This window comes from Streptomyces yatensis, assembly GCF_018069625.1.
Taxonomy (GTDB): Bacteria; Actinomycetota; Actinomycetes; order Streptomycetales; family Streptomycetaceae; genus Streptomyces; species Streptomyces yatensis.
This window is the reverse complement of record NZ_CP072941.1, coordinates 2,753,175-2,980,606: the sequence shown is the minus strand read 5'-3', so window position 1 is coordinate 2,980,606 and position 227,432 is coordinate 2,753,175. Positions and strand designations below refer to the sequence as shown.

Here is a 227,432-nt window from a genome sequence, read left to right as displayed (position 1 = left end):
CCGCCTCGCCGGGGCCCCGGACCGGACCCTGCGGGTCGCCGAGACCCGGCTGGTCCCGGTGGAGCCGGACACCCGCGAGGCCCCGGGGACAGCGGTTCCGCCCCGCCGGGACCCCGCGCCCCAGAGCGGGCCCGCGCCCGCCCCGGCCGTGCCCGGCCCGCCGGCTTCGACCGGTGAACGGCCGTCCCCTGCCGGGACGCGGCCGGAGCGGCGGTCCATGGTCCCGGCCGACGCATGGGTCCGGGTGGAGGCCGAGGGAGCGCCCGGGGCCGAGCTGCCGACCGGACTCCCGGGCGGGGCGGTGTGCGAGTACGGCCCCGCCGCGCTCGGGGCCGGGAGCGCGCCCGCCGATCCGGCGGGCCGGGTCGTACGGCTGACGGTCGGCGCCACCCACTCCGACGCCCTGCTCCACACCCTCCTGACCGCTGCCCCGCCGTGGCACATCCGCACGGTGACCACGGTCGGCGACACCCACGAGCCCACCGAAGCGCAGCAGGAACCCAACAAAGCGCCCCAGGAGGCCACCGAAGCGTTTCGCGGGTCCGCCGAGGCGCCGAAGGAGAAGGCATGACCGCGCTGCTGCGCTATCAGGCGGCCCTGCTGGCCCGTTCGCACCGCTGGCTGCCGCCGCTGCTGCTCTACGGCGCGTTCCTGGGGATCGGGGTGCAGTCCGGGCAGCCGATCCTCGACTCGCTCGGCTACGCCGCCGCCGCGTTGCTGCCCGTCGCCGCCTGGCTGGTGCGGGTGTGCGTCACCCAGGAGCCCGCCGCGGCGCGCGACTGCGCCGCGGCGGCGGTCGGACCGGCCCGGGTGCATCTCGCCGCCGTGCTGACCGCGCTGGGTGCGGCGCTGCTGCTCGGCATCCCCGGGACGCTGTTCGTCGCGGCGGTCAGCGATCCGCACAGCGCGGACCACCAGCACGAGGTCCCCGTGCCGGAGGCGACCGTCGCCGGGCTGCTCGCCGCGGTCGCGTGTGCCCTGCTCGGCACGGCCGTCGGCGCGCTGTGCAACCGGCCGCTGCTGCGCCGCCCCGGCTGGGCGATCCCGGTCACCATGCTCGCCGCGCTGCTGGTCTCGGTGGCCGGTGCCTCGCCCGCGAACGCCGCCGTGTCGGGGCTGGTTGACGGCTCGCTCAGCGGCACCGTGACGATGCCCCTGCTGCCCTTGGCCCTGACCGTCGCGGCCGCCGCCGGGGCCACCGCGCTGGCCTGCGCGCTCAGCTCCCGCCGGTCGTAGGGTTCGGGTCATGGACGAGCGAGGAGCCATGGACGACCGACGGGTCGTGGATGACCGCCGGGCCGCGAACGATCGACGTGTCATGGGCGACCGACGGGTCGATGACGACCGTAAGGACCTCCCCGACGGCCCGCCGTACGCGGACTGCGTGCTGTGCGGCGAGCCCACCGAGCACCCCGCCTCGCGCCCCGGAGCGACGCTGTGCCCCGTCTGCGAGTGGCAGGAGGCCCAGCGCACCGCCTGCTCCGGCTAGGAGATGTCCGGCGGATCCTGCCGCCGGCGGCAGGATGCTCCCCACCCCGCCCCTGCCCCCGGCCCCGGGGTGCCAGGGGCGGCGCCCCTGGCAGTGGGGCGCGGGCTGCTTGCCCCGCGTCCGTTCGCGCGGCATCGATGTGCGGCCCGGCCGCGTGGCCGGGCGCTGCCGCAGACCCTGGCGTCCAGGGGCGGCGCCCGTGGCAATGGGCACGGGCAGGCGGCGGGCTGCTTTGCCTCCGCGTCCCTTCGCGCGGCATAGATGCGCGGTTCCGCCGCGTGGCAGGGCTCTGCCCCAGGCCCCGAGCCCCGAGTCCCGGGGTCCAGGCGCCGAGCCCCGGGCCCCAGGTTCAGGGCCCCGGGCCCCGGGCCCCGGGCCCCGAGTCCCGGGGTCCAGGGGCGGCGCCCCTGGTATCGGGAAGGGGCGGGGCGGGGAAAAGCCCGCAACGGCGCTAGTGGCGCCAGGGCCCCGTCACGGCGAACGTCGTGCCCGGGGTGTAGCAGTTCACGTACATCGTGCGGCGGTCCGGCGCGAAGGTGACGCCCGCGAACTCACCCCACTCGGGCTCCTCCGGAGTGCCGATGTTCTGTGCGCCCCGGGCCATCGGATAGACCTCGCCGCGCCGGGTCAGCCCGAAGACGTGCTGGGCGCCGTTGCCGTCCTCGCAGACCATCAGGCCGCCGCTGGGCGCGAGCGTGATGTTGTCGGGGGACTCACCGGGCAGTTGGACATCCGTCTCGGGCCCGAAGACGATCACCAGCGTGAGGCGCCGCCGGTCGGGGTCGTAGCGCCAGATCTGGCCGAAGTGATCGGCCGCCGAGCCGTCCGCGCTCTTGGCAAAGCTGGAGACGAAGTAGACCGACGAGCCGCCCCAGTAGCACCCCTCCAGCTTCTGGGCGTGGGTGATGCCGCCGGGGCCGAAGTCCTGGAAGCGGATGGGGGTTTGGCGGGCGAGCGGGTCGGGGACGTCCACCCACTCGACGTGGTCGAAGGCGGTACCGGGCTCCTGGATGGTGGACAGATCGCGTACCCCCGGCACCCGCAGCGCCTGCAGTTCCCCGCCCGCCCGTAGCGAGCCGATGCCGCCGAGCGGCTTCTTCGGCCGGAAGCGGTAGAAGAGCCCGAAGGGCTTCTCGAAGGCGTCCTCGGTCTCGTAGACGACGCCGTTGCGCGGATCGACCGCGATGGCCTCGTGCTGGAAGCGGCCCATGGCGGTGAGCGGTACGGCGCCGGTGCGGCGCGGATCGTACGGGTCGACCTCGAAGATGAAGCCGTGGTCCTTGGTGTAGCCGTTGGTACCGGCCAGGTCCTCGGTCTCCTCGCAGGTCAGCCAGGTGTGCCAGGGCGTGGGGCCGCCCGCGCAGTTGACCGCGGTGCCCGCGATGGCCACCCGCTCGGACAGCACGCGGTTGCCGGAGTCGAGCTCCAGAGCGGTGCAGCCGCCCAGGCCCATCGGGTCGTAGGTGAGGCCGCTGACCGCGGGGACGCGGATCGCGGCGTCATTACGGTTCTCATGGTTGCGGACGAGATGCGTACGGCCGTGGCGGCCGCCGCTGCGGCCCGGGAAGGCGGCCATGCCGTCGCAGTGGCTGGGGACCTTGCCCTCGCCGGAGCGGAGCTCGTCGCCCTCGCGCGAGAGCACCCGGTAGCGGAATCCCTCGGGCAGGTCGAGCAGTCCATCGGGGTCGGGGACGAGGGGGCCGTAGCCGCCCCGGCCGAGTGGCTGGGGGTCCGGTTCGGCGGCCGCGGCCGTCCCCGCGAAGAGTTCGGAGACGCTGCCGGTGAAGGCGATCGAGGCGATGGAGGCCCCCAGCGCACCGGTGCGGCCGAGAAGCTGACGTCGTGTCGCTGACATGCGGTAACTCCCTGCTGGCGGACAGAGAAGATGACCGCACGTGTGTATCACGGGTGCGGGGGCAGGGTGAACCATCCGATCAGCGGTGCGCGGGTCCGGTCAGCGATGCGCCGCGGGTCCGGTCAGCGATGTATGGCAACTATCCGCTCAGCGATGCGTTCCCGGGGCGGTCAGCCATGCGCCGCATCCATGCGCCGCGTCCATCCGACGCACCCATCCGCCCCGATCCGCCCCACCCGCGCTCAACGTCCCGACGACGCGACGTCGGCCAGCCCCTTCGCGTCCCGGGCCAGGGCCGTGAGCCGGGATATCGCCCGGAAGTACTTCTTCCGGTAGCCCCCGTTCAGCATCTCCTCGCTGAAGAGCTGGTCGAACGGCACCCCGGAGGCCAGCACCGGCACCTCGCGGTCGTAGAGCCGGTCGGCCAGCACCACCAGCCGCAGCGCGGTCGACTGGTCGGGTATCGGGCCGACCCCGGTCAGGCAGACGGCCTGGACGCCGTCGCACATCGCGCCGTAGCGACTCGGATGCACCCGGGACAGATGGTCCAGCAGGGCGGGGAAGTCGTCCAGGGAGGCGCCGGGTATGTGGCGCGCGGCCCGGGTGACCGTCTCGTCGGAGTGCGGGGCCGGGGCCGCGGGCAGACCGCGGTGGCGGTAGTCCTCGCCGTCGATGCGCAGCGTACGGAAGTGGGCGGACAGCCCCTGGATCTCGCGCAGGAAGTCGGCCGCGGCGAACCGGCCCTCGCCCAGCTTGCCGGGCAGCGTGTTGGACGTCGCGGCGAGCGCCACGCCCGCCTCGACCAGCTTGCCCAGCAGCGTGGAGACCAGCACGGTGTCGCCCGGGTCGTCCAGCTCGAACTCGTCTATGCACAGCAGCCGATGGCCGCTCAGGGTCTTCACGGTCTGCTGGAAGCCGAGCGCGCCGACCAGGTTGGTCAGCTCCACGAAGGTGCCGAACGCCTTCAGCTCGGGGGCGGCCGGAGTGGCGTGCCACAGGGAGGCCAGCAGATGGGTCTTGCCGACGCCGTAGCCGCCGTCGAGGTACATCCCGCGCGGGCCGCCGCTTGCCGCGGGCTTGGCCTCCCGGCGGAACCAGTGCCTGCGGCGCCCGCCCTTCGCGCCCGCCCCGCCGTCGAGCTGTGCGGCGAAGCCGCGCAGCGCCTCGACCGCCTCGGCCTGGCTGGGCTGGCCGGGGTCGGTGATGTAGTTGTCGAAGCTCACGGTGGCGAAGCGGGGAGGCGGCACCATCTCGGCGACCAGGCGTTCCGCGGGAACCTGCGGCGCACGGGCGGTGAGAGCGACGGGGGCTTCGGCGGCTATGCGGCCTGCCGAGCCGGATGCGGTGGTTGGTGCAGACACGGATATCCAGGGTAGTCGCTCTTCACCCGAGCACTGTCCGAGAGGGAGGCATGTCACACTGCGGCCTATGCGACGCCTGTTCCCCGTGCCTGTCCGAACGTCTGCCGACAGCCCTTCCGAAACGTCCACCGGAGACCGCGCAGCCGAAGACCGTGAATGGGGCCTCGACGAACTGGCCGACGCCTACGCGTATCCGGAGCCGCCGCACGGCCCCTCGGGCGCCTTCCTGCGGGCCAACATGGTGTCCTCGCTGGACGGGGCGGCCCATCACGACGGCCGGTCCAAGCCGCTGTCCTCCGACGCCGATATGCGGATCTTCGGGGTGCTGCGCGGGCTCGCCGACGCCGTGGTGGTGGGCGCGGAGACCGTACGGCTCGAGGGCTACCGCCCGGCGCGCGCCCGTGAGGCGTTCGCCGAGCGGCGGGCCGCGCTCGGCCAGGCGCCCGCGCCCGCGATCGCCGTGGTGAGTGCGAGCCTGGACCTGGACTTCTCGACGCCGCTGTTCACCGAGCCGCTGGTCCCGACGATCGTGATCACGGGCGCGGCGGCCGCGGCGGAGCGGATCGAGCGCGCCCGCGCGGCGGGGGCCGAGGTGGTCTTCGCCGCGGCGGGGCCGTCCGGGCGGGTCGACGCGGCGGCGGTCGTGACCGCGCTCGCCGAGTTCGGCCACACCCGGCTGCTCACCGAGGGCGGCCCCACACTGCTGGCGCAGTTCGCGGCGGCCGGGGTGCTGGACGAACTGTGTCTGGCGGTGGCCCCCCTGGTCACCGCGGGCGACGCGAAACGGATCATGGACGGGGTCGAACTGGGGGAACCGGAACAGTTCACTCTCGATTCCGTCCTGGAGGAAGCCGGGTTTCTTTTCACCCGCTACCGTCGGATTTACCAATAACTTATAAAAACGTCCGTAAACCCGCGAAAAGGATCGCGAAGGAGAAGGGCATCCGCCGTGTTCACGAGCGTATTGATGATTGAGAAGCCCCTGACCCCCGCCGACGTGGAATTCGTCACCACCTTGCACGGCGACGACCCGGTCTCCTTCGTCGTCCTGATGCAGCCCCGGGGCAGCAAGGACCGGCTGCTGCGCGCGATCGACGACATCGCCCTCGGCGAGCTGGAGCAGGCCACCCAGGAGGGGGACGAGCCGGAGGGCAGGGAGGCGCTGGAGCCCGCCGAGCAGGCGCTGACCCACTCGGTGGCCGCGCTCCAGGGGGCCGGGAGCCAGGCCCGGGGCCATGTCGTCCAGCGCCGTCCGCTGGAGGTGCTGCGCGGTGTCGTGGAGGAGACCCAGGCCGATGAGGTGATCGTGCTCACCGCCCCGCACTTCGTGGAGGAGCTCTTCCACCGGGACTGGGCCTCGCGGGCGCGCCACAAGGTGGGGGTCCCGGTGCTGAAGCTCTTCTCGCACGCGGTGGACGAGGACCAGACCACGGCCGGCGGCTGAGACCGGACCACGGCCGGTGGCCGGGCCGCGGCGCGGGTCCCCGCGGCCATCGGCGGGGCGGGCCGCCGGGGGTGCGAGAATCGGGCCGACAGCACTCACCGAGAACCAGGGGAGACCCGTACATGGCACCGGCCGGCACCGCCTCCGACGCGCTGGATCGACCGCACTTCATCGGCATCGGCGGCGCCGGGATGTCGGGCGTGGCGAAGGTCCTCGCCATGCGCGGCGCACGGGTCTCGGGCAGCGACACCAAGGACTCGCCGATCGTCGGGGCGCTGCGCGACCTCGGCGCGACGGTGCACATCGGCCATGCCGCCGGGAACATCGCCGCCGACACCACCAGCGTCGTCGTCTCCAGCGCCATCCGCGCCGACAACCTCGAACTGGTCACGGCGCGCGAGCGCGGCATCCCGGTGGTGCACCGCTCCGACGCGCTCGCCGCGCTGATGGACGGCTCCCGGCCGATCGCGGTCGCGGGCACCCACGGCAAGACGACGACGACCTCGATGCTGGCCGTCTCGCTGCGCACCCTGGGCCTGGACCCGTCGTACGTCATCGGCGGCGATCTGGACGCCCCCGGCTCCAGCGCCCGCCACGGCGACGGCGAGATCTTCGTCGCCGAGGCCGACGAGAGCGACCGCAGCTTCCACAAGTACGCGCCCGAGGTGGCGATCATCCTCAATGTGGAACTCGACCACCACGCCAACTACGCCTCGATGGACGAGATCTACGCATCGTTCGAGACCTTCGTCGGCCGGATCCGGCCCGGCGGCGCGCTGGTGATCTCCGCCGACCAGTCCGGCGCCCGTGAGCTGACCGCCCGGGTCAGCGGGGGCGAGGGGCCGCGGGTGCTCACCTACGGCGAGGACGAGGGCGCCGACGTACGGGTCCTGGCCATCGAGCCGCACGGGCTGACCAGCGAGGTCACCGTCCGGCTCGCGGAATCGCTGGGCGGCGCGGAAATCACCTTCACCGTCTCCGTCCCCGGCCGCCACTACGCGCTCAACGCCGTCGCCGCCCTCACCGCGGGCGCCGCCCTCGGTGTCCCGGCCCACGAGCTGGCCCCCGCCCTCGCCTCGTACACGGGCGTCAAGCGGCGGCTGCAGCTCAAGGGCATCGAGGCCGGGGTGCAGGTGATCGACTCCTACGCCCACCACCCCACCGAGATCGCCGCGGACCTCGAGGCGATCCGCGGCGGCGCCGGGGAGGGCCGGGTGCTGGTGGTCTTCCAGCCGCATCTGTTCAGCCGCACCCAGGAGCTGGGCACCGAGATGGGCGAGGCGCTCGCGCTCGCCGACGCCTCCGTGGTCCTGGACATCTACCCCGCCCGCGAGGACCCGGTCCCCGGCATCACCAGCGCCCTGGTGATCGACGCCGCGGCCCGCCACGGGGCGGATGTGACCGCCGAACACGACCGGAACGCGGTGCCCGAGCTGATCGCCGGAATGGCCAAGCCCGGTGACCTTGTTCTCACCATGGGCGCGGGCGATGTGACCGATCTCGGTCCGGAGATTCTCGCCCGTCTGCAGAGCCCGGAGAACTGAGGAGGTCCGTCCCCATGGCGTACGACATCGACAAGCCGGAGGAGCAGTGGCGCGCCGAGCTGACCCCGCAGGAGTACCACGTCCTGCGGGAAGCCGGCACCGAGCGTGCCTTCACCGGTGAGTACACCGATACCAAGACGGTCGGCGTCTACTCCTGCCGGGCGTGCGGGGCGGAGCTCTTCCGCTCGGAGACGAAGTTCGAGAGCCACTGCGGCTGGCCGTCGTTCTACGACCCGGCGGACAGCTCGGCCGTCGAACTGCTGGAGGACCGCTCGCACGGCATGGCCCGCACCGAGGTGCGCTGCACCCGCTGCGGCTCCCACCTCGGCCATGTCTTCTCCGGCGAGGGCTACCCCACCCCGACCGACCAGCGCTACTGCATCAACTCCATCTCGCTGCGGCTGACGCCCGAGGAGGGCTGAGCAGCCGCAGGGTCTCCGAGGAGGGCTGAGTCTCAGGGTCTCCGAGGAAGGCTGAGCCTCGGGGCCTCCTTCGGGGAAGGCGGAGCCTCGGGGCCCCGAAGAGGCCCGAGCCTCAGGGTCTCGGCCCCAGCCGCAGCACGGCGGCGGTCTCGGGCGGCAGTCTCAGCATGCCGTCCGGGCCCGGGAGCTCGATCCGCCGCCAGGCGGCGACCACCTCGGTGACCTCGCCGGTCCGGGGCCCCAGCCAGGTCTCGACCGGCCGGTCGCCCGGGTTGAGCAGGACCCGCAGCGGGCCGCGCTGAAAGCTGAAGCAGCCGTCCGAACCGGTGGACAGACCCGTATAGGCCCAGGTGGGGTCGGTCAGGGCCGGTTCGGCGCGGCGCAGCGCGATCAGCCGGCGGTACCAGTCGAGCAGCGCCCGGTGCGGCTCCCGCTCCGCCTCCCGCCAGTCGAGGCAGGACCGCAGCCGGGTGGCCGGATCCTGGGGGTCGGGGATGTCCCCCTCCGCCCAGCCGTGGGCGGCGAACTCCCGGCGGCGGCCGGACCGCACCGCCTCGGCGAGCTCCGGATCCTGGTGGTCGGTGAAGTACTGCCAGGGCGTGCGGGCGCCCCACTCCTCGCCCATGAAGAGCATGGGGGTGAAGGGCGCGCACAGCACCACGGCCGCCGCGCAGGCCAGCAGCCCGGGGGAGAGCCGGGCGGCGAGCCGGTCGCCGACCGCCCGGTTGCCGACCTGGTCATGCGTCTGGGCGTAGCCGAGCAGCCGGTGCGCGGGGGTGGTGTGCGGGGTCAGCGGTGTGCCGTGGCGGCGGCCCCGGAACGTCGAATGGGTGCCGTCGTGGAAGAAGCCGCCCATCAGCGTCTTGACCAGGGCCCCGGGCCCCTCGGCCGCGAAGTCGGCGTAGTAGCCCTGGCGCTCACCGGTGAGAAAGGTGTGCAGGGCGTGATGGAAGTCGTCGTTCCACTGCGCGTGCAGCCCGTGGCCGCCCGCCTCGCGCGGGGTGGTGGTGCGCGGATCGTTGAGATCCGATTCGCCGATCAGGAACAGCGGGCGGCCGGTGCGGGCGGCCAGCGCGTCCACGGCGGCCGACAGCTCGGTCAGGAAGTGCCGGGCCCGGTTGTCGCGCAGCGCGTGCACCGCGTCCAGCCGCAGCCCGTCGAGGCGGAAGTCGCGCAGCCAGGCGAGCGCGCTGCCGGTGAAGTACGCGCGCACCTCGTCGGAGCCGGGCGCGTCGAGATTGACCGCCGCGCCCCAGGGGGTGTGGTGGGTGTCGGTGAAGTACGGGCCGAAGGCCGGGAGGTGGTTGCCGGAGGGCCCCAGATGGTTGTGGACCACGTCGAGGACCACCCCGAGGCCGTGTCCGTGCGCGGCGTCCACGAACCGCGCCAGCCCCTCCGGCCCGCCGTACGGCTCGTGCACCGCCCAGGGCGCCACGCCGTCGTACCCCCAGCCATGGGTCCCGGGGAACGGGCAGACGGGCATCAGCTCCACATGCGTGACGCCCAACTCGGCCAGGTGCGGCAGCCGTTCGGCCGCCGCCTCGAAGGTGCCCTCATGGGTGAAGGTGCCGATGTGCAGCTCGTAGAGGACCGCGCCCGGCAGCGGCCGGCCGAACCACTCCCGCTCCCAGCGGAAGCGGGAGTGGTCGACCACCGCGCTCAGCCCCTCGGGGCCGTCCGGCTGGCGGCGGGAGCGCGGATCGGGGAGCGGCGGGCCGTCGTCCAGCGTGAAGCCGTACCGCGTCCCGTGCCCGGCCTCGGCCTCGGCCCGCCACCACCCCTCGCGGCCCGGGTCGGGCTCCATGGGGCGGTCCCGCCCGTCCACATGGAGCCCGACCCGCCCGGCGTGCGGCGCCCACACCTCGAACAGCACTGGCCTCTCCTCACCTCGACCGACGGTCCCCGACCATGCTGCGGGACGCGGCGCCGGCGGCGCAGCAGGGCGGCACCGGTCAGATGAGGTCGATGCGCTCCTGCGTGACCGGATACCCCGCCCTGGCGAAGTGCGCGGCCATGGGGAGGTTGGGCTGGTCCGTCGCCGCCGCGATCTTCGTGGCGCCCTGCTCCACCAGATCGTGGGTGCACTCCACGAGCAGGTCGTACGCGTAGCCGTGGCCGCGCTGCTCGGCGACAACGCCTATGTAGCCCACGCAGGGCCCGCCCGGATTGCGCGTGGGCACCTGGATGCCGACCAGCTCCCCTTCGGGCGTATAGGCCAACCGCCACCACTCGCGCGGCGACGGGAACCACGCGAGGATGTCCATGAGCTCCCGCACCGCGGCATCGACACCTCCCCGGTCGATGGCGCGCCGGTCGTGCGCGTCGAGGGTGTCCGGCATGATGCGGCGCAGCGCGTCCTCGATCGCCGCGTCATCGGGCTCCGGCCGGAACTCCAGCCGCCCCGGGCGCTCGGGCAGTCCGCACTCCGGCGTCCACTCATAGCGGTAGCGCTCGACCAGGGGGGCCAGCCCGCCCGCCACGGCGGCGTCGATCCGGGCCTGGGCGGCGGCCCGCAGCTCGGGCTGATCGCGCCAGCCGGGCGGGGCCAGCAGGCTGTACTCGGTGCGCAGCGGTGCGGTGCGCAGCAGTTCGGCGGCGGCGTCGGCCTCGCCGTCGGCGAAGTCGAACCAGTCCAGGGCGATGGGCGCGGTGTCCTCGGGGCCGCCCCACCACGCGGCGCGGGCCACGACCCGCTCCTCGCGCAGCGCCACCCAGGTCCAGTCGGGGCGGTATTCGCCGCCCTGGCCGACGGTGGCGTAGGTGTGGCCGAGGCAGCCCCGGCCGACGAGCGCGGGGACCCGCAGGGTGTGGAACAGATGGGCGTCGTCCTCGGTGAGAGGACGGATGACCAGATCGGTCATGGGGTTCCTTCCAGGAAAGTGATGCGCTCCCGGTCGGATGCCTGATCGATGGCGATCAGACGCGAATACGCCCGGCGGACAGGGGGCGGGAGCGCGGATACGTCGTGATGTCCATTGCTCTCGCCTCCTTCCTCGGTTCAGGGCGTGCCCGCACTCTATGGCCACCGACGTCGCGGTGTCCACGCCATTTTCCGGAGGGGGGCCGGTCTGCCGCCCGCGAGGGGGAAGGGGGCGGCAGACCGGCTGGGGATGAGGTGCACCTGACAGATTCATGAGCGGGTCGGAGCACCTGCGTGGACTGGTGTGAGAGGCAGACTAGTGCACCATGCAGATCGGCGCGGCCGCCGTGTCCGGGGAGCCGCCGCCGGCCGTATAGCCGAAGGTCGTCGACGCCCCGGCGGCCAGTGAACCGTTCCAGTCGGCGTTGGTGACCGAGGCCGAGGAACCGGTGGCGGACAGCTTGCCGTTCCAGACGCTGTCGATCCGCTGCCCGGACGGCACCGTCCAGTCGACCATCCACGAAGAGATGGGCGTGGCACCGGAGTTGGTGACCGTCACCTCGGCCTGATAGCCGCCGTTCCAGGTGCTGGTCACCTTCTGGGCGGCGGAGCAGGAGGCCGTCGGCGGGTTGCCCGGCGGGTCCGTGGGGTCGCTGCCCCCGCCACTGCTGCCGGGGACCGTCACCTCGCCGTTGCCGCCGTCGAAGACCACGTCGGAGCAGCTGTAGAAGGTCTCCTGGCTGTCCGAGCGCGTCCACACGGTGTAGATGACGTGGCGCCCGCTCTTGCCGGACGGCAGATTGGCCGTCCAGGTGTACTTCCCGTCGACCGTGCCGACCTGACCGGACAGCGGCGGGTTCGTCACCGTATTGAACGGCTGGTCCTCCAGGTCGTTCCAGGTGAGCGGCTTGGTCGGGTCGATCGGGGCCTTGGTGACATAGCTGCGGAACGACCCCGGATGCGCGGCCCAGGCGTTGTACGAGAACTGCATCGACTTGCCGGCCGTCAGATGGGTCACCGGCCAGTCCTTGCTGCCCACGTCGAACCCGGAGAAGTCATAGACGGTGGCCGCGCCGCTGCACAGCTTGCCGTCCGGGATGAACCCCTTGGTGCGGCCCGCGCCGTCCGAGCGGAGCACCGCGAACCAGTTGTAGAAGGGCGTCGCACCGCTCTTGTCGTACGCGGCCTTGCACGCCGGATTGGTCGGCTTGACCTCACCGGTCGAGGACAGGCTGTACTTCCAGCAGAGGTAGGTGCGGCTGCCCGGCGCCATCGGCGCACCGTGCGCGGAGGCGCCGCCCGAGGAGAAGAAGACGAGGCCCAGGGCGGGCAGGACCGAGAGCAGGACCAGAAGCACGGACCTGCGCGCACGGGAGGGGCCCGATGGGCGTGCGGACGTGGCGAGAGCCAGTAATCGTCGAGGCATTGCGCGTGTTTCCCTTCGACGTGAACGGGTCAGGAACCGTCGGTGTGGGAGCGCTCCCAATTGCTTGGTGAACGTAGCGCGCACCCGGCCACCTGTAAATGCTTCAGGACGTGAACGCCGCAGGCTTTCTGGCGGCCCGTCAGGCAGAGGCTGGACCGGCCGCTCAGATGGGCCCGGACGGACTGTTCCGGTGGGACCGTCAGTTCCGCACCAGCAGCGCCACCGGAAGCCCCGACAGCAGCTCGGTCAGCGCTTCGGACCCCTCGGCCGTCCGCCCGGTCAGCAGGTCCCGCCAGCGGCCCGGTGGCAGCGGCAGCCGGGTGGCGCCCCAGCCGCCCGCCTCCGCCAGCCGCCGCGACAGCCGGGTGACCACGGTGACCGCCCCGCCGCCTCCGCCCTCGCCCTCGTTCCCGGCGGCCGCCCGTACGAAGGCCACGCAGTGCGCCGCCGAAGGCCCCTCGGCGGCCAGCGGCGCATAGCCGCTCCCCGGGCCGAACCACTCCGGACGCTCCCGGCGCAGCCGCAGCGCGGCCCGGGTCAGCAGCAGCTTCTCGGCGGAGACCCCCCGCGCCTCCGGCTCGCCGCCGAACTCGGGCGGCCGGCGGTTGTCCGGGTCGACCAGGGCCGTATAGAGGTGTTCGGTGCCCATATAGAGGTCCGGGACGCCCGGCATGGTGAGCTGCAGCAGGGCGGCGCCGAGCGCGTTGGCCCGCGCCGGTCCGTCGAGTTCGGCGCCGATCGCGGCCCACACCGACGGGTCGGCCGCGCACGGCCCGGCCTCCAGAAAGGCGGTCACCTCCTCCTCGTACGCCGCGTTCTGCTCCGTCCAGGTCGTCCGCAGCCCCGCCTCGCGCACCCCCTTGAGCACGGCGGGGACCAGCCGCGCGGCGTCGCCGTGGCCCAGCGCGAGCGCGGTCTGCCACGCCGTCCAGGCAAGATGCGGATCGGGGGCGGGGGCCGAGCGGGTCAGCTCCTCCACCATCCGGCCCCACCAGCCCGGGCATTCGGTGAGCGCCGCGAGCCGGGCCCGGGAGTCCGCGCTGCGCTTGGTGTCATGCGTGGACAGCACCGTGCCGGTGACGGGCCAGTCGCTTGAGCGCCGGGCGGCGAAGGCGTGGAACTCCTCGGGTGCCACGGCCGGCCGCCCCGGATCGCCGCCCACCTCGGCGGCGGACAGCAGCGGGGTGTAGCGGTAGAAGGCGGTGTCCTCCACCGACTTGGCGCGCAGCGCGGCCGCCGTCTGGGCGAAGCGGGCGCAGAAGTCGCACTGGTCCGGGCCGTCCCCGAGCCTGCCCAGCGCCGCGTCCCGCACGACCCGTACGACCCGGGCCTCCTGCTCCACCGTGAACGCTTCCCGGGCGTCCGCCGCCGCCGAGCGCAGCATCACCGCGTCGGCGTCCGTCGCGGACGGACCGCCCACCGAGGCGTACGGACGGTAGACCGGCAGCCGCACCAGCAGCTCGCGGATCGCGGTGCGCAGCGCCCAGGGCGCGTGGTCGCGCAGCCGGGGGTCGGCCGCGCAGATCCGGGCGGCGGTGCGTGTCAGCCGTGCCACCTCGGCGGCCAGTTCGTGGGTGACCACCTCGCGGGCGGCGCGGCGGACCGTCGCGGGCCAGTCGCCGCCGAGGTCGGCCGGGGGAGCGGCGAAGGCGCGATAGCGGGCGGTCAGCTTCGCCAGCCCGTCCGGGTCGACGAAGAGCCCGTCGATGTGGTGCAGCGCGTCATAGCCGGTGGTCCCGGCGACCGGCCAGGTTTCGGTGAGCCGCTCGTCCCGGGCGAGGATCTTCTCGACCACCGTCCACCGGCCGCCCCCACCTTCCCTGCCCCTCGTCTCACTCGTCGCCGCCCGCACCGCCCGGTCCAGCCGCCGCAGATAGCCCTCCGGATCGGCGAGCCCGTCCGGATGGTCGATCCGCAGCCCGTCCACGACCCCGTCCCGCATCAGCTCCAGCAGCGTGGCATGGGTGGCGTCGAAGACCTCCGGGTCCTCCACCCGCACCGCGATCAGCTCGGAGATGGTGAAGAAGCGCCGGTAGTTGAGCTCGGTGCGGGCCAGCCGCCACCAGCCGAGCCGGTACCACTGGGCGTCCAGCAGCGCGGCGAGCGGCAGCCCCTCGGTGCCGGGCCGCAGCGGGAAGGCGTGGTCGTAGTAGCGCAGCACGCCGTCCTCGACGCGCAGCCGCTCCCACTCCTCACCGAGCGGGCCGCCGAGCACCGGCAGCAGCACCTTGCCGCCCTGGGCCCGCCAGTCGATGTCGAACCACCGCGCGTACGCCGACTCCGGCCCGTCCCGCAGCACCTCCCACAGCGGGCCGTTGAGCCGCTCGGGGGCGGGGGCGGCCATATGGTTCGGGACGATGTCGACGATCAGCCCGAGGCCGTGCGCCCGCGCGGTACGGGCGAGTGCGCGCAGCCCCTCCTCGCCGCCCAGTTCGGCCCGGACGGTGGAGTGGTCCACCACGTCATAGCCGTGGGTGGAGCCGGGCACCGCCTCCAGCACGGGGGACAGATGCAGATGGGAGACGCCGAGCGAGGCCAGATACGGCACCGCTCGCTCCGCCGCCGCGAAGGGGAAGGCGGGCTGGAGCTGGAGGCGATAGGTGGCGGTGGGTGTGCCGGGGTCAGCCGTCATAGGAACGTACGTACCCACTGGGCGCGCTCCATGAGAGGCCCACGCACCCGAACGGACGCTCCCCGCGCCTCCGGGCGGTGCCTGGACCGAGGGTGTGCCCGACGGATCGTGACGCCTGCGGCGCGCTGTTGCCCCTCCCCGCCCCTTCCCTCAACTGGGGCTCCGCCCCAGACCCCGGGGCCCAGGGGAGGGGCGGACCATGCGGCTCCGCCGCGTGGTCGTCCGCCGGACACCCCGCAGACGGGCCCCGGATCTAAGCAGGCCGCTGCAGCACCATCAGGCTGCGGTCCACCAGGGTCAGCACATCGCCCGCCGCCACCTTCGTCCCGCTGCCCGGCTCCACGCCCGCCGGCACCGCCGTGTCCACGATGACCTGCCACTGCTTGCCGTGGTCGATGGGGACGACGAAGTCCAGCGGCTCATGGTGGGCGTTGAACAGCAGCAGGAACGAGTCATCGGTGATCCGCTCACCGCGCACCCCCGGTTCGGAGATCGCGCTGCCGTTGAGGAAGACCGCGAGGGACTTGGCATGCGCCGCCTGCCAGTCGCGCGGGATCATCTCCTCGCCCTCATGGGTGAACCAGGCGATGTCGGACAGCTCGTCATGGGTGCCCTCCACCGGCCGTCCGTGGAAGAAGCGGCGGCGCCGGAAGACCGGATGGTCGCGGCGCAGCCACACCAGCGAGCGGGTGAAGCGCAGCAGTTCCAGCGCCGAGCGGTCCTCCCACTCGCCGTCCTGCCCCTTGACGTGATCCGGCCACCGCACCCAGGAGACCTCGTTGTCCTGGCAGTACGCGTTGTTGTTGCCGCCCTGGGTGCGCCCGAACTCATCGCCGTGGCTGAGCATCGGCACGCCCTGGGAGAGCATCAGGGTCGCGACGAAGTTGCGCATCTGGCGCTCGCGCAGCGTCCGCACCGCCGGGTCGTCGGTCTCGCCCTCGACCCCGCAGTTCCAGGAGCGGTTGTAGCTCTCGCCGTCCTGGTTGGACTCGCCGTTGGCCTCGTTGTGCTTCTCGTCGTAGCTCACCAGGTCGCGCAGGGTGAAGCCGTCATGGCAGGTGACGAAGTTGACCGAGGCCAGCGGGCGCCGCCCGTCGCCCTGGTAGAGGTCGGAGGAGCCGGTCAGCCGGGAGGCGAACTCGGCGAGTGTCCTCGGCTCGCCGCGCCACAGATCCCGCACGGTGTCCCGGAACTTGCCGTTCCATTCGGTCCACAGGGGTGGGAAGTTGCCGACCTGGTAGCCGCCCTCGCCGACGTCCCAGGGCTCGGCGATCAGCTTCACCTGGCTCACCACCGGATCCTGCTGGACCAGGTCGAAGAACGAGGAGAGCCGGTCCACCTCGTGGAACTGCCGGGCCAGCGTCGCCGCCAGATCGAAGCGGAAGCCGTCCACATGCATCTCGGTCACCCAGTAGCGCAGCGAGTCCATGATCAGCTGCAGTACGTGCGGGGAGCGCATCAGCAGGGAGTTCCCGGTGCCGGTGGTGTCCATGTAGTACCGGCGGTCCTCGGTCAGCCGGTAGTACGAGGCGTTGTCCAGGCCCCGGAAGGAGAGCGTGGGGCCCAGGTGGTTGCCCTCGGCCGTGTGGTTGTAGACCACGTCCAGGATGACCTCGATGCCCGCCTGGTGCAGCGCCCGGACGGCCGATTTGAACTCCAGCACCTGCTGGCCCCGGTCACCCCAGGAGGCGTAGGCGTTGTGCGGGGCGAAGAAGCCGATGGTGTTGTAGCCCCAGTAGTTGGCAAGGCCCGCGTCGGCCAGCCGGTGGTCGTGGACGAACTGGTGCACCGGCATCAGTTCCAGCGTGGTGACGCCCAGCTCCGTCAGATGTTCGATGATCGCCGGATGGGCCAGCGCCGCGTACGTCCCGCGCAGCTCCTCGGGCAGCCGGGGGTGGCGCATGGTCAGCCCCTTGACGTGGGCCTCGTAGATGACCGTGCGGTGGTAGTCGGTGCGCGGCGGGCGGTCGTCCCCCCAGTCGAAGTACGGATTGACCACGACGGACGCCATGGTGTGCGGGGCGGAGTCGAGGTCATTGCGCTTGTCGGGCCGCCCGAAGTGGTAGCCGTAGACCTCCTCGCCCCAGTCGATCCGCCCGCTGAGCGCCTTGGCGTACGGATCCAGCAGCAGCTTGGCGGAATTGCAGCGGTGGCCGGCCTCCGGCTCGTACGGGCCGTGGGCCCGGAAGCCGTAGCGCTGCCCCGGCATGATCCCCGGCAGATAGGCGTGGCGTACGAACGCGTCGGACTCCCGCAGCTCGACCGCCGTCTCCGAGCCGTCGTCGTGCAGGAGGCACAGCTCGATACGGACGGCGGCCTCGGAGAACACCGCGAAGTTGGTTCCGGCGCCGTCGTACGTGGCGCCAAGGGGGTAAGCCTGCCCCGGCCAGACCTGCATACGTCGACTCTTCCACTTCTTCTCCGGGGACCGCGAGCACCCCGGGCACCGGACGGAACCTGACCGACCCTGCATCCTTTCCCAACTGGCCCGACCCATCCGCCCTTTCAACAGAACTTCCTCAAAAGGGAGGCAACCTACGGCCATATCGGTTCGTCCTACCGGGTGACCTCCGCGTACGCGTATCCCGCTATGCGGTCCGATGTGATGACAGGGGGGATTGGGGGAGGATGTGCGCAAGCTGATGCACCGCCACCTGGGCAAGGTGGTGGCCGGCGCCGCCGTGGCCGCCACGGCCACGGCGGTCATGATCGGGGTGACGCTCCCGGGGAGCGCCTCCGGCAAAGAGAGCTCGGGTGGGGGACCCCAGGGCTCGGCGGCGGAACAGGGCCAGGCGGCCCGGCAGCTGCCCGGTGTGGTGGAGGACGCGCCCGAGCAGGGCCGCACCGGCACCGGCCGCGATCCACTGACCGACGATGAGATGAAGCGCGCCCAGGCCCTCACGGGCGGCGGCGGCTTCCGGCTGAGCAGCGAGGACGTCAAGGGCGCCAAGGGCCCCGAGCGGCTCTCCACCGACCTCGCGGAGCTCGGCCCCGACGAGGTGGGGGCCGCCGACGCGCCGCGCCGCGCCGAGGTGACGTACTACGACTACAAGGACGACACCTACGTCACCAAGACGGTCGACCTCGGCAGCGGCAAGGTGACCGCCACCGACACCCAGCACGGGGTCCAGCCGCCGCCCAACCGCGACGAGGTGATGGAGGCCGCGCGGCTGCTGATGGACGACAAGCTGGGCGAGGGGCTGAAGAAGGACTTCAAGGACGCCACCGGCAAGGCGCTGACCCGCCCGGACCAGCTGACCGTCACCGGCTTCGTCTACCGCGCGGGCGAGGGCAACCCCGGTCCGGCCTCGGTCGGGGACTGCGGCGCGCACCGCTGCGTACGGCTGTTCACCCGGGTGGTGAACGGCCCGTGGATCGACACCCGGCAGATGGTGATCGACCTGAGCGCCCGCAAGGTCGCCAAGCTGACCTGAGCCGGGTGCCAGGCACCGGCACAGCGCACATCCCTATGCCTCACCTTCATCACAGGAGTCCTTCCATGCCTGAAAGCAGGCTCCGCCGCGCCCGTGCCCGGGTCGCGGCGGCCATCGGCGCCTCGGCGCTGCTCGGCACCGTGGCGGTCGCCGCCGGGCCGGTCGGCACCGCCCAGGCGGCCCCGCAGAGCCCGGCCGCGGCGGATTGCAGCGCCCCGTACAGAATCGAGCAGAAGCTGGACGGCGGCACCACCTGGCGGATGTGCTGGCACTACGAGAGCAACGCCGGTCTGGTGCTCGACAAGGTCTCGTACCAGCCCAAGGGCGAAAGCGCCCCGATCAAGGTGCTGACCTCGGCCAAGCTGGGCCAGATCCATGTGCCGTACGACGACGGCAGCAATGAGTACGACGACCTCACCGGGCAGGGCTTCGCCCAGGGGCTGCAGCAGCTCGACCCGGCCGAATGCCCCGGCGGCACCATCAAGACCGTGCGGGTGCCCGACGCCTGGGACCCCGAGCATCCGAATGTGAAGGGCCTGTGCGCCACCACCCGGGCCCGCGGCCACGCCTACCGCATGGGCACGGGGGGCTTCGGAGCCGGCGAGGACAACAAGGTCTACCAGCTGCAGGGCAAGGACCTGCTGGTCTACACCGTCAACCAGGTCGGCTGGTACGAGTACATCACCGAGTGGCGGTTCGCCGGTGACGGCACCATGACCATGCAGGTCGGCGCCACCGGCACGCTCTCCCCGATGGACTACGACGCGGGCGACGGCCGCGGCTGGCCCCTCGGCAAGGGCGCCAAGGACTACGCCACCAGCCACGCCCACAACGTCTTCTGGCGGCTGAACTTCGGGCTCGACGGCTCGTCCAAGAGCAAGGTCGAGCAGTACGACTCGAAGACCACCGCGACCTCGGGGCGGATCCCGAAGACCAAGACCACCCGCACCAAGGTCACCAAGGAGCTGGCGGGCGACGCGGCACCGGCCCGTTGGTGGCGCGTGGTCAGCTCCACGGGCAAGAACAAGGACGGCCATCCGCGCAGCTACGAGATCGTCCCCGGCCACACCACCAAGTACCAGGGCCGTAGTTTCACCAAGCACGACGTCTACTTCACCGAGTACAAGAAGTGTGAGCAGTTCGCCAGCAACAATCTGCGCAACTGCGGCGCCGGTGCGGGCAAGAGCGTCGACAAGTGGGTCAATGGCCAGACCCTCAAACACCCGATCGTATGGGTCAACATCGGGTTCCATCACATCGCCCGGGATGAGGACCAGGAGCCCATGCCGCTGCACTGGCAGGGCTTCCAGCTCTCCCCGCGCGACGTCACCGCTATGAATCCCCTCACGCCTCCTGCACTGTCCGGACACAACGGCCATACAGAAGAGGAACGTTGACCCGATAGGCAGGACCTGAGTGTCGCACCGCCCCCGCCAGCGCAGTAGTCTGCGGTGATCGTTGGACGGGGGCGGAAGGCGGTGCACAGGTGAGCTCGGGCGGGCTGGAGCTGCCCCCCGGTGACGGAGGTCCCGGGGGTGACGGCTCCACCGACGCACCTCCCGGCGCAGTGTCCCTGGTGCGGCCGATGGAGATCGGAGCGGAACTGGACTGGGGCGCCGACGCCTGGAGCGAGGTGCGCACACGCGCACGCCGGGCCGGGCGGGCCTATATCTGGCTCAACCTCGTGGAACAGCGGCTGCGCGCGGTCGTCAACGCCGTACTGCGGCCCATCTACGAACCGGTCCACGGCGAGGACTGGGTCATCGCCGCCGCCGGCCCCGCCGGGCAGGAATGGGTGCAGCGGGCGGTCGCGGTCCGGGAGGTGAGCCGGCGCAAGGGCTATCTGCTCGACCCGGCCGACGACAATGTCGTCAGCTTCCTGACCCTGCCGCAGCTGCGGGAACTCCTCGTCCAGCACTGGCCGTGCTTCGAGCCGTACCTCGACGACCGCCGCGAGGTCGAGCTGGCCCTGGACGAGCTGGAGGTCGCCCGCAATGTCGTCTCCCGCAACCGCGCCCTGTCCGTGACCGTCCTCGCCCAGGCCGAGCGCGCCTCCGCCCGGCTGCTGGAGATCCTCGGCAGCGGCACCGGCTCCCCCTCCGCCGACCGGCTGCCCATCGACGCCGTCGAGGACCTCGTCGGCGACCGCTACGCCGACGTCGTGGGCGTCCATCCCGACCGGGTGCGGCTGCAGCGCCAGCTCCCCGCCGAGGACCTCTTCGGCAACGCCCGCCGGCTCGACGCCGTCGGCATCGGGCTCAACCTCCTGGTCCAGAACTACTCGGGCCGCCGGCTGGTCCGGCTGGCCGAATCCGGCTGCCGGGCCCGGCTGCTCTTCCTCAACCCGGCGAGCAGCGCGGTACGGCGGCGGGAGCGCGAACTCGGCCTGAAGAAGGGCGAGATGAGCCGCTCGGTGGAGATGAACATCCTCCATATGCGGCGGGTGCGCGCCCGGCTGCGGGACCCGGACGCGTTCGAGATCCATGTCTTCGACGAGACCCCCCGCTTCACCGCCTACCTGGTCAACGGCGACGGCGCGGACGGCCTCGCGGTCGTCCAGCCGTATCTGCGCAAGGCCCGGGGCATGGAGGCCCCGGTCCTCGTGCTGCGCGGCGGCGGGCGGGGCAGCGACGTCGTCCGCGAGGGCGGGGCCCAAGAGGGCGAGGGCGGGCTCTTCGGCACCTACCGCGAGGAGTTCGAGAGCGTCTGGGCGGACTCCCGGCCGGTGTCCTGACCGCTGTTATGAGCCGGACGGTCCGCTGTGATGAGCCGGATGGTCCGCGCCCTGGTACGGCGGCCGTAGCGCCCGGGCGGCCCAGCGGCCGTCGGTGCGGCTGATGTGCACCGGGTGGTCGAAGCACTTGCTGATGGCGTCGGTGGTCAGGACCGCGTCGACCTCCCCCGCGCTCAGCACTTCGCCCTCCCGCAGCAGCATCGCGTGGGTGGTGCTGGCGGGCAGCTCCTCCAGGTGATGGGTCACCAGGACGGTGGCCAGCTCGGGGTGTTCCCGGCGCAGGGTGTCCAGGCTCTCCAGCAGCTGTTCACGGGCGGCCAGGTCCAGGCCGGTGGCCGGTTCGTCGAGCAGCAGCAGCCGGGGGAGGGGCATCAGCGCCCGGGCGATCAGCACCCGGCCGCGCTGGCCCTGCGACAGGGTCGGCCAGCGCGCGTCCAGCTTCCCGCCCATGCCGAGGGTGGTCAGCAGCCGGTCGGCCCGCTCCCGCTGCTCGGGAGTGGAGTGGCGTCGGGGGACCGGCTCCACGGTGTTGGTCAGCCCGGTGAGCACCACGTCCCGCACCCGCAGCGGGGAGCGCAGCGGATGCCGGGGATCGACATGGCCCACGAACGACCGCAGCTCCCGCAGATCCACCCGCCCCAGCGTGCGCCCGAGGACCTCCACCGTGCCGTGCGTCGGGTGCACCAGCGCGCCCGCGAGGCTCAGCAGGGTGGACTTGCCCGCGCCGTTGGAGCCGAGCAGCGCCCAGTGCTCCCCCTGGTGGACGGTGAGCGAGATCGAGCGCAGCAGCGGGGTGCCGTCGCGCACCACATCCACATCGCGCAGCCTGAGTACGGGGACGGCCGGGGCGGTCACGGGGCCGCCACCTCCTTTTCGCTGTCGAACAGTTCCATGACGGCCTCGAGATGGGAGACCGTGGCCGCGATCGCGGCGTCGGCGTCCCCGCGCGCCAGCCCGTCCAGCAGCTCGGCGTGGGCGCACGACACATCGGGCAGTGCCGTCTCGTAGCTGACCATCTCCACCAGCGCGGCGCGCAGCACCGGCAGGACGGAGGTGAACAGGCCGAGCAGCACGGCGTTCCCGGACAGCTCCACCACGGCCCGGTGGAAGGCCAGATCGGCGTCCACGAAGGCGGCCGGATCGCCTCCGGCCCGCTCCTCGCGCAGCGCGAGACGGTCCCGCAGCCGCCCGATGTCCTCGGGGCGCAGGCGCCCGGCGGCCAGCCGGGCGGCCTCCACTTCCAGGGCGCGGCGCACCTCGTACACCTCGCGCAGCCGGGCCCGGCGCAACAGCCGCCGCATATCGCCCTCCGCGGCGGGGGTCGGGGGCTCGGCTGCGTAGGTGCCCGAACCATGGCGCACCTCCACCAGCCCGTCATGGGCCAGCAGCCGCACGGCCTCCCGCACCGAGGAGCGGCCCACGCCCAGTTCGGCGGCGAGCGCCACCTCGTTGGGCAGCCGCTCACCGGGCCGCCACCGGCCCTCCGCGAGCATCGCGCGCAGGGCGCTCTCGACCCGCGGCACCACGGGCCCGTGCCGCAACCGTGCCGTCTCCGCCACCGCGCCGCGCCTTCCTTCCCGAACGATCTTCCGAGGACGGCGGGACTTTAACACAGAGTCCTCAGACGTCTGAGGACTTGTCGTGGGGCACCGGGTGGTGGCTCGCGGGGTTGCGGCTCGTCGGGCCCGCGGCCCCGGAGGTCCTTCACCGGTCGTTGTCAGTGGTGCGTGGGAAGGTGGTGCACACCTGGGGGAAGTACGACAAAGGGAGGGGCGGTCATGGGCTGGCATCGGGGGCTGCTGATCGGATTCGATCTGGAGACGACGGGCACCGATCCGCGGACGTCACGGATCGTGACGGCGGCCGTGGTCGAGGTGAGGGACGGGGAGCCGATAGGGCGGCGCGAGTGGCTGGCCGATCCTCAAGTGCCCATCCCCGACGGCGCCGTGGCGGTGCACGGGATCACCAATGAGCGGGCGGCGGCGGAGGGCCGGCCCGCGCGTGAGGTGGTCGAGGAGGTCGCCGAGGTGCTGGTGGCCCACTGGCGCGCCGGCGCCCCGGTGGTGGCGTACAACGCGGCGTTCGATCTCAGCCTGCTCGCCGCCGAGTTGGGGCGGCACGGGCTGCGCCCGCTGAGCGAGCGGCTGGAGGGCGCGGAGACCGGCCCCGTGGTGGATCCGTACACGATAGACCGAGCCGTCGACCGCTATCGCAAGGGCAAGCGCACGCTGGAGGCCGTCTGCGGGGAGTACGGGGTGGTGCACGACCGCGCCCATGACGCCGGTGCGGACGCGCTGGCGGCGGTGCGGGTCGCCTGCGCGCTCGCCGAGCGCCACCGCGAGGTCGCCGGGCTCGAGCTGTGGGACCTCCACCGCAAGCAGGTGGGGTGGTACGCGGGCTGGGCGGCCGACTTCCAGTCGTGGCTGCGCCGCAAGGGCACCCCGGACGCGGTCGTGGACGCCGGCTGGCCCCTGCGGGAGGCGGGGGCGGTGGTGGGGTAGTGGCCCACCGGGGCTGGGGTGAGCGACCACCGGGCGAATATCGGAGCGCGCCGCACCGATGAGTTTCCGACGGCGGTGCGGTCCGTACGGGTAAGGGGGACGGACCACGGACTCGAGCGAGGAGAAGACGACCGTGACCGATGAACAGACCACCATGATCGATTTCGGACCCACCGCCCAGCGGGTGACGGCGCTGCTCAGCGGCGTCTCTGACGAGCAGCTCGGCGCGCCCACACCGTGTGGCACCTACTCCGTGGGAGATCTGCTCGACCACTTCATGGGGCTCGCCATTGGCATGCGCCAGGCGGCGGAGAAGACCACGGCCGCGGCGGGCCCGGACGACCCCGCCCCCGGGGAGGGGGCGGCGGACCGGCTTGACCCCGAGTGGCGGCAGGAGCTGCCGCGCCGGCTCGAGGCGATGGCCGCGGCCTGGCGCGAGCCGTCCGCCTGGCAGGGCACCACGGTGGCCGGGGGCGTCACCATGCCCGCCCAGATGATGGGCGTCGTGGCGCTGGACGAGCTGCTGATCCACGGCTGGGACCTGGCCCGCGCCACCGGCCAGCCCTACGACTGCGATGCTCGCAGCGCCGAGGCCGTCATCGGATGGCTGTCGGCGGTCCCGGACGAGGAGCGCCCCCAGGAGCTGTTCGGCCCCAGGATCCCCGTCCCGGCCGACGCGCCTCCGCTGGACCGCGCGATCGCCTTGAGCGGCCGCGACCCGGGGTGGCGCGCCTGAGCGAATTGCTCAGAACGTGTGCCAGCGCACCGTCGGGTCGTCCTCCCGCAGGGAGGCGATGCGGCGGGTGAACTCGGCGCGCGCCGCCGGGTTGCCCGGGGCGTGCTGGGCGACCCAGGCGCAGCTCGCCGTCTCCCGCGCGCCGCGCAGCACCCCGCAGCCGGGCCACTCCCGGACGTCCCAGCCGTACTCCGCCACGAACGCGTCGTACGCCTCCGCGCCGAGCCCATAGCGGTCCCGGGACAGCGCCATCACCACCAGATCGTGCTCGCGCAGATCGTGCGAGAAGGTCTCCAGGTCCACCAGTACCGGGCCGTCCGGGCCGATGTGCACATTGCGCGGCAGCGCGTCGCCGTGGATCGGGCCGGGGGTGAGCCGCGGGGTCAGGTCCTCGACGGCGGCCGCGAAGTCGTCCCGGCGGGCGCGCAGATACGCCGCGTCCGCCGGGTCGATCGCGCCCCCGGCCAGCCGCAGCCAGCGCTCGATCCCGCCCAGCAGATCGCGGCGCGGCAGCGGCAGCGGCGGCGGTGCCGGGGCGGGTGGACCGGCGGGTGGACCGGCGGGCGGGTCGGGCAGCGCGTGCACCATCCGCAGCAGCTCCGCGAGGTCGCGCGGCCCGGCCGGGCGTACCGGATCGGGAAGCCGTTGCCAGTACGTGACGAGGTGGTTGGCGAACGGAAGCGGTTGCTCGGAGCCGAAGCGCCGGTCGGGACGTACCGCGGGCAGTCCCTCCCGGGCGAGCCAGTCGGCGATCCGCAGCTCCCGGGCGGCCCGGTCCCACACCTCCAGATCGCGGCTGATCCGGACCACCAGGGAGAGGCTGTCGACGGCGAAGACGGCGTTCTCGCCGAGGGACAGCAGCCGGGCCTCCGCCGTACCGGCCCGGTAGGGCGGCAGCGCGGCCGAGAGCACCGCCCGTGCCCGCTCCTCCGTGAACGCGACATCCGCCACCGCCGTACCCCATTCTGCTCGGTTGCTCCTCGTCGGCGCCCAAGTCTCGCATCGGCTACCGCAGGTGAACCGCTTGACTGCACCGCCCGCCCTCCGCACGATGACGTGGGCTCTCCCACCGGACCGCCCTCCCACCGCGTCCGAAGGAGGCCCTGCCGTGATACCCGTGACCGCCGACTCGGCGCGCTCGGACCAGGGCTCCGCCCCGCCCCCGCCCACCGCCACAGGCAAGGGCCCGGGCCGCGCGGCGAACGGCCACCGGGCGTGGTTCCTGGTGCTGCCCGCGCTGATCCCGATCCTCCTGCTCAGCGTCGGCCCGCTGCTCTACGGCATCGCGCTCGCCTTCACCGACGCGCAGGCGGGCCGCACCGACCCCACCCAGTGGATCGGGCTGCTCAACTTCCAGGACCTGCTGCGCGACACCCTCTTCTGGGAGTCCTTCCGGATCGGCCTGGTGTGGGCGGTCGCCGTCTCCGTACCGCAGTTCCTGCTCGCGCTCGGACTCGCGCTGCTGCTCAATCAGAACCTGCGGTTCCGCTGGCTGTCGCGGGCGCTGGCGATCGTTCCCTGGGCGATGCCGGAGGTCGTGGTCGGCATCATGTGGCGGCTGGTCTACCACCCCGACGCGGGGCTGCTCAACGAGACGCTCGGCACCCACCGCGACTGGCTCGGCAGCCTGTCCACCGCGCTGCCCGCCGTCGTCGTGGTCGGCATCTGGGCCCGCCTTCCGCAGGTCACGGTCACCCTGCTGGCCGGACTCTCCAACGTGCCGCGCGAACTGCACGAGGCCGCGGCCATGGACGGTGCCGGTGCCTGGCGCCGCTTCCGCACCGTCACCTGGCCCGCCATCAGGCCCATCGCCCTCGCCATCAGCGCGCTCAGCTTCATCTGGAATGTCAACTCCTTCGCGCTGGTCTACGTCCTGACGGGCGGCGGACCCGGCGGCCGCACCCGGCTGCCGATGCTCTTCGCCTATGAAGAGGCGTTCCGCTACGGCCAGTTCGGCTATGCGGCGGCGATGGGCTGTGTGCTGGTGGCGGTGGTCTCCATCCTGCTGGCCGTCCATCTCGTCGCCCGGCTGAAGGGAGACGACGACACATGAGCACCCGCCTCACCGCCCGGCGCCGACGCATGAGCACCCGCCTCACCGCCCGGCGCCGACGCATGGGCACCCGCACCGCCCGGCGCCGCGCCGCCCGCACCGGCCAGTACCTGGCCCTCCTCGGCTATCTGGTCTTCCTGGCCTTCCCGCTGCTGTGGCTGGTCTCCACCGCGTTCAAACCGCCGCGTGAGCTGGCGAGCCTCCACCCCGGCTGGATCCCCGACCATCCCACCCTCGACAACTTCCGCCAGGCCTTCGACGAGCAGCCGCTGCTGCGGTCCGCCGGGAACAGCCTGATCGCCTCCCTCGCCGCCGCGGCCATCACCGTCGTCATCGCCACCCCGATGGCCTATGTGATGGCCCGGCACCACCGCTCCCCGCTGTCCCGGGCGGCCACCGGCTGGATCGTGGTCAGCCAGGCGTTCCCCTTCGTCCTGGTGATCATCCCGCTGTTCCTGGTGCTCAAGGAGGTCCGCCTGATCGACTCCCTCTCCGGGCTGATCATGGTGTACGTGGTGTGGTCCCTGCCGTTCGCCCTCTGGATGCTGGCCGGGTACGCCCGGGCCGTACCGCGCGAACTGGAGGAGGCCGCGGCCGTGGACGGCGCGAGCCGAGCGCGGACGCTGATCTCGGTGACCATGCCGTTGCTGGCGCCCGGCATCGTGGCCACCGCCCTCTTCGCCTTCATCACCGCCTGGAACGAGTTCTTCTTCGCGCTCGTCCTGCTCAAGTCCCCGCAGAAACAGACGATGCCGGTCATCCTCACCCACTTCATCGGAGCCGAGGGCGTCGCCGACCTCGGCCCGCTCGCCGCCGCCTCCCTGCTGGCGACGCTGCCCTCGCTCGTGCTGTTCGCGCTCATCCAGCGCCGGATCACCAGCGGCACCCTGGCCGGGGCGGTGAAGCACTGATGCGCCGCCGCACGCTGCTGGCCGCGTCCGCCGCCGGGACGCTGTCCGCCACCGGGACCCTGCTCTCCGCCTGCGCGCCCGGACGGCGGCGGGCATCCGGCGGCCGGATCACCCTCCGCTTCCAGTCCCTGGCCTGGCAGCAGGAATCCATCCAGGCCAACAAGCAGCTGGTGGCCGAATGGAACGCGGCCCACCCCGACATCCGGGTCGACTACGTCCAGGGCAGCTGGGACAGCGTCCACGACCAGCTGCTCACCTCCTTCGAGGGCGGCGAGGCGCCCGACATCATCCACGACGCCACCGACGACCTCGCCGACTTCGCCTACGGCGGCTATCTCGCCGACCTCACCGACCTGCTGCCCCAGCGGCTCAAGGACGAGATCCCGCCCCAGACCTGGCAGGCCGCCACCTTCGCCGGTGGCATCCACGGTGTGCCGTTCCTCCAGGAGCCGCGCGTGCTCATCGCCAACCGCGCCCTGCTGGAGCGGTCCCGGGTGCGGATCCCCGCCCCCGAACGGCCCTGGAGCTGGGCCGAGTTCGAGGACGCGGCCAAGGAGCTGACCCGCGACGGGACGCACGGCGTGGCCTGGCCGCTCAAGGAGCCCGTCTCCGCGACCCTCAACCTCTCCCTGTCCACCGGTGGCAAGGTCTTCCACCGGGGCGCGGACGGCAAGGTCACCGTCCGGTTCGACGCCGCCGACCAGCGGGTGCCCCGGGTCATCCACGACCAGCTGGGCGGCGACCGCAGCGCCGCGCGGACCACCCTCGGCATGGGCGGCTCCGACACCCTCCCCGGCTTCTTCGGCGGCAAGTACGCGATGGTGCCCCTCGGCTTCTCCTACCGTCAGCAGATCGTGCAGCAGGCGCCCAAGGGCTTCGCCTGGACCGTACTGCCGTCCCCGGCCGGACCCGGCGGCGACCAGCGGCAGGGGGTCAGCCCCCAGACGCTGTCCATCGCCGCCGACAGCCCGTACCAGAAGGAGGCGGCCCGCTTCATCGACTTCTTCCTGCGCCCACCGCATATGGTGCGGCTCGCCCGGGGCGACTGGATGCTCCCCACCGGCCGGACCGCGCTGCGCGACCCCGCCCTGCACACCCGCCGGCACGGCTGGGCCACCGGCGCCGCCCTGGCCGGAGGGCTGCGACCGGCACCCGCCCAGTCCGTGCGCGGCTATCCGGAGTGGAAGGACAAGGTGGCCACCCCGGCGCTGCAGGAGTACTACAGCGGGGCGATCGGGATGGGGGAGCTACGGAAGCGGCTGGTCGAGGACGGCAACCTGGTGCTCGCCCGCTATCAGCGGTAGCCGCGATTGACCCGGCGGACCCCGCTCAACTCCCGTGCGAGGACCAGCCACTGCTCCGGCGACACGTAGGCCACCACCACGTCCGGCTCCAGCCCGGCCGCCCGGAACGCCCGGTCGAGGACGCGGGCGGGACAGCCCCGGCGCAGCGACGCGTGGAGCGAGCCGCCGAGCCCGGTGAAGCCCAGCTCGACCAGGTCCGCGTAGGCGGACCGGGCCGCCGGGTCAGTGAGCAGCGGGTGCGGCCGCCGGGTCAGCCGCAGGATCCCGCCGTCGACCGCCGGCACCGGCCGGAAGGCGGCGCGCGCCACCCGCCCGCACAGCCGCCACTCGACCTCCGGCCAGGACCGTACGGTCAGCAGGGACCAGCGGCCGTAGTCCCCGGTGCGCTTACGGGCGTACTCCGCCTGCGTGAGCAGCGTCGCGGAGGTCAGCTGGGGCCCCGCCCGCAGCGCCCAGGCCACGATCTCGGCGGTACGGGCGTAGGGCACGTTGCCGACCAGGGCGAACGGCTCGCGCGGCGGCGCCGCGGCCAGGAAGTCCTGGTGCACCACCCGGACCCGCGGATACCGGGCCAGCCGCTCCCGCAGCCCCGGGATCAGATGCCGGTCGATCTCATAGCTGATCAGCTCACGGCAGCGCGGCGCCAGCGCCTCGGTGAGCGCCCCCTTGCCCGCGCCGACCTCCACCAGGAGATCGCCGGGCCCGGGGCGGGCGGCGCGTACGACGCGGGCGACGGCGCCCGGGTCGATGAGGAAGTTCTGCCCGTACGCGCGCCTCGCGCGGTCGCGTGCGGTGCGGTGCGGGGTCGGGAGTTGGTGTCGATTGCGGGCCACGGCCACGGTCCTTTCGGAGCCGGGCGGGCGGCAGCAGCGCGGAACGGGCCCTGCCGCCCGTCCCGGAACGAGTGCTTCCTGGACTGGCGGGGGCCCTGGCCGAGGGCGCGTGGGGGCAAGGGATCAGCTCACGGCGAGGAATCGGCTCACGGCGAGGAGTCGGCTCACGGCGAGGGATCAGCTCACACGGAGGGATCAGCTCACCGCGAGCTCACCGCGAGCTCACCGCGAGCTCACCGCGAGGAATCGGCTCACCGCGTGAGACGATCGGACACCGGCGAGTCAGCGGAGCGGGGCGCTCACAGACTCATGGAGACACCGGGCGCGTCCGGGCCGGCCAGGGCACCGGGGCCGCGCCGCGGGCGGCGGGTGAGCGAAGGCGAGAAGCGCGCACACGCCACCCGGGCACAGCCACGGGTGTTGACGCGGGTGAACACGCCGATGCCGGGACTGCCGCCCATCGGTGTGCTCCTTCCGTGCGCGCGTACGCGAAACGACGCGTATGCGGATCTCCGCCGTATCCCCGCACCGTAGGGACCGGGCAGGACGACGCGCAACGCCTTTTCCGTCCCCGACCCCTCACGACGCCGAACCGGCCACACGGTCCGAAGACCATGTGGCCGGTTGCGCGGTTGCGCGGTTGCGCGAGCGCCGTGGAGCCGTCAGACCCTGGCGTGCCGGGGCCGGTCGTCCGCGTCCGGCCTCGCGGGCGCACCCACCACGGCGGTGGGCCGCTCGGCCGGGGCGGGCTCGTCGTGGGCGAGGTCCGGGAGCCACCGCAGCCACTTCGGCAGGTACCAGTTGCGCTCGCCGAGCAGCAGCATCACGGCCGGGAGGAGCACTCCCCGGATGACGGTGGCGTCGATGAGGACCGCGGCCGCGAGGCCCACGCCCATCTGCTTCATGGACTGCATCGACAGCGTTCCGAAGATGGAGAAGACCGCGACCATGATGACGGCGGCGCTGGTGACCACGCCCGCCGTGGTCACCACACCGTGCACCACCGCGTCCTTGGTGTTCCGCCCGGCCAGGCGCGCCTCGCGGATCCGGGAGACCACGAAGACGTGGTAGTCCATGCTCAGCCCGAACAGGATCACGAAGAGGAACAGCGGCAGCCACGACACGATCGCGCCCACGCCCTCCGCGCCGACCAGCCCCGCGCCCCAGCCGTGCTGGAAGACCGCGGTGAGGATGCCGTACGCGGCGCCCACCGACAGCAGGTTGAGCACGATGGAGGTGACGGCGATGGTGAGCGACCGGAAGGACATCAGCATCAGCAGGAAGGCGAAGACCACCACGAAGGCGAAGACCGGGGGGACGGCCGAGCCGAGCTTGTCGTTGAAGTCCTTGGAGGAGGCGGTCGATCCGCCGATGGGGGCGTCCACCCCGTCCACCGTGCCGAGTGTCGCCGGGCGCACCTCGTCCCGCAGCACGTTCAGGCTCTTCTCGGCCTTGGCCTCGTCCGAGCCGCCGATCAGCGGGACCTCCACCACGGCCACGTTCTGCTTGTGGTGGACGGTCACGTCGACCGGACCCTTGGAGGCGCCCTTCGCCACGGCCTCGGTACGGAACCGGGCGAGGGCGTCGCGCACCGGCGCCGCGTCGATGTCGTCCGCCTTCACCACGACCTTGGCCGGGTCGGACCCGCCCGGGAACGCCTCGTCGATGTGGTTGTACGCGGTCACGACCGGCAGCCGGTCCCCGAACTCCTGGTCCATGGTGAGGTTCGCGGTGTTCATCCCCACGGCGGGGACGGCCAGCGCGATCAGCGCGCCACTGGCGAGGGCCAGCGACAGCTTGGGGCGGCGCAGCACCGGGCCGAGGACGCTGCGCCAGACCCGGCTCTCGCCGCCGCCGCGCCGCTTGGCGCGGGCCAGGAACGGCACCCGGCCCTTCTCCACCCGCTCACCGAGCAGCGAGAGCAGCGCGGGCAGCACCGTCACCGAGCCGACCATCGCCACCGCCACCACCATCAAGGTGGCGAGCCCCATCGCCTTGAACTCCGCGATCCCGGTGAAGAGCATGCCCGCCATCGCCACGATCACCGTGACACCCGAGACCAGGACGGCCCGGCCGGAGGTGGCCGCCGCGATCCGAAGGGCGGTCTGCGCGTCCCGTCCGGCGGCGCGCTCCTCACGCTCCCGGCGCAGGTAGAACAGGCAGTAGTCGACGCCGACGGCCAGCCCCACCAGCAGCATCACGGAGTTGGCGGTGTCGCTCATATGCACCCAGTGGCTGACCACCGCCACCAGACCGGTGGTGGCCAGGAACGCCGTCATCGCGAGCACGACCGGCAGCAGCGCGGCCACCAGCGCACCGAAGACGATCAGCAGAATGCCCAGGGCCACCGGCAGCGCGGAGAACTCGGCCTGGGTGAAGTCGTCGCCGAACGCGTCGTCGAACGCCTTCTGGCCGCTGGCGTCGCCGAACTCCTCGATCCGCAGGTCCTGGTGGCCGTCCTGGGCCTTGCCCACCGCGTCCAGGACCGGCTGGATGTGCTCCGACGCCTTCTCCGGGTCGCCGCGCATCTCGAACTGCACCAGCGCGGAGCGCCGGTCGGCGGAGATGGTCTTGGTCTCGTACGGGGAGCGGAGGGCGGTCACCTGGCCGGTGTCGCGTACGCCCGCGATCACCGCGTCGACCGCCTTCTGGAAGGCCGGGTCGTTCGCGGTGAGTCCGCCGCCCTTCGCCTGGATCAGTACGGTTTCCCCGGCCGCGGCGTCAATGCCCGCCTCGTCGAGAATCGTCGAGACGCGCCCGGACTCGCCGGGAACCTGCTCGCTGTCCGACACATCCACCCGGCCCGTCATCGAGCCGACGGCCAGGGCGAGGATGACCAGCAGCACCCAGCCCCCGACCGCCGCCCACCGGTGACGGGCGCTCCAACTGCCCGCGCGGGCGGCTATCCCGCGCGGCCTCTCCAAGCGGCCTGTGTCCGCCACGACATCCCCTTATGCCCTGGTGGCGGAACGTCCCCGCCACTCATGGATGACGCTAGGCCGCGGCGGCGGGCCGACCCATCCTGCTGACCGGTGAACCCTCCGGTGGTTCCCTCCATCCGAGGAAGGGGGGACAGCCCTACCCTCCCTGATGCGAGCCCCTTACACGCAAAGGGCGTTGACCTCGAGGTCGGGGAGCGGTCGAAGCGCGGAACGTTGCCTATGTCACACATCGTCGGGGATATCGGCGGGGATCTTGAATTGACCCGTACTCATCAGTCAGGGTCGTGTGAGAACCGGAGTGGCCCCAACACACTCCGGTCCTGCCGCACTTGAGGGATCGGACGCGATCCGGGGTGCGGATTACCCCCCACAACCGCACGAGGAGGAACCCTCGTCATGGCAGTTCACAAGCAGCGCAACGCGCGTCGACTCGGCCTCGCCGTAGCCGCCGCCACCGCCGTCACCGCCGGTGTCTTCGTGGCCGTTCCGGCCGGGGCCACCACCGCGAAGCCCGCCGAGGGCACCGTCTTCGGCACCCAGTCGAAGAGCGCCGTCGACGGCAGCTACATCGTCATGCTCAAGGGCGGCAAGACCGTCAAGGCCGCCGCCGAGGGCAAGGACCTCGCCCAGGAGTACGGCGGCAAGCTGAGCCGCTCCTACGACTCCGCCATCAACGGCTTCTCGGCCAGCGGGCTGAGCGACACCGAGGCCAAGCGGCTGGCCGCCGACCCGTCGGTCGCCAAGGTGGTCCAGAACCACCGCTACACGATCAAGGGCACCCAGGAGAACCCGCCGTCGTGGGGCCTGGACCGGATCGACCAGGAGGACACCGAGGGCGACAAGGCGTACAACTACCCGGACAGCGCGGGTGAGGGCGTCACCGCCTACGTCATCGACACCGGTGTCCGCACCAGCCACAAGGACTTCGAGGGCCGGGCCACGTCCGGCTTCGACGCCGTCGACAACGACGACAGCGCCGACGACGGCAACGGCCACGGCACCCACGTGGCCGGCACCATCGCCGGGGCCGAGCACGGCGTCGCCAAGAAGGCCAAGGTCGTCGCGGTGCGCGTGCTGGACGACCAGGGCTCGGGCACCACCGAGCAGGTCGTCGCGGGCATCGACTGGGTCACCGAGCACCACGAGGGCCCGTCCGTCGCCAACATGAGCCTGGGCGGCACCCCCGACGAGGCCCTCGACGCCGCCGTGCAGAAGGCCATCGACTCCGGTGTCACCTTCGCCGTCGCGGCGGGCAACGAGTCCTCCGACGCCAGCCAGAGCTCTCCCGCCCGGGTGAAGGACGCGATCACGGTCGCCTCCAGCACCGACCAGGACGAGCAGTCCGACTTCTCCAACTACGGTGACGTGGTCGACATCTACGCCCCCGGCTCGGACATCACCTCCGACTGGAACACCGACGACGGCGCGACCAACACCATCTCCGGTACGTCGATGGCCACCCCGCACGTCGTGGGCGCCGCCGCCGTCTACCTCAGCGGCCACCAGGACGCCAAGCCGGCCGACGTGGCGAAGGCGCTGACGGACGGCGCGACCGCCGACAAGATCTCCAACCCGGGCGACGGCACGCCGAACAAGCTGCTGAAGGTCGTCGAGTAAGCCCGAGCAAGCCTCACCGAGGCTCACGCAGGTGAAGTGATCACCCCAGGGGCGCAACCGGCCGGCCGGTTGCGCCCCTGGGCGTTGCTGGACGCAGTTCGGGTTCTGCCTTCTGACGAGGTGACCGAGGTGCCGGGACCCGGCGTCAGCCTTCCCACTCGCGGCGCACGGCGTCGAGATCCAGGTCGACGGTGAATTCTCCAGCGACGTCGACGGAAGCCCTGCCGGTAACCGTGGCCACCTCGCGGTAGGTGTCCCCGTCCAGGGCGTGCACCACCACGCACAGATCCGGTTCCATCTCGACTCGCCAATAGGCGGGCACCTTCGCCTGAGCGTAGAGGGCGGGCTTGAGGATGCGGTCGATGGACTGGCTGAACGGAGAGACGATCTCCCCGAGCAGCAGTATCGCCTCAAGCGGCGCGGCCAGCATGCCGCGCGAGACGGCGGTGCGATCGGCAACGACGATGTCAGGGATGTACAGCCTGGAATCATCCGTCACCATCACCGCCCCCACGGTCAGAAACCTCGCGCCGGACTGCGTTGAGGCGGCGTCGATCTGGCCGCGTAGTGCGGAAGACACGATTTGGTGGGCCAAGCCAGGCGCGGGAGATATGGAGAGGACACCCTCCACGAGCTCATAACGAGCCCGTGCTGGGTGTGCCGGAAGCGCAAGGACGTCCTCGACCGTCCAGGGGCCTACGTGATCGTCGATTCGCGTCTCGGCGACGCTCATGGCTGTGACTCCCGGTGTTTCCTGGCTCAGCGTGCCACCTGAAGGGACGTCTCCCGAGAGTTTCAGCCTGAACCGTGGACTCGCGCCCGGAAGCCATGAACATCACCCACAGGAGTGAGCCGAACACCAACGGCGGTGGCCGAGGCGTCACATTACGGCAGTACCTGGACCGTGTCGCCCACCGCGCGTTCGCCCGTCGCGTCGGAGGTGATGTTGGCGAGCTTGCCGTTGACCGCCATGGCGGTGGAGCCGCCGCCGTCCAGGTTGAGGGCCTGGACGGCGCCCTGGGAGCGCATGAAGCGGGCGGCCTCCTCCAGGGTGAAGCCCTCGCTCACCCCCGGCTGCCGGCCGTCCACCGTGGCCAGGATCAGCCGCCCCTTCTTGTCGAGCCCGGCCATCGTGCGGGGCTGCCGCACGTTCGACCAGGCGTAGCCGAAGGAGAGGTTCTTCGGGTCGAGGGTGCCCTCGGTGGCGGCGTCGACGGCGATACGGCCGTCCTTCACCAGGGTGGGGGCGGCGCTGACGATGCTGTCGTCGGAGTCGAGCCGGACCCGGCGGCCGGAGGTGTCCCGGACGACCTCCTCCAGCGCGATCCGCTCACCCCGCCGGGCGTGGGCCGTCAGCCAGTCGGACGCGGCGCCGATGCCCTGGAGCACCGAGCCCCCGGCCGGGACCGTGCCGCCGCGCGGGCCGGTGGAGACCACCCGGCCGTCGGCGTCGAGTACGACCTGGGTGCCGGGCCCGGTGGGCAGCTCGGCGCGGAACCTGGGGGTGAACTTCACCAGGACGTCGGCCTCGGAGCAGGTCAGATCCTGCCGGGGCAGCTCGGTCGGAGTGGCCCCGGGGCGGCCGCAGTTGCGCACCTTGCCGGGCACCCGGTTGATGCCCTGCACCGCATACGTGGACGACCCCGCCCGCGCGGTGACCGTGCTGGTCAGGTCGGCGATACGGGCGTGCCGGCCGCCGTCCGCGAGGATCAGCGCGGCCCGCGAACCGGCGGCCATCGACTCCAACTCGCCGTCGTACGCGGAGATTCCGGCCATCGTGCCCTGGACGCCGTCCGCGTCGGCGGTGACGAAGAAGCCACCGTTGACGGCGACCAGGGAGTGGCGCTTCGCGGCGACCGAAGAGGTCGTCTCGCGGTCCGCCACGCTGAGGTCATGGGTGGCCGCCACGGTGCCGGTGAACCGGGCCGGGTCGATCACCGCCACATGCACGCTCTCCCGGTCCGCGGGCCGCTGGCCGTCGTAGCCGGTCCACTCCGCCACCGCCGTGAACCCGGCCGCGGCGACCTTCTCGCGGGTGCCCTGCGCCTCGCCGGTGGTCGCGTACGAGCCCACCCGCACCCGCCATCCCATGGTGCCGTGCGGCGTATCGGCGTAGGCGGGCCACACCACCCGCTCGACCCGCGGCTCGAACCCCGCCTCGCGCAGCCGCCCCGCCGTGGCGTCCGCCCAGGACCGGTCGCCCAGCGGCGCGGAACCGGGCGCCTGCACGGTGACCGTCCAGACCGGCTTCGCGTCCGCGCTCCGGAGCACCCCGGCGCGCATCCGCACCCCCGGGGCCACCGTCTCCGTCGTCCAGGATCCGCCGTCCGGCGCCGCCAGCGCCGGGGGCTGGATGACCGCGACGACCACGGCGGCCCCCAGTGCGGCCCCCATCCGGATGCCGAGCCGACGGCGGGCGGTGCTCTCTTCGTTGCGCATGCCCGGAAGTCCAGCGCCGATCGGGGACGGCGCCGACACGGAGGTAGGGCGAGACGCGGAACGTACGGTGAACGGCGGGGGCGGTAGCCACGAGGACCGCACCGCCCTTCGTGGCTACCGCCCCAGGTGGTCCAGCGCTCCCGCCTTGGCGGCGCGTATGAAGGTTCTGAGTCGGCCCGGTGTGGTGGTGAGGGCGTCAGCGGGCGTGTCGCTCTCCCGAAGCATTATCTCTTCGTTAACTGCGGCGAGTTCGATGCAGTCGTCTGCCTCACCGTGCCCGGAGAACGAGGACTTCCGCCACCTCATCGGCTTTTCCATGGTTCCGCCCTTCACAGTTCCCGAGTGATGGTGTGCATGAATTGCCGAGACTTCTCTACTGAAAGTGAGAAGTCCAGAGCCTTGTCGAGAAGGGCGCGATAGCGTGCGAGCTGCGACTCCGCATCCAGCAAGGTCGGGCCGTGTGGCCCATCGATCTGTACGGTGTCGAGCCCCGGCACAGGGCCATGTGCGTACAAGACGGGGTTCCCGGCGCCTCCAAATCCCGCTATGTCGAAGGGGATCACTCGGATAGTGACGTTCGGCCGTTCGCCTTGCTCCAAGATGAAGCCGAGCTGTTCGCGTGCGACCTCCCGGTCGCCGACCAGTGTCCGCAGGGCGGCTTCATGAACGACTGCTTCATACGCGGGCGGCGATTCCCTGTCGAGGACCTCCCGCCGTCGCATACGGAACGCGACCAGCGCGTCCAATTGGCGTGTTGACGGCCGGGGAACCCCGTAGGCCATGAGAGCACGCGTGTAGTTCTCCACTTGGAGAAGCCCAGGGATGTAGACACCCTGGAAGGTGCGCAAACGGCGACATCGATGCTCCAGTTCGGCGAGATCCAGGGCCGCGTGAGCGAGGGTTCCCCGGTACTCCTCCCACCACCCCTTGTCGCGTTCCGTGGCCATGGCCGCCAACTCGTTGATCAGTGCGTCGTCGAGGCAGGCGTAATGCGTCGCCATTCCGCGCAGCCGTTCCTCGCTGACGCCCGTGCGTCCCGCCTCCACATGGCTCATCTGGGCCGAAGTCGTGCCGACCCGCTCGGCCGCTTGTCGGGCGGTCAAGCCCGCCGCTTCACGCATCTTGCGCAGTTCGATGCCCAACCGCACTTGGCGTGCCGTGGGTTGACTTCTCACCGCCATGCCCGGCGCCTCCGACTTCTCGACAATCCGACAGGCGTTCGTTCTGTAGCTCTGTCGGCCCCCAACGCCTGCCACAAAGTTGTGGCGGGCACAACTTTGTGGCGTACTTTACGTGATGCGCTCATCACGCAGCGGTGAGCGGCAGCCGAAGCCTACTGCGCCCGTGGAGGCCCAGATGGAGACACCGCACTCCCCAGAACTCTTCGACAAGGAACTCTGCGACCTCGTCCTCGCCGTCGCGCCCAGAATCTTCGCCGTTGTCCAGGAGTGCGAGGTGCGGCCTGGCCTGAAAGACGGGTGTGTCGCGGCGTGGGGAATCGCCTTCGGTGAGGGTCCCGTCCACGTGATCACGGCCGACGGTACCGGCCAGATGGTCCTCAACTCGCCGGAGCGCGCCCTTCGATGGTTCACGCGCGGCGCTGGTGAGGACGGCGTGACGGCAAGGCTGGTGTGGCTCAGCCGGTCCGGAGGCGCCACTTTCGACCATGCTGAAGCCGCTTGAGCGCCCTAGGGGCGGGCGGGCCGCTCCGCTCGGGTTGTCAGGCGCTGAGCAGCACCTCGCCCGCCCCGCGCGCCTCGTCGTAGCGGCGCAGCAGGAGGCGGGCCAGTTCCGGGGCGGGGCCCAGGACGGGGGCCAGGAGGTCGGCGCCCGCCGCCCGCGCGCCGTGGGCGATGCGGTCGGGGAGGCGGCCGGGGGCGATGACGTAGGGGGCCACGGCCACCCGGGCGACGCCCTCCGCGCGCAGGGCGCGGACGGCGTCCTCGGTGCGGGGAAGAGAGGCGGAGGCGAACGCGGGTCGCACGGCGCACCATCCGGTGTGCCGCCACTCCCGCGCGATTTCAGCGATCACCGCGATCGCCTCCGGGTCGGTGGAGCCCGCCGAGGCCAGGACGACCCCGGTCGAGGGGCGGTCGGTGGGGCGCAGCCCCGCCTCGTACAGGCGGCGTTCCAGGGCGTCCATGAGCAGCGGGGACGGGCCCAGGACCTCGGCCTGGCGGACGGACAGGCGGGGGTGGCGGGCCGTGGCCTCGCGCAGCACCGCCGGGATGTCGGTCTTCGCGTGGAAGGCGCGGGTCAGCAGCAGCGGGAGGGCAATCACCTCGGTGGCGTCCTCCGCGGCGAGCCGGGCCAGCACCTGCGGTACGCGTGGCGCGTTGAACTCCAGGAACGCCGCCTCCACCCGCAGCCCCGGCCGCAGCGACCGCACCCGCGCGCGCAGCGCGTCGACGGTCGCCGCATGGCGGGGGTCGCGGCTGCCGTGGGCGATGATCAGCAGGGTCGGGGCAGACATGGTGATGGCTTTCCGTGGCCTTCCGATCGGTGGGTTCGGTGGGTTCGGTGGGTTCGGTCGAGTTCGGTCAGCGCGCGCTCGCCAGCAGGCCGCGGCTGCGCAGCACCCGGCGCTCGATCGGGGCGAAGATCAGCAGCTCGATGGCGATGCCGACGACGAGGATCATGAGGATGCCGAGGAGCACCCCCGCCATATCGGAGTTGTTGCGCTGGTTCTCCAGGTACTGGCCGAGCCCCAGGCCCAGGTCCGGGGACTTGGCGATGATCTCGGCGGCCATCAGCGAGCGCCAGGAGAAGGCCCAGCCCTGCTTGAGCCCGGCGACATAGCCCGGCAGCGCGGCGGGCAGCAGGATGTGCCGGGCGCTGACCAGACCGCGGGCGCCGAGGGTGCGTCCGGCCCGCAGGAAGAGCGGGGGCACCTGGTCGATGCCGGCCACCAGCCCGTTGGCGATGGAGGGGACCGCGCCCAGCAGGATGACGGTGTACATCATCTGGTCGTTCAGGCCCAGCCAGATCACCGCGGGCGGCACCCAGGCGACCGAGGGCAGCGACTGCAGCCCGGACAGGATCGGGCCGAGAGCGGCGCGGATGAACTTCACCCGGGCGACGATCAGCCCCAGCGGGGTCGCGATCACCAGCGCGATGAGGAAGCCGAACAGACCGCGCGAGACGCTGGTCCAGACGATGTCGAAGAGCTCGCCCTGCAGCCACAGCTGGCGCAGTGAGTCCCAGACCAGACCCGGGTCGGGCAGCTTGTAGTCGTCGGTGACCTTCGCGACGACGAGCAGCTTCCACACGGCCAGGACGACGGCCACGGCCACGATGGGCGGCAGCACCTTCTGGACCAGCACCTCGACCGGTGAGACCCGCTTGATCTGCACCGTGTCCAGGGCGTCCAGACCGGCCTCCAGGCCCGCCAGGTCCTGGGCGTTCCCGCTAGTCGTCTTCGCCGTGGACTTCTCCACGGACTTCTCTATGGACTGCCCGCCGCCGCTGCCGCCCTCGGCTTCGTCGACCGCGGTGCCGCGGGTGGTCTTACTGCTGGCCATGGCGGCGGATCTCCCCACGCAGTTCTTCGGTGATCTCAACGGACAGGTCGGCGACGGCCGCGTCCTCGATGCGGCGCGGCTGCGGAATGTCCACCGTCCACTCGCGGACGACCCGCCCCGGGCGGGAGGACAGCAGCACCACGCGCTCGGCCAGCCGGACGGCCTCGCGGACGTTGTGGGTCACGAACAGCACCGAGACGCCGGTCTCGCTCCAGATCCGGGTCAGCTCCTCGTGCAGCACATCGCGGGTGATGGCGTCGAGCGCGGCGAACGGCTCGTCCATCAGCAGCACGCTGGAGTCCTGCGCCAGCGCCCGGGCCAGCGCCACGCGCTGCCGCATACCGCCGGACAGCTCGTGCACCCGCTTGCCGTAGGCACCGCCGAGCCGCACCAGCTCCAGCAGCCGCTCGGCCTGCGGCCTGCGCTCGGCGCGCGGCACCCCGCGCAGCCGCAGCGCCAGCTCGATGTTCTTCCCCGCGGTCAGCCACGGGAACAGGGCGTGCTCCTGGAACATCAGGGCCGGCCGGCCGCCGGGGACCTCGATGCCCCCCGCGGACGGCTTGTCCAGGTCGGCGATCAGATTGAGCAGGGTCGACTTGCCGCAGCCGGAAGCGCCCAGGATGCAGACGAACTCGCCGGGCCGCACCTGAAGGTTGATGTCCTCGAGGACGGGCTGGGCCGCTCCGGGACGGCCGAAGGACTTGTGGACGTGGGCGATCGATACGGATCCGGCGGTCTCGGCGGGGCCGGGTGAACCCGCCGCCGCGGCGTCCGCCCGGTCGTCCTTCTCGGTGGTCAGCGCCGGGGACATCCGGTCACCTCCTGATGGATGCGTACATGCGTACGTGCGTACCGTGGGTACGGGGACGGACGGGCGGCTACTTGGCGCCGAGACCCGCGTCGGAGACGGTCGGCTTGCCCTCGGCCTTGAGGACCTTGTTCAGCGGGGCCAGGTCGTAGATGCCCTTGAGATCGGGCTTCTCCAGCAGACCCGCCTGGACCGCGTGGTCCGCCTCGGTGTGCAGCGTCGAGGCCAGGGGGTCGTCGATGGCCTGGATGGACTTCCACGCGGGGTCGATCACCTCGGCGGGCAGCGGCTTGCCGGTCTCTTCCTTGAGCGCCGCGTTGGCCGCGTTCTTCGCCTGCTCGGGGTTGGCCTTGATGTACGCGTTGGTCTTCACCGAGCCGCGCAGCACGGCCTCGACGACCTTCGGGTGCTCCTTCAGGAACTCCTGCCGGACGATCACGTTCGTGATCACGAACTTCTTGTCCGGCCACAGCGAGGACTCGTCCAGCAGCACCTTGCCGCCGTCGGCGACCAGCTTGGACGCGGTCGGCTCGGGCACCCACGCGCCGTCGATGGCACCGGACTTGTACGCGTCGGGGGTGACCTTGTTGTCGCTGCGGACCACCGACACATCGCCCTTGCCGCTCTGGGGGTCGACCTTCCAGCCCTTGCTCGCGGCCCAGTTGAGGAAGGCCACGTCCTGGGTGTTGCCCAGCTGCGGGGTGGCGATCTTCTTGCCCTTGACGTCGTCGAGCGTCTTGATCTTCTTCGGGTTGACCACCAGCTTGACGCCGCCGGACACCGACCCGGAGATGATCCTGAGGTTGGAGCCGTGCGACTTCACATAGCCGTTGATGGCCGGCGACGGGCCGATCCAGCCGATGTCGATGGAGCCCGCGTTGAGCGCCTCGATCTCGGACGGACCGGCGTTGAACACGAACGGCGACACCTTCGTGCCGTGCAGCTCCTGCTGGATCTGGCCGCCCTTGCGCAGGCCGACCAGCGCGGTGGCGTGGGTGAGGTTGGCGAAGTAGCCGACCTTCACCTTGTCCAGGCCGTCGATCTTCTCACCGCCGGCCGCGGGAAGGGCCGAGGCGCCCTGGTCGTCGGTCTTCTTCTGCGAGCCGTAGCCGCAGGCGCCCAGCGCGCCCATCAGCAGGGGGAGGACGGCCGCCGCCGCCAGGATCCGGGTGTGGCGGCGGGGGCGGTTGGCTGGTCGCGCGGGGAGCAGGGGCTCGGCAGACGACACGGAGGTGTTCCTCTCGACGGGCCGGGGCGGCGTCAGAGGACGCCCGGCAGATCAGACGGTTTTCGGCGGCGGTGCTGGACAGGGGCGGACTGCGGCGTCAGCGCGCACATCGTCCGACCCCGCCCTGACCGCTGCCGAGCGCCCCGCTGCCTACGCGGCCGCCCTCCTTGGCGAACGTCGAGAACACCTCACCGGCCATCGTCAGAAGTCCCATCCCTCGTCGTCCCGCGCCGCGTCGGCACCGTCGGCCGACGCCGCGAAGGAGTCGCCCGCCATCCCGGCGGTGAGCGTGGTGCCGTCGGCCGGGTCGATCAGCAGGAAGGAACCGGTGCGCCGCGACTCCTCGTACGCGTCCAGCGCCAGCGGCTCGGACGTACGGAGCACGACCCGGCCGATGTCGTTGGCGGCCAGCTCACCCGGGGCCGGGTGGTGCGACAGATCGGCCAGCGTCAGCCGGGACGGAATGTCCTTGATGATCGCCTTCATGGTGCGGGTGGTGTGCTTGAGCAGCACCCGGTCGCCCACCCGCAGCGGACGGTCGTGCAGATGGCAGACGGTGGCCTCGACGTCCTGGGTGGTCTCCGGGGCGTGGTCGCTCGGCGCGATCAGATCCCCGCGCGAGATGTCCAGGTCGTCGGCGAGCGTGACGGTCACCGACTGCGGCGCCCACGCCACGTCCACCATCGCGCCGAGCGCGTCGATCCCGGTGATGGTGCTCGTCCGGCCGGACGGCAGCACGGTGACGGCATCGCCCACGCGCAGCACACCGGAGGCGATCTGGCCCGCGTAGCCGCGGTAGTCGGGGTGCTCGGCGGTCTGCGGACGGATCACGTACTGCACCGGGAAGCGCGCCGGGTCCTGGGACGGGTCGGTGCCCACCGGCACGGTCTCCAGGTGCTCCAGCACGGTCGGGCCGCCGTACCAGTCCATGTTCGCCGACGGGGTCACCACATTGTCCCCGGCGAGCGCCGAGATCGGGATGGCGGTGATCTCCGGGACGCCCAGCGAGGCCGCGTAGGTGGTGAATTCCTCGGCGATGGCCGCGAAGACCGGCTCCGCGTAGTCCACCAGGTCCATCTTGTTGACGGCGAGGACCACATGCGGGACCCGCAGCAGGGCGGCGACCGCGGCATGCCGCCGGGTCTGCTCCACCACGCCGTTGCGCGCGTCCACCAGGACGACCGCGAGCTCGGCGGTGGAGGCGCCGGTGACCATGTTGCGGGTGTACTGCACATGGCCGGGGGTGTCGGCGAGGATGAACCGCCGCTTGGGAGTGGCGAAGTAGCGGTAGGCGACATCGATGGTGATGCCCTGCTCCCGCTCCGCGCGCAGCCCGTCCGTCAGCAGCGCCAGGTCCGGCGTCTCCTGGCCACGGCTGCGCGAGGCGTGCTCCACGGCCTCCAGCTGATCGGCCAGCACCGACTTGGAGTCGTGCAGCAGCCGCCCGACCAGGGTGGACTTGCCGTCGTCCACCGAGCCCGCGGTGGCGAACCGCAGTTGCGAGGTGGCCGCGGACCGCTCCACGGCGGCCGCGGCGGCCTGCTCCTCGGACGTCAGATTGCTCGTCATCGTTAGAAGTACCCCTCGCGCTTGCGGTCCTCCATCGCGGCCTCCGACAACTTGTCGTCGGCGCGGGTCGCACCCCGCTCGGTCAGCCGGGAGGCGGCTATCTCATCGATGACCTGTTCAATGGTCACCGCGTCCGATTCGACGGCACCGGTGCAGGACATGTCGCCCACGGTGCGGTAGCGCACCATGCGCCGCTCCACGGACTCGTCGTCCTTCGGACCGCCCCACTCACCGGGCGCCAGCCACATGCCACCGCGCCGGAAGACCTCGCGCTCATGCGCGTAGTAGATCTGCGGCAGGTCGATCTTCTCGCGGGCGATGTACTGCCACACGTCCAGCTCGGTCCAGTTGGAGAGCGGGAAGACCCGGACATGCTCACCGGGGGAGTGGCGGCCGTTGTAGAGCTGCCACAGCTCCGGGCGCTGCCGCCGTGGGTCCCAGCCGCCGAACTCGTCCCGGAGGGAGAACACCCGCTCCTTGGCGCGGGCCTTCTCCTCGTCCCGGCGGCCACCGCCGAAGACCGCGTCGAAGCGGTTCTTGTCGATGGCGTCCAGCAGTGGGACGGTCTGCAGCGGATTGCGGGTGCCGTCCGGGCGCTCGCGCAGCCGGCCGTCGTCGATGAACTCCTGCACCGAGGCCACATGCAGCCGCAGGCCGTGCCGGGCCACCGTGTTGTCCCGGTACTCGATGACCTCGGGGAAGTTGTGCCCGGTGTCCACGTGGAGCAGCGAGAACGGCACCGCCGCCGGGGCGAACGCCTTGAGCGCGAGATGGAGCATGACGATGGAGTCCTTGCCACCGGAGAACAGGATCACCGGCCGCTCGAACTCACCCGCCACCTCACGGAAGATGTGCACCGCCTCGGACTCCAACGCGTCCAAGTGCGCGAGCGCGTACAGGCCCGCGCCCTCTTCCGCGTTGATCGCCGTCACGGTCGTCATGCCGCGCCCCTTTCGTTCGCTCGGCTGCGGTAGTAGCTTCCCGTCATATCGGCGGATTCCTCGCCGTGGGCCCGGCCCCCGGGTGCGGGGAGCGCCGTGGCCCGCGATGCGATGGCCGCGCGTGCGTGGCTCACAGCAGTCCCCGTTCACTCAACAGCAACCGCACCTCGGCCGCCGACTCCTGCACGCTGTTCCTGTGGGTTTCGATGCGCAGATCCGGGTCGGCAGGGGCCTCGTAGGGGTCGTCCACACCGGTCAGCCCCGAAATCTCCCCCGCGGCCTGCTTCGCGTACAGCCCCTTCACATCCCGCTCCGAGCACACCTCGACGGACGTGGCGACATGCACCTCCAGATACGGGGTGCCCTCGCGCTGGTGGCGCTTGCGGACCGCCTCGCGGCTGTCCACGTACGGCGCGATGACCGGCACCAGCACCGTGACGCCGTGGGAGGCGAGCATCTCGGCGACGAAGCCGATGCGCTGGACGTTGGTGTGCCGGTCCTCGCGGGAGAAACCGAGCCCCGAGGAGAGGAACTCGCGGATCTCGTCACCGTCGAGCACCTCCACCCGGCGGCCCTCGCCGCGCAGCCGCTCGGCCAGCGCATAGGCGATCGTGGTCTTTCCCGCGCTCGGCAGACCGGTCAGCCACACCGTGGCACCGGTGGTCGTGGGGGCGCTCATCTCGTTCTCCTGGTCGACAGCCATCAGCCGTGCAGCCCGCATTCGGTTTTGTTGCTCCCCGCCCAGCGGCCGGACCGAATGTCCTCGCCCTCCAGAACCCGGCGGGTGCAGGGCGCGCAGCCTACCGACGGATAGCCGTCCATCAGCAGGGGGTTGGTCAGCACACCGTGCTCGGCGATATAGGCGTCGACATCCGCTTGGGTCCAGCGGGCGATCGGGGAGATCTTCACCTTACGGCGACGCGCGTCCCAGCCAACGACCGGGGTATTGGCGCGCGTTGGCGACTCGTCCCGACGCAATCCCGTGGCCCAGGCGTCATACTCCCGCAACCCCTCCTCAAGGGGCTGGACCTTGCGCAGGGCGCAGCACAGGTCGGGGTCGCGGTCATGCAGCCGGGCGCCGTACTCGGCGTCCTGCTCGGCCACCGTCTGACGGGGTGTCAGGGTGATGACGTTGACATCCATCACCGCGGCCACCGCGTCACGGGTGCCGATGGTCTCGGGGAAGTGGTAGCCGGTGTCGAGGAAGACCACATCGACACCGGGGAAGGCGCGGGAGGCGAGATGTGCCACCACCGCGTCCTCCATCGAGGAGGTGACGCAGAACCGCGATCCGAAGGTGTCCGCCGCCCAGCGCAGGATCTCCAGCGCTGGGGCGTCCTCGAGGTCGTGGCCCGCCTTCTCGGCGAGCCCCTCGAGGTCGGTGTGCGCAAGCCGGGTCATATCGCCGTGTCCCCTTCATCGATCGGGTCGCGCCGCAGGCCCTTGGCCAGCAGCCCGAGGAACGACAGGCGGAACGCTCGATTGCAGGACGCGCATTCCCACGCGCCATGGCCCTCCTCGGACGGACGCAGGTCCTCGTCCCCGCAATAAGGGCAGTAGAACGGGGCGGCGCGCTCGCTCATTTGAGAGACTCCTCACTGGCCCGTGCCGCCCAGGTGGCGAAGCGCTCGCCGTCCTCGCGCTCCTCCTCGAAGCGGCGCAGCAGCCGCTCCACATAGTCGGGGAGCTCGGTGGCGGTGACCTTCAGCCCGCGCACCTTGCGGCCGAAGCCCGGCTCCAGGCCCAGGGCGCCGCCCAGGTGCACCTGGTAGCCCTCGACCTGCTCGCCGTTGTCGTCCATGACCAACTGGCCCTTGAGACCGATGTCCGCCACCTGGATACGGGCGCAGGCGTTCGGGCAGCCGTTGAGGTTGATGGTGATCGGCTCGTCGAACTCGGGCAGCCGGCGCTCCAGCTCGTCGATGAGCGAGGAGCCGCGCCCCTTGGTCTCGACGATCGCCAGCTTGCAGAACTCGATCCCGGTGCAGGCCATCGTCCCGCGCCGGAACGGGGACGGCTTGACCTGGAGGTCCAGCGCCTCCAGCCCCGAGACCAGCGACTCCACCTGGTCCTCGGTCACATCGAGCACGATCATCTTCTGCTCGACGGTGGTGGTCAGCCGCCCGGAGCCATGTGCCTCGGCCAGGTCGGCGATCTTGGTGAGGGTCGCCCCGTCCACCCGGCCGACGCGCGGCGCGAAGCCCACGTAGTAGCGGCCGTCCCGCTGGCGGTGGACGCCGATGTGGTCGCGCCACCGCTGGACGGGCTCCTCGGGAGCCGGGCCGTCGGACAGCGGGCGCCCCAGGTACTCGTCCTCCAGCACCTGGCGGAACTTCTCGGGGCCCCAGTCGGCGACCAGGAACTTCAGCCGGGCGCGGGTGCGCAGCCGGCGGTAGCCGTAGTCACGGAAGATCGAGACGACCCCGGCCCAGACCTCCGGGACGTCCTCCAGCGGCACCCAGGCGCCGAGCCGGACACCGATCTTGGGGTTGGTGGAGAGACCGCCGCCGACCCACAGGTCGAACCCGGGGCCGTGCTCGGGGTGGCGCACCCCGACGAACGCGACGTCGTTGATCTCATGCACCACGTCGAGCACCGGGGACCCGGAGATCGCGGTCTTGAACTTGCGCGGCAGGTTGGAGAACTCCTTGCTGCCGATGTAGCGGCGGTGGATCTCGTCGATGGCCGAGGTGCCGTCGATGATCTCGTCCTCGGCGATCCCGGCCACCGGAGAGCCGATGATCACGCGCGGGGTGTCGCCGCACGCCTCGGTGGTCGACAGCCCGACGGCCTCCAGGCGCTTCCAGATCTCGGGCACGTCCTCGATCCGGATCCAGTGGTACTGGACGTTCTGCCGGTCGGTGATGTCCGCGGTGCCGCGCGCGAACTCCTCCGAGATCTCGCCGACGACCCGCAGCTGCTCCGTGGTCAGCCGACCGCCGTCGATCCGGACGCGCATCATGAAGTGCTCGTCGTCCAGCTCCTCCGGCTCCAGGATCGCCGTCTTGCCGCCGTCGATCCCGGGCTTGCGCTGGGTGTACAGACCCCACCAGCGCATCCGGCCGCGCAGATCGGCGCCGTCGATGGAGTCGAATCCCCGATGGGCGTAGATCGTCTCAATGCGTGTCCGCACATTGAGACCGTCGTCGTCCTTCTTGGTCTGCTCATTGCCGTTGAGGGGGGTGAAGTGCCCCGCGGCCCACTGGCCTTCGCCGCGGTGGCGTCCGGCCTTGCGGCGGGGCGTTGCGCTTGCGCGTTCCGGGGTGGCAGCCATGGCGGTGTGTGTCCTTCTGAGCGACTTTGGTGCGGCGGGTGGTACGTCGGCGCGCACCGTCTGACCTGCGAGTGCGCAGGCGGGCAGGGAGTACGGCGGTGGCCGGTGCGAATGCGGCGGGGAGGTGTCGAGGCGTGCGCGCTCGCCCACGTCGTCGGGGGCGGCGAGGGGGTGCGGGGAGATGCTGTGGTGCTGCCCGGGGCTTCAGAGCCCTGTCGAGGTGCGGGTCAGCCCGCCGGACAGATGGCGCTGGACATGCGGCCGAGGTCGACGTGGCGTCGACTCACCAAGGCAATTCCAGCTCGAGACATGAGGGAAGCGTCGCATGGTGGTCTCTGGCGAGTCCACCTTTATCCACCATGCGGACGAATATGTCTCGTATCGCAAGACGCTGTGGTGTTGGTCACTCCTCGTCCGCGGTCTTGACGTCGAAGACCCGAAAGCCCCGGCGGCGGTAGTTGTCCAGCGCGTACGGTCCGTCCTTGCTGCAGGTGTGCACCCACACCCGCTTGGTCGGCACGCGGTCCGGCCGGCGCTCGGCCATGTCCCAGGCGCGGGAGGTCCCCCAGGTCAGCAGGTGCCCGCCGATGCGGCGGCCGCGGAAGGCGGGCAGCAGACCGAAGTACACGATCTCCACCACGCCCTCGTCCTGGCCCTCCAGCTCGATGTACCCGGCCGGGGTCCCGCGCTCGTACGCCACCCACGTCTCCACACCGGGCCGGTGCAGCTGCTCCTCCCATGCCTCGCGCGACCACACCAACCGGTCGGTCCACGCCACATCCGAGCCCACCGCCGTGTAGAGGAAGTGGCTGAACTCGGGGCTCGGCACCTCGGCCCGGACGATCCGCACCCCCGCCGCGGCGGGCGGCTCCTGCGCCGGGCTGAGATCCGAGGGAGCGGTCTGCTCCAGGTGCCATGTGGTCACGGGGCTGCTCATGGTGGACAGATAACCATGGACGCCGTTGACTCGCCTTGACGGGTATCGCTCAAGAGGGGGAGGGCGGGACGGGGTGTCCGGGACCGGGGATGTGGAGGAGTTCGCCGAGCTGTTGCGCGAGCTCAAGAGCAGGACGAACCGCAGCTACGCGGCGCTGGCGACCCGCAGCGGGGTGAGCGGCTCGGCGCTGCACCGCTACTGCTCCGGGACCAGCGTGCCCGGCGACTACGAGGTGATCGCGCGCTTCGGCAAGGTGTGCGGGGCCGGCAGCGAGGAACTGCTGGAACTCCACCGGCGCTGGGTCCTGGCCGACGCCGAGCGCAAACGGTACGTCTCCCGCGCCCCGGCCGCCGTGTCCGCGTCCGCCGCTCGCACGGGGCCCGCCGCGGCCGCCGTTCCGGCCGTCTCAGGGGACGAGACGGGGGCGGGGCCGGATGGCGAGACGGGGGCGGAGGCGGAGGCGGATACCGAGTCGGAGCCGGAAGTGGAGCCGGAGCCCCCGGCATCTGCCTCGGACCCGGCCCCGGCACCCGCGGCTGCCCCTCCGCCGTGGCGCCGTCGGCCACTGATCGCCGTGCTCGCCCTGGCCGTGGTCACCGCCGGAGTGGCGGTCGCGCTGTCAGTGGGAAAGGCGCTGACGTCCCCGGACGGCTCGGACGGGGCCTCCGACGGCCGGCTGCTGCTGTCCTCCCGCTGCCCGGTCGTGGTGAGCATGGGGGAGTCGGACGCGTGTGTGCATGAGCTCCAGTCACTGCTCGCCCGCGCGGGCGGCGAGCTCGACATCGACGGGGCCTTCGGACCGGCCACCCAGATGCGCGTCGTGGTCTTCCAGCTCCGCAGCGGGCTGCCGGCGAACGGATCGGTGGACGAGCGCACCAAGCGGGCGCTCTACGAGAACGAGGGGAGGCCGCTCGCCACCTGGACGCCGGAGCGGGTCACCCGGCGCATCCGCGAGGTCTTCACCGAGGACCCCGAACACGCGGTCGGCATCGCGGACTGCGCCTCGTACCTCGATCCCCTCTACACCCTGCCCAACGCCAACGCCACCCGGAACTGGGGCGTCTTCCAGCTCTACGACGGCACGCTGCGCAAGCTGGGCGGCACCCGGGAGCAGGCGCTGGACCCGGACTGGAACATCCGGGCGGCCCATCGGCTGTGGGCGCTCACCCATGACTTCAGCGCCTGGAAAGCCTGCGACCGGGCCTATCGCGCCGGATCGAAGGGGCACAAGGGGGCCGGCGAGACCAAGGGGAGCTCAGGCGGCAAGAAGGCCAAGGGGAGCTGATCGGCCGCCGGACGCACCGCCCCGGCATCCCATCGGCCATCCCAGCGCCCGCCGTCTCCGCAGGTCGAGGACGGTTTCCGATCCCGCTGTCCCGATTTCCCCGGTCGGTCGCCCGCCCGACCCGGAGGGCTGGGATCGTGCTGCCGCCGTCCCGGACGGCCCACGGATCCGCAGATGAAGGAGACGAAGACGACCATGGCTGTGACCAGCACCCGGATCAGACTCGGCGCCCTGCTCGGCGGCGCGGTCCTCGCCACCACCGGCGTCCTCACCGCCCAGAGCGCGGTGGCCGCTCCCAGCGCCCCCGCGGCCGCCGACGCCCCCTCCGCCGCCGCGGTGACCAAGCTCAGCCACTCCGACGCGGCGAACCGGCTGCGCGGCGCCGGGATCTCCTGGACCTCCAGCGGGGGTTGCTCGGACCGCAACAACCCCACCTGCACCTCGTTCGAGCAGATCAACCTGACCACCGTGCAGGGTGCCATCACCCTGAAGGGGGCCACCGGCTGCGCGCTGACCATCACCGGCGGCACGGAGACCGGGCACGCCTCCGGCACGTACAGCCACTGGAACGGCTACAAGCTGGACTTCAGCCCCACCAGCTGCCTCAGCAACTACATCACCGGCACCTTCACCAACATCGGCCCCCGCCCCGGTGACGGCGCCCAGCAGTACAAGTCCGGCTCGGGCAACATCTACGCGCGCGAGAGCAACCACTGGGACGTGACCTACTACAACTGCGGAGGCTGCTGACCCGCGGCCGCCACGCTCCCACCGGCCGTCCGGACGGCTGCAACGCGGCGCAACCTTTGCGCATGGCTGTATCCGGCACGGACAGTGGGCCCGGCGGGCGGAGGGTGGTGCCGAGTCGGCGCGGCATCCCCTCCGCCGACGCCTTTGCGGGCGGTTCGGCCTGGTCACCGGATGAGCGGGGGTGAACAGGCCCGATACGGTGAGAAGGTGCAGCCAGCAGAAGAAACACCGAAGCCGTCCGGCCGGCTCCGCAAGGCCCGCGCCCTGTACCGCAATGTGTCCAAGCGCAGGATGGCCTGGCTGCTGCTGAAGGACACCGTCGATTCCTGCATGGAGTACCGGGTCACCGGGCTCGCCGCCGAGGCGGCCTTCTTCACCCTGCTGTCGCTCCCGCCCCTGCTGCTCGCCCTGATCGGGCTGCTCGGCTACTTCGACGCCTGGACCAGCACCGACACGGTGGCCACCATCCGGCAGAACATCCTCGACGCCTCCGCGACCGTGCTCTCCGACCGGGGCGTCAAGGAGATCGCCCGGCCGCTGCTGGACGATGTGATCAAGGGCGGCCGTCCCGATGTGATCTCCCTCGGCTTCGCCATCGCCCTGTGGTCCGGCTCCCGCGCGGTGAACGTGTTCGTGGACACCATCACGATCATGTACGGGCTGGAGGGGAAGCGCGGGATCGTCAGGACCCGTCTGCTGTCCTTCCTGCTCTATCTGGTGGCGCTCGTGATCGGGGCGGTGGCGCTTCCGCTGATGGTGATCGGGCCGGAGGCGGTGGTGGACCTGCTGCCGTCCAGCGGGGATCTCGTACCGGTCCTGTACTGGCCGGTGGTGATCGTCCTGTCCATCGCCTTCCTCACCACGCTCTACCACGTGTCCGTGCCGGTGCGCTCACCGTGGCCGGAGGACATCCCGGGGGCGCTGGTGGCCCTCGCGATATGGGTTCTGGGCAGCTTTCTGCTGCGGATCTACCTGGTGCATACGGTCGAGGGCCCGACGATCTACGGCTCGCTGGCCGCACCCGTCGCGGTGCTGCTGTGGATCGGGGTGTCCGCCTTCGCGGTGCTGGTCGGGGCGGCGGTCAACGCCGCGATCGACCGGGTCTGGCCCTCGGTGGCCACGGCCGCCGGGCGTGCCGAGCGCGCCGCCCGCGCCCGGGAGGAGGCGGCCCGGATGCGGGCGAAGGACCAGCGCACGGCGGACGACGGCGCGGCGGAGATCACCCCGCCGTCGGAGTTCCCCGAGCGCTGGGCCCAGTTCCTGCCGCACGCGGACATACGCTCCCGGCTGCACACCAAGCGCGAGGCGGCGGAGAAGGCCGCCGGGAAGCCCACGGGGAAGTCCTCGGAGAAGCCCGCGGGGAAGTCCTCGGAGGCGTCGGCCAGTGGCAAGCCCGCCGGTCAGCCCCCGGAGCCCGCGGGGAAGGCGGCCGGGGAGCCCCGGACGCCCCGGCAGGGGCCGAGGCGTCCGGACGTACGCTCCGCGGCGGACGGCGCGGGCGGCACCACGGACGGCACCGCGACCGAGGACACCGCGGCGGACGACGACCACCCGGTGCGCTGACGCGCCCACCCGCCGGAAACGCGCCCATTCCCGCCGGCAGAAAATGGCCGCCGGAAAATGGCTGGCGCCCTCGCGCGGGACCGGGCTACGGTTCTCCCGTTCCGTGCTGGGCCGTGTTGGCCCGTGTTGGCCCGTGTTGCTACGAGTTGAGGAAAGCAGGAGGTGAGGACATTGATGACGGTCACGGTGGCGAGCGCCGCTCGCGTTCAGGAGTTCCTCGTTTCCACCCCTGCGGCCTCCGGCTGACACCTCTTCGGAGGCCGCCCTTCGAAGGGTTTCCTCCGTGTTCAACACTTCCTCCGGCTCCGCGTCTTCGCACGCCCTCACCGCCTATGGCTGGGACGACGGCTGGGCGGACGCGTTCGCCCCGTACGCCGCGCAGGACCTGATGCCCGGGCGGGTGCTCCGCGTCGACCGTGGCCAATGCGATCTCGTCACGCCCCACGGCACCGTACGGGCGGACACCGAGCTGGTGACGCCGCGCGATCCGATGCGGATCGTGTGCACCGGCGACTGGGCCGCCGTGGACGCCGAGGGCGATCCGCGGTACGTCCGCACGCTGCTGCCACGCCGTACCGCCCTCGTACGGTCCACCTCGTCGAAGCGCTCGGACGGCCAGGTGCTGGCGGCCAACGCCGACTACGCCGTCATCGCCATCTCCCTCGCCGCCGAGCTCGACCTCGGCCGGGTGGAGCGGTTCACCGCACTGGCCTGGGAGAGCGGCGCCCAGCCGCTGCTCGTCCTCACCAAGGCCGATCTGGTGCCCGATCCGGACACCCTGGGCCATCTGGTGTCCGACACCGAGATGGCGGCGCCCGGGGTGCGGGTGCTGCCGGTCAGCTCCGCCACGGGGGAGGGGCTGGAAGAGCTCTGCGCCCTGCTCGCCCCCGGCACCTCGGTGCTGCTCGGCCAGTCCGGCGCGGGCAAGTCCACGCTGGCGAACGCGCTGGTGGGCGAGGCCGTCCAGGACGTCCGCGCGATCCGCGACAGCGACGGCAAGGGGCGGCACACCACGACCACCCGTGATCTGCTGCCCCTGCCCTCGGGCGGGGTGCTGATCGACACCCCGGGGCTGCGCGGGGTGGGGATGTGGGACGCCGAGGGCGGTGTCGCCCAGGCGTTCGCCGAGATCGAGGAGCTCGCCGCGCGGTGCCGCTTCCCCGACTGCGCCCACCAGGTCGAGCCGGGGTGCGCGGTGCTCGCCGCGATCGACGACGGCTCGCTTCCGGAGCGGCGGCTGGAGAGCTACCGCAAACTGCTGCGGGAGAACGAGCGGCTCGCGGCCCGTACGGACGCGCGGCTGCGAGCCGAGAAGCGGCGCGACTGGAAGCAGCGGCAGGCGCTCGGCCGCCACATGATGGAGCGCAAGCGCGGACCGATGCGCAAGCCGTAGCGGTCCGTGGGGTCAGCTCACGGCCCGGCTCGTGGCTCCGGGCACGTCCTCCAGGCCCCAGCTGTACACCCAGCGCGGATGGATCCGGATGACCTCGTCGCTCAAATGGGCGCCGAGGTCATGCGGCCCGATGCGCCGCTCCGCCTCCCCGCGGATCTCCACCCCGCACACCATCCACGGCCGCTCGCTCACCAGGCTGTCGACGACCAGCGCCACCTTCGGATGCGTCCCGGTGTTGCGCCACTTCTTCGTCCTGCCCATGGCCAGGCCGCCGATGTCGACCGTGCCGTCCTCGTTGAGGAAGAACGCCACCGGGTTCGCCTGCGGCTGGCCGTCCGCGTCCACGGTGGCCAGCCGGCCGATCCGCTGCGATCTGAGGTAGCCGGCCTCGGGTTCCGTGAAAACAGTCATGTGATCACTGTCGCGCGCACCGGCGCACGGCCGCGACCGGTACGCATGAGCCGCCGGACCCGCGTCACCTGCGCCAAGACGGCTCGACCGAAACACCGATTCGGGTGGCTCCGCGCGGTAACTCGACGCCACGATGACCCTGAGACGGTGAAACGGAACGAGAGAGCGAGTGGCGATGAACCAGGGCAGGGACGAGTACGACGTCATCGTGCTGGGCGCGGGCCCGGTCGGCGAGAACGTGGCCGACCGGACCCGCGCGGCCGGGCTCTCCACGGCGATCGTGGAGCGTGAGCTGGTCGGCGGTGAGTGTTCGTACTGGGCCTGCGTCCCCAGCAAGGCGCTGCTGCGCCCGGTGCTCGCCCGGTCCGAGGCCCGCCAGGTGCCGGGGCTGCGGCAGTTGGTCGGCGGAGCGCTGTCGGCGGCCGATGTCTTCGCCCACCGCGACAAGCAGGTCGGCAACTGGAAGGACGACGGTGCGCTCCCCTGGCTGGAGTCGGCCGGTATCGACTTGGTGCGCGGCCACGGGCGGCTGGTCGGGCCGCAGCGGGTCGCGGTGACGCCGCTCGATGGATCCGCCGACGAGCGGATCCTCACCGCCCGGCACGCCGTGGCCGTCTGCACCGGAACCCGGGCCTCGCTGCCCGACCTGCCCGGGATCGCCGACATCCACCCCTGGACCAGCCGCGAGGCCACCAGCTCCTCCACGGTGCCGGAACGGCTGATCATCGTGGGCGGCGGTGTGGTGGCCTGCGAGATGGCCACGGCCTGGAACGGCCTCGGCTCGCGCGTCACCATGCTGGTGCGCGGCTCCGGGCTGCTGGAGCGGATCGAACCGTTCGCGGGCGAGCTGGTGGCCGAGACGCTGAGGGAGGCCGGGGCCGAGGTCCGCACCGGCACGTCGGTGAAGAGTCTCGCCCGGCCGGGCGGGGCGGACGGACCGGTCACGGTGACCCTGGAGAGCGGGGAACGGCTCGAGGCGGACGAGGTGCTGTTCGCCACCGGGCGCACCCCGCACACCGATGACCTGGGCCTGGAGACGGTGGGCCTGGAATCGGGCGGCTGGCTGACGGTCGACGAGACCTGCCGGGTGCGGGACGTACCGGGCGGCTGGCTGTACGGGGTGGGCGACGTCAACCACCGGGCGCTCCTCACCCACCAGGGCAAATACCAGGCGCGGATCGCGGGCGCGGCCATCGGGGCACGCGCGCGGGGCGTCGCGCGGCTGGACACGGGCCGCTGGGGCGAATACGCGGCCACCGCGGACGAAGCGGCCGTACCGCAGGTCGTCTTCACCGACCCGGAGGTCGCCGCGGTCGGGCTGACCGCGGAGCAGGCTGAGGCCGAGGGCCGCAGCATCCGCGTCGTCGACGTCGACATGGGCCAGGTCGAGGGCGCGGCGCTGTACGCGGACGGCTACCGCGGCCAGGCCCGTATGGTCGTCGACCTGGACCGGGGTCATCCGATCGGCGTCACCTTCGTGGGTCCCGGCGTCAGCGAACTGCTCCACTCGGCGACGATCGCCATCGTGGGCGAGGTCCCCATCGAGCGGCTGTGGCATGCGGTGCCGTCGTTCCCCACGATCAGCGAGGTCTGGCTGCGGCTTCTGGAGGCGTACCGGGGCTGAGGGGGTGTGGCGTGCGGGCGGGGGGCCGAGGATCTGTCTTTTCCGGGCTCCGCCCTGGCCCCTCGGGGGCGCGTCCCGGGGGACTTGAGGGGGTCTTGGGCGGGCCTCGCGCCGGTCATCGCGTGGTGTTCCCGTGGAGCCTCCCTGTGGACAATGTGGGGATGAGCCAGCAGGGCGACCGACGCCGTCATGAGGACGACTGGTGGGGCGAGTTGTACGACCCACGGCGTGCCGACGCGGGGCCCGCCGCGGCCTCGGACTCCGTGGACGACCGGTTCGATTCGGCCTCCCGCACGCTCGCCGGCGACAGGGACGCCGGAAACCAGAGACCGGCCGCGGGCGCCCCCTGGGGCCCGCGGACGGGGGAACCGGGCGACGCCGCCCCGGGCCCTGACGCCGACACGGGAGGTGGCCCGCAGGGGTGGCGATCTCCCGCCGACGAGAGGCCCGGTGCCGCATCGCCTTTCCGGGGAGGGGCGGGGCCCGGCGCCGCGCGAGGGGGCGATGCGGGTTCCGGCGCAGCCTCGCCCTCGCAGGGCGACGAGGGTTCCGACGCAGCGACGCAGAGCGGTGCCGCGGGTTCCGGTGCCGCGCCGGGACGTACGGGCTCGGGTGCAGGTGCCGCTTGGGGCGGCGCGGGCTCGGGTGCCGCGCGGGGCGACGAGGGCTCTGGCGCCGGATCGCCTTCCCAGGGCGGTGCGGGGTCCGGCGCAACACAGGGTGGCAACGCGGGTTCAGGGGGCGTACCGGGACGTACGGGCTCGGGTGCCGCTTGGGGCGACGAGGGCTCGGGTGCCGCGCGGGGCGACGAGGGCTCTGGCGCCGGATCGCCTTTCCAGGGCGGTGCGGGGTCCGGCGCAACACAGGGTGGCAACGCGGGTTCAGGGGGCGTACCGGGACGTACGGGCTCGGGTGCCGCTTGGGGCGGCGCGGGCTCGGGTGCGGCGCGGGGCGACGAGGGCCCCGGCGCCGCATGGCCCTCCCGGGGCCGCACGGGAGCCGGTGGCCCACAGGGTGACGCGGATTCAGGGGACGCACCCACCGGTTCAGGGGACGGACCCGGACGCGCGGGTTCGGGGGATGGGCCTGGACGCGCGGGCCCGGGGGAGGCGTCCGGGCGCTTCGGCTCCGGAGGCGTACCCGGCCGCGCGGGTTCAGGGGATGGACCCGGACGCTCCGGCTCGGGGAGTGCACCTGGGCGCTTCGGTCCGGGAGGCGTACCCGACCGCATGGGTTCGGGGGATGGGCCTGGACGCGCGGGCCCGGGGGAGGCGCCCGGGCGCTCCGGCCCGGGAGGCGTACCCGACCGCACGGGTTCAGGGGACGCCCCCGGACGCTCCGGCCCGGGGAGTGCGTCCCGGCGCTCCGGCCCGGGAGGCGCGCCCGGGCGTGCGGGGGCTTCGGTCCCGCCGCCTCCGCCGCCCCCGCCCCCGCCACGTGACGCCCGGCCGCCCGCTCCGCCCCGGCCCGCCACCCCGCGCCCCGACCCCTCCCGGCCCTGGCGGGCCGCCGCGGCGTCGTACGTCGGCGACGAGCCGCCCACGTACGAGGCCGAGCCGACCACGCTTCCCGTCGTCGACCCCGAGGAGCTGCGGGACCTGGTCCCCGACACCGTGCTGGAGGGCGCCCGTTACGGCACGCTGACGCTCCGGGCGGCCTCGCTGCGCGGCGACTCGGCCCGCTATCGAGGCGAGCCGCGGCGGGACGCGCTGCTCGCGGTGCGGTTCGGGATCGGGGACAGCGCGCTCGTCCTGGTGGCCGTGGCGAGTGGGCAGCCCGCGGCCCCGGGGGCGCACCGGGTGGCGCGCGAGCTGTGCGAGTGGATCGCCGCGGCGGTCGGCCGCAATCAGGCCCGGCTGACGGAGGACATCCACACCGCCAACCGCGGCGCGCTCAGCTCCGGGCTGCACCGGCTCACCGACCGTGCCTACGGGCGGCTGCGCGCCGGTGCGACCGTACGCGGCCTCGCCCCCGCCGACCACACCGCGTCGGTCCGCTGTCTGTTGCTCCCGGCGCATCCGGCCTGCCGTACCCGGGTGTTCTTCGGCGTCGGCGACGGCGGGCTGTTCCGGCTGCGGGACGGCGTCTGGCAGGACCTGGAACCCGCCGGGGGCGAGCGGGACACCGTGGGCGGCCCCGTCCTCGGCTACGGCGGCGGCCGCCCACCCGCCCAGCAACCATCGCAACCATCTCAACCACCACAACCGCCCCGCCCGCCGTATGCGCCGGCCGACCCCTCATCCGCCGCACCCACCGCGCCCGACCCCGGCTCCGATCCCGCCCCCGCCCACGGACCCTTCCGTTTCCGCGCCTCCGTAGCCCGACCGGGCGACACCCTTTTGCTGTGCAGCGCGGGCCTCGCCGAACCCCTGCGCGGCGAGGCCGCCCTCGCCGATCGCTTGGCCGAACGCTGGGACACGGCCGAGGCGCCGGGCCTCGCCGCGTTCCTCGCCGACGCCCAGACGGGGGTAAAGGGATACGCCGACGACCGTACGGCGGCCGCCGTCTGGGAGGCGTAAGCGCGCCGTCCATGGGTTGATGGACGAAAGGTGACGGACAGCGTCACCGATCCCGCCGACCCGGGACGAAAGGGATGAGGGCGCGCGATGGCCAAGCAGACCGTGGCGGAGCAATACGTGGACATCCTGGTGCGCGCCGGCGTGCGGCGGATGTACGGGGTGGTCGGCGACAGCCTCAACCCCGTCGTGGACGCGATCCGCCGCAACGCCGCGATCGACTGGATCCAGGTGCGGCACGAGGAGACCGCGGCCTTCGCCGCCGGTGCCGAGGCGCAGCTCACCGGGTCCCTCGCCGCCTGTGCGGGCTCCTGCGGCCCCGGGCATGTCCATCTGCTCAACGGGCTCTACGACGCCCATCGCTCGATGGCGCCGGTCATCGCCCTCGCCTCGCACATCCCCAGCAGCGAGATCGGCACCAGCTACTTCCAGGAGACCCATCCCGAGCGGCTGTTCCAGGAGTGCAGCGACTACTGCGAGATGATCTCCAACCCCCAGCAGATGCCGCGTGTGCTGCAGACCGCCGTCCAGCACGCGATCGGCCGCAGCGGGGTCAGCGTGGTCGCCCTCCCGGGCGACATCGCCGCCCGCCCGGCGCCCGAGCGCGCCGAGGAGCACGCGCTGGTGACCTCCCGGCCCACCGTGCGCCCGGGCGACGCGGAGATCGACCGGCTCGCCCGTATGGTCAACGAGGCCGAGCGGGTCACGCTCTTCTGCGGCCGGGGTTGCGCCGGGGCGCACGACGAGGTGATGGCCTTCGCCGAACTGGTGAAGGCGCCGGTGGGGCACGCCCTGCGCGGCAAGGAGTGGATCCAGTACGACAACCCGTACGACGTCGGCATGAGCGGTCTGCTCGGCTACGGCGCGGCGTACGAGGCCACCCACGAATGCGATCTGCTGATCCTGCTGGGCACCGACTTCCCGTACGGCGCCTTCCTGCCCGACGATGTGCGGACCGTGCAGGTGGACGTCCGCGCCGAGCATCTGGGCCGCCGCTCCAAGCTGGACCTGGCCGTGTGGGGCGACGTCCGCGAGACGCTGGGCTGTCTGACGCCGAAGGTGCGCCCCAAGTCCGACCGCCGCTTCCTCGACCGGATGCTGAAGAAGCACGCCGACGCGCTGGAGGGCGTGGTCAAGGCGTACACCCGCCGGGTCGACAAGCACATCCCGATCCACCCGGAGTACGTGGCCTCGGTGCTGGACGAGGAGGCCGCCGATGACGCGATCTTCACCGTGGACACCGGGATGTGCAATGTGTGGGCCGCGCGCTATCTGTCCCCCAACGGCCGCCGCCGGATGATCGGCTCCTTCACCCACGGCTCGATGGCCAACGCGCTGCCGCAGGCGATCGGCGCCCAGTTCCTGGACCGCCGCCGCCAGGTGGTCTCGATGTCCGGCGACGGCGGATTCACCATGCTGATGGGCGACTTCCTCACCCTCGTCCAGTACGACCTGCCGGTGAAGGTGGTCCTCTTCAACAACTCCGCACTGAGCATGGTCGAGTTGGAGATGCTGGTCTCGGGCCTGCCCGCGCACGGCACCGGCTACCACAACCCCGACTTCGCCCAGATCGCCCGCGCCGCCGGGGCGTACGGCGAGCGGGTGGAGAAGCCCAAGCACCTGCGTACCGCGCTGCGCGCAGCGCTGCGCCACAAGGGGCCCGCGCTCCTGGACGTCGTCACGGATCCCAACGCGCTGTCCATCCCGCCCAAGATCAAGGCGGAGATGGTGACCGGCTTCGCGCTCTCGGCCAGCAAGATGGTGCTGGAAGGGGGCGTCGGCAGGATGGTCCAGATGGCCCGCTCGAACCTCCGCAACGTGCCGCGCCCCTGATCGGCTTGAGCCTCCGAGGAGGCCGGGGCCGGGCGGGCGGTCAGCCGCTCACTGACCGCCGCCCGGCCCCGGCCCCGGCGTCAGCCCCTCATCGCACCGGCCGCAGCCGCAGCGTGAGGATCTGGTGCGGGCGCAGGGCCAGGGTCAGCCCGCCCGGACCCGTGGCCGCCTCGTGCAGCGGTCGCTCCAGCAGATCCGTCACATCCGCCCCGAGCACCGGGAACCCGGTGACCAGCGTGCCCGCCGCCCGGCCGCCGTGGGACTCGTACAGCCGGACCACCACATCGCCGCTGCGGTCCTCGGCGAGCTTGACCGACTCGACCGTGATCGCGGGGTTGTCCACCGACACCAGCGGCGCCCGCTCGGCCGGTCCGGCGGGCAGGGCGCGCAGCGGCAGGTTGAGGGCGAGCCCCTCGGCCACCGCCTCGGCGACACCCGCGCCCGGCAGCAGGGCGTAGCGGAAGCGGTGGACGCCCAGGTCGGTCTCCGGGTCGGGGCTGTGCGGGGCGCGCAGCAGGGTGAGCCGCACGGTGGTGCCCAGCACCTCGCCCTCGTCCGTGTCGTGCGCCGTACGGGTCACATCGTGGCCGTACGTCGAGTCGTTGAGCACCGCCGCCCCGTAGCCGGGCTCGGCGACCCGCAGCCAGCGGTGCGCGCAGATCTCGAACCGGGCCGCGTCCCAGCTGGTGTTGGTGTGGGTGGCGCGGTCCACATGGCCGAACTGGATCTCCGCGGTGGACACCTGGGCGTGGATGTCCAGCGGGAAGGCGGCCTTGAGGACCTTCTCGGACTCCTGCCAGTCCACCTCCGTGGCGATGTCCAGGCGCCGGTCGCCCGCGGCCAGCGTCAGTTCCTGGGTGATGCGCGAGGCGCCGAAGGACCGTATGACCCGGACCGTGGCGCGCAGCGGACCGGACTCGATCAGCTCGACGGACTCGGCGCCGGTCAGATCGGTGTGGCTGCGGCGGTAGTGCCGGTCGATGTCCCAGGCGTCCCAGTGGTTGGGGTGGTCGGGGTGGAGCTGGAGGAGGTTGCCGCGGGCGCCGGGGGCCAGCACCTCACGGCTCGCGTCCAGGTCCAGCACCGAGGTGAGCAGCCCCTCGGCGTCGATGGTCACCCGCAGCCGGTCGTTGTCGAGGACGATGGACTGACCGTCGCTCAGCGCGGTCACCGGCGGTGCCCCATGGGGTGCGCCGCTGGCGGCGGCAGGCGCCTGCGGGGCCGCGCCCAAGGGCGCCGCGCCCAGCCCGGCGACCCGTACCGCGACCGCCGTACGGCCGTCGCCCAGCGGCTGGACCGGTGCCCCGGACGGCAGGGCGGCCGCCGTCCGCGCGTCCAGGACGGCGATCTCCTCGCGCTCGTACGGCGAGGCGTTGAGCACGGCGGGCGCGTCGCCGCCCAGCGCCGCCACCGCCGCCGCGACGATCCCCTCCAGCTCGGCGCGCGCCCGCTCATAGCTGTCCCGCGCCTCGCGGTGCACCCAGGCGATCGACGAGCCGGGCAGGATGTCGTGGAACTGGTGCAGCAGCACCGTCTTCCAGATCCGGTCCAGGTCGTCGTACGGATAGGCGTAGTTGGGCGCGTGCAGCGCGGCGGCCGTGGCCCACAGCTCGGCCTCCCGCAGCAGATGCTCACTGCGCCGGTTGCCCTGTTTGGTCTTGGCCTGGGTGGTGTACGTGGCCCGGTGCAGCTCCAGATACAGCTCGCCCGACCACACCGGCGCCTTGGCCCCGTACTCCCGCTCGGCCTCGGTGAAGAACGCCGAAGGTGGCTGGATCTCGACGGTCGGCGAGCCCTCCAGGGAGGCGAGCCGCCGCGCCTTCTCCATCATCTCGCGGGTCGGGCCGCCACCGCCGTCGCCGTAGCCGAAGGGCACCAGCGAGCGGGTCGCCAGCCCCTTGTCGGCGAAGTTCCGCTCGGCGTGGGCGAGTTCGGAGGCGCTGAACTGGGCGTTGTAGGTGTCCACCGGCGGGAAGTGGGTGAAGACCCGGGTGCCGTCGATGCCCTCCCACCAGAAGGTGTGGTGCGGCATCTTGTTGACCTGGTTCCACGACAGCTTCTGGGTGAGGAACCACTTCACCCCCGCCAGCTTGGCGAGCTGCGGGAAGGCGGCCGTATAGCCGAAGGAGTCCGGCAGCCAGATCTCCTCGGTGTCCACCCCCAGCTCCTCCAGGAAGAACCGCTTGCCGTGCACGATCTGCCGGGCCAGCGCCTCGCCACCGGGCATATTGGCGTCCGACTCGACCCACATCGAGCCCACCGGCGCCCAGGTGCCGTCCGCCACCGCCTTCTTGATCCGCTCCCAGATATGCGGCTGGTGCTCCTTGACCCAGGCGTACTGCTGGGCCTGTGAACAGGCGAAGACCAGCTCCGGGTACTCGCCCGCGAGCGCGGTGACATTGGCGAAGGTGCGGGACGCCTTGCGCACCGTCTCGCGCAGCGGCCACAGCCACGCCGAGTCGATATGGGCGTGCCCGGCCGCCGAGACCCGGTGCGCGCTGGAGTGCGCGGGACGGCCGAGCGCGTCGGTCAGCTCGGCGCGGGCGGCGGCCGCGGTGCCGGGGACGTCGTGCAGATCGAGCGCGTCCAGCGCGTTCTCCAGGGCGCGCAGGATCTCATGGCGGCGCGGCCGGTCCGCCGGCAGCTCGCGCATCAGCTCCGAGAGCACCTCGATGTCCAGGATCAGATGCCAGACGGTCTCGTCGAGGACGGCGAGCTCCGCCGAGGCGAAGCGGTACAGCGGCTCGTCCCCGGCGGTCAGCACATCGCCGAGCCGGGTCGGGACGAAGCCGTCGCGCAGCACGGACGGGTTGGCGGCCGCCTCCAGCAGCAGCCGTACGGGCTCGCCGCCGGCCGCGGGGGCCGCGACCGGGATATGGCGGTTGCGCGGATGGATGCCCTTGATCGGCACGCCCTCCGCGTCGTACACCAGCCCCTCGGCCTGGAACCCCGGGGCGTCGTCGGTGAAGCCCGGGTCGATGACGGCCTCCACCCGCCGCCCCGCCCACTCCTGGGGCACGCTGCCCTCCAGCCGGAACCACCAGGTCGACCACGGACTGCCCCAGTCCGTGCCGGTGGTGAACGGCTCGTAGGTGCCGGCCAGCGCCTCCGCGACCGGCACCGGCTCACCGGGGGTGCGCCACGCGGAGAGAGTCAGCGGCACCCGGGCCGTGTACTGGGCGGGCCTGATGAACTGGCGCAGCGCGCGGTCCAGGCGGCCCTCCACCAATGGTCGGTCGTCGTGCATCACGGCTCCTCGGCTCGAGCTCGGTGGATCACTCAGCGGATCACTCCCAGCATTTCCCTCGGTGTGTGGATGGCAACACCCGGGCATGCATTTCCATGAGCGCGTTCGACGACATTCGACGCTGGCCGCCGCCTCGGGGCGGCCGGGGCGGGGGAGGATGAAGCGTCAGCCCGTACGGCCGGGCCGGATGCCCGGGCACGGTCGGCCGGATGCGAGGCCGAAGGCCGCGGAGGCCGCGGAGGCTGTTCCGGTGGAGCGTGGCCCGGTCCTGACCAGACGATTGGCGCACGACGATCTCGCGGTGGTGGCGCAGGTCCGCGCGGAGCTGCGCGAGATGCTGCGGCACTGGGGCGGGCCCGGCCGGGCCGATCTCGCCGAGCTGCTCACCAGCGAGCTGGTGACCAACGCGCTGGTGCACACCGGCCGTGGCGCACAGATCACGGCCTCGCTGGGGGACGGACCGGGCGCGCGCGTCACCGGACGATTACGGGTGGAGGTGCGGGATTTCGTGTCCCGGCACCCGACGCTGCGCGACCGGCCCGCGGAGGACAGCACATCCGGGCGCGGACTGCTGCTGGTGCATACGCTCGCGGACGCCTGGGGCGTGCGGGCGCACGGGGTGGGCAAGGTCTTGTGGTTCGAACTCGAAGCGGAAGGCGTTCCGTAGCCGCGCCGCACGGTGCGTCGGGCATGCGACGCGTCGGAATGCGGCGCGTCGGGGAGGTGCGACCTGTGGCGCGTCGCGCATGTGGTCACGGAGCCGCCGAGCGGCGGGCGGGGACACGCGTCCCCGCCCCGGCCGCCCGCTCAGCCGAAGGCGCGCTCGATCTGCGCCAGCTTCTCCTCGAGGGAGTCCAGCCGCGGGATGGTGAGCGTGTCGTCCTCGGCCGTGAGGTCGATGGTGTGGGGACGGTCGGCCTCGGAGTCCTTGTCCTTCTCACCGAAGCCGAAGCTGAAATCCCGGTCGCGGTCCCGGTTCCGGTCGCGGTCCAGGTCGCCGAGTCCGGCCTCGGCGCCACCCGCGGACCGCAGGGCGGGCCGGGCGGAGGCGGCGGACAGCTGACCCTGGTCCGGGGCCCCGGCGGTCTCCAGCACCTTGTCGCCTATGGCAGGCTCCGAACTGAGCTGCGCGGGCTGCGCGGTGGCGGCGGTGACCTCCACCTGGCGGCCGCCGCGGCGGCCCCACATCCGGTGCTGCCGGTTGATCGCCCGGATCCGGGCCCGGTCCAGCTTCTCCTGGTCGCGCCGGCGGGCGCGGTTGTTCTCCTTCTCGCGCCGGTCCTCGCGGACCTCCTCGACCGCCTCGTCCAGCGTCCGCACGCCCTCGAGCAGCATCAGCGACCACGCGGCGAAGGTCTCGCGCGGCGCGCGCAGCCAGCGCACGACGCGGATCTGCGGCAGCGGCCGGGGCACCAGGCCCTGCTCGCGCAGCGCCGCCCGGCGGGTCTGCTTCAGGGCCCGGTCGAAGAGGACCGCCGCCGAGAGCGACATGCCCGCGAAGAACTGCGGGGCGCCCGCGTGGCCCATGCCGCGCGGCGCGTGCACCCAGTTGAACCAGGCCGCCGCACCCGCGAACAGCCACACCAGCATGCGCGAGCCGAGCGCCGCGTCACCGTGGCTGGCCTCCCGCACCGCCAGCACCGAGCAGAACATCGCGGCGCCGTCGAGACCGAACGGCACCAGGTACTCCCAGCCGTTGGTCAGCGCCAGGTTCTCCCGGCCGAAGCCCACCAGGCCCTGGAAGGAGAGCGCCGCGGCCACCCCGGCGCAGCAGAACAGCAGGACATAGGCGGCCATCCCGTAGATGGCCTCCTTACGGCGCCGACGCTCTTCGCTGCGCTCCCAGGAGTCGGTGATGACGCTCTCGTCCTTCTTCCGTCGGCCGCGCGCGAGGACAACCGCCGCCCCCACGACGCCGGCGAGCGCCACGACGACTGGCAGAACCAGCGATATGTCGGTCAGTCTCATCCGGTGCCCCTTGATTGGCTTCCATGAAGTTCCGGCCGCAGTGCGGCCCTACCGCGCGCGACATCCTGGCGGAATCCTGCCGGGCCTCGAGCGGTTTTGGGACAAGAGGCCGCCAAGTAGGCGGGGGGACACGCGAATAGGCGCGATGCGATCCGAACACCTGCGCTGTGCAAGCGGCTTGATTCTATTCACGGAACCCGATCGCGGGTAATCCGACCGATCGGCTTGCCGCCAGCGTACTGTCCGTGTACGAGGCGTAACGTTACTGCCACCTTAAATGATGTTTACGGGCTTTGCCCCGGCGCGGCCTCCGCATATCGTTCGATGGGATGTCAGGAGGACCGGAGTGGAGCAGTCCGAAGCACAGGTGGCAATGGAGCCGCCGCCCTCCTGTGGCGCGCCCGCGGCACGGAGGTCTCCGCGCCGCCACTCGGTGCGCGGCCAGATCCTGGACGCCCTGCGGGAGGCGCTGGCCGGCGGTGAGCTGATCCCGGGCGAGGTGTACTCGGCCCCGGTCCTCGCCGAACGCTTCGGCGTCTCTCCCACCCCCGTACGGGAGGCCATGCAGCAGCTCGCGGGCGAGGGCGCCGTCGAGGTGGTGCCCAACCGGGGCTTCCGGGTCTCCCGCCGCAGCGAGCGCGATCTGGCCGAGCTCGCCGAGGTGCGGGCGCTGCTGGAGGTCCCGGTGATGCTGGGCCTGGCCGAGGCGATCGCGCCCGAGCGCTGGGCCGGGCTGCGGCCCTTCGCGGAGGCGACGGCGGCGGCCGCGATGACGGGCGACCGGGCCGCCTACCTGGAGTCGGACCGCACCTTCCACCAGACCGTGCTCGGACTGGCCGGAAACCAGCAGCTCGTGATCGTCGCCGACGACCTGCACCGCCGCGCCCAGTGGCCCCTGGCCTGCGGCCGCGTGACCCGCACCGCCGACCTCGTCGCCGACGCGGAGGAGCACATGGCCCTCCTCGACGCCCTGGCCGCCCGCGACCTCGACACGGTCGAATCCCTCACCCGCGCCCACTTCGCCCCGACGGTCTGAGGGCCGGGGCTGACAGGGGGCGTCCGGCAGGTCTTGGCGCCTGCGGCGGGCTGCTCCCCTCCCTGCCCCTCCCTGCCCCTTCCCGCCCCTTCCCGCCCCTTCCCGCCCCTTCCCGCAACTGGGGCTCCGCCCCAGACCCCGCTCCTCAATCGCCGGAGGGGCTGGAAGGCCAAATGCCGGAGGGGCTGGAAGGCCAAACGCCGGAGGGGCTGGGAGGCGGAGCCGCATGTCGATACGTCCCACACCCCCGGCCGGGTCAGCCGGTGGTGTCCTCGGTGGACAGTTGTTCCGCCAGCCAGACGGGGACGCCGCCCAGGAGGCGGACCAGGCGGGCCGCTTCGGTGCGCAGGCGGGTGGCCTCGTCGGGGTCGGGCTCGACATCGGCCAGGGCGGCCAGGGCCGGGGCGATGCCGACCAGATAGCCCAGCTCCTCACGGATCCGCAGCGATTCGGCGAAGCCGTGGCGCGCTTCGGCCAGATCCCCGTCCGCCTCCGCCATGGCGGCCAGATGGCGCCAGGTGAACGAGCGCAGCAGGGTGTCGCCGTGGGCGGCCGCGCCCGCGTGGGCGCGCTGGAAGGCGGCCAGGGCGCCGGTCGGATTGTGGGCGAGGTGCTGGGAGATCAGCCCGCGCCGGAAGTCCAGCAGCGGCCGGATCGGGGAGCCCGGGGAGAGCAGCGCGGCGGCGCGGCCGAGCGCGGTCCGCGCCTCGTCGGCCCGGTCCCGCACCCCGACCAGCGTGGACGCGTACGCCAGATAGCCCCGTTCGCACGCGGTCGCGCCCCGCTCGGTGTCGGTGAGCGCGAGCGCCTCCGCCGCCCGCAGGGCGTCATCGGCCGCGTCCCAGCCCGCCGAGGTGTACATGCACCGTTCGATCAGGACGGCGCTGCGCTTGAGCGCGGCGGCGGCGTCGTCCACCGCGTGCGGGGTGAGCAGTTCGGCGGCGTCCTTCCAACAGCCGCGCGAACGCAGCCGCCATACCGCCGTGTCGAGTGGGTCGTCCACGAGCGGGTCGAGCCCGCGCCCCGCCTGTACCTCGGAATGAGGATCGGACGATCCAGGTGGTGACATGGCGGTGTCCGCCACATTGCCCTCCCCAAGCGCGCCATCGAGCCGGAAGCTGTGGGCGAATCTCAGCATGAATGCGCGCGCCCGGCCAAGAGGTTGGTGTGAATCAATTCACAAACCCCTGGCAAGAGTGATGCCGCGTCGTCACGCGCCCGGGCGTGTCCCCGGGCGCGTGACAACGCCCCGCCGGGCACCGGCTCATGCGCGGCGCGGGCGTCAGCTCATGCGCAGCGCGAGGAAGAAGTCCAGCTTGTCCTCCAGGCGCGACAGCTCGCGCCCGGTCAGCTGCTCGATCCGGCCGATCCGGTAGCGCAGCGTGTTGACGTGCAGATGCAGCCGGGAGGCGCAGCGCGTCCAGGAGCCGTCGCAGTCCAGGAACGCCTCCAGGGTCGGGATCAGCTCGGCCCGGTGGCGCCGGTCGTACTCGCGCAGCGGGTCCAGCAGCCGGGCGGTGAAGGCGCGCCGCACATCGTCCGGGACGAAGGGGAGCAGCAGTACGTGCGAGGCCAGCTCCTGATGGCCGGCCGCGCAGACCCGCCCGGGGCGTGCGGCGGCGACGCGCCGGGCGTGCCGGGCCTCCTCCAGGGCGCCGCGCAGCCCGTCGGCGGAGTGGACGGCGGCGCTGACGCCGAGGGTCAGCCGGCCGTCGCCGTCCAGACCGCGGGAGAGCGGCTCCCGGACGGCGGTGAGCAGCGCGTCGGCCTGCAGCCCCTCCGTCGCATGGTCGATGCCGCCCTCCGGCGGGCCGTCGGCGAGCGCCGGGAGGGGGACGAGCGCCACCGCCTCGTCGCCGGTGTGGGCCACGGCGATCCGGTCCGAGAGCTCCGGCCCGGGCGCGGCCGGGTCGACCAGGATCTCCTCCAGCAGCGACTGGGCGACCCGGGCGCCGAGGGCGGCCCCGCCGTCCCGCGTGAATGCCTCTCGCGCGGCGCCGTCCCGCACCCCGCCCTCCACGCCGTGCTCCGCCGCCGCGCTGACGCCCCACTCCACCTTGGCCACCACCACCTGCCAGTGCGGCGCGGTGCCGAGCCCCGGCAGCAGCACCGGGGCGGCCACCCGCAGCCGGGCCGCGATCTCGGCGGGCGGCGCGCCCGTCTGGACCAGCTCCAGCACCTCCTGGGCGAGCCTGCGCCGCACGGTGCGCGACGCGTTCCGCCGGTCGCGCTCGACGGCGATCAGCTGGGTGACCCCATAGAGCAGATCCAGCCGTTCCTCCGGCCATTCGTCGGCGTCCGCGCCGACCACCAGCAGCCAGTCGGACAGCACGGTCTCGCGCACCTCCTCGTCCGTCTCCCCGCTGCGGATGGGGAAGAGGGAGTACGTCATGCCGTCCGCGGCGGTCATCCGGTGCGGACCGCGCCGCCCGTCCCGCCGGGCGGCCAGATGCTCGCCCGCCAGCTGGGCGCGGACCGCCGCGGGCGGCTCGGCGGCCGCTCCGGCGGCGGTGGGCCCGGCGATCCGGCGGCCGGTGGGGGAGAGCACCCACGCGGTCAGGTCCAGGTCCGAGCGGAGCAGGTCCAGGGCCACCTCGGGGCCGCCGCCCGCGGGCCCGGACGTCATCAGCCGGCGGTGCCGGTCGACGACCGCCGCCAGATCCCCGGCCCGCTCACCGGAGACCTGGCGCACCACATGCTCGGTGATGGTGGCGAACGCGACGTCCTCGACCACGGAGAACAGCGGCAGCCGATGCCGTCCGCAGGCCAGCACCAGATCCTCGGGCACGGCGCCCAGCTCCGCCTCGCCCGCCGCCAGCCCCGCCACCCCGGCCGCCGCGAGGATGCGGACGAACCGCTCGGAGTCCTCCGGCTCACGCCGCCAGGCGAGCCCGGTCAGCACGAGTTCACCGCCCGAGAGATAGCGGCTGGGGTCGCGCAGATCGGTGGTCATCACGCCGCGCACGGTACGGTCCAGCTCGCCCTCGCCGCCGAGCAGGCGCAGGCCCAGGGTGTCGTTCTCCAGCAGTGCGCGCAGCCGCATGGGATGCCAGCCGATCTTGTTCCGTGTCGCCGGTCGAATACCGCGAGGTTTCCGGCCCCCGCCGTTCGTTCGAATCTACAAGACCCGCCCCCTGGCCAGCCAATTGCTTCATGTCTTCGGTGACTGCACCATGTGGCCCACACCTCGGTCTACTGGCGTTGAGTCGCGTGCAGAGTTCTGGGAGGGGGCTCCCGCCTGCCGACGCCGACGCCGACGATTCGAGAAGAGAGACCCATGGACTTCCTGCGCCCCGCCGGCTGGGAGGAGGCGCTCGCCGCGAAGGCCGAGCACCCCACCGCCGTGCCCATCGCGGGCGGCACCGATGTGATGGTCGAGATCAACTTCGATCACCGGCGGCCCGAGTATCTGCTCGATCTGACCCGCGTCGCCGAACTGGCCGAATGGGAGGCCACCGACCGTACGATCCGGCTGGGCGCGGGCGTCCCGTACACCCGGATCATCGAGGAGCTGCGGACCGAGCTGCCGGGGCTGGCGCTCGCCGCGCACACCGTCGGCTCACCGCAGATCCGCAACCGCGGCACCGTCGGCGGCAACCTCGGCGCCGCCTCGCCCGCCGGGGACGCGCATCCCGCGCTGCTGGCGGCCGGGGCCGAGGTGGAGGCGGCGTCGGTGCGCGGCACCCGGCGCATCCCCGTCGAGGAGTTCTTCACCGGGGTCAAGCGGCATGCCCTGGAGCCCGATGAGCTGATCAGGGCGGTGCACATCCAGAAGGCGGACGGTCCGCAGCAGTTCTCCAAGGTCGGCACCCGGAACGCCATGGTGATCGCGGTCTGCGCCTTCGCCGTCGCGCTCCATCCGCGCACCCGCACCGTGCGCACCGGCATCGGATCGGCCGCGCCCACGCCCGTACGGGCCCATGAGGCCGAGGAGTTCCTGGGCGCGGCGCTGGAAGAGGGCGGCTTCTGGGACAGCGGCGCGGCCCTCGACCCGTCGACCGCCCGGCGGTTCGCCGAGCTGTGCGCCGGGGCGTGCCGCCCGATCGACGACGTACGCGGCAGCGCCGCCTACCGCCGTCACGCGGTGGGGGTCATGGCGCGCCGCACGCTCGGCTGGACCTGGGAGGCGTACCGCGAGGGAGACGGGAGGACCGCACAGTGCGCGTGAACATCACGGTCAACGGACGGCCCTACGAGGCGGATGACGTCTGGGAGGGCGAGTCCCTGCTGTACGTGCTGCGCGAGCGGATGGGGCTTCCCGGTTCGAAGAACGCCTGTGAGCAGGGCGAATGCGGTTCCTGCACGGTGCGCCTCGACGGGGTGCCGGTATGCGCCTGTCTGGTGGCGGCGGGGCAGGCCGAGGGCCGCGAGGTGGTCACCGTCGAGGGACTCGCCGACCACGCCCGGCAGCGCTCCGCGCATGCGGCTGGGGGCGTCCGCCCCGGTGAGCCCGGGGCGGGTCACCCGGGGGCGCCGGAGAGGACCCGCCCCGCGGCGCCCGAGGCCGTCCTGGCCCCGGTCCAGCAGGCGTTCATCGACGCCGGCGCCGTCCAGTGCGGCTTCTGCACCCCCGGACTGCTCGTGGCCGCCGATGAGCTGCTGGAGCGCACCCCCGACCCCTCCGACGCCGATATCCGCGAGGCGCTCTCCGGCAACCTCTGCCGCTGCACCGGCTACGAGAAGATCCTCGACGCGGTCCGGCTCGCGGCCGCCCGCACCGGGAAGGCGGTCTGACCATGGCAGCCGACCGCACCGCCAGTGCCCCCACCGCCCTCAGCCAGGCCACCGGCGCCATCAGGGGCACGATCGGCGAGTCCACTCTGCGCCCCGACGGCACCCTCAAGGTGACCGGCGAGTTCGCCTACTCCTCGGATCTGTGGCACGAGGACATGCTGTGGGGCTTCACCCTGCGCAGCCCGCACGCCCACGCCGCGATCCGGTCCATCGACACCGCCGCGGCGCTCGCCCTGCCCGGGGTGTACGCCGTCATGACCCATGACGACCTGCCCGCCGAGACCCACTACGGCCTGGAGATCCGCGACCAGCCCGTGCTCGCGAAGGACCGGGTCCGCTACCACGGCGAGCCCGTCGCGATCGTCGCCGCCGACCACCCCGAGACCGCCCGCCGCGCCGCCGCCCGGATCGCGGTGGAGTACGAGGAGCTGCCGCTGGTCGTCGACGAGGCGACCGCCACCGCGCCGGGCGCGCCGCTGCTCCACCCCGGCCGCCGGGACCACCACGCCGCCCACGCCCCGCACCCGAACATCGTGCACCGGCAGCCCGTCCTGCGCGGCGACGTCGCGGCCGCCCGGGCCCGCGCCGATGTGGTGGTCCGCCGGGACTACGAGGTGGGCATGCAGGACCAGGCGTTCCTCGGCCCGGAGTCGGGGCTCGCGGTGCCCGCCGAGGACGGCGGGGTGGACCTCTACATCGCCACCCAGTGGCTGCATGTCGACCGCGATCAGCTCGCCCCGGTCCTGGGGCTGCCCGCCGACAAGGTGCGGCTGACGCTGTCGGGGGTGGGCGGGGCGTTCGGCGCGCGCGAGGACCTGTCCATGCAGGCACACGCCTGTCTGCTGGCGCTGCGCACCGGAAAGCCCGTCAAGATCGTCTACAACCGGTACGAATCCTTCTTCGGCCATGTCCACCGCCACCCCGCCAAGCTCACCTACGAACACGGCGCGAGCCGCGACGGCACACTGCTCTACGTCCAGTGCCGCATCGTCCTGGACGGCGGGGCGTACGCCTCCTCCTCCCCGGCGGTCGTCGGCAACGCCGCCTCCCTGGCGATCGGCCCCTACGTCGTCGAGAACGTCGACGTCGAGGCCATCGCGCTGTACTCCAACAACCCGCCCTGCGGTGCGATGCGCGGCTTCGGCGCCGTCCAGGCGTGCTTCGCCTACGAGGCGCAGATGGACGCGGTGGCGGCCGAACTCGGCCTGGACCCGGTGGAGTTCCGGCAGCGCAACGCCATGTCCCAGGGTGCCACCATGCCCACAGGGCAGCTGGTCGACTCCCCGGCCCCGGTCGCCGAGCTGCTGCGCCGGGTCAAGGCGCTGCCGATGCCGCCCGAGCGCGCCTGGGAGGCGGCGGGCGGCCCCGTGGACGTACGGGCCCTGCCGGGCGGGCTGTCCAACACCACCCACGGCGAGTCCGTGGTGCGCGGGGTGGGCTATGCGGTCGGCATCAAGAACGTCGGCTTCTCCGAGGGCTTCGACGACTACTCCACCGCCCGGATCCGGCTGGAAGTGATCGGTGGCGAGCCGGTCGCCCTGGTGCACACCGCGATGGCCGAGGTCGGCCAGGGCGGGGTCACCGTGCACGCCCAGATCGCCCGCACCGAGCTGGGCGTCGACCGGGTCACCATCCACCCGGCCGACACCCGGGTCGGCTCGGCCGGCTCCACCTCCGCCTCCCGCCAGACCTATATGACGGGCGGCGCCGTCAAGCACACCTGCGAGGCGGTCCGCGAGGAGGTGCTGCGGCGCGGCCGCGAGCGGTTCGGAGACTCCCACCCCGCCTGGGCGGAGCCCGCCCGGCTGCGGCTGGCGGACGGCAAGGTGGTCACCGACGGCGGCGAGGTGATCGGCGACCTCGCCGGGATCCTGGGCGATGCGGCGATCGATCTGGAGCGGGAGTTCCGGCACCGGCCGACCGAGCCGTTCGACCTGCGCACCGGCCAGGGCTTCGGCCATGTGCAGTACTCCTTCTGCGCCCATCGCGCGGTCGTCGAGGTCGACACCGAGCTGGGTCTGGTCAAAGTGGTCGAGCTGGCGGCCGCGCAGGACGTGGGCAAGGCGATCAATCCGCTGTCGGTGGTCGGGCAGATCCAGGGCGGTTCGACGCAGGGGCTCGGCCTCGCCGTGATGGAGGAGATCGTCGTCTCGGCGGACGGGGCGCGGGTGCGCAATCCGTCCTTCACGGACTATCTGATCCCCACCATCCTGGACACCCCGGCCATGCCGGTGGACGTGCTGGAGCTGGCCGACGACAACGCCCCGTACGGGCTGCGCGGCGTCGGCGAGGCGCCCACGCTCTCCTCGACCCCGGCCGTCGTCGCCGCCATCCGCGCGGCCACCGGCCTGCCCCTGAAGCGCGTGCCGGTGCGCCCGGAGCACCTGACGGGCACCTGAGGGCAGATATCGGGAGCCGAGTGCGTTGTTCCGGATACCGATGCGCCGCGTACCGATGCGCCGCCCAAGGAGCTGATCACCATGCTGGACATCGCCGCCGAGCTGCACCGCTGGTGCGAGGAGGGCCGGGACTTCGCCGTCGCCACCGTGGTCTCCGTGGGCGGCAGCGCGCCCCGGCAGCCCGGGGCCGCCCTCGCCGTGGACGCCGAGGGTACGGCGATCGGCAGCGTGTCCGGCGGCTGTGTCGAGGGCGCGGTGTACGAGCTGTGCCAGGAGGCGCTGAGCACCGGCGAGACCGTACGGGAGACCTTCGGCTACTCCGACGAGGACGCCTTCGCGGTCGGCCTGACCTGCGGCGGAGTCATCGATGTCCTGGTCACCCCGGCCCCGGCGGCCGACCGCCGGGTGCGCCCGGTGCTGGCCGCCGCCGCGTCCGCCGCCGCCGACGGCCGGACGACGGCGCTGGCCCGGATCGTGGACGGCCCGCCCGAGCTGCTGGGCGGCGCCCTGCTCGTCCGCCCGGACGGCGGCTGGGACGGCACCCTGGGCGGCCACCCCGAGCTGGACCGCACGGCTGCCGCGGAGGCCCGCGCCCTGCTGGACGCCGGGCGCACCGCGACCGTGGTCATCGGCGCCGAGGGAAGCCGCTGCGGGCGGCCCGTCACCGTGCTCGCCGAGGCCAGTGTGCCGCCGCCGCGCATGATCGTCTTCGGGGCGGTGGACTTCGCGAGCGCGCTCGTGCGGATAGGGAAGTTCCTGAACTTCCACGTCACGGTCTGCGACGCCCGTCCGGTCTTCGCGACCGCGCTGCGGTTCCCGGACGCCGACGAGGTGGTCGTCGACTGGCCGCACCGCTATCTGGAGAAGACCGAGGTGGACGCCCGCACGGTGCTGTGCGTGCTCACCCATGACGCGAAGTTCGATGTGCCGCTGCTGGAGCGGGCGCTGCGGCTGCCCGTGGCGTACGTCGGCGCGATGGGCTCCGCCCGCACCCACCGGGACCGGCTACGGCGGCTGCGCGAGGCCGGTGTGGGCGAGCCGGAGCTGGCCCTGCTGCGCTCCCCGATCGGCCTCGACCTCGGCGCCCGTACGCCCGAGGAGACCGCGCTGTCCATCGCCGGCGAGATCGTCGCCAACCGGCGGGGCGGCAGCGGCACACCGCTGACGGGTGCCCGGACCCCGATCCACCACGACACCCGGGAGGCCTCGGACCGGATCGGTTCGGTCGCCTGACGACACCCGACGAAACCTGACATCGGATCAGATCACAGAAGGATCGTCTGACATAAGGCCACTCCTGAGCGGGAAAAACCCTCCGCCACCTGGCGGAGGCTTCTCTTGCCGGGCGCCGGTTTCTGAGTGAGAGTCAGAAATCGACCTTGGTCCTGCCGCCCCCCTGGAGTGCGCACGTGCGTAAGAGACGCAAGATTCTCACCGTGTCGACGGCCGTCGTGGCCGCGGCCACCCTGCCCCTGCTGATCAGCCCCGTGGTGAGCGCGGCCGCGCGGGAGGACGACGATTCCTCCCGCATCGCCCGCCTCTACGCCCCGCCCCCCGACCGGGACTCCTACCGCCAGGTGGCCCGGCTCGCCTGGCGGGGCGACTTCCGCGACTCCGCCGGGCTCCTCGCCATGGTGCGGACGCCGCAGGCGGTCTGGTACGGGGACGAGAGCCCGGAGCGGGTCGAGCGGCTGGTCCGCAGGACGACGCGGAGCGCCGACATGCAGGGGAGGCTGCCGGTCCTCGCGCTCTACAACATCCCGGGCCGTGACTGCGGCAGCTACTCGAGCGGGGGAGCGGACGGCCTCGCCGCGTACGAGGCGTGGATCGACGCCGTCGCCGAGGGCATCGGCGACCATAAGGTGCTGATCGTCCTCGAACCCGATTCGCTGTCGCTGCTGCCCTCCGACTGCGCCGACGAATCGAACGCCGAGCAGACCGCCGTCGAGGAGTTGCCCACCGAGCAGCAGCCCGCGGCCGAGGAGCAACTCGCCACCGAGCAGCAGCCCGCCGCCGAGCAGCCGCCCACCGATCTGCCCCCGCTGCCCGACCCCGGCGCGTCCACGGGCCCGCCCACCGCATCGGCCGCCCAGGACGCCGCCCAGTCCCCGGACGCCCAGTCCCCGGACGCGCAGTCCCCGGACCCGCGGCTCCCCGCCTCCGAGGACCCGGCGCCGCGGCCCGCCGAGGCCCAGGAGCCCTCCGGCCCGGAGCCCTCCGCATCCCGGAGCCCCGCCCCCGAGCCCTCCACCGAGCAGCCCGGCACCCTCCCCGAGCTGCCCCCGCTCCCCACGCCCGACCCCGCGACCCCCGACGCCGAGGACGTGGGCGACCCGGACACCCCGGTGGTCGAGGACCCGGAGACCGCCGCCCGCTACTCCGAGATCAACTACGCGGTCGACGCCCTGACCGCGCTCGGCAACACATCGGTGTACCTGGACGCGGGCCACGCCGGCTGGCACTCCGTCACCAGCATCGTGCCCCGGCTCATCAAGGCCGGGATCGACCGCGCCACCGGCTTCGCCCTCAACGTCTCCCACTACCAGACCGACCCGGACAGCTCCTGGTACGGCCGGCTGATCTCCTCCTGCCTCGCCTACGCCGACGAGGGCGGGGACCCCGAGGACTGCGCCGACCAGAGCTGGTCACGCCGGCAGGCCCGCCGCTGGCTGCACGCCCACATTCCGGACGACCCGGGCCGTATGAAGCACTTCGTCACCGACACCAGCCGCAACGGGCAGGGCCCCTGGGCCCCCAGGGCCGGGGTGCATCGCGACGCGCAGTCGTGGTGCAACCCGCCGGCGCGGGGCCTGGGCCGGCGTCCCACCACCCGCACCGGCGACGCACTGATGGACGCCGCGCTGTGGGTGAAGACGCCGGGCGAGTCGGACGGGCGGTGCCTGCGCGGCACCGACGGGCCCCTGGACCCGGTGCGCGGGACCGTCAACCCCGACGCGGGGGAGTGGTTCCCCGAGCAGGCGCTGGAGCTGGTGCGCTACGCGGAACCGTCGGTCAAGGTCTTCCGCCGGTTCCCCGGCCGCTGACGCTCCTCGGTCAGCCCGCCGGATTGTGCCGGACGAGGGCGTCGACCAGGCCGGACGCGGTGTTCGGGAAGTCCATCGGAACGATCCCGAGCCCGGTCCAGCCCTGTGCCTCGGCGCCCTCCAGGAACGACTTCACCTGCGGGTTGAGCCGGTCCGCGTTGGAGCGGGGCGGCAGCAGGGCGGCGGTGGAGACATAGTTGATGAAGAGCTTGCCGGGCTGGGCCGCCGCCTTGCGGAACTGCGCCTCGATCTTCGGGTACTTGCCGAACGGCTCCGCCATGTAGTCGTCCTGGATGTCGAAGAGCCCCCCGTCGCCGTACCGCACCCCCGGCATGTCGTCCGAGTCGGCGAGCAGCACCACCCTGCCCCGGGCCTGGCCCAGGGCGGGGAGGGTGCTGTCCAGGCGGAACAGCGGGCGCCAGCCCTTGTCGTCCAGGTAGGTGTCGAAGATTCGGCGGAACTCCGCGGCGCTCTCCTCCGAGTACTCCTGCTTGACCCGCATCAGCACGGTCTCCGACGGATGCGCGGACAGAAAGGAGCGGCAGGCGCCGAGCACATCGTCGAAGTTGAGGTTCTGGTAGAAGGCGCCGTGGTGGATGGGGAAGGCGTTCTCGAAGGCGCGGCAACGGATGTCCAGGAAGCGGATGCCGCTGCTGAGCTGGTCGGCGATGGTGGTGTTCTGGCACTCGGTCCACGGGCCGCCGAAGCGGGCGCCGGAGTTGTGGGTGCCGGGCAGGGTCAGCCGCTGGACCGGGGTGGCGTCGGCGAGGGCGGAGAGCCAGTCCTGGGCCGCCAGGGGCCGGGGCGGCGCGGCCGTGGCCGTCGCGGTACCGCCGGCGGCGGTGACCAGCCCCGCGGTGGACAGCGCGGCCGCACCCCTGAGGAACCCTCGCCGGTCCATACGCGTACTCCCGTCGCTCGCCTGCCCGTGCCGTGCCGGACGGCATCGAAGCACAAACGAGGGGGAGGGGCCATGGACAGCGGCCGAATCAGCGATTCAATCGAGGAAATCCCTTGAATCGCCGAGCCGGCCGGGGAGTTGGGGCGCCGTCAGAGCCAGCCGCGGCGCTTGAAGATGGCATACAGGCTGACGCAGACCACCGCCATCAGCACGACCGCGAACGGATATCCCCACACCCAGTCCAGCTCGGGCATATGGGTGAAGTTCATCCCGTAGATGGTGCCGACCAGCGTGGGTGCGAACAGGATGGCCGCCCATGCGGAGATCTTCTTGACCTCCTCGTTCTGCTCGAAACCCGCCTCGGCCAGCGCCCGCATCTCGGCGTTCTGCTGCTGGGTCACCAGGGTGGCGTTGACGGCGAGGATGTCGGTGAGGGCCGAGCGGAAGCCGTCCACGCGCTCGCTGGTGTGGGTGACGTGGTCGGCGACGTCCCGCAGATAGCGCTGCAGCTCCTCATCGGTGCCGTATTTGTCGAAACCCGCCATCAGCCCGTGCAACATCCCGACCAGGGGGCGGGTGGCGCGCTGGAACTCCACCATCTCGCGGGAGAGTTCATAGATGCGCCGCGACACCTCGGGGTCGCCGCGGAACACCTCGGTCTCGATCTCGTCGATGTCGTTCTGCACCCCGGCCACCACCGGGGCATAGCCGTCCACGACCGCGTCGAGGATCGCGTACAGCACGGCCTCGGGGCCCAGCGCCAGCAGCTCGGGGGTGGACTCCATCCGGGTGCGCACCGCGGACAGATCCGGGGCGGCGCCGTGCCGGACGGTGATGACGAAGTCGGGGCCCACGAAGACGTGCAGCTCGCCGAAGTCGACCTCCTCCGGCGCGTCGAGGTAGCGGGCGGCGCGCAGCACCACGAAGAGCGTCTCGCCGTAGCGCTCCAGCTTGGGCCGCTGATGGGCCTCCAGCGCGTCCTCGATGGCCAGCTTGTGCAGATCGAACTCCTCGGCCAGCGAGAGCAGCTCCGCCTCGCTCGGCCGGTACAGCCCGATCCAGGCCATCGCGCCGGTCTCCTCGCGCAGCCGCCGGTAGGTGGCGGCCAGGGTGCCGGGGGTGCCGACCCGGCGGCCGTCGCGGTACACGGCGGCGTCCACCACGCTGCGCTCGTCCGGCTCACGCGGGGTTCCATCGGCGGCGGCGGTCCGCTGCTCGTCGCGCGGCGGACCCGGGGGCGCCGGGGCGGGGCGCGGGGCGGCATCGGCCCGGTTCGCCCCGCCGGGGCGCAGCCAGGGGTACCGCCTCGTGGGGCGGGGGGTGCGGCGGCGCTCGGACATAGGGGGTCCTTTACGGATAGCGGGCTCGGGCTCGGACGGGCGCCACCTCCGGGCCGAGCCGGGCAGCGCGCTCAGCGCGTCCGGGCCGCGGCGGCGCCTCGGGGCATACGACTGGGAGGCTCACTGTCCATGGACCTCACCTCCTGTCGCGAGCACTGACCTCAGTGCAGGATATCGCCCTATATGACCGTGGTGCGTCCCGGGGGAGCGGTGGGCGAGGCAAGAATTGCCTCGGATCAAACGTTTTCCGCGGGGGCACCCGGAGGGGCCGCCCTGGGCCCCACCGGCGCCCGCACCCGCCGCCTGCTACGGCAAGAGCCCCGCACGGCGGGCCTCGACCACCGCGTGGAGACGGGTATGGGCCCCCAACTTCCGCATGGACGAGCGCAGATAGCTCTTGACCGTCTCCGGCCGCAACCCCAGCCGCTCGGCCGCCGTCGAATTCGTCGCCCCCGAGGCCACACACGCCAGCACATCCACCTCGCGCGGCGACAGCTCCACCCCGGTCCCCCCGTTCCGGTGCTCGCGCTGCCGGCCGCGCCCCGACGAGGCCCTGGCCAGCCGGGAGCAGGCGGTGAGTATCTCCTCGCGCAGCTGGGGGTCGGGCACCCGGTGCGCCAGGGCCCGCAGATCGCCGTGGGCCTCGCGCACCTCCTCCCACACCGCCGGATCGGTCTCCTCCGCCGACGGCTCCCACTGCGGTCCCGGCGGCTGCCCCCGCCGCTGACGCGCCTCGGTCAGCAGCCGCTGCGCCTCCTCCCGTACCGCCAGCTCCTGCGCCAGCTCGCTCTCCAGCACGCGTTCCAGTTCGCGCGCCGACTCCACGGCCGCGGTCAGCGCCCGGTCGCCGAGCAGCAGCGGCTGGCGCAGCGCGCCGTACAGCACCCCGCGCACCCGCCCGCGCACCACCACCGGCACCGCGAGCATCGAGCGCAGCCCCTCCGCCCCCACGGCCGCGTCGTACTCATGGCTGATCGCCCGTGAGGCGGGGTAGTCCACCACCGAGATCGGCCGGGACATGGTGAGGACCTTGCCGCCGAGACCGTTGCCGGGTGTGATGGCCAGACCCCGCAGGGAGTTGGTCGTGGTGCCGGTGAGTTCCGAGATCCGGAACTGCCGTGACCCCGAGAACAGCCCGCCGAACGCGACGGGCAGCCCACCGCGCCGGCGCATCCGCTGCAGCGTGTTCCGTATGTCGACGGCCCCGTCCGATCCCGTCACGGCCACCTCCCGCATCCAGCGCCACCCCCGTCCGGGGGTAGTGAGACTCAGATCACCCGTCGCACGATGCTAGCGAGCGGTACGCCATTCAGGAGGACAAGTGACAGCAATGAATCCGGCTCACGACTTCCGCGAGGCACGGGACTTCCTGCTCGACCACCGGGAGGACTACGCGGCGGCGTACGAAGGGTTCGGCTGGCCACGCCCGGAGCGGTTCAACTGGGCCCTGGACTGGTTCGACGGGATCGCCGCGCGCGGCGGCGACCGTACCGCCCTGCACATCGTCGAGGAGGACGGCGGCGAGATCCGACTGACCTTCGAGGAGCTGCGCCGCCGCTCCAACCGGGCCGCGAACTGGCTGCGCGACCGCGGCGTCCGGGCCGGTGACCGCATCGTGGTCATGCTCGGCAACCAGGTCGAGCTGTGGGAGACCGCGCTGGCCGCGATGAAGCTGCGCGCCGTCGTCATCCCCGCCACCCCGCTGCTCGGCCCGCTCGACCTGGCCGACCGCATCGAGCGCGGCCGGGCGGCGCATGTGGTCGTGCGGGGTGCGGACACGGAGAAGTTCGCGGAGGTGCCGGGCGACTACACCCGGATCGCGGTCGGCGGCGCGCCCGAGGGCTGGCTCGCCTACGAGGACGCCGGGACCGCGGGCATCACGGTGGACGGCGCGGGGGACGGCGCGGGGGACGACGAGCCCTTCGTCCCCGACGGGCCGACCCTCGCCACCGACCCCCTGATGCTGTACTTCACCTCCGGCACCACCGCCCGCCCCAAGCTGGTCGAGCACACCCATATCTCGTATCCCATCGGGCATCTGGCGACGATGTACTGGATCGGGGTCAAGCCGGGCGATGTCCACCTCAACATCTCCTCCCCCGGATGGGCCAAGCACGCCTGGTCCAATCTCTTCGCCCCCTGGAACGCCGAGGCCACCGTCTTCGTCCACAACTACACGCGCTTCGACGCCAACCGTCTGATGGCCGAGATGGACCGCTGTGCCATCACCACCTTCTGCGCCCCGCCCACCGTCTGGCGGATGCTCATCCAGGCCGATCTCACCCAGCTGCGCACTCCGCCCCGGGAGGCCCTGGCCGCGGGCGAGCCGCTCAACCCCGAGGTCATCGAGCATGTGCGGCGTGCCTGGGGGGTGACCATCCGGGACGGCTTCGGCCAGACCGAGACCGCCGTTCAGGTGGCCAACACCCCCGGACAGCCGCTCAAGCCCGGCTCGATGGGACGCCCGACCCCCGGCTTCCGGGTCGTCCTGCTGGATCCGGTCACCGGCCGGCCCGGTGAGGAGGGCGAGATCTGCCTCGATCTCACCGGCCCCGAGGGCCGTCCCGTCGGCCTGATGACCGGCTACGAGGGCGACGGGGAGCGCACCGCCGAGGCCACCGCGGGCGGTTACTACCGCACCGGGGACATCGGCTCGCGCGACGCGGACGGCTACATCACCTACATCGGCCGCGCCGACGACGTCTTCAAGGCGTCCGACTACAAGATCTCGCCGTTCGAGCTGGAGAGCGCGCTGCTGGAGCACGAGGCGGTCGCCGAGGCCGCCGTCGTCCCGGCCCCCGATCCGCTGCGGCTGGCCGTGCCGAAGGCGTACATCGTGCTGGCGGAGGGCTGGGAGCCCGGCCCGGACACCGCGAAGGCGCTGTTCGCGCACTCGCGGGCGGTGCTCGCGCCGTACAAGCGGATCCGCCGCTTGGAGTTCGCCGACCTCCCCAAGACGGTTTCCGGGAAGATTCGCCGGATCGAGCTGCGTGAACGCACGGCACAGGGTGGCGGTATCGAGTTTTATGAGGAGATCTGATGACTGACGCTCATATGATGACCCACCCGCACGAACGTGAAGGCGTACGTGAACGTGACCCCAAGGAGCTCCCATGACCGACCTCACGTCTGACCCACCAAGCCCAGCGGGGCTCTCCTACGCCAGCGGAGCCGGGGACCTCCCGCTGCTCGGCGACACCATCGGCGCCAATCTGGCCCGGGCCGTCGAGCTGTACGGCGACCGCGAGGCGCTCGTCGACGTCCCCTCCGGCCGCCGCTGGACCTACGCCGAGTTCGGCAGGTCGGTCGAGGAGGTCGCGCTCGGGCTGATGGCCAAGGGGGTCGCCAAGGGCGACCGGGTCGGCATCTGGGCCATCAACTGCCCCGAATGGGTGCTGTTGCAGTACGCCACCGCCCGCATCGGCGCCATCATGGTCAATATCAACCCCGCGTACCGCGTCCACGAGTTGCGGTACGTACTCCAGCAGGCCGGAATCTCGGTCCTGGTCTCCTCCATCGAGCACAAGACCAGCGACTACCGGCGGATGGTCGAGCAGGTGCGATCGGCCTGCTCCCCGCTGCGCGATGTCATCTACATCGGCGACCGGACCTGGGACGGGCTGGTGCGCGCCGGGGCCGATGTGCCCCCCGAGCGGCTCGCCGAGCGCGAGGCCCGGATCAGCTGTGACGACGCGGTCAACATCCAGTACACCTCCGGCACCACCGGCTTCCCCAAGGGCGCCACCCTCTCCCACCACAACATCCTCAACAACGGCTACTTCGTGGGGGAGACGGTCCGCTACACCGCCGAGGACCGGATCTGTGTGCCGGTGCCCTTCTACCACTGCTTCGGCATGGTCATGGGCAACCTCGCGGCCACCAGCCACGGCGCCTGCGTGGTCATCCCCGCCGCCACCTTCGACCCCGTCGCCACCCTGGCCGCCGTCGAACGGGAGCGCTGCACCTCGCTGTACGGCGTCCCCACCATGTTCATCGCCGAGCTGGCCCTGCCGGACTTCGCCACCTTCGACCTCAGCTCGCTGCGCACCGGGATCATGGCCGGATCGCCCTGCCCGGTGGAGGTGATGCGGCGGGTGGTCGCCGAGATGCACATGGGGGAGGTGTCCATCTGCTACGGCATGACCGAGACCTCGCCGGTCTCCGCCCAGACCCGGCCCGATGACGACCTGGCCCGCCGCACCTCGACGGTCGGCCGGGTGCTGCCGCATGTCGAGGTCAAGATCGTCGACCCGGTGACCGGGGCGACCGTGCCCCGCGGCACCCGCGGCGAGCTGTGCACCCGCGGCTACTCGGTGATGCTCGGCTACTGGCAGGAGCCCGAGCGGACCGCCGAGGCGATCGACTCGGCGCGCTGGATGCACACCGGTGACCTCGCGGTGATGGACGGCGAGGGATACGTCCAGATCGTCGGCCGGATCAAGGACATGATCGTCCGCGGTGGGGAGAACGTCTATCCGCGGGAGATCGAGGAGTTTCTGCACACCCACCCCAAGGTGGCGGATGTGCAGGTCGTCGGCGTACCGGACGAGAAGTACGGCGAGGAGGTGCTGGCCTGCGTCATCCTGCGCGAGGGCGCCAGGACCCTCACCCGCGATGAGCTCGCCCGCTTCTGCCGGGGCCGCCTCGCCCACTACAAGGTCCCCCGCTATCTGCGGCTCATGGACGCCTTCCCGATGACGGTCAGCGGCAAGGTCCGCAAGGTCGAGCTGCGGGAGGCGGCCGCGCGGGAGCTGCTGCCCGAGACCCGGTCCGAGGACGGTCCGGCCAGATCCGAAGCACCGGTCGAGCGGGCCGAGCCGCAGACCGCGCCCAGCTGATGAGTCGCGGGCCCCTCTACTCCAGCAGGGGCCCACACCCCCATCACGGCGGGGCCCACACCCCCATCACGGCGGGGCCCACGCCCCCGCCACCGCGGGGGCCCGCACCCCGCCCGTCACTGGACGACGTTCGGCAGGCACGACTTCACCCCGGATCGCGCGCCGCGGCTGAAGTAGCCGACCCGCTGGGAGGCGTCGCCGTGGTCGGAGACGTCGGTCCACGGGGTCCGGTCGGCGAGCGCGGTCAGGGCGTCCGCCAGCTCCTCGGTGTCACCCTCCTCGAAGGTCAGCGTCCCGTCCTGGGCGGCGCCGAAGAGGACCGCCCCGGCCAGACAGTCGGCCTGCAGCTCACGGGCGAGGTCGACCAGGCCCGCGTCCAGCCGGTTCTGGACGGCGTGGCCCCACTCATGGGCGATCACCAGATAGACCCAGGCGTCGCCCCGCGCATGGCCCCAGCGCATCAGGTCCATGTCCCACGCTATGTAGTCGCCGTCGGGGCAGTAGACGGCGTTGTCGTCGGGGAGCGGCTCACTTCCGCACAGCGGCGTACCGGGGGTGTCGCCGTCGTAGGCACCCAGGATCCTGGGCGGGTTGTAGCCGCCGGTGAACAATTCGGGCCAGTGGGTCTGCCAGTAGGTGGTGGTGACGGAGACCGCCGCGTTGATGTCCTCCTCCACGGCCTTTCCGCCGTCGGTGGCATCAGGGCTGGTGAGCGGGGTGGGCGTGCCCGGTGTGGCGTCGGACGGGGGCGCCGGTGCGGCCGAGGAGCTCTCCACCGTGGGCGGCGGCACATCGCCGCCCGCGCAGCCGGTCACCAGAAGCAGGGTCAGGGCGGCGGCGAGAGGGGCCCATGATCTCGGGTACCACGGAACAGCCATCGTTTCGGCCTCCGGCCGGTCGAGCGGATGGGACGGTGAACGGTGGAGGGCGGCGTCTCAACGGAAGCGTTCCCCGGTCATGAGCGCAAGGGCCGACCGGGTCAGCCGTCCGGCGGCCCCATCCTGATCAGCGCGTCCGCCGGGTCGTTGACGGGCTGGGGGGTGCCGGTGAGGTCCATGATGAACAGCGGCAGATGGAGCGCGTCGGCGCGCGCCCGCGCCTCCCGCGCATAGCCCGCGAGCGAGAAGAAGACGCTCATCGCCGACTTCTGGAGCCCGTTCAGCCACAGGCATTCGATGTCCCGCAGCCCGGTGGGGCGGGTGGTCGGATCGACCTGGGCGACGACGCCCGTCCCGTAGAGGTCCACCCCGGACGCGGCCCGGTCCTCCGAGGGCCGCAGGCTGTGGAAGCCGAGCCACTTCAGATACAGCGAGGCGGCGGTGACCGCGTCCCGCGCCGTACGGATCGTCACCGGCCGGAAGGCCGGTCGCCGCACGACCGGGCCGCCGCCCCCGGCCACCCCGCCCGGGTCGGCCGGGGGCGGCGCGGCCGCGACGGGGACGCGGACCACCGCGCCGCAGTCGCAGCCCAGTTCCGGCTGCGGCCAGTGGCCCCGATGCCCGCAGGACGGGCAGTTCACCGCCACCCAGAGGTTCTCCCAGGTGCGGTGGGCCACCTCCTCCGGGGCGCCGTCGCGGAGGACGGGCAGGGTGACCGGCGCGCCGCAGGAACAGGGGAAGGTGGGCGGCGTGAACGACTGCTCGCGACGGCACGCGGGACAACGCACCGGCACGTTGTCTGTCATCGGGGCGCTCCGTGGACGGGGGCGGATGCGGTAGGCGTCCATGCTCCCCGAAGCGGGCGGCCGCGGCGAGGGACTTGGGCGTTTGGTCCCCCGCAGTGGGGGCGCCGTGTTACGGCTGACGCAGTAGGTTTGCCGCGTGAGATTGAGGGTTGAGTTCACCACCGAACCGTTCGACCTCGACGAGGTGCCGCCGCACGCCGTCGTGGCCCGCGAGACCGTCCAGGCCGCCCCGCTGGACGCGGTCGACGTCGGCCCTTTCGGCAACACCGCGGAAGGCGGGGCGGAAGCGGTGCTGGCGGCCGTCGACCGGCTGCTGCGCGGCTCCCTCGAAGCCGGTGCCACCCGGATTTCGCTCCAGGTCAACGTGATCGGGGAGGGTGAGGCGTGAGCGTACCGGCCGACCACCCCTTCGCCGCCGCGGTGCGGCCGCTCGTGGACGCCATGGGCGGCGAGATGATCGCCCCGGACCGGGCCCGGGGCGACGACGTGGTGCTCTCCTGGGAGGGCCGCCCGGTGATCGCCGTGAGGCTGCCGCATATCTCGGACTCGCTCGACCACATCCTCGCCGACCTGCAGCGCCGCCACGGCGTGCCGCTCTCGGCCCTCGACCGCAAGACCAAGCAGTCCGTCGTCCGCCAGCTCGAACAGCGCGGCGCCTTCTCGGTGCGCCACGGCGTCGAGACGGTCGCCGGAGCCCTCGGCGTGAGCCGCTTCACCGTCTACAACTACCTCAACCGTGAGAAGAGCGGGGACTGACCGCGGCCCGTCGTTCCGCGCATTTTTCAACAAAGTGTTGACGCCCGGCGAGGGTGCCTCCTAGCTTGCGAGAGTGACTTCCAGTGCACCGCCGGGGCTGGCCCGGTTCAACGCGGTGGACGACCGCGACGCCGCCGGGCTGCTGCACGAGGTGTGCGCCAGCCGGGCCTGGGCCGCGGCGGTCGCCGGCGGGCGGCCGTACGCCACGGTCGGGGAGCTGCTCGACGCCGCCGACGCGGCCATGGCCGGGCTGACCGCCGCCGACCTCGCCGAGGCGATGGCCGCGCATCCGCCCATCGGGCGGCCGGCGCCGGGCGACGCCGCCTCGGCCCGCGAGCAGCGCGGGGTACGGGACGCGGAGCGCGCCGAGCTGCTGGAGCTGAACCTCGCGTACCAGGAGCGCCACGGCCATGTCTTCCTGATCTGCGCCACCGGCCGCACCGGCGAGGAGATGCTGGCGGCGCTGCGCGAGCGGATCCACCATGACGCCGACACCGAGCGCGAGATCGTCCGCACCGAACTGGGAAAGATCAACCGCATCCGGCTGACCCGGCTGACGGAAACCCCCCAGGCCCCGCGGGCCCCGGCGGAAGGAGAGCGGTGATGGCCGGCGGCGCCACCTCCGTGTCCACCCACATCCTGGACACCAGCATCGGCCGCCCCGCCGTGGGCGTGGTCGTCGAGCTGTCCGTCCGCTCGGGGCCCGGCGCGCGGTGGACGGCGCACGCCGACTCCCTGACCGACGCCGACGGGCGCTGCAAGGACCTGCCCGACCTCCCCGAGGGCACCACCCACGCACGGCTGCGCTTCGAGACCGGGCCGTATCTGACCCACGCCTTCTTCCCGGAGGTCGCGGTCGCCTTCGCCGTCGAGCCGGGCGAGCACTACCACGTACCGCTGCTGCTCACCCCGTTCGGCTACTCCGTCTACCGAGGGAGCTAGCACCCATGCCCACGCTCGGCCCGAACAGTTACGGCAAAGCCGAGACCCGCGTCGTGCGGGTGGTGCGCGACGGCGCCGTGCACCACCTCAAGGACCTCAATGTCTCGGTGGCGCTGTCCGGAGAGATGGACGAGGTCCACCTCTCCGGCAGCAACGCCAACGTCCTGACGACCGACGCCACCAAGAACACCGTGTACGCCTTCGCCAAGGAGCACGGCATCGACACGGCCGAGGAGTTCGGCATCCGGCTGGCCCGCCACTTCGTCACCAGCCAGCAGCCCATCCACCGCGCCCGCATCCGTATCGAGGAGTACGCCTGGGACCGGATCGAGACGGCCGGGAGCGCCCGGCACTCCTTCGTCCGCCGCGGCCAGGAGGTCCGCACCGCCCAGATCGCCTACGACGGCGAGCGCTGGGAGGTGGTCTCCGGGCTCACCGGCCTCACCGTCCTGAACACCACGGACTCCGAGTTCTGGGGCTATGTCAAGGACCGGTACACCACGCTGCCGGAGACCCGCGACCGCGTCCTGGCCACCGATGTGCACGCCCGCTGGCGCTACGGCTGGAGCGATGACACCCGGCCGATGCCGGACTGGGACCACGGCCACGAGGAGGCGCGCGGCCAGCTGCTGAGCGCGTTCGCCGAGACCTACTCCCTCTCGCTCCAGCAGACGCTCTACGAGATGGGCGCGCGGGTGATCGAGCGCCGCCCGGAGGTGGACGAGATACGTCTCTCACTGCCCAACAAGCACCACTTCCTGGTCGATCTGGAACCCTTCGGCCTCACCAACGACAACGAGGTCTACTTCGCCGCCGACCGGCCGTACGGGCTCATCGAGGCCACCGTGCTGCGGGACGGCGCCGAGCCCCGGATCCCCACCGACTGAACGGCTCCCCGCCGACCGACCGGATCCCCCTTGACTCAGCCGACGGAAGGGCCACGCCCCGTGCACCGCATCGTCATCGAGAACTGCGCCCTCGCCACCGTGGACGCGCAGGACACCGAGTACGCGTCCGGCCATGTCGTCGTCGCCGGCCACCGCATCGAGTCGGTGGGCGAGGGGCGCGCGCCGCAGGGGCTGGAGGGTGTCGTCCGCCGGATCGACGGCACGGGACACCTGGTGACCCCGGGCCTGGTCAACACCCATCACCACTTCTACCAGTGGCTCACCCGCGGCCTGGCCCAGGACAGCAACCTCTTCGACTGGCTGGTCGCGCTCTACCCCGTCTGGGCGCGGATCGACGAGCCGATGGTCCACGCGGCGGCCCGCGGCTCGCTCGCGATGATGGTGCGGGGCGGGGTCACCACCGCCATGGACCACCACTACGTCTTTCCGCGCGGCAGCGGCGATCTGCTGGGCGCCGAGATCCGCGCGGCGCGCGAGCTGGGTGTGCGGTTCACCGCCGCCCGCGGCTCCATGGACCTCGGCGCCTCCGACGGCGGGCTGCCGCCGGACTTCGCCGTGGAGTCCGCCGAGGACGCGCTGGCCGCCACCGAGGAGGCCATCGACACCCACCACGACCCGGGGTTCGACGCCATGCTGCGGATCGCGGTCGCGCCCTGCTCGCCGTTCTCCGTCTCCACCGAACTGCTCCGCGAGTCCGCGGTGCTGGCCCGCCGCAAGGGCGTACGGCTGCACACCCACGGCTCGGAGACGGTGGAGGAGGAGAAGTTCTGCCAGGAGCGGTTCGGGATGGGGCCGACCGACTACTTCGAGTCCACCGGCTGGCTGGGCGAGGACGTGTGGATGGCCCACTGCGTCCACATGAGCGACACCGACATCCAGGCGTTCGCCCGGACCGGCACCGGGGTGGCCCACTGCCCCTCGTCCAACGCCCGGCTCGCCGCCGGGATCGCCCGGGTCCCCGATCTGCTCGCCGCGGACGTACCGGTGGGCCTGGGCGTGGACGGCACCGCCTCCAACGAATCCGGCGAGCTCCACACCGAACTGCGCAACGCGCTGCTGGTCAACCGGCTCGGCGGCCACCGTGAGAAGGCGCTGAACGTCCGCCAGGCGCTGCGCCTCGGCACCTACGGCGGTGCGCGGGTGCTGGGCCGCCAGGACGAGATCGGCTCGCTGGAGCCGGGCAAACTGGCCGACCTGGTGCTGTGGAAGCTGGACGGCCTCGGCCATTCGTCGATCGCCGACCCGGTCGCCGCCCTCGTCCTGGGCGCCCCGGCCCCGGTGACCCTGTCGCTGGTGAACGGCGCTCCGGTGGTGGAGTCGGGCCGGCTGCTCACCGTGGACGAGGACGAGATCGCGCGGGAGGCGCGCACCGAGGCGCGACGCCTGGCCCGTATCGCCGCGGACGACTGAACGACGCGTCGATTCATCGGATGGGTCGCTGAGGTAACTGCCTTATGGCAGTCACCGGCGGCCCATCGGTGCGTTCGGGCCCCGTTGACATCCCATCTTTACGGTTCTAGGTTCCCGTACGCGGCTGGCCAGCCCTCCTGTTCGACCACCCATGAGCACAGGAGCCGCCATGCGCACGTCCAGACGACGGGCCGTCATCCCTCTCCGAGCGCTCAGCCTTCTGCTCGGCATGGTGCTGGCGACGATCCTCAGCGGCCCTTCCGCCGCCACCGCGGTGCCTGCGGCGCCGACGGCGGCGCGGGAGCCCGGGCCCGGTACCGACTACGCGACCGACGATCCGTTCACCGCCGACCGCACCGGCTGGTGGCGGCAGGACCGCTTCGGGATGTTCATCCACTTCGGCGCCTACTCCCAGCTGGAGGGCGAATACCGGCGGGCGGACGGGACCGTCTGCCGCGACGCGGAGTGGATCAAGCGAAACTGCCAGATCCCGATGAACGAGTACGAGGACGCCGCCCAGGACTTCAACCCCGCCTCCTTCGACGCCAAGGCCGTCGTCAAGGCGGCCAAGGACGCCGGGCAGCGCTATATCGTCATCACCTCCAAGCACCACGACGGCTATGCGATGTGGCCGACCGAGCAGAACACCTGGAATCTGCGCGACCACTCCTCCTTCGACCAACGGCGCGACATCCTGGCCGAATTGAAGTCCGCCGCGGACGCCGCCGGGATCAAACTCGGCTTCTACTACTCGATCTGGGACTGGCACGACCCCGACTTCGCCGACCCCGCCACCTTCCCCCGCTATGAGAAGCGGATGTATGCCCAGCTCAAGGAGCTGGTCGACAACTACCATCCGGCGCTGCTCTGGTTCGACGGGGAATGGGACGCGGACAACCCCACCAACCGCTGGTCCGCCCAGGACGGTGAGCGGCTCCAGTCCTATCTCCACGGACTCGACCCCGATCTGATCACCAACAACCGGGTCGGCAAGCGGCGCGTGGTCGACGGCGACTACGGAACGCCCGAGCAGGAAATCCCGGACGCGCCGGTGGCCGGGCAGCTGTGGGAGAGCTGTATGACCCTCAACGGCCACTGGGGCTTTGCCAGATACGACCAGGACTGGAAGTCGCCCGCCACCCTCACCCGCAATCTCCTCGATATCGCGAGCCGCGGCGGCAATTACCTCCTCAATGTCGGCCCCGACAAACTGGGCCGCGTTCCCCAGCCCTCCGTCGACCGGCTCCGTGCGATCGGCTCCTGGCTGCGGACCTCCGGCCAGGGCCGCGCGGTGTACGGGGCCGGGGCCACCGGGCTGGTCGACGAGCCGTCCTGGGGTGCCGTCAGCCGGTCGGGCGACCGGCTGTACGCGTCCGTCACCTCCTGGCCCGCCGCGGGGCAGCCCCTCCACCTCACCGCCAGGGCGCCGTTCACGGTGACCGGCGCCCGGGTGCTGGGCAGCGGACAGCGCATCGAGGTGGCGAAGGCGGGGGACGGCTTCGACCTCACCCCCTCCGCCGGCCCGGCCGACCCCACCGCCTCGGTGATCGAGCTGACGGTGAAACCGGCCCCGGCCGCGCCCCAGGGCCGGGGCAAGGGGCTGCGCGAGGAGGTCTTCGCCAATGAGACCTTCACCGGGCCGCCGGCCGTCACCCGCACCGACCCGGCCGTCAACCACAGCTGGAGGTTTGCCGGCTCCCCGGCCGCCGACGTCCCCGCCGACCACTTCGGCGTCCGCTGGACCGGCTTCCTCCAGCCCCGCCACAGCGAGACCTACACGCTCACGACCGTCTCCGACGACACCGCGCGGGTGTGGATCGACGGCCGTCTGGTCATCGACAACACCACCCCGCATGAACCACAGGTCGACAAGGCGACCGTCGCGCTGCGCGCCGGAGCCCAACACGCCATCAAGATCGAGTACACCGAGCAGACCGGTGAGGCGCATATGAAGCTGCTGTGGTCCAGCCCCAGCGTGCCCCAGCAGATCGTGCCGCGCTCCCAGCTCTACACGCCGTAGGGACGACAGGAGCCCCGGACCGTATCCGTACGGTCCGGGGCCCTTGCCGTCCGAACGGACCGGCTCAGCCCAGCAGTTCGTACGCGGGCAGCGTCAGGAACTCCGTGTAGTCCGCGTCCAGCGCCACCCTCAGCAGCAGATCGTGCGCCTGGCTCCACTTGCCCGCGGCGAAGGCGTCCTCGCCGACCTCCTCGCGGATCGCCGCCAGCTCCTCGGCGGCGACCTTACGGACAAGATCGGCGGTGGCCTTCTCGCCGTTCTCGAAGACCACCCCCGCGTTGACCCACTGCCAGATCTGGGAGCGGGAGATCTCGGCGGTGGCCGCGTCCTCCATCAGGTTGAAGATCGCGACGGCGCCGAGGCCGCGCAGCCACGCCTCGATATAGCGGGTGCCGACCTGAACGGCGTTGCGCAGGCCCTGATGCGTGGGCTTGGCGTCGAGCGACGCGACGTCGATCAGCTCGGCCGCGGTGACCCGGACGTCCTCGCGCAGCCGGTCCTTCTGGTGCGGCCGGTCGCCGAGGACCGCGTCGAAGGAGGCCCGGGCGACCGGGACCAGATCCGGATGGGCGACCCAGGAGCCGTCGAAGCCGTCGTTCGCCTCACGGTCCTTGTCGGCCTTGACCTTGTCGAACGCGACCGCGTTGACCTCGGGGTCGCGGCGCGAGGGGATGAAGGCCGCCATGCCGCCGATCGCGTGCGCGCCGCGCTTGTGGCAGGTGCGGACGAGCAGTTCGGTGTAGGCGCGCATGAACGGGGCGGTCATCGTGACCGCGTTGCGGTCCGGGAGGACGAAACCGGGGCCGCCGTCGCGGAAGTTCTTGACGATCGAGAAGAGATAGTCCCAGCGGCCCGCGTTGAGCCCGGAGGCGTGGTCGCGGAGCTCGTAGAGGATCTCGTCCATCTCGTACGCCGCCGTGATGGTCTCGATCAGAACGGTGGCGCGGATCGTCCCTTGCGGAAGCGAGAGATGGTCCTGTGCGAAGACGAAGACGTCATTCCAGAGGCGGGCCTCGAGATGTGACTCGGTCTTGGGGAGGTAGAAGTACGGCCCCTTGCCCCGGTCGAGCAGCCGGCGGGCGTTGTGGAAGAAGTACAGCCCGAAGTCGACGAGGGCGCCGGGGACGGGGCGGCCGTCGGCGGCCCGCAGATGGCGCTCGTCGAGATGCCAGCCGCGCGGCCGGGTGACGACGGTGGCCAGCACCTCGTCGGGCCGCAGTGCGTAGCTCTTGCCCTCGGGGGAGGTGAAGTCGATCCGGCGCTCATAGGCGTCGATCAGATTGAGCTGACCGCCGATCACATTCGCCCAGGTGGGGGCGGAGGCGTCCTCGAAGTCGGCGAGCCAGACCTTGGCGCCCGAGTTGAGCGCGTTGATGGTCATCTTGCGGTCGGTGGGCCCGGTGATCTCCACCCGGCGGTCCTCGAGGGCGGGTGGGGCGGGGACGACGCGCCAGTCGGGGTCGTCGCGGACAGGGGCGGTCTCCGGGAGGAAGTCCAGCGTGCTGGTGCGGGCGATCTCGGCGCGGCGCTCCGCCCGGCGCGCGAGCAGCTCGTCCCGGCGCGGGGTGAAGCGGTGGTGGAGCTCGGCCAGGAAGGCCAGCGCCGCGTCGGTCAGCACCTCCCCCTGACGCTCCAGCGGTTCGGCGTCGACGATGGCCAGCGGGGACGGCGCTGGTGCGGACATGGGCTGTCACTCCTTGGACGAGTCTCAGCTGGACGCTCGCAGTGATTTTGTCTTGTGGATACTAAGTTTCTCATGGTGGAAGTTCAATCTTCTGTTGAACGCCGCGTCCGCTGCCCTCTCGCCGTCTCATTCGAGCAGCGTCAAGTCCTCGGGGGTGTCGATGTCGTCCGTACGGGCGATATCCGAGCAGTCGACGAGCGTGATCGCGGACTGATGCGCCCGCAGATAGGCGCGTGCCCCCCGGTCGCCCTCCGCACTCGCCGTGATATCCGCCCACCGGTCCGCGCCGAACAGCACCGGATGCCCCCGCTCCCCGCCGTACGCGGCGGCCGCCAGGGTCGACGGCGAGCGATACGCGGCCACCACCCGGGCCACCGCCTCGGCGCCGATCCCCGGCTGGTCCACCAGCGCGATCAGCGCCGCCCGCGCGCCCGTACCGGCCAGCGAGCCGAGCCCGGCGCGCAGCGAGGAGCCCATGCCCCGCTCCCAGTCGGGGTTGTCGACCAGGACGTACCCGGGCAGCCGGGCCCGTGCCCGTACGGTCTCGGCCGCGGCGCCCAGCACGATGTGCACGGGCGCGCAGCCGCCCTCGCGCAGCGCCCGCGCGGCGTGCTCCACCAGCGGCCGCCCCCGATGCGTCAAAAGGGCCTTGGGGCGCCCGCCCAGCCGCCGGCCGCCCCCGGCCGCCAGCACGATCCCGGCGACCTGCGCGGAGTCCTCCGTTGTGCGATCCATGGGCCCTGCTTACCGCACCCGAGGGCCGTGCGGGGGCTTCATCCCAGCCGGTCTGATTTTCGCTCTCCGTATAGCGCGTCGTGCACTGAGTGGCGTTAACTGATCCGCGGCCCCTTGTGTCCGAATCCACGTGGGGTGGAGGGTTGGGGCGGCCATGCGGGAAGGGGGCAGGCTCGTGCGAGAGGGCGCGAGGGGGAGAAGGGCAGTGTTGGCCAACGATGGCGCGAGGCTCTGGGACGAACCCGGTGCCTTGTCAGTGGAGGGCGCCGCAGTCGTGGAAGCCAGGCGAGTGGCGGGCACCGATGACGATCCGAGGGCGGCCGAGCTGCGCCGTGCCGTGGCCCGACTCAGACGTGATCTGGCGGCCCACCCGGCCGAATTACCGGACCGGGCGATCGCGGACGACGAGCTGGCCGCGCTCGATGCCATGGCCCGCACCGGCGCTCCGGAGCTGCACCGCCTGCGCCGCTCGCTGCTGCTCATCGCGGGCGCGCTGGGCTCGGTCAGCGCACTGGGCTCCGCCCTGACGGGCGTGCGCGCGGCGATCGACCAGTTCAGCAACGTGCCGCAGACGGGCAGAGGGAGAGACTGAGCCGGGCGGCGCCGTGCCGCGCCCGCCGCCGGTGTCGCCCGCCGTCAGGCGGAACCCGTGCTGTCCAGTGCCCCCGACAGCTCGGCCGCGACCTCCTTGAGGATCGGCACCATCCGCTCCGTGGCCTCGTCCGTCACCCGGCCCGCCGGGCCCGAGATGGAGATGGCCGCCGGTGCGGGGGAGTCGGGCACCGGGACCGCGAGGCAGCGCACGCCCATCTCCTGCTCGTTGTCGTCCACCGCATAGCCCTGCTCGTGGACCTGCCGCAGCGCGTCGAGGAACGCGTCCGGCGAGGTGATCGTCTTCTCGGTCACCGCGGGCATGCCGGTACGGGCCAGCAGGGCGCGCACCTCCTCGGGGGGCGTGCTCGCCAGCAGTGCCTTGCCGACGCCCGTGGTGTGGGGCAGCACCCGCCGCCCGACCTCGGTGAACATCCGCATCGAGTGGCGCGAGGGCACCTGCGCCACGTACACCACCTCATCGCCGTCCAGCAGCGCCATGTTCGCGGTCTCGCCGGTCTCCTCCACCAGCCGCGCCAGATACGGCCGCGCCCAGGTGCCCAGCAGCCGGGCCGAGCTCTCGCCGAGCCGGATCAGCCGCGGCCCGAGGGCATAGCGGCGGTTGGGCTGCTGACGGACATAGCCGCAGGCCACCAGCGTGCGCATCAGCCGGTGAATGGTGGGCAGCGGCAGCCCGCTGCTGGTGGAGAGCTCGCTCAGCCCGACCTCGCCCCCGGCGTCGGCCATCCGCTCCAGCAGATCGAAGGCGCGCTCCAGGGACTGGACGCCACCGGATCCGGCGGTGGTGGCGGCGGTCTTGGACTCGGCGGACGGCACGTCGGTGTTCCTTTCACAGCGGTCGGCACCGGCCCGCACACGGTGACCATCCGCTGCCGACCGGCCACGGGAAGCCTACCGGTCCCCGGCGACGCCCACAGCGGGCTTGCGCCTACCGTCCGCGCCGGTCACAGCGGGTGTGCGGGACCGGCCGGGCGGGGTTGGAGCATGGGCGAGGTGGGTGTGGAGCACCGGCCGGGAGGTCTTGACCCGGCCGTCCACCGGGGCAATCATTCAACAAAAAGTTGATTCCGTGTCGCGGAATCGGTGAGGGCGGAAGCGAGGAGGGTGTCGGTGCCCGACGTGGAGCTGGTGCTGCGCTCGGCCAGGGTGGTCACGCCGGACGGCCTGCGCGCGGCCGCCGTATCCGTCGCCGACGGCCGCATCGTGGCCGTCGGGCCGTACGACGCCCCGGACCCGGACGGCGCGCGGGTCGAGGACCTCGGCGACGACGTCCTGCTTCCCGGCCTCGTCGATACCCACGTCCATGTCAACGACCCCGGCCGCACCGCCTGGGAGGGGTTCGGCTCCGCCACCCGCGCCGCCGCGGCCGGCGGCGTCACCACCCTCATCGACATGCCGCTCAACAGCATCCCGCCGACCACCACCGTCCAGGCCCTGGAGGTCAAACGGGCCGTCGCCCGGCGGTCGGCCCATGTCGACGTCGGGTTCTGGGGCGGCGCCGTGCCCGGGAACGCCCCGGACCTGGAGCCGCTGCACCACGCGGGCGTCCTCGGCTTCAAGGCGTTCCTGCTCCCCTCCGGCGTGGACGAGTTCCCCCAGCTCGCCCCCGACCAGCTCGAAACCGCCCTCCGGAAGATCGCGGGCTTCGGCGGACTGCTCATCGTCCACGCCGAGGACCCCCACCTCATCGACGGCGCTCCGCCGCCGACCGGCCCCCGCTACGCAGACTTCCTGGCCTCACGCCCCCGCGCCGCCGAGAACGAGGCCATCGCGGGCCTCATCACCCTCGCCCGCGCACTCGACGCCCGCGTCCACGTCCTGCATCTGTCGTCCGCCGACGCGCTGCCGCTGATCGCGGACGCACGGCGCGAGGGCGTGCGGATCACCGTGGAGACCTGCCCGCACTTCCTGACCCTCACCGCCGAGGAAGTCCCCGACGGCGCCACGGAGTTCAAATGCTGTCCGCCCATAAGGGAGGCCGCCAACCAGGACGCGCTGTGGGCGGGCCTGGCGGCCGGACAGATCGACTGCGTCGTCTCCGACCACTCGCCCTGTACCGCCGACCTCAAGGTGGACGACTTCGGGCGGGCCTGGGGCGGCATCTCCTCGCTCCAGCTCGGCCTCCCCGCCGTCTGGACGGCGGCCCGCCGGCGCGGCCACACCCTCCACGACGTGGCCCGCTGGATGTCCACCGGCCCCGCCGCGCTCGTCGGTCTCGACCGTAAGGGCGCCATCGAGGCCGGCCGCGACGCCGACTTCGCGGTCCTCGCCCCCGACGAGACCTTCACCGTCGACCCCGCCGCCCTCCACCACCGCAACCAGGTCACCGCCTACGCGGGCAGGACGCTGTACGGCGTCGTGCGGTCCACCTGGCTGCGCGGCCGGAAGATCGCCGACCATGGCGCGATCGCCGACCGCGGCGCGGCGGGCGAACCCACCGGCCGACTCCTGGAAAGGCAGCCCCGCAGATGACCGCGCCGATCCCCCGCTTCACCGGTGACGCCGCCCCGTACGGCGGGGGCGATCCGTACGCCGACTACCGGACCGCCGACCTCCCCTTCACCCATCTCGTGGACCTGGCCGACCGGCGGCTCGGCGGAAGCGTGGTCGCGGCCAACGACGAGTTCTTCGCCGAGCGCGAGAATCTGCTGAGGCCCGAGGCGCCGCACTTCGACCCCGCGGCCTTCGGCCACAAGGGCAAGGTCATGGACGGGTGGGAGACCCGGCGGCGGCGCGGGGCCCGCGCCGACACCCCGCATCCGGCCGAGGACGACCACGACTGGGCCCTGATCCGCCTCGGCGCCCCCGGGGTCGTCCACGGCATCGTCGTCGACACCGCCCACTTCCGCGGCAACTACCCGCGGGCGGTGAGCATCGAGGCGACGGCGGTGGACGGCACCCCGTCCCCCGAGGAACTCCTCGCCGACGACGTCGTGTGGACCGAACTCGTCCCCCGTACGCGGATCGGCGGCCACGCGGCCAACGGCTTCCCCGTCTCCCCGGGCCGCCGCTTCACCCACCTCCGCCTCAAGCAGCACCCCGACGGCGGCATCGCCCGCCTCCGCGTCCACGGCGAGGTCGCCCCCGACCCGGCGTGGCTCACCGTCCTCGGCACCTTCGACGTGGTGGCGCTGGAGCACGGCGGCGCGGCCGAGGACGCCTCCGACCGCTTCTACTCCCCGCCCGCCAACTCCATCCAGCCCGGCCGCTCCCACAAGATGGACGAGGGCTGGGAGACCCGCCGCCGCCGCGACACGGGCCACGACTGGGTCCGCTACCGCCTCACCGCCCAGGCGTCGCCGCACGCCGTGGAGATCGACACCGGCTGCTACAAGGGCAACGCACCGGGCTGGGCGGCGCTGTACGGCCTCGACGCCACCTCCGGCGCGGACCCGGCCGACCACACCTCCCCGGCCTGGACCGAACTCCTGCCCCGCACCCGCCTCCAGCCCGATACGGTCCACCGCTTCGTCCTCGACGCCGCCCCGCCGGTGACCCACGTCCGGATCGACATCTACCCGGACGGCGGCGTCGCCCGGCTGCGGCTGCACGGGACCCTGACCGAGCACGGCGCGCGGCGCCTCGCGGCCCGCCATGCGGAGCTGAGCTAGCTCCCTCCCCGACGGGCCTTCCGCACCTGCTCCACATAACCGACCAACTCGGCCATCCGCTCGCCGGGCCAGGGCAGCCGGGCGCTGAGCTCTTCGCGATGGTCCTGCCACATGCGCCGGGCCGCCGCCCTGGTCTCCGCCCGGGCCCGCTCACCGCCGCCGTGGAAGGACTCGCCCACCGCGTCCCAGCGCCGCACAAGCTCCCGTACATCCGCGTCATCCACCGGAGTCCCGGCCTCCATATGCCCCAGCAACGCCTCCACGAGCCCGGCCCACTCGCTCTTGGCCGCCTCGACCGCCTCGGGCCCAAGCGTGCTCCTGCGCCGGGCGAGCCCATCGCGTTGTCCCCGGGTGAAATAGCCGTCCAGCATCGACATCATCTCCAAGGCCGTCATGAACTGGTCCGGATCGGGCATCGACGCCCCGTCGAGCTGCCGCAGCATCCCGCGGATCCGCTCGCTGAGCTGCTGGATCCGCTCGGCCTGTGCGATGAGCCGGTCCAACTGCCCGGCGAGCGACGCACGCAGTGCCTCAGGACCGTCCGCGGAGGCCGCGAGCGCGTCGCCGATCTCCTGGAGGGACAGCCCCAGCCCGCGCAACGCCCGCACCCGGTACAGCCGCCGCAGGTCCTCCGCCGTATACCGACGGTGCCCGGCCCCGGTCCGCCCGCCGGCCCGCACCAGCCCCACCTCGTCGTAGTGCCGCAGCGTCCGCACGGTCACTCCACTCGCCCGCGCCAGCTCACCGATGCTCCACCGATCTCCGGTGGCGTCCTTTCCGATCACGCCGCCCACGCTAGAACCGGCCGTAACGAGAGGTTCAAGCCCTCGGCCTCGCCGCCTCCAGGTAGCCGCCGTCGCCTCGGCGGGCTGCGGGCGATCAATGCGAAGTAACATCGCACGACATCCAGCGAGGAAGGGCGAACTCACGTGGTGGACATGAAGGCGGCCGCGCGCAAGGTCTTCGACGCATACGACCTCGATGCCGACGGGCAGATAACCGCCAAGGAATACCAGCAGGTCGTCGCCGAGCTGCGCGGTGAGCACCTCACCGACGAGCAGGCGCAACGATTCATCGACGTACTCGACATGGACGGCGACGGCACGATGTCGTTCGAGGAGTTCTGGGCCCCGATGCAGGGCGTCGCGGACTGACCACGGGCGTTCCGGCCACCCGGACGCCCCCGCCGTGGCCCGTCCGTGGCTCTCGGAGATCCAGGGAGCGGCCGGCACCCGGCGGCATTCTCGCCCGGGGCGCGCGGGGTGCCGCCCCTGGCATGACCGCTCACCCTGTCGGCTTCGGGACCCCGATCGGGTTGGGGAAGCGGAGGGCGGTGGCGCAGGCGGTGGCCAGGGGGGTGAGCAGCCGTACCAGGGTCGCCACCTCGTCGGGGCCCAGCGGCCGCCACGGGCGCTCCGCCGCCCGGTCCGTCGCCGTCTCGGCCGTCCGGAGCAGCTCGCGTCCGTCCTGCGTCGCGGTGCCGTCCGGGGCGAGCAGGCCGCGGTCGGTCAGGCGCTGGGCGGCGGCCTCCCACTCCTGGTCGGTCCAGCCGCGGTGGGGCTGGAGTTCGGCGCGGGGGACGTCGACGGCGGAACGGAGGACGAGGGCCTCGCAGCCGTCGATACCGGCGGCGACCAGGGCCGCGACATGGCCGTCGCCGCGGTGCTCGCGCAGCAGGGTCGTCGCATGCCACAGCCGCTCGATGGGCTTGTCGGGGAAGTCCAGCGCGCCGTTCGCGGCGGCCAGCACCCGGCCGGACCCCTCCAGGCCCGCCGCGCGGGGGACCAGGGCCTCGGCGGCGCGCTCCACCTCGCGCTCGCGCCCGGCGAGCAGCCGGGTGAGGGCGGCCGCGGCGCCCGTACGGCGGAGCTCCAGGGCCCGCCCGGGCGTGGTCAGGGACCAGACGTCGGGCAGGGCGCGGGCGACCATGGCGGGCGCGAAGGTGAAGAAGGCCGCCACGACGGGCTCCGGCCCGACCGGTCCGAGGGGCGCCGCGCGTCCCGCGAAGTAGCCCCGCCAGAAGCCGCGCAGCCCCACCTCCTCGTACGCCGCCTCGGCCTCCGGAGCGAAGTACGCCACCGCGTGGATCGGCTCGAAGAGGGCCCACATCGTGCGGGCCGTCGTCGCAGCGCTGGTGTTCATTGCCATGCTCCCTTCAACATCGCCCCCGGGGGCCGGACCACGACCGGCATTGTGCCAAGCTCCCGGAACCCGGACATCCGGGTCGGACGTTGACCCGGATGTCCGATTACGGCATCACCTGACACCATCTGGCATCACCGGGCCCGGCGGGACGGGACGGACGGGACGGCCGCGAGCGACGCGACCGAGACCACCGACACGACCGACGCGCCTGCATACGACCTTCGAGGAGATCGGCTGTGACCCTGCGGCAAGAGATCGTCGGCAACGCCATGCAGATGGCGGTCTGCACCCTGCAGCCGGGGCAGACCGTCTACTGCGAGGCCGGGAAGTTCCTGTTCAAGACGGCGAACGTGACGATGGAGACCCGGCTGTCCGGGCCCGGCGGAGGCGGCGGTCAGGCCGCCGGGAGCAATGGCGGGGGCGGCGGGGGCGGCGGGATGGGCGGGATGCTGCGCCAGGCCATGGGCACCGCCATGCAGGTGGGGCAGCGGGCGCTGGCCGGGGAGTCGCTGGCGTTCCAGTACTTCACCGCCACCGGCGGCGAGGGCACCGTCGGCTTCGCCGGGGTGCTGCCCGGTGAGATGCGGGCGCTGGAGCTGGACGGGGCGCGGGCGTGGTTCGCGGAGAAGGACGCCTTCGTGGCCGCCGAGTCCACCGTGGAGTTCGGCATCGCCTTCCAGGGCGGGAAGACCGGGCGCAGCGGCGGCGAGGGATTCATCCTGGAGAAGTTCACCGGGCGCGGCACCGTGATCATCTGCGGTGCGGGCAACTTCATCGACCTGAATCCGGCCGATTTCGGCGGCCGGATCGAGGTCGACACGGGCTGCATCGTGGCCTTCGAGGAAGGCATCCGGTACGGCGTGGAGCGCATCGGCGGGCTCAACCGCCAGGGCCTGATGAACGCGGTCTTCGGCGGTGAGGGCCTGTCGCTGGCCACGCTGGAGGGCAATGGGCGGGTGATCCTCCAGTCGCTCACCATCGAGGGCCTGGCGAACGCCCTGAAGAAGGCGCAGGGCGGCGACAAGCAGGGGCCGACGGGCGGGATGTTCTCCACCCACGCGGGGTGACGAGCCCCTCGGCCCTGGCCCCCGCTCACCGCCCGCGACCGCTCACCCGCCCGCGACGTAGAAGAGGAAGAAGAGGAAAGCGGCGATGAAGTGGACGCCCACGAGGTAGATGAAGACCCGGACCGTGAGGCTCATCGGCGCCCGGTCCTCCTCGTTCGGGCCGGTCCGGGCGCGCGGCGTCGGGTCCGTCCGGGTGTCGCTCGGGCTCATCTGGTGCGCGGTCATGTCGTTCCCGTCCTCCTTCATGGCATTCCGGGCCTTCCTCGGCGAGCGGCGTCGCCGAGGCACAGCTCGGCCGCGCCGCTCTGCAGCAGCGTGTGGACGAAGAGCAGATCCACGCCGCCGGGCGAGGCGGCGGCGATGCGGTGCGGGGTGAGCGAATCGAAATGGGCCGCGTCGCCCGGGGAGAGGGCGTGCACGGTCTCGCCGAGGGTCAGCCGCAGCCGGCCCTGCAGGACGTAGAGCCATTCCTCGCCGGGGTGGACCCGCACCAGGCCCTCCTGGGCGCCGGAGCGCTCCGGCACGTGCAGCCGGAGCGCCTGCATGGCCCGGCCGGAGCCGCCGGCCTGCCAGTAGGTCCAGCCGCCCGCCTCCTGCGCCTCCATGCGGTCGGCCCGCACGACCGGGTCCCGTTCCGCGGTCTCCTCGCCCAAGAGGTCGGATACCGTGGTTCCGTAGGTACGGGCCAGGGTCAGCAGCATCGGGAGCGAGGGCTGGCGGCGGCCCGTCTCGAGCCGCGACAGATGCGCGGGTGAGAGCCCGACGCGATGCGCGGCGGCCTCCAGCGTCAGACCGCTGCGTCGCCGCAGGTCACGCAGGCGGGGAGCGACGGTGGGCAGCTCGGTCGCCGGTCCGCCGGGGTGGCCGTCGGCCGGTCCGTCCGTGGGCCCCTCGTCGGGCCCGTGGGGGAGCGGGTGCATGTCTCCGGTATAGCCAGGCCTGACCTCTGAGGCAAAAGATTTGCCTGAGAGGCAAGAAGCGCGGGCGAGGCGGGTGCGAGGTTACGCTTCCGTTACCTCCTCTGGCGCTTCGCGCAGTTCTTGTGAACTCCCGGCGAACGGCGGTCACTTGGCATTGACACGACAGCGTCTACGCGCGTCATGCTATGTCTATGACAATCCCCCCACGGATCGCTCGCATCGGTGCCCTCGGCGCCCTCGTTTCGACGCTGATCATCGGCGGTACGGCCACCGCCGCTACCGCTGTCGCCCCGGCGGCATCGCAGACCGTTGTGTCGTCCCAGGTCATCGCGGCCGTCGGCGACATCTGCTACTCGGATCTGCCGTCCCAGGCCCATGACACCCTGGACCTGATCGAGCAGGGCGGCCCCTACCCGTTCCCGCAGGACGGCACCGTCTTCCAGAACCGTGAAGGCGTCCTTCCGTCCCAGTCCTCCGGCTACTACCACGAGTACACCGTGATCACCCCGGGCTCCGACGACCGTGGCGCCCGGCGCATCGTCACCGGTAAGCAGACGGACGAGGACTACTACACCTCGGACCACTACGCCTCGTTCGACCTGGTCGACCGCGGCTGCTGACGCGGTCCCACCGAAGAACCGCCACCCCCCGCGGCGCGGCCGCTGCCCCTCATCAGGGCAGCGGCCGCAGCGCTGTCCGCGCCCGTCCTCGGGCCCGCCCCACCGTCCGCCCTCGGGCCCGCCCTCCGTTGCCCTCGGACCCGCCCTCCGCCCCGCCGTCGCCCCGGACCACGGTCACCGGCCCGGGAACCCCGCGCGGGTCGTTGTCGTTGCTTCCCGATACCGTCTCGGTTAGCAGCGGACGTGCGGGGAGGCATGGTGGCGAACGGTCCGGAAGTGGTCACGTGCGGGGAGGCGATGCTCCTGCTGCTCGCCGAGCCCGGGGTTCCGCTGGACCGGGCCGTGCATTTCCGCCGGTCGGTGGCGGGGGCCGAATCCAATGTGGCCGTGGGCCTCGCCCGGCTCGGCCACGGGGTGCGCTGGCTCGGCCGGGTCGGCGCCGACCCCGCGGGGGAGGCGGTGCTGCGCGAGCTGCGCGCCGACTGTGTGGACGTCGCCCACGCGATCGTGGACGACCACGCCCCCACCGGGCTCCTGATGCGGGACAGCCATGCGCACCGCGCCATCGATGTGCAGTACTACCGCATGGGATCGGCCGCCTCCCGGCTGACCCCCGAGCAGATACGCCCCGAGGCCCTCGAAGGCACCCGGCTGCTGCACCTGTCCGGGATCACGCCGATGCTCTCGCCGACCGCGGCGGCCGCGAGCCGCCGCCTGGTGGAGCTGGCCCGTGCGGCCGGGGCCAAGGTCTCCTTCGATCCGAACGTACGGCACAAGCTGGGCGGCGCGGCGCAGTGGGCCCAGACGGCGGGCCCGTTGCTGCGCGACGCCGACATCGTCCTCGCGGGCGAGGACGAGTTGGAGCTGCTGACCGCCCAACCCGCCGACGAGGCCGCGCGGGAGCTGCTGCGCGGCGCGGCCGACGAGGTCGTGATCAAGCGCGCCGACCACTCCTCGACCGTCCTCACCGCCGACGGCGTCTGGGACCAGGCGCCCCACGCGGTGCCGGTCGTCGATCCCATCGGGGCCGGTGACGGTTTCGCGGCCGGCTATCTGTCGGCCCGCCTGCGCGGGCTGCACGAGCACCAGGCGCTCGCCGAGGCGGCGTGTGTGGCCGCCCTCGTCGTCCAGGCCGCCACCGATACGGACGGGCTGCCCACCGCCGCCGCGCGGGACCGGGCACTCGCCGAGCTCTCCAAGGGCGGGGACGCGGTGTACCGCTGAGCCGACCCGCCGCATCCACGGCCCACCCGCAGCGCGCGGACCGCACGGAGATCCGCGCACGAGACAATCAACGCAGACGACAGGGACAACACAGACAGCGCGGACAGCGCCGGTAACACCGGCAAGTCGGCTATCGATCCACCAAGCGCATCACAGCACCGCAGATCGTCCACCGCACACCGAAACCGCCGCATATCCCGGAGGCAATCCGGGGCGGCATCGCCAGCAGCACTTGGGAGAGGAAGGCGGCGACCGCCGTGTACCGCTGGGAGATCACCCGGGCCGCGCTCGCGCAGCGCGTTCTCGCCATCGTCCGTAGCGACAGCTACGACCACGCCCATGCCACGGCGGACAGCCTGCTCTCCGCCGGTATCACCAGCCTGGAGATCTCGCTGACCACACCCTTCGCCCTGGAGGCGGTCACCACACTGATCCGGGAGGTCGGCGATGACGCGGTGATCGGCGCGGGCACGGTGCTCGACGCCGCCTCGGCCCGGATGGCGGTGGACGCGGGCGCCCGCTTCCTCGTCTCGCCGAGCCTGGACCCCGAGGTCATCCGCACCGGCCACCGCTACGGTCTGCCGGTCTTCCCCGGCGTGGCGACGCCCACCGAGGCGGTGCACGCGATGGAGCTGGGCGCGGACGCCCTGAAGCTCTTCCCCGCCTCCGCCTACGGGCCCCGCTGGGTCAGTGACGTACGCGCCGCGCTGCCGCAGGCCGCCGTGGTCCCCACCGGCGGGGTGACGCTGGCCGAGGCCCCGGACTGGATCGCGGCCGGGGCCGTCGCCTGCGGGATGGGCTCGGCGCTGTCCGAGGGCGACCGGGACACCGTGGGCAAGCGCGCCGCCGAGCTGCTGGCCCGCCTCGCGGATGTGGCACCACCGCTGGACTCGGCGCCCGAGCTGTACTGAGCCGCTGTGCGCGGGCTGTACGGACGGCGGGGCGCGGGCTGTACCGAACCGCTGTGCGCGGGCTGTGCGGACGGGGCGCCCGGGACGTACTGATCGCTGCGCGCGGGCCGTACGAATGGCGGTGCGTGGCCCGTACGTCCGCCCGTCCCAGCGCGCGGTCAACCGCATCCGCTTCCCGTGGGCCGGGAGTTCTGCCACCCTGAGCGCGCTGTGATCATGCGGCTCGTACCGGCCGCCCGCCCGCGCCCAGGAGGTGCCGTGAGACGTACCGTCACGCTGTCCGCCCTCGCCGCCGTGCTCGCCGCCACCGCCGCCGGTTCGGCGCTGGCCGTCGGCTCCACGTCCAAGGCCGAGTCGCCGCGGGCGTCCGCCGCCGACCGCGCCCGGCCGCAGCGCGGCACCCTGCTCGACCGGGTGCCCGAGCGCGGGGTGCTGCGGGTGTGCACCACGGGCGACTACCGGCCTTTCAGCCATCGCGACCCCAAGTCCGGCGCCTACACCGGCATCGACATCAAGATGGCAGGGGACCTGGCCAAGAGCCTGGACGCCAAACCGGCGTTCGTGCCCACCACCTGGGCCGAACTGGTGGACGACCTTGCCGCCGGACGCTGCGACGTGGGCATGGGCGGGGTCTCGGTGACCCTGGCCCGTGCCCGTAAGGCGTCCTTCAGCGAGCCGTATCTCACCGACGGCAAGACGCCGATCGTGCGCTGCGAGGACAAGGACAGGTACCGCACGCTGGAGGACATCGACCGGCCGGGCGTGCGGGTGGTGGTCAACCCGGGCGGCACCAATGAGGAGTTCGCCCGGGCCCATGTCAAACGGGCCACTCTCACCGTCCATCCGGACAACACCACGATCTTCGACGAGATCATCGCGGGCCGTGCCGATGTGATGATGACGGACGCCAGCGAGACCCGCTACCAGTCCGCGATCCACCCGGAGCTGTGCGCGGTCCACCCCGACGAGCCGTTCTCCTTCTCCGAGAAGGCGTACGCCCTGCCGCGCGGCGATGCGCAGTTCAAGGAGTACGTCGACCAGTGGGTCCATCTGGCCACCCACGACGGCACGTACAAGAAGTACGAGGATGACTGGATGAAGCGGTGAAACGGTGACGCGGTGAAGCGGTAAAGCGGCGGCGGACGGACGGCGGCTGAAAATCTGGGCATCGCCGTAGGACTCTCGCGCCCGTCGCCCTGCCGCGGTGCCCGGGGCGGGAAGATGGCCCCATGAGTCCCGCCCAGCCCGTGCGCCGCCGCTCGGACGCCGTCGCCAACCGCGCCGCCCTCCTCGACGCCGCCGAGCGGGTCCTGCTCCGCGATGGCCCCGCCGTGCCGTTGGACGTGGTGGCGCGCGAGGCAGGGGTCGGCATCGCCACGCTGTACCGGAACTTCGCCGACCGCGACGAGTTATACGCGGCCGTGGTCCACCGCGCCCACCAGCTCGTGGCCGACCTCGCCCAGGAGGCCGAGGCCGGCGCGGCGCCGCCGCTGGACGCGCTGGCCGGTTTCCTGGACCGGCTGCTCGCCGAACGTCGCCGTCTCGCCCTGCCGTTGCTCAGCGCCCCCGGCCCGCGTCCGTGGAACGGGGCCGACCCCCTCGGCCCGCATCCGCGAAACGGCGCCGACCCCCTCGGCCCGCGGATCTCCCGGTCGCTGGGCGCGGTGCTGAAACGGGGCATCGACGACGGCTCGATCCGGCCCGACGCCACCGCCGCCGACCTCGTCGTCACCGTGGCGACGCTCGCCCGTGCCCAACTCCCGTCCGACGCCTGGGATCGCGCCGCCCGACGCATCGCCGCGCTCGTCCTGGACGGACTGCGCGCCCGCTCCGACACCGCCCCGCTCCCCGCCGGACTCACCGGTGCCGAACTGGACCGGGCCCTGACCCACAGCGGGGGCGACAGGGCGGCCTACTAACCTGTCGCCCGCGGCGGGATGCGCATTTGCGCGAATTCGGGCGCGGCCCTTGCGCGGGTGCTACACCCTGACGGATGCCGGTTGTAATGCCCCCGACCGGTGAACGTTTCCTCGCATCCGGAGAAGACGATATGAGCAGCCCCCTCAGCCACCCCCTCGTGCGGACCTTTCTGGCCTCGGTCGAGCGGCGGACCGCGGCGCTTCCCGCCGCGTGGCGGGAGGAACTGCTCGAGGATCTGCGCGAGGAGATCGCGGCGGCGCTGGCCGACGACCGCACCGAGGTTCCCGCCGCGGACGGCGGCCCGGACGACGGCCCGGACGGCGGTCCGGCGATCAGTGAGGAGCGGGTACGGCGGGCGCTCGACTGGATCGGGACCCCGGAGGAGATCGCGGCGGACGCGCTGGCCGAGGAGTCCGGCAGCATTCCCCCCGAGCCCGAGAACCCCGGCGGCACCTGGCTGACGCTCGGCCTCGCCGTACTGCCCGTCCCGCTGTGCCTGATCCCCGGCGTGGGCATACCGCTCGGGCTGGTCGCCGCCTTCGGCGCGCTCGTCCGGCTGTGGCGGTCCGCGCCGTGGGCGCGGCGCGAGAAGCGGCAGGCCACGCTGTTCGTCCTGTCGCCGCTGGTGACGGTGCCGGTGCTGGCGGCCGCCCTCTCCCTGGCGTTCGACGGGATCAGCGCCCCCGCCTTCGTGGCCTCCCTCCTGATAGCGCTCGCCCTGCCGGTGGTCGGCGCCGCACGGCTGGCCCGGTCCGCCGCCCGGCTGCGCGAGCGGGCCCCGTAGGAGGCAGGACGGCCCCTTGGCCGGTGCGCCGGCTGACAGCGTTGTCGGCCCCGGCGGGTCGAGAGTGCGTAGTTTGTCCGGACAACAGAACTTCACGACTTCCCGTCATGTGCTCATCCGGATACCCTCGCCCCGTGGCTATGGAGGAAGAAGACTCTTCGGGCGGGGCTGAGGCGCTCCAGCTCAGCGTCGATCGCAGCAGTCCGGTCCCGCTGTATTTCCAGCTGTCCCAGCAGCTCGAGGCGGCGATCGAGCAGGGGCGGCTGGCGCCCGGGAGCCTGCTGGGCAATGAGATCGAGCTGGCCGGGCGGCTCGGGCTGTCCCGCCCCACCGTCCGGCAGGCCATTTCGTCCCTGGTCGACAAGGGGCTGCTGGTGCGCCGCCGGGGCGTGGGCACACAGGTGGTGCACAGCCAGGTCAAGCGCCCGCTGGAGCTGAGCAGCCTCTACGACGACCTGGAGGCGGCCGGTCAGCGCCCCGCCACCCAGGTGCTGCGGAACACGACCGAGCTCGCGACCGCCGAGGTCGCCGCCGCGCTCGGCATCTCCGAGGGCGCCGAGGTGGTGCTGATCGAGCGGCTGCGGCTGGCGCACGGCGAGCCCATGGCCCATCTGCGCAACCACCTCCCCGTGGGCCTGCTCAAGCTGGACAGCGCCGAGCTGGAGGACACCGGGCTCTACCGGCTGATGCGCGCGGCCGGGATCACCCTGCACAGCGCCCGCCAGGCGGTCGGCGCCCGCGCGGCCACCGCCGAGGAGGGGGAGCAGCTGGGGGAGCCGGAGGGCGCGCCGCTGCTGACCATGGAGCGCACGACCTACGACGACACCGGCCGGGCCGTGGAGTTCGGCTCGCACACCTACCGGGCCTCGCGCTACGCCTTCGAGTTCCAGCTCCTCGTACGCCCCTGAGCCCTTCGCTCCCGCCCTGCAAGGCCGTCGCGCCCGGCCGCTGTCCTTGACGTGTCCCGCGTCCCCCGCTACAAGTCCTCCAGCCGGACGGGCACCGGGCCCGCCACCGGTTTCACCGTACGCGGCGCCGCCGAGCACCCCGGAAGCCCCGGCGAGGGCCGGTAACGGATACTTGGCGGCGGCCGGGCCCGATCATGCGGTACCCGGCCGCGAAGGTGACAGCGGGACGAACACACAGTGAGAAGGGCGGGTCTTCGTGGCGAAGGTGCGGAGAGGGGCACGTGCGATGACCGCCGCCGTGCTGGCGGCGGTGCTGGGTACGGTGTTGGCGGGCTGCAGCAGCACGGGCGGCAAGCGTGCCGAGGAGCGGGCCGCACGGGAGGCGGCCGCCGGGGGGCGGGCGGCGGTCAACACCCCGAAGTGGACCTTCGCGATGGTCACCCACTCCGGCGACGGCGACACCTTCTGGGACATCGTCCAGAGCGGTGCCAAGCAGGCCGCGGTCAAGGACAACATCCGGTTCCTCTACGCCCACAACGAGGAGGGCAAGGAGCAGTCCCAGCTGGTCCAGTCCTACATCGACCAGAAGGTCGACGGCCTGATCGTCACCCTCGCCAAGCCCGACGCCATGAAGGCCGTGGTGAAGAAGGCGCGGAAGGCCGGGATACCGGTGATCACCGTCAACTCCGGCTCCGAGGAGTCCAAGGCGTTCGGCGCGCTCACTCACGTCGGCCAGGACGAGACCATCGCGGGCGAGGCCGTCGGCGACGAGCTCAACAAGCGGGGCCGGAAGAAGGCCCTGTGCGTCCTCCACGAACAGGGCAACGTCGGCCATGAGCAGCGCTGCGACGGCGCGGCCAAGACCTTCGACGGCAAGATGGAGAAGATCTACGTCGAGGGCACCAACATGCCCGATGTGCAGTCCTCGATCGAGGCCAAGCTCCAGTCGGACAAGGGCATCGACACCGTGCTCACCCTCGGCGCCCCCTTCGCGGACACCGCCGCCAAGGCCGCCGACCAGGCGGGCAGCAAGGCCGAGATCGACACCTTCGACCTCAACGCCAAGGTCGCCGCGGCGCTCCAGGACGGCACGCTCGGCTTCGCCGTGGACCAGCAGCCGTATCTGCAGGGCTACGAGGCCGTGGACCTGCTGTGGCTCAACCGCTACAACGCCGATGTGCTCGGCGGTGGCAGGCCGGTGCTGACCGGTCCGCAGATCATCACCAAGGACGACGCCGCCGAGCTCGCCTCGTACACGAAGCGGGGCACCCGATGAGCGCGGAGGCACCGCCCGTCGAGGAACTCGCGAGCCGGCAGCCGGTGCGCGGATCGCTGCCGCGCCGGCTCGCGGGGCGGCCGGAACTGGGCGCGGTCGTCGGCGCCGTCGCCGTCTTCGTCTTCTTCTCGATCGTCGCCGACGCCTTCCTCCAGTGGTCCAGCTTCAGCACCGTGCTGTACGCGTCCTCGACCATCGGGATCATGGCGGTGCCGGTCGCGCTGCTGATGATCGGCGGGGAGTTCGATCTGTCGACCGGTGTCCTGGTCACCAGCTCGGCGCTGATCTCGTCCATGTTCTCGTACCAGATGACGGCGAACGTATGGGTCGGCGCCGGGGTGTCCCTGCTGGCCACCCTCGCGATCGGCTTCTTCAACGGCTATCTGCTGGTCCGCACCAATCTGCCGAGCTTCATCATCACGCTCGGCACCTTCCTGATCCTCCAGGGCTGCAACCTCGGCTTCACCAAGCTGATCAGCGACACCGTCTCCACCAAGAGCATCGCCGACATGGAGGGCTTCCCCTCCGCCCACAAGGTCTTCGCCTCGCATCTGACCATCGGGGACGTCGAGGTGCAGATCACCGTCCTGTGGTGGTTCGCCCTGATCGCGCTCGCCACCTGGATCCTGCTGCGCACCCGCGCCGGGAACTGGATCTTCGCGGTGGGCGGCGCCAAGGAGGCGGCCCGCGCGGTCGGCGTACCGGTCGAGCGCACCAAGATCGGCCTCTATCTGGGCGTCGCGCTGGCCGCCTGGATCTCCGGCCAGCATCTGCTGTTCAACTACGACGTCGTCCAGTCCGGCGAGGGCGTGGGCAATGAGCTGCTCTACATCATCGCCGCCGTCATCGGCGGCTGCCTGCTGACCGGCGGCTACGGCTCGGCGGTCGGCGCGGCCGTCGGCGCGTTCATCTTCGGCATGACCAACAAGGGCATCGTCTACGCGCAGTGGGGCGCCGACTGGTTCAAGTTCTTCCTCGGGGCGATGCTGCTGCTCGCCACGCTGCTCAACTGGTGGGTCCGCAAGCGGGCGGAGGAGAGCAAATGAGTACGTCCCAGACATCTCGGGCATCCGGGACACCTCTGGTCGCGCTCAGCGACATCAGCAAGTACTACGGCAATGTCCAGGCCCTGGACGGCGTCTCGCTGGAGGTGCACGCCGGGGAGATCACCTGCGTCCTCGGTGACAACGGCGCGGGCAAGTCCACCCTCATCAAGATCGTCGCGGGGCTGCACCAGCACGACGGCGGCAGCTTCACCATCGAGGGGGAGGAGGTCCGTCTCGGCTCCCCGCGCGAGGCCCTGGACCGCGGGATCGCCACGGTCTACCAGGACCTCGCCGTGGTCCCGATGATGCCGGTGTGGCGGAACTTCTTCCTCGGCTCCGAGGTCCACAAGGGCCGCGGGCCGCTGCGGCGCCTGGATGTGGAGGCGATGCGCGCCACCACCCACCGTGAACTGCTGCGCATGGGCATCGATCTGCGCGACGTCGACCAGCCCATCGGCACCCTCTCCGGCGGTCAGCGCCAGTGCGTGGCCATCGCCCGCGCCGTCCACTTCGGCGCGAAGGTGCTGATCCTGGACGAGCCGACGGCGGCGCTGGGCGTCAAGCAGTCCGGGGTCGTGCTCAAGTACGTCGCGGCCGCCCGGGACGCGGGCCTCGGCGTGGTCCTCATCACCCACAACCCGCACCACGCCTATCTCGTCGGCGACCGCTTCGTGCTGCTCAAGCGCGGTGCCATGGCGGGCAGCCACGCCAAGGACGAGATCGCCCTGGAGGAGCTCACCCGGCAGATGGCGGGCGGCAGCGAGCTGGAACAGCTCAGCCATGAACTGGCCCGCACCCCCGCCCCCGATCTCTCGGAAGGGGTCGCCAAGGGCTGAGCGGCCGGGCCGACGGCCGTGTTCCGGCCCCTCGGCGGGCCACGCGCCGTAGGCTCGCCATGCGGCGTGAGGCGCGGGTGAGGCACAATCGCACGGCGGGCCCCACCCGCCACGACCGACGCACCCGAGGCCGCGCGGCCTCCCGATACCCCCGCAGGGACGACGAACTCTTGCGAGCACGTACCCGCAGCGACCGTACCCCCCACACCGGCGAGGGGGCCGGCCGATGAGCATCTACCGCGAACGAGTGCACCGGGGCTCGGCCCGGGCCACCGTATTGCGGACCGTCGGCACCCGTGAGCGCCGCTCGCATCTCAGCGCGCCCCGGGTGCCCACGGTCGGCATCGACATCGGCGGCACCAAGGTGATGGCCGGGGTGGTCGACGCCGACGGCGTCATCCTCGAGAAGCTGCGCACCGAGACCCCGGACAAGTCCAAGAGCCCCAAGGTCGTCGAGGACACCATCACCGAACTGGTGCTGGACCTCTCCGACCGGCACGATGTGCACGCCGTGGGCATCGGCGCCGCGGGCTGGGTGGACGCCGACCGCAACCGGGTGCTCTTCGCCCCGCATCTGTCCTGGCGCAACGAACCGCTGCGCGACCGGCTCGCGGAGCGGCTCGACGTCCCGGTCATGGTCGACAACGACGCCAACGCGGCCGCGTGGGCGGAGTGGCGGTTCGGCGCCGGACGCGGCGAGGACCATCTCGTCATGATCACCCTCGGCACCGGAATCGGCGGCGCGATCCTGGAGGACGGCCAGGTCAAGCGCGGCAAGTACGGGGTCGCGGGGGAGTTCGGCCATATGCAGGTCGTCCCGGCCGGCCACCGCTGCCCCTGTGGCAACCGCGGCTGCTGGGAGCAGTACAGCTCCGGCAACGCCCTCGTGCGCGAGGCCCGCGAACTGGCCGCCGCCGAATCGCCGGTGGCGTACGGGATCACCGACCGGGTCGGCGGCAACATCCAGGAGATCACCGGGCCGCTGATCACCGAACTGGCCCGGCAGGGCGACGCCATGTGCGTCGAACTGCTCCAGGACATCGGCCAGTGGCTCGGCGTCGGCATCGCCAATCTCGCCGCCGCCCTCGACCCCTCCTGCTTCGTGATCGGCGGCGGCGTCAGCGCCGCCGACGATCTGCTGATCGGCCCCGCCCGGGACGCCTTCCGGCGCACCCTCACCGGCCGCGGGTACCGGCCGGAGGCCCGGATCGTCAAGGCGCAGCTGGGCCCCGAGGCCGGGATGGTGGGCGCCGCCGACCTCGCCCGGCTGGTGGCCCGCCGCTTCCGCCGCGCCAACCGCCGCCGTGTCGAGCGGTACGAGCGCGCCGGGTCCTCCTCCCCGCTGCGGCTGGCGCCGCGCGGTCAGGCAGGCCGCGAATGACCGCCGCCGAGCAGCGCCCCGGCGCCCCGATGTCCCCCGCCGCCGACGGCAGACACCCCGACGGGCTCACGTCCGGTGGCTCCACGCCCGGCGGGTCCCTGTCCGGCGGGTCCACTCCTGGTGGCTCCGCGCCCGGTGGGTCCGCGCCCGGTGGCGGCCGTCCGTCCCGTCGCTGGCTCAAGGGCGTGATCGTCTTCCTGCTGATCGCGATCCCGGCGGGCTATCTGGTGATCTCCGCCATCCAGAGCCGCAACGGCGGTGAGGAGAAGGCGGAGGCGGCGTCGGCCAAGGGTCTCAGCGCCGGCTATCCGACCCGGGTGCAGCGGCGCATATACGACGTGCCGGTGCCGCCCCACTCCAAGAAGGTCGCGTTCTACGAGACCAACTCCTGGAAGGTCAGCTCGCTGTATGTGCAGTTCGTCACCTCCCGCGACGGACTCGACTCCTTCCTGCACCGGATCGGCACCGGCCGCTCCGCCCTGGACAAGGGCAAGGTGACCATCACCGGCGCCCAGGCGAAGAAGGTCGGCTGGCAGGTCGGCGAGGCCGGCCACGACTGGGCCGGAATGGAGCTCAAGCAGAAGGATCCGCAACCGAAGTTGAGGATCACGGTCAAGTTCGACAATCCGGCGCATCCCAAGGTTTACGTGGTCTCCACGGTCACTCCGTAGGTCCTTCACATCCTGGGTGCATCACGCCCGAAAACCCCGCCACCTCGGTCGGCTACCGTTTTCGGGTGAGCGAGACGAAGACACTTCAGTACCGGACCGACGGACCCGAGGACGGGCCCGTGCTCGTCCTCGGACCGTCGCTGGGCACCACCTGGCATATGTGGGACCGCCAGATACCCGAGCTGTCCCGCCACTGGCGCGTCCTCCGCTTCGACCTCCCCGGCCACGGCGGCGCGCCCGCCCATCCGGCCCCCTCCGTGGCCGAGCTCGCCGCCCGGCTGCTGGCCACCCTCGACCAGCTCGAGGTCGAGCGCTTCGGCTACGCGGGCTGCTCGATCGGCGGGGCCATCGGCGCCGAACTCGCGCTCCGACATCCCCGGAGAGTGGGCTCACTCGCCCTCGTCTCCGCCTCACCGCGCTTCGGCACCGCCGACTCCTTCCGGCAGCGCGGCGTCGTGGTCCGCACCAACGGCCTCGACCCGATCGCCCGCGCCACCCCCGAGCGCTGGTTCACCCCCGGCTTCGCCGCCTCGCAGCCCGCCATCGTCGACTGGGCCGTCCAGATGGTCCGCACCACCGACCCCGGCTGCTACATCGCCGCCTGCGAGGCCCTCGCAGCCTTCGACATCCGCGCCGAGCTGAGCCGGATCGGCATCCCCACCCTCGTGGTGGCCGGCGCCGACGACCAGGTCACCCCGGCCGCCGACGCCCGCGTCCTGGTCGCCGGCATCGCCGACGCCCGGCTCGCGCTCGTCCCCGGCGCCTCCCATCTCACCCCCGTCGAACAGCCGATGGCCGTCACCGATCTGCTGGTGCGCCACTTCTCCAGCTCCTGGCAGTCCCCGGACCACCCGACCGGGATGACCGCGATCCCCGCGCCCCCGCTCAAGCCCGTGCTCTCGCCCGTACCGCCCGGCGCCGAGGTCGTCGAGTACGGCCAGCATGCGCCCGAGCCGCTGCTGGACGCCCGCTCCGACGCGTACGACCAGGGCATCAAGGTGCGCCGCGAAGTGCTCGGCGACGCCCATGTGGACCGCGCCCAGTCGCTGACCGACGAGTTCACCGGCGACTTCCAGGACTTCATCACCCGCTATGCCTGGGGCGAGGTGTGGACCCGGCCCGGAATCGACCGGCGCACCCGCAGCGTGGTCACCCTCACCGCCCTCGCCGCCCGCGGCCACCTCGACGAACTCGCCTTCCACACCCGCGCCGCGCTGCGCAACGGGCTGACCCCCACCGAGATCAAGGAGGTGCTGCTGCACACCGGCGTCTACTGCGGGGTGCCGACCGCGAACTCCGCCTTCGCCGTGGCCCAGCGGATCATCCGCGAGGAGACAAGCCCGGAGGGCTGAGCGCTCCGCTGGAAGTGCCCCGGCATGCCGTCGGTCGTCCGCGGCGCCGCCGTGGCCGGTCGCGCCCACGCGGCGGAGCCGCACATCGACACGGCCCCGCGCCTCTTCGGGGCGCTGCCGAACCATAGCGGACTTCCTCCGACCCGCTTAGTACGGCCAGGGGGATCCCGGTAGCACAATGATCTCCATGAAGCTCACCAAGAAGGGCCATGCCTGCGTCCGGATCGAGAAGGACGGGCAGGCGCTCGTCATCGACCCCGGGGCCTTCAGCGAAGAGGACGCCGCGGTCGGCGCGGACGCGATCCTGGTCACCCACGAGCACTTCGACCACTTCAACGAGGAGCGGCTGCGCACGGCGCTCGACGCCAACCCCGCCGCCCACATCTGGACGCTCTCCAGCGTCTCCGGCCAGATCTCGGCGGCGTTCCCCGGGCGGGTGCACACCGTAGGGGAGGGCGACACCTTCACGGCCGCCGGATTCGACATCGAGGTGCACGGCCAGCTGCACGCCGTCATCCACCCCGACATCCCGCAGATCACCAATGTGGGCTATCTGGTGGACGGCACGCTCTTCCACCCCGGCGACGCGCTCACCGTGCCCGCCGGGCGGCGGGTGGACACGCTGATGCTGCCGGTGCACGCCCCCTGGAACAAGCTCGCCGAGGTCCTCGACTACGTCCGCGCGGTCGACCCGAGCCGGGCCGTCGACATCCACGACGCCCTGCTGTCCGACCTCGCGCCCATGGTCTACGGCCGCATGCTCGGCCCCGACGGACCGGGCACGGGCGGCGCCGAGCACCTGCGGCTGACACCGGGCGAATCCCTCACCCTGTGAGGGCCGGAGCCGGCGAGGAGCGGCGTCCTGTGCGGGCCGGGGCCCGCGAGGAGCGGTGCCCTGTGCGGGCCGGGCGGGCTGTCATAGCCGGGATGTAGGTTGTCCCCTATGCGCATCGCGACCTGGAACGTCAATTCGATCACCGCCCGGCTGCCCCGGCTGCTCGCCTGGCTGGAGAGCAGCGGCACGGACGTCCTGTGCGTCCAGGAGACCAAGTGCGCCGAGTCCGCCTTTCCGTACGAGCCGCTGCGCGAGCTCGGCTACGAGGCCGCGGTCAACGCCACCGGGCGGTGGAACGGAGTGGCGCTGATCTCCAAGGCCGGTCTCACCGACGTCACCGTGGGCCTCCCCGGCGGCCCGGACTACGACGGCGGCCAGGAGCCGCGGGCGATAGGCGCCACCTGCGGCCCGGTCCGCCTCTGGTCGGTCTATGTGCCCAACGGCCGGGAGATCGGCCACCCCCACTACGACTACAAGCTCCGCTGGCTGGAGGCGCTGCGCACGACCGTCGCCGGGGACGCGGCCGGTGAGCGCCCCTTCGCGGTCCTGGGCGACTTCAATGTGGCGCCGACCGACGAGGACGTCTGGGACCGTTCCGCCTTCGACGGGCTGACCCATGTGACCGACCTGGAGCGCGAGGCCCTGGCGGCGCTGCGCGAGGCCGGGCTGTCGGACGTGGTGCCGCGGCCGCTGAAGTACGACCGCCCCTTCACCTACTGGGACTACCGCGAGCTGGGCTTCCCCAAGAACCGCGGTATGCGGATCGACCTGGTCTACGGCAACGAGGTGTTCGCCAAGGCGGTCGGCGACGCGTATGTGGACCGCGAGGAGCGCAAGGGCAAGGGCGCCTCCGACCACGCCCCGGTCGTCGTCGACCTGGAGGTGTGACCCGGCTGGGCGCGCTGTGCGGGGAGCCCCCTGACGCGGGAGCTCCCCGAGGCGCGTGCTTGCGTGGGAGCCCGCCCGACGCGCGCCCTTACCCCACCAGCTTCCGCAGGTCGATCGAGTCCGTCATCGCCCGCAACCCCGCGTCCCCCGGGTGCAGATGGTCCCCGCTGTCGTAGGCGGGCAGGATCCGCGCCGGATGCTCGGGGTCCCGCACCACCGCGTCGAAGTCCAGCACGGCGTCGAACACCCCGCCGCTGTCCCGGAGGAAGGCGTTCACGGCCTGGCGCCGCGCGTCCGCGTCCGCCGTGCACAGCGACTCGCCCTCGCACGGGGCGATGGTCGCCCCGACCACCCGCAGCCCGCGCTCGTGCATGCGTGCCGCGAGCGACCGCAGCCCCGCGATCAGCTCCTCGGCCGAGCTGCCCCAGCGCAGATCGTTGATGCCCTGGAAGACGACGACCGTACGGGCCCCGGTCTGGGCGAGCACATCCCGCTCCAGCCGGTGCTGTGCGCTGACCCCGCCGGTGTCCGTGGAGACGCCCTCGCCCGGATAGCGGTCGGCGACCACGCGGTTGGCGGAGATGCCCGCGTTGAGCACGCCGTACGCCGGGATCTCGGACTGGCCGCGCAGCCGGCGCGAGAGCACATCCGGCCAGCGGCGGTTGGCGTCATTGGTGGACTTGGTGCCGTCGGTGATCGAGTCACCGAGCGCCACCACCGCACCCGGCCCGCCCCGCACATCGACCCCGGTCAGAAACGGCCAGGTGGTGAGGGTGCCGGTATAGGACTCGGCGCCCGGCTCGGCGGTCCGGTCACCGCTGCCCGCCGCGCTCAGATACGACCGCTGGGTGGCCTGGCTGTGCACCGGCACCGCCGCGACCGGACCCGGCAGATGGATGCTCACCAGCAGATTGGCGTCCGCCGGAACCGGGAAGTCCACCGGATCGCTGAACACCTGCGCGCCCGCGGGGACCGACGTCCCCGGCCGCCCGCCGAAGGCCAGCGGCACCGGTGCGCCCCGCGCCGCCGCGCCGCTCGCCTGGAGCGCGACCGTCGCATGGCCGATCTCCACGGGCGATGCGGCGAAGGTGTTCTCCAGCCGGACCCGGGCCCTCGGCCCGCCCGCGCTGGTGTGCACCACCAGCCGTAGCGTCTGATCGGTCCACGGCCCGACCTTGGTGTACCCGGCGGTGCTCGCCGCCCAGCTCCCGGTCCAGCCGTCCGCGGGCTGCCGCAGCGACGCGGCGAAGACATGGAGGTCGGCCGCCGGGCCCGGATCCCTCGGCAGCACCACCGACGCGACCTCCCGGCCGCGCTCCAGCGGCACCGTCACCGCGTACAGCCGGGCCGTCTCCTGCCGCTGCCCTGCGGTGGTGTTGAGATGGGGGAGCCCGACGGCCTTGGTGGCGGCGGGGCCCGCCCGCCAGTCCGGCGCGCTCAGCGTGTACGGACGGCTCGACCCGTCCCGGTAGCGCACCGTGCCGACACCGCTCGCCCCGGCGCCGGGCCCGTCCGGTGAACTGCTCGCCACCAGAAAGGTCAGCGCCTCGCCCCGCCCGCGCAGCCGCACCGCCTGTCCGTCGGCGATCACGTTGTCCGGCCGTGCCCCCGCGCTCCGCGGCCAGGTCAGCCGCGCCGCGTCCAGGGCGATGCCACGCCCCGGGGTCCAGCCGGCGGCCCGCAGGTCCTGTGCGGAGAGCGAGGCGCCCGCGCCGTCGAAGTCGGCGTCACCCGGCCGGGCGTCGTCGCTGACCGCCCGGTTGTCGAAAAGCCGCTCCAAAGGGAGCGGCTTCTGGGTCGGCCGGGTCGGCTGGGTCGGCCGGGTCGCCTGGGACGGCACGCTGGCCGGTGCGGCGGAGGACGGCGCGAGGAGTGCGAGAGTGACACCTCCCGCGACGATCCCGGCGGCTGTCCAGGGTCTCGCGACGCGCATAAGTGTCCCCTCTCGCAACCAACCTGACCGGTGATTCGACAGGCGCTGGGAGAACGTAGAAAGACCGATGGGTGTCGTCAAGACAAGCAACGGGTCACGTCTCACGCCGCGTCACGCCGCGTCACGTATCGCGCCGCGTCGCGCCGCACTCCCAGCATCGGGTCACAGCTCACACCGCGCGCCCTGTGGTGCGCCGGTGGCGCGGATGCCACGCTGAGTCGTATGAACATCTCCTTCTTGGGCAACTGGCGCAAGCGACGCGGCCCCGCCTCGGGCGCGGCCCTGATGGGCGCCCAGGAGGAGGACCCCCAGGGCGTCGCCCAACTGCTCTCCGAATGCGAGCTGCTGCGCGCGCGGGCCGCGGCCGCGGGCATCGGACTTGATGACTCGACAGCCTCCCTGGAGGCGCTCGACCAGATGGCGCCGCGCTGGCGCGACGACCCGGACGAACTCCCCTGGCTCGGCAACGACGCCGGTCTCTACCTCGGCACGGTCATCGTCCGCACCGTCCCCGGGGCCGTCTGGCAGGTGTGGCCCAACGGCCGGCCCGTCGTGCTGCTGGCCTCGGGCCGGGAGGTCGACGTCGTGGAGGCCGGCCAGCAGTGGGCCGCCGACGGCGCCCCCGAACTCTCCCGGCGCTACGCCGAGGTGGCCGAGGCATAGCGGGATGACCAGCCCCTCCAGGGGGCACCTCCCAGCGGTAGCTGGGGGAGTTTGAGGAGCGGGGTCCGGGGCGGAGCCCCGGCGGCGGCCCCGTAGACCCTGTCGGGCGGTATCCGCCCATCGATGCGTGTCCGTGCCCGATGCTCCGCGATTGCCCGGATAGCTTGCGCTGACCGGGACACAGCGGAAGGTGGGTGGGGCCGAGTATGGCCGTCGGCGAGCCGTTGATCGAGCTGCGCGGCGTCAACAAGCACTTCGGCGCGCTGCACGTTCTGCGGGACATCGAGCTCACCGTCGGACGCGGCGAAGTGGTCGTGATCATCGGCCCCTCCGGCGGCGGCAAGTCCACCCTGATCCGGACTATCAACCGGCTGGAGACCGTCCAGTCCGGCTCCATCGTCGTCGACGGCCGGCCGCTGCCCGAGGAGGGCAAGGAGCTGGCGCGGCTGCGGGCCGAGGTCGGCATGGTCTTCCAGTCGTTCAACCTCTTCGCCCACCGGACCGTGGCGGCCAATGTGATGCTCGGTCAGACCAAGGTCCGCCGCCGCGGGAAGCAGGACGCCGAGCGGCGCGCCCTGGAGCTGCTGGACCGGGTGGGACTCGCCGACCAGGCCGGGAAGTTCCCCGCCCAGCTCTCCGGCGGCCAGCAGCAGCGGGTGGCCATCGCCCGCGCGCTGGCGATGGATCCGCAGGTGATGCTCTTCGACGAGCCCACCTCCGCCCTCGACCCGGAGATGATCAATGAGGTGCTGGAGGTGATGCGCCAGCTCGCCCAGGAAGGGATGACGATGGTCGTCGTCACCCATGAGATGGGCTTCGCCCGCTCCGCCGCGAACCGGGTGGTCTTCATGGCCGACGGCCGGATCGTCGAGGACCGTCCGCCGGAGGAGTTCTTCAGGTCCCCGGAGAGCGAGCGGGCCAGGGACTTCCTGTCCAAGATCCTCAAGCACTGAGCCGGTGATGACGGAGATGACGCGTCTGCGCCGCGCGACCGCCGCCCTCGCAACGGCCCTGGCCCTGCTGCTCATGGCCGGCTGCGGCAAGGAGGGCAGCCCGCCCGCCAAGGGACCCCGCGCCGAGAAGCTGCCCACCTACAAGGTGGCGACCGGCTTCCGGCTGCCCTCCTCGCCCACCTGGCGCCGGGCCGAGCGCCGCGGCCATCTCACCGTCGGGGTCAAGGAGGACCAGCCCTATCTGGGCGAGCGGGACCCGGCCACCGGCCGCTACTCGGGTTTCGACATCGAGATCGCCCGCATGATGTCCGCCTCCCTCGGCTTCGCCCCGAAGACCATCCGGTTCCAGACCATCGCCTCCGCCAACCGCGAGACCGCGCTGCAGAGCGGCCAGATCGACTTCTACGTCGGCACCTACACCATCAATCCGCTGCGCAAACGGCTGGTCGGCTTCGCCGGGCCGTACTTCATGGCCGGACAGTCGCTGCTGGTGCGCACCGACGAGGACGACATCCACGGCCCCGCCGACCTCGCGGGCCGGACGGTCTGCTCGGTGGCCGGCTCGACCCCGCTGCAGCGCATCGAGAGCGACTACCCCAAGGCCCACGCGGTCGCGTACGACACCTACTCGGTATGCGTGGACAATCTGCTCAGCTTCCAGGTGGACGCGGTGACCACCGACAACACCATCCTGCTCGGCTACGCGGCCAAGGCCCCCGAGGAGCTGAAGGTGGTGGGCCGGCCCTTCTCCAAGGAGCCGTACGGCATCGGTGTGCCTAAGCGGGACAACGCGCTGCGCTTCGCGCTGGACGACGCCATCCAGGTCCATGAGCGCAACGGCGACTGGAGGAAGGCGTACGAGGCGACCCTCGGCCTCTCCGGTGTGCCCGCCCCCAAGCCGCCCCCCATCGACCGCTACCGCACCGGCTGAAGGCCTTCCCATGGACGTGCTCACCCAGAACTTCTCGCTCTACGGCAAGGGCTTCCTCGGCACCGTGGAGCTGACCGTCTACGCCTCGCTGCTCGCCCTCGCGCTCGGCATCCTGATGGCCGCCTTCCGGGTGGCGCCGGTCGCCTCGCTGCGCGCCTTCGGTACCGCCTGGGTGACGGTGCTCCGCAACACCCCGCTGACGCTGCTGTTCTTCGCGGTGATGCTGGGGCTGCCGCGCTTCGGTCTGGTGCTGCCGTTCACCGTTTTCGCGGTGATCGCGCTCGGCTGCTACACCTCGGCGTTCATCTGCGAGGCGGTGCGCGCGGGCATCAACACGGTGCCGGTGGGGCAGGGCGAGGCGGCCCGCAGCCTGGGCATGACGTTCGACCAGACGCTGAGCGCGGTGGTGCTGCCGCAGGCGTTCCGCTCGGTCATCCCGCCGATCGGATCGACCCTGATCGCGCTCGCCAAGAACTCGGCCATCGCCGGGTCGTTCAGCGTCACCGAACTCCTCGGCACCTACAAACCCCTCAATGAGCGCGGCTACAGCATCATCTGGTCCTTCGTCTGGATCGCCGCCGGGTATCTGATCATCACGCTCGCCATCAGCGCGATCTTCTCCCTGCTGGAGCGGCACTGGGGAGTGCAGCGATGACCGCCCCCTCGACCACGGCCCTCTACGACGTCCCCGGTCCCCACACCCGGCGCCGGCACCGGATCTACGCGCTGGCCGGGACGGCCGTGCTGCTGGCCCTGCTCGGCTGGATCATCTACCTCCTCATCCACACCGGCCAGTTCAGCTACCGCAAGTGGATGCCGTTCGAGTACAAGGGCATCCAGGAGCTGCTGCTGAACGGGCTCGCGGGCACCCTCAAGGCGTTCGGCATCGCGGCGGTCCTCTCGCTCGCCCTCGGCGGAGTGCTCGCCGCCGGGCGGCTCTCCGAGCATCGCCCGGTGCGCTGGGTGGCCACGCTGCTGGTGGAGTTCTTCCGGGCGATGCCCGTCCTGGTGATGATCTTCTTCGTCTTCGTGGCGCTGAAGGTCCAGCCGCTGCCCGCCCTGGTCACCGGGCTGACGCTGTACAACGGCTCGGTGCTGGCCGAGGTGTTCCGGGCGGGGGTGAACTCGGTGGACCGCGGCCAGCGCGAGGCGGCGTACTCGCTCGGCCTGCGGAAGACCCAGGTCATGGCGTCCGTGCTGGTGCCGCAGGGGGTACGGGCGATGCTGCCGGCCATCATCAGCCAGCTGGTGGTGGCCCTTAAGGACACCTCGCTCGGCTTCCTCATCACCTATGAGGAGTTCCTGCACGCCGGAAAGCTGATCGCGTCCAATCTCGACTACGATCTGCCGTTCATCCCGGTGGTCATGGTGATCTCCCCCATCTACATCGGGATGTGCATGCTGCTGTCGTGGTTCGCCAACTGGGTGGCCAAGCGAGAGCGGCGCAGCGTGAAGACCCGCCAGGTGGAGGTCGCCGCCGCCGAACCGGCCGCCCCGATGCCGGGGGACACCCGCGGCTGAGCCGGGGCGGCCGGACGGCTTGCGTCGCTCGAGTCGCCTCAGTCGCGGACCGGGACCGTGAGGTAGGACGGGTCGGCGGCCGGGGACGAGAAGGTGAGATGGGCGCCGTCGGGGTTGTGCTCGATATAGAGCGGGTCGACGGTGTCGACGACCAGCGCCAGCCGATGGCCCGCCGGGACGTCGTACGCCGTGGAGAACAGCTCCAGGTCCACTCCGAACGGCGTGCCGGGCGTGCGGTCATGGAAGGTGACCGGGGCGTTGGTGATGAGCTTGCCGACGCCCAGCGGACCCACGTCGTAGAGATACGCGACCGCCGTACCGTCGGAGCGGTCGCTGGTCACGGTGGTGTGGAGCTTCACGGTGCCGCGGACGCGCTGCTCGCGCGCGGAGGTTCCGGTCTGCCAGACGGCCGCTCGGGACCGGGGCAGCAGCGGGATCGAGGCCAGCGGCGGGACCTTCAGGAACTGGTCGAGCGCGCCGCCCAGCAGCACCGTTCCGGCGTTGGCGCCGGAGTCGTGATTGGCGGTGATCTTCTCGGTGGTGGCGAGCGGGACGCGGCGCCGCTCGGAGGGGACGGCCGACCAGCTGGGGTAGCCCTCGTAGTCGTCGCCGTGCGCGGTACGGGACATCAGCTGCACCGGCGCCTGTGTGTCGATGCCGTTGCGCTCGCCCTTGAGGTAGCGGTCGAGCCATTGCCGGGCGTGGCTCCAGGTGGCGTTGGGCAGTCCGAGCAGCCCGGTGAGCTCGGCGGTGGCGTGGTCGCCGGGCCGCAGCTCCAGCCGCTTGGGGCCGGTCAGCTTCTCGAAGAAGTCGGCGTAACTGTTGGGCGGGAAGATCGAGTCGCCCCAGGAGTTGCCCAGCATGATGGCCGCGCCATTGGCGTTGATCCGGTCGAGCTGGGCGGCGGGGGACCGCTTCTTGCCCCAGGCGATCAGCTCCGGTTCCTTGGCGAGGTTGGAGGAGAAGAAGTCGTCCAGGATCTGCCGGAGTTCATCGCTGGGCCGGCCGGTCAGCTCCCCGGCTCCGGCGAGCAGCCCGGCGGCCTGGGCGTGCTGGGTGCGGCCGCTGTAGATCGAGCCGACCAGATCCGCCCAGCCGCTCATGGCCACCACGGCCTTGATCCGCGGATCGGCACCGGCCGCGAGCAGGCTGATCCCGGCGCCGTAGGAGAGCCCGGCCATGCCGATGTGGTCGGGATCGGCGGGGGTGTTGGCCAGCGCCCAGTCGATGACCTTGGACGCGTCGGCGATATCGGGCGGCCCGGCCGTCTCGATCCGCCCGCCGGACTGCCAGAAGCCGCGGGAGTTGTAGGTGAGCACCACGTAGCCGGCTTCGGCGAGCTTCTTGGCCTGGGCGAGGTATTCGACCTGGGGGAGGGACCAGCTGGTGGGCAGGACGACGAGGGGCAGACGGCGGGAGGCGTCGGCGTCCGCGGGGGCCACGACGTTGGCGGCCAGCTTGGTGCCGCCGTCGCCGGGGATGTCGACGAACCGTATGGAGACGCCTGAGGAGGAGACGCCCGAGGAGGAGACTTCCGAGGAGGAGACGCCCGAGGCGGAGGCGGCGGAGGACGTGGCGGCGGCCGGGGCCGGTGCCGCGGCCTGGACGGAGGGGGCGAGGCCGAAGGCCGTGCCGGCCAGGACGGTCACCGAGACGGCGGCGGCCATCGTGGGGCGCAGGGCTTTGCGGGCAGGGGTCACTGTGGCTCCTGGTGGGGGTGCCGTGGGGGCAGGGGAGCACCGGTGCTGGTGACCTGACGGTAACTCGGGGGTTTACCGGCGGTAATAGCGCGGTAAGTTACGCCTGGGTAACGATAGAGGCCGTGGTCGGCTGCCGGGGCCGGCCCGGCCCGGGGCGCTATCCGGGGGCCGGATCCGCAAGGGTCCGGCCCCGCTCCGGTGGAATTCCGCCCGAGCGCAAGCCCCCTGCCGGTCGCCGGGCTTTGGCCTTGCGACGAGCCCCGGCGCCGGGCGGGGCGTCGGCCCCGGGTTGGGCCCGCCCCGAGTTGGGCCCGGCCCCCGTGCTCAGGGGGTGTCCGACGGGTCGCGGCGCCTGCGGCGGGCTGTTCCCCTCCCGCCCCTTCCCTCGATTGGGGCTCCGCCCCAGACCCCGGGCCTGCCGCCCCGGATGGGCGCGGGCGTCCGCCCGGTCATCCACTGCGCCGGTGTTCCGACCGCGATCAAGCTGCCGCGCGGTCCGCCGGACGCCCCATGGCGCCGCTCGCGCGGGATCGCGTCCACCGCCCACGACTCGGCCCCAGGCCCCAGGGTGATCCGGAACCGGACCCGGCACTGCGCTACGTGCCGCCCGCCCCGCGGCGGTTGCGGCGGATCTTGATGTTCCGCATGTCCGTCACCCCGACCCGGAGGATCCGATGGGGGTAACCATGGGCGGTCAGTGCCGCGATGGCACGCTCGGTCGCCTCGTGCTCGCCGTCGTCCGGCTCCTGTGCCGGCACCTGGCAGCGGAAGGTGAACGCTGAAAGGCTCTGGTCGCAGGTGAAGGTGCCCGCCTCGGTGAAGCCCACCTGGAAGGAGCCGACCGCGCCGCGCAGCGCCTCACGATCGTCCTCGCCCAGCTCCTCGAAGGCCCCGCGGATGGTCACTCGGAACACGGTCGCTCCTCCCGTACGGCGTAGCCGAGCATCGGCGCGCCGAGCATCTCCTCGATGGCGTCGAGGAGTTCGGTCACGGCCTCGGCGATGGCGTCGGGGCGCTCGCCTGCCGTCACACGCCGGCCGATCTCGCCGAAGATGAGTGAGTGATAGCCGCTGATCTGGGCGGCCACCACACGCGGCAGCGGATCCTCCGGCGCCGTGCCGGTCTCCTCGGCGAGCACGGCGGCCAGTTCGTCGTTCATCCGGTGGCCGAGCTCCTCCAGCCGGGCGACCAGCGTGGGAGCGGCCCGCATCATCGCGAAGAACGGGCCGAAGCCCTCGGTCAGCCCCAGCGAGCGATCGCGGCGCGCCACCTCCTCGCGCAGCCGGTCCAGCACCGCCTGCGCGGCGGACCGGCCGGGCGGGCGCTCGCGCACGATGTCGGCGATCCGCCGCGGGGACGCCTGGTCGGGCGGCAGGACCAGATCCTCCTTGGCCGGGAAGTAGTTGTAGACGGTGTTGACGGACACCTCCGCGGCCGCGGCGACCTCCGCGACCGTGACCCGGTCGAAGCCCCGCTCCAGGAACAGGCCGGTGGCCACGTCCGCGATCCGCCGGCGCGTACGGCGCTTGTGCCGTTCCCGCAGTCCTTCGCTCATGCCCGTCAGTGTAGCCCGTTGCAAACTTGCGCTCGCCTCTCAACTTTAAGTCGATTGCAAGTTTGGTGCGCGTTGTGCTGTGATCGATGGCATGTCCTCATCCGTCATCCGCGTTCGCGGCCTCACCCGGACCTTCTCGCTGGGCAGCGGCCCCGTGCACGCCGTCCGCGGTATCGATCTGACCGTCGGCCGCGGCGAGATCCTCGGCTTCCTGGGCCCCAACGGGGCCGGTAAGACCACGACCCTGCGCATGCTCACCACCCTGCTGCCGCCCAGCGGAGGCGAGGCCGAGATCGCCGGGCGCGATCTGCTCCGCGATCCGGCGGGTGTGCGGCGGCGGATCGGCTCTGTGGCCCAGTCGGGCGGCCTGGACCCCGCCTGCTCCGTACGCGAGGAACTGGTCACCCAGGGCCGCTTGCATCTGATGTCCCGGGGCGAGGCGGCCGGGCGCGCCGATGAACTCGCCGGTGAGCTGGGTCTGTCGGGGCTCATGGACCGCCCGACCGCGGCCCTCTCCGGCGGTCAGCGCCGCCGCGTGGAGATCGCGCTGGGCCTGGTCAACCGGCCCGAGGTGCTCTTCCTCGACGAGCCCACCACCGGTCTCGACCCCGGCAGCCGGGCCGAGCTGTGGGACCTGGTGCGGCGCGTCCGCGCCGAGCACGGCACCACGGTCTTCCTCACCACCCACTACCTGGACGAGGCCGATGCGCTCGCCGACCGGATCGTGGTCGTGGACGCCGGGCGGATCGTCGCCGAGGGCACCTCCGCCGAGCTCAAGAGCCGCTACGCGGGCGATCCGGCCGCCAGCCTCCAGGACGCCTTCCTCGCCATCACCGGCCGGTCCACGGCCGATGAACCGCTCGCCATCTGAGCCATCGAGCTAGCTGAGCCCTCTGATCCCTCCGAGCCTCCCTCCGAGCCCCCTGATCCCTCTGAGCCCCTGAGCCCTCCGAGCAATCCGACGCCGTACCCGACCACCCAAGGCCCTCTCATGACTCTTCTCGCCCATACCGGCATCGTCTTCGGCCGCTGTCTGCGCTCGACGCTTCGCTCGAAGACCAATCTCTTCTTCGGGATGCTGCAGCCACTGCTCCTGCTCGCCCTCTTCGGCCCGCTGCTGACCGGACTCGACATGGGCGTCAGCGGATCGTCCTGGCAGACGCTGGTCCCCGGTGTGCTCGTCCAGCTCGCCCTGCTCGGCGGGTCGTACGTCGGACTCGGACTGCTGATGGACCGCAACTTCGGCGTTCTGGACCGGATGCGGGTCACCCCGGTCAGCCCGCTGGCGCTGCTGCTCGGCCGCACCCTGCGCGATGTCGTCCAGCTGGTGGCCCAGTCGGTGCTGCTGGTGCTGCTCGGCCTGGCCTTCGGGCTGCGCGCCCCGCTCCCCGGTGTGCTGCTCGGCCTGCTGTTCGTGGCCGTGCTCGCGGCGGCCCTGTCCGCGCTCTCCTACGGGCTGGCCATGAACGTCCGCACAGCCCCGGAGTTCGCCGCCATCGCCAACACGGCGGCCATGCCGCTGATGCTGCTCTCCGGCCTGCTGCTGCCGATGACCCTGGCGCCCGGATGGCTGCAGGGCGCCTCGCGCGCGGTGCCGTTCCGCTACACGGTCGACGCGGTGCGCCAGGTCTTCCTGGGGCACTACGCCAACACCACGGTCGCCGTCGGGGCGGCCGTCACCCTGGCCCTGGCGGCGCTGTGCCTGATGGGCGGGGCGCGCCTGTTCGGCCGGGTCCGCGGCTGAGCCGGTGGCTCCGGGCCGGCTCAGTCGTCCTTCGCGGCCGCCTTCGCGGCGGCGCGGGGGCCCGCCGAGGTGGTCGCCGGCTTGGTCACATCCGCGACCAGTTCCACCAGATCCGGGCCGTACGCCTGGGAGTTGACCACCTTCAGCAGCAGGCAGAAGGAGCCCTGGGCGCCGTACTTACGGGCCAGCTTGGCGCGGTTGCGGACGAGGTGGCGGACGGCGGCGCGATGGGTGACCGGACGCTGACCTGCCGCCAGGAAGACCGGCCGGCTCTCGTCGCCCGCCGTCAGCCGGGCCAGCAGCACATACTCGACCGTGCCCGGCTCCGGGCGGTAGTGCGTACCGGCGATGGTGAACATCCCCCGGTCCGTGCCGGAGTCGTCCCCCGGGTGCGCGGTGACGCCCGGCAGTAGATTGGTCATATGGGCGGCGAGCCTGCGGTGCGCGGTCGGATCGCCGACGCAGAACTCGGTGCGCGCGCCGAAGCCCTGCAGCCCCGTGTCATGCGGGGCGACCTCGGTATGCGCTCCGCAGTTCTCCACGATCGACGCGAGACCGAGCAGCGCGAGCGCGTCATGGCGGGGGATGCTCCAGTGGGCCGAGGTGCTGTCCCGATGGGTGACCAGCACGCACTCCGAACCGTCCGGCAGACCGAAGAAGCGCTGCTCGCGGGCGCGCTTGCGGCGCCCGAACGCCGAGTGCACGGCCCAGCCGGCGGCCAGGCCCACGATCAGGGCCGCCGCGGAGGCGATCAGGTCCTGCAGGGTGTCTGTCATGGCCGCGCATCGTAGCGGCCGATCGGGTACGCGTTCGAGCGTACGGGTGAACGAACGCGGGAACGGACACATGTACGGATGGCGGGACGGATCGGCGATCTACCCCTGTCGTGGGCATGAGGCTCGCGGGTAGGCTCCGCTCCCTGTCGTTTCGCTTGGAGGTCACGGATGGGGCACGCCGTACGACCAGCCGCATCGTCAACCACGTCCACCACGCGCGCCTCCGCCGCGGCGGCCGTCCGGCGCCGACTGCCCGCGCTGGCGGCCGCGGCCGGAATGGTCGCCGTGCTGGGCGTCGTCCCGGCCGGTGCCGCCGGGCAGGAACAGGACGGCACCGCGAAACCGGCTCCCGCCAAGACGCCCGTGGCCGTCGGCTACGGCGGCGCGGTCTCCAGCGTGGACGCCGACGCCTCGGCGGCCGGGATCGACGTGCTGCGGCACGGGGGCAACGCGGTGGACGCGGCGGTGGCGACCGCCGCCGCGCTCGGGGTCACCGAGCCGTACTCGGCCGGTGTCGGCGGCGGTGGTTACTTCGTCTACTACGACGCCAAGCGGCACAAGGTCTCCACGCTCGACGGCCGCGAGACCGCGCCCCGCAGCGCGGACCAGAAGCTCTTCCTCGGCAAGGACGGCAAACCGCTGCCGTTCGCCGACGCCGTCACCAGCGGGCTGAGCGTCGGCACCCCCGGCACCCCCGCCACCTGGAACGACGCCCTGAAGGACTGGGGCACCCGCTCGCTGGGGCAGGTGCTCAGGCCTGCCGAGCGGCTGGCCCGCGACGGATTCACCGTCGACAGCACCTTCCGGCAGCAGACCGCCGACAACCAGGCCCGCTTCAAGGACTTCCCGGCCACCGCCAAGCTCTTCCTGCCCGGCGGCGAGCTCCCGAAGGTCGGCTCGACCTTCCGCAACCCCGACCTCGCCCGTACGTACGCGCTGCTGGCCAAGAAGGGCGTCGGCGCCGTCTACAAGGGCGAGCTGGGCCGCGACATCGTCGACACCGTGCGCAAGCCGCCCGTCGACCCGAAGGCGCAGCGCGTCGTGCGCGCGGGCGATCTGACGGCCGAGGATCTGCGGGCCTATGGAACGAAGCGGCAGGCCCCGACCCGGACCGCCTACCGCGGTCTGGACGTGTACGGCATGGCGCCCTCGTCCTCCGGCGGGACCAGCGTCGCCGAGGCGCTCAACATCCTGGAGAAGACCGACCTCTCCAAGCTCAGCGACCTCGAGTATCTGCACCGCTATATCGAGGCCAGCCGGATCGCCTTCGCCGACCGGGGACGCTGGGTGGGCGACCCCGCCGCCGAGGACGTCCCCACCAAGGGGCTCACCTCACAGCGGTTCGCCGACTCCCGGGCCTGCCTGATCAAGGACGACGCGGTGCTCAAGAGCCCCGTGCCGCCCGGCGACCCGAACAACCCGTCCGCGCCCGGCTCCTGCGACACCCGCGGCCACGCCGCCCCGACCACGTACGAGGGCGAGAACACCACGCACCTCACGGTCGCCGACAAGTGGGGCAATGTCGTGGCCTACACCCTCACCATCGAGCAGACCGGCGGCAGCGGGATGACCGTCCCCGGCCGCGGCTTCCTGCTCAACAACGAGCTGACCGACTTCTCCTTCGCGCCCGCCGACCCCGCCGTCCACGACCCGAACCTGCCGGGCCCGGGGAAGCGGCCGCGCTCGTCCATGTCGCCGACGATCGTGCTGGACGGCCACAAGCCGGTGCTGGCGCTGGGCTCCCCGGGCGGGGCGACCATCATCACCACCGTGCTGCAGACCCTGCTGAACCACCTCGACCGGGGCATGCCGCTGGTCGACGCGATCGCCGCACCGCGCGCCAGCCAGCGCAACGCGGCCCAGACGGAGCTGGAACCGGGGCTGTGGAACGGCCCGGAGCGCGCCAAGCTGGAGGCGCTCGGCCACTCCTTCAAGCAGAACCCCGAGATCGGGGCGGCCACCGGTGTGCAGCGGCTGTCCGGCGGACGGTGGCTGGCGGCGGCCGAGACGGAACGGCGGGGCGGCGGCTCGGCGATGGTGGTCAGCCCGAAGCGCTGATCCGGCGCGGTGGCGCGGTGGCGCGGTGGGTCGGCGGGCTCTGGTGCGATGCCAGAGCCCGCCGCCCAGGCTCTGGCTCCGCGGCTTCTCGGCGCAGCAGCTTCTCGGCGCAGCAGCTTCTCAGCCGAGCAGGCCGATGATCGCGTCGGTGGAGTCGGTCTCCCCGAGCCGGGGGAAGATCTTCTCGACGCTGTTGCGGTGCGCCTCGGCGTCCATGTCGGTCATGGCGTCCGTCGCCAGGGTCACGTGGTACCCGTGCGCGTAGGCGCCCCGGGCCGTGGACTCCACACCGATGCTGGTGGCGATGCCGCCGAGCACCACCTGGGTCACCCCGCGGCGGCGCAGCTGGAGGTCGAGGTCGGTGCCGTGGAAGGCGCCCCAGGTGTGCTTGGTGACCACGATGTCGCCGTCCTCGCGGCCGAGTTCCGGCACGAGGTCGGCGAAGTCGGCCGGGAACTGCCCGCCCCCGCCACCCCCCTGCGCCTCGGTGCGGCCCGGCGCCCCGGCCACGACCCGGACGAGGACGACCGGCAGTCCGCGCTTGCGGAACGCGGCGGCCAGCCGGGCCCCGCGCTCGATGACCTCGGCGGTGGGGTGGACGGTGGGCAGTCCGGCGATGCCCTTCTGGAGGTCGACGAGGACCAGGGCGGTGTTCAGGTCGAGCGTGGTGGCGGACATGGTGCCTCCTGGGGGTGGGCCGGTGGGCCGGTGGGCCGGTGGGCCTTGTGGGTCTGGTCGTATGGGGAAAGTGGGTCTGGTCGTATGGGGAAAGGGGGGTGGTCAGGTGCGGGTACGGCCGCGGGCGCGCAGGGCCCGGTCGGTGGCGGTCAGCAGCAGCACCGCGAGGCTGAGCGCACCCGCCACCATGGCGATGCCGTGCAGCCCGGCGGCGGTCGCCCGCTGTCCGTAGAAGAGCCCGATCAGCCCGGCGGCGGTGATCGCGCCGAGGTACTGCGAGGTGCGCTGCAGCCCGGCCGCCGCGCCGACGCTCTCGCGCGGGGCCTGGGTGTAGACGGCCGCCTGGTTACCCGTCGAGGACAGGCCCTGCGGCAGCCCGAAGAGGACCGCGGCCAGCAGCAGCGCGAGCAGCGGGGTGGACTCGTCGGCCAGCAGCAGCACCCCGCTCCCCGCGGCGAGCAGGACGGCCGCGAGGACGAGCGGTGCGTAGATGCCCTTCGTACGGGCGCCGAGCAGTGAGCACACGGCGGCCGCGCCCGACATGGGCAGCATGATCAGACCGGCGCGGGAGGCGGAGTAGCCGTGTCCCTCCTCCAGCCACTGCGCGTAGCCGTACATGACCATGTAGATGACCAGGTACGCGGTGCCGTGGCGGAGGTAGGTGAGGGCGAGGGAGCGGTTGCGGCCGATCATCCGCAGATCGATGAAGGGGCGGGGCCGGCGCAGCTGCCACCAGGTCAGGGCCGCCGCGAGGACCAGGACGACGGGCAGCAGCGCCCAATGGGGCCGCTCCAGGTCCATCAGGAAGATCATGAGGGTGGTGAGGGTGCCGGTGAACAGCGCGATCCCCAGCGGATCGAAGGCCGCGCCCGCCGTCCGTGCCCCGGCGTCCGTGCTCTCTGTGCCGTCCGCGCTCGCCATCCGGGTCCTGGGGAGCCAGAGCAGCGCGAGGGCGATGCCGAGGAGGGCGAGTGGCACATTGACCGCGAAGATCGCCCGCCATCCGGCCGTCGCGGTGAGCACCCCGCCCAGCACCGGTCCGACCGCCGCGCTGCCGAGCGCGGCGAGCGAGAGCCGGCCGAGCACCGGGCGCGGTGTCTCGCGCCCGGTGGCGACGGATTGGGCCCGCAGCAGCGCCATCGCCGCGGGGTACGCCGCGGACGTACCGATGCCGAGCAGCACCCGCGAGGCGATCAGCCAGCCGAACGCGGGCGCCAGCGCGCCCACCAGCCCCGCGGCGCATACCACGAGCAGCCCCCAGAGGAAGATCCGGCGCGGTCCGAGCAGATCGGCGAGCCGCCCCATCGCGGGCTGCCCCACGGCGCTGGCGAGGTAGAGGGAGGCGACCAGCCAGGCGGTCTGGGCGGCGCCGACACCGAAGTCATGGCCGATGGCCACCAGCCCGGTGGCGATCATCGTGGAGTTGACGGGGTTGAGGACCGAGCCGATGAGCAGCGGGGCCATCAGCCGGGGGCCGAAGGGGTCGGCGGTGTCGCCGGGGCCGGCTGGTGCGCCCGGGACGGGGCTCGCGTCCGCCGTCCCGGCCCCCGGCGGTATGGCGGGCTTGCCCGCGGTGTCGGTCATTCCTGGACCAGCCGCTTGAGCAGTTCGGTGGCCTCGGCGAGGGTGCTGCGCTCATCGGCGTCCAGGCGGGTGTCGATCGCGTCGAGCAGCCAGCTCTGCTTGGCCTGCCGTACGGATGTGATCGCCTCATGCCCCCGCTCGGTGATCGAGAAGACCACCTGCCGTCCGTCGGTGGGATGCGGGGCCCGCTCCACCAGCGTCTGTTCCTCCAGCGCGGCCAGGATCATGCGCATCGACTGCGGCCGCACCAGCTCGGCGCGGGCCAGCGCGGCGGTGGTGGTCGGCCCCTCGGTGTAGAGCCGGCTGATGACCGCGCGCTGGGAGGGGGTGAGCGCCCCCTGCGAGGAGGCCGCCCGCATACGGCGCATCAGCTGGCTGACGACCGCGGCGAGGTCGACGGCGATGCGCTCCTCGGCCCGCGGGCCGGGATCCGGGCGGGACCCGGTTTCTGGCCGAGGCCCGGTTTCTGGCCGGGGCCCGGTTTCTGGCCCGAGGGCGGGCTCGGTGGGCGGGTGATCAGACGTGGCCATGCCCTCACCCTAGGAGTTGGACAGATAAACTTGCAAGTTTGCCTGTTGTGTGCGGAGCAGGAAAAGCGCTTGTAGCGCAGCCGTACCCGATTCCGTAACACGCAGGGTGTCGAATGCGTGGCCTTGGGTCGTGCATCGTCCGAGGGGGTCGAGGGGGCCCGAGGGGGAGGGGAGGGGAGGCCATGGCGAGCGGGCAACTCCCGGCCGAGGTCGAGGAGTTCGCGAGATATCTGCGGGCGCTGACGAGGTGGCTGGACGCGGGGACGGGCTGGTACGGCGTCTTCGCCCTGCGCGACCCCGAGGGACTGCGGGCCTGTCTGGACGGCCTCGAGGTGCCGCCGTGGGATGTCGTCCAGTCCCTGCTGCAGGATCTCTCCACCCAGCGCGGCGCCGATGCCGCCCAGGAGGCGGCAGCCCGCGCCGCGACCCTCTACCGTGCCTCGGTCGCGGCCCACGACGCGGGACCCGGCAGCCGCGATGCGCTCCAGGCCCGCCTGGACGGCATGCTCCGCGAACAGCGGAACGCCGCCCATCGCGAGCGCGACCTCCAGGCGGCGATATCCGCCGCCGAGGGCGCGGCCGATCGCGAACGCCTCGGCGCGGAGCTGGCCTGGGCCCACGACGACTGGCGTCGCGCGACGGCCCGCACCGAAGAACTCCATGCCCGCCTCGCCGCCCTGACACCCAGCCCCTCCCGGCCACCGACCCCGGAGCCAGGGACCCCTGCCGCCGCCGTGCCCCCGACGGCGGGGCCCACGCCAACCGCGCCCGCCCCGGCGCCCCGGCCGTCGGCCCAGACGGGGCCCACACCGACCGCGTCCGGCCTGGCGCCCCGGCCGTTGCCCCCGCCGCCGGGTGCCAGGCCGCCGGGCACCTCCGTGGGTGCTTTCGCGTCCGCTGCGGGGCCGGACAGGGACGCGTCTGTCGAGCCCGCCGCGCAGGGCTCGGGGCCCGCGTCGACAGCGTTCGCGCCTGCCCCTGGCCCCGCGCCGCCCGGGCCGCGGTTTGCCGGGGTCGAGGAGAGTGAAGTGACGCCGCGCTCGACGGCTTCGGAGGCCGGGTACCGCACCGCTGCGGAGGCTGCGGTGGCGACCCCGGCGGTAGGGCTCACATCACCGGGCACTCCTGCGGGTGCCTCCGCGCCCGGTGTGGGTTCGCGCGCGGATGAGTCTTTCGGGCCCCCCGCGCCGGGCGGGGAGCTCGCGCCTGCTGTGTCTGCTCCCGCTCCTGCGCCCGTGCGACCTCGGCCGCGCGGGGCCAGGTTTGCCGGGGCCGGAGGCGGGGGTACGGCGGCGCCGACGCCGGTTCCACCTGCCCCGCCTTCGGCGGAGAGCGGAACGGCGGTCCCCGCGACTCCGCGTGGTGCTCGGTTCGCCGGGGCGTACGACGACGGCGACGGCGGCGGCAAGCGCCGTAAGCGGGACAAGGCGGCGGACGATGGGCGGCGGCTCGCCCGCGAGGCGGCGGAGCGCGCCGCCGCGCGACGTGCCGCCCAGGAGGCCGTCGCGCGGCTCGCCCGACTCCGGGCGGCGGGCCGCTCCGGCGAGGCCCATGTCGTGCTCTACGAGGCCGCCGCCTGGCCCGCCCCACGGCTGCCCGTCCTCGCGGAGGAGCTGGAGCGCGCCGGACTCGGGGCCGATGTGTCCACGCTGCTGTGGGAGATGGCGTGTCTGCCGCCCCCACGGCTCGCCGCAGCCACCGAGGCGCTGGTCGCGGCCGACCGTGAGGCCGATGGCGAGCGGCTGTTACGGCAGAGCGTCTCGCGCCCCGCCCCCGAGGTGGCCCACACCGCCCAGGCACTCCTCGCGGCGGGCGCCCCCAGCAGGGCGGCGTTTCTGCTGGAGGCGCTGGTACGGGCCCGTACGCCGGAGGAGGCGGCACGGGCGGCGGCGGAGGACCCCGCCACGTTGGTGCCCCTGCTGCTCGACGCCGCCGCCGGTGTGTCCTCCAGCAGTCACCACGATCTCGCCCATGCGTTGCGCGCTGCGGGGCTGCCGGGCGTACCCGGTCTGGCCTGAGCCTGAGCCTGAGCCTGGGCGTGGGTGTGGGTGTGGGCGTGGACGTGGTCTCGGGTGGTGGCTCGTTCGGGCTGGTCGGCGTGGTTGGGTGCGGCGCCGTTTCGCGCCTTCGGCGCATTTGAGCAGCGGCGGCGGTGGTGGGGGCGCGGCCCCGCTGCCGGGTGCCGGGCCGGTGGGTGTGGGCGCCGGTGGCGGCTCCGCTGGTCGGGGAGGGCGGGGGTCGGTGCCGGGCAGCCGGGCGGGGGTTGGGGGTACCCCTCTTGAAATTGTTTGACAAATTAGTTGCTTCAGATCAAGCGTTTTTTCGGGGGGTACCCGGAGGGGCCGTTAGCCCGGATGGGTCACAGCCTCGGACCACGGGAGCGGCGGCCTGCGGCTGATTCCCCGGAGGTCCCCGCCCCGGCAGTCCGGCATCTGCCTCAGCTCCCGGGCGCAGGTGCCGTCACCGGCGCTCGCTCCCTCCGGCCCGGCGGTCGGCGACGCGGCCCGCGGCCCCCACTTCCGCCGCCGCTGCTCAATTGCGCCGAAGGCGCGAGACGAATCCCGCACCGTCCCACCGGCCCCTGCCCCGAGGGGCCCCACCCACCACCCGCCGCCCACCACCCCGCGACCCGACAAAACAGGAAACGTGATCGTCTTCGTTGAGTAACGGCGGCGGTATTGCCAGAGTGGTCAGTGCGCTCTTACGTTCTTCACAGCCGGATTCTACGTGCGTAGACACAGGTTGAGGAGCTGATCATGGCCAACCTCGTACGTGCCGCTCTCGTCCAGGCCACCTGGACCGGCGATACCGAATCGATGATCGCGAAGCATGAGGAGTACGCCCGGCAGGCGGCCGCGCAGGGCGCCAAGGTGATCGGCTTCCAGGAGGTGTTCAACGCGCCCTACTTCTGCCAGGTGCAGGAGGCGGAGCACTACCGGTGGGCGGAGCCGGTGCCGGATGGGCCGACCGTGCGGCGGATGCGGGAGCTGGCGCGGGAGACCGGCATGGTGATCGTGGTGCCGGTCTTCGAGGTCGAGCAGTCGGGCTTCTACTACAACACCGCGGCCGTGATCGACGCCGACGGCAGCTACCTGGGCAAGTACCGCAAGCACCACATCCCGCAGGTCAAGGGGTTCTGGGAGAAGTACTACTTCAAGCCGGGAAACGTGGGCTGGCCGGTGTTCGACACCGCCGTGGGCAGGGTCGGGGTGTACATCTGCTACGACCGCCACTTCCCCGAGGGCTGGCGCGCGCTGGGCCTGGCGGGGGCGCAGCTGGTCTACAACCCCTCGGCCACCTCCCGCGGGCTGTCGGCCTACCTCTGGCAGCTGGAGCAGCCCGCCGCGGCCGTCGCCAACGAGTACTTCATCGCCGCGATCAACCGCGTCGGCACCGAGGAGTACGGCGACAACGACTTCTACGGCACCAGCTACTTCGTCGATCCGCGCGGCCAGTTCGTCGGCGACGTGGCCAGTGACAAGGAGGAGGAGCTGATCGTCCGCGACCTCGATTTCGGCCTGATCGACGAGGTGCGGCAGCAGTGGGCGTTCTACCGCGACCGGCGCCCAGACGCCTACGAGGGGCTGGTGAAGCCATGAGCAGCAGCACCGATGCCGACCGCGGTCCGCACGCGGCCCTCTACACACGGCACCAGGCCGTGCTCCCCGACTGGCTCGCCGTCTACTACCAGCGCCCCATCGAGATCACCCACGGCGAGGGCCGCCACGTCTGGGACGCCGAGGGCAACCGCTACCTCGACTTCTTCGGCGGCATCCTCACCACCATGACCGCGCACGCCCTCCCCGAGGTCACCAAGGCCATCAGCGAGCAGGCGGGCCGGATCCTGCACACCTCCACGCTCTACCTCGACCGGCCCATGGTCGACCTGGCCGAGCGGGTGGCCACGCTGTCCGGCATCCCGGACGCGCGGGTCTTCTTCACCACCTCCGGCACCGAGGCCAATGACACGGCCCTGCTGCTCGCCACCACCTACCGCCGCTCCAACCAGATCCTGGCGATGCGCAACAGCTACCACGGCCGTTCCTTCTCGGCCGTCGGCATCACCGGCAACCGCGGCTGGTCGCCGACCAGCCTGTCCCCGCTGCAGACGCTGTACGTCCATGGCGGGGTGCGCACCCGGGGGCCGTTCGCCGGGCTGTCCGACGGGGAGTACATCAAGGCGTGCGTGGCCGATCTCGAGGACGTCCTCGGCCAGGCGCACGGCAATGTCGCCGCGCTGATCGCCGAGCCGATCCAGGGCGTCGGCGGCTTCACCTCCCCGCCCGACGGGCTGTTCGCCGCCTTCCGCGAGGTGCTCGACCGGCACGGCATTCTGTGGATCACCGATGAGGTGCAGACCGGCTGGGGCCGCACCGGCGACCACTTCTGGGGCTGGCAGGCACACGACCGCTCCGGGCCGCCCGACATCCTCACCTTCGCCAAGGGCATCGGCAACGGCATGTCGATCGGCGGTGTCGTGGCCCGCGCCGAGGTCATGAACTGCCTGGGCGCCAACTCCATCTCCACCTTCGGCGGCAGCCCCATCACCATGGCCGCCGGTCTGGCCAACCTCACCCACCTGGTCGAACACGATCTGCAGGGCAACGCCCGCCGGGTCGGCGGGCTGCTGATCGAGCGGCTGCGCGCCGCCTGCGCCGGTCTGGACACCGTGCGCGAGGTCCGCGGCCGGGGGCTGATGATCGGCATCGAGCTGGTCGAACCGGGCACCGGCGACCCGTATCCCGAGGGCGCGTCCGCCGTTCTTGAGGCCGCCCGGGAGGGCGGGCTGCTCATCGGCAAGGGCGGCGGACACAACAGCAGCGTGCTGCGGATCGCCCCGCCCCTCAGCCTCACCGTGGCGGAGGCCGAGGAGGGCGCGGAGATCCTCGAGGCCGCTCTGAAGACCACCCGGTCCGGAAGGAGCGTGAGCTGATGTCCCGTACCGTGATCCGCGGCGGGCTGGTCATCACCGCCGCCGAGGAGACCCTGGCCGATGTGCTGGTCGAGGACGGGAAGGTCGCCGCCCTCGCCTCGTCCGGCAGCGCGTACGCCCAGGGCTGGACGGCCGACCGTACGATCGACGCCACCGGCAAGTACGTCATCCCGGGCGGGGTCGACGGCCACACCCATATGGAGATGCCGTTCGGCGGCACCTTCGCCTCCGACACCTTCGAGACCGGCACCCGGGCGGCGGCCTGGGGCGGCACCACCACCATCGTGGACTTCGCCATCCAGACGGTGGGCCACACCCTGCGCGAGGGGCTGGACGCCTGGCACCTCAAGGCGCGCGGCAACTGCGCCATCGACTACGGCTTCCACATGATCCTCTCCGATGTGAACGAGAGCGCGCTCAAGGAGATGGACCTCCTGGTGGGGGAGGGCGTGACCAGCTTCAAGCTGTTCATGGCCTACCCGGGGGTCTTCTACAGCGACGACGGGCAGATCCTGCGGGCCATGCAGCGCGCCTCCGCCAACGCCGGGCTGATCATGATGCACGCCGAGAACGGCATCGCCATCGACGTCCTGGTGGAACAGGCCCTGGCCGAGGGCAGGACCGACCCCCGCTACCACGGTGAGGTCCGTAAGGCGCTGCTGGAGTCGGAGGCCACCCATCGCGCCATCCAGCTCGCCCGGGTGGCCGGCGCCCCGCTGTATGTCGTCCATGTGTCGGCCCAGGAGGCCCTCGCGGAGCTGACACAGGCGCGTGACCTGGGGCTTCCGGTGTTCGGCGAGACCTGTCCGCAGTATCTGTTCCTGTCCACGGACAACCTCGCCGAGCCGGACTTCGAGGGCGCCAAGTACGTCTGCTCCACACCGCTTCGGCCCGTCGAGCACCAGGCCGCGCTCTGGCGGGGGCTGCGGACCAACGACCTCCAGGTGGTCTCCACCGACCACTGCCCGTTCTGCTTCACCGGGCAGAAGGAGCTGGGCCGGGGCGACTTCTCCAAGATCCCCAATGGGATGCCGGGCGTGGAGCACCGGATGGACCTGCTCCACCAGGCCGTGGTGGACGGCCATATCTCCCGCCGCCGCTGGATCGAGATCGCCTGCGCCACCCCGGCCAGGATGTTCGGCCTCTATCCGCGGAAGGGCACCATCGCGCCCGGGACCGACGCCGACATCGTCGTCTACGATCCGGCGGCCCAGCAGACCCTGTCCGCCGAGACCCACCACATGGACGTCGACTATTCGGCGTACGAGGGCAAGCGGATCACCGGGCAGGTCGAGACCGTACTGTCGCGCGGTGTCCCCGTCATCGACCGGCGCGAATACACCGGGCGTGCCGGGCACGGCCAGTTCCTCATCCGCGACACCTGTCAGTACCTCAGCTGAGCCAGGGAGCGAGCATGGACTTCGGACTCGTGCTGCAGACCGATCCACCCGCCTCGGCCGTCGTCGAGCTGATGCGCCGCGCCGAGCGCAACGGCTTCGGCTACGGCTGGACCTTCGACTCCGCCGTGCTGTGGCAGGAGCCGTTCGTCATCTACAGCCAGATCCTGGCCCGCACCGAGCGGCTGATCGTCGGCCCCATGGTCACCAACCCGGGCACCCGCACCTGGGAGGTGACCGCCTCCACCTTCGCCACCCTCAACGAGATGTACGGCAACCGCACGGTCTGCGGTATCGGCCGCGGTGACTCCGCGCTGCGGGTGGCCGGGCGCAAGCCCAACACCCTCGCCCGCCTCGGCGAGGCCATCGACGCCATCCGCGAGCTGGCGGAGGGCAGGGAGGCCGTCGTGGACGGCAGCCGGATGCACATCCCCTGGATCGAGGACAGCAGGCTGCCGGTGTGGATGGCGGCGTACGGCCCCAAGGCGCTCGCGCTGGCCGGGCAGAAGGCCGACGGTTTCATCCTGCAGCTCGCCGACCCGTTCCTGACGGAGTGGATGGTCAAGGCGGTGCGCACCGCCGCCGCCGAGGCCGGGCGGGATCCGGACGCGGTCACCATCTGTGTCGCCGCCCCGGCGTATGTCGGCGACGACCTGGCCCACGCCCGTGAGCAGTGCCGCTGGTTCGGCGGCATGGTCGGCAACCATGTGGCCGACCTGGTGTCCCGCTACGGCGAGCACTCCGGCGCCGTCCCCGAGTCCCTGACCGCGTACATCAAGGAGCGGCAGGGGTACGACTACGCGCACCACGGCCGCAGCGGCAATCCGGACACGGCCTTCGTCCCCGATGAGATCGTCGACCGGTTCTGTCTGCTCGGCCCGGCCGAGGCGCATGTCGAGAAGCTGGAGCGGCTGCGCGCCCTGGGAGTCGACCAGTTCGCCGTCTATGCGATGCATGACGCGAAGGAGCGCACGCTCGACGCGTACGGCGAGCGGGTCATCCCCGCGCTGACCGGCTGACCGGCTGAACCTCAGCCGAGCGCCCGTACGTCCGAACACCACATCCGCCGGCCGGCCCACCACCGGCCGGCACCCGGGCCCCGTACGGCCCTCGTTCGTTCCGCACTCCCCGACACCTTCCGTACGAACGAAGAGGGTCCCCATGACCGCTACCGCACCGCCCCCTGCCGAGCCGGACCCGGTCACCTCCCACCCCGACGGCCGGGTGGAGCTGCCGCCCGGTGCGACCCTGGACGACCACCGCTTCAGCAACGAGGACCTGCGCCCGGTGCCGGTGGCCGAACGCCGCTGGACCACCTACAACTTCACCGCGCTGTGGGTGGGCATGGCCCACAACATCCCCTCCTGGACGCTCGCCTCCGGCCTGGTCGCGCTCGGCATGGACTGGAAGCAGGCCGTCTTCACCATCGCCGTCGCCAATGTCGTCGTCCTGCTGCCGATGCTGCTCACCGGCCACGCCGGGCCCAAGTACGGCATCCCCTTCCCCGTGCTGGCCCGCGCCTCCTTCGGGCTGCGCGGCGCCAACCTCCCGGCGCTGATCCGCGCCGCCGTGGCCTGTGCCTGGTTCGGCATCCAGACCTGGATCGGCGGGCAGGGCATCTACATCCTGCTGGGCAAGGTCGTCGGGGGCGGCTGGGAGAGGGCCGGGGAGATCGCCGGTTACCCCTGGACGCTGTGGCTGTGCTTCCTCGTCTTCTGGGTGCTGGAGCTGGCCATCATCTACCGCGGCATGGAGACCCTGCGCCGCTTCGAGAACTGGGCCGCGCCCTTCGTCCTCGTCGGAGCCGTGGTGCTGCTGGTGTGGATCGCGGACAAGGCGGGCGGCTTCGGCTCGCTGCTCGACCAGCCCTCCCGGCTGGGCTGGGGCAGCGACTTCTGGCCGGTCTTCTTCCCCGCCCTGATGGGCATGATCGGCTTCTGGTCCACCCTCTCGCTGAACATCCCCGACTTCACCCGCTTCGGCGCGGGGCAGCGGGCCCAGGTGTGGGGCCAGACGCTGGGGCTGCCCACCACCATGACCGCCTTCGCACTGCTGTCGGTCTTCGTGACCTCCGGTTCCGAGGCGGTCTACGGGGAGCCGATCTGGGACCCGGTGGCGCTCGCGGGCAAGGCGGACAATGTCTTCGGCCTGCTCTTCGCGCTGGTCACGGTGCTGATCGCCACCGTCTCGGTCAATATCGCGGCCAATGTGGTCTCGCCCGCGTACGACCTGGCCAATCTCGCGCCGAAGTTCATCACCTTCCGTACCGGGGCGCTGATCACCGGCATCGTCGGGGTGCTCATCTTCCCCTGGAAGCTCACCTCCACCCCCGAGCTGTACATCTTCACCTGGCTCGGGGTGGTCGGCGGACTGCTCGGCACGGTCGCGGGCGTCCTGATCGCCGACTACTGGATCATTCGCCGTACCGTTCTCGATCTCGCCGATCTGTATCGGACCAAAGGGCGCTATTGGTATGCATCCGGTTGGAACTGGCGGGCGGTTGTCGCCTTCGTGGTGGGCGGTGTGCTCGCGGTGGGCGGTTCCGCCTCCCAGCCCGGCAAAGGGCCTTTTCCCAAGGAAGGGTTAATTCCGTTTCTTCGGCCGCTCGCCGACTATGGATGGGCGGTCGGACTCGGGGCTTCATTGGTCCTGTATACGGCCCTGATGCTGCCCGTCGGGGCCCGGCGAACAAAAGACGCTCCCGCCCCCTGAAACCTTCGAACATGGTTACAATCACCTCGGATTTTGTGCTCTGATGTGCCGTCGGCTGAACGACTCCTTGTCAGAGAAGGGTTGGGCATGACACAAACCGAGGTACCGATAGATGTGGAGCTCAGAGGGCTCTACAAGGCCCACTATCGGTTTCAGTTCCTGAGCGCGGGATTCCAGTTGGGGCTCTTCGCGTTGGTGGAGAAGGAACCGGGTCTGGCCGTGCGGGAGATCGCCGCACGGCTGGACCTCAAGGAGCAGCCCACCCGCATCCTCCTTCTCGGCTGTACGGTATTCGGGCTTTTGCACAAGGACGGCGAGGGTTACCACACCACCCCGCTCTCGAAGCCGCTGACCGCAAACTTCGACGAGGCGCCCGCCTCCAACATTCCCTGGGAACAGCACGGTATCTACCGGGCGATGGCCTGGTTCTGTGAATCCCTCAAGGAAGACACCAACCTCGGTCTGCGGCGGGAAATTCCGGGAACGGCGCCCACCCTCTACGGGCGGCTCGCCGAAAATCCCGAGCTGGAGACCACATTCCACACCATGATGTCGTCGGTGAGCAGGCTCGTGGGCGCCGAACTGGGCGAGAAGCTGGACCTCTCGGGGTGCGGCCACCTCCTGGACATCGGCGGCGGAACGGCCATCAACGCCGGCAACCTCGCCGCCCGCTGGCCGGACCTGCGCATCACCATCGCCGATCTGCCCTCCGTGGCCACCGCAGCCAACGAGAAGATCGGGAAGCTCGGGCTGGCCGACCGGGTGCGGGCGGTGAGCCTCGACGCCTTCCACGACGAGTTCCCGACCGGCTGCGACGGAGTGCTCTTCGCCCACTTCCTGGAGATCTGGTCCGCCGAGCGGATCCAGGAACTGCTCGCCAAGGCCGCCCGCGCCCTCCCGCCCGGCGGCCGGATCTACGTGGTCACCCCGCGCCAGGACGACGACGGCACCGGGCCCGAGCGGGCGGCGATGCTGTCCGCCTACTTCCACACCATCGCCTCCGGCGAGGGCATGGTCTACACGGGCGCCGAGTACGAGGAGTGGTTCCGCACGGTGGGCTTCGAGCCCACCGGACGGCTGCCCCTCGGCGCGGACACCGTCGTGATCACCGGCCGCAAGGCATAGTCCGGAACCCGGGCGAGGCACCCCGGCGGGCGGACCCTTCGATGCGGAGGTCGCAGCGGTCCGTGCGCCGGGGCATGACCCGCCCCGATCAGGAGGCGAACCATGGCCGGCTCCATGAGCCAAGCCACCCCGGGCGACGCGGACGGCGAAGACGGTCCGCCGCCGCACCACCGCCATAAGTGGCTGATCCTGGGGATCTGCTGCATCAGCCTGTTCATGGTGGGCCTCGACACCACCATCGTGAATCTCGCCCTGCCGTCCATCCAGGAGGATCTGGACGCCTCGCCCTCGGGACTGCAGTGGACGGTGGACTCCTACACCGTGGTGCTCGCCAGCCTGCTGATGCTCTCCGGCTCCATGGCCGACCGGTTCGGCAGGCGCCGGACCTTCCAGACCGGGCTGCTGCTGTTCAGCCTGGGGTCACTGCTGTGCGGGCTCGCCACCGACACCGGTTCGCTGATCGCCTTCCGGATGGTGCAGGCCATGGGCGGGGCCATGCTCAACCCCGTCGCGGTCTCGATCATCGCCAACACCTTCACCGACCTCAAGGAGCGGGCCAGGGCGATCGGGCTCTGGGGCGCGGTCGCGGGGGTGAGCATCGCGCTGGGGCCCGTCGTCGGCGGCGCGCTGGTGGACTCGACCGGCTGGCAGGCCGTCTTCTGGGTCAACCTCCCGGTCGCCGCCCTCGCCCTCGTCCTCACCGCGCTGTTCGTCCCCGAGTCCAAGGCCCCGCGGCCGCGCCGGCTCGATCCGGTGGGACAGCTGCTGGTGATCGTGCTGTTCGCGACGCTCACCTTCGGCATCATCGAGGGCCCGGTCAGGGGCTGGGGCTCGGCGCAGATCATCGGCTGCTTCACCGTCGCGGCCGTCGCCGCCGCCACCCTCATCCGCTATGAACTGCGCCGCGCCGAACCGCTGCTGGACGTCCGCTTCTTCCGCAGCCCCTCCTTCAGCGGCGCCATCGCCTCGGCGGTGTGCGGTTTCGCCGCGCTCGCCGGGTTCCTTTTCCTCAACGCCCTGTATCTGCAGGACGTACGGGACTTCTCCCCGCTGCACACCGGGCTGCTCACGCTGCCGATGGCGGCCATGACGCTGGTCTCCTCACCGCTCGCGGGCCGTATCGTCGGCGCCCGCGGCCCGCGTATCCCCATGGTGATCGCCGGGGCCGGTACGGCGGGGTGCGGGCTGCTGCTGACCCAGGTGGGCGCGGACACCCCCATCTGGTACCTCGTGATCGCCTACGTGGCGTTCGGCATCGGCTTCGGCATGCTCGACGCCCCGCTCACCTACTCGGCCGTGTCCGGGATGCCGCGCTCCCAGGCGGGGGTGGCCGCCGCGGTCACCTCCACCGGCCGCCAGGTGGGGGCGGCCCTCGGCGTCGCCGTCCTCGGCTCGGTCTCCACCGCCCGGGTGCACGGCCCCTTCGCCTCCGGCTTCCCCGGGGCCAGCCATCTGGGCTGGGCGATCATGGCAGGCTGCGGCCTCGCCATCGCGACCCTGGGCCTCCTCACCACCGCCCCCCGCCCCCGCGACCCGGCAGCCCCCACCCCCGAACCCACCACAGACCGCCCCACCGAACGCGTGCCCTGACCCCTGCCAGGCGCCGTGCGTGGTCCTGCGCCACGCCTGGCGCACGGCGGCGCGTCCGTTCCGGGGCCCCGGGCACGCAGCGGCGCGGCCTTGGTTCCCGGGCGCTGGGCGTCCGGCAGCGCTTGCGTTCCGCGCCCGCGGCGCCTGACTCCGCGCCGGTTCCCGCGCCCGCGGCGTCCTCGTTCCCGGGCCCCGGGCGCGCGGCGGGACGCTCGTACCCGCGCCGCGACGCCTGCCAACGCTTCCGTTCCGCACCCCTTCCCGCGCCTGCGGCATTCGCACTGCGCGCGGCCCGCGGCGTCCGGCACCGTGCCCGCAGCGTCCGGCACCACGCCCGCAGCGTCCGGCGCCGTGCTGCGGCATGCGGCACCGCGCCCGCGGCGTCCGGCACCACGCCCAAGGCGCGCGGCCCACGGCGTCCGGCACCGCGCCCGTTCCCGTTCCCGTTCACGCGCCCCGCGGCCCCGCCGCCCGGCGGCCCCGCGGCCCCGCGGCCCGGCGGCCTGGCGGCCCCGCGGCCCCGCGGCCCGGCGGCCCGGCGGCCCGGCGGCCTGGCGGCCCCGCGGCCCCGCGGCCTGGCGGCCCCGCAACCCCGCGGCCCCGCAACCCCGCGGCCTGGCGGCCTGGCGGCCCGGCGGCCTGGCGGCCCCCGCAACCCCGCGCCCCGCAATCCCGCGGCCCGGCGGCCTGGCGGCCCCGCAACCCCGCGGCCCGGCGGCCCCGCGGCCCCGCGGCCCCGCGGCACCCGCGGCACCCGCGGGTCGGCGGGGTGGGTCGGGATGCCGGTCGAAAGGGGATTTGCGGCGGTCGCTCCCTTCACCTCGATGACATCGTCCGGCAGCCGGTATGCCATCTGTCGTCGCTGAGACATGATTCGATGAACGCATGATCGATGAATTTCTCGCCGGTGATCTCGGCGCGGTGGAGGAGGCGATCCGCACGGCGGTCGCCGACGAGGTCATGCCGCGCTACCGGCAGCTCGCCGCCCACGAGATCGTGGAGAAGAATGGTCCGCACGACCTGGTGACCATCGCCGACCGGCAGGCCGAGGAGCATCTGACCGACGCCCTCACCAAGCTGCTGCCCGGCTCCGTGGTGGTGGGCGAGGAGGCGGTGCACGCCGATCCGGCCGTGCTCACCGCCCTCGGTGGCGACGCACCCGTATGGATCGTGGACCCGGTCGACGGCACCCGGCAGTTCGTCCACGGCGACCCCGGCTTCGCGACGCTGGTCACCCTCGCGCACCGCGAAGAGCTCCTCGCGTCCTGGACCTACGCCCCGGTGTTCGACCAGATGGCCATCGCCCGCCGTGGCGGAGGCGCGCTGCTGAACGGCGAGCCGATCCACTGCGGCTCCCCGGAGCCCGGCGCGGTCCTCCACGTCGCCGTCTCCCACTACGACTTCACCACCGACGCGGAGAAGCGCGCCCTGTCCGGCCTGCAGGTGCCGGGAGTTGAGGTGCGCCCCTGCGGTTCGGCCGGTCTGGAATATCTGAACGTGGCCCGGGGGCTGCTCGACGCCGTCGCCTTCACCTGGGAGAACGCCTGGGACCACGCCGCCGGTCTGCTGCTGGTCGGTGAGGCGGGCGGGGCACATGCCACGCTCGACGGCAAGCTGTTCCGGATCAGCGGGGGCAATGCCCTTCCTTTCACGGCGGCCAGGGACGAGGCGACCGTTGCGCATATCCTGGGCTTGCTGGCCGCCGCCGGCTGATCGTTCCACTGATTCCTCAAGGACGAGGGGGCCGAGGTGCCGTCCATGCTCGACGCGGTCGTTGTGGGTGCCGGGCCGAACGGGCTGACCGCGGCCGTCGAACTCGCCCGCCGCGGCTGTGCGGTGGAGATCTTCGAGGCCGCGGACACCATCGGCGGGGGGTCCCGCACCGAAGAGCTGACCCTCCCGGGCTTCCGGCACGACCCCTGCTCCGCCGTGCACCCCCTCGCCATCGGCTCCCCGGCCTTCGAGCGGATGCCGCTCGCCCGGCACGGCCTGGAGTGGCTCCACCCCGAACTGCCGCTGGCCCACCCCTTCCCCGACGGCTCGGCCGCGGTGCTGGCCCGCTCGGTCGGCGAGACCGCCAGGTCGCTCGGCCCGCGCGACGCCGGTACCTACCGCCGGCTGCTGGCGCCCTATCTGGGCAAATGGGCCACCCTCGCCCCCGATGTACTGCGCACCGCCTGGGACGGTGTGCCCCGCGACCCGATCACCTGGGCCCGCTTCGGGCTGCACGCGCTGCAGCCGGTCTCGCTGCTCGCCGGGCCGCTGCGCTTCCGGGACGAGAAGGCGCGCGCCCTGTTCACCGGGCTGGCCGGGCACGCCATCGCGCCGACCAGCGCGCCGGCCACCGGCGGACCCGCCCTGATCTTCGCCGTGGCGGCCCATGAGGTCGGCTGGCCGATTCCGCGCGGCGGCTCCCAGTCGATCGTGGACGCCCTGGGGGCGTATCTACGGGAGAACGGCGGGACGATCCACGTCTCCACCGAGGTCAAGCGGCTCGACGAGCTGCCGCCAGCCCGCGCGTACATCTTCGACACCTCGCCGCGCGCCCTGGCCCGGATCGCCGGTCTCGGCAACGCCTACCGTCACTACCGTTACGGGGCCAGCGCCTTCAAAATCGACTACGCGATGTCCGGCCCGGTGCCGTGGACCGCGCCCGAGGCCCGGCGCGCGGGCACCGTCCATGTCGGCCCCACCTCGGGCGAGATCGGCGCGGCGCTGCGGGCCGCCGTCGAGGGGCGCGACCCCTCCGTGCCGTTCCTGATCACCTCTCAGCCGACCCTGCTCGACCCCTCACGGGCCCCGGAGGGCAAGCACACCTTCTGGGCGTACGGCCATGTGCCCAGCGGGTGGAAGGGCGACGCCACCGAGGTGATCGAGCGTCAGATCGAGCGCTTCGCCCCCGGTTTCCGGGATCTCGTCCTGGCCCGCGCGGTGGCCGGACCGCCCGAACTCGCCGCGCGCAACGCCAACTACATCGACGGCGACATCGCCTGCGGCGCCTTCGAGGGCATCCAGGCGGTCATACGGCCGGGGCTCGCCCGCGTCCCGTACGCCACCGCCCACCCGGCGGTCTTCCTGTGCTCCTCCGCCACCCCACCGGGGCCCGGCGTCCACGGCATGTCGGGGCACCATGCGGCGCGGGCGGTGTGGCGGAGGCTGCGGGCGCGGTAGGGCACGGAGGCCCGGACGGCGGCGGGAACCCGCCTCAGTGCGGGATCGTGTCGATGACCTCGCGGGCGCCCTGCCGCAGCAGCGCCACCGCGACCGACGTCCCCAGCGTGGCCGGGTCCAGCGGGCCCGCCCACTCGTGGGCGTCCAGCACCGTCTTGCCGTCCGGGCTGAAGACCCGGGCGCGCAGCGAGAGCCGGCCGTCGCGCTCGGCCCTGGCGTAGCCCGCGATGGGGGAGTTGCAGTGCCCCTGCAGCACATGCAGCAGCATCCGCTCCGCGCTGATTTCCTTCCAGACGTCGGCGTCGCCGAGCCCGGCCACCGCGTCGATCGTCTCGGTGTCGTCCTCGCGGCACTGCAGCCCCAGCACCCCGGCCCCGATCGGCGGGCACATGGTGTCCACCGGCAGGATCTCGCTGATCCGGTCCGTGCGGCCGATCCGCTCCAGCCCCGAGACGGCCAGCATCAGCGCCTCGCACTCGCCCGCGTCCAGCTTCTCCAGCCGGCGGTTGGCGTTGCCGCGCATCGGCACGCACTCCAGCTCCGGGTGGGTGATGGCCAGCTGGGCGATGCGGCGGACGGAGGAGGTGCCGATCCGGGACCCCGCGGGCATCTCGTCGAGGGTCAGCCCCTCGGGGTGGATCACGGCGTCGCGGATGTCGTCCCGCTTGAGGTAGGCGGCGAAGACCGTGCCCGCGGGCAGCGGCCGGTCGGCGGGCACGTCCTTGATGCAGTGCACCGCGAGGTCCGCCTCGCCCGCCAGCAGCGCGGCGTCCACCTCCTTGGTGAACGCCCCCTTCCCGCCCAGCTTCGACAGATCGCCCATCCAGCGGTCCCCTGAGGTGGTGACCGGCACGACCTCCGTACGGATGCCCGGCCGCAGCGCGGCCAGCTCGGCGCGGACCCGCTCGACCTGGGCGAGGGCCATGGGGGAGGAGCGGGAGACGATGCGGATCAAATCGGCGGACATGGCGTAGAGGATAGGCCCTCACGGCGGGCGCTATGTCCCGGCCCCGGGGAACCCCTCCGCGACCAGCGCCGCGAGATCGAGGTAGGCGTCGAAGGTCCTGGGCGTCAGCTGTGCGAGGTCGATTTCCCTCCCGGCGGCCACATGGTCGTCGTACGGCACGACGACCACGTCGCGGCAACGGGCCCGGAACTCCGTGACCGGGTCTTCTCTCGGGTCGGGCTGGGACGTCTCGTGTGATGTGCTGATCACGGTGATGGCGTTTCGTACCAGGTCCGCGCGGCCGTCCCCGGCCAGCCGGTCCAGGATCGTGTGCGCGCTGTTCGTGAGTTCCGCGGACGGGGTGGTGACGATGATCAGCTGGTCGGCGAGGTCGATCACGCCCCGCATGCCGGTGTGGGACGCGTCGGCGTCCGAGTCGGCGAGAATGATCGCGTAGTGCCTGCTCAGCGCCCCGATGACGCGGCGGTACTCCTCGTTGGTGATCGGGACTCGCCGGGTTCCGTGACTCCGTAGGTCATAGTCCCCCGCGAGGATCTCGAGTCCGGACGGCTTCCGTGTGGTGAATGGCTCCAGGGACGGATAGTCGTCGGGAAGCGGATCACTGTGCGCCAGATCACGTATGGTCGCCCCGGTCTCGTGATGAACGCGACGGGTGAGACCCCGGCCGCCGGGGATCGCGTCGACCGCGAGGACGCGCTCCTCGCGCTCGCTCGCGAAGATGGCGCCGAGCGCGAGGGTCGTGGCGGTCCGCCCGACCCCGATCGGGTGGCTGATCACCGCGATGCGGTGGCAGACCGTCAGGTCCCTCAGGATCGCCTCCCGTCTGCGTTGCCGCCGGGCACTTCTGCCGAATCCGGCGTTCCGGAGAATGGCCGTCAGGCGGCTGGGGCGTGCGGCGCGGGCGGGCGGGGCCTCGGGTTGCTCCGGAAGCGGCACCTCAGGGCCGGGGACGGACGTGTCCGGCGCCGGGTCGTCCGGGAGTTGGGCGTCCGTCGACACGGACTCGTACGACGTGGGGGCGAAGGTCGGCGTGGCCGTCAGGCACTGGACGAAGACGTCCGCCACCCGCCCCGCCGAGGGTCGCCTGCCCGGCCGGTCGTCCAGACAGGCGGAGATGGTCGAGAGCAGTTGGGGATTGCGCCACAGGTCCATGGTGCGGACGAGGTCACCGGTCGGCTGCGCGTCGCTCAGGGCGCGGAGGATCTCGCCCATCGCGTAGACGCTGTCCGCGGAGGCGGGGGCGCCCGGAAGGCGGGCGTTGACGCTCGCGTCGGTCCAGCCGATCAGCTTCACCGTGCTGTCGGTGACGAGCACGGTGTCCGCCGTGAGCGGCCCTGGCGCGACGCCCTTCAGCGAGCACATGTTCACCGCCTCGGCGATGCGGAGGCCGATGGTGGCGGCCCGCACGGCGTCCAACAGGGGGGAGCCGTCGGGCCTTCGGCCCAGGAGCGAGGAGAGCGGCGGTGCCGGGGAGTCGTCGGGGAGCCGGACGCATTCCACCACGAGCCCCGGAGGGTTGAGCGAGGAAGCGTCGAGGAGGAGCCGGGGGGCGTAGTGCCCGGCCATCTGCCGCAGCGCCTCCGCCTCGGCCCGCAGCCGTCGCCCGATGCCCTGGGCGGTGCCGCCGGGGGCGACGCGTATCACCACATCGTTCGAGGCGCCCGGCCGCCGGGCCAGATAGACGCCGTACCCCCGACTGCCGCCCAGCCTGCGGTACGCCCGATAGGCGTTGATCGTCGGCAGGGTGTTCTCGGGCTCCGGGCGGGGGGCGGGAGCGGGGTCGGGCGGCGCCGAGGAGGGTGGGGCCGTCGACACATCCCCACCGCAGGTGTCGCAGAAGCGGTCGTCCGGGGCCAGCGGACTGCCGCACAGCGGGCAGGCGGTGGGGTGCTCGGGGCGCGGCCGGGGTTGCCCGGCGCGGGCATTCGGTGGCGCGCCGTCCGGCCGGAAGTCCATGAGGAACTCCCAGATCCCACGTGCGGTGTGGTGGACGGGGTTCTCCCGGCATGCCATCACCACGGCGCGGAGTGGTTCCCAGACGGCACCGCTCCAGCGCGGCATGAAATACAGCCCCGGGGCAGGGTGACGCGCCAGCGCCCCGCCGCCGAGGCACAGCAGGATGTCGCCCAGCGCACCGACGACATCCTTGGAGGTCGGCGGGCGGCCACCGGCGGACGCCGGGGACGCCATCCCGTCGATGGTGGCCGACGACCAGCCGGTCAGGAGGACGTCCTCACCGGCGATATGCACGGTGCTGATGCTGAGGCCGCCGTGCACCATCCGCGCGGCCTCGGAGATCCGCACCGCGTCCGCGACCTTGCGGGCGAGTGCGAGGGCGGTATGGCCGTCCCAACGCCCGGGACTGGTAAGGAGGGCGTCGTCCTGCCGGTCCTCCCACTGCTCGGCGTCGCCGCGTAGGACGAAGTCCAGCCGTTCCCCGATGAAGGCTTCTTCCGCGATCCACGGAACGTCGTCGTTCAGCCCCTCGCGCAGCAGACGGCGGGCGTAGCGGCCGTCCATCCGGCGCAGCGCCTCCGCCTCCACCGCCAGCAGGTCGGCGGCCTGCCGGCCACTCAGACGCCGGGCCACCTGGACGACGGCCTCCGCGTCGTATGCGTCCCGGCCCAGATACGGATTGAGCCGCGCTCCCGGTGGTCCGGCCATCGTCAGCCGGTACGGACCGATCGTGCCCGGATCATCGGGCTCCAAGCGGCGCCACGCCAGCGCCGCCGTACGGGTCGCGAACGCCGACGACAGCGACGGCGCCCCCAGCCGGGCCGCCAGCCGTCGCTCCACCGCGCTGAACGGCCGGGCGCCGGCCGGAAGCCGGTCGGTGCCGCGGGCGTCGGCCAGCCAGGCCGGGAAGTCGGGGGAGCGGCCGGCCAGTTGCTCAAGGCGACGGCCGATCAGCTTGCTGGTCGCGACCAGTTCGGATAGCGGTACCGCGCCCAGCAGCGCCCGCTGTGCCGCGTCGGCGAAGGCGAAGGGACGGTGTTCGGGCGGCAGTGGGTCCGGTCCCGCCGAGGCGGGCGGTGCGACGGGGCGCATCAGGCCGCCCAGGAACACCTCGGCGAGACGTCCGGTGTCGGTCCGGCCGTCCACCGCCTTCTGCACCATCCGCATCACCGGCACCGGCAGCGGGGCCACGGCGGCCAGATGGGCCGCCAGCCGGTACGCCTCCGGGGACGCCGCGTCCCGGAAGCGCTGCACCCGGCTCAGCTCATCGGCCGGGGTCGGGGTGGCGGCCGGGCCGGGGACGGTGGGGGCGGCGGCCGGGTCCGGGGCGGTGGCGGCCCGGGCGGGCTGGGGGCCGCCGCGCCCCGGGTCCAGCAGCGGCAGGACCGCCGTACCGCTCGCGGAGGCGATCAGCCGGGCCCAGTCGGCCAGCGGTCCGGCGTCCGGTTCCAGCACCGGCACCGGCACCCCCTCGAACCGCGCCAGGGCGGCGGGCAGCACCGGATCCGCGACCGTCCAGTCCGTATTGGCCGAGCCCGGTCTGCGGGTCCGCACCTGCCAGCGCCGCGCCCGGATCCCGGAGCCCTCCCACAGCCGGGGCGGCAGCGCGTGCACCACCGCCGTGGGGCCGACCCCCGCCCAGCGCGCCAGCACCTGCCCCATCCGCCCGTCCCGCCACGCGGCCCCCACCCCGTCGCTCACCACGAGCACCAGCGTGTGCCCGGAGGGGTCCGAGAGCGCCGTCGTGGGGAGCCGGGGCGCGTCCGGGGCGTAGGGGCGGGCGCGCAGCGCGGGGGCGTCGGCGCCGCGTGTGTGCAGGCCCAGCACCCGCACGACGCGGAACGCGCCCGAGCGCTGCAGCACGGTGCGCAGTTCGACGGCGAGCCGCCGCCACAGCAGCATCGACATCCCGTCGTCGATGACGAGCGCGAGATCGAGCCAGCGCTCGCGGGCGGGGCGGGTCACCACGTCCGGCAGACCGGTCTCGGCCAGCGCCGTGGCGGTGGCCGCCTCGTCGAACTCCCGCTTGAGCGGATTGGGGCGGTGCTGTTTCAGCGGGCGCAGGGCACGGCCGATGGACAGCTCCTGGCGCAGCGCCTTGTCCTCGGGCACGCGCAGCGGCAGCGCCCGCCGCGCGTCGGGCGCCCCTTCCGTATCGGGGCCCTGGCTTCCGCCGTACAGGCCGCGCAGCCGCTGATCGCGACGCGGGCGGGGGCGGGGCTGGTCCGGCGGATCGTCCGGGTGCGCCTCGACGGGGTCCGGCGGCTGGACGCCGGGTGCGGAGTGATCGGCCCGCTGCGGGAGAGGGGCGGGCGTGGCCGGTCGGGCGGTCGGCTCGGGGGTCCGGTGGGCGGGCGTGGCGGGGGAGGCCGTGGCGGCGGAGGAGTGGGTGGGTACGGGCGGCTCGGCGGGCAGTGCCGTCCCGCCATCTGTCACCGCGCGGGCCAGGGGCGCCCGCTCCGCATCGTCCTCGGGCAGCCGGCCGGCCAGCCAGAGCGCGTCGAGCAGCTCCTCCCTGGAGAGTGCGAGACCGCTGGAGGCGAGGAGCCCCACGGCCTCATCGAGCCGCCCCAACCGCCCTCCGCCGCGCTGCCCCGCGGCGTCACCCCGCCTCGCGTCACCCCGGCTCATGCGTCGTTACACCGCCCCGCCCAGCCGGTGCAGCACCGCTTCCAGGAGCCCGTCCGCCGTCACGTCCATGCCGCCCGCCCGCAGGAACACGGCGTTCAGCAGCTGATCGGTCGCCAGCTCGCGGGCCGCGCGTCGACGGAGGAAGGCGTCCAGCAACTGATCGACCTCCTCCAGCGCGTCGTCCCCCAGGTGCGCGGTGACGATCGCCCGCAGCCGCCCCTCGTCGGGGGTGGGCAACTCCAGCCGTACGCAGCGGCGCAGGAAGGCGGGCGGAAAGTCGCGCTCACCGTTGCTGGTGATCACCACGACCGGGAACTCCTCGCACACCAGCCGGCCCCGACGCACCGTGGCCCGCTCGCCCGCCCGTGCGGTGAGCACCTCCACCACCGACTGGTCCTCCGGCAGCCGGGCCAGCTCGGGGATCTCGAACTCGCCCTCCTCGAAGACGGTCAGCAGGTCGTTCGGCAGGTCGACATCGCCCTTGTCGAGTTCGTCGACCAGCAGCACCCGGGGGCGTTCGTCCGGCACCAGCGCGGTGCCCAGCGGTCCCAGCCGTACGAAGCTGCCGATGTCGGGCTCGGTCTCGCCGCGGTCGCGGGTCAGGGCCGTCTCGCGCAGCCGCCCGATCGCGTCGTAGCGGTAGAGCGCGTCCTGCACGGTGGAACGGCTGTTGACCGGCCAGCGCAGCACCTCGCCCAGACCCATCTCATGCGCGACCGCCCGCGCGAGCGAGGACTTGCCGGTCCCCGGGCTGCCGGTGACGAGCAGCGGGCGCCGCAGATGGAGGGCGGCGTTGACCACGTCGGCGTGTTCGGGCGAGATGAGATACGGCGCCGGGCCCGCGGAACCGGAAGCGGACGGCGCCCGTTCCCCGTCCCCGCCGGGGGCCGTCCGCTCTCCGTCACCGCCGGGGGCTGCCCGCTCTCCGTCACCGCCGGGGGCCGTCCGCTCCCCGCCGCCGAAGCGGCGCCACGGCGGGGCGGGCGGCATCTCCACGCGCCGGGGCACGCCGTCCCCCCGGAACAGCCGCCAGTCCTGCCGTTCCCGTGGATTCATCGGGGAACCTCCCTTTCGGTCCGCCTCAGCGGACATCGCGCGCCTCCTGCCGTCATCACGCCCCGCCGCCCCCGCCCAGCACCGCCACCGCGTCCCACAGCCCCTGGGTTTCCCACCGTCACTCCGTGGGGTCCGCGAGGTCCAGCCGTGGCAGCGCCCGCCCGGCGTCGGCCCAGGCGAGCACCGGCCGTCCGCTGTACTCCTCGGGCCGCTGCAGGGTCTTCGTGCGGTAGGTCCGTACCGCTTCGGGCAGTTCACGGGCGCTCACCCCCGCCGCGTGGCGCACGGCCGGGGATCCCGCCTCCCCGCTCCGGTCCCACAGCACCACCGGAATGCCCGCGGCGAGACACATCTGCACCACACCGGTGCGCCGGTGGGCCGCCACATCGATGGTGACCCGGGCGGTGAGCCGCTCCATGACCAGCCCGCACACCGCCTCCGGGTCCGGGGCGGTGGCGTCGTCGATGTGCACGGGCTCCTCGGCGTCCAGCCGGACCCAGCGCTCCCGCCACTGGTCGAGCATCGTGCCCCCGTTCAGCTCCCGCAGCTCGGGGCAGTTGACGACCAGGGGGTACGGAGTGCCGAGCCGCATGGGGAGCACCGCGCCCGGCCCCGCGGCCTTCCAACGGTCCACGGGCACCTCCAGGGCGTCCCGGTCCACGATCAGTTCGATGACGGGCCGTGGCCCCGACGGGTCGGGGCGGCGCAGCGAGCCCACGGCGGCGAAGATCTCCTGGGCCACCTCCTCGGCGCCGCGCGGCCGTTCGCTGTCGTCCGACACCTGGCGCAGCCCGTCCCCGTCGTCGCACCACAGCCGCAGCCGGTACCGCTCCGGCTCCTCGCGCGCCGTCGCCGATGTGCCGCCCGACGGGGGCCCGTAGGGGTCCAGCTTGGCCACGACGCGGGGTGCGGAGCCCCGGGAGGCGCTCTGTGCCCACTGCTCGGCCTCGAGGCGGCGTTCGGTCATGGCGGCGTCATGGACGCCGAGGCGGCGGGCGACCGCCGCGTTCCACCGCCGCAGCGCGATGCGCTGGTCCGCCGGGCAGCACCCGGCGGCCACGAACTCCACGGCGCGCAGCAGGCCCGGCACGGCCATGACCCCGTCGTCGAGCGGCGAGCTGTCGCCGTGCAGCCCCTCCAGATGGGCGATCAGGGCCTCGAACCGCCCGGCGGGGCCGGCGCCGTTCCCGCCCTCATCACCGTGGCCGCCGTCGCCGCCCCTGCCGCCCTCGCTGCCATGCCTGCCCTCGCCGCCGGTGAGCAGCGCCGCGGGCAGGGCCGCCAGCGGCAGCGCCGCCCGTACGGCCCCGGGGACACCGGCCGCGGCGGCCGTGGGCAGGGCGCGCAGCAGGACCAGCAGCCGCTCGTGCTCACCCGGCGAGAGCAGCTTGGGCAGACCGCAACGGCGTCCGATCGCGAGGAGGTCGTCGGCCGCCGGGCCCGCCGTGCCGCGCACCGCCTCGACCAGCGCGGGCAGCGCACGCCCCCGGGTGAGCAGCAGATGGGCGAACTCGTCGGCGGAGGGCACCCCGTCCGCGCGATGGCCGAGGCCGCACTGCCGGGCGACCGTACGGCAGGAGCGGATCCAGCCCTCGGACCGCGGCAGCGGCCCGTCCAGCAGGGAGACCAGCTCCGCGTAGCCCGGGTGGTCGCGGACGTCCTCCTCGGGCTGACGTGGCAGCAGATGGCCCGCCCCGGCGTCGTGCAGCTCCCGCGCCACCCGCTGCCAGGGGATCCCCCAGGCGCGGCGCAGTGTCCCCTGGATGCGGAGCTTCGCCGTGACGAGCCCGACGACGGCGCCCTCCTCGTTGGACCACAACGGGCCGCCGCTGTAGGCGGGTTCGATGTCCAGGGCGCGCTCGGCGCCGTCGAAGTAGCCGAACCGCCCGTCGCATTCGCTCACTTCGGCATCGGCGAAGACCCCTGGCTCACCGCTGCCGTGCCAGGCGCGTACGAGCTGCCGCTGGGCCATCGGGTGCCAGCGCGGCGGCTCGATCGCGGGCGGCAGAGCGGCGGACAGCCGCAGTACGGCGAGGTCGCCGTTCCACTCGAAGGCGCCCAGGCCGCCGTCGTCGGTCCGCGGCGGTATCCAGACCGCCAGCTCGGCCTCGGCCTCGACGGTGTGCTCCGGTCCGTGGAGCCGTACGGGAACGGCGATCGGACCCGGGTGATCCGGGGCCAACTGGTCCTTTCCGAGGGCACTGTTGACCACATGAGCGCAGGTCAGCAGATGGCGGCGGGGCAGCAGAACGCCCGCGCCGGCCGGTCTTCCGTCGGCCTTGGCGAGAATGGACACGGCGGGCCGCGACAGGGACCCGTGTGCGTGGAACCACCCCATGGCTCAGGCCGAGGAGCCGGGCCGGGACGGCTGCGGCGGCTGTGGCGTATGCGGTGTCTGTGGCGTATGCGGTGTCTGTGGGGTATGCGGCGTCTGCGGAGGCACCGTCGGCTCGGGCTGCTCCGACAGCCTCCAGGTGGCCGAGAGCGTCAAGTTGGCGTTCCCGTTGGCCCCCACGATGCCGAGTTTGAGGTCCTGGCCGATCTGCACCCCGAACTGCACGGTGAACTCCTGCGGCGGATGGGGAGTCGAGCGGACGGCGTCGTGCACCTCCTCCAGCACCTGCCCCAGCCCTTGGAGGATGACGCTCAGCCCGGCGTTGGCAAGGGCGGCCGCGGCCTGCGCACCGCGCCCCACCGGGGTCACGCCACCGACGCCGCCGTACGCGTCCTCGAGGGAGGCGTCCCCCACGGGGGCCAGTTCGAGCCGTACGGTGGTGCCGTTCGCCAGGGGTATCTCACGGTGTTCCGTCACCTTCCTCATCATGCCGATCATCAGCCCCCCGGTCTGCCCCTTCGCACCAAACACCGCCGGAACGGGAACGTGGCGCGGGGCGCCGCGGGCGGGCGTCGCCCGCTGAGGTCAATGTCGGATTCCCGCGAGAACGCACCCGCCCGCTGACGGATGCTGGACCCATGCACACCGACACCGACCGCTGTCTCCGCGCCGCACAGGCCAAGGACGCCCGCTTCGACGGGTGGTTCTTCGTCGCCGTCGTGACCACCGGGATCTACTGCCGGCCGAGCTGTCCGGTCGTCGCGCCCAAGGCCGAGAACATGCGGTTCCACCCCAGCGCCGCCTCCGCCCAGCAGGCGGGCTTCCGGGCCTGCAAGCGGTGCCGTCCGGACGCCAGCCCCGGGTCGCCGCAGTGGAACGAGCGCGCCGACCTCGTCGCGCGGGCCATGCGGCTGATCGCCGACGGCGTGGTGGACCGGGACGGGGTGCCGGGCCTGGCGGCCCGGCTGGGATACAGCACCCGGCAGGTCGAGCGGCAGCTGCTCGCCGAGCTCGGCGCGGGCCCGCTCGCGCTGGCCAGGGCGCAGCGGGCGCAGACCGCGCGGCTGCTCATAGAGACCAGCGCGCTCCCGATGGCGGACATCGCCTTCGCGGCCGGCTTCGCCAGCGTCCGCGCGTTCAACGAGACCGTACGGGAGGTCTTCGCGCTCTCCCCGACCGAGCTGCGGCAGCGGGCCATCCGCGGGCCGCGGGCCAGCGTGCCGGGGGCGCTCACGCTGCGGCTGCCGTTCCGGGCGCCGCTGTGCCCGGACAACCTCTTCGGGCATCTGGCCGCCACCGCCGTCCCCGGGGTCGAGGAGTGGCGCGACGGCGCCTACCGGCGGACGCTGCGGCTGCCGTACGGGCCCGGGGTCGTCTCCCTGAGCCCGCGGCCGGACCACATCGCCTGCCAGCTCTCCCTGGCCGACCTCCGCGACCTGGCCGGGGCGATCAGCCGCTGCCGGCGGCTGCTGGACCTCGACGCGGACCCGGCCGCCGTGGACGACCTGCTGCGTATGGACCTTCAGCTGGCCCCGCTGGTCGACAAGGCCCCGGGGCGGCGGGTGCCGGGCGCGGTGGACGCGGAGGAGTTCGCGGTGCGCGCCGTCCTCGGCCAGCAGGTGTCCACGGCGGCCGCCCGCACCCACGCCGGGCGTCTGGTCGCGGCGCACGGCGAGCCGGTGGAGGACCCGGCGGGCGGCCTGACCCACCTCTTCCCGTCCGTCCAGGCCCTCGCCGGGCTGGACCCCGAGACGCTGGCCATGCCCCGCACCCGCCGCGCCACCCTCACCGGGCTGGTCGGCGCGCTCGCCGAGGGCCGGGTCGCGCTCGGCGTCGGCAGCGACTGGGACGAGGCCCGCGCGGCCCTGGGCACGCTGCCGGGGCTCGGCCCCTGGACCGTCGAGGTGATCGCGATGCGTGCCCTCGGCGACCCGGACGCCTTCGTCCCGACCGACCTCGGGGTGCGGCGCGCCGCCGCCGAACTGGGGCTGCCCGCCACGCCCGGCGCCCTCACCCGCCACTCGACGCGCTGGCGCCCCTGGCGCGCGTACGCCGTCCAGTACCTCTGGGCGACGGACGCCGCCCACGCCATCAACCGCCTGCCTGCGGCCTGACCGTTTGTGGGCAATCGTTCCGCGGGGGGCACCTCCCAGCGGTAGCTGGGGGAGGAACGGGTGGGCACAAACGGCCACCGGCGCGCACCCGGCAGCGAAACGTCAGCCCGTTACCCGGGGAAGCCGCCCAACCCACACCGCAGCACCCCCCGAACCCGCCGAGGAAGACCATGAACCGCACCCACACCGTCGTGGACAGCCCCTACGGCCCCCTCACCCTCGTGGCCACCGACCAGCACCTGTCCGGCCTCTACATGGTCGAGCAGCGCCACCGCCCGCCCGAGGAGACCTTCGGCGCGCCCGGCGACCCCGACGACGCGCCCTTCGCCGAGACCGTCCGCCAGCTCACGGCCTACTTCGAGGGCGAGTTGACCGCGTTCGACCTCCCCCTGCACCTGGACGGCACGCCGTTCCAGCGGCGCGTCTGGTCCGAGCTGCGGCGCATCCCGTACGGCGAGACGTGGTCGTACGGGCAGCTCGCCGACCACATCGGGCAGCCGACCGCGTCCCGTGCCGTGGGCCTGGCCAACGGCAAGAACCCGGTCGGCATCATCGTCCCCTGCCACCGCGTCGTCGGCTCCAGCGGCAGCCTCACCGGCTACGGCGGCGGCCTGGACCGCAAGCGGCGGCTGCTGGAGTTCGAGGCGCGGCAAGAACTGCCCGGCCTCTTCTGAAGCCGAAGTCGGCGATCAGCCCGCGGCGATGCGGTCCAGCAGGGCGGGCAGCGCGGTGCTGATGGGCTCGCGGACGACCTCGTCCGCGAGCTCGTCGTACGGCGTCGGCTCGGCGTTGACGATGATCAGCCGGGCGCCGTGCTCGGCGGCCAGCCCGGCGAGCGAGGCCGCGGGCTGGACCTGGAGGCTGGTGCCGACCGCGATGAAGATCTCGCACGCCTGCGCCACCGCGACCGCCTCGGTCAGCACCTCCGGATCGAGGCTCTCCCCGAACATCACGGTGGCCGACTTCAGGATCCCGCCGCAGTCCTGGCACGTCGGATCCGGCTCACCCGCCGCGACCCGCTCCAGCGCCTCCGCCATCCCGGACCGCGCCTCGCAGTGGGTGCACAGCACGGCCCGCGCGGTGCCGTGCAGTTCGAGCACCTTGCGCGCGGGCATCCCGGCGATCTGGTGCAGCCCGTCCACGTTCTGGGTGATCACCCGCACCGGCACCCCCGAGCGCTCCAGCCGGGTGACGGCCTCATGCGCCCCGTTGGGCCGCGCGCGCAGCGTCTCGCTGTCGCGCCGCATCTGCCAGGAGCGGCGCCGGATCTCCGGGTCGGTCATGTAGTACTCGTACGTCACGAGCTTCTCGGCCTCGGGGTCGCGCCGCCAAAGCCCCTGCGGGCCGCGGTAGTCGGGGATCCCGGAGTCGGTGGAGATGCCCGCCCCGCTCAGGATCGCCACCAGCGGCCGATGCGTTGTCTCGCTGCTCATGCGGCGAGCGTACGCACGCCGCACGGCCCGCGGCGAGCGGCTTTGGCTGTTCCTCCCGCTCCAGCTGCTGATCGTGATCGGCAGCATCCTCAACGGGGGCGGCGACCCCGACCGCACCCCGCGCCGTACCCGATGGCGGCTGGACCGCCGGATCGTCCTCGACTTCCACAGCGGCCCAGGAACCGCCTTCGAGCTCACGGCCGCGGTGGACGGGTGGGACGACCGTGTGGGCCGCCTCCCTGGTCGCCCTCCTCGACAGCCACGGCGGCTGGCTGGGCAGTCATTGGGACACCGCCGGGCGCTGAGAGCCCCACCGGGCCGGCCGAGAGCCTCACCGGGCCGGCCGAGAGCCCCCACCGGGCCGGCCGAGAGCCTCACCGGGCCGGCCGAGAGCCCCCACCGGGCCGGCCGGGAGCGCCTAGTGCCCCGCCGAGACCGCCAGCCGGTGGGTGCGGGCCGCCAGGTCGCTGATGCGGGCGCCGTCGAAGCCGAAGACGGCGCTGCGCACCCGGTCCTCCAGCGGCTCGGTCCACTGCGGCGGGATGGCGGCCGCGCCGCACAGCACCCCCGCGATCGATCCGGCCGTGGCGCCGTTGGAGTCGGTGTCCAGGCCGCCGCGCACCGTCAGGGCGATCGTCTTCGTGAAGTCGCCCGCGCCGTAGAGCAGCCCGGCCGTGAGGACGGCGGCGTTGGGGACCACATGGATCCAGGGCAGCCCGGCGGTCTCCCGCTCCAGCTGGGCGAGCGCGTCCGCCCACGCCACGCCCGCGTCGTGCAGGGACGCGGCCCGGCGCACCGTACGGGCCAGTCGGCAGCGCGGCGGGATCCGGTCCAGGGCGCTCGCGACGGCGGCGCGCGGACCGTCCGCCGTGAACGCGGCCGCGATCAGCGCGGCCGCCCACATCGCCCCGTACACCCCGTTGCCGGTGTGGGAGAGGACGGCGTCCCGGCGGGCCATCGCGGCGGCCCGCTGTGGATCGCCGGGGTTGACCCAGCCGTGGACGTCGGCGCGGATCAGGGCGCCGATCCACTCCTGGTACGGGTTGTCGAGGGTCGCGCTGAGCGGCGGCTTCACCCCGGCCGTGAGGTTGCGGTAGGCGGCCCGCTCGGCGGTGAAGGTCTGCAGATACGGCAGCCGCAGCAGCCACACCTCGCCGACCTGCTCGGTGGTGAAGCCGGGGCCGTGGGTCTCCAGCAGGTGCAGACCGAGGACGGAGTAGTCCACGTCGTCGTCGCGGCAGCTGCCGTGGATCCGGCCGCGGACGCAGCTCTGCCACTCGGGGCGCAGCGCGAACTCCACCGGGTCGGGCGGCGGCTCCAGCGCGGGGAGGTAGTCGGTCAGCGGCAGGGCGTCGGCGCGGCGCAGATACCGGTCGATGCGGTCGCGGGTCCAGTGGTCGCCGTTTTCGATGGGCTTGCCGAGCATGTTCCCGGCGATCCGGCCAAGCCAGCCGCCGTGGATCCGGTCCGCGAGTGCGCTCCCGCTGAGGGCCATGGGTCAGGTGTACCCATATGAGGTGGGTGTACCGGTGAGCCGGCGCCGGATAGGGTCACAGCGGCGCGACCGCCTGTGCGAATGCGAGGAGTTACCAAGGTGACGGACGCTTCGACGGAGACTTCGGGCGCTATGGGCGCTACGGGCGCTTCGAAGGCAGAGGCCGCGGAAGAGAGCGGGACCGGGACCGAGGCCGAGACCCGGCCAGAGTCCAAGACGTGGGCGGAGGGGCAGGCGACGCCCCCGAAGCGCGTACTGATCGCCGCGGACAAGTTCAAGGGCTCGCTCACGGCGGTGGAGGTCGCCGAGCGCGTCACGGCGGGACTGCGCCGCGGCGCGCCCCAGGGCGGCGAGGGGCTGCGGATCGCGGCGCTGCCCGTGGCCGACGGCGGGGACGGCACGGTGGACGCGGCGGTCGCGGCCGGGTTCGAACGGCGCGAGGCGCGGGTCACCGGGCCGCTGGGCGCGCCGGTGACGGCGGCGTACGCGCTGCGCGGGACCACGGCCGTGGTGGAGATGGCCGAGGCGTCCGGGCTGCGCCATCTGCCGGACGGGGTGTTCGCACCGCTCACCGCGACCACGTACGGCAGCGGCGAGCTGCTGCGCGCGGCGCTCGACGCGGGCGCCCGCACGATCGTCTTCGGCGTCGGCGGCAGCGCCACGACGGACGGCGGCGCGGGGATGCTCAGCGCGCTCGGCGCGCGTTTCCTGCGCGAGGACGGTACGCCCGTGGGGCCGGGCGGGGGTCCGCTGCGCGACCTCGCCACGGCCGATCTGTCCGGTCTCGACCCGCGCCTGGCCGACACCGAGACCGTCCTGGCCAGCGATGTCGACAACCCCCTGACCGGCCCGAAGGGCGCGGCGGCGGTCTACGGGCCGCAGAAGGGCGCGGGCGAGGACGATGTGGCGGCCCTGGACGCCGCCCTCGCCCACTACGTAGGCGTCCTGGAGCGCGCGGTCGGGGCCTCGGCCGCCGAGTACGCCCTCGCGCCCGGCGCGGGCGCCGCGGGCGGCATCGGCTTCGGCGCCCTCGTCGGCCTGGGCGCGGCCTTCCGCCCCGGCATTGAGGTGATGCTCGACGTCCTCGGCTTCCCCGCCGCGCTGGAGGGCGCGGACCTGGTGATCACGGGGGAGGGCTCGCTGGACGAGCAGACCCTGCACGGCAAGGCCCCGGCGGGCGTCGCGGCGGCGGCCCGGGCGCGGGGCATCGAGGTGGTCGCCGTCTGCGGCCGTCTGGCCCTCGCCCCGGTGGCCCTGGGCAACGCGGGCATCCGCCGCGCCTACCCCCTCACCGACCTGGAACCCGACCCGGCCCGCTGCATCGCCGAAGCCGGCCCCCTCCTGGAGCGCGCCGCGGAACGCCTGGCGGCGGACTTCCTGACCTGACCCCGGGCTGGGGTGCCGGTGGCCCTTCCCCGAACCGGGGGCAAGCCCCCGGCCCCCATCGGGGCTGCGCCCCGGCCCCACCGGGGCCGTCGTCCCCGGCTGGGCCACGCGGGCTGCCCGGGGGCGCGCGGCCGGACGCCCGGTGGGGGCTGTTCCCCACCCCGCCCCTTCCCGAACCGGGGCGCAGCCCCGGCCCCCCACAGGGCGTGCTCCCGCCGCCGGGGCGCAACGCATCGGGAACGCCGAATGGGGTGGGCCCGAGCATTGCGCTCGGGCCCACCCCATTCGGCAGGTGCGGCCGAAGGCCGCTACGGCAGCTGCGCTGCCCTCGCCTCGCGGCGGTTGTCGCGGAAGGCGTTCACCCGGCGGGCCGTGGCGAAGAGGGGGATCACCGCGCCCATGACGACCTGCAGGGCGCAGGCCGACTGGAGCAGCAGCTCGCCGCCGGGGGCCTCGAAGGCCCAGGCCGCCAGCAGCGCCATGCTGGTGACGATCCAGCCGAGCATGGCCACCGCGAGCCGGCCGCGCGGCTTGGGGTACTCCACGCGGCTCACCATCAGCCAGGCGACGCCGATGATCGCGAGCAGCGTCGGCACGAACGGCAGGCCCAGCAGGACCACCGAGACCACCGTCAGCGCGCCGAAGGGGCTCGGCATGCCCTGGAAGACTCCGTCACGCAGCGTGACGCAGGAGAATCTGGCAAGCCGTAGCACCACCGCCAGCAGCACCACGATCGCGCCCACCACCGAGACCCGCTGGTACGCGTCGTCGGAAACCATGCCCCAGACGAGGACGAAGTACGCGGGGGCCAGTCCGAAGCTGATCAGGTCGGAGAGGTTGTCCAGCTCCGCGCCCATCGCCGAGCTGCGCAGCTTCCGCGCGACCAGTCCGTCGAAGAGGTCGAAGACGGAGGCGAGCAGCATCAGCATCACGGCGGACGCCGCGCTGTGCCGGGTCATCCCGCCGTCCTCGCTGCCCGTCAGGTGCGGGATGAGGACGCCGGTGGTGGTGAAGTAGACCGCCAGGAAGCCACAGGTGGCGTTGCCCAGGGTCAGCGTGTCGGCTATCGACAGTCGCGTCGACAGCGGCATGTCGTCCGTCTCGTCGACGGCGTCCACCTCGGCCTCGGGGACCCAGGTGGCCTGTGTGTCGGGATCAATCACGGTCAAGGCGTGTCACCCCCGCGGTGGTGGCCTGGCCGACCTCGACCGCGACCTCGACACCCTCGGGAAGGTAGATGTCGACCCGCGAGCCGAAGCGGATGAGACCGATCCGCTCACCCTGCTCGACCTTCGTGCCCTGTGGCACATAGGGCACGATACGCCGGGCGACCGCACCGGCGATCTGGACCATCTCGATGTCGCCGAGCTCGGTGTCGAAGTGCCAGACGACCCGCTCGTTGTTCTCGCTCTCCTTGTTGAACGCGGGAACGAAGCCGCCGGGGATGTGCTCCACGGAGGTCACGGTGCCGGCCAGCGGGGCGCGGTTGACGTGAACATTGAGCGGGCTCATGAAGATGGCGACGCGCGTGCGCCCGTCCTTCCACGGCATGATGCTCTGCACCACACCGTCGGCCGGGGAGATCACACGGCCTTGCGTGATCTCTCTCTCGGGGTCGCGGAAGAACCACAGCATGCCCGCCGCGAGCGCGGTGGCGGGCACGGCGGCCGCCGCCCAGCGTCCGGAGCGGCGGGCCCGAGCGAGACTGACCGCCGCGGTGGCGACGGTCGGGAGGAGCCACGGCGATGCTCCGCGCGCGAGGCGTACACCGAACGGGCTGTCGCGTTGTGCAGAGGATTGGCTGTGGGGCATGGATGACCTTCGTAGCGGAGGATGCCGCGACGCAAGACTGGGGACGGCGGCTTTCCCGGATGGTATCGGTTGCGAGCGGTAACTGGGCAAGCGCCGGGGCCTGTCGGTGGCTGGTCAGTGGCCGAAGACCCGCGGCGCGGTGTGACCTTCTTCTCTCGGATACCACCCCAAAAGGGACGTTCAGTCTTGGGTTCGGTATTCCTCCAGGAGTCTCCGTCCAATAATCATTTTCTGAATCTCAGCGGTACCTTCGCCGATGAGAAGCATCGGTGCCTCTCGGTAGAGGCGCTCGATCTCGTATTCCTTGGAGAAGCCGTACCCGCCGTGGATGCGGAAGGCGTCCTCCACGACCTCTTTGCAGTACTCCGACGCGAGGTACTTGGCCATTCCCGCCTCGAGGTCGTTGCGCGCCCCGGAATCCTTCTTCCGGGCCGCATTGACCATCATCGCATGAGCCGCCTCGACCTTTGTTCCCATTTCGGCCAGTTTGAACTGGATGGCCTGGTGCTGTGCGATCGGCTTGCCGAAGGTATGCCGCTGCTGTGCGTATGCGACGCCCAGCTCGAAAGCGCGCCGCGCCACGCCACAGCCGCGGGCGGCGACATTCACCCGGCCGACCTCGACTCCGTCCATCATTTGGTAAAAACCTCGGTTCGGCGTCCCGCCGAGCACCCGATCGGCCGGAATGCGCAGTCCGTCCATGATGAGCTCGGTGGTGTCGACGCCCTTGTAGCCCATCTTGTCGATCTTGCCGGGGATGGTCAGACCGGGCCGGACCTCGCCGAAGCCCGGCTCCTTCTCGACCAGGAAGGTGGTCATCGCCTTGTGCGGCGCGATCCCCTCCTGGGCGTCACCGGTCCGGCACAGAACCGCCACCAGGGTGGAGGTGCCGCCGTTGGTCAGCCACATCTTCTGTCCGTTCAGGACGTACTCGTCGCCGTCCTGAACCGCCTTGCTGGTGATGGCCGACACATCCGAGCCCAGCCCCGGCTCCGACATCGAGAAGGCGCCCCGGATCTCGCCCAGCGCCATCTTGGGAAGGAAATACTCCTTCTGTTCCTCGGTGCCGTGCTGCTTGAGCATGTACGCCACGATGAAGTGGGTGTTGATGATGCCCGAGACGCTCATCCAGCCGCGTGCGATCTCCTCCACACACAGCGCGTAAGTGAGCAGTGACTCACCCAGACCGCCGTATTCCTCCGGGATCATCAGCCCGAAGACGCCGAGTTCCTTCAGCCCCTCGACGATCGCGGTCGGATATTCATCGCGATGTTCCAGTTCCGTCGCGACCGGCAGGATCTCCTTGTCGACAAAATCCCTGACCGTGGAGAGGATCTCCCGCTGGATGTCGGTCAGGCCCTCGGTCTGCGCCAGGCGGCTCATATCACTGCTCTCCCAGCTCCGGGCGGCCCGGCTGCTCGCCGCCCCGCTCCTTGATGTACGTGGCGGTCGGCACCATCACCTTGCGCCGGAAGACGCAGACCAGGGTGCCGTCCTGCTTGTAGCCCTTGGTCTCCACCTGCACGATGCCCCGGTCCGTCTTGGACTTCGACGGCGTCTTGTCGAGGACCGTCGTCTCGCCGTAGATCGTGTCGCCGTGGAAGGTGGGTGCGACATGCCGTAGCGACTCGACCTCCAGATTGGCGATGGCCTTTCCGGAGACATCGGGGACGGACATCCCCAGGAGCAGTGAGTAGATGTAGTTCCCGACCACCACGTTCTTGCCGAAATCGGTCGTCTTCTCGGCGTAGTTGCTGTCCATGTGCAGCGGGTGGTGGTTCATGGTGAGCAGACAGAAAAGGTGGTCGTCGTACTCGGTGACCGTCTTCCCCGGCCAGTGCCGGTAGACGTCGCCCACCGTGAACTCCTCATAGGTACGGCCGAACTGCATGGCTCATGCCTCCGGGGGCTGGAAGGTGGACGTACGGGTCATCCCGGCGGCGCGGCCCTTGCCCGCGACGACCAGGGCCATCTTGCGGCTGGCCTCGTCGATCATCTCGTCGCCGAGCATCGCCGAGCCCTTCATGCCGCCCTCCGCCGAGGTGCAGTAGTCATAGGCGTCCAGGATCAGCTCGGCGTGGTCGTAGTCCTCCTGGGACGGCGAGAAGACCTCGTTGGCCGCCTCCACCTGGCCGGGGTGCAGCACCCACTTCCCGTCGTAGCCGAGGGCGGCCGCGCGCCCGGCCACCTCGCGGAAGCCGTCCACGTTCCGGATCTGCAGGTAGGGGCCGTCGATCGCCTGGAGGTCATGGGTGCGGGCCGCCATCAGGATCCGCATCAGGATGTAGTGATAGGCGTCCGCCGGATAGCCGGGCGGCTGCTCGCCCACGACCAGCGACTTCATATTGATGGACGCCATGAAGTCGGCCGGGCCGAAGACGATGGTCTCCAGGCGCGACGAGGCGCCCGCGATCTCGTCCACGTTGACCAGGCCCTTGGCGTTCTCGATCTGCGCCTCGATGCCGATCCGCCCGACCTCGAAGCCCATCGTCTTCTCGATCTGGGTGAGCAGCAGATCCAGCGCGATCACCTGCTGGGCGTCCTGCACCTTGGGCAGCATGATGCAGTCCAGGTTGGGGCCCGCGCCCTCGACGACCGTGATGACGTCCCGGTACGTCCAGTGGGTGGTCCAGTCGTTGACCCGCACCACCCGGGTCTTACCGGTCCAGTCGCCCTCGTTCAGCGCCTTGACGATGGTGTGCCGGGCGTCCTCCTTGGCCAGCGGCGCACAGGCGTCCTCCAGGTCCAGGAAGACCTGGTCGGCCGCGAGCCCCTGGGCCTTCTCCAGGAAGCGCGGATTGGAGCCGGGGACGGCCAGGCAGGAGCGGCGGGGGCGCAGCCGGGTCGCGGAATCTGCGCGGTCGGGGGCGGTCATACGAGAACCTCCAGAGGGGGAAGCGTGTTCGCGGCGCGGATCTCATCGACGATACGGCCGATGATCTCCGTGATACCGAAGTCCTTGGGGGTGAAAACGGCGGCGACACCCGCGGCGCGCAGCGTGGCCGCGTCCCCGGCCGGGATGATCCCGCCCACGATGACGGGGATGTCCTGGGCACCCGCGTCGCGCAGCCGCTCCAGGACGTCCGGCACCAGCTCGGCATGCGAACCGGACAGGATGGACAGCCCGACGCAGTGCACATCCTCGGCCACGGCCGCCGAGACGATCTGCTCGGGGGTGAGCCGGATCCCCTGGTAGACCACCTCGAAACCGGCGTCCCTGGCCCGTACGGCGATCTGCTCGGCGCCGTTGCTGTGCCCGTCCAGGCCGGGCTTGCCGACCAGCAGCCGCAGCCTGCCGCCGCCGAGGTCGGCCGCCGTCTTCTCGACCTTCTCGCGGACGGTGGACAGCAGGGAGCCGGCCTCCGGGGCGACGGCCAGCGGCGCGCCGCCGACCCCGGTGGGGGCGCGGTACTCACCGAAGACATCGCGCAGCGCCCAGGACCACTCCCCGGTGGTCACGCCCGCGCGGGCGCAGGCCAGGGTCGCCGGCATCAGGTTCTCGGTCCCCGCGGCGGCCTTACGGAGGGCGCCGAGGGCTTCCTGGGCGGGGCCCTCGTCGCGCTGTTCGCGCCACGTGTGCAGGGCGGATACGACCCGCGCCTCGTTCTCCGGGTCCACTGTCATGATCGCGGTGTCGAGATCGGCGGTGAGCGGATTGGGCTCGGTGGACTCGTAGCAGTTGACGCCGACGATCTTCTCCTCGCCCGCCTCGATCCGCGCCCTGCGCTCGGCGTGCGAGGCCACGAGCTGCGCCTTGAGATAGCCGGTCTCGACGGCGGCCATCGCCCCGCCCATCTTCTCGATCCGCTCCATCTCGGCCTCGGCCTCCTCCACCAGCGTGGCGACCTTGGCCTCGATCACATGGGAGCCCTCGAAGATGTCGTCGTACTCCAGCAGATCGCTCTCCAGGGCGAGCACCTGCTGGATGCGCAGCGACCACTGCTGGTCCCACGGGCGGGGCAGGCCCAGCGCCTCGTTCCAGGCCGGGAGCTGGACCGCGCGGGCGCGGGCGTCCTTGGAGAGGGTGACGGCCAGCATCTCCAGGACGATGCGCTGGACGTTGTTCTCCGGCTGGGCCTCGGTCAGGCCGAGCGAGTTCACCTGGACGCCGTAGCGGAACCGGCGGTGCTTGGGGTTCTCGATGCCGTACCGCTCACGGGTGATCCGGTCCCAGATGCGGCCGAAGGCGCGCATCTTGCACATCTCCTCGATGAAGCGGACGCCCGCGTTCACGAAGAAGGAGATCCGGGCCACCACGTCGCCCTTACGGTCCTCGGGAATCTGGCCGGAGGCGAACACCGCGTCCAATACGGCGACCGCCGTGGACATCGCGAAGGCGATCTCCTGCACCGGAGTGGCCCCGGCCTCCTGCAGGTGGTAGCTGCAGATGTTGATCGGATTCCACTTGGGGATGTGGTTGACCGTGTACGCGATCATGTCGGTGGTCAGCCGCAGGCTCGGGCCCGGCGGGAAGACATGCGTCCCGCGCGAGAGGTACTCCTTGACGATGTCGTTCTGCGTCGTCCCCTGGAGCTTGCCGATGTCCGCACCGTGCTCCTCCGCCACGACCTGATACAGCGCCAGCAGCCACATCGCGGTCGCGTTGATCGTCATGGAGGTGTTCATCCGTTCCAGGGGGATCTCCTGGAACAGCCGCCGCATGTCGCCCAGATGGGAGACCGGGACCCCGACCCGGCCCACCTCGCCGCGGGCGAGGATGTGGTCGGGGTCGTAGCCGGTCTGGGTGGGCAGGTCGAAGGCGACCGAGAGCCCGGTCTGGCCCTTGGCCAGGTTGCGCCGGTACAGCTCGTTGGACGCCTCGGCGGTGGAGTGCCCGGCGTAGGTGCGCATCAGCCAGGGCCGGTCCTTGGGGCGGGGTGTGCCACTCATCAGATGTCCCGGCCGTGCTTGGTGGTCCGCTCCGACGAGTCGTCACGGCTGTGCTTGTCGGTCCGCTCCGACGAGTCGTCACGGCTGTGCTTGTCGGTCCGCTCCGACGAGTCGTCACGGAACAGATTGATGCCGTCGATGTGCCGTTCGCGCATCGCCTGGTCGCGCACGCCCATGCCCTCCTCGGGGGCCAGGCAGAGCACGCCGACCTTGCCCTGGTGGAGGTTGCGGTGGACGTCGTACGCGGCCTGTCCGGTGTCCTCCAGCCGGTAGGTCTTGGACAGCGTCGGGTGGATCTTGCCCTTGGCGATCAGGCGGTTGGCCTCCCACGCCTCGCGGTAGTTGGCGAAGTGCGACCCGATGATCCGCTTGAGCTGCATCCACAGGTAGCGGTTGTCGTACTCGTGGGTGTAGCCGGAGGTCGAGGCGCAGGTGACGATCGTGCCGCCCTTACGGGTGACATAGACGGACGCGCCGAAGGTCTCCCGGCCCGGGTGCTCGAAGACGATGTCCACGTCCTCGCCGCCGGTCAGCTCGCGGATCTTCTTGCCGAACCGCTTCCACTCGCGCGGGTCCTGGGTGCCCTCGTCCTTCCAGAACTTGTAGTCCTCGGCGGTGCGGTCGATGATCGCCTCGGCGCCCATCCGCCGGCAGATCTCGGCCTTCTGCGGCGAGGAGACCACGCAGATCGGGTTGGCGCCGCCGGCCAGCGCGAACTGGGTGGCGTAGGAGCCGAGCCCGCCGCTCGCGCCCCAGATCAGGACGTTGTCGCCCTGCTTCATCCCGGCGCCGTTACGGGAGACCAGCTGCCGGTAGGCGGTGGAGTTGACCAGGCCCGGGGCGGCCGCCTCCTCCCAGCTCAGATGCTTGGGCTTGGGCATCAGCTGGTTGGACTTGACCAGGGCGATCTCGGCGAGCCCGCCGAAGTTGGTCTCGAAGCCCCAGATGCGCTGCTCGGGGTCGAGCATGGTGTCGTTGTGGCCGTCGGAGCTCTCCAGCTCGACCGACAGACAGTGCGCGACGACCTCGGCGCCCGGCTGCCAGGCGTTCACACCGGGGCCGGTGCGCAGCACGACGCCCGCGAGGTCGGAGCCGATGATGTGGTAGGGCAGGTCGTGCCGCTTGGCCAGGGGGGAGAGCTTGCCGTACCGCTCCAGGAAACCGAAGGTCGGCAGCGGCTCGAAGATCGAGGTCCACACGGAGTTGTAGTTGACCGAACTGGCCATCACGGCGACGAGTGCCTCTCCGGGGCCGAGCTCCGGCACCGGCACCTCGTCCACGTGCAACGACTTGCGGGGGTCCTTCTCCCGGGTGGTGAGGCCCGCGAACATCTCGGCCTCGTCCTTGCGCACGGTCACCGCGCGGTACGACTCGGGGATGCGCAGTGCCGCGAAGTCCTCGGGTGCTGTGTCCGACGCCAGGATCGCGTCAAGTATCTCGTTCATCGGTGCCTCCGGCGAGGCGTCCAGGGGGGACGCCTGAGGGAACGCTGGGCTCGTGACGGGTGATGCTGATGCGGTGCCGTCGGTTCGGCGGAGGTGGTGCTCGATGCGGCGCGGGTGGCGCCGGTTGCCTGGTGACGCAGGCGTTGTCCGGGCGCACAAAGCGGTTTGCGGGGACAGCCGACGCACGAAGGTTGGCAGTGCGCCGGCCGCCCGGACTCCACTCACCGTATGGCACGCTGTGCCACCCCGCAAGACACTGCGTGCCAACAAATTCCCTCAGTTGTCATCTCGGCTGCACACATGAGCAATGACGGCCGCCCCGGGAGGGGGCGGCCGTCACTGTGGGTGTGCGGTGAGGTGCGTTGCGTCAGTCGTTCTTCTCCAGCGAGAGCGCGAAGACATGGGCCCGTGCGGTGCCCGAGGGGGCGGTCAGCGTGATCGCCGACAGCTCCTTGGCCGGGTCCAGCTCCACCACCTGGTGGAAGATCGCGGACTTGGTGCCCAACGGGCCGGTGCGGGTGTGGATCTGGCTGGTCCGCACCGCCTCCGTCTCGCCGTACGCCGGGCCCGACATCCAGCCCGTGAGCTGGATGGTCAGCGTGCCCGTGGAGCCGTCGGCGTACGTGGCCTCGGCCGGTACCGACACATTGCCGGTGTCGCCCGCGCCCAGCACATGCAGCTTGGCGTAGCTGCCCGCCGGGACCGCCACCTTCTGGCCCGCCGCGATCACGTTGTTGTCGGAGCCCTCGCTGCCGTTGGTGAACGCGAAGGTGATCCCGTCGTCCTCGGTCTGCCCGGTCTGCGGCAGCTGCGCCATCGGATAGGTGCGGCCCGTACCGTCGAAGTCGCCGTCCCCGTAGTACATCTCGGTGGTGATGGCGTCGTTGTCGAAGTGCCCGGTCAGATCCACCTGGGTGACCGCGCCCGCCTGCGGCAGCTCCGGCAGGCCCCAGGGCTCGGCCGGGGTGGTGACCTTCACCGGGGCGACCCGGAAGTCCGGCCGGGTGCCCGCCGGATAGATCACCGCCTCGTCCTCCCGGTCCAGCTCCAGCTCGATCTCGCCGTTCCCCAGGTCACGCCACTTCGGCGCGGGCCCCCCGACCCCGGCGACCGTGACCCGGCCGCCGATCGAGTGGCGGACCCGGCAGGGCTCCCCGGCCAGGCTGCGCACCCGCACCCAGCGCGTTCTGCCGCCCGTGCGCACCGCGCTGACCAGGAACGCGCCCTCGGTGCGGAAGTCGTGCAGCGTGACGTCCCGCCACTCGCCCGGCACCCCGGGGAAGAAGCGGATGGTGCCGCCCCAGCTCTGGCAGAGCATGTCGTGGATCGCCTGCGCACCCGACAGCGGGGTCTCGATCACCGGACCCGCCTCGTAGTAGTGGGTATTGGGCTGGATGAACCGCGCCACCAGCTCCCGCAGATACCTCAGCGCGTCATCGCCGCGCCCCATCTGGGTGGAGATCGAGGCCGCGCCCGAGAAGCTGTAGCCGCGCAGCGCGCCCTCGAAGCTGATCCAGTGCTCCAGCGAGCGGGCGATCAGGTCCCGGTGTTCCGGCTGGTCCCAATTGACCAGGTAGAGCGGGTAGACCGAGAGCATATGGGAGTAGTGGCGGTGGGACTTGGCGAACGGGACACCGGTGCCGATCATGAAGCCGTTCTCGTCCACCGGATAGTCGACCAGCTTCTCCAGCACCTCGCGCCACTTGGGCACCAGCGGATCGTCCTTGTCCAGCAGCTCGACCGCCGTCAGCAGGGTCCGGCAGGACCAGCGCAGCAGCGCCAGGTCGTAGTTGCAGTCCGGGGCCGCGCCGTACTCGGGCGAGAAGGTCTTCGGCAGATGCAGCCTGCCGTCCGACTGCTCGGTGAGAAAGTGCAGGTAGTAGTTGGTGGAGCGGCGCAGCAGCGGATAGAGCACATCCTCCAGCACGCCCCGGTCCATGGTGTGGCGGTAGGTCAGCCAGACGTTGTGCAGCGCCCAGGGCAGATTGCCGACCTCGGGGGAGTCCCCGACGCCGGGCACCGGGACCGTGCCGTTGTCCTCGCACTGCGCGTCCGTGGAGCGGCGCAGCCCGGCCGAGTCGGCGCGGTACTCGGGCTTGAGCGCGCCGATGAGCACATCGGTGTTCTCGGCCAGGGTGCGCGGAATCGCGTCCAGCTCCAGGTGGTTGGAGCCCTGGACCGGCCAGTACTCCAGCTGGACGTTGAGGTTCCACCACACGCCGGGCCAGGGGGTCGGCTCCACCCACGGGCCGGTGGTGGCCATGACGGGGGCGTGCTCACGGGCGGCGCAGGCCAGCTTGTAGAGCTGGATCCAGTAGAAGCTCTGCAGCATCCCGTCGGGCACCGAGATGAAGCTCTTGCGGTAGAAGCGGTGCCACCACTCGTAGTGGGTGCGCCGCAGGCTGGAGACCGGCAGCGCCGACGCCTTGCGCACGGTGGTCAGGGCCCGGCCCTCGGCGTCCGTACCGGGGTGGGAGTGCGCCACGGCCAGGTAGTACGTGCGCTCCCGGCCGCTGCCCCGCTCCCGGTACGCGCTGACCGTCTGCCCGCCCGCCACCAGCGACTGGACGGTGATGCCGAGCCCGTCCTCGGTGCGGGTGACCGGGGCCGGGTTGGGCTCGAAGCCCTTCGGCGGATCCTCGCGGACGATGCGCGGGCTGACCGCCGGTGACGGCTTGAACTCCCAGCGGAACCCCTCCTCGCCGGCGCTCGCCTCGACGGTGGCCAGCAGCATGGTGCGGTCGTTGTGCACCAGGGCGCGGAGCTTCAGCTTCCCCTTGTCCGTGGTGATCGTGCCGCGCAACTCGGCGTTCCACAGCTCCAGCCGCAGATCGACGCCGGTGATGGTGCCGACCGGGCGCAGCAGCAGATTGCCGACCGGGAGCCGTGCCACGCCCCAGTCGCTGCCGCCTTCGGTGGGCCGGTGATCCTGCACCTCGCTGTGGTGGATGGTGAACCGCAGCGCGTTCTCGCCGGGCTCCTGATAGATCATCGAGCCGAGCAGCCCATTGCCGAGGAACGGCCCCTCGTACCAGGTTCTCGGCAAGCGCTTCCAGATCAGATCCTGCCCGCCCAGAAAGCGCTCCCACTCCTGGTCGGTGCGCATGCCCCGCAGGGCCACCGACTGCTGTGACTGGGCGGCCGCCTCCTGTTCGGGGAGGGCCGCGCCGACGGCCGTGCTCGCGGCCGCGCCCGCCGCCACCCGGCCCAGGAACCCACGTCTGCTGACTGGCATCCCGTCATCTCCTGTCCCCGAAGCGATCAGATTGATCCGATGATTTGGCTAGACGGGAGCGTAGGAACGGGCTAATGATGCGTCAAGGTAGGCGATTGCTCTGATGTATCGAGCGCCGCATCGAGGTGCGGTGTACGAGGAGGAACGATGCATACGGCACGATCAAAGGTCACCAGAGCCGTGGCCGCGCTCGCCTGTGCGGCCGCCGTGCTGGTGCCGCTCCGGGCGGCGGCGGCATCGGACGGTCGTGCGCAGGACTGGCGGCTGACCGGAAAGGGGCAGGTCAGCGGCGAGCTCAGACTGAGCAACGAGGGCGGTCTTACGCTGTCCGCGCGCGATGGCGGCACCACCGTGCTGCGGCCGTCGGGGCTGGGGATCCGCACCGCGGAGACGGATTTCAGCAAGGGCTTGCGGTTCGCGGGGCGCAGCGACCGCACGGTCCACGAGACCTATACGACCACCACCGGCCGCCGTACCCATCACACCTCCGACGCCTCCGAGTCGACCTTCACCTTCCGCAAGGACGGGCGGACGCTGAAGGTGGTCATCCGGGTCTCCGCCGACGGCCTGGCCTACCGCTACGTGCTGCCGGACAAGGGCACGGTCACCGTGCTCGGCGAAAGCACCGAATACGCCGTCCCGCCGTCCGCCGACTCCTTCCTGCTGCCGTACGACAACGGCCGCCAGGACTACGAGTCCGCCCATGACCACGGCACGGTCGCCGACGCGAAGGCGGGCGACTACGGCTATCCGTCGCTCTTCCACATCGGCAAGAGCTGGATGCTGATCGAGGAAGCGGATCTGAACAGCTCGTACGGCGGCTCCCGGCTCGCCCTCGACTCCGCCACCGACCGCTTCAAGCTCACCCTCCCCGACCCCGCCGAGGTGAGCGGCCCCGGGCTGACCACGCCCTGGCGCACCATGGTCATCGGGGATCTCGCCACCGTCACCGAGAGCGATCTGCCGACCGATCTGGCCGCCCCCTCCAAGGTCGCCGACACCTCATGGATCAAGCCGGGCCGGGCGGCGTGGTCCTGGTGGTCCGACGGGCAGAGCCCGGCCAGCCTGGACGCCCAGAAGAAGTTCGTGGACTTCGCGGCGCGCGAGGGCTGGGAGTACATCCTGGTGGACTCCGGCTGGAGCGACTCCTGGATGCCCGAGCTGACCGCGTACGCCAAGGAGAAGGGCGTCGGCGTCTGGCTGTGGGCCCGCTGGCAGACCATCGACGCGCAGAGCGAGCGCGACCGGCTGTTCCCGCTGTGGAAGTCCTGGGGGATCGCCGGGCTGAAGATCGACTTCCTGGAGTCGGACGGCCAGGACCGGATGCGCTGGTACGACGCGGTCTTCAAGGACAGCGCCCGGAACCAGCTGATGCTGAACTTCCACGGCGCCACCATCCCGCGCGGCCAGGAGCGGACCTGGCCGCAGCTGATGAGCACCGAGGCGGTCAAGGGCGCCGAGGGCACCCGCCCCAAGCCGGGCCGCCAGCCCTTCCCGGCGGCGCACTACACGACCCTGCCCTTCACCCGGAACCTCGTCGGGCCCATGGACTTCACACCGGTGACCTTCACGGGCGTACGGCCCACGAGCGACGCGGCCGAACTCGCGCTCTCGGTCGTCTACGAGTCCGGGGTGCAGCACTTCGCCGACAGCGTCGAGTCGTACGAGAGCCGGCCGCGGGAGCTGAGGTTCCTGAACCAGGTGCCCACGGTGTGGGACGAGACGCGACTGGTCGACGGCGACCCCGGCGACCGCGCCGTCCTGGCCCGCCGCTCCGGCGACACCTGGTACCTGGGCGCGATCACCTCGGGCGAGGCCCGCACGCTGGACGAGCCGCTGAGCTTCCTCGGCAAGGGCGGCTGGCGGATCGAGGTGTGGAAGGACGGTCCGGACGGCAAGGTCGTCACCGAAACCCACGAGGTTACACCGGACTCGCGGCTCTCGGTGGACGTCCCGAAGAACGGCGGCTTCGCCGCGAAGCTGACCAAGACCGGCTGACGCGCTCGCGCCGCCCCGGCCCGGCACCGGGGCGGCGCCGAGCCGGGCCCCGAGGCCCGGCGAGGGGCGGGACCTGCCTGTGGGGGGCGGGCCCCGCCCCGCTGAGCCGCCCGCCCCTGGGTCCGCGGGCGGGGGCGGATCCCGCCCCCTTGCCCCCGCCGCGACGGCGAGACGTCCGACGTCGGAGCCCGGCGGTGCCGAACCGTCCGTACCGGCGGCCACCCCGGCCCACGACGTGGGACACCCGGCCCAGGAGGCGAGCCCCGGACCGGCGCACCCGGACGACCGCCAGAGCTACCGCTTGAGCGCTTCCTTGATCGTGCGCATCACCTCGGCCAGCGGCGCATCCGTCCGCGCCACCATCACCACCACCTCGTCCTCGTCCGTCGCCGACACCGTCGCCGCGGGGCGGCTGCCGGACGGGAGGGGGCGGGCGCCGATGCCGCTCCCGAAGGTTTCGCGGACGATCGCGAAGGCGTGGTCCAGCTGGGTCTCCACATCGCCCTGGCCGCCCGCCCGCAGCCAGCGCCGCAGCACGTGGTTGTGGGCCGTGACCACGGCCGACGCGGCGACCTCGGCCAGCAGCGGATCGTCGTCGCCGTCGTGGTGGGCGCCCTCGTCGAAGTGGCCCAGCAGATAGCGGGTGAACAGCCGCTCGTAGCGGGCCACCGAGGCGATCTCCCGCTCCCGCAGCGCCGGTACCTCACGGGTCAGCCGGTAGCGCTCCACGGAGACGGACGGTGCGGCCGCGTACATCCGCATGACCTCCTTGATGCCGCGGCACACGGTGTCCAGGGGGTGCTCATGCGGAGGTGCCGCGTCCAGCACCGCCGCCGCCCGCACCAACGTGTCGTCGTGGTCCGGGAAGATCGCCTCTTCCTTGGAGCGGAAGTGCCGGAAGAAGGTGCGGCGGGCCACTCCCGCCCTGGCCGCGATCTCGTCGACGGTCGTCGCCTCGTACCCCTGCGTCGCGAACAACTCCATCGCCGCGGCCGCGAGTTTGCGGCGCATGGACAGACGTTGAGCCGCGGCGCGGCGACTTCCCGCGCTCTCACCGCCGCCGGATGAGGGGGATCGCTTCGTACGCTCCGTACGTGTGGCCTTCACGGGCTGGGACATGTGGGGAACGTAACACGCTTGTGAGTGCCGGTGCGGGGGCAGACCGACGGAAGGCTCCAGCAGCCCGCCCCACCCGGAACCGGACTCAGGCGGTCCGCCCCACCCGGAGCAGAATTCAGGCTTTTGCATACTCGCGGAAGCCGCGCCCGGTCTTGCGCCCCAGGCACCCCGCGGCCACCAGATGCTCCAGCAGCGGCGCCGGCGCCAGGCCCGGTTCACGGAACTCCCGGTGCAGCACCCGCTCGATGGCCAGCGACACATCGAGCCCCACGACATCGAGCAGCTCGAACGGCCCCATGGGATAGCCGCCGCCCAGCTTCATCGCGGCGTCGATGGCGTCCGGGGTGGCGTAGTGCTCCTGCACCATCTTCACGGCGTTGTTGAGGTATGGGAAGAGCAGGGCGTTCACGATGAAGCCCGCCCGGTCGCCGCAGTCCACCGGATGCTTGCCCACCGCCGCGCACACCGCGTGCGCGGTCGCGCGCACATCGTCCGCGGTCAGCACGGTGCGCACCACCTCGACCAGCTTCATCGCGGGCGCCGGGTTGAAGAAGTGCAGGCCCACCACGTCCTGCGGGCGGGAGGTCGCCCGTGCGCAGGCCACGACCGGCAGCGAGGAGGTGGTCGTGGCCAGCACCGCACCCGGTTTGCAGACCTTGTCGAGCACCTTGAAGAGCTCCTGCTTGACGACCAGGTCCTCGGCCACCGCCTCCACGGCCAGATCCACCTCGGCGAACGCGTCCAGTGTGTCGGCCGCGGTGATCCGCTCCAGCGCCTGCTCCCGGGCCCGCTTGGTCATCCGCCCCTTGGACACCGACCTTTCCAGGGATTTCCCTATGCGGGCCTTCGCCTTTTCGGCCTTCTCCAGGGTCCGGCCGGCCAGCACCACGTCCAGGCCCGCCTTCGCGAAGACCTCGGCGATCCCGGAGGCCATCGTGCCCGAGCCGGCGACGCCCACGGCGCGCACCGGACGCGCCCCCTCCGTGGAGTGCCGCACCTCGGCCGTCGCGGCGTCCGGGACGACGGTGGCGCTGCCCGGCGCCTCGTACGTGTAGAAGCCGCGGCCCGCCTTACGGCCGGTGAGACCCGCCTCGGAGAGCTGCCCCAGGATGGGCGCGGGCGCGTGCAGCCGGTCGCCGGAGGCGGCGTACATGGCCTCCAGGACGGTGCGGGCGGTGTCGACGCCGATCAGGTCGAGCAGGGCCAGCGGGCCCATCGGCAGCCCGCAGCCCAGGCGCATCGCGGCGTCGATGTCCTCCCGCGCCGCGTACTTGGCCTCGTACATCGCGGCGGCCTGGTTGAGATAGCCGAACAGCAGCCCGTCGGCGACGAATCCGGGCCGGTCGCCGAGCGCCACCGGCTCCTTGCCCAGATCGCGGGCGAGGGCGGTGACCGCCTCGACGGCCGCGGGGGCGGTCAGCACGCTGGAGACGATCTCGACGAGCTTCATCGCGGGCGCCGGATTGAAGAAGTGCAGCCCCAAGAACCGCTCCGGATGGGCGGATTCGGCGGCCAGCCGGGTCACCGACAGCGCGTTGGTGCCGGTGGCGACGATCGCCGTGGGGCTGATGACGGTGTCCAGCTCGGCGAAGACCGCGTGCTTGGTGTCGTAGTCCTCGGGCACCACCTCGATCACCAGCTCCGCGTCGGCGGCGGCGCGCAGATCGGTGGAGATGCTGAAGCGGTCCAGGATCCCGGCGCGCTCCCGCTCGGTGATCCGCTCGCGGTGCACGGCGCGGGCGGTGGCGACCTCGAGCGCGGTGACGGCTCGGCGGCAGGCGCTTTCGTTGATGTCGATGCCGATCACCTCGCGGCCCGCCCGGGCCAGGATTTCGGCGATGCCGGTGCCCATCGTGCCGAGCCCGACGACGGCCACAGTAGTGAGCGGGGCCCGGGAGGGGGAGAGATCAGAGGGGGACGCAGTGCTGACGCCGGTGTGTGGGAGACGGTCCATCGCGGACTCCAGAGGGTGTTCCCCGTGGACGGGGATGAAGTGACGACTGAGGGGAGCTCGTGTCATGCCACTGCTGCCGTTCACGCCACGCATGCGCGGGGGGCTGACGCGGCTGACACAAATCCCCGATGGAAGGGCTTGCACGCTCCCTTACGGACAGCGCCGCACGGAGGAAACTGCCCGTGGGAGACACGCGGCCGGCCCTGTCCCGGGGCCATGCCGTACTCGCTTTTCTGGAACTGCCGAACCGACGTCACACAAGGCGGCTGCGTCACCAGGCCGCCGGAGCAGGGGTGCTGCTCGTGTCGCCATATTAACTCGCGGGTAACCAAGATGCCAGAGCTCAAAGTGCGGCCGTGCCCGGGCGCGGCCCACCGGGGAGGGGAGACCTCGTATGGACGAAGAATTCCGGACGCTGACGGAGCGGGTACGGGCCTCGCTCTCAACCCCGCAGGAAACGGCGGCCCATGCCTCGCTGCTCGCGCTCGTACGTCAGGGCACCCCTGCCGCGCGCGAACAGCTGGCCCGCATCCTGGTAGCGCCGGAGCAGCCGCTGTGGGCGCGTGAGACGGCCGCCTTCGTGCTCGGCAGCGCAGGAGACCGCCGGGCCTTCGAAACCCTTGTCCTGCTGCTCAACTACCGTGAGCCGGCCCGCTGTGCGACCGCCGCCCGGGTGCTGGCCCGCCTCGGCGATCCGCGCACCGCGCGGGCCGCCGCAGCGCTGGCCACGAACCCGCTGCGCACCGCGTACTCCCTGCACCCCATCCGGCTGCTGGTGGAGCTGCGGGCCGCCGAGTCCGTACCGGCCCTGGTCGCCGCGCTGGAACGGCAGTTGGGGGCCCGTGACCGCCACTGGGCGATCGCCCGCGCCTGCGTCGAGGGCCTGGGCGCGATCGGCGACGAGCGCGCCATCCCGGCGCTGACCGCCGCCGCCCAGCACATACGCCTCAGCGCGGCGGCCGCCGCCGCCCTGGCCCGCATCACCGGCGAGGGCGCCGTCACGGGCGGAGGGGCCCCGGAGCCGGCGGGCAAGGGCGGGGCGGCGGAGAAGGTGGGTGAGGCGCGCGTGCCGTGAGGGGCGGCAGGGACACCGTCCGCCGGGAGGTGCGTGTGCTCACGGCGGTGCGCGCGTGCTCACCCGCGCGTGCTCACCCACGCATGTTCACCCGCGCGTGCTCACCCGCGCGTGCTCACCCGCGCGTGCTCACCCGCGCGTGCTCACCCGCGCGTGCTCACCCGCGCGTGCTCACCCGCGCGTGCTCACCCACGCATGTTCACATGCGCAGGTTCACCCGCCCATGTTCACACGCGCGTGCTCACAGCAGGGACAGCTGGGCGGGCGCCGGCGGTGAGTCGGCCCGGGCGTCCGGCTCCTCCGGCTCGTCGGGCACCTTGCGGTGCGCGCCCGCCGCGTACGGGCCGATGCCGAACTCGGTGGCGAAGTCGTGGACCATGCCGGTGATCCGCCGCTGATACCACTTCGGGGCGTAGGAGCCGCCCTCGTACAGCGCGTCGTACCGGCGCAGCAGCCGAGGGTGGTGGTGGGTGAGCCAGGTGGTGAACCACTCGCGGGCGCCCGGGCGCAGATGGAGCACCAGCGGGGTCACGGAGGTGGCTCCGGCCTGAGCGATCGCCCTTACGGTGGCGCGCAATTGCTCGGGGGAGTCGCCGAGAAAGGGGATCACCGGGGCCATCAGCACACCGCACGGGATCCCGTGGGAGGACAGCGTCCGCACGACGTCCAGGCGCCGCTCGGGCGAGGGCGTGCCCGGCTCGACGGTGCGCCACAGCTCGCCGTCGGTGAAGCCGACCGAGACCGAGACGCCGATGTCGGTGACGCGTGAGGCCCGTCGCAGCAGCTCCAGATCGCGCAGGATCAGCGTGCCCTTGGTGAGGATCGAGAAGGGGTTGGCGCGCTCCACGAGCGCCGTAAGGATGCCGGGCATCAGTTGATACCGGCCCTCGGCGCGCTGGTAGCAGTCCACGTTGGTCCCCATGGCGATGTGCTCACCCGCCCAGCGGCGCGAGGCCAGCTCGCGGCGGAGCAGCTCCGGCGCGTTGGTCTTCACCACGATCTGGGAGTCGAAACCGATCCCGGTGTCCAGGTCGAGATAGCTGTGCGTCTTGCGCGCGAAGCAGTAGACGCAGGCGTGGGTGCAGCCCCGGTACGGGTTCACCGTCCACTCGAAGGGCATCCGGGAGGCCCCGGGCACCCGGTTGATGATCGACCGCGCCCGGATCTCGTGGAAGGTGATCCCGCGGAACTCCGGGGTGTCGAAGGTGCGGGTGGTCACCGCGTCCGCGGCGAAGAGGGCCGGGGTGGCCGACGTGTCGTCTCGGGTCAGGTTGTCCCAGCGCATCGCAGGCACCTCCGGGTCTCGCTCGTTACCACAATAGAACACATGTTTGATTGGTTTTCGTCAACCCCCGATTTGGGCGGGTGACCCTGAGGTGGTTGGCTTGCGCTCGTCAAGGCGTCACGGGCTGGGGGCGCCACGTCGAGCGCGGAGGGACATGCGATGGGCCAGGTCGAGGCCACTACGGAGCGGATCGTCACGGGTAAGCCCGAGGACGTGTTCGACGCACTCGCCGACTACCGCGAGACCCGCCCCCGGCTGCTTCCGCAGCAGTTCAGCGAGTACGAGGTGCGCGAGGGCGGCGACGGTGAGGGCACCGTCGTGCACTGGAAGCTCCAGGCCACCAGCAAGCGGGTGCGCGACTGCCTGCTGGAGGTCTCCGAGCCGAGCGACGGCCAGCTGGTCGAGAAGGACCGCAACTCCTCCATGGTGACCACCTGGACCGTCACCCCGGCGGGTGAGGGAAAGTCGCGGGTCGTCGTCACCTCGACCTGGACCGGCGCGAGCGGCATCGGCGGCTTCTTCGAGCGGACCTTCGCCCCCAAGGGGCTGGCCCGGATCTACGACGAGCTGCTGGCCAAGCTCGCCGCCGAGACCGCCCAGTAGCGCTCGGCACGTCCTGATCCCGTCCCCGGACCGAACGTCGCACTCACCGGTTCGGGTGGTTTTCTCCGCGGTCCGGCATACCCCCCGCACACACTCCCACCGGGGGGAATGCCGTCTACAGCCCCTCGTCGGTGATTCGTCGCTGTTTGCCCCTGGTTGCGCGTGATGCGAGAAATGGGCGGCGCAGGCGTGACGAGGGGAGAAGGACGTGGGCGGCACCACCGGGACCACCGGCGCCACCGTGCCGAAGCGGCGAGAGAGCCACGAGCGGCACGGGGGGTACGAACCGGCGGGCCCTCCCGCCCACGCGACCGATGACGTAACCGACGGGGCCGACAGGGCCGGGGGCCCGGGCGCGGCGCCTCCGGCGGAGGGCGCCGCCCCGCTCAGCCCGGCCCGGGTGCGGATGGTCTTCTTCGGGCTGATGCTCGCGCTGCTGCTCGCGGCCCTCGATCAGACCATCGTCGCCACCGCCCTCCCCGAGGTGGTCGGTGAGCTGCACGGCCTGGACAAGATGTCCTGGACGGTCACTTCCTACCTCCTCGCGGTCACCATCGTGCTGCCGGTCTACGGCAAGCTGGGCGACCTCATCGGCCGTAAGAGCGTCTTCGTCTTCGCGATCGTCGTCTTCGTCGCCGGATCCGCGCTCGCGGGCTGGTCCCGCACGATGGACGAGCTGATCGCCTTCCGCGCGGTGCAGGGCGTGGGCGCCGGCGGTCTGATGATCGGTGTCCAGGCGATCATGGCCGATATTGTTCCTCCCCGGGAACGCGGCCGCTATATGGGGCTCATCGGCGCCGCGTTCGGCCTCGCCTCGGTGGCCGGGCCGCTGCTCGGCGGATTCTTCACCGACCATGCCTCCTGGCGCTGGTGCTTCTACGTCAACGTCCCCTTCGGACTGGTCACCCTCGCCGTCGTGGCCGCCGTCCTCAAGGTGCCGGAGCCGCCGCGGCGGGCCCGCTTCGACTATCTGGGCGCGCTGTTCCTGTCGCTGTTCTCCACCTGCGCGGTGCTGCTGACGAGTTGGGGCGGCACGGAGTACGCATGGGGCTCCCGCGTCATCCTCGGGCTCGCCCTGGGAGCGGCCGGTTCGGTGATCCTCTTCGTCGTCGTGGAGTGCGTCGTCCCCGAACCGATCATCCCCATGCGGCTGTTCCGCGACTCGGTCTTCTGCGTCAGCGGGCTGATCGGCGCCGTCATCGGCGTCGCCCTCTTCGGCGCCGCCAGCTACCTGCCGACCTTCCTGCAGATGGTCGACGGCGTCTCGGCCACCGAGTCGGGGCTGCTGATGGTGCCCATGATGGGCGGCATGGTGCTGGCCTCGATCATCTCCGGCCAGCTCATCAGCACCACCGGCCGCTACAAGGTCTTTCCCATCGTGGGCGGGCTGATCTCCGTCGTCGGCATGTGGCTGCTCTCCCGGCTGGAGGAGGACACCTCCCGCCAGGACTACAGCCTGTGGATGGGCGTCCTCGGGCTCGGCCTCGGGCTCGTCCTGCCGGTGCTCATCCTCGCCGTGCAGAACGCCGTGCCCGTGGCCGACCTCGGCTCGGCCACCAGCGCCAACAACTACTTCCGGCAGATCGGCGGCAGCGTCGGCGCGGCCGTCTTCGGCACGCTCTTCGCCAACCGGCTCGCCGACCGCCTCCAGGTCGACCTGCCCTCCGGAGCGGCGTACGGGCGCGGCGGCGACGGAACCGGTCTGCCCGACCCCGACTCGGTCACCCCGCAGATGGTGCACGCGATGCCGGGCGCCCTGCGGGACGGCTATATCGCGGCGTACGCCCACGCCATGCCGCGGATCTTCCTCTATCTCGTGCCGGTGCTCGTCCTGGGCTTCCTGCTCGCCTTCCTCCTGAAGGAGAAACCTCTGGTGTCCCACACCGACTATGCCGTCCAGCAAGACCTGCAAGACCCCGTGGTGCCCGCCGCGCGCACGGGCGCCCGGCACGCCGCGGCGGCCGCGCCCTCCGCGCCGCCACCCTCCGCGGGCGTCCCGGTCTGCGGCACGGTCCAGCACCACGACGGCACCTCGGTCCCGCGGGCCGCCCTGACCCTCATCGACATCGGCGGACGCCAGATCGGTCGCGGTGCCACCGGGGAGGACGGGCGATACGCGCTGAGCACGCCCGGCGCCGGGTCGTACGTCCTGATCGCGGCGGCCGGCGGCCACCAGCCGCGGGCGGTCAGCGTCACCGTCGGGGACCGGCCGGTCGACCTGGACGTGGTCCTCGGCGGGGCGGGGCGGCTCGCCGGCGCCGTCCTTACGGCGGACGGCACGCCCGTAAGGGAGGCGACCGTCACCCTGACCGATGTGCGCGGCGAGGTCGTCGCGGCCACCCGCAGCGGCCGCGAAGGGGGCTATGTGATGGACGAGTTGGTGGCGGGTGAGTACACCCTCGCCGCCAGCGCCCCCGCGTTCCGCCCCGCCGCCCTCCCGGTCTCCGTCCAGGCCGCCCGTGAGACCCGGCAGGACATCGAGCTGGCCGGTGGCGCGGTGCTGCGCGGGGTCGTCCGGGCCACCGGCGGCCGTGTGGTGGAGGACGCCCGGGTCACGCTGCTGGACGCGGCGGGCAATGTGGTCGACACGGCGACGACGGGCCCGGACGGCGCGTTCCGCTTCATCGACCTGTCGGCGGGCGAGTACACGGTCATCGCGGCCGGCTACCCGCCGGTGGCGACGGTCCTCCAGGTCGCGGGCGGCGGCCGTACCGAGCGCGATCTCCAACTGGGCTACGAGGACTAGGCCCGGCCCCGCCGGGAGGCGCGTCGTGGCACCTCCCGGCGGCAACTCATTCGCACCTGCACACACATGACACCTATTCGGGTATTGCCTCCCACGGACGCTCGCAACAGCCGTACCGTGGGTAGCGCTGTCGCAGATCTTGCGTGCGAAGGAGTCTTCCGCCTATGGAGTACGGCACGTCGCGCTGCGACGACGGCCGGGGCGAGCCGCCCGCGGTGCCGGAGCAGCGCAGGGGTGTCCACGGAAGGATGCCGCTCGCGGTCGTCGTCATCGACGCCGAGGGGCGCGTCACGCATTGGAGTTCGGGGGCCCGCAGGCTCTTCGGACCCACGCGCGAACAGGCCGTCGGCTGCCCCGCCGTCGACCTGATGCCGGTCTCGGGGGCGTTACGCGGCGCGGAGGTGCGCACCGACGCGACGGGCCACCCGGAGCTCGACGATTCGCTGCTCGGCACCATGTACTACCCCACCGCGGGCCGGGCCCGAATGGCGGATCCGGACCATGGCCGGGCGGACGTCCTGTGGTGGGCGTATCCACTGGTGGGCCCCGGGCCGGAGCGGCTGCTGGTACTGGCGGCGGATGCCGATGGAGTGGGCGGGGACGCCCTGGGGCGGGACGAGCGGATCGTACCCGGCTTCGCGCTGCACACCGAGTTCCCCGGCGCCGAGCGGCTGGCCGGCCGGCTGCCGGACATCCTGCCCAACATGGGCCCGGCCACGGCCGGCCGGATCGTCGCCCAGGTGCTGGAACTGGGCTATCCGGTACTGGAGATCAGCCACCACGAGCGCGTCCCGGTGACGCCGGACTGGGGGATGCCGCGCTACCGCGCGCGCCGGGCGCGCCAGGAGGCCGTACCGCGGAGCGCGGTCACGGCGGAGGGCGCACCGGATCGCGCGCACGCCTCCGAGCGGTCGCCGGACCCCGATGAGGTGGACCTGGAGTACGCGGCGGTCCGTGAGCGGCTGGAGTTCCTCAACGAGGTCAGCGGCCGCATCGGCACCTCCCTGGACCTCGCCCGCACCATCCGAGAGGTGACCAGCGCCGCCGTGCCGCGCTTCGCGGACTTCGCCGGTACCCATCTGCGCGCCCAGGTCCTGGCGGGCGAGGGGTTCCCCGACGGCCCGCCCGACGTCACCACCGTCTGGCACCGCGTCTGGGTCGAGCACAACGACGAACCGGGCCGCTGGGACGACACCGTGCCGGTCGGCGAGAGCATCGCGTTTCCCGAGCACACCCCGTTCTTCCAGTGCATGGTCACGGGCGAGCCGGTGCTGATCCCCTCCATCAGCGACGAGGTGGGCGACCGGATCGCCGGGCAGTTCGAGAAGCGCGACCTGAGACCGCTGATCAATGGCCGGTCGATCCTGATCGTGCCGCTCAAGGCGCGCGATGTGGTGCTGGGCTTCATGGTGCTGCTGCGGCGCGCCGGGCGTGAGCCGTTCGACGACATGGACCGCACGACCGGCGCCGAACTGGCCGCCCGCGCGGGGCTCGTCCTCGACAACGCCCGGATGTACACCTACCAGGAGAACGTCGCCGAGACGCTCCAGGACAGCATGCTGCCCCAGGTGACCCCGCGCATGGCGGGCTGCGACACCGCGACCCGCTATCTGCCCGGAACCCGGCTCGGCCGGGTCGGCGGAGACTGGTTCGACACCATCAAGCTGCCCGGGTCGCGCACCGCGCTGGTGGTCGGCGACGTGATGGGTCACGGGCTCACCTCGGCGGCGATGATGGGGCAGTTGCGCACCGCCGTGCAGACCATGGCCGCGCTCGATCTGCCGCCCGCCCAGCTGCTGCGCACCCTCGACGACCTGGCCCAGCGGCTCGGCGAGCACTATCTGGCCACCTGTCTGTACGCCGTCTACGACCCCGTCGGTTCCGAGCTGGTGCTCTCCAACGCGGGCCATATCCCGCCCGTGCTGGTGCGGGCCCGGGACGGCCGCAGCGAGCTGCTGGACCTGCCCACCGGCGCGCCGATCGGCGTGGGCGGGGTGCCCTTCGAGACGGCGACGGTGCGGGTGGAGCCCGGGGACCGGCTGGTGCTGTGCACGGACGGGCTGGTCGAGGTGCGCGGCCAGGACATCGGCGCCGGGATCGCCGCGCTGTGCGAGTCCGCGGCGCATCCGGCGGCGTCCATGGACGACGCGTGCGACACCATCATCCGGGCGCTGGCCGCCGCCTCCCGCGACAAGGACGGCCGTGGCGGCCGTAAGGACGACGTGGCGCTGCTGATGGCCCGGCTGGGCGGCATACCGGCCGAGCATGTCGCCCAGTGGCGGCTGGCGCTGGACCCCAGCGAGGTCGGGCGGGCCCGCCGGCTCGTCCGCGAGCGGCTGCTGCGGTGGGGGCTGCCGGAGTCCGTGGAGACCGCCGAGCTCCTGGTGAGCGAGGCGGTGACCAACGCGATACGGCATGCCCACACCCACCATGTGCGGCTGCGCCTGGTCCGCACCGACGCCCTGCTGTGCGAGGTCACCGACGACGACCACGAACTGCCCGCACTGCTGAGCGCGGACCGGGACGACGAGAGCGGGCGCGGGCTGCGGGTGATCAGCAAACTCGCGCGCGAGTGGGGTACGAGTCGCACGGGGCGCGGTAAAACGGTGTGGTTCGAGCAGGCGTTGGCACACCCAGGGGAGCGGCGATGAGCGTCTCGGAGCGCTACCGGCAGGCGTGGGAGAGCTACTGGCAGCAGACCTCGGACACCCCGGGGGACGCCATCTGGGACGCGGACCCCTCGCTGAGCGCCGCCCCGCATCTGGACCTGCTGGCGCCGTACGCCGACCCCTCGCTGCCGATCGTCGACCTGGGCTGCGGCAACGGCACCCAGACCCGCTATCTGGCCTCCCGCTTCGGGCGGGCGGTGGGCGTCGACCTGTCCCGCGCCGCGGTGGAGCACGCGCGGCGCGCCGATCCGGCGGGCGCGGCGGAGTACCGGCAGCTGAGCCTGACCGACGCGGCCGCGGTGGCGGAGCTGGGCCGGCGGATCGGCGACGCCAATGTGTATATGCGGGCCGTCATCCACCAGAGCGACGCCGCCGACCGGCGTCCGGTCGCGGAGGCGGTGGCCACGCTGCTGGGGCGGCGCGGGCGGGGGTTCGTCGTGGAGCTGACGGCGGAGTCCAAGGCCGTGCTGGGGGAGCTGGCGGCGAGCCCGGGCGGTCCGCCGCTGAAGCTGCGCCGGGTCTTCGACCACGGGCTGCGGCCGGCCGACGCGGCGGACAAGGAGGTGCCGGAGGTGCTGGCGGAGGCCGGGCTGGAGATCCTCGCCGAGGGCCCGACGGCGCTGGCCCAGACGGAGCAGTGGCCGGACGGCTCACGGGTCGAGCTGCCGGCCCGCTGGTTCGTGGTCTCGCGGGCGTAGGGCCCTTGCCCGCGGGCGGTCGGGGCGCGTGCCCGCGGGTGATCGGGGCCCTTGCGCGCGGGTGTCGGGGCGCGGCGGGTACGCGCCTGACGAGGCGGGCACGGGCCGGACACGATAGTGGACTGGACCAGTTATCCACAGGGGTGGTTCGGGTCGGGCGCGACGCGTAACGTGACGAGGCATGAAGATCCTCATCAGCGCCGACATGGAGGGCGCCACCGGCGTCACCTGGCCGGCTGATGTGCTGCCCGGCACTCCCCAGTGGGAGCGCTGCCGCCGTCTGTTCACCTCCGATGTGAGCGCGGCCGTCGCCGGATTCCTCGACGGCGGTGCGGACGAGGTGCTCATCAACGAGGCGCATTGGACCATGCGCAATCTGCTGCTGGAAGAGCTGGACGACCGAGCCCAGATGCTCACCGGCCGGCACAAGAGCCTGAGCATGGTCGAGGGCGTGCAGCACGGTGATGTGGACGGAGTGGCGTTCGTCGGCTATCACACCGGCGCGGGCACCGAGGGCGTCCTCGCCCACACCTACCTCGCCAACTCGATCACCGGAGTGTGGGTGAACGGCGCGCGGGCCAGTGAGGGCCGGCTCAACGCCCTGGTGGCCGCCGAGTACGGGGTGCCGGTGGTGCTGGTGACCGGGGACGACAAGACCTGCGAGGACGCCGCGGACTATGCGCTGGACGCCCGTTCGGTCGCGGTCAAGGACTATGTCTCGCGCTATGCGGCGGTCTGCCGCACCCCCGCCCGCACGGCCGCCGACATCCGGGCGGCGGCCCGGGAGGCGGCGGTGCTGGCGGTGCGCCACGAGCCCGCCCGCGGCGGGCCGTTCACGGTGGAGTTGGAATTCGACGCCGAGCATCTGGTGGGGGCGGCGAGCGTGGTGCCGGGCGTGGAGCGCAGCGGCGAGCGGCGCGTCGCCTACACCTCACCGACCATGTACGAGGGGATCCGCTGCTTCAAGGCCGTCACGACGGTCGTCTCGGCCGCGGTGGAGGAGCAATATGGCTGACACGGACCGTCCTGAGACCATCGACGACCGGACGCTCGACGAGGTGGTGCGGTTCACCTCCGAGCTGATCAGGATCGACACCACCAACCGCGGCGGCGGTGACTGCTCGGAGCGCCCGGCCGCCGAGTATGTGGCGGAGATGCTCGGCGATGTGGAGATCGAGCCCACCTTGCTGGAGCGCTCGCCCGGGCGCACCAATGTCGTGGCCCGGATCGAGGGCACCGATCCGTCCGCGCCCGCGCTGCTGGTCCACGGCCATCTGGACGTGGTGCCCGCCGAGCCCGCCGACTGGACCGTGCACCCCTTCTCCGGGGAGGTGCGCGACGGCGTCGTCTGGGGCCGGGGCGCCATCGACATGAAGAACATGGACGCGATGGTGCTCGCGGTCGTCCGGGCCTGGGCGCGGACGGGCGTGCGGCCGCGCCGGGACATCGTGCTGGCCTTCACCGCCGATGAGGAGGACAGCGCCGCCTGGGGCTCCGGCTTCCTCGCCGAGCGCCACGCCGACCTCTTCGAGGGCTGCACCGAGGGCATCAGCGAGTCCGGGGCCTTCACCTTCCACGCCGGGCCCGGGTCGCGGATCTACCCCATCGCGGCGGGGGAGCGCGGCACGGCCTGGCTGAAGCTCACCGCGCACGGCCGCGCCGGACACGGCTCCAAGGTCAACCGGGACAACGCGGTCAGCAGGCTGGCCGCCGCCGTCGCCCGGATCGGCGAGCACCGCTGGCCGGTCCGGCTGACGCCCACGGTGAAGGCCGCGCTCACCGAACTGGCCGCGCTCCAGGGCATCCCCGCCGAAGTGGACGCCGCGGACTTCGACGTCGACGCCCTGCTGGCCAAGCTCGGGCCCGCCGCCGCCCTGATCGAGCCGACCGTGCGCAACAGCGCCAACCCCACGGTGCTGGAGGCCGGTTACAAGGTCAATGTGATCCCCGGCAGCGCCACCGCCTATGTGGACGGGCGGATGCTGCCCGGCGGCGAGGAGGAGTTCCACGACACCCTGGACCGGCTCACCGGGCCGGACGTGGAGTGGGAGTTCCACCACCGGGAGCGGCCGCTGGAGGCGCCGATCGACACCCCCACCTACCGGGCGATGCGCGCCGCCGTCGAGCACTTCGACCCCGGCGCCCACGCCGTGCCGTACTGCATGTCGGGCGGCACCGACGCCAAGCAGTTCTCCCGGCTCGGCATCGCCGGATACGGCTTCTCGCCGCTGCGGCTGCCCGAGGGCTTCGACTATCAGGCGCTCTACCACGCCGTGGACGAGCGGGTCCCGGTGGAAGCCCTGCACTTCGGCGTCCGGGTGCTCGACCACTTCCTGCAGAGAGCGTGAAGAACGGTGCGAACGGTGCAACAGCAGACGGCCGTCACGGCCCCCTACGGAGCCTGGAGTTCCCCGGTCGACGCCGCGCTCGTCGCCTCGTACGACGGCCATCCGGAGTATGTGGGCACGGTCGGCGAGGAGGTGTGGTGGACCGCCCCGCGCCCCGGCGAGGGCGGCCGCCGCGCCCTGATCCGGCGGCGCACCGACGGCGCGGAGGTCACGGTGCTGGCCCCGCCGTGGAACGTGCGCAGCAAGGTGATGGGGTACGGCGGAATGCCCTGGGCCGCGGTGGACCGTGCGAGCGGCGGCCCGCTGGTGGTGTTCGTCCACTTCGCCGACCAGCGGTTGTACATCTGTGAGCCGGACGCCCCGGCCGGGAGCGCGCCGCGCCCGCTGACCCCGCTGTCGGCGGTGGGGGAGGGGCTGCGCTGGGCGGATCCGGTGCCGCACCCGGAGCGCGGCGAGGTGTGGTGTGTGCTGGAGGAGTTCACGGGCGAAGGGCCGACGGATGTGCGGCGGGTGATCGCCGCCGTACCGCTGGACGGTTCGGCCGCCGAGGACCGCGCGGCGGTGCGCGAGCTGACCGACGACCGGCACCGCTTCCTCACCGGGCCCCGGCTCTCGCCCGACGGCCGCCGGGCCGCCTGGATCGCCTGGGACCACCCCCGGATGCCCTGGGACGGCACGGAGGTGATGCTGGCCGATGTCGCGGAGGACGGCTCCTTCACCGGTGCCCGGGCGGTGCTGGGCGGGCCGGAGGAGTCGGTCGCCCAGATCGAGTGGGCCGAGGACGGCGCGCTGCTCGCGGCCACCGACCGCACCGGCTGGTGGAATCTGCACCGTCTGGAGCCGCCGGAGGAGGCGGCCGGTGTGCGGGAATGGGGCCGGGCCGGACGGCCGGTGGCGCTCTGCCCCCGCGAGGAGGAGTTCGGCGGGCCGCTGTGGAAGCTGGGCCACCGCTGGTTCGCCCCGCTGGCCGGCGGTCTGATCGCGGTGCTGCACGGCCGGGGCGCCGCCGCCCTCGGCATCCTCGACCCACGGACCGGCCGGACGGCCGATGTGCCGGGCCCCTGGACCGAGTGGGAGCCGACCCTGGCCGTGAACGGCACACGCGTGGTCGGCGTCGCGGCGAGCCCGCACAGCGGCCATGAGGTGATGGAGCTGGACGTGTGCACCGGCCGCTCCCGGGTCATCGGCAACGCCCACACCGACCCCGTGGACCCCGCGTACTACCCCCGGCCCCTGGCCCGCACCTTCGCCGGACCGGACGGCCGGGAGATCCACGCCCAGCTGTATCCCCCGCGCCATCCCGGCCACACCGCACCCGACGGAGAGCTTCCGCCGTATGTGATCTGGGCGCATGGCGGGCCCACCGGCCGCGCCCCTCTCGTGCTCGACCTGGAGATCGCCTATTTCACCTCACGCGGCATCGGCGTCGCCGAGGTCAACTACGGGGGCTCCACGGGCTACGGCCGCGCCTACCGCGAGCGGCTGCGCGAGCAGTGGGGCGTGGTCGACGTCGAGGACTGCGCCGCCGTCGCCGGGGCGCTCGCCGACGAGGGCATCGCCGACCGCGCCCGGCTCGCGATCCGCGGCGGCAGCGCGGGCGGCTGGACGGCGGCGGCCTCCCTCACCGCCACGGATCTCTACGCCTGCGCCACCGTCACCTACCCCATCCTCGACCTGGTCTCCTGGGCCACCGGCGGCACCCATGACTTCGAGTCGTGCTACACCGAATCGCTGGTCGGCCCGCTCGCGGAGGTGGCGGACCGCTACCGCGAGCGCTCCCCGCTGCACCGGGCCGATCGCATCGGCTCGCCCTTTGTGCTGCTCCAGGGGCTGGACGACACCATCTGCCCGCCCGAGCAGTGCGAGCGGTTCCTGGAGGCGGTCTCAGGGCGCGGTATCCCGCACGCGTACCTCACCTTCGAGGGCGAGGGCCATGGCTTCCGCGGCGCCGATACGATGATCCGCGCCCTGGAGGCCGAATTGTCGCTGTACATCCAGACCTTCGGGCTGATCAGATCCGATGTGCCCACCCTGGAGCTGCTGACCTCGGCGGCCCCGATCTCCACTGGAGGAGCGAGTTGACACCCCCATCGGCCCCGCGCATCGTCGGCTCCGAGCCGTTGCCCGCCGCCGTCGCCGGTGCCTGGCCGCAGGGCGGCGAGCCCGAGACCTGGCTGCTCAGCGTCTCCCGGTACACCGCGGCCATGGACCCGGGCGCGCCCGGCACGATCCTGGACGCCGGGGAGCGGGAGCGGGCGGGGAAGTTCCTGCGGGCTGAGGACCGCGAGCGCTATACGGCGGCCCATCTGGGGCTGCGCGAGCTGCTCGGCGCCTATCTGGGCATCTCCCCGGCCGACGTTCCGTTCACCCGTGAGGCGTGCCCCGGCTGCGGCGGTCCGCACGGCCGCCCCGCCGTGTCCGGCACCCCGCTGCACTTCAACATGTCGCACGCCGGTGATCTGGTGCTCTTCGCCTTCGCGGGCTCCCCGGTCGGCGTGGACGTGGAGAAGCTGCAGCCCGCCTCGGTGGTCGACCAGGTCGCCGAGAGCCTGCATCCCAAGGAGCGCGCCGAGCTGGACGCGCTGGCACCGGCCGACCGGCCCGCCGCCTTCGCCCGCTGCTGGACCCGCAAGGAGGCCTATCTCAAGGGCCTGGGCACCGGCCTGTCCCGCGACCCCGCGGTCAACTATGTCGGCACCGGGCTCTCCGCCGTGCCGGTCGGCCCGTGGACGATGACCGACATCCCCGTGGACACGTCGATATCCGGTGGCTCCGGCTATGCGGCGGCCATGGCGCTGCTGTCATCATTGCCGCATGCCTGACGTCCGGTATGTCACCGAGGGAACCCGGGCGGCCATCCGCCGCACCACCCGCGCGGACGGTGCGGAGTTCGTCAGGCGCGCCCGGGAGAGCATGGAGTTCCACCGCCCCTGGCTCACCCTCCCCACCACCGAGCGCGCCTATCTGCACTACATCGCCCAGCTGGAGCGCGAGGACCGCGAGGGCTTCCTCGTCTGTGCCCGGGAGACCGGCGAGATGGCCGGGTTCATCAACATCAACAACATTGTGCGCGGCGCCTTCCAGTGCGGCTCGATCGGCTACGGAGCCTTTCCGCCCGCCGCCGGACAGGGCTATATGTCCGAGGCGCTGGGGCTCGTGCTGCGCCATGCCTTCGGGCCCCTGGGGCTGCACCGTGTCGAGGTCAACATCCAGCCGGGCAACAAGGCGTCGTTGGGGCTGGTGAAGCGCCATGGCTTCCGGCTGGAAGGGTTTTCCCCGGACTTCCTCTATATCGAGGGCGGGTGGCGCGACCATGAGCGCTGGGCCATGACCAGCGACATGCTGGACCAGGGGACCGGTCCTGGCTGACGGGGCACCATGATCGGTCCGAAGCGGCTCTGTTCAGCGGGCCCCGCGACGTTGTTCCATGGTCATCGGACGGTCGCCGCACCGAGGTGACCCAAGGCAGTCGGAGCGAGGCAGCCCGTGGCCACGAGCGTGCGACGTACCACCCTGACCCTTCCCACCGCCCCCGTCGGGCCCGACAACCCCCTGCCCGCGCTGCGTCCCCTCGACGAGGTGCACCGCGTGGACGACCGCGTCCGGGCCACGCTCCCCGCCGACATGGCCCGCCAGGTCGCCCATGCCCCCCTGCGGTCGGTGCTGCCGGTCCGGCTGCGCGACGGCTACGGCCGCGACCGCGCCCCCGCCACGCTCGACGCCATCGTCCTGGAGAACGACCGGCTGCGGGCCACGGTGCTGCCCGGGCTCGGCGGCCGGGTCCACTCGCTGATCCACAAGGCCACCGGTCATTCCGCCGACACCGAGCTGCTGTACCGCAACCCGGTGCTCCAGCCCGCCGACTTCGCCCTCAACGGCGCCTGGTTCTCCGGCGGGATCGAGTGGAACATCGGCGCCACCGGCCACACCACCCTGTCCTGCGCACCCCTGCACGCCGCCCGCGTCCCCGCCCCCGACGCCGCCGAAGGGGGCGCGATGGTGCGGCTGTGGGAGTGGGAGCGGCTGCGCGATCTGCCCTTCCAGGTGGATCTGTGGCTGCCCGCCGACTCCGCGTTCCTCTACGTGGGCGTCAGGATCCGCAACCCCCACCACCTCCCCGCCCCCGTCTACTGGTGGTCCAACATCGCCGTCCCCGAGGACGAGCACACCCGCGTCCTCGCCCCCGCCGACGACGCCTGGCACTTCGGCTACGCCCGCACCCTCAGCCGGGTTCCGGTCCCGGAGTGGGACGGCGCCGACCGCACCTATCCGCTCCGCGGCGCCTACCCCGCCGACTACTTCTACGAGGTGCCCGACGGCGCCCGCCGCTGGATCGCCTCGCTCGACGCCGACGGCAGCGGCCTCGTCCAGACCTCGACCGATCTGCTGCGCGGCCGCAAGCTCTTCGTCTGGGGCGCGGGCCCCGGGGGGCGGCGCTGGCAGCAGTGGCTGACCGAGCCCGGCACCGGCGGCTACGCCGAGATCCAGGCCGGGCTCGCCCGCACCCAGCTCGAGCACATCCCGCTGGAGGCGGGCGAGGAGTTCGCCTGGCTGGAGGCGTACGGCCCGCTGACCGCCGACCCGGCCGCCGTCCACGGCACCGACTGGGCGGCCGCCCGCCGTGAGACCGAGACCCGGCTGGAGGCGGCGCTGCCGCGCGCCGCGGTCGACGCGGCCTACGCCGCCTGGCGCCCGTACGCCGACGCGGAACCGGCGGAGCGTCTCGCGACCGGCTCCGGCTGGGGCGCGCTGGAGGCCGAGCGCGGCGGGTTCGAGCTGCCCGGTACGCCGTTCGACCCGGGCACGCTGGGGGAGGACCAGGAGCCGTGGCGCCGGTTGCTGCGCACCGGCGCCCTCCCCGACTGGGAGCCGGGCCCCTCCCGGGCCGACCCCGGGGCCTCCCTGGTCGCGCCCGCCTGGCGCGACCTCCTCGAAGCGGCCCCCTCGACCGCCGCCGCCGAATACCACCTGGGCGTCGCCCAGTGGCATGCGGGCGACCGCGCACAGGCCGAGCGCAGCTGGGAGCGGTCGCTGCGGTGCGCCGAGACGCCCTGGGCACTGCGCTGTCTGGCCGTCGCCGACACCGCCTCCGGCCATCCGGCACGCGCGGCGGACCGGCTGCTGCGCGCCGTACAGCTCCTCCTCGCCTCGGGCGCCGTCCCGCCGGGGGAGGCGGACCCGGCGCTCGAAGCGGATCCGGCGCTCGAAGCGGATCCGGTGCTCGAAGCCGATCCGGTGCTCGAAGCCGATCCGGTGCTCGAAGCGGCGGGAGCGGGGCAGGGGCCGGGAGTAGGAGGGGGCGCGGCGCAGGGGGCAGAGCCGGCCGGAGCGCCGACCCCGACGGCCGTCTCGCTGGCCGCACCGCCCGTCGCCGCCACCGCCGACCCGGTCGCCCTGGAGGCGGCCGAGACGGCGCTCGGCCGGGAGGCGATCGTCGCGCTGCTCGCGGCCGACCGCGCCGGCGACGCCACAGCGGTCCTCGACGCCCTGCGCCCCACCATCCGGTCCCGTGGCCGCTTCCGGCTGCTGCGCGCCCAGGTGCTCCTGGCCCAGGGCGACGCCCCGGCTGCCCGCGCCGTCTTCGACGAGGGCTTCGAGGTCTGCGATCTGCGCGAGGGCGACGAGGCGTTGAGCGACACGTGGTACGCGATCGTGGAGCGGCTGGTGGCGGGGACAGATGAGCCCCTGACCGAGGAAGCCCGGGCCCGGGCCAGGACCGAGCACCCACTGCCCGGCCGCTACGAATTCCGAATGCGCCCCACGTAGCGGGCCTACGGCCCGCATTGGGTCGGTACGGGGTGCGCCCCCGAGCGTCCTGCGCTCGAGGGCGCCCCCAGGCGGCTTCGCGCGAAGCGGGCTCGCCTGGTTGCCCCCCGCGGCCCGCAGACAGTCTCGTCCGGAAGCGGGTCTGCCCCGGTTGCGCTCGGCCCCGGCCGGAAGCGGGCGTGCCCGGGTAGCGCCCGCAAGCGGCCTGCAGCGGCCTGCGTCCCGCGTGGGGGCATGCCCGGGATTGCGCCCGCGTGGCGCGTTGCCTGATCGGGTTGTGCCCGCAGGTGGCTTCGTCCGGGAGTGGGGCTGTCTGGGTTCTCGCCGGAGGCGGTCATGGACGAGAGGGGGCCTGCTCGGCAAGCGGCCGCAGGTGGCCTGTGCCCCCCAAGTGGGCTGCGGTCCGCATGGCGGCCTGCTCGGGTTCCGCCCCCCGCATGGTGCGTGGGCTGGCCGGGTTGTGCCCGCAGGCGGCATTGCTCGAGAGCGGGCCTGGCCGGGGCGTGCCCGCAGGCGGTCTGCGCCCTCTCAGTGGCCCGTGGTCCGCATAGGGGCCTGACCGGCTTGCGCCCCCAGGCGGCCTCGCCCGACAGCGGCCGTGCTCGCGAGCGGGCCTGCCCGGGGCGCAGGGGGCGGGCGGACGCGCCCCGCACTTGGGCTGCGTCCCCCATGGGCCTGTGCGGCTCCGTCCGCGTTCGCGTCGCCGCGGCCCGGTTCGCATAGGGCTGGGCCATCGGGGCACCCGGGCGCGGATGTCGGCATAGCGCATGAGCGAGCGGAAGGAGCCGCGACCGTGAGGACACCGCATGACCCCGGCGCGGATCCCGAGGACGAGGGGATCCCCGATCTGCAGGACGGTACGCCCGAGCAGCAGCGGGCCGAGGATCCTGAGCAGTTGCCCGTGCCCGGGGATGAGCCGACGATCGCCGCGTACCGGGACACCACGAGCGCGGAGACGCATGAGCGGGAGTCGCTCGAGGAGCGCTTGACCGATGAGGAGCCGGAGACCGGGGAGCCGGTCGGCACCGAGGCGGAACGCGCGGGGCTGCTGTACGACGAGCCGGACCCCGACTTCCCGCGGGAGCAGGACGTCTACTCCCAGGAGGGCTCGACCAGCGGGCTGTCCGCCGAGGAAGAGGCGGTCCGGATCAAGAGCGATGAGCTCCGTGATGTGGACGATCTCTACGAGGAGTACGAGGAGTTCGACGACGGGGAGCTCACCGAGGATCCGGGACCGCCCTCCTGACGGGTCTGCCGGACGGTGAGTTCACGGGCGGGTCACGCCATCGGATTCCGGTCGACGTACTCGAAGATCGAGCCGTCGGGGTGGCGCGCCACCAGGGTCCGGCCCACGGGGGCGGGCAGTGGACCGGCCACGATCTGCCCACCGACGGCCGTGAGATCCGCGATCGCCTCGTCCACGTCCTTCACCGCGATCGTCGCCGTGATCTTGCGAAGAATCGACAGTTCCGACTCCGGACCGCTCATCAGAAAGAAGCAGCCGACCGCCGCGACGGAGACGGGCCCGCGCTGGAAGCGCACCGCCTCGGCTCCCGTCAGCCGTTCGTAGACGGCGATCGCCGAATCCAGATCGTCGACGCACACGCGGAGTGAAGTCCCCAGAATATCCATGCGGGCGAGCCTAGTTGAACTGCTCAGACGCGGCAGAGGATCTCACCGTGCAGGACGGCGAACCAACCGTCCGGGGCCTCGCCCCACGCCCGCCACGCCTCCGCGATCGACCGCAGCTCCTCCTCGGTGGCATGGCCGCCGTCCACCGCGCGCCGGGCGTAGGCGGAGGCGACCGTGCGGTCCGCCCACAGCCCGCTCCACCACGCCCGCTCCTCCTCGGTGGCGTAGCACCACGCCGAGGCGGTCGAGGTGATGTCGATGTCGGTGAACCCCGCCTCCAGCGCCCAGGAGCGCAGCCTGCGACCGGCGTCCGGCTCACCGCCGTTGGCCCGCGCGACCCGGCGGTAGAGATCCAGCCAGCCGTCCAGGCCGGGCACGGATGGATACCAGGTCATGGCGGCGTAGTCGGAGTCGCGCACCGCCACGACGCCGCCCGGCGCGCACACCCGCCGCATCTCGCGCAGCGCCCCCACCGGGTCGCCGACGTGCTGCAGCACCTGATGGGCGTGGACCACGCAGAAGGAGTCGTCGGGGTAGTCCAGCGCGTGGACGTCGGCGACCGCGAAGGACACGTTCGCCAGCCCGCGCTCCTCGGCCACCGAGCGGGCCCGCTCCAGGACGGAGTCCTCGGCGTCGATGCCCGTGACCTGTCCCTGGGGGACCAGTTCGGCCAGGTCGGCGGTGATGGTGCCGGGGCCGCAGCCGATGTCCAGGATCCGCATATGGGGCCGCAGACGGCCGGTGAGGTATGCGGCGGAGTTGGCCGCCGTGCGCCAGGTGTGCGAGCGCAGCACCGACTCATGGTGGCCGTGGGTGTAGACGGCGGCGTCCTTCGGCATGGCGGAACTCCCCCTTCGGGACCGGCGAGCGGGTGGCTCCACGGTAGAAGGCATCTCGCATCACGAGAAGAACCGTCTCACTATGCAGGCAGCGGCGTTGTGTGCGGCGCCGTGCGGCGCCGTGAGCGTCATGCCGAAATGGCGAAGGGGCGGCGGGGGAGGACCCCCGCCGCCCCTTCGGCGGAACGTGCCGCGGGAATTCAGGGCGGCTCCGTCACATCGCCCAGGCTGATCACGCCCAGCGGACGCCCCGCCTCGACGACCGGAAGCCGCGCTACCGCATGTCTCCGCATGAGTGCGGCCGCCTCGGCCAGCTCCTCGTCCGGCCCGATGGTCACCGGGTCCGGCGTGCACACGGCATGGCAGGTGACGGCGAGGGGGTCGATGCCCTCGGCGACGGCGCGGAGAGTGATGTCACGGTCGGTGAGCACACCGAGCAGCTCCCCGTCGCTGGCGACCAGCACATCGCCGATGCCCTGTGCGCGCATCACCTGAGCGGCTTCCACCAGCGAGGCATCGGGGTGCACCCAGACCACGGGCCGCGTCATGACTTCCCGCACATAGCGAGGTGGGTCCTGGGACATCTGTCCACCTCCCCTTCGTGGGTGATGTGCTGCCCGCAGTACCCGCGCGGGGCGGGGACTATGCGTGCCGGTGTGCGCCGGCCCTCCATGACTGGGCGTCCCACCAGTCTGGCCGGCCCGCCATGTCTGGGCGTCCCACCATGGCTGGCCGCCCCATCGAGTCTCGCCGTCCCTCCATGTCCTACGAGGCCGGGCGCAGCCCCAGCGCCGAGACCACCTCCTGCACCGTGTGGAACGTCCGGTCCGCGGGCAGTTCCTCGGCCAGAGCGATCAGACCGTCCGGTGCGTGCCGTTCCTCCAGGACGCGCAACAGCTCCTCACGATCGGCGGGGAACGACGTACGTCCCAGCCGGCGCGCGAACTCGAACCGCACCGCCTCGGCCTCACCGGTCGTCCCGCGGGCCGGGATCGGCCCCATGGTCACGTCCGGGTCGTCGTCGGCGGCCGGCTCCGGGTCGTGCCACTCCTCGGCACGGGTCGGGTGCCCGGAGCGGATCAGCCCCTGGAGCTCGTGCTTCATCTCGTCGTCCTTGTGGACGCTCAGCCGGTCGCTGCCTCGCTGCATGTCGGTCCCCTTCCTCAGCGGGTCCGTATATCTCTCCCGGGTCGGTCGTCTCCCGGGATGGTCGTCTCCCGGGATGGTCAGTCCGCGCCGCCCTCGTACGGCCAGCGCAGCAGTGCGCCGAGGCCGCCCACCGGGATGTTGTCGCCGTATGTCTCCCCGTCGGCCGACGGCACCGTCAGCACCTCGGCGCCGGTGAGCGCGGCCGAGCGGATCAGCGCGTCGTCGGCGCGGGCCGGGGACGGCCGTGCGTCGCCCAGATACTGGACATCGGTGCGACGCAAGGCCAGCTGGTCCGGTTCGGTGCCCACCCATACCTCGCGGTAGAGATCGGGCCCGTCGGGGCGTATCAGCAACGAGCCTATGCGGTGTTCGCGCGCCGCGTCGACCAGTGCCGGAACTCCTTCGGCCGCCTCCACGCGCCCGTCCGAGGGCATCCGGCCGGCCCGGAACCGCTCCATCGCCGCCACGCCGCGCTCCTGCGCATGCCGGGCGCGGGCGCCGTCCACCTCCTGGTCCAGCAGCCGGGCGGCGTGGGTGCCGGGCGAGGCGGAACCGGGGGCGCGGCCCCCGCGCGCGGTCTCCACCGCCACCGAGCGCAGCGCCTTGGGCAGCTGGTCACGGACTGCGCGCCGCTCGCGCGGGTCCCCGGCCAGCACCACCAGATCCGCCTGGGTCTCCTCCTGGCAGGCGCGCAGCTCGTCGGCGATCAGCGCCGCGTTGTGCTCCCAGGTGTTCTCCGTCTTGAGCTGGAAGTGGCGCTCCGACCAGTCGGCACTGGCGGTGCGGTGCACCGGCCACTGCCGTCCGTGCACCGAGCCGAGCCGGTCGCCGGCGTGGCCGTCGCGCAGACCGTGCCCGTCCCGCAGCTCGACGTCCGCGCCGGTGCGGTCGATGTACGCCACCAGGCAGGACGGGTCCTCGCCGGTCAGCTCCAGCAGTGGTCCCACATGTGGCAGCGCCGACCAGCACGGGGCTTCGCCCATCGGCGGCGGGGTCGGCAACGGGGTGTCGACGACCACCTCACCGGCCGTGGCGAAGACGGCCCGGCCCGCCGCCGGCCCGGGGCCGGGTGGCGCCGCGGTCAGCCTCTCGTACACCGCACGGCAGGTGGCCCGGTCGGCGCCCTGCCCTTCCAGTCGGCGACCGGCCTCGCGGGCGGCGCGTTCCCGCTCCTGCGCGGCGGACTCGTCCGGGTGCGAGGTGTCGAAGTAGACGCTGGCCCAGGGGCCCGGGCGGTCGGGGCGCTCGTACAGCGGTTGGAGATGTCCGAGTCGCATGTACTCCCTCCAGATTTCGCGTCCCCCACGCGTACCCGTCACGATGGCATCAACACGAGGTCGCGGTGTGCGTTTGACGAGCCCGGGGGCGTTTGAGGACGCCGGGGACGGGGACCCGTGGTGCGGCCGAGCGGCCCGTAGGGAGTGAGGAGCGGCGTCGGACGTGGAAATCAGGGGCCGCGTTCGACGCCGTGCCCTGCCCTGCCCTGCGGACGTGCCCGCGTATCCGTGTCCCGTCCGTGTCCCGTCCGTTTTACGTTTCCGGCCCCGACCGTGTCGGCTGGGACTGTTAACGAGGATGGGGCACGGGTACCCGGCGGCGCATGACTGATAAATCGGGCTATCCGAAGGCGGGCATACCCTCGTCCGGGGACCTGGCGGAGCCGGTCGCCCGGGCCGTCCGCGACGAAGTCCGCAGGGAGCTGCGCGAGCAGTCCGGACGGCGCGCGGTCCGCCTCTACGGTGGCGCGGCGGCGGCCGCGCTCTACGCGGGGGGTGCGCTCACGGCGTGCCTGGTGCTGCTCCTCGCCCTCGCGCTTCCGGCGTGGGCGGCGGCGCTGATCGTCTTCGCGCTGTTGCTGGTGGCGGCGGGGTGGCTGAAGAACTCCGCGGCGCAGGCGTCGGGGCGGACCACGCCGTCGGCGCCCTCGGGTCCTGTCCCGCCTACAGGTCCATCGGGCTCTTCGGGTCCTGCCGCTCCTTCGGGCCCTGCCGCTCCTTCAGGGCCCGCCGGGCCCTCCGCGCCTCCCACGCCGCCGACGCCTCCGCCTCCGCCTCCGCCACCTCCGGCGCCGGGGTCCGGGGCACCTCCTCAGCCCCCTCAGCCTCCTCGGACGGGGTGATCGCCCATGGCGGAGAATCCGCTGCTGGCCAGGCACGGCGAGGCGCTGGACCTCTTCACCGAACGGGTGCACGAGATCCGGCCCAACCAGTGGGACGACCCGACGCCCTGCACCGAGTGGACCGTGCGGGATCTGGTGAACCATCTCGCGGTCGAGCAGATGTGGGTGCCGCCGCTGGTCCGGGAGGGGGCGAGCGTCGCCGACCAGAGCGATGCGCTGGAGGGCGATCTGCTCGGTGACGACCCGGTCGCGACGTGGGACGTGGTGGCCGCCGCGGCGCGGGACGCCTTCCGCGAGCCGGGGGCCCTCGACCGGACGGTCGAGCTCTCGTACGGGGAGAGCCCCGCCACGCATTACTGTGCCCAGATGACGGCTGACGCGGCCGTCCACGCGTGGGATCTGGCGCGGGCCATTGGGGCGGAGGAACGCATTCCGAAGCCGCTGGTGGACTTTTCGGTGCGGGAAGTCGCGCCGTATGCGGCGGACTTGGAGGAGAGCGGGCTTTTTGCGGCCCCCGTGGAGCCGCCGGCGGGGGCGGATGCGCAGGCTCGGCTCTTGGCGTTGCTCGGCCGCGAGCCGTAGCGGGGGTGGCGGGGGCGGGGCGTGGGCGCCTCCGGCGGAGAGCCCCCACCCCGCCCCTTCCCGAAACGAGGGGCTCCGCCCCCCGCCCCCCGCCGGGGCTCCGCCCCGGACCCCGCTCTCAATCGCCGGAGAGGCTGAAATACAGCACACCGACCCGTGCCGTGCCAACGCACGAGCGAGCCCCGGAGGCCAAACGCATCGGCGCACAGACGGCCCCACTCCAGGCCCTGCCCGCCCCGCGACCGCCCCCAAGACCCGGGAAGCCGGGGCGGGCCGACCGCGCCCAGGCGTGCCCGACCCGCCCCGGGGCCTTGGCGTGCGGATGGTCCTGGGTGTGCCCTAAGCGTGAACACGACCCGAGATCCCGCGAAGCCGATCAGGCCAACGGCGCCTAGGCGTGCCGCCCCGCGAACGTCCCCAAGGACCGGGAAGTCGGGCAAGCCGACGGCGTCCGGGCCGCGCCCCGCCGGGCCCCCCGGCGCCTCGGCGTGCCGAGGATCCGGGTCTGCTCGCCCTGCGAACGCCTCCAAAGCCCGGGAAGCCGGGCAAGCCGACCGCGCCCAGGCGTACACGCCCCCGCGAACGCAACCCCGGACCTTGGCGCCCCCGCCGGGTCGACGAGCCCCCCGGCTCCCGTCGGGTCGACAAGCCCCCGGCCCCGCCGGGCTGACGAGCGCGCCGGCTCCCGTCGGGCTGACGAGCCCCCGGCTCCCGTCGGGTCGACAAGCCCCCCGGCTCCCGCCGGGCCACAAGCCCCCGCCCCCGCCGGGCCGACAACCACGGGGTGGGGGTGTGAGCGGAGGAAACTCCGCTCACACCCCCACCCCATGACCGGCCGGCCCACCGCGCCCCGCGGAATTCAGCAGCGGACTCGCGGGCGGTCCCAGTGGCGGTGGGCCGCTATCGCTTCGGTGAAGGCCCTGGTGAATTCCTCGCTCGCCGTGCCCGTCGTCGTGTCCGTGACCACGCCTCGGTCGGTGCAGACGTGGCCGTGGCCGGAGGCGATGTGGAGGCCCTCCGGGTCGAGGGAGGAGAGGACGCCGACGCCCGAGCCGAGGGCGCCGATGGGTTTGCCGTGGCGGTAGGCGTCGCGGACGAAGCGCATGGCCGCGCTGTCGGAGGCCAGGTCGGGGGTGCCGGTGGGGCCGCCGGGGAGGAGGACGGCGTCGTAGAGGACGGAGGCGACCGTGGGGAGGGCGCGGTCGACCGCGTAGCCGTTGCCGTCGGCGCCGGTCACCTTGCCGTCGTGCGGGGCGAGGGCCTCGACGACGGCGCCCTGGGCGGTGAGTGCCTCCTGGGCCTGGGTGAGCTGGGCGGTGTCCACCCCGTCCATGACCAGCACCGCGATCTGGCGGGTGCGGATCGAGCCGTCGCCCCGGAGGTTCTCCAGGCTCAGCGCGGGCGAGGCTTGCGGTTTGTGGTTGTTGGCGCCGGGCTCCGGCATGGCCACGCCGATGCCCTGGGCCACCTGCGAGGCCAGGTCGTAGTCGACCCGGGCCAGTTGCTCGACCGTGCGCTCGCGCACGTGCACCGCGGCGACCTTGCCCAGCTCGAAGCGGAAGGCGTCCACGATATGGCGCTTCTCCCAGTCGCTCATGCTGTTCCAGAACAGCGCGGCCTGGCTGTAGAAGTCCTTGAAGGACTCGCTCCGCTTGCGGATCTTGTGGCCCTCGACCCGCTCCGCGTAGTGGGAGAAGGCATAGCCGTCCGCGCCGGCGAGGGCCGGGCAGCCGCCGCCGAGTGAGTTGGGGGAGTAGTTGGTGCCCTTGTGGATCATGGTCTGGTGGTAGCCGTCCCGGTGGTTGGTCCGGGCCGGGGTGACCGGCTGGTTGACCGGGAGCTGCGAGAAGTTGGGGCCGCCCAGCCGGATCAGCTGGGTGTCCAGGTACGAGAAGTTCCGGGCCTGCAGCAGCGGGTCGTTGGTGAAGTCGATACCGGGGACGACGTTCCCGGTGTGGAAGGCCACCTGCTCGGTCTCGGCGAAGAAGTTGTCCGGGTTGCGGTTCAGCACCATGTGGCCGATCGGCCGCACCGGCACCTGCTCCTCCGGAACGATCTTCGTGGCGTCGAGCAGATCGAAGTCGAAGTTGAACTCGTCCTCCTCCGGGATCAGCTGCACCCCCAGCTCGTACTCGGGGTACTGACCCGCCTCGATCGCCTCCCACAGATCGCGCCGGTTGAAGTCCGGGTCGCGGCCCGCCGCCTCCTGCGCCTCGTCCCACACCAGCGAGTGGACGCCCAGCTTCGGCTTCCAGTGGAACTTCACGAAGGTGCCGCGCCCCTGCGCGTCCACGAAGCGGAAGGTGTGCACCCCGAAGCCCTGCATCATCCGGAAGCTGCGCGGAATCGCCCGGTCCGACATCAGCCACATCATCATGTGCATGGTCTCGGGCTGCAGGGAGACGAAGTCCCACAGGGTGTCATGGGCGGAGGCGCCGGTCGGGATGTCGTTGTGCGGCTCCGGCTTGAGCGCGTGCACGAAGTCGGGGAACTTGATCCCGTCCTGGATGAAGAAGACCGGCATGTTGTTGCCGACCAGGTCGTAGTTGCCCTCGGAGGTGTAGAACTTCGTCGCGAAGCCCCGCACGTCCCGCACCGTGTCCGCCGAGCCCCGGGGCCCCTGCACGGTGGAGAACCGTACGAAGACCGGGGTGCGCACGGACGGATCCTGGAGGAAGGCGGCACGGGTGAACTCCGCACAGGACTCGTACGGCTCGAAGTAGCCGTACGCGCCCGCGCCCCGCGCGTGCACCACCCGCTCCGGGATCCGCTCATGGTCGAAGTGGGTCAGCTTCTCGCGGAAGTGGAAGTCCTCCATCAGCGTCGGGCCGCGTTCGCCCACGGTGAGGGAGTCGTCGGTGTGGTCGACCGCCACGCCCTGGTCGGTGGTCAGCGGTCCTTCGGCGGGGTCGGGGGCACGGTAGTGGTCACGCTGCCGCTCCTTGCGGTCCTCCGTCATGATGCCGATCCCTTCGTCGCCTTCGAGAACTCCTCCAGGAACGCCTCACAGAACGCCTTGAGATCATCGGGCTTACGGCTGGTGATCAGGGCGTTGGGACCGCTGGTGCAGACCTTGACCTGCTCGTCCACCCAGTTCCCGCCGGCGTTGGTGATGTCGGTGCGCAGACTCGGCCAGGAGGTCAGGGTGCGGCCGCGCACCACATCGGCCTCCACCAGCGTCCAGGGGGCGTGGCAGATCGCGGCCACCGGCTTCCCCGCGTCGAAGAAGCCCTTGGCGAAGGCGACGGCCTTGTTGTCCAGGCGCAGGAAGTCGGGATTGGCGACCCCGCCGGGCAGCGCCAGGGCGTCGTACTCCTCGACCGTGGCGTCCTTGACCACCTGGTCGACCTCGAAGGTGTCCGCCTTGTCGAGGTGGTTGAACGCCTGGATACGGCCGGGCTTGGTGGACACCAGACGAGGGGTGCCCCCGGAATCCCGGACCGCCTGCCAGGGGTCGGTCAGCTCGACCTGTTCCACGCCTTCGGGGGCGACGAGAAAGGCGACCTTCATTGCTGCTCACGTCCTTCCGGTCCGGGTATCGCATCTGTCCGGTGCGGCGGGTAGCCAGCGCGGACGGGATCGAAACGGATACATCAGGGGCTACGGGCGCATCAGGCGTCGTCCGTGGTCTTCTTCCGGTGCGGCAGGTACTCCTGCACCTTCGCCTTCAGGCCCTGGCGGACCATGCCCGCCCGGTCCGAGTCGCCCTTCATGATCGACTCGACCGTGGCCTCCATCTGCTCCCAGGTGGCATGCGGCGGGATCGGCGGTACGGCCGGATCGGTGAGGAACTCCACGACCACCGGGCCGTCCGCGGCCAGCGCCTGGCGCCACGCCTGCTCGACCTGCTCGGGCTTCTCCACCCGGATGCCGGTCAGGCCGAGCGATTCGGCGAACCGCGCGTAGGAGACGTCGGGGAGCTGCTGCGAGGGCAGGAACTGCGGCGCCCCGCCCATCGCCCGCATCTCCCAGGTGACCTGGTTGAGGTCCTGGTTGTTCCAGACGCCGATCACCAGCCGGGGGTCCTCCCACGACTGGCGGTACTTGGCCACCGTGATCAGCTCCGCCATGCCGTTCATCTGCATCGCGCCGTCCCCGACCAGCGCCACCGCCGGCCGGTCCGGATGGGCGAACTTGGCGCCGATCGCGTACGGCACCCCGCAGCCCATCGTGGCCAGCGTGCCCGACAGCGAGGCGCGCATCTCGCCGCGCATCCGCAGATGGCGGGCGTACCAGTTGGCCACGGAGCCGGAGTCGCAGGTGATGATGGCGTCGGAGGGCAGCAGCGGATCCAGGCAGTGGGCCACGTACTCGGGGTTGATCGGGTCGGCGGAGACCTCCGCGCGCTGGGACATCACCTCGCGCCAGCGCCGTACGCCCGAGATGATCTCCTCCTGCCAGCCGCGCTCCGTCTTCCGCTCCAGCTGTGGCAGCAGCCGCAGCAGGGTCTCGCGCGCGTCGCCGACCAGATTGACCTCGTACGGATAGCGCATCCCGATCATGTGCGGATCGAGATCGATCTGGACGCCGCGCGCCTTGCCGAACTCCGGCAGGAACTGGGCGTACGGAAAGCTGGAGCCGATCGTCAGCAGCGTGTCGCAGTCCCGCATCATCTCGTACGAGGGCCGGGTGCCCAGCAGCCCGATGGACCCGGTGACATAGGGCAGTTCATCGCTGAGCACATCCAGGCCGAGCAGCGCCTTGGCGACACCGGCGCCGAGGGTCTCGGCGATCCGCCGGACCTCCTCGCGCGCGCCGGCGGCGCCCTGGCCGACCATGATCGCCACCCGCTCGCCGGAGTTCAGCACCTCCGCGGCCCGCTCCACCGCGGTGCTGGACGGCACCGCGGACCAGCCGCTGCGGTCCAGGCTGGAGGGCACCATCTTGAACTCATGGGTGGGCGGGGAGTAGTCGAGGTCCTGCACATCCGCCGGGATGATCACGGCGGTGGGGGCGCGGCGGGCGTAGGCGGTGCGGATCGCCCGGTCCAGGACGTTGGGCAGCTGCTCGGGGACGGTGACCGTCTCCAGGAAGTCGGAGGCCACGTCCTTGAAGAGGCTGTGCAGATCCACCTCCTGCTGGTACGAGCCACCCATCGCGCTGCGGTGGGTCTGGCCGACCAGGGCCACCACCGGCACATGGTCCAGCTTGGCGTCGTACAGCCCGTTCAGCAGGTGGATCGCGCCGGGGCCCGAGGTGGCCGCGCACACCCCGAGGCGGCCGCTGAACTTGGCGTAGCCGACGGCGTCGAAGGCCGCCATCTCCTCGTGCCGGGCCTGGATGAACCGGGGTTCGTTCTCGGCCCGCCCCCATGCGGCGAGCAGGCCGTTGATGCCGTCCCCCGGGTAGCCGAAGACATGCTCGACACCCCACTCGGACAGTCGGGCGAGGATGTAGTCGGCCACTTTCATGGTCATGGTGAGTCATCGCTCCTCTCGGCGGTTCAGCCGTGCTCATGGTTCGAGGCGAGTGGTTCGGGGCGAGCCGGTCCCGGCCGGCCGTGGCGGTTGTCGGCCCGGCTCCCCGCGGCGGTTCTCAGCGGGCCACCTGCGGCAGCACCTTGGTGCGGTAGAAGTCGAAGAAGCCCCGCTGGTCGGGGCCGATCTGATTGACGTAGACGGTGTCGAATCCGGCCTCGGCGTACGCGCTGAGTGCCCGGACATGCGCCTCCGCGTCATCCCCGCAGACCACCTCTTCGGCCAGCCGCTCGGGGGTGACGAGCTGGGCGGCCTGCTCGAACTGGCTCGGGGTGGCCAGCGTCGACAGCACCGCACCGGGCAGCGCCTCGGTCGGCCACAGCCGATGGGCGGTGCGCAGCGCCTCGTCGGGGTCCGGGCCGTAGCACACCTTCAGCCCGCCGCGGGCCGGTTTGCTGTTGCCCCCGGCGCCGCTGCCGCGCCGGAACCGCGCCACCAGTTCCGCGTCCGGGACCACGGTGATGAAGCCGTCGCCGACCCGCCCGGCCAGCGCGGCGGCGGCCGATCCGAAGGCCGCGATGTCGATGGGCACCGGCTCCTCGGGCACCGTGTACAGCCGTGCGTTCTCCACCGTGTAGTGCTTGCCGTGATGGGTGACGCGGTGCCCTTCGAACAGCTGGCGCATCAGCATCACGGCCTCTTCCAGCATCTCCAGCCGGATCGGCGCGGGCGGCCAGCGGTCGCCCAGCACATGCTCGTTCAGCGCCTCGCCGCTGCCCACGCCCAGCCGGAAGCGGCCCTCCAGCAGCACCGAGCTGGTCGCGGCGGCCTGGGCCACGATGGCCGGGTGGATACGGATGATCGGGCAGGTCACCGCGGTCTGCACGGGCAGGCTGGTGGCCTGCGCGAGGGCGCCGATCACCGACCAGACGAAGGGGCTCTGGCCCTGGGCGTCGTTCCAGGGGTGGTAGTGGTCGGAGATCCACAAGGCGCTGAAACCGGCCTGCTCCGCCATCCGGGCCTGCTCGACGAGGTCCGCGGGCCCGTGTTCTTCGGCGGCCAGGAAATAGCCGTACTCGGTCATGGGGCCTCCTCGAGCGCGGAGCCGGCGGATGTCGGCAGATGCGACGGGTAACCGGCGTCCGGGGAAGAAAACCTCGTTTGATCCGGCGCGGGACGGGCAGCGGTGGTGCGCTGAAGGCACGCGCCCGGCGTCGGATCGGCAGGCGCCCGGGGCCGGCGGGCCCGCGCCCGGTGTGGGGCCGGGGCGGGCCCGCGCCCCGTGTGCCGACCAGCGCGCGCCCGCGCCCCGCGTTCTCGCGCCCGCGCCCGGCGTTCTCGCGCCCGCGCCCGGCGTTCTCGCGCCCGCGCCCGGCGTTCTCGCGCCCGCGCCCGGCGTTCTTACGGCTCGCCGCCCCGCCGGGTCACGCCCCCGGCGCCGGGGCCCGCGGCACCGTGCGCGGCATGGCCAGGGCGACATGGCGGGAGATCCGGTCCGCCACGCCCGCCTCCGCCATCTCGAAGGCACCGCGCCCGCCGGTACGGAAGAGCGTGAGCGCCCCGCGGACCGGATCCGTGGCAGCGGCGCGCAGGGGTATGCACAGCAGCGAGGTGACCTCCTCCCGCACCAAGACGGGCGCACCCGTGGCGTCCCGGCCGAAGGCGTCGGCGTCGGCCGGGCTCACCCGCAGCGCGGAGACCCCGTCGGACAGCGCGTCCACCACCAGGGGGCAGTCGGCCGGGTCCTGCTCGGCCAGGGAGGCCGTACGGTCGCCCACCGCGTCCCGCGGGCCGAGCGCCACCACCCGGCGCGCGGTGCCGGGACCGCTCTCCGGGGCCAGGTCGGCGATCACCCAGTCCGCGAACCGGCCGTGCAGCACCTCCGCGGCCCTGGCCAGCACGGCCTCCGGACCGCCCCCGGCCAGCGCCACCCTCAGCAGTGCCGCCGCCATGTCGTCGGCCAAATCCAGCAGCTCGGCATGGCGGGTCACCTCCGCCAGGTCCGGCCGGGACTCCGGGCGCCGCGCCCCGGCCGTCCCCACGCCCGCCGGGGCGCCGATCACCCCGGGCTGGAACGCCGCCAGCACCGCCGGATGGGGCTCGCCCGGCGGCCGCAGCGCGGCCAGGGTCACCCGCACCTCACCATCGGCCGACGGCTGCGACAGCCGCACCGTCAGGCTGCGGTCGCCCTCGCCGCGCGCGACCGCGGCGACCTGCGAGCGCAGCGCCGCCTGCCCGTCCCGCCGCAGCGAGGCGGCGAGCGGACGCCCGGTGGCGTACCCGGCGCGGGTGTGGAAGAGCTGGGTGGCGGCGAAGTTCATGCGCCGCACCACGGTGTCGCGGTCGAGCAGGACCGCAGGGACCGGCAGCCGCTGGAACAGCGCCCGCAGCAGCTGCTGTTCCTGTGGGTCGGCCCGGCCCCCGCCGGGGCTCCGGGACGCCGCCGTCAGCTCGTCGTACCGCGGCCACAGCACGTCGACCACGTGCTGGAGCTCGAAAAGAGCGGCGTCCAGCAAGGACAGCCGCTCCTGCGAGGGCAGCGAGGCCCGCGCGGTCCGCAATTCGTCGACCCGTCTGCGGAAGTCTGTGAGCTCCGCACCAAACTCCTGAGCGCCTGGCATGGGCACACCGTAGCCTGACCGGACGCGGTGGACGGCCCGGGTGTCGTTTTCCGCTCAATGCCGTGGGAAGGCGAAGAAATCGGGGCCCGGACGGGGACGGGACCGTAAGCGCACATCGCACCGGAGCGAAACCGACCGAAAGGAGCGGATCCGGCGATGCCCGACCGTACGCACATCCGCACGGCTTGCCAGACCGACGCGCCGTCCCTCGGCCGCGGCCTGGCCGAACTGGCCGAGCAGGCCGCCGCGGGCACGCGCGACAGCTGCGGGGCGACGGCCACCGCCGTGCTCGCCGAGGAGTCCTCCGGCGCCGCGGCCGCCGACCGGACCACGGCGGCCACCCACCCCGATCTGTCCGCGCTGGTGTCGGTCCAGATGAGCACCGGGGAGGGCCCGATCCTCGCGGCGCTCGACACCGGCCGCCCGGCGGGCGCCGACGATCTGCTCCACGACGACCGCTGGCCGCGCTACCGGGCGCGGGCGCTGGACGCGGGCGTCCGGTCCACCGCCACCCTGCCCTTCGCCTGCGACGGGCTCACCGTGACCGTCTCGGTCTACGGGCTGCGCCCCGGCCCCCTGAAGAAGGCCGCCCAGGGCGCCACCGAACTGCTCGGCGACCTGGCCACCGAGAGCATGGCCCGGGACCGGCTCTACCGCGCCGCCCTCGTCCAGGTCGACCAGCTGGACACGGCGCTGCGCACCCGGCCGGTGGTCGACCAGGCGTGCGGCATCGTCATGTACGTCCTGGGCTGTGACGCGGACCAGGCGTTCAATCTGCTGCGCCGGCTCTCCCAGCGGACCAACAAAAAGCTGGGGGAACTCGCCGGGACCGTGGTGCGCACCCGCGGCCGTGGTCTGGAGAAGGAGCTCATCGCGTTCGACCGGTCAGCCGCTCCCGGACCCGGTCGGCCAGGGTCCGGCCCGGACCGGGACCTTCCGGGCTGACCGGTGGCACGCCCTGCGCGGCGGCCGTCGCCTCGCCGACGCGCAGGCCCAGCATCATCCGCTCCTCGGGGGTGAGCCGCTCCCGCAGCTCGGGGAAGACGAGGTCCTCCTCACCGCGGATATGCATGGCCACCACGTCCATCAGTTCCCGGACCAGCGGGTCGAACCGTCGGTCCCGGGGGTCCACGGCGTCCAGGTCGGACAGGATCCGCTCGGCCTCGGTCAGCTCCTCGATCTCCTCGTCGGCGATCCGGTCGCCGTTCGGCAGCGCCTTGCGGACCGTGGGGTACAGATAGGTCTCCTCGGCCACGGAGTGCCGCACCACCTCCACCGTCATCCGGTCGACGAGCTGCCGCCGCTGGTCGGGGTCGGTGGTGGCGCGGTACCCCTCGAAGAGGTTGCGCACCACGCGGTGGTCCGCGGTGAGGACGTCCACCACATCGTGCTGTTCCGGCATGGCTGTCATGGCGCCCGGGTCCCCCGGCCGCCTTCCGCGAAACGGCGCCGGAGATCTGCGAAGGTGGACATACGCAGGCGGTGACGCGTCCGGCACGGGCGGAGGTGGACGAATGCAGCGGCAGTGGACCGCCCCGGCTCCGGCGGACCGGGACGACGGCGGGCTGCCGGTCCTCCCGGAGCTGCTCGACAGCTTCGTCGCGGCGGCCGGCCACACCGCGCCGGAGCCGGTCGGCGGCTCGGCCGGGCTGCGCTCGGCCGCCTGTGGCTACTGGTCGCGGCGCGGGCTGTGGACCGATCCGGAGCATGTCGTGGTCGCCCCCGGCGCCGAGCCGCTGCTGCTGGCGCTGCTCGCCTCGGGCCCCGGTGGCGATGTGCTGCTGCCCCGCCCCTGCGCCGCCTGGTACGCGCCGCTGGTGCGGCTGGTGGACCGGCGCGCCCACCACGCGCCCGTCCCGGCCGAATGCGGTGGGCTGCCCGATCCCTTCGCGCTGCTGGAGATCGTCCGCAGGATCCGCGCCGAGGGCGGGGTGCCGCGGGTCCTGCTGCTGTCGGTGGCCGACGACCCCACGGGCACGGTGGCCCCGCCCGAGCTGCTGCACGAGGTGTGCGAGGCGGCCGTGGCCGAGGGGCTGCTGATCGTCAGCGACGAGACCTGGCGGGACACCGTTCACCATCCGCATGGCACGGTGCTGCTCAGCCCGGCCGAGATGAGCCCGGAGAACGTGATCGTGCTCTCCGATCTGGTGGGCGCCTTCACCCCGGCGGGCTGGCCCGCCGCGATGGCCCGGTTCCCGGCCACCGAGCGCGGGGTGGAGCTGCGCGGCCGGGTGCTGTCCCTGCTCACCGCCGTACGCTCCGGGCTGCCCGCGTCCATCACGGCGGCCGCCGCCTACGCCCTCGGCGAGCCCGAGCCGGTCCGGGGCCGGATGGCCGCCGCGGCCCGGGCGCACGGGGCCGTGGCCGCGGCCGCCTACCGCGCGCTGACCGCCGTCGGGGCGCTGGCCCGCCCGCCGCAGGCCGGCCGCCATCTCTACGCCGACCTCGACGAGCTGCGCGGGGTGCTCGCCGCACGTGGCATCACCGACTCGGTGGAGCTGGAGCGCGAGCTGGTGCGGCGGATCGGCCGGAGCGTGGCCGGCGGTCATCGCTTCGGCGACCCCCCGCACACCCTGCGGCTCCGGCTGGCGACGCTGCCGCTGCTGGGGGCGTCGGAGGAGGCGCGGCTACGGGCGCTCCAGGCGCCCGATCCGCTGGAACTGCCCCATGTGGCCGCGGCGTTGGCCGACTTCGAGACGGCCTTCCGGGACCTGATCGAGGACGGTCCGGTGGGCTGAGCGGCCCTGGGCCGCCGCCATGACGCCCGGCACGGAAGGGCCGGACCAGAGAGGGAAGGGAGCCAGGCCATGACCGACCACGCCGAGCAGGCCGACCCGGCGGAACCGGCCGACCGGCCCCGTCCGGTCCCGACCACATCCGAGGCGGCCAACCCCGAGCCGGCCGCTCCTGGGCCGGCCGCCCCCGATCCGGCCAGCCCTGATCCGGCCAGCCCCGATCCGGCCGTCCCCGGGTCCTCCAAGCCGGCCAGTCCCGATCTGGCCGCCCCTGCATCGGCCACCTCCGATCGGGCGGCCCGCGCATCGGTTACCTCCGATCCGGCCGGTCCCGATCCTGCCGTCCCCGATCCGGCCACGTCCGAGTCGGGCAGCCCCGATCCGGCTGCTCCCGATCCGGCTGCCCCCGATCCGGCTGCCCCCGAGCCGGCGACCTCCGAGCCGGCCGCCGCCCGGCCGGCCGGCCCCCGGCCGCTGTACGAGGTCCGTCGCTGGCCGCGGTCGTTCGCCGATCGGCTGACCTCGCCGCTGCCCGGGGTGCGGGCGGTGGCCCGGCTGGCGCGGGAGGGGCGGCTCAGACCGCCCGTGAAGACGCTCCGCCAGATCCCCGAGCTGCCCTTCGAGCCGGGGCCGCTGCCGCTCCCCGCCCCCGGCCGGACCGCGGTCACCTGGGCGGGGCACGCCAGTTGGGTGCTGCGGATCGGCGGGCTCACCGTGCTCACCGACCCGGTCTGGGCCCGCAGGATCCTCGGCACCCCGGCCCGGGTCACCCCGGTGGGGGTCCGCTGGGAGGATCTGCCGCCGGTCGACGCGGTCGTCATCAGCCACAACCACTACGACCATCTGGACGCACCCACGGTCAAGCGGCTGCCGAGGACGACGCCGGTCTTCGTCCCGGCCGGGCTCGCCGGCTGGTTCCGGACGCGTGGGTTCACCCGGGTGACCGAGCTCGACTGGTGGGAGGCGGCCGAACTGCCCGGCGAGGACGGCCCGGTCCGCTTCGACTTCGTCCCGGCCCACCACTGGAGCAAGCGCACCCTCACCGACACCTGCCGCTCGCTGTGGGGCGGATGGGTCATCACCGCGCCCGGCGGCCGGCGGGTGTACTTCGCCGGGGACACCGGCTACGGCCACTGGTTCCGGCAGATCGGCCGCCGCTACCCGGGCATCGACGTGGCGCTGCTGCCCATCGGCGCCTATGAGCCGCGCTGGATGCTGGGCGGGGTGCACACCGATCCGGAGGACGCCGTACGGGCGCATCTGGACCTGGGAGCGCGGGTGCTGGCGCCGATGCACTGGTCGACCTTCCTGCTCTCGGCCGAGCCGCCCCTGGAGCCGCTGCACCGGATCCGCGCCGCCTGGGAGGCCACCGGCCGCCCGCGCGAGGAACTGTGGGATCTGCCGGTGGGGGCCTCGCGCGTGCTCGAATAGAGGGCCAAGTGGGGGAATACGGCGCATAGGTGACAGGCAGATCATAAGTGGCGAGTGGTGCGGAGCGCACCTAGCTTCCTGTTCATGCGCACTCCGAAACTTCGTCACCTCGCAGGCCTCACGGCCGTCCTCGTCATCGAACTCGCCCAGCTCCCCGGAGCCCACGCCGCCCCCGTCGACCAGGCCGGGACCCGCCATGTGGTGCAGCCGGGCCAGTCCGTCCAGGCCGCCGTGGACGCCGCCAAGCCCGGCGACACCATCGAGCTCCGGCCCGGCACCTACCGGGAGAACATCCAGATCACCACCGACCGGCTGACCCTGCTCGGCGCGGGCGAGAGCACCGTGCTCTCCCCGGCCGCGAAGCCGTCGGACAACGCCTGTGGCGCGGCCGGCCACGGCATCTGCGTCACCGGGACGGCCCAAGATCCCGTCTCGGATGTACGGATCGGCTCGCTGAAGGTCACCGGCTTCGCCAAGAACGGCATCTGGGGCTCCGGCACCGACCGGATGACCGTGCGGGACACCGTCGCCGAGGACAACGGCCAGCAGGGCATGGGCCAGGAGATGTCCACCCGCGGCACCTTCGCCGACAACGTCTCGCGGAGCAACAAGCAGTCCGGCATCTTCCTGGCCAACACCATCGACGCCGAGGGCGGCGCCACCGACGCCCTGGGCACCCTGGTCACCGGCAACCAGCTCAGCGGCAACCGGACCGGTGTCGTGGTCCGCCGGCTGCGCGACATGACCGTCGAGCGGAACACCATCACCGCCAACTGCGCCGGGGTGTTCATCGTCGGCGACGAATCGACCCCGCGCGCCGGAGACCTGAACGTCCGCCACAACTCCGTGTACGCGAACAACGCCTACTGCGCGGCCACCGACCGGCTCCCCTTCATCCAGGGCGCCGGCATCGTGCTCACCGGCACCGAGGGCACCCGGGTGACGGGCAACCAGGTGACCGACAACGTGGGCACCTCGCCCATGTCCGGCGGGATCGTGCTGTTCACCAGCGTCGTGGGCGCCCCCAACGCCAAGAACGCCGTCAGCCGCAACGTGATGAGCGGCAACAAGCCCGCCGACCTGGCCGACCGGGACAAGGGCCCCGACAACACCTTCACCGACAACGTGTGCGAGCTGTCCGTGCCCACGGGCCGGTGCTGAGAGGCGACGTCATGACCACTGTGGACACCACCACCCCCGCGGCCGCGGCACAGCCCCCACCGGCCGCGCTCCCGCCGCCCATGCAGCTGCGGGAGATCGTCTTCGGCGCCGCACGGGCGGCCTCGGTGCGCGCCGCGGTCCGGCTGCGGATCGCCGACGCGCTGGGGGAGCAGCCCGCCTCCATCGGCGAACTGGCCTCCGCCGTGGACGTCGAGCCCGATCCGCTGCGCCGGCTGCTGCGCTCCCTGGCCTGCTGCCAGATCTTCGCCGAGACCGAGGACGGCCGCTTCCGGCACACCGAGATGTCCCGGCTGCTGCGCGAGGACACCCCGGGCAGTCTGCGGAACATCGCCCTGTGGTGCACCGAGCCGTGGACCTGGGAGGCGTGGCCGCTGCTGGACCGTGCGGTGCGCGGCGGCGGCTGTGTCGTCAACGAGATCTACGGCAAGGACTTCTTCGCCTATCTCCATGAGGACGCCCCCGAGTCGGCCCGGGTGTTCGACGCCGCGATGACCACCTCCAGCCGGCAGTCCGCCGCCGATGTCGCCGCCTTCCTCGACCTCGACGGGGTCAAGGACGTGGTGGACATCGGCGGCGGCCAGGGCCATGTGCTGGCCAGCCTGCTGGAGCGGCACCCGGCGCTGCAGGGCGCGCTGCTGGACCTGCCGCAGGTGGTGGCGAACGCCGATCCGCGGCTGCGGGACGGCGGGCCACTGGCCTCGCGGGCGACGCTGGTGCCCGGCGACTGCCGTCGTGAGGTCCCCGTCGAGGCCGACCTCTACATCATCAAGAACATCCTCGAATGGAACGACGAGAGCACCCGCCGGACGCTCGCCAACGTGGTCGCGGCGGCGCGGCCCGGCGCCAGGGTGGTCGTCATCGAGAACCTCGTCGACAACAGCCCCTCGTCCTTCACCACGGCGATGGACCTGTTCCTGCTGCTCAATGTGGGCGGCCGGAAGCACACCGAGGACAGCATGGTGACGCGGATGACCGAGGCCGGTCTGAACGTGACCGACATCCGGCCGGTCAACGGCGCGCTGCACGCCTTCGACTCCACGGTGCCGGCCAAGGGCCGCCGCTAGCCGCACACACCACGGTGCCCGCGTCGTCCGTCCTCGACGACGCGGGCACCGTGGCGTGTGCTCGGCTTGTCGGCTGCCGGTCCGTCAGCTGATATCGGTCCGTCAGCTGTAGCGGTACGAGCTGAGGTGCGCGAACACCACCACATTGGCCGTGTAGTCCTTGGCCGTGTGGTCATAGGCCCCGCCGCAGGTGATCAGCCGCAGCTGGGCATTGGGGGTGTCCCCGTACACCTTCTGGTCCGGGAAGGCGTTCTTCTTGAACGTCTTGATCTTGTCGACGACGAAGGTCGCGACGATCCCGTCCTCGCGGGTGATGGCCACCTTGCCCTGCGGCTTGAGCTGGCTGAGGGTGGCGAACACCGCCGGGCCGATCTTGGTGTCCACGTGCCCGGCCACGATGGCATTGCCGCGTTCACCGGGGGAGGGGCCGCCCTCGTACCAGCCCACCAGGTTCTGCTCGGTGTCCGGAGGCGGCACCAGCACACCCGACACGTCCAGCGAGAGGGGGGTGAAGGGCGCGCTCACGCCGATCGAGGGGATGTCCAGATGGGACGCGGGGGAGCGCGGCAGCGCGGGTCCCGGACGGGACTCGGGGGCGGCCGTCGACTCCGGGGAGTCCGCGTAGTCGTCCTCGGCCGAAGTGTCGCTCTCCGGTTCGGAGATGGACGCCGGGGCGCTGGCCGCGGGCCGGGCCGACGCCGGGGTGTTCTGCGAGGCGGCGTCGACGGAGTTGTAGATGAGGAATACGCCGATGAGGGCCGACGCGGCGGCCCAGCGGAGGATGCGGGTGTTGCTGTCGGCAGCGCCCTGCTTGGCCGGCTTTCCCATAGGGGTGTTCGCCTTTCTCACAGCGCCTTTCTTACGGTGCTTTTCTCACGGCCGCTTTTCACAGCGCTCGTGGCGCTGCCGTGGCACCACCGCTCGGCGGAGGTGCCACGGCAGCACGGAATTACGAAAGCGTCAGGCTCAGATCGCGGTGCCGGTCGGCTTGCGGCGACGCAGGGCGTAGGCGCCGGCGCCCAGACCACCGAGGAGCAGGACGGAGCCGGCGGCCATGCCGCTGCCCGTGGTGGCCATGCCGCCACCACCGGTGTGGACGCCACCGCGCGGCTTCTCGCCCTTCTCGTGGTCCTTCCAGGATCCGCCGGACCAGTCGTGGTCGTCCTTCTTGCCGTCCCACTCGCGCTCGTGCTCCCGGCCCTCGTCCTTGCCGTGGTCGAAGTCGCGGTCCTCGTCCTTGCCGTGGGAGGAGGACCAGTCGCGCTCGCCGCCCTCGTCCTTGCCCTTCATCTCTTCCTTGCCGTGCTCTTCTTCCTTGCCGTGGTCTTCCCGGCCGTCCTCGCGACCGTGGTCGTCCTTGTCCTTCCAGGAGCTGCCGCCCTGGCCGTAGCCGTCCTCGGAGGACTCCTGGCTGCTCGAGTACCCACCGTGACCGCCCGGGTCCGAGACGTCGGCGGCGAACGCGGCGGCGGGGGCGCCCAGGGTCAGGGTGGCGGCAATCGCCGCCCCGGTGAAGAGTGCGCGAGTAGATCGCATGAGTCATTCCTTCCGGCGCCGTCGCGATACTGACTATTTGCCAGATAAAGGGATCGCATCGGCGTCTTATCCACCGTCAGCGACGAGAGCTCCCCCTGCCACTCGGCGCGGCCTGCGATCTGCTCCGTTGTAAGCCCTCTGGGTGTAGATAAGCGCAATGATCACTCATTTGCCGCGCGAATGGACTGACGTCCTTTCACCTTTTCGGCAGACATCATTCCGATGAGCCCAGTAGTGTGAGATTTTCGCTCGCCGGGCATAAGGAAAGGGCCGCCGGGAGGTGTGAACTCCGTCGGCGGCCCCGTGCGGCGGGACGGCTCCGCTAGCCCGCGTCGCGCTCCCAGCGGTAGAACTCATGCGCCATGGCGTCCTTGGGCTCGCGCCAGGTCGCCGGGTCGTACGCCCGCATATACGGCTGGAGGCGGGCGCTGACGTCACGGAACTCCGGGTGCTTGGCGTACTTGGTGACCTCGGTGGCCGGCGGCCGGTCGGCCTCGATCAGATGCAGATACACATCACCGAACTGGAAGAGGCTGCGGCCGGTGACACCGATCAGCTTGGGCAGTTCGCCCCGGTCGGAATCGGCGAAGATCTTGGCCACCTGGGGGGCCGCGTCCCGCTGCATCTTGGCGACGATCATGGTGCGGTACACGCTCATGCCCCCACCGTCTCCCGGGCCCGCTGCTCGATCTTGTCCCGGATCAGATCCATCTGGATACGGGAGTTGCGGTTGATGTGGTCGGTCATCGTGGGGTCGTCGACCGGTGCGTCGGGCCGCATCTCGAAGTCCTGGGTCCAGCGCATGCGGGTGCCCTCGGACTCCTCCTCGTACTCCCAGCGGATGTTCATGTACGCGAAGGGGCCGGGCTCGACGCGGCGGGCCCATACCGTGCGCACATCGCGGGCCGTCTCCCGCTCCGAGACCCAGCTCCAGACCTTGCCGTCCTCATCGGGGTGCATGGTGAGGCGGAAGGTGGTGGTGTCCCCGGTCCGCTGGAGCACCTCGACCGAGGCGTACTCGCTGAAGAGCTGCGGCCAGTTCTCCAGGTCGTTGGTCATGTTCCAGACGAGGTCGAACGGCGCCTTGATCATGACCTCGTTGTCGGTGTGGCCTGCCATCTTCATGCTCCTGAGGTAAGTGAGGTGTTGATGACGTCGAGGAAGTCCCCGGGGGTCTTGCAGCTTTCGGCACCCGGCTCGATCGGGGTGCCGTACCGGTTCTCCAGCTCACCGACGATGGCGAGCAGGCCGAGCGAGTCCAGGCCGTACTCCTCGAAGGTGGAGTCCGGCCGGGTCTGCATCATGTCCGGGTCGACGGTGAGCCCGGCGCAGCGCTTCATGAGCGTGGCCAGTTCCCCATAGGACAGTTGACTTGACATCAGTAATCTCCTTCCGGTCCGCGGAGCACGAGCGCCGCGTTGCAACCCATGAGCCCTCGGCTGAGCACCAGCGCCGTCCGCGGCTCGGCGGGCCGGGAGCTGCGGGTGACCAGGTCGAGCTCATGGCAGACGTCGGTGACGTACGGGGTCGGGGGCACGACGCGGTGCTCCATGGAGAGCACGGCGGCCACCACGTCGAGCGTGGGGGCCGCGCAGTGCACCCGGCCGAAGCCGGTCTTCGGCGCGGTCACCGGGACCCGGGTGCCGTGCGGCCCGAGGGCGTCGGCGATGGCCAGCGCCTCGGCACGGTCGGCCTCGGGCACGCCGAGCGCGTCGGCGAAGACCATGTCGATCTCCTCCGGCGCGCACTGCGCGTCCTCCAGGGCGACCCGGATGGCCTGGGCGAGCCCCTCCCGGGACCGCTCCCACCGGGAGGCCCCGGTGAAGGTCGAGCCGTATCCGGCGATGAAGCCCCGGATCCGCACCCCGCGGCGCCGGGCGGCCCCCTCCTCCTCCACGACCAGCATCGCCCCGCCCTCGCCGGGCGCGAATCCGCAGGCGTCCTCGGTGAACGGCAGATAGGCCCGGCCCGCGTCGCGGGCCCGGCTCAGCTCGTCCCAGCCGAGCATGCAGACGATGGAGTACGGCGCCAGCGATGCCTCGGAGGCGCCGGCCACCATCGCGTCCGCCCCCCGCCGGATGGACCGGCGGGCGTGCGCGAGCGCGTCAAGACCGCCGGCCTCGTCGTTGGCCACCACTCCGCAGGGGCCCTTGAACCCGCCGCGGATGGAGACCTGGCCGGTGCTGGCCGCGTAGAACCACGCGATGGACTGGTACGGGCCCACATAGCGCGGCCCCTTGCCGTAGAGCTGCTGCAGCTCGCGCTGGCCGAACTCACCGCCCCCGGAACCGGAGGCGGTCACCACGCCGATCGCGAACGGCGACATGTCGTCCACCGGCAGCCGGGCGTCGTCCAGCGCGAGATCGGCCGAGGCCATCGCGAAGTGGGTGAAGCGGTCGGTCTGGACGAGGAAGCGCTCCTCGATCATCGACCCCGGATCGAAGCCGCGGACCTGGCCGCCGATCCGGACCGGAAAGTGCCCGCTGCCCTCGCGGGAGATCCGGTCGAGGCAGGGGATCCCCTCCCGGGTCGCCTTCCAGAAGGCATCGGTGCCCACCCCGCCCGGGGCGATCACACCGATGCCCGTGATGGCCGCGCCCCGGTTCCGGGTGTTCATCGCCGCGTTCATGCCGCCCTCCCGTCCGTCCGGCCCAGCACCACCGCGGACTGGAAGCCGCCGAACCCGCTGCCGACCGACAGCACATTGCGCAGCGGGAGGGCGCGGGCGGTGCGCGGGACATAGTCGAGGTCGCATTCGGGGTCGGGGGTCTCGTAGTTGGCCGTCGGCGGCACCACGCCATGGGCGAGCGCCATGGCGCAGGCGACCACCTCGATGGCGCCGATCGCCCCCAGGGAATGGCCCACCATGGACTTGATCGAGCTCATGGGGGTCTTGTACGCGTGCTCGCCCAGGGACCGCTTCACGGCCGCCGTCTCATGCCGGTCGTTCTGCTTGGTGCCCGAGCCGTGCGCGTTGACGTAGTCGATCTCGTCGCTGTTGACGCGGGCGTGGCCGAGCGCGTGGTCGATCGCCTCGGACATCTCCAGCCCCTCCCGCGTCAGACCGGTCATGTGGTACGCGTTGCCGTAGGTGGCGAAGCCCCGGAACTCGCAGTAGACCCGCGCCCCCCGGGCCCGGGCGTGCTCCAGCTCCTCCAGGACCAGCACGGCGGCGCCCTCGCCGAGGACGAAGCCGTCCCGGTGGGCGTCGAACGGCCGCGAGGCGGTGGCCGCGTTGTCGTTGTTCGCGGAGGTGGCCTTGATCGAGTCGAAGCAGGCCACGGTCAGCGGGGTGATCGGCGAGTCCGCGGCCCCGGCGATGCACACATCGGCCCGCCGCTCCTCGATCGCCTGGAAGGCGTATCCGATCGCGTCGAGACCGGAGGTGCAGCCGGTGGAGACGGACTGCACGGGGCCCTGCGCACCGGTCAGCTCCGCCACCCCGGAGGACAGCGCGCTCGGTGAGAACGCGTGCTGCAGATGCGGACCCGCCTTGCGGTGGTCCACATCCCAGTGCTCCCCGGCGTCGCTGACCTTGACGTAGTCCTGCTCCAGCCGGGTGGAGGCGGCGACCGCGCTGCCCAGGGAGACCCCTATCCGCCAGGGGTTGAGCGCCTGGAGGTCCAGCCCGGAGTCCCGGACCGCTTCCTGCGCCGCCACCAGCGCGAACTGCACATAGCGGTCCGAGCGTTCGATCTGCTCGAAGGTCAGACCGCCGGCCAGCGGGTCGAAATCGCATTCGGCGGCGATCCGGGAGCGGAACCGCTCCGCGTCGAAGAGCGTGATGTTGCGGGTGGCCGTACGGCCCGCGGTGAGCATGTCCCAGAACGCGGGAACGCCCACACCCCCGGGGGCGACGACACCGAGCCCGGTGACCACCACCCGTCGGGTCACGACGTCGCCTCGGCGGGTTCGGCGGACTCCGTGTCCACATGGCCGAGCTCGGGGCGCGGCGCCAGGGGGCCGAGGTGGAAGACCATCCGGGCCTCGGTGCTGCCCACGTTGCGGAACCGGTGCCGCACATTGATGGGGATCAGGATCGCCTGGTCGGGGCGGAGCGGATGCGCCTCGCCGTCCAGGTCCACCTCCATGTCGCCGCTGACGACGTACACGAACTCCTCGGAGTACGGGTGGTAGTGCTCGGTGACCCGTTCACCGGGCCCCACGATGGCCATCCCCATGAAGCCGCTCGTGGCGCCCACCAGCGGCGGTGTGAGCATGGCGCGCACATCGCCACCGCGCCGGCGGTTGGGGGCGACCGCGGCGAGGTCGACGACGAGAGGGGGCTGCGTGGTCATGATGAGTTCCTCCAGGTAGCGTTGCGCGGTCCGCGCCACAGGGGGTGGGAAGGTGAAGGGGGAGAGGGGCGTCAGTGGTCCGCCGCTTGGCGGTCGGTGATCGGGGTCATGTCGCAGTCGGCGAGGAAGCGGCGCAGCCCGTCGTCCACGGACAGGTCGATCACCGCCCCGTCCGCCCCGAGGTCGAGGAGGCGGCCCAGCACCGCGGCCGCCCGCCGTCCGCTCACGCCGGCCGCCATGGCGGGGTGCCGGTCCAGCGGCACGCTCAGGTCCACCAGCCGGACCACGATGTCGTCACGCTGGAAGATGGTGCTGCTCAGCAGGGCCTTCGCGGACTGCTCGGCGGTCATCTCCTTGTTCACCGCCAGCTCGTCCTGCCGGGCCAGCAGACTGGCCACCGCCGGTCCGCAGCCGGTCTTGACCGGGTAGAGCAGCGCGTGCCGGTGGACGCCCTGGGCGGGGCGCGGTCCGCCGGCCGTCATGTGGTGGACCACCGGCAGCGAGGCCCGGGCGAAGAACTCCCGTGCCGAGCTGGGGTCGTCGAGGTTGCGGTCCTCCTCCAGATACGGATTGATGGCCTCCTCGACGGCCTTGATCTCCGGCTGCCGGGCCACGAAGCGCAGTGCCGCGGTCAGATCGCCCTTGACCTCCACGGCCCGTACGACCCGGTTGCCGCTCATGAAGACGGAGGTGCGGGAGAGCCGGGTGGTCTCGTCGACCCGTGCCTCCGGTGAGGCGTAGTCGGCGAGGATCTTGGCGACGGTGTCCTCGCTGCCGGGGTTCACGGTGAAGGTCAGCGCCTGCCGGACCAGCCCGTCGCCGACCCGCAGCGCGGCGTCGACACCCCGGGTGGTCACATCGACCGGCGCGGATCCGGCGGTCAGGGTCTCCCGCAGAATGCTGAACCGCAGCGAGCGGGTGTCCTCGACACAGCCGTGGAAGGGCTTGACCATCTCCCGGTGCGCGGGAGAGTCCACCCAGGCCAGGAACGGAGGGGCGCTTTCCCATTCGCTGGTGATCAGCCACTGGGAGGGGTTCTCGATCGACTGGCAGAGCTGGTCGCTGATGTGCCCGGGCACCGCGGCCACCTGCTGGGACAACTGGTCATAGGCACGCAGAAAGCGCTGCTCGGCACCGCTGTTGACCTGCACCAGCAAGACGACGCGCAATCTGGTGTCGGTGAGAGCGGATTCCACGGTGGTCGGCGATTGGTTCACCGTGGTCTCCGGAATGTCGGACAGGGTGCTCATATTCCACTCCTTATTTCGCGGACGCGTCCTTCCGGGCATCGAGGACACCCGCCCGTTAGACGATCGTGGGGTGCACCCACCAATGGCGCGAGATATGTGAGCCATCCGAGCGAACGCCTCGTCAGCGTCCCGGAAGAGCCCGGAAACACCGGGCATAGCAGCACAATGAACCGTCTTGCCGACAATGCTGAGCGTGTGCCCGTCCTCATCGCGGGCGGCTCCCTGGTGGGCCTGTCCGCCTCACTGTTCCTGGGCCGACTGGGGATCGGTCATCTACTGGTCGAAAAACACCCGCGCACCTCGCACCACCCGCGCGGACGGGGGAACAACATCCGGACGATGGAGCTGTTCCGCACCGCCGGAGTCGAGCCCGCGATCCGCGAGGCCGCGTCCGTCCTGGCCGACAACCACGGAATCCTGCAGACCCCGTCGCTGACCGGCACGGAGGGCAACTGGCTCTTCCGGGAGATGGACCCGGGTGGCAAGGCCGCCCGGATCAGCCCTGCCGGATGGTGTCTGTGCAGCCAGAACGACCTGGAGCCGGTGCTGCTCAGCGCGGCCCAGGATCTCGGTGGCGATCTGCGGTTCTCCACCGAGCTGATCTCCTTCGAACAGGACGCGGACGGGGTCACCGCCGTGCTCCTGGACCGCAGGTCCGAAGAGCGCTCCACGGTCCGCGCCGACTACCTCATCGCCGCCGACGGCCCCCGCAGCCCGGTGCGCGAGGCGCTCGGCGTCGAGCAGAGCGGCCGCGGCGAGCTGTTCCACAACGTGTCCATCACCTTCCGCGCCAAGCGGCTCGCGGACGCGGTCGGCGACCGCCACTTCATCGCCTGCTACCTCACCAACCCGGAGGCGGACGGGGCGCTGCTGCCCGTCGACAACCAGGAGCAGTGGGTCTTCCACGCCCCCTGGCACCCCGAGCGCGGCGAGGCGCTGGAGGAGTTCACCGACGAGCGCTGCGCCCAGCACATCCGTACCGCCGTCGGCATGCCCGACCTGGAGGTCGAGGTCACCGGAAAGGCCCCCTGGCACGCGGCCGAGCGGGTGGCGGACCGCTACTCCGACGGCCGGGTCTTCCTCGCCGGGGACTCCGCGCACGAGATGTCGCCCACCGGTGCCTTCGGCTCCAACACCGGTATCCAGGACGCCCACAACCTGGCGTGGAAGATCGCCGCCGTCATGGGCGGCTGGGCGGGTCCCGGCCTGCTGGAGACCTACGGCATGGAGCGGCGCCCGGTCGCCCAGGCCACCAGCGCCCGCGCCGCCGCCCGTTCGGCCGAGCACAGCCACCCCGGCTATTCGGCGCCCGCCAGCGAGGACCGGGGCCCGCAGAGCAATGTCATGGCCGTCGCGATGGGCTACCGCTATGTGCGCGGCGCGGTCGTCGGTGCCGACGCCGCCGCGCCCGCGGTGCCCGACCACTTCATGGTCTCGGCCGAGCCCGGCAGCCGCGCGCCCCATATGTGGGTGCACCGCTGCGGGGTGCGGCTGTCCACCCTCGACCTGTACGAGCGCACCTGCGTGCTGCTCACCGGGCCGGGCGGGTCCTCCTGGTACGAGGCGGGCCACCGCGCCGCCGACACCCTCGGCGTACCGCTGGACTGCTACCGGGTGGGCGACGGACCGGACCATGAACTCGCCCCCGAACCGGGCGTGGACTGGGCCGAACTCCACGGCACCGCCCCCGACGGGGCCGTCCTGGTCCGCCCCGACGGCTTCGTCGCCTGGCGGGTGGAGCGGTCGGTGCCCGACCCGGAGGCCGCGGTGACGCGTGCGCTGCGAGAAGTACTGAGCCTGAACGGCTGACCCCGCTCTTCCCGGAGGCCATCGGCGTCCGGACGCCACCCCGCTTCCGGGCGCCACCCGCCTGGAGCCGTGGGACGCGGCGCCGGGCGCCGGGCCGGGGGTGCTCCCTTGTCCCCTCCGACCGAGACCGAGGACGACCGCGGGCACGGGCGCACCGAGCGCCGCACGATCCGCACCGCCCAAGCCGACGACGCCCTCTTCTCCGGCGCGGAACAAGCCTTCCGCCTCGCCCGTACGGGCGTAGGGTCACTGTCTTCGTCGTCACTCCCCCTTCGTGCGCAGTTCCAGAGCCGGCACACCGATGATCGGCGCAATGTGTCCCTGCATCTCAACGATGGACGGCAGCGGGCGCCAC

195 protein-coding genes and 1 pseudogene (2 of these 196 cut by a window edge) are annotated in these 227,432 nt (G+C 72.3%); 102 read left to right on the top strand and 94 right to left on the bottom strand.

Annotated features, from left to right (window positions below; all coding sequences use genetic code 11):
- The 3 genes in view from J8403_RS44570 to J8403_RS12005 are tightly spaced (at most 10 nt apart) and all read left to right on the top strand, a layout consistent with a single transcriptional unit that may run on beyond the window.
- Positions 1-571 carry the 3' portion of an ABC transporter ATP-binding protein gene (locus J8403_RS44570; RefSeq protein ID WP_211123188.1) on the top strand. It extends 545 nt beyond the left edge of the window, so only the last 571 of its 1,116 coding nucleotides appear in the window; its start codon lies beyond the left edge, outside the window; its stop codon occupies positions 569-571.
- Entirely contained in the window at positions 568-1,236 is a 669-nt protein-coding gene (locus J8403_RS12010) for an ABC transporter (protein ID WP_211123187.1), read from the top strand. Before J8403_RS44570 ends, J8403_RS12010 begins: the two co-directional genes overlap by 4 nt.
- Positions 1,237-1,246: 10 nt before the next feature.
- Positions 1,247-1,489 (top strand): hypothetical protein, encoded by a 243-nt coding sequence (locus J8403_RS12005; protein WP_211128721.1) that lies wholly within the window; start codon positions 1,247-1,249, stop codon positions 1,487-1,489.
- A 451-nt stretch (positions 1,490-1,940) separates the two neighbouring features.
- Here the strand turns inward: J8403_RS12005 and J8403_RS12000 are convergent, their stop codons facing one another.
- The gene (locus J8403_RS12000) at positions 1,941-3,344 is read right to left on the bottom strand and encodes a PhoX family protein (RefSeq protein ID WP_211123186.1); all 1,404 of its coding nucleotides are present in this window, start codon (positions 3,342-3,344) and stop codon (positions 1,941-1,943) included.
- 242 nt (positions 3,345-3,586) lie between these two features.
- Complete coding sequence (zapE, locus tag J8403_RS11995; RefSeq protein WP_425519778.1) at positions 3,587-4,705, bottom strand: cell division protein ZapE; 1,119 nt, start codon at positions 4,703-4,705, stop codon at positions 3,587-3,589.
- Positions 4,706-4,772: 67 nt separating this feature from the next.
- Here zapE and J8403_RS11990 point away from each other — a divergent pair, with 67 nt between their 5' ends.
- The 4 genes from J8403_RS11990 to msrB all read left to right on the top strand — a co-directional run bounded on the left by J8403_RS11990 (position 4,773) and on the right by msrB (position 8,115).
- Complete coding sequence (locus J8403_RS11990) at positions 4,773-5,597, top strand: pyrimidine reductase family protein (protein ID WP_211123185.1); 825 nt, start codon at positions 4,773-4,775, stop codon at positions 5,595-5,597.
- A 75-nt stretch (positions 5,598-5,672) separates the two neighbouring features.
- The gene (locus tag J8403_RS11985) at positions 5,673-6,149 is read left to right on the top strand and encodes an indole-3-glycerol phosphate synthase (RefSeq protein ID WP_211123184.1); all 477 of its coding nucleotides are present in this window, start codon (positions 5,673-5,675) and stop codon (positions 6,147-6,149) included.
- Positions 6,150-6,271: 122 nt separating this feature from the next.
- A complete protein-coding gene (gene murC / locus J8403_RS11980) occupies positions 6,272-7,693 on the top strand; it encodes a UDP-N-acetylmuramate--L-alanine ligase (protein WP_211123183.1) in 1,422 nt (473 codons plus the stop codon).
- A gap of 14 nt (positions 7,694-7,707) precedes the next feature.
- Positions 7,708-8,115, top strand: coding sequence for a peptide-methionine (R)-S-oxide reductase MsrB (msrB, locus tag J8403_RS11975; protein ID WP_059141743.1), 408 nt, complete (start codon positions 7,708-7,710; stop codon positions 8,113-8,115).
- A 112-nt stretch (positions 8,116-8,227) separates the two neighbouring features.
- Here the strand turns inward: msrB and treZ are convergent, their stop codons facing one another.
- From treZ to glgX, 5 genes are all read right to left on the bottom strand, one after another.
- Positions 8,228-9,988, bottom strand: coding sequence for a malto-oligosyltrehalose trehalohydrolase (treZ, locus tag J8403_RS11970; protein WP_211123182.1), 1,761 nt, complete (start codon positions 9,986-9,988; stop codon positions 8,228-8,230).
- A 79-nt stretch (positions 9,989-10,067) separates the two neighbouring features.
- Positions 10,068-10,976, bottom strand: coding sequence for a GNAT family N-acetyltransferase (locus tag J8403_RS11965; protein WP_211123181.1), 909 nt, complete (start codon positions 10,974-10,976; stop codon positions 10,068-10,070).
- Between the two features lie 315 nt (positions 10,977-11,291).
- On the bottom strand, positions 11,292-12,401 hold the full coding sequence (locus J8403_RS11960; protein WP_211123180.1) for a lytic polysaccharide monooxygenase: 1,110 nt from the start codon (positions 12,399-12,401) through the stop codon (positions 11,292-11,294).
- Positions 12,402-12,600: 199 nt separating this feature from the next.
- Complete coding sequence (gene treY / locus J8403_RS11955; RefSeq protein WP_211123179.1) at positions 12,601-15,033, bottom strand: malto-oligosyltrehalose synthase; 2,433 nt, start codon at positions 15,031-15,033, stop codon at positions 12,601-12,603.
- Positions 15,034-15,286: 253 nt separating this feature from the next.
- Positions 15,287-17,431: a glycogen debranching protein GlgX gene (gene glgX, locus J8403_RS11950; RefSeq protein ID WP_211123178.1), complete on the bottom strand. Its 2,145-nt coding sequence runs from the start codon at positions 17,429-17,431 to the stop codon at positions 15,287-15,289.
- A gap of 232 nt (positions 17,432-17,663) precedes the next feature.
- Between glgX and J8403_RS11945 the strand changes: the two genes are divergently transcribed.
- The 3 genes from J8403_RS11945 to J8403_RS11935 all read left to right on the top strand — a co-directional run bounded on the left by J8403_RS11945 (position 17,664) and on the right by J8403_RS11935 (position 21,201).
- Positions 17,664-18,467, top strand: coding sequence for a Tat pathway signal sequence domain protein (locus J8403_RS11945; RefSeq protein ID WP_246585813.1), 804 nt, complete (start codon positions 17,664-17,666; stop codon positions 18,465-18,467).
- Positions 18,468-18,532: 65 nt separating this feature from the next.
- Complete coding sequence (locus J8403_RS11940) at positions 18,533-19,864, top strand: copper amine oxidase (protein ID WP_211123177.1); 1,332 nt, start codon at positions 18,533-18,535, stop codon at positions 19,862-19,864.
- Between the two features lie 89 nt (positions 19,865-19,953).
- Positions 19,954-21,201, top strand: a complete 1,248-nt coding sequence (locus J8403_RS11935) for an SAV2148 family HEPN domain-containing protein (RefSeq protein WP_211123176.1) — start codon at positions 19,954-19,956, stop codon at positions 21,199-21,201.
- A 6-nt stretch (positions 21,202-21,207) separates the two neighbouring features.
- Here J8403_RS11935 and J8403_RS11930 read toward each other — a convergent pair whose 3' ends face one another.
- Together J8403_RS11930 and J8403_RS11925 are read right to left on the bottom strand one after the other, a co-directional pair.
- The gene (locus J8403_RS11930; protein WP_211123175.1) at positions 21,208-22,056 is read right to left on the bottom strand and encodes an ABC transporter ATP-binding protein; all 849 of its coding nucleotides are present in this window, start codon (positions 22,054-22,056) and stop codon (positions 21,208-21,210) included.
- On the bottom strand, positions 22,053-22,760 hold the full coding sequence (locus J8403_RS11925) for a FadR/GntR family transcriptional regulator (RefSeq protein ID WP_211123174.1): 708 nt from the start codon (positions 22,758-22,760) through the stop codon (positions 22,053-22,055). Before J8403_RS11925 ends, J8403_RS11930 begins: the two co-directional genes overlap by 4 nt.
- Before the next feature lie 219 nt (positions 22,761-22,979).
- Here J8403_RS11925 and J8403_RS11920 point away from each other — a divergent pair, with 219 nt between their 5' ends.
- Both J8403_RS11920 and J8403_RS11915 read left to right on the top strand, forming a co-directional pair.
- Complete coding sequence (locus J8403_RS11920) at positions 22,980-23,702, top strand: 3'-5' exonuclease (RefSeq protein ID WP_211123173.1); 723 nt, start codon at positions 22,980-22,982, stop codon at positions 23,700-23,702.
- A 133-nt stretch (positions 23,703-23,835) separates the two neighbouring features.
- On the top strand, positions 23,836-24,438 hold the full coding sequence (locus J8403_RS11915) for a TIGR03086 family metal-binding protein (protein ID WP_211123172.1): 603 nt from the start codon (positions 23,836-23,838) through the stop codon (positions 24,436-24,438).
- Positions 24,439-24,447: 9 nt separating this feature from the next.
- On the opposite strand, the gene J8403_RS11910 is transcribed toward J8403_RS11915, so the two are convergent.
- Complete coding sequence (locus tag J8403_RS11910) at positions 24,448-25,389, bottom strand: phosphotransferase (RefSeq protein ID WP_211123171.1); 942 nt, start codon at positions 25,387-25,389, stop codon at positions 24,448-24,450.
- A 166-nt stretch (positions 25,390-25,555) separates the two neighbouring features.
- Between J8403_RS11910 and J8403_RS11905 the strand changes: the two genes are divergently transcribed.
- The 3 genes from J8403_RS11905 to J8403_RS11895 are packed head-to-tail and all read left to right on the top strand — an operon-like array spanning position 25,556 to position 28,706.
- Positions 25,556-26,491 (top strand): carbohydrate ABC transporter permease, encoded by a 936-nt coding sequence (locus tag J8403_RS11905; protein WP_425519893.1) that lies wholly within the window; start codon positions 25,556-25,558, stop codon positions 26,489-26,491.
- 29 nt (positions 26,492-26,520) lie between these two features.
- Positions 26,521-27,402 carry a carbohydrate ABC transporter permease gene (locus J8403_RS11900; RefSeq protein WP_425519892.1) on the top strand — a complete coding sequence of 294 codons (882 nt, stop codon included), beginning with the start codon at positions 26,521-26,523 and terminating at the stop codon, positions 27,400-27,402.
- The gene (locus J8403_RS11895) at positions 27,402-28,706 is read left to right on the top strand and encodes an ABC transporter substrate-binding protein (RefSeq protein ID WP_211123169.1); all 1,305 of its coding nucleotides are present in this window, start codon (positions 27,402-27,404) and stop codon (positions 28,704-28,706) included. The genes J8403_RS11900 and J8403_RS11895 overlap by 1 nt, the downstream gene beginning before the upstream one ends.
- Here the strand turns inward: J8403_RS11895 and erm are convergent.
- The 3 genes from erm to J8403_RS11880 all read right to left on the bottom strand — a co-directional run bounded on the left by erm (position 28,697) and on the right by J8403_RS11880 (position 32,481).
- The gene (erm, locus tag J8403_RS11890; protein WP_211123168.1) at positions 28,697-29,539 is read right to left on the bottom strand and encodes an ErmE/ErmH/ErmO/ErmR family 23S rRNA (adenine(2058)-N(6))-methyltransferase; all 843 of its coding nucleotides are present in this window, start codon (positions 29,537-29,539) and stop codon (positions 28,697-28,699) included. The two genes, J8403_RS11895 and erm, sit on opposite strands and share 10 nt — an antisense overlap.
- Before the next feature lie 299 nt (positions 29,540-29,838).
- Positions 29,839-30,000, bottom strand: coding sequence for a hypothetical protein (locus J8403_RS11885; protein ID WP_211123167.1), 162 nt, complete (start codon positions 29,998-30,000; stop codon positions 29,839-29,841).
- Between the two features lie 201 nt (positions 30,001-30,201).
- Positions 30,202-32,481 carry an MMPL family transporter gene (locus J8403_RS11880; RefSeq protein WP_211123166.1) on the bottom strand — a complete coding sequence of 760 codons (2,280 nt, stop codon included), beginning with the start codon at positions 32,479-32,481 and terminating at the stop codon, positions 30,202-30,204.
- 396 nt (positions 32,482-32,877) lie between these two features.
- On the opposite strand from J8403_RS11880, the gene J8403_RS11875 reads away from it, so the two are divergent.
- Complete coding sequence (locus tag J8403_RS11875) at positions 32,878-34,098, top strand: S8 family peptidase (RefSeq protein ID WP_211123165.1); 1,221 nt, start codon at positions 32,878-32,880, stop codon at positions 34,096-34,098.
- Between the two features lie 145 nt (positions 34,099-34,243).
- Here J8403_RS11875 and J8403_RS11870 read toward each other — a convergent pair whose 3' ends face one another.
- From J8403_RS11870 to J8403_RS11855, 4 genes are all read right to left on the bottom strand, one after another.
- Positions 34,244-34,831 carry a Uma2 family endonuclease gene (locus tag J8403_RS11870; RefSeq protein WP_211123164.1) on the bottom strand — a complete coding sequence of 196 codons (588 nt, stop codon included), beginning with the start codon at positions 34,829-34,831 and terminating at the stop codon, positions 34,244-34,246.
- Between the two features lie 152 nt (positions 34,832-34,983).
- Entirely contained in the window at positions 34,984-36,537 is a 1,554-nt protein-coding gene (locus J8403_RS11865) for a phosphodiester glycosidase family protein (protein WP_211123163.1), read from the bottom strand.
- Positions 36,538-36,651: 114 nt separating this feature from the next.
- Entirely contained in the window at positions 36,652-36,843 is a 192-nt protein-coding gene (locus tag J8403_RS11860) for a DUF397 domain-containing protein (protein WP_343245364.1), read from the bottom strand.
- A 23-nt stretch (positions 36,844-36,866) separates the two neighbouring features.
- The gene (locus J8403_RS11855; RefSeq protein ID WP_343245288.1) at positions 36,867-37,685 is read right to left on the bottom strand and encodes a helix-turn-helix domain-containing protein; all 819 of its coding nucleotides are present in this window, start codon (positions 37,683-37,685) and stop codon (positions 36,867-36,869) included.
- Between the two features lie 208 nt (positions 37,686-37,893).
- Here J8403_RS11855 and J8403_RS11850 point away from each other — a divergent pair, with 208 nt between their 5' ends.
- Entirely contained in the window at positions 37,894-38,220 is a 327-nt protein-coding gene (locus J8403_RS11850) for a hypothetical protein (RefSeq protein WP_211123160.1), read from the top strand.
- A 37-nt stretch (positions 38,221-38,257) separates the two neighbouring features.
- Here J8403_RS11850 and J8403_RS11845 read toward each other — a convergent pair whose 3' ends face one another.
- The 12 genes from J8403_RS11845 to J8403_RS11790 form a co-directional block, all read right to left on the bottom strand.
- Positions 38,258-39,010: a sirohydrochlorin chelatase gene (locus J8403_RS11845; protein ID WP_211123159.1), complete on the bottom strand. Its 753-nt coding sequence runs from the start codon at positions 39,008-39,010 to the stop codon at positions 38,258-38,260.
- A 67-nt stretch (positions 39,011-39,077) separates the two neighbouring features.
- A complete protein-coding gene (locus J8403_RS11840) occupies positions 39,078-40,058 on the bottom strand; it encodes an ABC transporter permease (protein WP_246585811.1) in 981 nt (326 codons plus the stop codon).
- Positions 40,045-40,869, bottom strand: coding sequence for an ABC transporter ATP-binding protein (locus J8403_RS11835; protein WP_211123158.1), 825 nt, complete (start codon positions 40,867-40,869; stop codon positions 40,045-40,047). The genes J8403_RS11840 and J8403_RS11835 overlap by 14 nt, the downstream gene beginning before the upstream one ends.
- Before the next feature lie 67 nt (positions 40,870-40,936).
- The gene (locus J8403_RS11830; RefSeq protein ID WP_246586324.1) at positions 40,937-41,998 is read right to left on the bottom strand and encodes an ABC transporter substrate-binding protein; all 1,062 of its coding nucleotides are present in this window, start codon (positions 41,996-41,998) and stop codon (positions 40,937-40,939) included.
- Positions 41,999-42,295: 297 nt separating this feature from the next.
- Entirely contained in the window at positions 42,296-43,663 is a 1,368-nt protein-coding gene (locus tag J8403_RS11820) for a sulfate adenylyltransferase subunit 1 (protein ID WP_211123157.1), read from the bottom strand.
- Between the two features lie 2 nt (positions 43,664-43,665).
- Positions 43,666-44,604 carry a sulfate adenylyltransferase subunit CysD gene (gene cysD, locus J8403_RS11815; RefSeq protein ID WP_211123156.1) on the bottom strand — a complete coding sequence of 313 codons (939 nt, stop codon included), beginning with the start codon at positions 44,602-44,604 and terminating at the stop codon, positions 43,666-43,668.
- 130 nt (positions 44,605-44,734) lie between these two features.
- Positions 44,735-45,307 (bottom strand): adenylyl-sulfate kinase, encoded by a 573-nt coding sequence (cysC, locus tag J8403_RS11810; RefSeq protein ID WP_107119151.1) that lies wholly within the window; start codon positions 45,305-45,307, stop codon positions 44,735-44,737.
- Positions 45,307-46,005, bottom strand: a complete 699-nt coding sequence (locus J8403_RS11805; protein WP_211123155.1) for a phosphoadenylyl-sulfate reductase — start codon at positions 46,003-46,005, stop codon at positions 45,307-45,309. The genes cysC and J8403_RS11805 overlap by 1 nt, the downstream gene beginning before the upstream one ends.
- Positions 46,002-46,187, bottom strand: coding sequence for a hypothetical protein (locus J8403_RS11800; RefSeq protein ID WP_014055605.1), 186 nt, complete (start codon positions 46,185-46,187; stop codon positions 46,002-46,004). The genes J8403_RS11805 and J8403_RS11800 overlap by 4 nt, the downstream gene beginning before the upstream one ends.
- Positions 46,184-47,878 (bottom strand): nitrite/sulfite reductase, encoded by a 1,695-nt coding sequence (locus J8403_RS11795; RefSeq protein ID WP_211123154.1) that lies wholly within the window; start codon positions 47,876-47,878, stop codon positions 46,184-46,186. The genes J8403_RS11800 and J8403_RS11795 overlap by 4 nt, the downstream gene beginning before the upstream one ends.
- A 227-nt stretch (positions 47,879-48,105) precedes the next feature.
- Complete coding sequence (locus J8403_RS44565; RefSeq protein WP_309471194.1) at positions 48,106-48,189, bottom strand: putative leader peptide; 84 nt, start codon at positions 48,187-48,189, stop codon at positions 48,106-48,108.
- Between the two features lie 92 nt (positions 48,190-48,281).
- On the bottom strand, positions 48,282-48,815 hold the full coding sequence (locus J8403_RS11790; RefSeq protein WP_211123153.1) for a GNAT family N-acetyltransferase: 534 nt from the start codon (positions 48,813-48,815) through the stop codon (positions 48,282-48,284).
- Between the two features lie 73 nt (positions 48,816-48,888).
- Between J8403_RS11790 and J8403_RS11785 the strand changes: the two genes are divergently transcribed.
- From J8403_RS11785 to rsgA, 4 genes are all read left to right on the top strand, one after another.
- Positions 48,889-50,100, top strand: coding sequence for a helix-turn-helix domain-containing protein (locus tag J8403_RS11785; protein WP_211123152.1), 1,212 nt, complete (start codon positions 48,889-48,891; stop codon positions 50,098-50,100).
- Between the two features lie 195 nt (positions 50,101-50,295).
- On the top strand, positions 50,296-50,850 hold the full coding sequence (locus J8403_RS11780; protein ID WP_246585810.1) for a hypothetical protein: 555 nt from the start codon (positions 50,296-50,298) through the stop codon (positions 50,848-50,850).
- A gap of 207 nt (positions 50,851-51,057) precedes the next feature.
- Positions 51,058-52,413 carry a YihY/virulence factor BrkB family protein gene (locus J8403_RS11775; RefSeq protein WP_246585809.1) on the top strand — a complete coding sequence of 452 codons (1,356 nt, stop codon included), beginning with the start codon at positions 51,058-51,060 and terminating at the stop codon, positions 52,411-52,413.
- 283 nt (positions 52,414-52,696) lie between these two features.
- Complete coding sequence (gene rsgA, locus J8403_RS11770) at positions 52,697-53,806, top strand: ribosome small subunit-dependent GTPase A (RefSeq protein WP_211123149.1); 1,110 nt, start codon at positions 52,697-52,699, stop codon at positions 53,804-53,806.
- Positions 53,807-53,818: 12 nt separating this feature from the next.
- Here rsgA and J8403_RS11765 read toward each other — a convergent pair whose 3' ends face one another.
- Positions 53,819-54,217, bottom strand: coding sequence for a PPOX class F420-dependent oxidoreductase (locus J8403_RS11765; RefSeq protein ID WP_211123148.1), 399 nt, complete (start codon positions 54,215-54,217; stop codon positions 53,819-53,821).
- A gap of 175 nt (positions 54,218-54,392) precedes the next feature.
- Between J8403_RS11765 and J8403_RS11760 the strand changes: the two genes are divergently transcribed.
- The 3 genes from J8403_RS11760 to J8403_RS11750 all read left to right on the top strand — a co-directional run bounded on the left by J8403_RS11760 (position 54,393) and on the right by J8403_RS11750 (position 60,190).
- Positions 54,393-55,841 (top strand): dihydrolipoyl dehydrogenase family protein, encoded by a 1,449-nt coding sequence (locus tag J8403_RS11760; protein ID WP_211128201.1) that lies wholly within the window; start codon positions 54,393-54,395, stop codon positions 55,839-55,841.
- Between the two features lie 1,229 nt (positions 55,842-57,070).
- On the top strand, positions 57,071-58,360 hold the full coding sequence (locus tag J8403_RS11755; protein ID WP_211123147.1) for a protein phosphatase 2C domain-containing protein: 1,290 nt from the start codon (positions 57,071-57,073) through the stop codon (positions 58,358-58,360).
- 87 nt (positions 58,361-58,447) lie between these two features.
- Positions 58,448-60,190, top strand: coding sequence for a pyruvate dehydrogenase (locus J8403_RS11750; RefSeq protein WP_211123146.1), 1,743 nt, complete (start codon positions 58,448-58,450; stop codon positions 60,188-60,190).
- Positions 60,191-60,278: 88 nt separating this feature from the next.
- Here J8403_RS11750 and J8403_RS11745 read toward each other — a convergent pair whose 3' ends face one another.
- Entirely contained in the window at positions 60,279-63,437 is a 3,159-nt protein-coding gene (locus J8403_RS11745; protein ID WP_211123145.1) for an alpha-mannosidase, read from the bottom strand.
- Positions 63,438-63,687: 250 nt separating this feature from the next.
- Here J8403_RS11745 and J8403_RS11740 point away from each other — a divergent pair, with 250 nt between their 5' ends.
- A complete protein-coding gene (locus J8403_RS11740; protein ID WP_211123144.1) occupies positions 63,688-64,104 on the top strand; it encodes an ATP-binding protein in 417 nt (138 codons plus the stop codon).
- A gap of 140 nt (positions 64,105-64,244) precedes the next feature.
- Here the strand turns inward: J8403_RS11740 and J8403_RS11735 are convergent, their stop codons facing one another.
- Positions 64,245-65,405 (bottom strand): DUF2637 domain-containing protein, encoded by a 1,161-nt coding sequence (locus J8403_RS11735; RefSeq protein ID WP_211123143.1) that lies wholly within the window; start codon positions 65,403-65,405, stop codon positions 64,245-64,247.
- Between the two features lie 373 nt (positions 65,406-65,778).
- Here J8403_RS11735 and J8403_RS11730 point away from each other — a divergent pair, with 373 nt between their 5' ends.
- On the top strand, positions 65,779-66,441 hold the full coding sequence (locus tag J8403_RS11730) for a GntR family transcriptional regulator (RefSeq protein ID WP_246586323.1): 663 nt from the start codon (positions 65,779-65,781) through the stop codon (positions 66,439-66,441).
- 256 nt (positions 66,442-66,697) lie between these two features.
- On the opposite strand, the gene J8403_RS11725 is transcribed toward J8403_RS11730, so the two are convergent.
- Both J8403_RS11725 and J8403_RS11720 read right to left on the bottom strand, forming a co-directional pair.
- Entirely contained in the window at positions 66,698-67,579 is an 882-nt protein-coding gene (locus tag J8403_RS11725; protein WP_211123141.1) for a hypothetical protein, read from the bottom strand.
- Positions 67,580-67,723: 144 nt separating this feature from the next.
- Entirely contained in the window at positions 67,724-69,484 is a 1,761-nt protein-coding gene (locus J8403_RS11720) for a PucR family transcriptional regulator ligand-binding domain-containing protein (RefSeq protein WP_211123140.1), read from the bottom strand.
- 234 nt (positions 69,485-69,718) lie between these two features.
- Between J8403_RS11720 and J8403_RS11715 the strand changes: the two genes are divergently transcribed.
- From J8403_RS11715 to J8403_RS44560, 5 genes are all read left to right on the top strand, one after another.
- On the top strand, positions 69,719-70,609 hold the full coding sequence (locus J8403_RS11715) for an FAD binding domain-containing protein (RefSeq protein WP_211123139.1): 891 nt from the start codon (positions 69,719-69,721) through the stop codon (positions 70,607-70,609).
- Positions 70,600-71,175, top strand: coding sequence for a (2Fe-2S)-binding protein (locus tag J8403_RS11710; RefSeq protein WP_211123138.1), 576 nt, complete (start codon positions 70,600-70,602; stop codon positions 71,173-71,175). Before J8403_RS11715 ends, J8403_RS11710 begins: the two co-directional genes overlap by 10 nt.
- Before the next feature lie 2 nt (positions 71,176-71,177).
- Positions 71,178-73,574 carry a xanthine dehydrogenase subunit D gene (pucD, locus tag J8403_RS11705; RefSeq protein WP_211123137.1) on the top strand — a complete coding sequence of 799 codons (2,397 nt, stop codon included), beginning with the start codon at positions 71,178-71,180 and terminating at the stop codon, positions 73,572-73,574.
- Positions 73,575-73,655: 81 nt separating this feature from the next.
- Entirely contained in the window at positions 73,656-74,807 is a 1,152-nt protein-coding gene (locus tag J8403_RS11700) for an XdhC family protein (RefSeq protein WP_211123136.1), read from the top strand.
- Positions 74,808-74,983: 176 nt separating this feature from the next.
- Positions 74,984-76,618: a glycoside hydrolase family 6 protein gene (locus tag J8403_RS44560; RefSeq protein WP_343245286.1), complete on the top strand. Its 1,635-nt coding sequence runs from the start codon at positions 74,984-74,986 to the stop codon at positions 76,616-76,618.
- A gap of 10 nt (positions 76,619-76,628) precedes the next feature.
- On the opposite strand, the gene J8403_RS11685 is transcribed toward J8403_RS44560, so the two are convergent.
- From J8403_RS11685 to J8403_RS11675, 3 genes are all read right to left on the bottom strand, one after another.
- Positions 76,629-77,519, bottom strand: coding sequence for a phosphatidylinositol-specific phospholipase C (locus J8403_RS11685; protein ID WP_211123135.1), 891 nt, complete (start codon positions 77,517-77,519; stop codon positions 76,629-76,631).
- Positions 77,520-77,668: 149 nt separating this feature from the next.
- Positions 77,669-78,859 carry a magnesium and cobalt transport protein CorA gene (locus tag J8403_RS11680; RefSeq protein ID WP_211123134.1) on the bottom strand — a complete coding sequence of 397 codons (1,191 nt, stop codon included), beginning with the start codon at positions 78,857-78,859 and terminating at the stop codon, positions 77,669-77,671.
- A 306-nt stretch (positions 78,860-79,165) separates the two neighbouring features.
- Positions 79,166-80,095, bottom strand: coding sequence for a helix-turn-helix transcriptional regulator (locus J8403_RS11675; RefSeq protein ID WP_211123133.1), 930 nt, complete (start codon positions 80,093-80,095; stop codon positions 79,166-79,168).
- 94 nt (positions 80,096-80,189) lie between these two features.
- On the opposite strand from J8403_RS11675, the gene J8403_RS11670 reads away from it, so the two are divergent.
- Positions 80,190-81,899 (top strand): AMP-binding protein, encoded by a 1,710-nt coding sequence (locus J8403_RS11670; RefSeq protein WP_211128199.1) that lies wholly within the window; start codon positions 80,190-80,192, stop codon positions 81,897-81,899.
- A 73-nt stretch (positions 81,900-81,972) separates the two neighbouring features.
- The gene (locus tag J8403_RS11665) at positions 81,973-83,697 is read left to right on the top strand and encodes an AMP-binding protein (RefSeq protein WP_211123132.1); all 1,725 of its coding nucleotides are present in this window, start codon (positions 81,973-81,975) and stop codon (positions 83,695-83,697) included.
- A gap of 116 nt (positions 83,698-83,813) precedes the next feature.
- Here J8403_RS11665 and J8403_RS11660 read toward each other — a convergent pair whose 3' ends face one another.
- Positions 83,814-84,575: a neutral zinc metallopeptidase gene (locus J8403_RS11660; protein ID WP_211123131.1), complete on the bottom strand. Its 762-nt coding sequence runs from the start codon at positions 84,573-84,575 to the stop codon at positions 83,814-83,816.
- A gap of 101 nt (positions 84,576-84,676) precedes the next feature.
- The gene (locus tag J8403_RS11655) at positions 84,677-85,381 is read right to left on the bottom strand and encodes a hypothetical protein (RefSeq protein ID WP_211123130.1); all 705 of its coding nucleotides are present in this window, start codon (positions 85,379-85,381) and stop codon (positions 84,677-84,679) included.
- A 136-nt stretch (positions 85,382-85,517) separates the two neighbouring features.
- On the opposite strand from J8403_RS11655, the gene J8403_RS11650 reads away from it, so the two are divergent.
- The 7 genes from J8403_RS11650 (at position 85,518) to J8403_RS11620 (ending at position 91,417) form a co-directional block, all read left to right on the top strand.
- On the top strand, positions 85,518-85,769 hold the full coding sequence (locus J8403_RS11650) for a hypothetical protein (protein ID WP_078644557.1): 252 nt from the start codon (positions 85,518-85,520) through the stop codon (positions 85,767-85,769).
- Positions 85,766-86,137, top strand: a complete 372-nt coding sequence (locus J8403_RS11645) for a helix-turn-helix domain-containing protein (RefSeq protein ID WP_211123129.1) — start codon at positions 85,766-85,768, stop codon at positions 86,135-86,137. The genes J8403_RS11650 and J8403_RS11645 overlap by 4 nt, the downstream gene beginning before the upstream one ends.
- 73 nt (positions 86,138-86,210) lie before the next feature.
- Complete coding sequence (uraD, locus tag J8403_RS11640; RefSeq protein ID WP_211123128.1) at positions 86,211-86,741, top strand: 2-oxo-4-hydroxy-4-carboxy-5-ureidoimidazoline decarboxylase; 531 nt, start codon at positions 86,211-86,213, stop codon at positions 86,739-86,741.
- Entirely contained in the window at positions 86,741-87,079 is a 339-nt protein-coding gene (gene uraH, locus J8403_RS11635) for a hydroxyisourate hydrolase (protein WP_211123127.1), read from the top strand. Before uraD ends, uraH begins: the two co-directional genes overlap by 1 nt.
- A gap of 5 nt (positions 87,080-87,084) precedes the next feature.
- Entirely contained in the window at positions 87,085-87,966 is an 882-nt protein-coding gene (gene pucL / locus J8403_RS11630; RefSeq protein ID WP_211123126.1) for a factor-independent urate hydroxylase, read from the top strand.
- A 60-nt stretch (positions 87,967-88,026) separates the two neighbouring features.
- Positions 88,027-89,397: an 8-oxoguanine deaminase gene (locus J8403_RS11625; protein WP_211123125.1), complete on the top strand. Its 1,371-nt coding sequence runs from the start codon at positions 88,027-88,029 to the stop codon at positions 89,395-89,397.
- 169 nt (positions 89,398-89,566) lie between these two features.
- Entirely contained in the window at positions 89,567-91,417 is a 1,851-nt protein-coding gene (locus tag J8403_RS11620) for an alpha-L-fucosidase (RefSeq protein WP_211123124.1), read from the top strand.
- A 64-nt stretch (positions 91,418-91,481) separates the two neighbouring features.
- On the opposite strand, the gene aceB is transcribed toward J8403_RS11620, so the two are convergent.
- Together aceB and J8403_RS11610 are read right to left on the bottom strand one after the other, a co-directional pair.
- Entirely contained in the window at positions 91,482-93,101 is a 1,620-nt protein-coding gene (gene aceB / locus J8403_RS11615; protein WP_211123123.1) for a malate synthase A, read from the bottom strand.
- A 126-nt stretch (positions 93,102-93,227) separates the two neighbouring features.
- Positions 93,228-93,836 (bottom strand): nucleotidyltransferase family protein, encoded by a 609-nt coding sequence (locus J8403_RS11610; protein ID WP_211123122.1) that lies wholly within the window; start codon positions 93,834-93,836, stop codon positions 93,228-93,230.
- Positions 93,837-94,110: 274 nt separating this feature from the next.
- On the opposite strand from J8403_RS11610, the gene J8403_RS11605 reads away from it, so the two are divergent.
- Positions 94,111-94,428, top strand: coding sequence for a DUF5955 family protein (locus tag J8403_RS11605; protein WP_237510217.1), 318 nt, complete (start codon positions 94,111-94,113; stop codon positions 94,426-94,428).
- 44 nt (positions 94,429-94,472) lie between these two features.
- Here the strand turns inward: J8403_RS11605 and J8403_RS11600 are convergent, their stop codons facing one another.
- A complete protein-coding gene (locus tag J8403_RS11600) occupies positions 94,473-95,264 on the bottom strand; it encodes an IclR family transcriptional regulator (RefSeq protein ID WP_211123121.1) in 792 nt (263 codons plus the stop codon).
- A 294-nt stretch (positions 95,265-95,558) separates the two neighbouring features.
- On the opposite strand from J8403_RS11600, the gene allB reads away from it, so the two are divergent.
- The gene (gene allB / locus J8403_RS11595; RefSeq protein WP_211123120.1) at positions 95,559-96,920 is read left to right on the top strand and encodes an allantoinase AllB; all 1,362 of its coding nucleotides are present in this window, start codon (positions 95,559-95,561) and stop codon (positions 96,918-96,920) included.
- Entirely contained in the window at positions 96,917-98,059 is a 1,143-nt protein-coding gene (gene alc, locus J8403_RS11590) for an allantoicase (protein WP_211123119.1), read from the top strand. The genes allB and alc overlap by 4 nt, the downstream gene beginning before the upstream one ends.
- Here the strand turns inward: alc and J8403_RS11585 are convergent.
- Positions 98,056-98,844, bottom strand: coding sequence for a MerR family transcriptional regulator (locus J8403_RS11585; RefSeq protein WP_246585808.1), 789 nt, complete (start codon positions 98,842-98,844; stop codon positions 98,056-98,058). The two genes, alc and J8403_RS11585, sit on opposite strands and share 4 nt — an antisense overlap.
- A gap of 153 nt (positions 98,845-98,997) precedes the next feature.
- On the opposite strand from J8403_RS11585, the gene J8403_RS11580 reads away from it, so the two are divergent.
- Positions 98,998-99,213, top strand: coding sequence for an EF-hand domain-containing protein (locus J8403_RS11580; protein WP_413804068.1), 216 nt, complete (start codon positions 98,998-99,000; stop codon positions 99,211-99,213).
- Positions 99,214-99,343: 130 nt separating this feature from the next.
- Here J8403_RS11580 and J8403_RS11575 read toward each other — a convergent pair whose 3' ends face one another.
- Positions 99,344-100,201, bottom strand: a complete 858-nt coding sequence (locus tag J8403_RS11575) for an SCO6745 family protein (protein ID WP_211123116.1) — start codon at positions 100,199-100,201, stop codon at positions 99,344-99,346.
- 239 nt (positions 100,202-100,440) lie between these two features.
- Between J8403_RS11575 and J8403_RS11570 the strand changes: the two genes are divergently transcribed.
- The gene (locus tag J8403_RS11570; protein WP_211123115.1) at positions 100,441-101,271 is read left to right on the top strand and encodes an AIM24 family protein; all 831 of its coding nucleotides are present in this window, start codon (positions 100,441-100,443) and stop codon (positions 101,269-101,271) included.
- 42 nt (positions 101,272-101,313) lie between these two features.
- Here J8403_RS11570 and J8403_RS11565 read toward each other — a convergent pair whose 3' ends face one another.
- Both J8403_RS11565 and J8403_RS11560 read right to left on the bottom strand, forming a co-directional pair.
- Positions 101,314-101,496 (bottom strand): DUF6126 family protein, encoded by a 183-nt coding sequence (locus J8403_RS11565; RefSeq protein WP_228053416.1) that lies wholly within the window; start codon positions 101,494-101,496, stop codon positions 101,314-101,316.
- 17 nt (positions 101,497-101,513) lie between these two features.
- Positions 101,514-102,191: a helix-turn-helix domain-containing protein gene (locus J8403_RS11560; protein ID WP_246585807.1), complete on the bottom strand. Its 678-nt coding sequence runs from the start codon at positions 102,189-102,191 to the stop codon at positions 101,514-101,516.
- 191 nt (positions 102,192-102,382) lie between these two features.
- On the opposite strand from J8403_RS11560, the gene J8403_RS11555 reads away from it, so the two are divergent.
- The 15 genes from J8403_RS11555 (at position 102,383) to J8403_RS11485 (ending at position 116,843) form a co-directional block, all read left to right on the top strand.
- Positions 102,383-102,811 carry a ribonuclease gene (locus J8403_RS11555; RefSeq protein ID WP_078644587.1) on the top strand — a complete coding sequence of 143 codons (429 nt, stop codon included), beginning with the start codon at positions 102,383-102,385 and terminating at the stop codon, positions 102,809-102,811.
- 255 nt (positions 102,812-103,066) lie between these two features.
- Positions 103,067-104,035 carry a sugar kinase gene (locus tag J8403_RS11550; RefSeq protein WP_211123114.1) on the top strand — a complete coding sequence of 323 codons (969 nt, stop codon included), beginning with the start codon at positions 103,067-103,069 and terminating at the stop codon, positions 104,033-104,035.
- 257 nt (positions 104,036-104,292) lie between these two features.
- Positions 104,293-104,946: a bifunctional 4-hydroxy-2-oxoglutarate aldolase/2-dehydro-3-deoxy-phosphogluconate aldolase gene (locus J8403_RS11545; protein ID WP_059141809.1), complete on the top strand. Its 654-nt coding sequence runs from the start codon at positions 104,293-104,295 to the stop codon at positions 104,944-104,946.
- Positions 104,947-105,204: 258 nt separating this feature from the next.
- Entirely contained in the window at positions 105,205-106,053 is an 849-nt protein-coding gene (locus J8403_RS11540) for a transporter substrate-binding domain-containing protein (protein WP_211123113.1), read from the top strand.
- Between the two features lie 122 nt (positions 106,054-106,175).
- A complete protein-coding gene (locus tag J8403_RS11535) occupies positions 106,176-106,865 on the top strand; it encodes a TetR/AcrR family transcriptional regulator (protein WP_211123112.1) in 690 nt (229 codons plus the stop codon).
- Between the two features lie 131 nt (positions 106,866-106,996).
- A complete protein-coding gene (locus tag J8403_RS11530; RefSeq protein ID WP_211123111.1) occupies positions 106,997-107,650 on the top strand; it encodes a hypothetical protein in 654 nt (217 codons plus the stop codon).
- 140 nt (positions 107,651-107,790) lie between these two features.
- Positions 107,791-108,558, top strand: a complete 768-nt coding sequence (locus J8403_RS11525; RefSeq protein ID WP_093465492.1) for a GntR family transcriptional regulator — start codon at positions 107,791-107,793, stop codon at positions 108,556-108,558.
- Between the two features lie 286 nt (positions 108,559-108,844).
- Positions 108,845-109,834, top strand: coding sequence for a sugar ABC transporter substrate-binding protein (locus J8403_RS11520; protein WP_211123110.1), 990 nt, complete (start codon positions 108,845-108,847; stop codon positions 109,832-109,834).
- Positions 109,831-110,880 carry an ABC transporter permease gene (locus tag J8403_RS11515; RefSeq protein ID WP_059141813.1) on the top strand — a complete coding sequence of 350 codons (1,050 nt, stop codon included), beginning with the start codon at positions 109,831-109,833 and terminating at the stop codon, positions 110,878-110,880. Before J8403_RS11520 ends, J8403_RS11515 begins: the two co-directional genes overlap by 4 nt.
- Complete coding sequence (locus J8403_RS11510; protein ID WP_211123109.1) at positions 110,877-111,716, top strand: ATP-binding cassette domain-containing protein; 840 nt, start codon at positions 110,877-110,879, stop codon at positions 111,714-111,716. Before J8403_RS11515 ends, J8403_RS11510 begins: the two co-directional genes overlap by 4 nt.
- Before the next feature lie 226 nt (positions 111,717-111,942).
- The gene (locus tag J8403_RS11505) at positions 111,943-113,097 is read left to right on the top strand and encodes an ROK family glucokinase (RefSeq protein WP_211123108.1); all 1,155 of its coding nucleotides are present in this window, start codon (positions 111,943-111,945) and stop codon (positions 113,095-113,097) included.
- Positions 113,094-113,768, top strand: coding sequence for a hypothetical protein (locus J8403_RS11500; RefSeq protein ID WP_211123107.1), 675 nt, complete (start codon positions 113,094-113,096; stop codon positions 113,766-113,768). Before J8403_RS11505 ends, J8403_RS11500 begins: the two co-directional genes overlap by 4 nt.
- Positions 113,769-113,833: 65 nt before the next feature.
- Positions 113,834-115,120: a bifunctional 3-oxoadipate enol-lactonase/4-carboxymuconolactone decarboxylase PcaDC gene (gene pcaDC, locus J8403_RS11495; protein ID WP_211123106.1), complete on the top strand. Its 1,287-nt coding sequence runs from the start codon at positions 113,834-113,836 to the stop codon at positions 115,118-115,120.
- A 187-nt stretch (positions 115,121-115,307) separates the two neighbouring features.
- A complete protein-coding gene (locus J8403_RS11490; protein WP_211123105.1) occupies positions 115,308-115,955 on the top strand; it encodes an MBL fold metallo-hydrolase in 648 nt (215 codons plus the stop codon).
- Between the two features lie 108 nt (positions 115,956-116,063).
- Entirely contained in the window at positions 116,064-116,843 is a 780-nt protein-coding gene (locus J8403_RS11485) for an exodeoxyribonuclease III (protein ID WP_086708559.1), read from the top strand.
- Between the two features lie 88 nt (positions 116,844-116,931).
- Here the strand turns inward: J8403_RS11485 and J8403_RS11480 are convergent, their stop codons facing one another.
- The gene (locus J8403_RS11480; protein WP_211123104.1) at positions 116,932-118,776 is read right to left on the bottom strand and encodes an SGNH/GDSL hydrolase family protein; all 1,845 of its coding nucleotides are present in this window, start codon (positions 118,774-118,776) and stop codon (positions 116,932-116,934) included.
- 222 nt (positions 118,777-118,998) lie between these two features.
- Between J8403_RS11480 and J8403_RS11475 the strand changes: the two genes are divergently transcribed.
- The 5 genes from J8403_RS11475 to J8403_RS11455 all read left to right on the top strand — a co-directional run bounded on the left by J8403_RS11475 (position 118,999) and on the right by J8403_RS11455 (position 122,844).
- Positions 118,999-119,439: a DUF6278 family protein gene (locus J8403_RS11475; RefSeq protein WP_211123103.1), complete on the top strand. Its 441-nt coding sequence runs from the start codon at positions 118,999-119,001 to the stop codon at positions 119,437-119,439.
- Between the two features lie 206 nt (positions 119,440-119,645).
- Entirely contained in the window at positions 119,646-120,392 is a 747-nt protein-coding gene (locus tag J8403_RS11470) for an amino acid ABC transporter ATP-binding protein (RefSeq protein ID WP_281427916.1), read from the top strand.
- Between the two features lie 16 nt (positions 120,393-120,408).
- Positions 120,409-121,323, top strand: coding sequence for a glutamate ABC transporter substrate-binding protein (locus J8403_RS11465; RefSeq protein ID WP_211128195.1), 915 nt, complete (start codon positions 120,409-120,411; stop codon positions 121,321-121,323).
- Positions 121,324-121,333: 10 nt separating this feature from the next.
- Positions 121,334-121,978: an amino acid ABC transporter permease gene (locus J8403_RS11460; protein ID WP_211123102.1), complete on the top strand. Its 645-nt coding sequence runs from the start codon at positions 121,334-121,336 to the stop codon at positions 121,976-121,978.
- Positions 121,975-122,844 (top strand): amino acid ABC transporter permease, encoded by an 870-nt coding sequence (locus J8403_RS11455; protein WP_211123101.1) that lies wholly within the window; start codon positions 121,975-121,977, stop codon positions 122,842-122,844. The genes J8403_RS11460 and J8403_RS11455 overlap by 4 nt, the downstream gene beginning before the upstream one ends.
- Positions 122,845-122,882: 38 nt before the next feature.
- On the opposite strand, the gene J8403_RS11450 is transcribed toward J8403_RS11455, so the two are convergent.
- From J8403_RS11450 to J8403_RS11440, 3 genes are all read right to left on the bottom strand, one after another.
- Positions 122,883-124,544: an alpha/beta fold hydrolase gene (locus J8403_RS11450; protein ID WP_425519777.1), complete on the bottom strand. Its 1,662-nt coding sequence runs from the start codon at positions 124,542-124,544 to the stop codon at positions 122,883-122,885.
- Positions 124,545-125,140: 596 nt separating this feature from the next.
- Positions 125,141-125,458: a DUF6204 family protein gene (locus J8403_RS11445; protein ID WP_211123100.1), complete on the bottom strand. Its 318-nt coding sequence runs from the start codon at positions 125,456-125,458 to the stop codon at positions 125,141-125,143.
- The gene (locus J8403_RS11440; protein WP_211123099.1) at positions 125,446-126,099 is read right to left on the bottom strand and encodes a TetR family transcriptional regulator; all 654 of its coding nucleotides are present in this window, start codon (positions 126,097-126,099) and stop codon (positions 125,446-125,448) included. Before J8403_RS11440 ends, J8403_RS11445 begins: the two co-directional genes overlap by 13 nt.
- Before the next feature lie 91 nt (positions 126,100-126,190).
- Between J8403_RS11440 and J8403_RS11435 the strand changes: the two genes are divergently transcribed.
- A complete protein-coding gene (locus J8403_RS11435) occupies positions 126,191-126,970 on the top strand; it encodes an ABC transporter ATP-binding protein (protein ID WP_211123098.1) in 780 nt (259 codons plus the stop codon).
- Positions 126,971-127,090: 120 nt separating this feature from the next.
- On the top strand, positions 127,091-127,843 hold the full coding sequence (locus J8403_RS11430; RefSeq protein ID WP_211123097.1) for an ABC transporter permease: 753 nt from the start codon (positions 127,091-127,093) through the stop codon (positions 127,841-127,843).
- Positions 127,844-127,863: 20 nt separating this feature from the next.
- On the opposite strand, the gene J8403_RS11425 is transcribed toward J8403_RS11430, so the two are convergent.
- A complete protein-coding gene (locus J8403_RS11425; RefSeq protein WP_211123096.1) occupies positions 127,864-128,619 on the bottom strand; it encodes a hypothetical protein in 756 nt (251 codons plus the stop codon).
- A 276-nt stretch (positions 128,620-128,895) separates the two neighbouring features.
- Between J8403_RS11425 and ggt the strand changes: the two genes are divergently transcribed.
- Complete coding sequence (gene ggt, locus J8403_RS11420; protein WP_211128193.1) at positions 128,896-130,677, top strand: gamma-glutamyltransferase; 1,782 nt, start codon at positions 128,896-128,898, stop codon at positions 130,675-130,677.
- A 120-nt stretch (positions 130,678-130,797) separates the two neighbouring features.
- Here ggt and J8403_RS11415 read toward each other — a convergent pair whose 3' ends face one another.
- The 3 genes from J8403_RS11415 to J8403_RS11405 form a co-directional block, all read right to left on the bottom strand.
- Positions 130,798-131,355 (bottom strand): isochorismatase family protein, encoded by a 558-nt coding sequence (locus J8403_RS11415; RefSeq protein ID WP_211123095.1) that lies wholly within the window; start codon positions 131,353-131,355, stop codon positions 130,798-130,800.
- A 102-nt stretch (positions 131,356-131,457) separates the two neighbouring features.
- Positions 131,458-132,939: an MFS transporter gene (locus J8403_RS11410; protein WP_211123094.1), complete on the bottom strand. Its 1,482-nt coding sequence runs from the start codon at positions 132,937-132,939 to the stop codon at positions 131,458-131,460.
- The gene (locus J8403_RS11405) at positions 132,936-133,469 is read right to left on the bottom strand and encodes a MarR family winged helix-turn-helix transcriptional regulator (RefSeq protein ID WP_211123093.1); all 534 of its coding nucleotides are present in this window, start codon (positions 133,467-133,469) and stop codon (positions 132,936-132,938) included. The genes J8403_RS11410 and J8403_RS11405 overlap by 4 nt, the downstream gene beginning before the upstream one ends.
- 182 nt (positions 133,470-133,651) lie before the next feature.
- Here J8403_RS11405 and J8403_RS11400 point away from each other — a divergent pair, with 182 nt between their 5' ends.
- From J8403_RS11400 to J8403_RS11355, 10 genes are all read left to right on the top strand, one after another.
- Entirely contained in the window at positions 133,652-135,487 is a 1,836-nt protein-coding gene (locus J8403_RS11400; RefSeq protein WP_211123092.1) for a hypothetical protein, read from the top strand.
- Between the two features lie 738 nt (positions 135,488-136,225).
- Positions 136,226-137,068, top strand: a complete 843-nt coding sequence (locus J8403_RS11395; protein ID WP_211123091.1) for a nitrilase-related carbon-nitrogen hydrolase — start codon at positions 136,226-136,228, stop codon at positions 137,066-137,068.
- On the top strand, positions 137,065-138,402 hold the full coding sequence (locus tag J8403_RS11390) for an aspartate aminotransferase family protein (protein ID WP_211123090.1): 1,338 nt from the start codon (positions 137,065-137,067) through the stop codon (positions 138,400-138,402). The genes J8403_RS11395 and J8403_RS11390 overlap by 4 nt, the downstream gene beginning before the upstream one ends.
- Entirely contained in the window at positions 138,399-139,802 is a 1,404-nt protein-coding gene (gene hydA, locus J8403_RS11385) for a dihydropyrimidinase (protein ID WP_211128192.1), read from the top strand. Before J8403_RS11390 ends, hydA begins: the two co-directional genes overlap by 4 nt.
- A gap of 14 nt (positions 139,803-139,816) precedes the next feature.
- Positions 139,817-140,818 carry a TIGR03842 family LLM class F420-dependent oxidoreductase gene (locus tag J8403_RS11380; RefSeq protein WP_211123089.1) on the top strand — a complete coding sequence of 334 codons (1,002 nt, stop codon included), beginning with the start codon at positions 139,817-139,819 and terminating at the stop codon, positions 140,816-140,818.
- Positions 140,819-140,960: 142 nt separating this feature from the next.
- A complete protein-coding gene (locus tag J8403_RS11375; protein ID WP_211123088.1) occupies positions 140,961-142,511 on the top strand; it encodes an NCS1 family nucleobase:cation symporter-1 in 1,551 nt (516 codons plus the stop codon).
- Between the two features lie 87 nt (positions 142,512-142,598).
- Entirely contained in the window at positions 142,599-143,636 is a 1,038-nt protein-coding gene (locus J8403_RS11370; protein WP_211123087.1) for a methyltransferase, read from the top strand.
- A gap of 102 nt (positions 143,637-143,738) precedes the next feature.
- On the top strand, positions 143,739-145,226 hold the full coding sequence (locus J8403_RS11365) for an MFS transporter (RefSeq protein WP_211123086.1): 1,488 nt from the start codon (positions 143,739-143,741) through the stop codon (positions 145,224-145,226).
- Between the two features lie 885 nt (positions 145,227-146,111).
- Complete coding sequence (locus J8403_RS11360) at positions 146,112-146,939, top strand: inositol monophosphatase family protein (RefSeq protein WP_211123085.1); 828 nt, start codon at positions 146,112-146,114, stop codon at positions 146,937-146,939.
- Between the two features lie 45 nt (positions 146,940-146,984).
- Positions 146,985-148,397: a phytoene desaturase family protein gene (locus J8403_RS11355; protein ID WP_211123084.1), complete on the top strand. Its 1,413-nt coding sequence runs from the start codon at positions 146,985-146,987 to the stop codon at positions 148,395-148,397.
- 34 nt (positions 148,398-148,431) lie between these two features.
- On the opposite strand, the gene hemC is transcribed toward J8403_RS11355, so the two are convergent.
- The 5 genes from hemC to J8403_RS11330 all read right to left on the bottom strand — a co-directional run bounded on the left by hemC (position 148,432) and on the right by J8403_RS11330 (position 157,828).
- Positions 148,432-149,364, bottom strand: a complete 933-nt coding sequence (hemC, locus tag J8403_RS11350; protein WP_211123083.1) for a hydroxymethylbilane synthase — start codon at positions 149,362-149,364, stop codon at positions 148,432-148,434.
- Positions 149,365-149,394: 30 nt separating this feature from the next.
- Positions 149,395-153,894: an SAV_2336 N-terminal domain-related protein gene (locus J8403_RS11345; protein ID WP_246585806.1), complete on the bottom strand. Its 4,500-nt coding sequence runs from the start codon at positions 153,892-153,894 to the stop codon at positions 149,395-149,397.
- Between the two features lie 63 nt (positions 153,895-153,957).
- Positions 153,958-155,007: an AAA family ATPase gene (locus J8403_RS11340; RefSeq protein WP_246585805.1), complete on the bottom strand. Its 1,050-nt coding sequence runs from the start codon at positions 155,005-155,007 to the stop codon at positions 153,958-153,960.
- A 118-nt stretch (positions 155,008-155,125) separates the two neighbouring features.
- The gene (locus tag J8403_RS11335; protein WP_246585804.1) at positions 155,126-157,303 is read right to left on the bottom strand and encodes a VMAP-C domain-containing protein; all 2,178 of its coding nucleotides are present in this window, start codon (positions 157,301-157,303) and stop codon (positions 155,126-155,128) included.
- Positions 157,304-157,348: 45 nt separating this feature from the next.
- Complete coding sequence (locus tag J8403_RS11330; protein ID WP_343245285.1) at positions 157,349-157,828, bottom strand: CU044_2847 family protein; 480 nt, start codon at positions 157,826-157,828, stop codon at positions 157,349-157,351.
- Between the two features lie 152 nt (positions 157,829-157,980).
- Here J8403_RS11330 and J8403_RS11325 point away from each other — a divergent pair, with 152 nt between their 5' ends.
- Together J8403_RS11325 and J8403_RS11320 are read left to right on the top strand one after the other, a co-directional pair.
- Entirely contained in the window at positions 157,981-159,456 is a 1,476-nt protein-coding gene (locus J8403_RS11325; protein ID WP_211123080.1) for a DNA-3-methyladenine glycosylase 2 family protein, read from the top strand.
- 170 nt (positions 159,457-159,626) lie between these two features.
- A complete protein-coding gene (locus J8403_RS11320; protein ID WP_211123079.1) occupies positions 159,627-160,130 on the top strand; it encodes a methylated-DNA--[protein]-cysteine S-methyltransferase in 504 nt (167 codons plus the stop codon).
- A 15-nt stretch (positions 160,131-160,145) separates the two neighbouring features.
- Here J8403_RS11320 and J8403_RS11315 read toward each other — a convergent pair whose 3' ends face one another.
- Together J8403_RS11315 and J8403_RS11310 are read right to left on the bottom strand one after the other, a co-directional pair.
- On the bottom strand, positions 160,146-160,889 hold the full coding sequence (locus J8403_RS11315; protein WP_211123078.1) for an SIR2 family NAD-dependent protein deacylase: 744 nt from the start codon (positions 160,887-160,889) through the stop codon (positions 160,146-160,148).
- Positions 160,890-161,307: 418 nt separating this feature from the next.
- Positions 161,308-162,384: an ADP-ribosylglycohydrolase family protein gene (locus J8403_RS11310; protein WP_211123077.1), complete on the bottom strand. Its 1,077-nt coding sequence runs from the start codon at positions 162,382-162,384 to the stop codon at positions 161,308-161,310.
- Between the two features lie 132 nt (positions 162,385-162,516).
- Between J8403_RS11310 and J8403_RS11305 the strand changes: the two genes are divergently transcribed.
- Positions 162,517-163,770: a glycerate kinase gene (locus J8403_RS11305; RefSeq protein WP_246585802.1), complete on the top strand. Its 1,254-nt coding sequence runs from the start codon at positions 162,517-162,519 to the stop codon at positions 163,768-163,770.
- A gap of 308 nt (positions 163,771-164,078) precedes the next feature.
- Here the strand turns inward: J8403_RS11305 and pssA are convergent, their stop codons facing one another.
- The 8 genes from pssA to J8403_RS11265 form a co-directional block, all read right to left on the bottom strand.
- Positions 164,079-164,939, bottom strand: coding sequence for a CDP-diacylglycerol--serine O-phosphatidyltransferase (pssA, locus tag J8403_RS11300; RefSeq protein WP_174887456.1), 861 nt, complete (start codon positions 164,937-164,939; stop codon positions 164,079-164,081).
- Positions 164,926-165,582, bottom strand: a complete 657-nt coding sequence (locus J8403_RS11295; RefSeq protein ID WP_211123076.1) for a phosphatidylserine decarboxylase — start codon at positions 165,580-165,582, stop codon at positions 164,926-164,928. The genes pssA and J8403_RS11295 overlap by 14 nt, the downstream gene beginning before the upstream one ends.
- Positions 165,583-165,762: 180 nt before the next feature.
- Positions 165,763-166,965 carry an acyl-CoA dehydrogenase family protein gene (locus J8403_RS11290; RefSeq protein ID WP_211123075.1) on the bottom strand — a complete coding sequence of 401 codons (1,203 nt, stop codon included), beginning with the start codon at positions 166,963-166,965 and terminating at the stop codon, positions 165,763-165,765.
- A 1-nt stretch (position 166,966) separates the two neighbouring features.
- On the bottom strand, positions 166,967-167,473 hold the full coding sequence (locus J8403_RS11285) for a MaoC family dehydratase (protein ID WP_164435435.1): 507 nt from the start codon (positions 167,471-167,473) through the stop codon (positions 166,967-166,969).
- A gap of 3 nt (positions 167,474-167,476) precedes the next feature.
- Positions 167,477-168,457, bottom strand: a complete 981-nt coding sequence (locus J8403_RS11280) for an HpcH/HpaI aldolase/citrate lyase family protein (RefSeq protein ID WP_211123074.1) — start codon at positions 168,455-168,457, stop codon at positions 167,477-167,479.
- Positions 168,454-170,472 (bottom strand): protein meaA, encoded by a 2,019-nt coding sequence (locus tag J8403_RS11275; protein WP_211123073.1) that lies wholly within the window; start codon positions 170,470-170,472, stop codon positions 168,454-168,456. The genes J8403_RS11280 and J8403_RS11275 overlap by 4 nt, the downstream gene beginning before the upstream one ends.
- Positions 170,472-171,917 (bottom strand): crotonyl-CoA carboxylase/reductase, encoded by a 1,446-nt coding sequence (gene ccrA / locus J8403_RS11270; protein WP_211123072.1) that lies wholly within the window; start codon positions 171,915-171,917, stop codon positions 170,472-170,474. Before ccrA ends, J8403_RS11275 begins: the two co-directional genes overlap by 1 nt.
- A 367-nt stretch (positions 171,918-172,284) precedes the next feature.
- Complete coding sequence (locus J8403_RS11265) at positions 172,285-175,152, bottom strand: glycosyl hydrolase family 95 catalytic domain-containing protein (protein ID WP_211123071.1); 2,868 nt, start codon at positions 175,150-175,152, stop codon at positions 172,285-172,287.
- Positions 175,153-175,299: 147 nt separating this feature from the next.
- Between J8403_RS11265 and J8403_RS11260 the strand changes: the two genes are divergently transcribed.
- A complete protein-coding gene (locus J8403_RS11260) occupies positions 175,300-177,150 on the top strand; it encodes a glycoside hydrolase family 97 protein (protein WP_211123070.1) in 1,851 nt (616 codons plus the stop codon).
- 294 nt (positions 177,151-177,444) lie between these two features.
- On the opposite strand, the gene J8403_RS11255 is transcribed toward J8403_RS11260, so the two are convergent.
- Both J8403_RS11255 and J8403_RS11250 read right to left on the bottom strand, forming a co-directional pair.
- Positions 177,445-178,269 carry a TetR family transcriptional regulator gene (locus J8403_RS11255; protein ID WP_211123069.1) on the bottom strand — a complete coding sequence of 275 codons (825 nt, stop codon included), beginning with the start codon at positions 178,267-178,269 and terminating at the stop codon, positions 177,445-177,447.
- A gap of 115 nt (positions 178,270-178,384) precedes the next feature.
- Positions 178,385-180,223, bottom strand: a complete 1,839-nt coding sequence (locus J8403_RS11250; protein ID WP_211123068.1) for a 3-hydroxyacyl-CoA dehydrogenase family protein — start codon at positions 180,221-180,223, stop codon at positions 178,385-178,387.
- Positions 180,224-180,617: 394 nt separating this feature from the next.
- On the opposite strand from J8403_RS11250, the gene J8403_RS11245 reads away from it, so the two are divergent.
- Positions 180,618-181,298 carry a HEAT repeat domain-containing protein gene (locus J8403_RS11245; RefSeq protein ID WP_137967928.1) on the top strand — a complete coding sequence of 227 codons (681 nt, stop codon included), beginning with the start codon at positions 180,618-180,620 and terminating at the stop codon, positions 181,296-181,298.
- A gap of 241 nt (positions 181,299-181,539) precedes the next feature.
- On the opposite strand, the gene J8403_RS11240 is transcribed toward J8403_RS11245, so the two are convergent.
- Positions 181,540-182,583, bottom strand: a complete 1,044-nt coding sequence (locus J8403_RS11240; RefSeq protein ID WP_211123067.1) for an Rv2578c family radical SAM protein — start codon at positions 182,581-182,583, stop codon at positions 181,540-181,542.
- Between the two features lie 159 nt (positions 182,584-182,742).
- Here J8403_RS11240 and J8403_RS11235 point away from each other — a divergent pair, with 159 nt between their 5' ends.
- The 11 genes from J8403_RS11235 to J8403_RS11185 all read left to right on the top strand — a co-directional run bounded on the left by J8403_RS11235 (position 182,743) and on the right by J8403_RS11185 (position 198,659).
- Positions 182,743-183,186, top strand: coding sequence for an SRPBCC family protein (locus tag J8403_RS11235; protein WP_211123066.1), 444 nt, complete (start codon positions 182,743-182,745; stop codon positions 183,184-183,186).
- Between the two features lie 406 nt (positions 183,187-183,592).
- Positions 183,593-185,932 (top strand): MFS transporter, encoded by a 2,340-nt coding sequence (locus tag J8403_RS11230; RefSeq protein ID WP_425519891.1) that lies wholly within the window; start codon positions 183,593-183,595, stop codon positions 185,930-185,932.
- A gap of 164 nt (positions 185,933-186,096) precedes the next feature.
- Complete coding sequence (locus J8403_RS11225) at positions 186,097-188,583, top strand: SpoIIE family protein phosphatase (RefSeq protein ID WP_211123064.1); 2,487 nt, start codon at positions 186,097-186,099, stop codon at positions 188,581-188,583.
- A complete protein-coding gene (locus tag J8403_RS11220; protein ID WP_211123063.1) occupies positions 188,580-189,299 on the top strand; it encodes a class I SAM-dependent methyltransferase in 720 nt (239 codons plus the stop codon). The genes J8403_RS11225 and J8403_RS11220 overlap by 4 nt, the downstream gene beginning before the upstream one ends.
- Positions 189,300-189,480: 181 nt before the next feature.
- Positions 189,481-190,314 carry a M55 family metallopeptidase gene (locus J8403_RS11215; RefSeq protein ID WP_211123062.1) on the top strand — a complete coding sequence of 278 codons (834 nt, stop codon included), beginning with the start codon at positions 189,481-189,483 and terminating at the stop codon, positions 190,312-190,314.
- Complete coding sequence (locus tag J8403_RS11210; RefSeq protein WP_211123061.1) at positions 190,307-191,647, top strand: M20/M25/M40 family metallo-hydrolase; 1,341 nt, start codon at positions 190,307-190,309, stop codon at positions 191,645-191,647. Before J8403_RS11215 ends, J8403_RS11210 begins: the two co-directional genes overlap by 8 nt.
- A 15-nt stretch (positions 191,648-191,662) precedes the next feature.
- A complete protein-coding gene (locus J8403_RS11205) occupies positions 191,663-193,729 on the top strand; it encodes a S9 family peptidase (protein WP_211123060.1) in 2,067 nt (688 codons plus the stop codon).
- The gene (locus tag J8403_RS11200; RefSeq protein WP_211123059.1) at positions 193,726-194,469 is read left to right on the top strand and encodes a 4'-phosphopantetheinyl transferase family protein; all 744 of its coding nucleotides are present in this window, start codon (positions 193,726-193,728) and stop codon (positions 194,467-194,469) included. Before J8403_RS11205 ends, J8403_RS11200 begins: the two co-directional genes overlap by 4 nt.
- Entirely contained in the window at positions 194,462-195,016 is a 555-nt protein-coding gene (locus tag J8403_RS11195) for a GNAT family N-acetyltransferase (RefSeq protein WP_211123058.1), read from the top strand. The genes J8403_RS11200 and J8403_RS11195 overlap by 8 nt, the downstream gene beginning before the upstream one ends.
- Positions 195,017-195,133: 117 nt before the next feature.
- Positions 195,134-197,413 carry a DUF5107 domain-containing protein gene (locus J8403_RS11190; protein ID WP_211123057.1) on the top strand — a complete coding sequence of 760 codons (2,280 nt, stop codon included), beginning with the start codon at positions 195,134-195,136 and terminating at the stop codon, positions 197,411-197,413.
- Between the two features lie 793 nt (positions 197,414-198,206).
- On the top strand, positions 198,207-198,659 hold the full coding sequence (locus J8403_RS11185; protein WP_059142013.1) for a DUF5709 domain-containing protein: 453 nt from the start codon (positions 198,207-198,209) through the stop codon (positions 198,657-198,659).
- Between the two features lie 32 nt (positions 198,660-198,691).
- Here J8403_RS11185 and J8403_RS11180 read toward each other — a convergent pair whose 3' ends face one another.
- From J8403_RS11180 to J8403_RS11160, 5 genes are all read right to left on the bottom strand, one after another.
- Positions 198,692-199,045 carry a VOC family protein gene (locus tag J8403_RS11180; protein WP_014055744.1) on the bottom strand — a complete coding sequence of 118 codons (354 nt, stop codon included), beginning with the start codon at positions 199,043-199,045 and terminating at the stop codon, positions 198,692-198,694.
- A gap of 23 nt (positions 199,046-199,068) precedes the next feature.
- Positions 199,069-199,884, bottom strand: coding sequence for a class I SAM-dependent methyltransferase (locus J8403_RS11175; RefSeq protein ID WP_211123056.1), 816 nt, complete (start codon positions 199,882-199,884; stop codon positions 199,069-199,071).
- Positions 199,885-200,084: 200 nt separating this feature from the next.
- Positions 200,085-200,468 carry a CBS domain-containing protein gene (locus tag J8403_RS11170; protein ID WP_211123055.1) on the bottom strand — a complete coding sequence of 128 codons (384 nt, stop codon included), beginning with the start codon at positions 200,466-200,468 and terminating at the stop codon, positions 200,085-200,087.
- Positions 200,469-200,649: 181 nt separating this feature from the next.
- Entirely contained in the window at positions 200,650-201,033 is a 384-nt protein-coding gene (locus tag J8403_RS11165; RefSeq protein ID WP_211123054.1) for a DUF2795 domain-containing protein, read from the bottom strand.
- Between the two features lie 77 nt (positions 201,034-201,110).
- Positions 201,111-202,310, bottom strand: a complete 1,200-nt coding sequence (locus J8403_RS11160; RefSeq protein ID WP_211123053.1) for a baeRF2 domain-containing protein — start codon at positions 202,308-202,310, stop codon at positions 201,111-201,113.
- A gap of 323 nt (positions 202,311-202,633) precedes the next feature.
- Here J8403_RS11160 and J8403_RS43580 point away from each other — a divergent pair.
- Positions 202,634-202,918 (top strand): annotated as a pseudogene (locus tag J8403_RS43580) (phage holin family protein); the annotation flags it as partial.
- 55 nt (positions 202,919-202,973) lie between these two features.
- Here the strand turns inward: J8403_RS43580 and J8403_RS43575 are convergent.
- Positions 202,974-203,117 carry a hypothetical protein gene (locus J8403_RS43575; protein ID WP_246586451.1) on the bottom strand — a complete coding sequence of 48 codons (144 nt, stop codon included), beginning with the start codon at positions 203,115-203,117 and terminating at the stop codon, positions 202,974-202,976.
- A 41-nt stretch (positions 203,118-203,158) separates the two neighbouring features.
- Here J8403_RS43575 and J8403_RS11150 point away from each other — a divergent pair, with 41 nt between their 5' ends.
- The gene (locus tag J8403_RS11150; protein ID WP_211123051.1) at positions 203,159-203,734 is read left to right on the top strand and encodes a TIGR03086 family metal-binding protein; all 576 of its coding nucleotides are present in this window, start codon (positions 203,159-203,161) and stop codon (positions 203,732-203,734) included.
- A gap of 859 nt (positions 203,735-204,593) precedes the next feature.
- On the opposite strand, the gene J8403_RS11145 is transcribed toward J8403_RS11150, so the two are convergent.
- The 5 genes from J8403_RS11145 to J8403_RS11125 all read right to left on the bottom strand — a co-directional run bounded on the left by J8403_RS11145 (position 204,594) and on the right by J8403_RS11125 (position 211,772).
- Positions 204,594-206,693: a catalase gene (locus J8403_RS11145; RefSeq protein WP_211123050.1), complete on the bottom strand. Its 2,100-nt coding sequence runs from the start codon at positions 206,691-206,693 to the stop codon at positions 204,594-204,596.
- Positions 206,690-207,244 carry a type 1 glutamine amidotransferase domain-containing protein gene (locus J8403_RS11140; RefSeq protein ID WP_211123049.1) on the bottom strand — a complete coding sequence of 185 codons (555 nt, stop codon included), beginning with the start codon at positions 207,242-207,244 and terminating at the stop codon, positions 206,690-206,692. The genes J8403_RS11145 and J8403_RS11140 overlap by 4 nt, the downstream gene beginning before the upstream one ends.
- Positions 207,245-207,345: 101 nt before the next feature.
- Positions 207,346-209,151: a thiamine pyrophosphate-requiring protein gene (locus J8403_RS11135; RefSeq protein ID WP_211123048.1), complete on the bottom strand. Its 1,806-nt coding sequence runs from the start codon at positions 209,149-209,151 to the stop codon at positions 207,346-207,348.
- A gap of 118 nt (positions 209,152-209,269) precedes the next feature.
- A complete protein-coding gene (locus J8403_RS11130; RefSeq protein ID WP_211123047.1) occupies positions 209,270-210,235 on the bottom strand; it encodes a TIGR03557 family F420-dependent LLM class oxidoreductase in 966 nt (321 codons plus the stop codon).
- A 340-nt stretch (positions 210,236-210,575) separates the two neighbouring features.
- Positions 210,576-211,772, bottom strand: coding sequence for a PAS domain-containing protein (locus J8403_RS11125; protein WP_211123046.1), 1,197 nt, complete (start codon positions 211,770-211,772; stop codon positions 210,576-210,578).
- 156 nt (positions 211,773-211,928) lie between these two features.
- Here J8403_RS11125 and J8403_RS11120 point away from each other — a divergent pair, with 156 nt between their 5' ends.
- Positions 211,929-212,717 carry an ANTAR domain-containing response regulator gene (locus tag J8403_RS11120; RefSeq protein ID WP_211123045.1) on the top strand — a complete coding sequence of 263 codons (789 nt, stop codon included), beginning with the start codon at positions 211,929-211,931 and terminating at the stop codon, positions 212,715-212,717.
- On the opposite strand, the gene J8403_RS11115 is transcribed toward J8403_RS11120, so the two are convergent.
- A complete protein-coding gene (locus J8403_RS11115; RefSeq protein ID WP_211123044.1) occupies positions 212,641-213,183 on the bottom strand; it encodes a hemerythrin domain-containing protein in 543 nt (180 codons plus the stop codon). The genes J8403_RS11120 and J8403_RS11115 overlap by 77 nt on opposite strands.
- A 103-nt stretch (positions 213,184-213,286) precedes the next feature.
- Between J8403_RS11115 and J8403_RS11110 the strand changes: the two genes are divergently transcribed.
- The 4 genes from J8403_RS11110 (at position 213,287) to J8403_RS11095 (ending at position 218,184) form a co-directional block, all read left to right on the top strand.
- Positions 213,287-214,510 carry an aminotransferase class I/II-fold pyridoxal phosphate-dependent enzyme gene (locus J8403_RS11110; RefSeq protein WP_211123043.1) on the top strand — a complete coding sequence of 408 codons (1,224 nt, stop codon included), beginning with the start codon at positions 213,287-213,289 and terminating at the stop codon, positions 214,508-214,510.
- Between the two features lie 258 nt (positions 214,511-214,768).
- The gene (locus J8403_RS11105; protein WP_343245363.1) at positions 214,769-215,938 is read left to right on the top strand and encodes an MBL fold metallo-hydrolase; all 1,170 of its coding nucleotides are present in this window, start codon (positions 214,769-214,771) and stop codon (positions 215,936-215,938) included.
- Between the two features lie 84 nt (positions 215,939-216,022).
- Positions 216,023-217,099 (top strand): right-handed parallel beta-helix repeat-containing protein, encoded by a 1,077-nt coding sequence (locus tag J8403_RS11100; RefSeq protein ID WP_211123042.1) that lies wholly within the window; start codon positions 216,023-216,025, stop codon positions 217,097-217,099.
- 11 nt (positions 217,100-217,110) lie between these two features.
- Positions 217,111-218,184: a methyltransferase gene (locus J8403_RS11095; RefSeq protein WP_211123041.1), complete on the top strand. Its 1,074-nt coding sequence runs from the start codon at positions 217,111-217,113 to the stop codon at positions 218,182-218,184.
- 102 nt (positions 218,185-218,286) lie between these two features.
- Here J8403_RS11095 and J8403_RS11090 read toward each other — a convergent pair whose 3' ends face one another.
- The 9 genes from J8403_RS11090 to J8403_RS11050 all read right to left on the bottom strand — a co-directional run bounded on the left by J8403_RS11090 (position 218,287) and on the right by J8403_RS11050 (position 225,268).
- A complete protein-coding gene (locus tag J8403_RS11090) occupies positions 218,287-219,012 on the bottom strand; it encodes a class F sortase (RefSeq protein WP_211123040.1) in 726 nt (241 codons plus the stop codon).
- Between the two features lie 138 nt (positions 219,013-219,150).
- Positions 219,151-219,720, bottom strand: a complete 570-nt coding sequence (locus tag J8403_RS11085) for a hypothetical protein (protein ID WP_211123039.1) — start codon at positions 219,718-219,720, stop codon at positions 219,151-219,153.
- 322 nt (positions 219,721-220,042) lie between these two features.
- Positions 220,043-220,378 carry a TcmI family type II polyketide cyclase gene (locus J8403_RS11080; protein WP_246585800.1) on the bottom strand — a complete coding sequence of 112 codons (336 nt, stop codon included), beginning with the start codon at positions 220,376-220,378 and terminating at the stop codon, positions 220,043-220,045.
- Positions 220,375-220,839 (bottom strand): SRPBCC family protein, encoded by a 465-nt coding sequence (locus tag J8403_RS11075; protein ID WP_037962524.1) that lies wholly within the window; start codon positions 220,837-220,839, stop codon positions 220,375-220,377. The genes J8403_RS11080 and J8403_RS11075 overlap by 4 nt, the downstream gene beginning before the upstream one ends.
- A gap of 2 nt (positions 220,840-220,841) precedes the next feature.
- The gene (locus tag J8403_RS11070) at positions 220,842-221,099 is read right to left on the bottom strand and encodes an acyl carrier protein (RefSeq protein ID WP_086881071.1); all 258 of its coding nucleotides are present in this window, start codon (positions 221,097-221,099) and stop codon (positions 220,842-220,844) included.
- Complete coding sequence (locus tag J8403_RS11065) at positions 221,099-222,349, bottom strand: ketosynthase chain-length factor (RefSeq protein ID WP_425519776.1); 1,251 nt, start codon at positions 222,347-222,349, stop codon at positions 221,099-221,101. The genes J8403_RS11070 and J8403_RS11065 overlap by 1 nt, the downstream gene beginning before the upstream one ends.
- Positions 222,346-223,614 (bottom strand): beta-ketoacyl-[acyl-carrier-protein] synthase family protein, encoded by a 1,269-nt coding sequence (locus J8403_RS11060; protein ID WP_211123038.1) that lies wholly within the window; start codon positions 223,612-223,614, stop codon positions 222,346-222,348. The genes J8403_RS11065 and J8403_RS11060 overlap by 4 nt, the downstream gene beginning before the upstream one ends.
- A complete protein-coding gene (locus J8403_RS11055; protein WP_211123037.1) occupies positions 223,611-224,018 on the bottom strand; it encodes a cupin domain-containing protein in 408 nt (135 codons plus the stop codon). Before J8403_RS11055 ends, J8403_RS11060 begins: the two co-directional genes overlap by 4 nt.
- A 71-nt stretch (positions 224,019-224,089) precedes the next feature.
- Positions 224,090-225,268, bottom strand: coding sequence for a SchA/CurD-like domain-containing protein (locus tag J8403_RS11050; RefSeq protein WP_211123036.1), 1,179 nt, complete (start codon positions 225,266-225,268; stop codon positions 224,090-224,092).
- Positions 225,269-225,433: 165 nt separating this feature from the next.
- Here J8403_RS11050 and J8403_RS11045 point away from each other — a divergent pair, with 165 nt between their 5' ends.
- Positions 225,434-227,077: an FAD-dependent oxidoreductase gene (locus J8403_RS11045; RefSeq protein ID WP_211123035.1), complete on the top strand. Its 1,644-nt coding sequence runs from the start codon at positions 225,434-225,436 to the stop codon at positions 227,075-227,077.
- 261 nt (positions 227,078-227,338) lie between these two features.
- Here the strand turns inward: J8403_RS11045 and J8403_RS11040 are convergent, their stop codons facing one another.
- Positions 227,339-227,432, bottom strand: the 3' portion of a protein-coding gene (locus J8403_RS11040; RefSeq protein WP_211123034.1) for a nuclear transport factor 2 family protein. It continues 329 nt past the right edge of the window; only the last 94 of its 423 coding nucleotides appear in the window; its start codon lies beyond the right edge, outside the window — the gene reads right to left on this strand; the stop codon is at positions 227,339-227,341.

Excerpts from the sequence above, each read along its gene's own strand:
- J8403_RS11755 (WP_211123147.1), top strand. The coding sequence starts at position 57,071 with ATGGGTTCGGGGGATGGGCCTGGACGCGCGGGCCCGGGGGAGGCGCCC.
- J8403_RS11525 (WP_093465492.1), top strand. The coding sequence starts at position 107,791 with ATGGAGGAAGAAGACTCTTCGGGCGGGGCTGAGGCGCTCCAGCTCAGC.
- J8403_RS11215 (WP_211123062.1), top strand. The coding sequence starts at position 189,481 with ATGAAGATCCTCATCAGCGCCGACATGGAGGGCGCCACCGGCGTCACC.
- J8403_RS11800 (WP_014055605.1), bottom strand. The coding sequence starts at position 46,187 with ATGAGCGAGCGCGCCGCCCCGTTCTACTGCCCTTATTGCGGGGACGAG.
- J8403_RS11465 (WP_211128195.1), top strand. The coding sequence starts at position 120,409 with ATGACGCGTCTGCGCCGCGCGACCGCCGCCCTCGCAACGGCCCTGGCC.
- J8403_RS11550 (WP_211123114.1), top strand. The coding sequence starts at position 103,067 with ATGGTGGCGAACGGTCCGGAAGTGGTCACGTGCGGGGAGGCGATGCTC.
- J8403_RS11245 (WP_137967928.1), top strand. The coding sequence starts at position 180,618 with ATGGACGAAGAATTCCGGACGCTGACGGAGCGGGTACGGGCCTCGCTC.
- J8403_RS11475 (WP_211123103.1), top strand. The coding sequence starts at position 118,999 with ATGAACATCTCCTTCTTGGGCAACTGGCGCAAGCGACGCGGCCCCGCC.
- J8403_RS11125 (WP_211123046.1), bottom strand. The coding sequence starts at position 211,772 with ATGCCAGGCGCTCAGGAGTTTGGTGCGGAGCTCACAGACTTCCGCAGA.
- J8403_RS11455 (WP_211123101.1), top strand. The coding sequence starts at position 121,975 with ATGACCGCCCCCTCGACCACGGCCCTCTACGACGTCCCCGGTCCCCAC.
- J8403_RS11170 (WP_211123055.1), bottom strand. The coding sequence starts at position 200,468 with ATGTCCCAGGACCCACCTCGCTATGTGCGGGAAGTCATGACGCGGCCC.
- J8403_RS11080 (WP_246585800.1), bottom strand. The coding sequence starts at position 220,378 with ATGAGCGTGTACCGCACCATGATCGTCGCCAAGATGCAGCGGGACGCG.
- J8403_RS11065 (WP_425519776.1), bottom strand. The coding sequence starts at position 222,349 with ATGAACGCGGCGATGAACACCCGGAACCGGGGCGCGGCCATCACGGGC.
- J8403_RS11160 (WP_211123053.1), bottom strand. The coding sequence starts at position 202,310 with ATGCGACTCGGACATCTCCAACCGCTGTACGAGCGCCCCGACCGCCCG.
- J8403_RS11965 (WP_211123181.1), bottom strand. The coding sequence starts at position 10,976 with ATGACCGATCTGGTCATCCGTCCTCTCACCGAGGACGACGCCCATCTG.
- J8403_RS11725 (WP_211123141.1), bottom strand. The coding sequence starts at position 67,579 with ATGCTGAGATTCGCCCACAGCTTCCGGCTCGATGGCGCGCTTGGGGAG.
- J8403_RS11325 (WP_211123080.1), top strand. The coding sequence starts at position 157,981 with ATGCACACCGACACCGACCGCTGTCTCCGCGCCGCACAGGCCAAGGAC.
- J8403_RS11850 (WP_211123160.1), top strand. The coding sequence starts at position 37,894 with ATGGAGACACCGCACTCCCCAGAACTCTTCGACAAGGAACTCTGCGAC.
- J8403_RS11900 (WP_425519892.1), top strand. The coding sequence starts at position 26,521 with ATGAGCACCCGCCTCACCGCCCGGCGCCGACGCATGGGCACCCGCACC.
- J8403_RS11415 (WP_211123095.1), bottom strand. The coding sequence starts at position 131,355 with ATGTCCGCCACCACGCTCGACCTGAACACCGCCCTGGTCCTCGTCGAC.
- J8403_RS11365 (WP_211123086.1), top strand. The coding sequence starts at position 143,739 with ATGGCCGGCTCCATGAGCCAAGCCACCCCGGGCGACGCGGACGGCGAA.
- J8403_RS11400 (WP_211123092.1), top strand. The coding sequence starts at position 133,652 with ATGGCGAGCGGGCAACTCCCGGCCGAGGTCGAGGAGTTCGCGAGATAT.
- uraH (WP_211123127.1), top strand. The coding sequence starts at position 86,741 with ATGGCCGGCGGCGCCACCTCCGTGTCCACCCACATCCTGGACACCAGC.
- J8403_RS11320 (WP_211123079.1), top strand. The coding sequence starts at position 159,627 with ATGAACCGCACCCACACCGTCGTGGACAGCCCCTACGGCCCCCTCACC.
- J8403_RS11860 (WP_343245364.1), bottom strand. The coding sequence starts at position 36,843 with ATGAGGTGGCGGAAGTCCTCGTTCTCCGGGCACGGTGAGGCAGACGAC.
- alc (WP_211123119.1), top strand. The coding sequence starts at position 96,917 with ATGACCGCGCCGATCCCCCGCTTCACCGGTGACGCCGCCCCGTACGGC.
- J8403_RS11430 (WP_211123097.1), top strand. The coding sequence starts at position 127,091 with ATGACTCTTCTCGCCCATACCGGCATCGTCTTCGGCCGCTGTCTGCGC.
- J8403_RS11110 (WP_211123043.1), top strand. The coding sequence starts at position 213,287 with ATGCAGCGGCAGTGGACCGCCCCGGCTCCGGCGGACCGGGACGACGGC.
- J8403_RS11115 (WP_211123044.1), bottom strand. The coding sequence starts at position 213,183 with ATGACAGCCATGCCGGAACAGCACGATGTGGTGGACGTCCTCACCGCG.
- J8403_RS11250 (WP_211123068.1), bottom strand. The coding sequence starts at position 180,223 with ATGGACCGTCTCCCACACACCGGCGTCAGCACTGCGTCCCCCTCTGAT.
- J8403_RS11530 (WP_211123111.1), top strand. The coding sequence starts at position 106,997 with ATGAGCAGCCCCCTCAGCCACCCCCTCGTGCGGACCTTTCTGGCCTCG.
- J8403_RS11055 (WP_211123037.1), bottom strand. The coding sequence starts at position 224,018 with ATGACCACGCAGCCCCCTCTCGTCGTCGACCTCGCCGCGGTCGCCCCC.
- ggt (WP_211128193.1), top strand. The coding sequence starts at position 128,896 with ATGGTCGCCGTGCTGGGCGTCGTCCCGGCCGGTGCCGCCGGGCAGGAA.
- J8403_RS11885 (WP_211123167.1), bottom strand. The coding sequence starts at position 30,000 with ATGGGCGGCAGTCCCGGCATCGGCGTGTTCACCCGCGTCAACACCCGT.
- J8403_RS11090 (WP_211123040.1), bottom strand. The coding sequence starts at position 219,012 with ATGGGAAAGCCGGCCAAGCAGGGCGCTGCCGACAGCAACACCCGCATC.
- J8403_RS11255 (WP_211123069.1), bottom strand. The coding sequence starts at position 178,269 with ATGTCCCAGCCCGTGAAGGCCACACGTACGGAGCGTACGAAGCGATCC.
- J8403_RS11675 (WP_211123133.1), bottom strand. The coding sequence starts at position 80,095 with ATGCGGGAGGTGGCCGTGACGGGATCGGACGGGGCCGTCGACATACGG.
- J8403_RS11985 (WP_211123184.1), top strand. The coding sequence starts at position 5,673 with ATGATTGAGAAGCCCCTGACCCCCGCCGACGTGGAATTCGTCACCACC.
- J8403_RS11380 (WP_211123089.1), top strand. The coding sequence starts at position 139,817 with ATGGACTTCGGACTCGTGCTGCAGACCGATCCACCCGCCTCGGCCGTC.
- J8403_RS11290 (WP_211123075.1), bottom strand. The coding sequence starts at position 166,965 with ATGAGCCGCCTGGCGCAGACCGAGGGCCTGACCGACATCCAGCGGGAG.
- J8403_RS11655 (WP_211123130.1), bottom strand. The coding sequence starts at position 85,381 with ATGACAGACAACGTGCCGGTGCGTTGTCCCGCGTGCCGTCGCGAGCAG.
- hemC (WP_211123083.1), bottom strand. The coding sequence starts at position 149,364 with ATGTCCGCCGATTTGATCCGCATCGTCTCCCGCTCCTCCCCCATGGCC.
- murC (WP_211123183.1), top strand. The coding sequence starts at position 6,272 with ATGGCACCGGCCGGCACCGCCTCCGACGCGCTGGATCGACCGCACTTC.
- J8403_RS11375 (WP_211123088.1), top strand. The coding sequence starts at position 140,961 with ATGACCGCTACCGCACCGCCCCCTGCCGAGCCGGACCCGGTCACCTCC.
- J8403_RS11145 (WP_211123050.1), bottom strand. The coding sequence starts at position 206,693 with ATGACGGAGGACCGCAAGGAGCGGCAGCGTGACCACTACCGTGCCCCC.
- ccrA (WP_211123072.1), bottom strand. The coding sequence starts at position 171,917 with ATGAACGAGATACTTGACGCGATCCTGGCGTCGGACACAGCACCCGAG.
- J8403_RS11575 (WP_211123116.1), bottom strand. The coding sequence starts at position 100,201 with ATGAACACCAGCGCTGCGACGACGGCCCGCACGATGTGGGCCCTCTTC.
- J8403_RS11310 (WP_211123077.1), bottom strand. The coding sequence starts at position 162,384 with ATGGCCCTCAGCGGGAGCGCACTCGCGGACCGGATCCACGGCGGCTGG.
- J8403_RS11560 (WP_246585807.1), bottom strand. The coding sequence starts at position 102,191 with ATGCACCCGCTCCCCCACGGGCCCGACGAGGGGCCCACGGACGGACCG.
- cysC (WP_107119151.1), bottom strand. The coding sequence starts at position 45,307 with ATGGCTGTCGACCAGGAGAACGAGATGAGCGCCCCCACGACCACCGGT.
- J8403_RS11050 (WP_211123036.1), bottom strand. The coding sequence starts at position 225,268 with ATGAGCACCCTGTCCGACATTCCGGAGACCACGGTGAACCAATCGCCG.
- J8403_RS11895 (WP_211123169.1), top strand. The coding sequence starts at position 27,402 with ATGCGCCGCCGCACGCTGCTGGCCGCGTCCGCCGCCGGGACGCTGTCC.
- J8403_RS11840 (WP_246585811.1), bottom strand. The coding sequence starts at position 40,058 with ATGGCCAGCAGTAAGACCACCCGCGGCACCGCGGTCGACGAAGCCGAG.
- J8403_RS11820 (WP_211123157.1), bottom strand. The coding sequence starts at position 43,663 with ATGACGAGCAATCTGACGTCCGAGGAGCAGGCCGCCGCGGCCGCCGTG.
- J8403_RS11875 (WP_211123165.1), top strand. The coding sequence starts at position 32,878 with ATGGCAGTTCACAAGCAGCGCAACGCGCGTCGACTCGGCCTCGCCGTA.
- J8403_RS11130 (WP_211123047.1), bottom strand. The coding sequence starts at position 210,235 with ATGACCGAGTACGGCTATTTCCTGGCCGCCGAAGAACACGGGCCCGCG.
- J8403_RS11620 (WP_211123124.1), top strand. The coding sequence starts at position 89,567 with ATGCGCACGTCCAGACGACGGGCCGTCATCCCTCTCCGAGCGCTCAGC.
- J8403_RS11075 (WP_037962524.1), bottom strand. The coding sequence starts at position 220,839 with ATGGCAGGCCACACCGACAACGAGGTCATGATCAAGGCGCCGTTCGAC.
- J8403_RS11735 (WP_211123143.1), bottom strand. The coding sequence starts at position 65,405 with ATGAGACTGACCGACATATCGCTGGTTCTGCCAGTCGTCGTGGCGCTC.
- J8403_RS11580 (WP_413804068.1), top strand. The coding sequence starts at position 98,998 with ATGAAGGCGGCCGCGCGCAAGGTCTTCGACGCATACGACCTCGATGCC.
- J8403_RS11680 (WP_211123134.1), bottom strand. The coding sequence starts at position 78,859 with ATGTCCGAGCGCCGCCGCACCCCCCGCCCCACGAGGCGGTACCCCTGG.
- J8403_RS11745 (WP_211123145.1), bottom strand. The coding sequence starts at position 63,437 with ATGCACGACGACCGACCATTGGTGGAGGGCCGCCTGGACCGCGCGCTG.
- J8403_RS11175 (WP_211123056.1), bottom strand. The coding sequence starts at position 199,884 with ATGCCGAAGGACGCCGCCGTCTACACCCACGGCCACCATGAGTCGGTG.
- J8403_RS11565 (WP_228053416.1), bottom strand. The coding sequence starts at position 101,496 with ATGACCGCGCACCAGATGAGCCCGAGCGACACCCGGACGGACCCGACG.
- J8403_RS11405 (WP_211123093.1), bottom strand. The coding sequence starts at position 133,469 with ATGGCCACGTCTGATCACCCGCCCACCGAGCCCGCCCTCGGGCCAGAA.
- J8403_RS11805 (WP_211123155.1), bottom strand. The coding sequence starts at position 46,005 with ATGACCCGGCTTGCGCACACCGACCTCGAGGGGCTCGCCGAGAAGGCG.
- J8403_RS11730 (WP_246586323.1), top strand. The coding sequence starts at position 65,779 with ATGGAGCCGCCGCCCTCCTGTGGCGCGCCCGCGGCACGGAGGTCTCCG.
- J8403_RS11865 (WP_211123163.1), bottom strand. The coding sequence starts at position 36,537 with ATGCGCAACGAAGAGAGCACCGCCCGCCGTCGGCTCGGCATCCGGATG.
- J8403_RS11315 (WP_211123078.1), bottom strand. The coding sequence starts at position 160,889 with ATGAGCAGCGAGACAACGCATCGGCCGCTGGTGGCGATCCTGAGCGGG.
- J8403_RS11480 (WP_211123104.1), bottom strand. The coding sequence starts at position 118,776 with ATGCGCGTCGCGAGACCCTGGACAGCCGCCGGGATCGTCGCGGGAGGT.
- J8403_RS11275 (WP_211123073.1), bottom strand. The coding sequence starts at position 170,472 with ATGAGTGGCACACCCCGCCCCAAGGACCGGCCCTGGCTGATGCGCACC.
- J8403_RS12000 (WP_211123186.1), bottom strand. The coding sequence starts at position 3,344 with ATGTCAGCGACACGACGTCAGCTTCTCGGCCGCACCGGTGCGCTGGGG.
- J8403_RS11120 (WP_211123045.1), top strand. The coding sequence starts at position 211,929 with ATGCCCGACCGTACGCACATCCGCACGGCTTGCCAGACCGACGCGCCG.
- J8403_RS11960 (WP_211123180.1), bottom strand. The coding sequence starts at position 12,401 with ATGCCTCGACGATTACTGGCTCTCGCCACGTCCGCACGCCCATCGGGC.
- J8403_RS11750 (WP_211123146.1), top strand. The coding sequence starts at position 58,448 with ATGGCCAAGCAGACCGTGGCGGAGCAATACGTGGACATCCTGGTGCGC.
- J8403_RS11330 (WP_343245285.1), bottom strand. The coding sequence starts at position 157,828 with ATGAGGAAGGTGACGGAACACCGTGAGATACCCCTGGCGAACGGCACC.
- J8403_RS11460 (WP_211123102.1), top strand. The coding sequence starts at position 121,334 with ATGGACGTGCTCACCCAGAACTTCTCGCTCTACGGCAAGGGCTTCCTC.
- J8403_RS11470 (WP_281427916.1), top strand. The coding sequence starts at position 119,646 with ATGGCCGTCGGCGAGCCGTTGATCGAGCTGCGCGGCGTCAACAAGCAC.
- J8403_RS11795 (WP_211123154.1), bottom strand. The coding sequence starts at position 47,878 with ATGGCTGCCACCCCGGAACGCGCAAGCGCAACGCCCCGCCGCAAGGCC.
- J8403_RS11490 (WP_211123105.1), top strand. The coding sequence starts at position 115,308 with ATGAAGCTCACCAAGAAGGGCCATGCCTGCGTCCGGATCGAGAAGGAC.
- msrB (WP_059141743.1), top strand. The coding sequence starts at position 7,708 with ATGGCGTACGACATCGACAAGCCGGAGGAGCAGTGGCGCGCCGAGCTG.
- J8403_RS11070 (WP_086881071.1), bottom strand. The coding sequence starts at position 221,099 with ATGTCAAGTCAACTGTCCTATGGGGAACTGGCCACGCTCATGAAGCGC.
- J8403_RS11285 (WP_164435435.1), bottom strand. The coding sequence starts at position 167,473 with ATGCAGTTCGGCCGTACCTATGAGGAGTTCACGGTGGGCGACGTCTAC.
- J8403_RS11780 (WP_246585810.1), top strand. The coding sequence starts at position 50,296 with ATGGCTGTGACCAGCACCCGGATCAGACTCGGCGCCCTGCTCGGCGGC.
- J8403_RS11515 (WP_059141813.1), top strand. The coding sequence starts at position 109,831 with ATGAGCGCGGAGGCACCGCCCGTCGAGGAACTCGCGAGCCGGCAGCCG.
- J8403_RS12005 (WP_211128721.1), top strand. The coding sequence starts at position 1,247 with ATGGACGAGCGAGGAGCCATGGACGACCGACGGGTCGTGGATGACCGC.
- J8403_RS11225 (WP_211123064.1), top strand. The coding sequence starts at position 186,097 with ATGGAGTACGGCACGTCGCGCTGCGACGACGGCCGGGGCGAGCCGCCC.
- J8403_RS11340 (WP_246585805.1), bottom strand. The coding sequence starts at position 155,007 with ATGAATCCACGGGAACGGCAGGACTGGCGGCTGTTCCGGGGGGACGGC.
- treY (WP_211123179.1), bottom strand. The coding sequence starts at position 15,033 with ATGACGGCTGACCCCGGCACACCCACCGCCACCTATCGCCTCCAGCTC.
- J8403_RS12010 (WP_211123187.1), top strand. The coding sequence starts at position 568 with ATGACCGCGCTGCTGCGCTATCAGGCGGCCCTGCTGGCCCGTTCGCAC.
- J8403_RS11940 (WP_211123177.1), top strand. The coding sequence starts at position 18,533 with ATGCCTGAAAGCAGGCTCCGCCGCGCCCGTGCCCGGGTCGCGGCGGCC.
- J8403_RS11835 (WP_211123158.1), bottom strand. The coding sequence starts at position 40,869 with ATGTCCCCGGCGCTGACCACCGAGAAGGACGACCGGGCGGACGCCGCG.
- J8403_RS11140 (WP_211123049.1), bottom strand. The coding sequence starts at position 207,244 with ATGAAGGTCGCCTTTCTCGTCGCCCCCGAAGGCGTGGAACAGGTCGAG.
- J8403_RS11210 (WP_211123061.1), top strand. The coding sequence starts at position 190,307 with ATGGCTGACACGGACCGTCCTGAGACCATCGACGACCGGACGCTCGAC.
- J8403_RS11610 (WP_211123122.1), bottom strand. The coding sequence starts at position 93,836 with ATGGATCGCACAACGGAGGACTCCGCGCAGGTCGCCGGGATCGTGCTG.
- J8403_RS11295 (WP_211123076.1), bottom strand. The coding sequence starts at position 165,582 with ATGCCCCACAGCCAATCCTCTGCACAACGCGACAGCCCGTTCGGTGTA.
- J8403_RS11685 (WP_211123135.1), bottom strand. The coding sequence starts at position 77,519 with ATGGACCGGCGAGGGTTCCTCAGGGGTGCGGCCGCGCTGTCCACCGCG.
- J8403_RS11135 (WP_211123048.1), bottom strand. The coding sequence starts at position 209,151 with ATGACCATGAAAGTGGCCGACTACATCCTCGCCCGACTGTCCGAGTGG.
- J8403_RS11670 (WP_211128199.1), top strand. The coding sequence starts at position 80,190 with ATGAATCCGGCTCACGACTTCCGCGAGGCACGGGACTTCCTGCTCGAC.
- J8403_RS11435 (WP_211123098.1), top strand. The coding sequence starts at position 126,191 with ATGTCCTCATCCGTCATCCGCGTTCGCGGCCTCACCCGGACCTTCTCG.
- pucD (WP_211123137.1), top strand. The coding sequence starts at position 71,178 with ATGGCAGCCGACCGCACCGCCAGTGCCCCCACCGCCCTCAGCCAGGCC.
- J8403_RS11280 (WP_211123074.1), bottom strand. The coding sequence starts at position 168,457 with ATGACCGCCCCCGACCGCGCAGATTCCGCGACCCGGCTGCGCCCCCGC.
- J8403_RS11535 (WP_211123112.1), top strand. The coding sequence starts at position 106,176 with ATGAGTCCCGCCCAGCCCGTGCGCCGCCGCTCGGACGCCGTCGCCAAC.
- J8403_RS11305 (WP_246585802.1), top strand. The coding sequence starts at position 162,517 with ATGGGCGCTACGGGCGCTTCGAAGGCAGAGGCCGCGGAAGAGAGCGGG.
- J8403_RS11355 (WP_211123084.1), top strand. The coding sequence starts at position 146,985 with ATGCTCGACGCGGTCGTTGTGGGTGCCGGGCCGAACGGGCTGACCGCG.
- J8403_RS11715 (WP_211123139.1), top strand. The coding sequence starts at position 69,719 with ATGGACTTCCTGCGCCCCGCCGGCTGGGAGGAGGCGCTCGCCGCGAAG.
- J8403_RS11555 (WP_078644587.1), top strand. The coding sequence starts at position 102,383 with ATGACAATCCCCCCACGGATCGCTCGCATCGGTGCCCTCGGCGCCCTC.
- J8403_RS11830 (WP_246586324.1), bottom strand. The coding sequence starts at position 41,998 with ATGGGCGCGCTGGGCGCCTGCGGCTACGGCTCGCAGAAGAAGACCGAC.
- pucL (WP_211123126.1), top strand. The coding sequence starts at position 87,085 with ATGCCCACGCTCGGCCCGAACAGTTACGGCAAAGCCGAGACCCGCGTC.
- J8403_RS11195 (WP_211123058.1), top strand. The coding sequence starts at position 194,462 with ATGCCTGACGTCCGGTATGTCACCGAGGGAACCCGGGCGGCCATCCGC.
- J8403_RS11870 (WP_211123164.1), bottom strand. The coding sequence starts at position 34,831 with ATGAGCGTCGCCGAGACGCGAATCGACGATCACGTAGGCCCCTGGACG.
- J8403_RS11165 (WP_211123054.1), bottom strand. The coding sequence starts at position 201,033 with ATGCAGCGAGGCAGCGACCGGCTGAGCGTCCACAAGGACGACGAGATG.
- J8403_RS11220 (WP_211123063.1), top strand. The coding sequence starts at position 188,580 with ATGAGCGTCTCGGAGCGCTACCGGCAGGCGTGGGAGAGCTACTGGCAG.
- J8403_RS11765 (WP_211123148.1), bottom strand. The coding sequence starts at position 54,217 with ATGACTGTTTTCACGGAACCCGAGGCCGGCTACCTCAGATCGCAGCGG.
- J8403_RS11045 (WP_211123035.1), top strand. The coding sequence starts at position 225,434 with ATGAACCGTCTTGCCGACAATGCTGAGCGTGTGCCCGTCCTCATCGCG.
- J8403_RS11265 (WP_211123071.1), bottom strand. The coding sequence starts at position 175,152 with ATGCCAGTCAGCAGACGTGGGTTCCTGGGCCGGGTGGCGGCGGGCGCG.
- J8403_RS11240 (WP_211123067.1), bottom strand. The coding sequence starts at position 182,583 with ATGCGCTGGGACAACCTGACCCGAGACGACACGTCGGCCACCCCGGCC.
- J8403_RS11845 (WP_211123159.1), bottom strand. The coding sequence starts at position 39,010 with ATGTCTGCCCCGACCCTGCTGATCATCGCCCACGGCAGCCGCGACCCC.
- J8403_RS11510 (WP_211123109.1), top strand. The coding sequence starts at position 110,877 with ATGAGTACGTCCCAGACATCTCGGGCATCCGGGACACCTCTGGTCGCG.
- J8403_RS11990 (WP_211123185.1), top strand. The coding sequence starts at position 4,773 with ATGCGACGCCTGTTCCCCGTGCCTGTCCGAACGTCTGCCGACAGCCCT.
- J8403_RS11390 (WP_211123090.1), top strand. The coding sequence starts at position 137,065 with ATGAGCAGCAGCACCGATGCCGACCGCGGTCCGCACGCGGCCCTCTAC.
- J8403_RS11660 (WP_211123131.1), bottom strand. The coding sequence starts at position 84,575 with ATGGCTGTTCCGTGGTACCCGAGATCATGGGCCCCTCTCGCCGCCGCC.
- J8403_RS11700 (WP_211123136.1), top strand. The coding sequence starts at position 73,656 with ATGCTGGACATCGCCGCCGAGCTGCACCGCTGGTGCGAGGAGGGCCGG.
- J8403_RS11395 (WP_211123091.1), top strand. The coding sequence starts at position 136,226 with ATGGCCAACCTCGTACGTGCCGCTCTCGTCCAGGCCACCTGGACCGGC.
- J8403_RS11440 (WP_211123099.1), bottom strand. The coding sequence starts at position 126,099 with ATGAGCGAAGGACTGCGGGAACGGCACAAGCGCCGTACGCGCCGGCGG.
- J8403_RS11260 (WP_211123070.1), top strand. The coding sequence starts at position 175,300 with ATGCATACGGCACGATCAAAGGTCACCAGAGCCGTGGCCGCGCTCGCC.
- J8403_RS11500 (WP_211123107.1), top strand. The coding sequence starts at position 113,094 with ATGACCGCCGCCGAGCAGCGCCCCGGCGCCCCGATGTCCCCCGCCGCC.
- cysD (WP_211123156.1), bottom strand. The coding sequence starts at position 44,604 with ATGACGACCGTGACGGCGATCAACGCGGAAGAGGGCGCGGGCCTGTAC.
- J8403_RS11410 (WP_211123094.1), bottom strand. The coding sequence starts at position 132,939 with ATGACCGACACCGCGGGCAAGCCCGCCATACCGCCGGGGGCCGGGACG.
- J8403_RS11235 (WP_211123066.1), top strand. The coding sequence starts at position 182,743 with ATGGGCCAGGTCGAGGCCACTACGGAGCGGATCGTCACGGGTAAGCCC.
- J8403_RS11370 (WP_211123087.1), top strand. The coding sequence starts at position 142,599 with ATGACACAAACCGAGGTACCGATAGATGTGGAGCTCAGAGGGCTCTAC.
- J8403_RS11095 (WP_211123041.1), top strand. The coding sequence starts at position 217,111 with ATGACCACTGTGGACACCACCACCCCCGCGGCCGCGGCACAGCCCCCA.
- J8403_RS11485 (WP_086708559.1), top strand. The coding sequence starts at position 116,064 with ATGCGCATCGCGACCTGGAACGTCAATTCGATCACCGCCCGGCTGCCC.
- J8403_RS11180 (WP_014055744.1), bottom strand. The coding sequence starts at position 199,045 with ATGGATATTCTGGGGACTTCACTCCGCGTGTGCGTCGACGATCTGGAT.
- J8403_RS11100 (WP_211123042.1), top strand. The coding sequence starts at position 216,023 with ATGCGCACTCCGAAACTTCGTCACCTCGCAGGCCTCACGGCCGTCCTC.
- J8403_RS11085 (WP_211123039.1), bottom strand. The coding sequence starts at position 219,720 with ATGCGATCTACTCGCGCACTCTTCACCGGGGCGGCGATTGCCGCCACC.
- J8403_RS11760 (WP_211128201.1), top strand. The coding sequence starts at position 54,393 with ATGAACCAGGGCAGGGACGAGTACGACGTCATCGTGCTGGGCGCGGGC.
- J8403_RS11360 (WP_211123085.1), top strand. The coding sequence starts at position 146,112 with ATGATCGATGAATTTCTCGCCGGTGATCTCGGCGCGGTGGAGGAGGCG.
- J8403_RS11920 (WP_211123173.1), top strand. The coding sequence starts at position 22,980 with ATGGGCTGGCATCGGGGGCTGCTGATCGGATTCGATCTGGAGACGACG.
- J8403_RS11520 (WP_211123110.1), top strand. The coding sequence starts at position 108,845 with ATGACCGCCGCCGTGCTGGCGGCGGTGCTGGGTACGGTGTTGGCGGGC.
- J8403_RS11720 (WP_211123140.1), bottom strand. The coding sequence starts at position 69,484 with ATGCGGCTGCGCGCACTGCTGGAGAACGACACCCTGGGCCTGCGCCTG.
- aceB (WP_211123123.1), bottom strand. The coding sequence starts at position 93,101 with ATGTCCGCACCAGCGCCGTCCCCGCTGGCCATCGTCGACGCCGAACCG.
- J8403_RS11505 (WP_211123108.1), top strand. The coding sequence starts at position 111,943 with ATGAGCATCTACCGCGAACGAGTGCACCGGGGCTCGGCCCGGGCCACC.
- J8403_RS11230 (WP_425519891.1), top strand. The coding sequence starts at position 183,593 with ATGGTCTTCTTCGGGCTGATGCTCGCGCTGCTGCTCGCGGCCCTCGAT.
- J8403_RS11665 (WP_211123132.1), top strand. The coding sequence starts at position 81,973 with ATGACCGACCTCACGTCTGACCCACCAAGCCCAGCGGGGCTCTCCTAC.
- J8403_RS11790 (WP_211123153.1), bottom strand. The coding sequence starts at position 48,815 with ATGAGCAGCCCCGTGACCACATGGCACCTGGAGCAGACCGCTCCCTCG.
- J8403_RS11425 (WP_211123096.1), bottom strand. The coding sequence starts at position 128,619 with ATGACAGACACCCTGCAGGACCTGATCGCCTCCGCGGCGGCCCTGATC.
- glgX (WP_211123178.1), bottom strand. The coding sequence starts at position 17,431 with ATGCAGGTCTGGCCGGGGCAGGCTTACCCCCTTGGCGCCACGTACGAC.
- J8403_RS11150 (WP_211123051.1), top strand. The coding sequence starts at position 203,159 with ATGGCGGAGAATCCGCTGCTGGCCAGGCACGGCGAGGCGCTGGACCTC.
- J8403_RS44565 (WP_309471194.1), bottom strand. The coding sequence starts at position 48,189 with ATGTCTCGAGCTGGAATTGCCTTGGTGAGTCGACGCCACGTCGACCTC.